Source organism: Brevundimonas sp. SGAir0440, assembly GCF_005484585.1.
Lineage (GTDB): Bacteria > Pseudomonadota > Alphaproteobacteria > Caulobacterales > Caulobacteraceae > Brevundimonas.
The window spans coordinates 1400658-1622774 of record NZ_CP039435.1; the positions used below are offsets into that span (position 1 = coordinate 1400658).

Annotated in this window: 232 protein-coding genes, 4 tRNA genes and 2 pseudogenes (2 of these 238 running past the window's edge); 133 read left to right on the top strand and 105 right to left on the bottom strand. The window is 64.7% G+C overall.

Annotated elements, in window-relative coordinates; genetic code table 11:
• Window positions 1–494 carry the final stretch of a phosphoglycerate dehydrogenase gene (serA, locus tag E7T10_RS16120; RefSeq protein ID WP_371276295.1) on the top strand. The gene continues 703 nt to the left of window position 1, outside the view, so only the last 494 of its 1197 coding nucleotides appear in the window; the start codon falls outside the window, past its left edge; the stop codon is at window positions 492–494.
• A gap of 114 nt (window positions 495–608) precedes the next feature.
• On the top strand, window positions 609–2411 hold the full coding sequence (locus tag E7T10_RS06830; RefSeq protein ID WP_137721227.1) for an autotransporter domain-containing protein: 1803 nt from the start codon (window positions 609–611) through the stop codon (window positions 2409–2411).
• 22 nt (window positions 2412–2433) lie between these two features.
• Here E7T10_RS06830 and E7T10_RS06835 read toward each other — a convergent pair whose 3' ends face one another.
• Window positions 2434–2997, bottom strand: a complete 564-nt coding sequence (locus E7T10_RS06835) for a GGDEF domain-containing protein (protein ID WP_137721228.1) — start codon at window positions 2995–2997, stop codon at window positions 2434–2436.
• 183 nt (window positions 2998–3180) lie between these two features.
• Here E7T10_RS06835 and purE point away from each other — a divergent pair, with 183 nt between their 5' ends.
• Complete coding sequence (gene purE / locus E7T10_RS06840) at window positions 3181–3672, top strand: 5-(carboxyamino)imidazole ribonucleotide mutase (protein ID WP_039245324.1); 492 nt, start codon at window positions 3181–3183, stop codon at window positions 3670–3672.
• Entirely contained in the window at window positions 3673–4755 is a 1083-nt protein-coding gene (locus tag E7T10_RS06845) for a 5-(carboxyamino)imidazole ribonucleotide synthase (RefSeq protein ID WP_137721229.1), read from the top strand. It abuts the gene before it with no gap.
• 248 nt (window positions 4756–5003) lie between these two features.
• Here the strand turns inward: E7T10_RS06845 and E7T10_RS06850 are convergent, their stop codons facing one another.
• On the bottom strand, window positions 5004–5651 hold the full coding sequence (locus tag E7T10_RS06850; protein WP_168189902.1) for a COQ9 family protein: 648 nt from the start codon (window positions 5649–5651) through the stop codon (window positions 5004–5006).
• 188 nt (window positions 5652–5839) lie between these two features.
• Here E7T10_RS06850 and rpsU point away from each other — a divergent pair, with 188 nt between their 5' ends.
• The gene (gene rpsU, locus E7T10_RS06855; RefSeq protein ID WP_026108547.1) at window positions 5840–6082 is read left to right on the top strand and encodes a 30S ribosomal protein S21; all 243 of its coding nucleotides are present in this window, start codon (window positions 5840–5842) and stop codon (window positions 6080–6082) included.
• 166 nt (window positions 6083–6248) lie between these two features.
• Here the strand turns inward: rpsU and E7T10_RS06860 are convergent, their stop codons facing one another.
• The 7 genes from E7T10_RS06860 to E7T10_RS06890 form a co-directional block, all read right to left on the bottom strand.
• Window positions 6249–7607 (bottom strand): ABC transporter permease, encoded by a 1359-nt coding sequence (locus tag E7T10_RS06860; protein WP_137721231.1) that lies wholly within the window; start codon window positions 7605–7607, stop codon window positions 6249–6251.
• Window positions 7604–8551, bottom strand: a complete 948-nt coding sequence (locus tag E7T10_RS06865) for an ABC transporter ATP-binding protein (RefSeq protein WP_137721232.1) — start codon at window positions 8549–8551, stop codon at window positions 7604–7606. The genes E7T10_RS06860 and E7T10_RS06865 overlap by 4 nt, the downstream gene beginning before the upstream one ends.
• Window positions 8552–8625: 74 nt before the next feature.
• The gene (locus E7T10_RS06870) at window positions 8626–10512 is read right to left on the bottom strand and encodes a CocE/NonD family hydrolase (protein WP_246846129.1); all 1887 of its coding nucleotides are present in this window, start codon (window positions 10510–10512) and stop codon (window positions 8626–8628) included.
• A gap of 67 nt (window positions 10513–10579) precedes the next feature.
• Window positions 10580–11221 (bottom strand): M23 family metallopeptidase, encoded by a 642-nt coding sequence (locus tag E7T10_RS06875; protein ID WP_045810279.1) that lies wholly within the window; start codon window positions 11219–11221, stop codon window positions 10580–10582.
• Window positions 11222–11389: 168 nt separating this feature from the next.
• Window positions 11390–11614, bottom strand: a complete 225-nt coding sequence (locus tag E7T10_RS06880; RefSeq protein ID WP_017505991.1) for a YdcH family protein — start codon at window positions 11612–11614, stop codon at window positions 11390–11392.
• 50 nt (window positions 11615–11664) lie between these two features.
• The gene (locus tag E7T10_RS06885; RefSeq protein WP_137721234.1) at window positions 11665–12129 is read right to left on the bottom strand and encodes a TIGR02444 family protein; all 465 of its coding nucleotides are present in this window, start codon (window positions 12127–12129) and stop codon (window positions 11665–11667) included.
• Window positions 12126–12728, bottom strand: coding sequence for a UbiX family flavin prenyltransferase (locus E7T10_RS06890; RefSeq protein WP_055754993.1), 603 nt, complete (start codon window positions 12726–12728; stop codon window positions 12126–12128). Before E7T10_RS06890 ends, E7T10_RS06885 begins: the two co-directional genes overlap by 4 nt.
• A 116-nt stretch (window positions 12729–12844) precedes the next feature.
• On the opposite strand from E7T10_RS06890, the gene E7T10_RS06895 reads away from it, so the two are divergent.
• On the top strand, window positions 12845–13018 hold the full coding sequence (locus tag E7T10_RS06895; protein ID WP_017505994.1) for a YdcH family protein: 174 nt from the start codon (window positions 12845–12847) through the stop codon (window positions 13016–13018).
• A gap of 73 nt (window positions 13019–13091) precedes the next feature.
• Here the strand turns inward: E7T10_RS06895 and E7T10_RS06900 are convergent, their stop codons facing one another.
• A complete protein-coding gene (locus tag E7T10_RS06900; RefSeq protein ID WP_039245300.1) occupies window positions 13092–13757 on the bottom strand; it encodes a DUF1013 domain-containing protein in 666 nt (221 codons plus the stop codon).
• Window positions 13758–13977: 220 nt separating this feature from the next.
• Here E7T10_RS06900 and E7T10_RS06905 point away from each other — a divergent pair, with 220 nt between their 5' ends.
• A complete protein-coding gene (locus E7T10_RS06905; protein WP_137721235.1) occupies window positions 13978–14796 on the top strand; it encodes a beta/gamma crystallin-related protein in 819 nt (272 codons plus the stop codon).
• Here E7T10_RS06905 and E7T10_RS06910 read toward each other — a convergent pair.
• Window positions 14793–15764: an NAD(P)H-quinone oxidoreductase gene (locus E7T10_RS06910; RefSeq protein ID WP_137721236.1), complete on the bottom strand. Its 972-nt coding sequence runs from the start codon at window positions 15762–15764 to the stop codon at window positions 14793–14795. The genes E7T10_RS06905 and E7T10_RS06910 overlap by 4 nt on opposite strands.
• A gap of 88 nt (window positions 15765–15852) precedes the next feature.
• On the opposite strand from E7T10_RS06910, the gene E7T10_RS06915 reads away from it, so the two are divergent.
• Window positions 15853–16056 carry a DUF1192 domain-containing protein gene (locus E7T10_RS06915; protein WP_137721237.1) on the top strand — a complete coding sequence of 68 codons (204 nt, stop codon included), beginning with the start codon at window positions 15853–15855 and terminating at the stop codon, window positions 16054–16056.
• A 109-nt stretch (window positions 16057–16165) separates the two neighbouring features.
• Window positions 16166–16666, top strand: coding sequence for a DUF1465 family protein (locus tag E7T10_RS06920; protein WP_045810273.1), 501 nt, complete (start codon window positions 16166–16168; stop codon window positions 16664–16666).
• A gap of 9 nt (window positions 16667–16675) precedes the next feature.
• On the opposite strand, the gene E7T10_RS06925 is transcribed toward E7T10_RS06920, so the two are convergent.
• Both E7T10_RS06925 and rpmE read right to left on the bottom strand, forming a co-directional pair.
• Window positions 16676–18238: a murein L,D-transpeptidase gene (locus E7T10_RS06925; protein ID WP_045810272.1), complete on the bottom strand. Its 1563-nt coding sequence runs from the start codon at window positions 18236–18238 to the stop codon at window positions 16676–16678.
• Between the two features lie 159 nt (window positions 18239–18397).
• On the bottom strand, window positions 18398–18622 hold the full coding sequence (rpmE, locus tag E7T10_RS06930; protein ID WP_039245294.1) for a 50S ribosomal protein L31: 225 nt from the start codon (window positions 18620–18622) through the stop codon (window positions 18398–18400).
• A 134-nt stretch (window positions 18623–18756) separates the two neighbouring features.
• Here rpmE and E7T10_RS06935 point away from each other — a divergent pair, with 134 nt between their 5' ends.
• A complete protein-coding gene (locus E7T10_RS06935; RefSeq protein WP_137721238.1) occupies window positions 18757–20625 on the top strand; it encodes an ABC transporter transmembrane domain-containing protein in 1869 nt (622 codons plus the stop codon).
• Here the strand turns inward: E7T10_RS06935 and E7T10_RS06940 are convergent.
• The 6 genes from E7T10_RS06940 to E7T10_RS06965 form a co-directional block, all read right to left on the bottom strand.
• Complete coding sequence (locus tag E7T10_RS06940; RefSeq protein ID WP_137721239.1) at window positions 20622–21653, bottom strand: glycerophosphodiester phosphodiesterase; 1032 nt, start codon at window positions 21651–21653, stop codon at window positions 20622–20624. The two genes, E7T10_RS06935 and E7T10_RS06940, sit on opposite strands and share 4 nt — an antisense overlap.
• A gap of 40 nt (window positions 21654–21693) precedes the next feature.
• Window positions 21694–22497 (bottom strand): inositol monophosphatase family protein, encoded by an 804-nt coding sequence (locus E7T10_RS06945; RefSeq protein ID WP_039245289.1) that lies wholly within the window; start codon window positions 22495–22497, stop codon window positions 21694–21696.
• Between the two features lie 104 nt (window positions 22498–22601).
• Window positions 22602–23168, bottom strand: coding sequence for an elongation factor P (gene efp / locus E7T10_RS06950; RefSeq protein WP_137721240.1), 567 nt, complete (start codon window positions 23166–23168; stop codon window positions 22602–22604).
• Between the two features lie 103 nt (window positions 23169–23271).
• Entirely contained in the window at window positions 23272–23832 is a 561-nt protein-coding gene (locus E7T10_RS06955) for a tryptophan-rich sensory protein (RefSeq protein ID WP_137721241.1), read from the bottom strand.
• Window positions 23833–23901: 69 nt separating this feature from the next.
• Entirely contained in the window at window positions 23902–24402 is a 501-nt protein-coding gene (gene bfr, locus E7T10_RS06960) for a bacterioferritin (protein ID WP_045810501.1), read from the bottom strand.
• A gap of 141 nt (window positions 24403–24543) precedes the next feature.
• A complete protein-coding gene (locus E7T10_RS06965; RefSeq protein ID WP_017504559.1) occupies window positions 24544–24729 on the bottom strand; it encodes a bacterioferritin-associated ferredoxin in 186 nt (61 codons plus the stop codon).
• A gap of 131 nt (window positions 24730–24860) precedes the next feature.
• Here E7T10_RS06965 and thiE point away from each other — a divergent pair, with 131 nt between their 5' ends.
• From thiE to E7T10_RS15840, 3 genes are all read left to right on the top strand, one after another.
• On the top strand, window positions 24861–25514 hold the full coding sequence (gene thiE / locus E7T10_RS06970) for a thiamine phosphate synthase (protein ID WP_137721242.1): 654 nt from the start codon (window positions 24861–24863) through the stop codon (window positions 25512–25514).
• A gap of 62 nt (window positions 25515–25576) precedes the next feature.
• On the top strand, window positions 25577–27268 hold the full coding sequence (locus E7T10_RS06975; protein WP_137721243.1) for a HAMP domain-containing sensor histidine kinase: 1692 nt from the start codon (window positions 25577–25579) through the stop codon (window positions 27266–27268).
• A 43-nt stretch (window positions 27269–27311) separates the two neighbouring features.
• A complete protein-coding gene (locus E7T10_RS15840) occupies window positions 27312–28112 on the top strand; it encodes a hypothetical protein (protein ID WP_210416178.1) in 801 nt (266 codons plus the stop codon).
• Between the two features lie 3 nt (window positions 28113–28115).
• On the opposite strand, the gene E7T10_RS06985 is transcribed toward E7T10_RS15840, so the two are convergent.
• From E7T10_RS06985 to E7T10_RS06995, 3 genes are all read right to left on the bottom strand, one after another.
• The gene (locus E7T10_RS06985; RefSeq protein WP_137721244.1) at window positions 28116–28457 is read right to left on the bottom strand and encodes a VOC family protein; all 342 of its coding nucleotides are present in this window, start codon (window positions 28455–28457) and stop codon (window positions 28116–28118) included.
• A gap of 227 nt (window positions 28458–28684) precedes the next feature.
• Window positions 28685–29770, bottom strand: coding sequence for a chorismate synthase (gene aroC / locus E7T10_RS06990; RefSeq protein WP_137721245.1), 1086 nt, complete (start codon window positions 29768–29770; stop codon window positions 28685–28687).
• A gap of 9 nt (window positions 29771–29779) precedes the next feature.
• Window positions 29780–30514: a DnaJ C-terminal domain-containing protein gene (locus tag E7T10_RS06995; protein ID WP_137721246.1), complete on the bottom strand. Its 735-nt coding sequence runs from the start codon at window positions 30512–30514 to the stop codon at window positions 29780–29782.
• Window positions 30515–30624: 110 nt separating this feature from the next.
• Here E7T10_RS06995 and pdxH point away from each other — a divergent pair, with 110 nt between their 5' ends.
• Complete coding sequence (pdxH, locus tag E7T10_RS07000; protein ID WP_137722581.1) at window positions 30625–31299, top strand: pyridoxamine 5'-phosphate oxidase; 675 nt, start codon at window positions 30625–30627, stop codon at window positions 31297–31299.
• A 6-nt stretch (window positions 31300–31305) separates the two neighbouring features.
• On the opposite strand, the gene queA is transcribed toward pdxH, so the two are convergent.
• Window positions 31306–32391 carry a tRNA preQ1(34) S-adenosylmethionine ribosyltransferase-isomerase QueA gene (gene queA, locus E7T10_RS07005; RefSeq protein WP_137721247.1) on the bottom strand — a complete coding sequence of 362 codons (1086 nt, stop codon included), beginning with the start codon at window positions 32389–32391 and terminating at the stop codon, window positions 31306–31308.
• A gap of 342 nt (window positions 32392–32733) precedes the next feature.
• Window positions 32734–34020: a D-amino acid dehydrogenase gene (locus E7T10_RS07010; RefSeq protein WP_137721248.1), complete on the bottom strand. Its 1287-nt coding sequence runs from the start codon at window positions 34018–34020 to the stop codon at window positions 32734–32736.
• Window positions 34021–34155: 135 nt separating this feature from the next.
• On the opposite strand from E7T10_RS07010, the gene E7T10_RS07015 reads away from it, so the two are divergent.
• The 6 genes from E7T10_RS07015 (at window position 34156) to E7T10_RS07040 (ending at window position 38252) form a co-directional block, all read left to right on the top strand.
• A complete protein-coding gene (locus E7T10_RS07015) occupies window positions 34156–34605 on the top strand; it encodes an Lrp/AsnC family transcriptional regulator (RefSeq protein WP_137721249.1) in 450 nt (149 codons plus the stop codon).
• A 41-nt stretch (window positions 34606–34646) separates the two neighbouring features.
• Window positions 34647–35123 (top strand): hypothetical protein, encoded by a 477-nt coding sequence (locus E7T10_RS07020; RefSeq protein ID WP_091747886.1) that lies wholly within the window; start codon window positions 34647–34649, stop codon window positions 35121–35123.
• A 60-nt stretch (window positions 35124–35183) separates the two neighbouring features.
• Complete coding sequence (locus tag E7T10_RS07025) at window positions 35184–35528, top strand: RidA family protein (RefSeq protein ID WP_091747883.1); 345 nt, start codon at window positions 35184–35186, stop codon at window positions 35526–35528.
• Between the two features lie 41 nt (window positions 35529–35569).
• Window positions 35570–37252 carry a lysine--tRNA ligase gene (locus tag E7T10_RS07030; protein ID WP_137721250.1) on the top strand — a complete coding sequence of 561 codons (1683 nt, stop codon included), beginning with the start codon at window positions 35570–35572 and terminating at the stop codon, window positions 37250–37252.
• 59 nt (window positions 37253–37311) lie between these two features.
• A complete protein-coding gene (locus E7T10_RS07035; protein WP_137721251.1) occupies window positions 37312–37701 on the top strand; it encodes a hypothetical protein in 390 nt (129 codons plus the stop codon).
• A gap of 77 nt (window positions 37702–37778) precedes the next feature.
• Window positions 37779–38252: an SH3 domain-containing protein gene (locus tag E7T10_RS07040; RefSeq protein WP_039246408.1), complete on the top strand. Its 474-nt coding sequence runs from the start codon at window positions 37779–37781 to the stop codon at window positions 38250–38252.
• A gap of 63 nt (window positions 38253–38315) precedes the next feature.
• Here E7T10_RS07040 and E7T10_RS07045 read toward each other — a convergent pair whose 3' ends face one another.
• The 5 genes from E7T10_RS07045 to E7T10_RS07065 all read right to left on the bottom strand — a co-directional run bounded on the left by E7T10_RS07045 (window position 38316) and on the right by E7T10_RS07065 (window position 40897).
• Window positions 38316–38951: a helix-turn-helix transcriptional regulator gene (locus E7T10_RS07045; RefSeq protein ID WP_137721252.1), complete on the bottom strand. Its 636-nt coding sequence runs from the start codon at window positions 38949–38951 to the stop codon at window positions 38316–38318.
• Between the two features lie 42 nt (window positions 38952–38993).
• Window positions 38994–39434 carry a hypothetical protein gene (locus E7T10_RS07050; protein WP_137721253.1) on the bottom strand — a complete coding sequence of 147 codons (441 nt, stop codon included), beginning with the start codon at window positions 39432–39434 and terminating at the stop codon, window positions 38994–38996.
• Between the two features lie 91 nt (window positions 39435–39525).
• Window positions 39526–39876, bottom strand: coding sequence for a hypothetical protein (locus tag E7T10_RS07055; RefSeq protein ID WP_039246411.1), 351 nt, complete (start codon window positions 39874–39876; stop codon window positions 39526–39528).
• Between the two features lie 176 nt (window positions 39877–40052).
• Window positions 40053–40448 carry a PaaI family thioesterase gene (locus tag E7T10_RS07060; RefSeq protein WP_137721254.1) on the bottom strand — a complete coding sequence of 132 codons (396 nt, stop codon included), beginning with the start codon at window positions 40446–40448 and terminating at the stop codon, window positions 40053–40055.
• Window positions 40445–40897: a PaaI family thioesterase gene (locus E7T10_RS07065; protein ID WP_137721255.1), complete on the bottom strand. Its 453-nt coding sequence runs from the start codon at window positions 40895–40897 to the stop codon at window positions 40445–40447. Before E7T10_RS07065 ends, E7T10_RS07060 begins: the two co-directional genes overlap by 4 nt.
• Before the next feature lie 85 nt (window positions 40898–40982).
• Here E7T10_RS07065 and E7T10_RS07070 point away from each other — a divergent pair, with 85 nt between their 5' ends.
• Window positions 40983–42014 (top strand): ligase-associated DNA damage response exonuclease, encoded by a 1032-nt coding sequence (locus tag E7T10_RS07070; RefSeq protein ID WP_137721256.1) that lies wholly within the window; start codon window positions 40983–40985, stop codon window positions 42012–42014.
• Between the two features lie 3 nt (window positions 42015–42017).
• Here the strand turns inward: E7T10_RS07070 and E7T10_RS07075 are convergent, their stop codons facing one another.
• Window positions 42018–43628 carry a response regulator gene (locus E7T10_RS07075; RefSeq protein WP_137721257.1) on the bottom strand — a complete coding sequence of 537 codons (1611 nt, stop codon included), beginning with the start codon at window positions 43626–43628 and terminating at the stop codon, window positions 42018–42020.
• 201 nt (window positions 43629–43829) lie between these two features.
• On the opposite strand from E7T10_RS07075, the gene queC reads away from it, so the two are divergent.
• The 3 genes from queC to E7T10_RS07090 are packed head-to-tail and all read left to right on the top strand — an operon-like array spanning window position 43830 to window position 45540.
• Window positions 43830–44540 carry a 7-cyano-7-deazaguanine synthase QueC gene (queC, locus tag E7T10_RS07080; RefSeq protein WP_168189981.1) on the top strand — a complete coding sequence of 237 codons (711 nt, stop codon included), beginning with the start codon at window positions 43830–43832 and terminating at the stop codon, window positions 44538–44540.
• On the top strand, window positions 44537–45172 hold the full coding sequence (gene queE / locus E7T10_RS07085; protein ID WP_137721258.1) for a 7-carboxy-7-deazaguanine synthase: 636 nt from the start codon (window positions 44537–44539) through the stop codon (window positions 45170–45172). The genes queC and queE overlap by 4 nt, the downstream gene beginning before the upstream one ends.
• On the top strand, window positions 45172–45540 hold the full coding sequence (locus tag E7T10_RS07090; RefSeq protein ID WP_045810248.1) for a 6-carboxytetrahydropterin synthase: 369 nt from the start codon (window positions 45172–45174) through the stop codon (window positions 45538–45540). The genes queE and E7T10_RS07090 overlap by 1 nt, the downstream gene beginning before the upstream one ends.
• A 1-nt stretch (window position 45541) precedes the next feature.
• On the opposite strand, the gene E7T10_RS07095 is transcribed toward E7T10_RS07090, so the two are convergent.
• Both E7T10_RS07095 and E7T10_RS07100 read right to left on the bottom strand, forming a co-directional pair.
• The gene (locus E7T10_RS07095) at window positions 45542–45820 is read right to left on the bottom strand and encodes a hypothetical protein (protein ID WP_137721259.1); all 279 of its coding nucleotides are present in this window, start codon (window positions 45818–45820) and stop codon (window positions 45542–45544) included.
• 56 nt (window positions 45821–45876) lie between these two features.
• Window positions 45877–46725: a thioesterase family protein gene (locus E7T10_RS07100; protein ID WP_137721260.1), complete on the bottom strand. Its 849-nt coding sequence runs from the start codon at window positions 46723–46725 to the stop codon at window positions 45877–45879.
• Between the two features lie 180 nt (window positions 46726–46905).
• Between E7T10_RS07100 and E7T10_RS07105 the strand changes: the two genes are divergently transcribed.
• From E7T10_RS07105 to E7T10_RS07115, 3 genes are all read left to right on the top strand, one after another.
• The gene (locus tag E7T10_RS07105; protein WP_017504587.1) at window positions 46906–47394 is read left to right on the top strand and encodes a helix-turn-helix domain-containing protein; all 489 of its coding nucleotides are present in this window, start codon (window positions 46906–46908) and stop codon (window positions 47392–47394) included.
• 49 nt (window positions 47395–47443) lie between these two features.
• Entirely contained in the window at window positions 47444–48145 is a 702-nt protein-coding gene (locus tag E7T10_RS07110) for a YafY family protein (RefSeq protein ID WP_137721261.1), read from the top strand.
• A gap of 61 nt (window positions 48146–48206) precedes the next feature.
• On the top strand, window positions 48207–48557 hold the full coding sequence (locus E7T10_RS07115) for a VOC family protein (protein WP_137721262.1): 351 nt from the start codon (window positions 48207–48209) through the stop codon (window positions 48555–48557).
• A gap of 6 nt (window positions 48558–48563) precedes the next feature.
• On the opposite strand, the gene E7T10_RS07120 is transcribed toward E7T10_RS07115, so the two are convergent.
• From E7T10_RS07120 to E7T10_RS15915, 7 genes are all read right to left on the bottom strand, one after another.
• Window positions 48564–49256, bottom strand: coding sequence for a response regulator (locus E7T10_RS07120; RefSeq protein WP_168189903.1), 693 nt, complete (start codon window positions 49254–49256; stop codon window positions 48564–48566).
• Between the two features lie 164 nt (window positions 49257–49420).
• Entirely contained in the window at window positions 49421–51754 is a 2334-nt protein-coding gene (locus E7T10_RS07125; RefSeq protein ID WP_045810243.1) for a TonB-dependent receptor, read from the bottom strand.
• Between the two features lie 159 nt (window positions 51755–51913).
• Window positions 51914–53125: a tRNA 2-thiouridine(34) synthase MnmA gene (mnmA, locus tag E7T10_RS07130; protein WP_137721264.1), complete on the bottom strand. Its 1212-nt coding sequence runs from the start codon at window positions 53123–53125 to the stop codon at window positions 51914–51916.
• Window positions 53126–53216: 91 nt separating this feature from the next.
• The gene (locus tag E7T10_RS07135) at window positions 53217–53501 is read right to left on the bottom strand and encodes a DUF1153 domain-containing protein (protein WP_026108337.1); all 285 of its coding nucleotides are present in this window, start codon (window positions 53499–53501) and stop codon (window positions 53217–53219) included.
• A gap of 172 nt (window positions 53502–53673) precedes the next feature.
• A complete protein-coding gene (flgE, locus tag E7T10_RS07140) occupies window positions 53674–55431 on the bottom strand; it encodes a flagellar hook protein FlgE (protein WP_168189904.1) in 1758 nt (585 codons plus the stop codon).
• Window positions 55432–55479: 48 nt separating this feature from the next.
• Entirely contained in the window at window positions 55480–56208 is a 729-nt protein-coding gene (locus E7T10_RS07145; RefSeq protein ID WP_137721265.1) for a flagellar hook assembly protein FlgD, read from the bottom strand.
• Between the two features lie 4 nt (window positions 56209–56212).
• Window positions 56213–58120, bottom strand: a complete 1908-nt coding sequence (locus E7T10_RS15915; protein WP_246846130.1) for a flagellar hook-length control protein FliK — start codon at window positions 58118–58120, stop codon at window positions 56213–56215.
• A 389-nt stretch (window positions 58121–58509) separates the two neighbouring features.
• Here E7T10_RS15915 and flgK point away from each other — a divergent pair, with 389 nt between their 5' ends.
• The 9 genes from flgK (at window position 58510) to E7T10_RS07195 (ending at window position 69060) form a co-directional block, all read left to right on the top strand.
• A complete protein-coding gene (gene flgK, locus E7T10_RS07155) occupies window positions 58510–60627 on the top strand; it encodes a flagellar hook-associated protein FlgK (RefSeq protein ID WP_137721266.1) in 2118 nt (705 codons plus the stop codon).
• A complete protein-coding gene (locus E7T10_RS07160; RefSeq protein WP_137721267.1) occupies window positions 60624–61589 on the top strand; it encodes a flagellin in 966 nt (321 codons plus the stop codon). Before flgK ends, E7T10_RS07160 begins: the two co-directional genes overlap by 4 nt.
• 66 nt (window positions 61590–61655) lie before the next feature.
• The gene (locus E7T10_RS07165; protein WP_137721268.1) at window positions 61656–62894 is read left to right on the top strand and encodes a putative DNA modification/repair radical SAM protein; all 1239 of its coding nucleotides are present in this window, start codon (window positions 61656–61658) and stop codon (window positions 62892–62894) included.
• Window positions 62894–64348: a UdgX family uracil-DNA binding protein gene (locus tag E7T10_RS07170; RefSeq protein ID WP_137721269.1), complete on the top strand. Its 1455-nt coding sequence runs from the start codon at window positions 62894–62896 to the stop codon at window positions 64346–64348. Before E7T10_RS07165 ends, E7T10_RS07170 begins: the two co-directional genes overlap by 1 nt.
• Before the next feature lie 228 nt (window positions 64349–64576).
• Window positions 64577–65692 carry an ABC transporter permease gene (locus E7T10_RS07175; protein WP_039246445.1) on the top strand — a complete coding sequence of 372 codons (1116 nt, stop codon included), beginning with the start codon at window positions 64577–64579 and terminating at the stop codon, window positions 65690–65692.
• Window positions 65689–66465, top strand: a complete 777-nt coding sequence (locus E7T10_RS07180; RefSeq protein ID WP_137721270.1) for an ABC transporter ATP-binding protein — start codon at window positions 65689–65691, stop codon at window positions 66463–66465. Before E7T10_RS07175 ends, E7T10_RS07180 begins: the two co-directional genes overlap by 4 nt.
• Before the next feature lie 12 nt (window positions 66466–66477).
• Window positions 66478–67416, top strand: coding sequence for an MlaD family protein (locus E7T10_RS07185; protein ID WP_045810234.1), 939 nt, complete (start codon window positions 66478–66480; stop codon window positions 67414–67416).
• The gene (locus E7T10_RS07190; RefSeq protein ID WP_066551978.1) at window positions 67413–68063 is read left to right on the top strand and encodes an ABC-type transport auxiliary lipoprotein family protein; all 651 of its coding nucleotides are present in this window, start codon (window positions 67413–67415) and stop codon (window positions 68061–68063) included. The genes E7T10_RS07185 and E7T10_RS07190 overlap by 4 nt, the downstream gene beginning before the upstream one ends.
• Window positions 68064–68157: 94 nt before the next feature.
• Window positions 68158–69060, top strand: coding sequence for a hypothetical protein (locus E7T10_RS07195; RefSeq protein WP_137721271.1), 903 nt, complete (start codon window positions 68158–68160; stop codon window positions 69058–69060).
• Between the two features lie 3 nt (window positions 69061–69063).
• On the opposite strand, the gene uvrA is transcribed toward E7T10_RS07195, so the two are convergent.
• The 3 genes from uvrA to E7T10_RS07210 all read right to left on the bottom strand — a co-directional run bounded on the left by uvrA (window position 69064) and on the right by E7T10_RS07210 (window position 73074).
• The gene (uvrA, locus tag E7T10_RS07200) at window positions 69064–72009 is read right to left on the bottom strand and encodes an excinuclease ABC subunit UvrA (RefSeq protein WP_137721272.1); all 2946 of its coding nucleotides are present in this window, start codon (window positions 72007–72009) and stop codon (window positions 69064–69066) included.
• Window positions 72010–72119: 110 nt separating this feature from the next.
• Window positions 72120–72614, bottom strand: coding sequence for a group III truncated hemoglobin (locus E7T10_RS07205; RefSeq protein WP_137721273.1), 495 nt, complete (start codon window positions 72612–72614; stop codon window positions 72120–72122).
• A 25-nt stretch (window positions 72615–72639) separates the two neighbouring features.
• Window positions 72640–73074: a hypothetical protein gene (locus E7T10_RS07210; protein WP_137721274.1), complete on the bottom strand. Its 435-nt coding sequence runs from the start codon at window positions 73072–73074 to the stop codon at window positions 72640–72642.
• Window positions 73075–73191: 117 nt separating this feature from the next.
• On the opposite strand from E7T10_RS07210, the gene E7T10_RS16015 reads away from it, so the two are divergent.
• Both E7T10_RS16015 and E7T10_RS07215 read left to right on the top strand, forming a co-directional pair.
• Window positions 73192–73317, top strand: a complete 126-nt coding sequence (locus E7T10_RS16015) for a hypothetical protein (RefSeq protein ID WP_256371857.1) — start codon at window positions 73192–73194, stop codon at window positions 73315–73317.
• Window positions 73318–73348: 31 nt separating this feature from the next.
• Window positions 73349–74860, top strand: a complete 1512-nt coding sequence (locus tag E7T10_RS07215) for an ABC-F family ATP-binding cassette domain-containing protein (protein WP_246846146.1) — start codon at window positions 73349–73351, stop codon at window positions 74858–74860.
• Window positions 74861–74866: 6 nt separating this feature from the next.
• On the opposite strand, the gene E7T10_RS07220 is transcribed toward E7T10_RS07215, so the two are convergent.
• The 4 genes from E7T10_RS07220 to E7T10_RS07235 all read right to left on the bottom strand — a co-directional run bounded on the left by E7T10_RS07220 (window position 74867) and on the right by E7T10_RS07235 (window position 78409).
• On the bottom strand, window positions 74867–76444 hold the full coding sequence (locus E7T10_RS07220; protein ID WP_137721276.1) for an EAL domain-containing protein: 1578 nt from the start codon (window positions 76442–76444) through the stop codon (window positions 74867–74869).
• A gap of 104 nt (window positions 76445–76548) precedes the next feature.
• Window positions 76549–76986, bottom strand: a complete 438-nt coding sequence (locus tag E7T10_RS07225) for a flagellar basal-body protein FlbY (RefSeq protein WP_137721277.1) — start codon at window positions 76984–76986, stop codon at window positions 76549–76551.
• Window positions 76983–77285: a rod-binding protein gene (locus E7T10_RS07230; protein WP_091747798.1), complete on the bottom strand. Its 303-nt coding sequence runs from the start codon at window positions 77283–77285 to the stop codon at window positions 76983–76985. Before E7T10_RS07230 ends, E7T10_RS07225 begins: the two co-directional genes overlap by 4 nt.
• Window positions 77286–77287: 2 nt before the next feature.
• Window positions 77288–78409, bottom strand: a complete 1122-nt coding sequence (locus tag E7T10_RS07235; RefSeq protein WP_137721278.1) for a flagellar basal body P-ring protein FlgI — start codon at window positions 78407–78409, stop codon at window positions 77288–77290.
• 183 nt (window positions 78410–78592) lie between these two features.
• Between E7T10_RS07235 and E7T10_RS07240 the strand changes: the two genes are divergently transcribed.
• From E7T10_RS07240 to gltX, 3 genes are all read left to right on the top strand, one after another.
• Window positions 78593–79018, top strand: coding sequence for a flagellar assembly protein FliX (locus tag E7T10_RS07240; protein ID WP_137721279.1), 426 nt, complete (start codon window positions 78593–78595; stop codon window positions 79016–79018).
• A gap of 179 nt (window positions 79019–79197) precedes the next feature.
• Window positions 79198–79632: an RNA polymerase-binding protein DksA gene (dksA, locus tag E7T10_RS07245; protein ID WP_017504616.1), complete on the top strand. Its 435-nt coding sequence runs from the start codon at window positions 79198–79200 to the stop codon at window positions 79630–79632.
• Between the two features lie 76 nt (window positions 79633–79708).
• Window positions 79709–81043 (top strand): glutamate--tRNA ligase, encoded by a 1335-nt coding sequence (gltX, locus tag E7T10_RS07250; RefSeq protein ID WP_137721280.1) that lies wholly within the window; start codon window positions 79709–79711, stop codon window positions 81041–81043.
• A 15-nt stretch (window positions 81044–81058) separates the two neighbouring features.
• Here gltX and E7T10_RS07255 read toward each other — a convergent pair whose 3' ends face one another.
• Both E7T10_RS07255 and E7T10_RS07260 read right to left on the bottom strand, forming a co-directional pair.
• On the bottom strand, window positions 81059–81352 hold the full coding sequence (locus E7T10_RS07255) for a hypothetical protein (RefSeq protein WP_017504618.1): 294 nt from the start codon (window positions 81350–81352) through the stop codon (window positions 81059–81061).
• Between the two features lie 105 nt (window positions 81353–81457).
• Window positions 81458–82063 carry a TIGR00730 family Rossman fold protein gene (locus E7T10_RS07260; RefSeq protein WP_137721281.1) on the bottom strand — a complete coding sequence of 202 codons (606 nt, stop codon included), beginning with the start codon at window positions 82061–82063 and terminating at the stop codon, window positions 81458–81460.
• Window positions 82064–82174: 111 nt separating this feature from the next.
• Between E7T10_RS07260 and E7T10_RS07265 the strand changes: the two genes are divergently transcribed.
• Window positions 82175–82897: a hypothetical protein gene (locus E7T10_RS07265; protein ID WP_210416179.1), complete on the top strand. Its 723-nt coding sequence runs from the start codon at window positions 82175–82177 to the stop codon at window positions 82895–82897.
• 117 nt (window positions 82898–83014) lie between these two features.
• On the opposite strand, the gene mnhG is transcribed toward E7T10_RS07265, so the two are convergent.
• The 7 genes from mnhG to E7T10_RS07300 form a co-directional block, all read right to left on the bottom strand.
• Window positions 83015–83356: a monovalent cation/H(+) antiporter subunit G gene (gene mnhG / locus E7T10_RS07270; protein ID WP_137721282.1), complete on the bottom strand. Its 342-nt coding sequence runs from the start codon at window positions 83354–83356 to the stop codon at window positions 83015–83017.
• Window positions 83353–83634, bottom strand: coding sequence for a K+/H+ antiporter subunit F (locus E7T10_RS07275; protein WP_137721283.1), 282 nt, complete (start codon window positions 83632–83634; stop codon window positions 83353–83355). The genes mnhG and E7T10_RS07275 overlap by 4 nt, the downstream gene beginning before the upstream one ends.
• The gene (locus E7T10_RS07280; protein ID WP_137721284.1) at window positions 83631–84119 is read right to left on the bottom strand and encodes a Na+/H+ antiporter subunit E; all 489 of its coding nucleotides are present in this window, start codon (window positions 84117–84119) and stop codon (window positions 83631–83633) included. Before E7T10_RS07280 ends, E7T10_RS07275 begins: the two co-directional genes overlap by 4 nt.
• Window positions 84116–85711 carry a monovalent cation/H+ antiporter subunit D gene (locus E7T10_RS07285; protein WP_137721285.1) on the bottom strand — a complete coding sequence of 532 codons (1596 nt, stop codon included), beginning with the start codon at window positions 85709–85711 and terminating at the stop codon, window positions 84116–84118. Before E7T10_RS07285 ends, E7T10_RS07280 begins: the two co-directional genes overlap by 4 nt.
• Entirely contained in the window at window positions 85708–86049 is a 342-nt protein-coding gene (locus E7T10_RS07290) for a Na+/H+ antiporter subunit C (protein ID WP_055804418.1), read from the bottom strand. The genes E7T10_RS07285 and E7T10_RS07290 overlap by 4 nt, the downstream gene beginning before the upstream one ends.
• A complete protein-coding gene (locus tag E7T10_RS07295; RefSeq protein ID WP_137721286.1) occupies window positions 86049–88967 on the bottom strand; it encodes a monovalent cation/H+ antiporter subunit A in 2919 nt (972 codons plus the stop codon). Before E7T10_RS07295 ends, E7T10_RS07290 begins: the two co-directional genes overlap by 1 nt.
• A 219-nt stretch (window positions 88968–89186) precedes the next feature.
• A tRNA-Asn gene (locus E7T10_RS07300) sits at window positions 89187–89261 on the bottom strand.
• A 44-nt stretch (window positions 89262–89305) separates the two neighbouring features.
• Between E7T10_RS07300 and E7T10_RS07305 the strand changes: the two genes are divergently transcribed.
• Window positions 89306–90139, top strand: coding sequence for an RNA methyltransferase (locus tag E7T10_RS07305; protein ID WP_137721287.1), 834 nt, complete (start codon window positions 89306–89308; stop codon window positions 90137–90139).
• A gap of 48 nt (window positions 90140–90187) precedes the next feature.
• On the opposite strand, the gene E7T10_RS07310 is transcribed toward E7T10_RS07305, so the two are convergent.
• A tRNA-Cys gene (locus tag E7T10_RS07310) sits at window positions 90188–90261 on the bottom strand.
• Between the two features lie 133 nt (window positions 90262–90394).
• On the opposite strand from E7T10_RS07310, the gene E7T10_RS07315 reads away from it, so the two are divergent.
• The 5 genes from E7T10_RS07315 to E7T10_RS07335 all read left to right on the top strand — a co-directional run bounded on the left by E7T10_RS07315 (window position 90395) and on the right by E7T10_RS07335 (window position 97030).
• Window positions 90395–91024, top strand: a complete 630-nt coding sequence (locus E7T10_RS07315) for a protein-L-isoaspartate O-methyltransferase (RefSeq protein ID WP_137721288.1) — start codon at window positions 90395–90397, stop codon at window positions 91022–91024.
• A gap of 140 nt (window positions 91025–91164) precedes the next feature.
• Window positions 91165–92700 carry a TolC family outer membrane protein gene (locus tag E7T10_RS07320; protein ID WP_137721289.1) on the top strand — a complete coding sequence of 512 codons (1536 nt, stop codon included), beginning with the start codon at window positions 91165–91167 and terminating at the stop codon, window positions 92698–92700.
• 130 nt (window positions 92701–92830) lie between these two features.
• On the top strand, window positions 92831–93430 hold the full coding sequence (locus tag E7T10_RS07325; protein WP_137721290.1) for a DUF2497 domain-containing protein: 600 nt from the start codon (window positions 92831–92833) through the stop codon (window positions 93428–93430).
• A 120-nt stretch (window positions 93431–93550) separates the two neighbouring features.
• Window positions 93551–96277, top strand: a complete 2727-nt coding sequence (locus tag E7T10_RS07330) for a valine--tRNA ligase (protein WP_137721291.1) — start codon at window positions 93551–93553, stop codon at window positions 96275–96277.
• A 21-nt stretch (window positions 96278–96298) separates the two neighbouring features.
• Window positions 96299–97030, top strand: a complete 732-nt coding sequence (locus E7T10_RS07335) for a TlyA family RNA methyltransferase (protein WP_137721292.1) — start codon at window positions 96299–96301, stop codon at window positions 97028–97030.
• Window positions 97031–97175: 145 nt separating this feature from the next.
• Here E7T10_RS07335 and E7T10_RS07340 read toward each other — a convergent pair whose 3' ends face one another.
• Window positions 97176–97838: a glycine zipper 2TM domain-containing protein gene (locus E7T10_RS07340; protein ID WP_137721293.1), complete on the bottom strand. Its 663-nt coding sequence runs from the start codon at window positions 97836–97838 to the stop codon at window positions 97176–97178.
• Window positions 97839–98031: 193 nt separating this feature from the next.
• On the opposite strand from E7T10_RS07340, the gene E7T10_RS07345 reads away from it, so the two are divergent.
• Window positions 98032–99276: a class I SAM-dependent RNA methyltransferase gene (locus tag E7T10_RS07345; RefSeq protein WP_137721294.1), complete on the top strand. Its 1245-nt coding sequence runs from the start codon at window positions 98032–98034 to the stop codon at window positions 99274–99276.
• 2 nt (window positions 99277–99278) lie between these two features.
• Complete coding sequence (locus E7T10_RS07350) at window positions 99279–99674, top strand: hypothetical protein (RefSeq protein ID WP_246846131.1); 396 nt, start codon at window positions 99279–99281, stop codon at window positions 99672–99674.
• On the opposite strand, the gene E7T10_RS07355 is transcribed toward E7T10_RS07350, so the two are convergent.
• Window positions 99671–100513 carry a S9 family peptidase gene (locus tag E7T10_RS07355; RefSeq protein ID WP_137721296.1) on the bottom strand — a complete coding sequence of 281 codons (843 nt, stop codon included), beginning with the start codon at window positions 100511–100513 and terminating at the stop codon, window positions 99671–99673. The genes E7T10_RS07350 and E7T10_RS07355 overlap by 4 nt on opposite strands.
• Window positions 100514–100556: 43 nt before the next feature.
• Window positions 100557–101426 (bottom strand): annotated as a pseudogene (locus E7T10_RS07360) (PA0069 family radical SAM protein); the annotation flags it as partial.
• 959 nt (window positions 101427–102385) lie between these two features.
• On the opposite strand from E7T10_RS07360, the gene E7T10_RS07365 reads away from it, so the two are divergent.
• Window positions 102386–102682 carry a hypothetical protein gene (locus E7T10_RS07365; protein WP_137721297.1) on the top strand — a complete coding sequence of 99 codons (297 nt, stop codon included), beginning with the start codon at window positions 102386–102388 and terminating at the stop codon, window positions 102680–102682.
• A 796-nt stretch (window positions 102683–103478) separates the two neighbouring features.
• Here E7T10_RS07365 and E7T10_RS07370 read toward each other — a convergent pair.
• A complete protein-coding gene (locus tag E7T10_RS07370) occupies window positions 103479–104240 on the bottom strand; it encodes a hypothetical protein (RefSeq protein ID WP_137721298.1) in 762 nt (253 codons plus the stop codon).
• Between the two features lie 95 nt (window positions 104241–104335).
• On the opposite strand from E7T10_RS07370, the gene E7T10_RS07375 reads away from it, so the two are divergent.
• Both E7T10_RS07375 and terL read left to right on the top strand, forming a co-directional pair.
• Window positions 104336–104752 (top strand): hypothetical protein, encoded by a 417-nt coding sequence (locus tag E7T10_RS07375; RefSeq protein ID WP_137721299.1) that lies wholly within the window; start codon window positions 104336–104338, stop codon window positions 104750–104752.
• A 214-nt stretch (window positions 104753–104966) separates the two neighbouring features.
• Window positions 104967–106259: a phage terminase large subunit gene (terL, locus tag E7T10_RS07380; protein ID WP_168189905.1), complete on the top strand. Its 1293-nt coding sequence runs from the start codon at window positions 104967–104969 to the stop codon at window positions 106257–106259.
• Window positions 106260–106286: 27 nt separating this feature from the next.
• Here terL and E7T10_RS07385 read toward each other — a convergent pair whose 3' ends face one another.
• The 7 genes from E7T10_RS07385 to E7T10_RS07415 all read right to left on the bottom strand — a co-directional run bounded on the left by E7T10_RS07385 (window position 106287) and on the right by E7T10_RS07415 (window position 110482).
• The gene (locus E7T10_RS07385) at window positions 106287–106988 is read right to left on the bottom strand and encodes a hypothetical protein (protein WP_137721301.1); all 702 of its coding nucleotides are present in this window, start codon (window positions 106986–106988) and stop codon (window positions 106287–106289) included.
• 71 nt (window positions 106989–107059) lie between these two features.
• The gene (locus E7T10_RS07390) at window positions 107060–107518 is read right to left on the bottom strand and encodes a MucR family transcriptional regulator (RefSeq protein ID WP_137721302.1); all 459 of its coding nucleotides are present in this window, start codon (window positions 107516–107518) and stop codon (window positions 107060–107062) included.
• 6 nt (window positions 107519–107524) lie between these two features.
• A complete protein-coding gene (locus tag E7T10_RS07395) occupies window positions 107525–108469 on the bottom strand; it encodes an STM4504/CBY_0614 family protein (protein WP_137721303.1) in 945 nt (314 codons plus the stop codon).
• Window positions 108470–108472: 3 nt separating this feature from the next.
• On the bottom strand, window positions 108473–108688 hold the full coding sequence (locus tag E7T10_RS07400; RefSeq protein WP_137721304.1) for a hypothetical protein: 216 nt from the start codon (window positions 108686–108688) through the stop codon (window positions 108473–108475).
• 53 nt (window positions 108689–108741) lie between these two features.
• Window positions 108742–108990 (bottom strand): hypothetical protein, encoded by a 249-nt coding sequence (locus tag E7T10_RS07405; RefSeq protein WP_137721305.1) that lies wholly within the window; start codon window positions 108988–108990, stop codon window positions 108742–108744.
• A gap of 81 nt (window positions 108991–109071) precedes the next feature.
• Window positions 109072–109890 carry a hypothetical protein gene (locus tag E7T10_RS07410; protein ID WP_137721306.1) on the bottom strand — a complete coding sequence of 273 codons (819 nt, stop codon included), beginning with the start codon at window positions 109888–109890 and terminating at the stop codon, window positions 109072–109074.
• 28 nt (window positions 109891–109918) lie between these two features.
• Window positions 109919–110482, bottom strand: coding sequence for a hypothetical protein (locus E7T10_RS07415; protein ID WP_137721307.1), 564 nt, complete (start codon window positions 110480–110482; stop codon window positions 109919–109921).
• A 66-nt stretch (window positions 110483–110548) separates the two neighbouring features.
• Between E7T10_RS07415 and E7T10_RS07420 the strand changes: the two genes are divergently transcribed.
• The 3 genes from E7T10_RS07420 to E7T10_RS07430 all read left to right on the top strand — a co-directional run bounded on the left by E7T10_RS07420 (window position 110549) and on the right by E7T10_RS07430 (window position 112376).
• Window positions 110549–111403: a DUF5677 domain-containing protein gene (locus E7T10_RS07420; RefSeq protein ID WP_137721308.1), complete on the top strand. Its 855-nt coding sequence runs from the start codon at window positions 110549–110551 to the stop codon at window positions 111401–111403.
• Window positions 111404–111467: 64 nt separating this feature from the next.
• Window positions 111468–111911, top strand: coding sequence for a hypothetical protein (locus E7T10_RS07425; protein ID WP_137721309.1), 444 nt, complete (start codon window positions 111468–111470; stop codon window positions 111909–111911).
• Between the two features lie 96 nt (window positions 111912–112007).
• Window positions 112008–112376, top strand: a complete 369-nt coding sequence (locus E7T10_RS07430; protein WP_137721310.1) for a hypothetical protein — start codon at window positions 112008–112010, stop codon at window positions 112374–112376.
• A gap of 30 nt (window positions 112377–112406) precedes the next feature.
• Here E7T10_RS07430 and E7T10_RS07435 read toward each other — a convergent pair whose 3' ends face one another.
• Together E7T10_RS07435 and E7T10_RS07440 are read right to left on the bottom strand one after the other, a co-directional pair.
• Window positions 112407–113030 carry a hypothetical protein gene (locus tag E7T10_RS07435; protein ID WP_137721311.1) on the bottom strand — a complete coding sequence of 208 codons (624 nt, stop codon included), beginning with the start codon at window positions 113028–113030 and terminating at the stop codon, window positions 112407–112409.
• 351 nt (window positions 113031–113381) lie between these two features.
• Window positions 113382–114209 carry a recombinase family protein gene (locus E7T10_RS07440; RefSeq protein WP_210416181.1) on the bottom strand — a complete coding sequence of 276 codons (828 nt, stop codon included), beginning with the start codon at window positions 114207–114209 and terminating at the stop codon, window positions 113382–113384.
• A gap of 180 nt (window positions 114210–114389) precedes the next feature.
• Here E7T10_RS07440 and E7T10_RS07445 point away from each other — a divergent pair, with 180 nt between their 5' ends.
• The 5 genes from E7T10_RS07445 (at window position 114390) to E7T10_RS07465 (ending at window position 117570) form a co-directional block, all read left to right on the top strand.
• Entirely contained in the window at window positions 114390–114671 is a 282-nt protein-coding gene (locus E7T10_RS07445) for a DUF3684 domain-containing protein (protein WP_137721312.1), read from the top strand.
• On the top strand, window positions 114671–115525 hold the full coding sequence (locus E7T10_RS07450; RefSeq protein WP_137721313.1) for a hypothetical protein: 855 nt from the start codon (window positions 114671–114673) through the stop codon (window positions 115523–115525). Before E7T10_RS07445 ends, E7T10_RS07450 begins: the two co-directional genes overlap by 1 nt.
• 540 nt (window positions 115526–116065) lie before the next feature.
• Entirely contained in the window at window positions 116066–116434 is a 369-nt protein-coding gene (locus E7T10_RS07455) for a hypothetical protein (protein WP_137721314.1), read from the top strand.
• A 156-nt stretch (window positions 116435–116590) separates the two neighbouring features.
• Window positions 116591–117070 (top strand): hypothetical protein, encoded by a 480-nt coding sequence (locus tag E7T10_RS07460; protein WP_137721315.1) that lies wholly within the window; start codon window positions 116591–116593, stop codon window positions 117068–117070.
• A 38-nt stretch (window positions 117071–117108) separates the two neighbouring features.
• Complete coding sequence (locus E7T10_RS07465; RefSeq protein WP_137721316.1) at window positions 117109–117570, top strand: hypothetical protein; 462 nt, start codon at window positions 117109–117111, stop codon at window positions 117568–117570.
• Window positions 117571–117653: 83 nt separating this feature from the next.
• On the opposite strand, the gene E7T10_RS07470 is transcribed toward E7T10_RS07465, so the two are convergent.
• Entirely contained in the window at window positions 117654–118052 is a 399-nt protein-coding gene (locus E7T10_RS07470) for a hypothetical protein (protein WP_137721317.1), read from the bottom strand.
• 169 nt (window positions 118053–118221) lie between these two features.
• Window positions 118222–118989: a hypothetical protein gene (locus E7T10_RS07475; RefSeq protein ID WP_137721318.1), complete on the bottom strand. Its 768-nt coding sequence runs from the start codon at window positions 118987–118989 to the stop codon at window positions 118222–118224.
• A gap of 92 nt (window positions 118990–119081) precedes the next feature.
• On the opposite strand from E7T10_RS07475, the gene E7T10_RS07480 reads away from it, so the two are divergent.
• The 35 genes from E7T10_RS07480 to E7T10_RS07640 all read left to right on the top strand — a co-directional run bounded on the left by E7T10_RS07480 (window position 119082) and on the right by E7T10_RS07640 (window position 149470).
• The gene (locus E7T10_RS07480; RefSeq protein ID WP_137721319.1) at window positions 119082–119390 is read left to right on the top strand and encodes a hypothetical protein; all 309 of its coding nucleotides are present in this window, start codon (window positions 119082–119084) and stop codon (window positions 119388–119390) included.
• Between the two features lie 101 nt (window positions 119391–119491).
• Entirely contained in the window at window positions 119492–121060 is a 1569-nt protein-coding gene (locus tag E7T10_RS07485) for a phage portal protein (RefSeq protein WP_137721320.1), read from the top strand.
• Between the two features lie 51 nt (window positions 121061–121111).
• Complete coding sequence (locus E7T10_RS07490; protein ID WP_137721321.1) at window positions 121112–121654, top strand: hypothetical protein; 543 nt, start codon at window positions 121112–121114, stop codon at window positions 121652–121654.
• A 69-nt stretch (window positions 121655–121723) separates the two neighbouring features.
• Window positions 121724–122950, top strand: coding sequence for a hypothetical protein (locus E7T10_RS07495; protein ID WP_137721322.1), 1227 nt, complete (start codon window positions 121724–121726; stop codon window positions 122948–122950).
• Between the two features lie 97 nt (window positions 122951–123047).
• Window positions 123048–123479 carry a hypothetical protein gene (locus tag E7T10_RS07500; RefSeq protein WP_137721323.1) on the top strand — a complete coding sequence of 144 codons (432 nt, stop codon included), beginning with the start codon at window positions 123048–123050 and terminating at the stop codon, window positions 123477–123479.
• Between the two features lie 47 nt (window positions 123480–123526).
• Window positions 123527–123913: a hypothetical protein gene (locus E7T10_RS07505; RefSeq protein WP_137721324.1), complete on the top strand. Its 387-nt coding sequence runs from the start codon at window positions 123527–123529 to the stop codon at window positions 123911–123913.
• On the top strand, window positions 123914–124552 hold the full coding sequence (locus E7T10_RS07510; RefSeq protein ID WP_137721325.1) for a hypothetical protein: 639 nt from the start codon (window positions 123914–123916) through the stop codon (window positions 124550–124552). It abuts the gene before it with no gap.
• Between the two features lie 230 nt (window positions 124553–124782).
• Window positions 124783–125466, top strand: coding sequence for a hypothetical protein (locus tag E7T10_RS07515; RefSeq protein ID WP_168189906.1), 684 nt, complete (start codon window positions 124783–124785; stop codon window positions 125464–125466).
• Window positions 125432–125611, top strand: a complete 180-nt coding sequence (locus tag E7T10_RS07520; protein ID WP_137721327.1) for a hypothetical protein — start codon at window positions 125432–125434, stop codon at window positions 125609–125611. Before E7T10_RS07515 ends, E7T10_RS07520 begins: the two co-directional genes overlap by 35 nt.
• The gene (locus tag E7T10_RS07525; protein WP_137721328.1) at window positions 125611–127137 is read left to right on the top strand and encodes a phage tail protein; all 1527 of its coding nucleotides are present in this window, start codon (window positions 125611–125613) and stop codon (window positions 127135–127137) included. Before E7T10_RS07520 ends, E7T10_RS07525 begins: the two co-directional genes overlap by 1 nt.
• Before the next feature lie 24 nt (window positions 127138–127161).
• The gene (locus E7T10_RS07530; protein WP_137721329.1) at window positions 127162–127602 is read left to right on the top strand and encodes a hypothetical protein; all 441 of its coding nucleotides are present in this window, start codon (window positions 127162–127164) and stop codon (window positions 127600–127602) included.
• Between the two features lie 3 nt (window positions 127603–127605).
• A tRNA-OTHER gene (locus E7T10_RS15720) sits at window positions 127606–127698 on the top strand.
• Between the two features lie 218 nt (window positions 127699–127916).
• Window positions 127917–128735, top strand: coding sequence for a site-specific DNA-methyltransferase (locus E7T10_RS07535; RefSeq protein ID WP_168189907.1), 819 nt, complete (start codon window positions 127917–127919; stop codon window positions 128733–128735).
• A 401-nt stretch (window positions 128736–129136) separates the two neighbouring features.
• Window positions 129137–129487 (top strand): hypothetical protein, encoded by a 351-nt coding sequence (locus E7T10_RS07540; RefSeq protein WP_137721331.1) that lies wholly within the window; start codon window positions 129137–129139, stop codon window positions 129485–129487.
• A 170-nt stretch (window positions 129488–129657) separates the two neighbouring features.
• Window positions 129658–130113 carry a hypothetical protein gene (locus E7T10_RS07545; RefSeq protein WP_137721332.1) on the top strand — a complete coding sequence of 152 codons (456 nt, stop codon included), beginning with the start codon at window positions 129658–129660 and terminating at the stop codon, window positions 130111–130113.
• Window positions 130110–132107: a hypothetical protein gene (locus tag E7T10_RS07550; protein WP_137721333.1), complete on the top strand. Its 1998-nt coding sequence runs from the start codon at window positions 130110–130112 to the stop codon at window positions 132105–132107. The genes E7T10_RS07545 and E7T10_RS07550 overlap by 4 nt, the downstream gene beginning before the upstream one ends.
• Entirely contained in the window at window positions 132080–132955 is an 876-nt protein-coding gene (locus E7T10_RS07555) for a hypothetical protein (protein WP_137721334.1), read from the top strand. Before E7T10_RS07550 ends, E7T10_RS07555 begins: the two co-directional genes overlap by 28 nt.
• 77 nt (window positions 132956–133032) lie before the next feature.
• Entirely contained in the window at window positions 133033–133530 is a 498-nt protein-coding gene (locus E7T10_RS07560; protein ID WP_137721335.1) for an HNH endonuclease signature motif containing protein, read from the top strand.
• A gap of 1 nt (window position 133531) precedes the next feature.
• Window positions 133532–133714, top strand: coding sequence for a hypothetical protein (locus E7T10_RS07565; protein WP_137721336.1), 183 nt, complete (start codon window positions 133532–133534; stop codon window positions 133712–133714).
• Window positions 133680–134897, top strand: a complete 1218-nt coding sequence (locus E7T10_RS07570) for a phage late control D family protein (protein WP_168189908.1) — start codon at window positions 133680–133682, stop codon at window positions 134895–134897. The genes E7T10_RS07565 and E7T10_RS07570 overlap by 35 nt, the downstream gene beginning before the upstream one ends.
• Window positions 134894–135523 carry a phage baseplate assembly protein V gene (locus tag E7T10_RS07575; RefSeq protein WP_137721338.1) on the top strand — a complete coding sequence of 210 codons (630 nt, stop codon included), beginning with the start codon at window positions 134894–134896 and terminating at the stop codon, window positions 135521–135523. The genes E7T10_RS07570 and E7T10_RS07575 overlap by 4 nt, the downstream gene beginning before the upstream one ends.
• A gap of 36 nt (window positions 135524–135559) precedes the next feature.
• Complete coding sequence (locus tag E7T10_RS07580; RefSeq protein WP_137721339.1) at window positions 135560–141109, top strand: DUF1983 domain-containing protein; 5550 nt, start codon at window positions 135560–135562, stop codon at window positions 141107–141109.
• Between the two features lie 7 nt (window positions 141110–141116).
• Window positions 141117–141560 carry a tail fiber assembly protein gene (locus E7T10_RS07585; RefSeq protein ID WP_137721340.1) on the top strand — a complete coding sequence of 148 codons (444 nt, stop codon included), beginning with the start codon at window positions 141117–141119 and terminating at the stop codon, window positions 141558–141560.
• A 33-nt stretch (window positions 141561–141593) separates the two neighbouring features.
• Entirely contained in the window at window positions 141594–141962 is a 369-nt protein-coding gene (locus E7T10_RS07590) for a phage tail protein (protein ID WP_137721341.1), read from the top strand.
• Window positions 141962–143086 (top strand): baseplate J/gp47 family protein, encoded by a 1125-nt coding sequence (locus E7T10_RS07595; protein WP_137721342.1) that lies wholly within the window; start codon window positions 141962–141964, stop codon window positions 143084–143086. The genes E7T10_RS07590 and E7T10_RS07595 overlap by 1 nt, the downstream gene beginning before the upstream one ends.
• Window positions 143087–143181: 95 nt before the next feature.
• Window positions 143182–143757, top strand: a complete 576-nt coding sequence (locus E7T10_RS07600; RefSeq protein ID WP_137721343.1) for a hypothetical protein — start codon at window positions 143182–143184, stop codon at window positions 143755–143757.
• 38 nt (window positions 143758–143795) lie between these two features.
• On the top strand, window positions 143796–145328 hold the full coding sequence (locus tag E7T10_RS07605) for a hypothetical protein (RefSeq protein WP_137721344.1): 1533 nt from the start codon (window positions 143796–143798) through the stop codon (window positions 145326–145328).
• The gene (locus tag E7T10_RS15725; protein WP_168189909.1) at window positions 145328–146437 is read left to right on the top strand and encodes a hypothetical protein; all 1110 of its coding nucleotides are present in this window, start codon (window positions 145328–145330) and stop codon (window positions 146435–146437) included. Before E7T10_RS07605 ends, E7T10_RS15725 begins: the two co-directional genes overlap by 1 nt.
• Entirely contained in the window at window positions 146434–146886 is a 453-nt protein-coding gene (locus E7T10_RS07615; RefSeq protein WP_137721345.1) for a hypothetical protein, read from the top strand. The genes E7T10_RS15725 and E7T10_RS07615 overlap by 4 nt, the downstream gene beginning before the upstream one ends.
• A 5-nt stretch (window positions 146887–146891) precedes the next feature.
• The gene (locus E7T10_RS07620; RefSeq protein ID WP_137721346.1) at window positions 146892–147320 is read left to right on the top strand and encodes a hypothetical protein; all 429 of its coding nucleotides are present in this window, start codon (window positions 146892–146894) and stop codon (window positions 147318–147320) included.
• A gap of 8 nt (window positions 147321–147328) precedes the next feature.
• Window positions 147329–147643, top strand: coding sequence for a hypothetical protein (locus tag E7T10_RS07625; protein WP_137721347.1), 315 nt, complete (start codon window positions 147329–147331; stop codon window positions 147641–147643).
• 425 nt (window positions 147644–148068) lie between these two features.
• Window positions 148069–148245, top strand: coding sequence for a hypothetical protein (locus E7T10_RS15730; protein WP_168189910.1), 177 nt, complete (start codon window positions 148069–148071; stop codon window positions 148243–148245).
• Window positions 148242–148610, top strand: coding sequence for a hypothetical protein (locus E7T10_RS07630; RefSeq protein WP_137721348.1), 369 nt, complete (start codon window positions 148242–148244; stop codon window positions 148608–148610). The genes E7T10_RS15730 and E7T10_RS07630 overlap by 4 nt, the downstream gene beginning before the upstream one ends.
• Before the next feature lie 159 nt (window positions 148611–148769).
• A complete protein-coding gene (locus tag E7T10_RS07635) occupies window positions 148770–149162 on the top strand; it encodes an NAD synthetase (RefSeq protein ID WP_137721349.1) in 393 nt (130 codons plus the stop codon).
• Window positions 149159–149470: a hypothetical protein gene (locus E7T10_RS07640; protein WP_137721350.1), complete on the top strand. Its 312-nt coding sequence runs from the start codon at window positions 149159–149161 to the stop codon at window positions 149468–149470. The genes E7T10_RS07635 and E7T10_RS07640 overlap by 4 nt, the downstream gene beginning before the upstream one ends.
• Here E7T10_RS07640 and E7T10_RS07645 read toward each other — a convergent pair.
• From E7T10_RS07645 to E7T10_RS07655, 3 genes and pseudogenes are all read right to left on the bottom strand, one after another.
• A complete protein-coding gene (locus E7T10_RS07645) occupies window positions 149422–151173 on the bottom strand; it encodes a recombinase family protein (RefSeq protein ID WP_168189911.1) in 1752 nt (583 codons plus the stop codon). The genes E7T10_RS07640 and E7T10_RS07645 overlap by 49 nt on opposite strands.
• Window positions 151174–151214: 41 nt before the next feature.
• A pseudogene (locus tag E7T10_RS07650) lies at window positions 151215–151439 on the bottom strand (radical SAM protein); the annotation flags it as partial.
• A gap of 62 nt (window positions 151440–151501) precedes the next feature.
• Entirely contained in the window at window positions 151502–152992 is a 1491-nt protein-coding gene (locus tag E7T10_RS07655) for a D-alanyl-D-alanine carboxypeptidase family protein (RefSeq protein WP_137721352.1), read from the bottom strand.
• A 275-nt stretch (window positions 152993–153267) separates the two neighbouring features.
• On the opposite strand from E7T10_RS07655, the gene E7T10_RS07660 reads away from it, so the two are divergent.
• The gene (locus tag E7T10_RS07660; RefSeq protein ID WP_137721353.1) at window positions 153268–153759 is read left to right on the top strand and encodes a phasin family protein; all 492 of its coding nucleotides are present in this window, start codon (window positions 153268–153270) and stop codon (window positions 153757–153759) included.
• A gap of 61 nt (window positions 153760–153820) precedes the next feature.
• On the opposite strand, the gene E7T10_RS07665 is transcribed toward E7T10_RS07660, so the two are convergent.
• Window positions 153821–154294 carry a nuclear transport factor 2 family protein gene (locus E7T10_RS07665; RefSeq protein WP_137721354.1) on the bottom strand — a complete coding sequence of 158 codons (474 nt, stop codon included), beginning with the start codon at window positions 154292–154294 and terminating at the stop codon, window positions 153821–153823.
• A gap of 171 nt (window positions 154295–154465) precedes the next feature.
• Between E7T10_RS07665 and clpS the strand changes: the two genes are divergently transcribed.
• Both clpS and clpA read left to right on the top strand, forming a co-directional pair.
• Window positions 154466–154795 carry an ATP-dependent Clp protease adapter ClpS gene (gene clpS, locus E7T10_RS07670; protein WP_017504641.1) on the top strand — a complete coding sequence of 110 codons (330 nt, stop codon included), beginning with the start codon at window positions 154466–154468 and terminating at the stop codon, window positions 154793–154795.
• Window positions 154796–154808: 13 nt separating this feature from the next.
• Window positions 154809–157109 carry an ATP-dependent Clp protease ATP-binding subunit ClpA gene (gene clpA, locus E7T10_RS07675; protein WP_026108343.1) on the top strand — a complete coding sequence of 767 codons (2301 nt, stop codon included), beginning with the start codon at window positions 154809–154811 and terminating at the stop codon, window positions 157107–157109.
• A 52-nt stretch (window positions 157110–157161) separates the two neighbouring features.
• On the opposite strand, the gene E7T10_RS07680 is transcribed toward clpA, so the two are convergent.
• On the bottom strand, window positions 157162–158307 hold the full coding sequence (locus E7T10_RS07680) for a GNAT family N-acetyltransferase (RefSeq protein WP_137722586.1): 1146 nt from the start codon (window positions 158305–158307) through the stop codon (window positions 157162–157164).
• Window positions 158304–158762, bottom strand: coding sequence for a RidA family protein (locus E7T10_RS07685; protein WP_112861684.1), 459 nt, complete (start codon window positions 158760–158762; stop codon window positions 158304–158306). The genes E7T10_RS07680 and E7T10_RS07685 overlap by 4 nt, the downstream gene beginning before the upstream one ends.
• Window positions 158763–158867: 105 nt before the next feature.
• Between E7T10_RS07685 and E7T10_RS07690 the strand changes: the two genes are divergently transcribed.
• Window positions 158868–159764 carry a hypothetical protein gene (locus E7T10_RS07690; RefSeq protein WP_137721355.1) on the top strand — a complete coding sequence of 299 codons (897 nt, stop codon included), beginning with the start codon at window positions 158868–158870 and terminating at the stop codon, window positions 159762–159764.
• Window positions 159765–159768: 4 nt separating this feature from the next.
• Here E7T10_RS07690 and E7T10_RS07695 read toward each other — a convergent pair whose 3' ends face one another.
• From E7T10_RS07695 to E7T10_RS07705, 3 genes are read right to left on the bottom strand one after another with little or no spacing between them, the layout of a single operon-like run.
• Entirely contained in the window at window positions 159769–160509 is a 741-nt protein-coding gene (locus E7T10_RS07695) for a polysaccharide deacetylase family protein (RefSeq protein ID WP_137721356.1), read from the bottom strand.
• A gap of 36 nt (window positions 160510–160545) precedes the next feature.
• Window positions 160546–161841 (bottom strand): nicotinate phosphoribosyltransferase, encoded by a 1296-nt coding sequence (locus E7T10_RS07700; protein WP_137721357.1) that lies wholly within the window; start codon window positions 161839–161841, stop codon window positions 160546–160548.
• 8 nt (window positions 161842–161849) lie between these two features.
• Window positions 161850–163118, bottom strand: coding sequence for a DNA polymerase IV (locus E7T10_RS07705; RefSeq protein ID WP_137721358.1), 1269 nt, complete (start codon window positions 163116–163118; stop codon window positions 161850–161852).
• A gap of 106 nt (window positions 163119–163224) precedes the next feature.
• Between E7T10_RS07705 and E7T10_RS07710 the strand changes: the two genes are divergently transcribed.
• Entirely contained in the window at window positions 163225–163590 is a 366-nt protein-coding gene (locus E7T10_RS07710) for a response regulator (RefSeq protein WP_164952723.1), read from the top strand.
• Window positions 163587–164948 (top strand): PleD family two-component system response regulator, encoded by a 1362-nt coding sequence (locus tag E7T10_RS07715; protein WP_137721359.1) that lies wholly within the window; start codon window positions 163587–163589, stop codon window positions 164946–164948. Before E7T10_RS07710 ends, E7T10_RS07715 begins: the two co-directional genes overlap by 4 nt.
• A gap of 75 nt (window positions 164949–165023) precedes the next feature.
• Here the strand turns inward: E7T10_RS07715 and rpmG are convergent, their stop codons facing one another.
• Entirely contained in the window at window positions 165024–165191 is a 168-nt protein-coding gene (gene rpmG / locus E7T10_RS07720) for a 50S ribosomal protein L33 (protein ID WP_003164451.1), read from the bottom strand.
• 126 nt (window positions 165192–165317) lie between these two features.
• On the opposite strand from rpmG, the gene E7T10_RS07725 reads away from it, so the two are divergent.
• Entirely contained in the window at window positions 165318–165884 is a 567-nt protein-coding gene (locus E7T10_RS07725; protein WP_137721360.1) for a hypothetical protein, read from the top strand.
• 3 nt (window positions 165885–165887) lie between these two features.
• Here the strand turns inward: E7T10_RS07725 and E7T10_RS07730 are convergent, their stop codons facing one another.
• The 3 genes from E7T10_RS07730 to rnr are packed head-to-tail and all read right to left on the bottom strand — an operon-like array spanning window position 165888 to window position 169310.
• Window positions 165888–166301 carry a DUF5990 family protein gene (locus E7T10_RS07730; RefSeq protein ID WP_137721361.1) on the bottom strand — a complete coding sequence of 138 codons (414 nt, stop codon included), beginning with the start codon at window positions 166299–166301 and terminating at the stop codon, window positions 165888–165890.
• Between the two features lies 1 nt (window position 166302).
• Window positions 166303–167004: an NUDIX domain-containing protein gene (locus E7T10_RS07735; RefSeq protein ID WP_137721362.1), complete on the bottom strand. Its 702-nt coding sequence runs from the start codon at window positions 167002–167004 to the stop codon at window positions 166303–166305.
• Window positions 167001–169310, bottom strand: a complete 2310-nt coding sequence (rnr, locus tag E7T10_RS07740; RefSeq protein ID WP_137721363.1) for a ribonuclease R — start codon at window positions 169308–169310, stop codon at window positions 167001–167003. The genes E7T10_RS07735 and rnr overlap by 4 nt, the downstream gene beginning before the upstream one ends.
• Before the next feature lie 118 nt (window positions 169311–169428).
• Here rnr and E7T10_RS07745 point away from each other — a divergent pair, with 118 nt between their 5' ends.
• Together E7T10_RS07745 and E7T10_RS07750 are read left to right on the top strand one after the other, a co-directional pair.
• Complete coding sequence (locus tag E7T10_RS07745) at window positions 169429–170829, top strand: cystathionine beta-synthase (protein ID WP_210416182.1); 1401 nt, start codon at window positions 169429–169431, stop codon at window positions 170827–170829.
• Window positions 170830–170833: 4 nt separating this feature from the next.
• Complete coding sequence (locus E7T10_RS07750; protein WP_137721365.1) at window positions 170834–171997, top strand: cystathionine gamma-synthase; 1164 nt, start codon at window positions 170834–170836, stop codon at window positions 171995–171997.
• A 7-nt stretch (window positions 171998–172004) separates the two neighbouring features.
• Here the strand turns inward: E7T10_RS07750 and E7T10_RS07755 are convergent, their stop codons facing one another.
• Both E7T10_RS07755 and E7T10_RS07760 read right to left on the bottom strand, forming a co-directional pair.
• The gene (locus E7T10_RS07755; RefSeq protein ID WP_137721366.1) at window positions 172005–172706 is read right to left on the bottom strand and encodes a TorF family putative porin; all 702 of its coding nucleotides are present in this window, start codon (window positions 172704–172706) and stop codon (window positions 172005–172007) included.
• Between the two features lie 38 nt (window positions 172707–172744).
• On the bottom strand, window positions 172745–173677 hold the full coding sequence (locus E7T10_RS07760; RefSeq protein WP_039247523.1) for a nitronate monooxygenase family protein: 933 nt from the start codon (window positions 173675–173677) through the stop codon (window positions 172745–172747).
• A gap of 474 nt (window positions 173678–174151) precedes the next feature.
• On the opposite strand from E7T10_RS07760, the gene queF reads away from it, so the two are divergent.
• Window positions 174152–174613, top strand: a complete 462-nt coding sequence (queF, locus tag E7T10_RS07765; protein ID WP_055805377.1) for a preQ(1) synthase — start codon at window positions 174152–174154, stop codon at window positions 174611–174613.
• A gap of 43 nt (window positions 174614–174656) precedes the next feature.
• Here the strand turns inward: queF and E7T10_RS07770 are convergent, their stop codons facing one another.
• The gene (locus tag E7T10_RS07770) at window positions 174657–175424 is read right to left on the bottom strand and encodes an EAL domain-containing protein (protein ID WP_137721367.1); all 768 of its coding nucleotides are present in this window, start codon (window positions 175422–175424) and stop codon (window positions 174657–174659) included.
• Window positions 175425–175582: 158 nt separating this feature from the next.
• Here E7T10_RS07770 and E7T10_RS07775 point away from each other — a divergent pair, with 158 nt between their 5' ends.
• Entirely contained in the window at window positions 175583–176455 is an 873-nt protein-coding gene (locus E7T10_RS07775; protein ID WP_137721368.1) for a DUF817 domain-containing protein, read from the top strand.
• On the opposite strand, the gene E7T10_RS07780 is transcribed toward E7T10_RS07775, so the two are convergent.
• Together E7T10_RS07780 and E7T10_RS07785 are read right to left on the bottom strand one after the other, a co-directional pair.
• Complete coding sequence (locus E7T10_RS07780; protein ID WP_137721369.1) at window positions 176427–177089, bottom strand: DedA family protein; 663 nt, start codon at window positions 177087–177089, stop codon at window positions 176427–176429. The two genes, E7T10_RS07775 and E7T10_RS07780, sit on opposite strands and share 29 nt — an antisense overlap.
• Before the next feature lie 72 nt (window positions 177090–177161).
• Window positions 177162–177755: a nitroreductase gene (locus E7T10_RS07785; RefSeq protein WP_137721370.1), complete on the bottom strand. Its 594-nt coding sequence runs from the start codon at window positions 177753–177755 to the stop codon at window positions 177162–177164.
• 45 nt (window positions 177756–177800) lie between these two features.
• On the opposite strand from E7T10_RS07785, the gene E7T10_RS07790 reads away from it, so the two are divergent.
• Window positions 177801–178427, top strand: a complete 627-nt coding sequence (locus E7T10_RS07790; RefSeq protein ID WP_137721371.1) for an NUDIX hydrolase — start codon at window positions 177801–177803, stop codon at window positions 178425–178427.
• A gap of 20 nt (window positions 178428–178447) precedes the next feature.
• Complete coding sequence (gene cysE / locus E7T10_RS07795) at window positions 178448–179275, top strand: serine O-acetyltransferase (RefSeq protein ID WP_045810141.1); 828 nt, start codon at window positions 178448–178450, stop codon at window positions 179273–179275.
• Between the two features lie 9 nt (window positions 179276–179284).
• On the opposite strand, the gene E7T10_RS07800 is transcribed toward cysE, so the two are convergent.
• The gene (locus E7T10_RS07800; protein WP_137721372.1) at window positions 179285–181360 is read right to left on the bottom strand and encodes a TonB-dependent siderophore receptor; all 2076 of its coding nucleotides are present in this window, start codon (window positions 181358–181360) and stop codon (window positions 179285–179287) included.
• Between the two features lie 51 nt (window positions 181361–181411).
• Here E7T10_RS07800 and E7T10_RS07805 point away from each other — a divergent pair, with 51 nt between their 5' ends.
• Window positions 181412–182611 carry a DUF1624 domain-containing protein gene (locus E7T10_RS07805; RefSeq protein WP_137721373.1) on the top strand — a complete coding sequence of 400 codons (1200 nt, stop codon included), beginning with the start codon at window positions 181412–181414 and terminating at the stop codon, window positions 182609–182611.
• Between the two features lie 72 nt (window positions 182612–182683).
• On the top strand, window positions 182684–182905 hold the full coding sequence (locus tag E7T10_RS07810) for a DUF3126 family protein (protein ID WP_039243756.1): 222 nt from the start codon (window positions 182684–182686) through the stop codon (window positions 182903–182905).
• A gap of 81 nt (window positions 182906–182986) precedes the next feature.
• On the opposite strand, the gene E7T10_RS07815 is transcribed toward E7T10_RS07810, so the two are convergent.
• Both E7T10_RS07815 and E7T10_RS07820 read right to left on the bottom strand, forming a co-directional pair.
• Window positions 182987–183238: a DUF2164 domain-containing protein gene (locus tag E7T10_RS07815; protein ID WP_137721374.1), complete on the bottom strand. Its 252-nt coding sequence runs from the start codon at window positions 183236–183238 to the stop codon at window positions 182987–182989.
• Window positions 183235–185157, bottom strand: a complete 1923-nt coding sequence (locus E7T10_RS07820) for an ABC-F family ATP-binding cassette domain-containing protein (protein ID WP_137721375.1) — start codon at window positions 185155–185157, stop codon at window positions 183235–183237. Before E7T10_RS07820 ends, E7T10_RS07815 begins: the two co-directional genes overlap by 4 nt.
• A gap of 151 nt (window positions 185158–185308) precedes the next feature.
• Between E7T10_RS07820 and ndk the strand changes: the two genes are divergently transcribed.
• Complete coding sequence (gene ndk, locus E7T10_RS07825) at window positions 185309–185728, top strand: nucleoside-diphosphate kinase (RefSeq protein ID WP_017504672.1); 420 nt, start codon at window positions 185309–185311, stop codon at window positions 185726–185728.
• 210 nt (window positions 185729–185938) lie between these two features.
• Complete coding sequence (locus E7T10_RS07830; RefSeq protein WP_017504673.1) at window positions 185939–186139, top strand: YMGG-like glycine zipper-containing protein; 201 nt, start codon at window positions 185939–185941, stop codon at window positions 186137–186139.
• Between the two features lie 91 nt (window positions 186140–186230).
• On the opposite strand, the gene E7T10_RS07835 is transcribed toward E7T10_RS07830, so the two are convergent.
• The gene (locus tag E7T10_RS07835; RefSeq protein ID WP_137721376.1) at window positions 186231–188315 is read right to left on the bottom strand and encodes a M13 family metallopeptidase; all 2085 of its coding nucleotides are present in this window, start codon (window positions 188313–188315) and stop codon (window positions 186231–186233) included.
• A gap of 87 nt (window positions 188316–188402) precedes the next feature.
• Window positions 188403–189005, bottom strand: a complete 603-nt coding sequence (purN, locus tag E7T10_RS07840) for a phosphoribosylglycinamide formyltransferase (protein WP_246845964.1) — start codon at window positions 189003–189005, stop codon at window positions 188403–188405.
• Window positions 189006–189147: 142 nt separating this feature from the next.
• Between purN and E7T10_RS07845 the strand changes: the two genes are divergently transcribed.
• Entirely contained in the window at window positions 189148–190758 is a 1611-nt protein-coding gene (locus E7T10_RS07845) for a S10 family peptidase (protein ID WP_137721377.1), read from the top strand.
• A 22-nt stretch (window positions 190759–190780) separates the two neighbouring features.
• On the opposite strand, the gene purM is transcribed toward E7T10_RS07845, so the two are convergent.
• On the bottom strand, window positions 190781–191818 hold the full coding sequence (gene purM / locus E7T10_RS07850) for a phosphoribosylformylglycinamidine cyclo-ligase (protein WP_137721378.1): 1038 nt from the start codon (window positions 191816–191818) through the stop codon (window positions 190781–190783).
• A gap of 79 nt (window positions 191819–191897) precedes the next feature.
• Between purM and rnd the strand changes: the two genes are divergently transcribed.
• On the top strand, window positions 191898–193046 hold the full coding sequence (gene rnd / locus E7T10_RS07855) for a ribonuclease D (RefSeq protein ID WP_137721379.1): 1149 nt from the start codon (window positions 191898–191900) through the stop codon (window positions 193044–193046).
• 196 nt (window positions 193047–193242) lie between these two features.
• Here rnd and E7T10_RS07860 read toward each other — a convergent pair whose 3' ends face one another.
• The 4 genes from E7T10_RS07860 to E7T10_RS07875 form a co-directional block, all read right to left on the bottom strand.
• Window positions 193243–194730 (bottom strand): Ppx/GppA phosphatase family protein, encoded by a 1488-nt coding sequence (locus tag E7T10_RS07860; RefSeq protein ID WP_137721380.1) that lies wholly within the window; start codon window positions 194728–194730, stop codon window positions 193243–193245.
• Entirely contained in the window at window positions 194730–196946 is a 2217-nt protein-coding gene (locus E7T10_RS07865) for an RNA degradosome polyphosphate kinase (RefSeq protein WP_137721381.1), read from the bottom strand. Before E7T10_RS07865 ends, E7T10_RS07860 begins: the two co-directional genes overlap by 1 nt.
• A 60-nt stretch (window positions 196947–197006) precedes the next feature.
• On the bottom strand, window positions 197007–197687 hold the full coding sequence (locus E7T10_RS07870) for a DnaA/Hda family protein (RefSeq protein WP_137721382.1): 681 nt from the start codon (window positions 197685–197687) through the stop codon (window positions 197007–197009).
• 86 nt (window positions 197688–197773) lie between these two features.
• Window positions 197774–198061, bottom strand: coding sequence for a YciI family protein (locus E7T10_RS07875; RefSeq protein WP_066623334.1), 288 nt, complete (start codon window positions 198059–198061; stop codon window positions 197774–197776).
• Window positions 198062–198226: 165 nt separating this feature from the next.
• Here E7T10_RS07875 and aspS point away from each other — a divergent pair, with 165 nt between their 5' ends.
• The 9 genes from aspS (at window position 198227) to E7T10_RS07915 (ending at window position 204920) form a co-directional block, all read left to right on the top strand.
• Window positions 198227–200059, top strand: coding sequence for an aspartate--tRNA ligase (aspS, locus tag E7T10_RS07880; RefSeq protein ID WP_137721383.1), 1833 nt, complete (start codon window positions 198227–198229; stop codon window positions 200057–200059).
• A 144-nt stretch (window positions 200060–200203) separates the two neighbouring features.
• On the top strand, window positions 200204–200338 hold the full coding sequence (locus tag E7T10_RS16020) for a hypothetical protein (RefSeq protein ID WP_255360388.1): 135 nt from the start codon (window positions 200204–200206) through the stop codon (window positions 200336–200338).
• A gap of 95 nt (window positions 200339–200433) precedes the next feature.
• Window positions 200434–201768 carry a hemolysin family protein gene (locus tag E7T10_RS07885; protein WP_210416064.1) on the top strand — a complete coding sequence of 445 codons (1335 nt, stop codon included), beginning with the start codon at window positions 200434–200436 and terminating at the stop codon, window positions 201766–201768.
• A gap of 96 nt (window positions 201769–201864) precedes the next feature.
• Window positions 201865–201940 (top strand) — tRNA-Trp (locus E7T10_RS07890).
• A gap of 70 nt (window positions 201941–202010) precedes the next feature.
• Window positions 202011–202325 carry a preprotein translocase subunit SecE gene (secE, locus tag E7T10_RS07895; RefSeq protein WP_017506693.1) on the top strand — a complete coding sequence of 105 codons (315 nt, stop codon included), beginning with the start codon at window positions 202011–202013 and terminating at the stop codon, window positions 202323–202325.
• 13 nt (window positions 202326–202338) lie between these two features.
• Window positions 202339–202914, top strand: a complete 576-nt coding sequence (gene nusG / locus E7T10_RS07900; protein ID WP_017506694.1) for a transcription termination/antitermination protein NusG — start codon at window positions 202339–202341, stop codon at window positions 202912–202914.
• Between the two features lie 228 nt (window positions 202915–203142).
• Window positions 203143–203574 (top strand): 50S ribosomal protein L11, encoded by a 432-nt coding sequence (gene rplK / locus E7T10_RS07905; protein WP_008259841.1) that lies wholly within the window; start codon window positions 203143–203145, stop codon window positions 203572–203574.
• Between the two features lie 3 nt (window positions 203575–203577).
• Window positions 203578–204267: a 50S ribosomal protein L1 gene (gene rplA, locus E7T10_RS07910; protein WP_017506695.1), complete on the top strand. Its 690-nt coding sequence runs from the start codon at window positions 203578–203580 to the stop codon at window positions 204265–204267.
• Window positions 204268–204374: 107 nt separating this feature from the next.
• On the top strand, window positions 204375–204920 hold the full coding sequence (locus E7T10_RS07915; protein WP_168189912.1) for a DUF2059 domain-containing protein: 546 nt from the start codon (window positions 204375–204377) through the stop codon (window positions 204918–204920).
• On the opposite strand, the gene E7T10_RS07920 is transcribed toward E7T10_RS07915, so the two are convergent.
• Window positions 204914–205522 carry an NAD(P)-dependent oxidoreductase gene (locus E7T10_RS07920; protein WP_137721385.1) on the bottom strand — a complete coding sequence of 203 codons (609 nt, stop codon included), beginning with the start codon at window positions 205520–205522 and terminating at the stop codon, window positions 204914–204916. The genes E7T10_RS07915 and E7T10_RS07920 overlap by 7 nt on opposite strands.
• 53 nt (window positions 205523–205575) lie before the next feature.
• Between E7T10_RS07920 and E7T10_RS07925 the strand changes: the two genes are divergently transcribed.
• From E7T10_RS07925 to rplL, 6 genes are all read left to right on the top strand, one after another.
• A complete protein-coding gene (locus E7T10_RS07925; protein ID WP_137721386.1) occupies window positions 205576–205992 on the top strand; it encodes a helix-turn-helix domain-containing protein in 417 nt (138 codons plus the stop codon).
• 69 nt (window positions 205993–206061) lie between these two features.
• Window positions 206062–207144 (top strand): AI-2E family transporter, encoded by a 1083-nt coding sequence (locus tag E7T10_RS07930; RefSeq protein WP_137721387.1) that lies wholly within the window; start codon window positions 206062–206064, stop codon window positions 207142–207144.
• 153 nt (window positions 207145–207297) lie between these two features.
• The gene (locus E7T10_RS07935) at window positions 207298–207750 is read left to right on the top strand and encodes an NUDIX hydrolase (RefSeq protein WP_137721388.1); all 453 of its coding nucleotides are present in this window, start codon (window positions 207298–207300) and stop codon (window positions 207748–207750) included.
• A gap of 69 nt (window positions 207751–207819) precedes the next feature.
• Window positions 207820–208392, top strand: a complete 573-nt coding sequence (locus E7T10_RS07940) for a DUF2059 domain-containing protein (RefSeq protein ID WP_137721389.1) — start codon at window positions 207820–207822, stop codon at window positions 208390–208392.
• 310 nt (window positions 208393–208702) lie between these two features.
• Window positions 208703–209218, top strand: coding sequence for a 50S ribosomal protein L10 (gene rplJ, locus E7T10_RS07945; protein WP_045810712.1), 516 nt, complete (start codon window positions 208703–208705; stop codon window positions 209216–209218).
• 62 nt (window positions 209219–209280) lie between these two features.
• Window positions 209281–209664: a 50S ribosomal protein L7/L12 gene (gene rplL, locus E7T10_RS07950; RefSeq protein ID WP_039248437.1), complete on the top strand. Its 384-nt coding sequence runs from the start codon at window positions 209281–209283 to the stop codon at window positions 209662–209664.
• A 123-nt stretch (window positions 209665–209787) separates the two neighbouring features.
• On the opposite strand, the gene E7T10_RS07955 is transcribed toward rplL, so the two are convergent.
• Window positions 209788–210705: a PHB depolymerase family esterase gene (locus E7T10_RS07955; protein ID WP_137721390.1), complete on the bottom strand. Its 918-nt coding sequence runs from the start codon at window positions 210703–210705 to the stop codon at window positions 209788–209790.
• Between the two features lie 119 nt (window positions 210706–210824).
• Here E7T10_RS07955 and E7T10_RS07960 point away from each other — a divergent pair, with 119 nt between their 5' ends.
• Window positions 210825–211505, top strand: a complete 681-nt coding sequence (locus tag E7T10_RS07960; RefSeq protein WP_137721391.1) for a type 1 glutamine amidotransferase domain-containing protein — start codon at window positions 210825–210827, stop codon at window positions 211503–211505.
• A gap of 172 nt (window positions 211506–211677) precedes the next feature.
• On the opposite strand, the gene E7T10_RS07965 is transcribed toward E7T10_RS07960, so the two are convergent.
• The 4 genes from E7T10_RS07965 to E7T10_RS07980 all read right to left on the bottom strand — a co-directional run bounded on the left by E7T10_RS07965 (window position 211678) and on the right by E7T10_RS07980 (window position 217157).
• Window positions 211678–213666 (bottom strand): M61 family metallopeptidase, encoded by a 1989-nt coding sequence (locus tag E7T10_RS07965; protein WP_137721392.1) that lies wholly within the window; start codon window positions 213664–213666, stop codon window positions 211678–211680.
• 227 nt (window positions 213667–213893) lie between these two features.
• Window positions 213894–215855: a M61 family metallopeptidase gene (locus tag E7T10_RS07970; RefSeq protein ID WP_137721393.1), complete on the bottom strand. Its 1962-nt coding sequence runs from the start codon at window positions 215853–215855 to the stop codon at window positions 213894–213896.
• Between the two features lie 132 nt (window positions 215856–215987).
• Window positions 215988–216473: a hypothetical protein gene (locus tag E7T10_RS07975; RefSeq protein WP_137721394.1), complete on the bottom strand. Its 486-nt coding sequence runs from the start codon at window positions 216471–216473 to the stop codon at window positions 215988–215990.
• Between the two features lie 132 nt (window positions 216474–216605).
• Window positions 216606–217157, bottom strand: coding sequence for an FKBP-type peptidyl-prolyl cis-trans isomerase (locus E7T10_RS07980; protein ID WP_137721395.1), 552 nt, complete (start codon window positions 217155–217157; stop codon window positions 216606–216608).
• Between the two features lie 340 nt (window positions 217158–217497).
• Here E7T10_RS07980 and rpoB point away from each other — a divergent pair, with 340 nt between their 5' ends.
• Together rpoB and rpoC are read left to right on the top strand one after the other, a co-directional pair.
• Entirely contained in the window at window positions 217498–221613 is a 4116-nt protein-coding gene (rpoB, locus tag E7T10_RS07985) for a DNA-directed RNA polymerase subunit beta (RefSeq protein ID WP_137721396.1), read from the top strand.
• 120 nt (window positions 221614–221733) lie between these two features.
• A protein-coding gene (gene rpoC / locus E7T10_RS07990; RefSeq protein WP_137721397.1) for a DNA-directed RNA polymerase subunit beta' crosses the window boundary here: on the top strand, window positions 221734–222117 show its 5' end (the start). The gene runs 3813 nt beyond the window's last position; 384 of the gene's 4197 nt are visible here — the first part of the coding sequence; the start codon lies at window positions 221734–221736; its stop codon lies off the right edge, out of view.

The window sequence follows — 222117 nt, forward strand, 5'->3', positions numbered from 1 at the left end:
TCGGCGCCCTGTCCCAGGCGATCGGCTCGGGCCGGGTCGCCGGCGCCGCCGTCGATGTCTTCCCCGAAGAGCCGCGCACCAACGCCGACCCCTTCGAGAGCCCGCTTCAGGGCCTGCCCAACATGATCCTGACGCCGCACATCGGCGGCTCGACCGAAGAGGCGCAGGAGGCCATCGCCGAGTTCGCGGCTGAACGTCTGCTGGGCTATCTGAACCGGGGCGACACGACCTTCAGCGTCAACCTGCCTAACGTCCAACTCTCAGAGGTTTCGGGCGCGCACCGCATCCTGCACATCCACAGGAACCAGCCGGGCGTGCTGGCCGAACTGAACCGCGCCCTGGCGTCGGCGGGCCTGAACATCCTGGGTCAGCACCTGAAAACGGACGAGCGCACGGGCTATGTCATCACCGACGTGGACCGCGATTACGACCCGGAGGCCCTGCGTGAACTCAAGACGGTGCCGGGCACGCTGAAGTTCCGCACGTTGCAGTGATACGTCGCTCATAAATATCTTCTCAAAGCTGACCTCGCGGCATCTTGCGCTTGGCGTGAACTGGCGCATCCTCACGTCGAACGGCCGCGCAACGACGGCTGCGGGAGGATATTCATGTCACGCTTCATCACCGGCGGCGCCGTCGCCGCCTTGGCGCTCGCCGCCTGCGCCTTTGCCGGCTCAGCCTCGGCCCAGACCTACAACCGTCTCGTCGTCTTCGGTGACAGCCTCAGCGACAACGGCAACCTGTTTCTGATCTCGGGAGGGACCCAGCCGCCGTCGCCGCCCTATGCGCGCCGCTTCTCGAACGGTCCGACCTTCGTTGAACTGCTGGGCTTCAACGCCGCCAACTTCAACGGCTCGGTCACGGGCAGCATCAACTACGCCTTCGGCGGCTCGCGCACCGACGCTTCGGCCGGCGTGCCGTTCGGCATGCTGAACCAGCTGTCGCGCTACACCGCTGCGGGCGGCCGCTTCAGCTCGACCGATCTGGTCAGCGTCCTGGGCGGCGCAAACGACATCTTCCAAGGCCTGCCCGCCGCCGGCCTCACCACCAATCCGGTCGCCGCCATCACCCCGGTCGCCACGACCGCCGCCACTAACGTCAACACGCTGGTCAGCACCGTGGCGGGCGCCGGCGCCGGGACCATCCTGGTCACCAACCTTCCCAAGCTCAGCCTGACACCTCTCTTCCGCGGCCAGATGGCGGCGCCGCTGGCCGACTATGCGGTGACCACCTTCAACACGGCGCTACAGGCCAATCTGACCGCCACCGCCGCCGCGCGTCCAGGCAGCAACATCATCATGATGGACCTGTTCAAAGTCAGCGACACGCTGGCCGCCAATCCAGGGCTGTTCGGCATCACCAATATCACTGACAAGTGCTTCAACGGGGTTACGGTTTGCGCGAACCCAGACAGCTATTTCTACTTTGACGATGTCCACCCGACCGCAGCGGGCCACCGGATCATCGCCCAACTCGCGACCGACTACCTCTACTATGGCGACATCGGCGCCCAATCGACCCTGCAGGGCGAGACGGCTTATCGTCACCGCGAGGATGCTTTGGACGCCGCGGGCGAGGCCCTGTCGGGGCGCCAGCCGTGGGAGGCCGGCGTGTCCGTCACCACCTCGGCCCTGATCGACAGCGTCGACACCGACGCGCGCGGCTCGGTCACCAGCTCGTCCAGCGACGGCTGGGGCGCCCGTATTGCGCTTGAGGCCGGCCCCTCGGCCAACTGGCGCTTCGGTCTGGCCGGCACGGCGCGCAACACCGACGTCGAAAGCCAGGCGCTGCAGTTCAACGTCGAAAGCTTCGGCCTGGACGTCTATGGCGGCTGGCGCTCGGGCGACGTCTTCGTCAACGCCGCCGTCGGCGTGGCGCGCGACAACATCGACGACATCGAACGCACGACCAGCCTCGCGCCGATCGTCCACACCGCCGAAACCCGCGCGCTCAGCAGCGGCGCGCGTCTGCAAGGCGGCATGTGGTTCGACATGGGCGGCGTCGCCCTGTCGCCCCGTGCGGCCCTGGCCTATGTGTCCAGCGACGTGGACGGCTATTACGAACAGGGCGTTGGCGCCCAGTATCAGTACGGCGATCGCACGGTGAAGGCTCTGGCCGGCGAGGTCGCACTGCGCGCCGAGGCTGAAATGGGCGGGTTCGGCCTGTTCGCCGAAGGCGGCTACCGCGACGCTTTGGACGACAGCTCCGATCCGCTGCGCGTCGGCCTCTACAACAACCCGGCGCAGGTGCTGTCGCGCGAGATCGACGATCCGTTCGGCGGCCAGTTCCTAGCCTCGGCTGGCGTCGAGGGTTCGCTCGGCCCGGTCAAGGTGACGGTCGGCTATCGCGGCCGCTTCGGCGACCACGCCGACAGCCACATGGGCGGCATTCAGCTGAAACTGCCGCTTTAAGCGGCAGGGGCGGGAAGGGGCCTCAGCGCCCCTTCTTCCTCACCCACATGGCGGCGTCGGCCTCGGTCAGCCAGACCTCGGCGTCGGTATGGCCGTCCCAGGCGCGCACCCCGAACGAGCCGCCCAGTTCGGTCTTCTGGCCGTCCCAGACAAAGCCCTCGGTCTTCAGCGCCTCGGCCAGCTGACGCGCCTTGGCCCGGCCCTCTTCATAGCCCGCGTGCAACATCAGCAGGGCGAACTCGTCCCCGCCCAGCCGCCCCACCGCATCCGACTCGCGCAGATTGGCCAGGAATAGCTTCGCCACCGCGACCAAGGCCGCATCGCCGGCCGCATGGCCCAGGCTGTCGTTGACGCTCTTGAACCCGTCCATGTCCAGATACAGCAGCACCGCCGGCACCCCGTGCCGCTGGCAATAGGCCATGGTCCGCTGCATCGCTGTGATGAAACCGCGCCGGTTCAGGGCGGGGGTCAGCACATCGTGGTCGGCGGCGGCCTCGGCGGCGGCGGCGCGCGTCTTCCACGCTTCCAGCTCGACGCGCAGGCGCGCGATCTCGGCGGTCAGGTCGTGTTCGGCCACGTCGGTCACGGCGCAGGGATGGCTCCGAAGGCGCGACTCAGTCTGCGTCGCGCGGTCGAACGATGGTAGAGCGTGATCCGCCGACATTGAAGGCCGACATTACGGGCCGACCCGGCTGAAATCACGGTGTTGCGGTTGCGGGCGTCACCCGCGTGCTGTAACCGGCGCCTTTCCGCGAGGGGCCTTGCAGACATGGCGACTTCCCAAACCCCGGTGGCGATCATCATGGGCAGCCGGTCCGACTGGCCGACCATGAAGCTGGCGGCCGATCGCCTGGATCAACTGGGCGTCGCCTGGGACGCCAAGGTCGTCAGCGCCCACCGCACGCCCCAACGCCTGGTCGAGTTCGCCACGGGCGCCAAGGCCGCCGGATACAAGGTCATCATCGCCGGGGCCGGGGGCGCCGCCCATCTGCCCGGCATGGCCGCCTCTATGACCGAACTGCCGGTGTTGGGCGTGCCGGTCCAGTCCAAGGCGCTGAAGGGCATGGATAGCCTGCTGTCGATCGTGCAGATGCCGGCCGGCGTTCCGGTCGCCACCCTGGCCATCGGCGAGGCAGGCGCCGCCAACGCCGGCATCCTGGCCGCCCAGATCCTGGCCCTGTCGGACGAAGAACTGGCCGGACGCCTGGCCGCCTTCCGCGCCGCCCAGACCGAATCCGTCGCAGAAACCGTCGAGGACTAAGTGCCTGATCTTCCGCTTCCCCCCGGTTCGACCCTCGGCATCATCGGCGGAGGCCAGCTGGGCCGGATGCTGAGTCAGGCCGCCTCGCGCCTGGGCTTCGACGTCGTGATCCTGGACCCCGAGGCCGACAGCCCGGCCGGCCGGGTCTCGGCGCGCCAGATCGTCGCCGCTTATGACGACCCCAAGGCCCTGTCGGCGCTGGGCCGCGCCGCCGATGTCGTCACCTTCGAGTTCGAGAACGTGCCGGCCGAATCCATCGAGCGTCTGGCCGAGGCCGGCGCCCTCGTCGCGCCGGGACCGACGGCGCTTCGCGTGTCGCAGGATCGGGTGGACGAAAAGACCTTCCTAAACGCCGTCGGCGCCCCGACCGTCGCCTTCGCCGTCGTCGATACGCTGGACGATCTGGTCGTCGGCCTGACCGAACTGGGGCTGCCCGCCCTCCTGAAGACCCGCCGCGAAGGCTATGACGGCAAGGGCCAGGTCTGGATCCACGCCATCGAGGACGCGCCCGCCGCCTTGGAAAGCCTGGGCGGTCGTCCGGCCATCCTGGAGGCCAAGGCGACCTTCGTGCGCGAACTGTCGGTCATTGCCGCCCGCGACTGGGACGGCCATATGGCGGTCTATCCGCTGGGCGAGAACCGGCACGAAGGCGGCGTCCTGCGCACCACCCTGGCCCCCGCCGCCGTGGATGAGAAGACGCAGGTTCGCGCCCGCGCCATAGCCGAGGCGATCCTGGACGGGCTGGACTACGTCGGCGTTCTGGGCGTCGAATTGTTCGACCTCGGAGACGACGTGCTTCTGGTCAACGAGATCGCCCCGCGCGTTCACAACACCGGCCACTGGACCCAGGACGGCTGTGTCTGCGACCAGTTCGAACAGCATATCCGCGCCGTCGCCGGCTGGCCGCTCGGCCCCAATACAGCCCATGCCCGCATTGAAATGACAAACCTGCTGGGCGACGAGGTCGAGGATTGGCGCAAGCTGTCGGCCAAGTCCGACGAACGGTTGCACCTCTACGGCAAGGCCGAAGCCCGCCCCGGCCGCAAGATGGCGCATGTGAACCGGGTGTTGGGCGTGGTCTGATCAGCCGACCTTGGTCGCGTCACACCGCACGACATTAAACGCGCCGTTGGGAATCGGCTTGCTCTCAACCCAGCAGACCTTCGGTTTCATTTGTGACGGCGGCTCTTGGTAAGAAAGTGCGCTCAAAAGCGCCGACCCGGCCAAAACGCCTAAGCCACTCAAGACGATAGTCTTTTGCATCCTACACTCCCCGTTGGAGTGAAGGGGGCGCATGGGTTGCGCTTTTCGGCAACCTTGACGCGTTCGCCTTACACCCTCGCTCCATACCGCATGCGGCTCAACGCATCGCTGACCTTTCGGAACGGCGCGTCGAAATCCTTGCCCGCCTTCCATTTCTCGAAGGCCATGACGTTTTCGATCCGACGGGCGACGAAGGCCTCGGCCTTTTCGTGGCCGTCGAACCAGCGCATGGTCAGGGCGGGAATCAGGATGCCGGACAGGATCGTCCGCTTCGAATAGTGATTCCAGTCGGTCGCCTCGTCCCCGGCCCAGCGCCACAGATGATCCGCGCTCTCCCAGGCCAGTTTCAGCCCCAGGTCGGCGTTGACGGGCAGGGCGAGGAAGGCGGCGCAGCGACGCGTGGCCTCCAGGTCGGCGGCGCCGGCCTCCATCCGCTCGGACACGGCGCGCGCGACTCGCTCACGAATCTTCAGCGACTTGGCGTCGATTTCACCCAGAGCCGCCAGCGCTCGCGCATCATGGCGGCGCGACAGCAGGGCCGCCAGATCGCGCGCGCCGTTGGGCAGGAGCAGTTCCTCATCGCCCTGCGACAGGCCGCACGCCTCGCAGGCTTCGCGCACCAGACGCGCGTTCCAGCCCAGGGCGGGCGCGCGGGCGATGGCGGCGTCCAGCACGGTCTGTTCGGTCCGGTCGGCCCAGTCTGTCGTCTCGGTCATAAGGGCGATCATACGCTGGTCGTCATGGCGTTTCGAGCCTTGAAGAATGGTCGCGACGATCTGGACAGAAGGGGGCGGCTCGTGTATCAGCGCGCCTTCATCCGAGAGCCCGGCTGTCGGAAGACGATTTTATTTTGTTCGCCCGTCTCCCTCACAGGACGCGGCGGGCGGCCAAAGGAGAGTTTAACCTGGTTCAGATTTTCGTTCGCGACAACAACGTCGACCAAGCGCTGAAAGCCCTGAAGAAGAAGATGCAGCGCGAGGGCAGCTTCCGTGAAATGAAGCGCCACGTGCACTTCGAGAAGCCCTCGGAAAAGCGCGCCCGTCAAAAGGCTGAAGCCATCCGTCGCGCCCGCAAGCTGGCGCGCAAGCGCATGCAGCGCGAGGGCCTGCTGCCCGCGCCGAAGCCGCGCGTTCCCGGCGGTCGTTAAGACCCCGGCGAAAGCCGAAAGATTTAAGGCCGCTTCCTTCGGGAAGCGGCCTTTTTCTTTGCGTTCGTTTCAGCGGAGCGTGGGGCAGGGCTCTTCAAGTTTTGACGGAAGAAGCGCCGCGCCACCTCCCCATCGCGACGCGACGGGGAGGAGACAACCGTGCCGCCTACGCCCGCCCGGTGATCGCCCGGCCGAAGCTCTTCCAGCTCAGCTTCACGTCCGACAGCGCACCGGCGCGGAAGGCCCGCCCGGCGATCCAGACCATGAAGGCGGCGGTCGCGAACATGCCGATCAGCGTCAGAATCACCTCCACCAGCGGCGGGTCGCTGGGCGCGCGCGCGCTCATCAGGAAGGGGGTGAAGAAGGGAATCCAGGACAGCACCTTGACCACCGGCGCATCCGGGCTGGTCAGGGCCATCTGCATCACCAGGATCGGCACGACCAGGATCATCATGATCGGCCCCATCAGGGTCTGGGCGTCCCGCGGCGTCTCGCAGAAGGCCCCGATGGCGGCGAACAGCACCGCATACATCATATAGCCGCCGACCATATAGGCGATGAAATAGAAGATCAGGCCGTCGTGCAGCAGCACCTGTCCGACCGTCGCCGCCGTCTCGGGCGAGGCCGAAATCAGGGTGAAGGCGCCGATCCCGCCCCAGACCCCCATGACCGTCAGGGTCAGCAGCGCCACGCCCAGCACCTTGCCCGTCAGGATTTCGGTCGCTGAGGCCGAGGACAGCAGGACCTCCAGGATCTTGTTCGACTTCTCCTCCATCACGCTGTTCAGCAGGATGGAGGCGCCGGTGATGACCAGCGACCACAAGAGGAAGCCGACGCCCAGGCCGATGAAGGACGGGATCCGGTCACGCATCGACACCTCGCCACCGCTCGCTGCGCTGGGCGAGAAGGACTTCACTTCGGGCCGGAAGGTCTGAACCTCCTGCGCCACGGCCGGGGCGACCCCGGCGGCGGTCAGAAGTTCCGTGCGCCGTGCATCGCGCAGGGCGTTGCGGACGAAGCTGGAAACGTCGTTGTCGGTCGCACGCGCGGTCCAGACCTGGGCGGCGGGCTTTCCATCCATGCGGCTGAGGAAGACCACGGCGTCCAGGCGCCTGGCCTTGGAGGTCTGCTTGTCCAGCGCCTTGCGGATCGCCTCGTCACGCGCCGGGCCGACGACGTCGGCGATGGCGGGCGGCGCGTCGACCAGACGAATCTTGGGGCCGGTGATGGAGGCGACGGCGCGCCCGGCGCCCGCCTGTCCCTTTTCGGCGGCTTCGCGCAGGCGCTCGTTCTGACGGTCCACATCGGCTTGCAACGAGGCGCGTACGGCGGCGGCCAGACCCGTCGCATTGGGGCCTTCCTCGATCACCGCCACCGACTTGATCGGCTCGGAGGCCTTGATCAGCGCCGGAATGCCGCCGCCCAGCACGGCGAACAGCGGAAAGGCCAGAAGCGACAGCCAAAAGCCGACGGTCTTGGCGTAGGCGACATATTCGCGTCGCGCGATCAGCAGGGTGCGGTTCATCGGACAGCCTCCACAGATGCGACGGGTTGGTCGGGATGGTCGCCGGTCAGGCCGATGAAGGCGTCGTGCAGCGTCGGCTCCTTCAGCGCGAAGCCGCGCACGTCCAGCCCGTTCAGGAAGGCCGTCTTCAAGGTGTCCTGGCCCCCAGCGCCGGGCGCCAGGGCGATCTTCAGCCGACGCACGCCATCGACGTCGGACAGGGTCTCGACGCCCGCGACGCCGGGCAGGGCGGCGGCGGCGTCCGCGCTGATCGCTCCATCCAGATTCAGGAAGCGCGGCGAGGTGGCCTTGGCCTGGTCCACCGTCCCCTCGAACGCCTTCTTGCCGCGCGCCAGCAGCACGACCTTGTCGCACAGCCGCTCGGCATGCTGCATCACGTGGGTGGAGAACAGCACCGTGGCGCCGTTCGCGGCCAGCCCGCGAATCATCGCCTCCAGGCCCTGCTGATTCATCGGGTCCAGACCGGAGAAGGGTTCGTCCAGGATCACGAACTCGGGCTGATGCACGACCGAGGCGATCAGCTGCACCTTCTGCGCCATCCCCTTGGACAGCTCCTTCATCTTCTTTTTCTGCGCCTCGCCCAGCCCCTGCTGCTCCAGCAGGGTCTTGGCGCGCTTGCGGCCCTCGGCGACCGGCAGGCCTTTCAGCGCGCCAAAGAAGGCGATGGCCTCGACCGGCGTCATCTTCTTATAGAGACCGCGCTCCTCGGGCAGGAAACCGATCCGGTCGCGCACCTTGCGCCCGTCGTCGGCGCCCAGGATCTCGATTCGCCCCGACGTCGCCGGCTGCAACCCCAGGATCATCCGCAGGGTCGAAGTCTTGCCCGCCCCGTTCGGTCCCAGAAAGCCGCAGATCGACCCTTTCTCGACCTGAAAGCTCAGATCACGCACGGCGTGGAAATCGCCGTATCGCTTGTTCACCCCATCCAGCGTCAACGCCGCCATGTCGCCTCCCAAATCCCTGTTGTCAGACTAGAATCCGACGACAGGGGACGCCAGCGACTTCGGCGCGGGGTTGCCTATTTCACCACAGGCAGGTCGATGTAGGAGGCGTCGTCACCCGCGTGATGGATGGCGTTGTCGGCGACCACGCCCTGGCTCTCGGTCTCGTTCGGTCCGCCCGTGTTCAGGTTGCGCACGAACTTGGGGAAGTTGGAGCTGGTGACTTCGACCCGGATGCGGTGACCCGGCTGGAAGGTGTTGCTGATGGTCAGCGGCGTGGGCTGCACGGTCGCCACTTGGCCCGGCGTCAGGGGCGCGGGGCGGTCATAGCCGTTGCGATAGCGCGCCCGCATGATGGTGTCGCCCAGGATATAGGCTGTGCCGTCCGGCGCCACATCCACCAGCTTGACCGCGAAATCGGTGTCGGGCGCAGAGGACGACACCTTCAGCACCGCATCGATGAAGCCGGTGACCTGCATCGGCTCGGTCAGCGCCTCCGACGTATAGACCAGCACGTCGTTGCGCGCCTCGATCGGCCGCTGATCGAAGGCCCCGGCCGTGACCAGCCCGCCGTTGCAGCAATCGCCGCCGCCGATGGTCTGGACCGGGTTCATGGGATCATAGCGATAGCGGTCGGCCGGCTCGCCGGCGGGGGGCGGCTGAAGACTCAGCATACCATCGCCGTTCAGGCTGTTGGCCGAACCGCCCGAGCGCAGATACATCCGCACCGTCTTGACCCCGGCCGGCGGCCACTGCGCGGCCGTGCGCCAGGCGTTTTCGCCCATGTTGAAATACTGCACGTGCGGCGTGCTCTCGGGGAAGGCGCGGCGTTCGCCCTTCAGCCAGCGATCGAACCAGGCGTGCACCAAGGCGTCGCTGTCGAAGGTGGCGTCGCCCAGCGGCCGGTCGCCCGACTTGTAGTTCGGCCCCAGGCCGCCGAAGGCGCAGTGGTTGTTGGGGCCGACCACGACATACTGGTTCTCGGCAGCCTCGCGATCCTGGGTCGTGGACCGGGCGTGGTTGAACAGCTCCATGTTCGGCCCGATCGAGACGTCATACCAGCTGTTGAACCACAGGGACGGCACGCCCCAGCCCATGTCGTCGTGATACAGGCCGCCTTGACGCCAGGCCGGATCGGACGGAGTGCGCGCGATCAGTTCCTCGAACGTGCCGGCCGGTTCGCCCAGGTCCTTCAGCATCTCGTTGACCGGCAGATGCCGAATCTGACTGGGCCAGTTCACATCCGGCTTCTTGGCGTCCAGGTCGTTGTAGCGAACGATGCGGGCTCGGGTTTCCTGATCGAGATCCATCGGGATCTGGGCGCGCTGCGGATTGTCCACGCCGTACAGCCACACGAAGAACAGGTTGCGCGGCACGCCCCCGGTGTACCAGTTGCCCTGTTCCTGGAACCGGCCGACCTTGCCGATGCCGGCGCCCGAAGCCTGGGGCACCATGGCGGCGTGGGCGGGGTGGTTCTGGGCCGCCAGGGCCAGCTGCCATTCAGCGGAGGACGAACAGCCCAGGGTGCCGACCTTGCCGTTCGACCAGGGCTGGGCCGCGATCCACGTCAGGGCGTCATAGCCGTCGGTCTGGGGATAGCCCAGAATCTGATAGTCGCCGCCCGAGAAATACCGTCCCCGCTCGTTCTGGATGACGAAGGCATAGCCCTTGCTGACCCAGCTCAGGGCCGAGCGCGTGGTGCGGGCGTTGTAGGCCAGCTCGTTATAGGGCGTGCGGACGAAAACGGTCGGCAAGGGGCCGGACGCGTTCTTGGGGCGATAGACATTGGTGGCCAGTCCCACGCCGTCGCGCATCGGCACCATGACCGCCATCTGCACATCCGCCAGGCGCGACAGCTCGGTCTGTGCGGCGGCGTCGCTGTAGCGCCCATAGTCCTGTGCCGAAGCGGCGATGGGCGTGGCGGCCAAAAGGCCCGCGACGACGGCGGCGACGATCTTGTTCATATTCATCCCTCCCAGAACGAGAGGGGACACTAGGACGTTTGCCGCGCCCGTCGCAACGTAATGCGCGTCAGGCCTTGGCCTTCACCGTCACTTCGAAATGGCGGTCGACCACCTTGGTCGGATTGACCTGGGCGCCGCCGCGACGAACCTCGAAATGCAGGTGCGGGCCGGTGGAATAGCCGGTGGAGCCGACCAGACCGATGCGCTGGCCAGGCGCGACCGCATCGCCGTTCGCGACATCGATGCGGCTGAGGTGGCCGTACAGGGTGCTCATGCCGTTGGGGTGGCGCACCTCAATGAAGTTGCCATAGCCCTCGGGGTCATAGCCCGTGCGGATGACTTCGCCCTCGGCGGCAGTGAAAACGGTCGTGCCCTTCGGCGCGGCGATGTCTACACCCTTGTGCGCACGCGCCTTGGCTTCGATGGCCAGTTTGCGCAGGCCGAACGGCGAGTTGATCGCATAGCCGCGCACCGGGGCGGTGAAGGCGATCTGGCGCGTGATCGGACCCGCCTTCTCGACCTCGGCCTTCAGGGGCGGCGAGACCGGCGCGGCGATCTGGGTCGGCGGCGGCAAGGCGGCCTCGCGTGCAGCATTTGGCGCGGCGGCGGCGGCGAAAACGGCCACGGCGGCGAAGGCGGCCGTCTGGCCGGAGTGGATCAACAGGGTCTTGCACCGCGCCATCGGCGCGTTGGATAGCAGGCGTCGCATTCGGCGGCCTTTCCAGCGTCTCTACGCTCTGGAATGAAGGAAGCGGCGCCCCGACAGCGCACGGCGTTCCGTGGGAGGGCGGCTTATGCCTGCGGGCTTTGGCGACTTTGGGGCTGGGGCGGGGCGGCGGATGGTCGCAGGGCGGAACCTACTGTCCGCCTCGTTAAATCAAGCGATGATATCGGGCAGGATGCGGTCTTCCAGCTTCACGATCTCGTCCTTCAGCGCCAGCTTCTTGCGCTTCAGCCGAGCGATCATCAGCTGGTCGGGAATGGCGGCCTGACCCAGGGCTTCGATCGAGGCGTCCAGGTCGGCGTGTTCCTGGCGCAGATGGTTCACCCGCGCCTGAAGCTCGGCCATTTCCTCGGTGATCGCAGGCGTGTCGTCGTTCATCGTGTCATCTCCACGCCGCTCGTCTCAGGCCGGTTATAGCCACGCTGATCTCAGGTCGGAAGGGCGTCTGCGAGCCGGATCAGAGCCGGACGCGGGGTGACGTCCGCCCACATCCGGGCCGTGGCCGCCAGGCCGTCGATGATCGGACGGGCCGGCCCGCCGGGTTCGGGCGCCAGCGCCTCTAACGCGTCCAGCAAATGTCGCTCCGCCTCCAGCTCCAGCGCCTTGATGCGGTTGCGCATGCTCTCACGCGGGCCGTCGTCGATGTCGGGCACCGGCGCCTTCAGGATCCGCCGCACCGAACGCAGCGGGGCGACCACGACGCTGTCCCAGGCCCGGGCGGTGTCGCAGGCCGCCTCGATCGTCTCTTCGTCGGGCTTTCGGCCCGTCGCCGCGACCCAGGCGGACCACAGCAGCAAGGGCACGTTCTGGTCGTGGCTGTCCTGCAGCGCCAGACACGCCTCGCCAACCCCCGGCGCGCCATAGGCGGCGACAGCCCAGTCCCACAGCCTCATGACTTCAGGCCTTCCCAGCGCCGCACCGCGCCCCAATCCAGGCCGAACAGGTCCAGCGTCCGCCCCACCGACTGATCGACCATCTCCATGATCGAGCTCGGCCGGGCGTAAAGCGCGGGCAGGGGCGGGGCGATGGTCGCGCCCATTTCGGCCAAGGCGGTCATGGTGCGCAGGTGGCCCAGGTGGAACGGCGTTTCGCGCACCATCAGCACCAGCGGTCGCCGCTCCTTCAGCGTCACGTCCGCCGCCCGCGTCAGTAGGGTCGAGGTCACGCCCGTCGCGATCTCGCTCATCGTCTTGATCGAGCAGGGCGCCACGATCATGCCCAGGGTGCGGAACGAGCCGGAGGCGATCGTCGCCCCCACGTCGCCCAGCTTGTGAACCACCGACGCCTTGGCCGTCAGTTCGTCGGGCGACAGATCGGTCTCCTGCGACAGCGTCAGCAGGGCGGCCTTGGTCACGACCAGATGGCTTTCGACGCCCAGATCGTTCAGCGCATCCAGCACCCGGGCGCCATAGACGGCGCCGGAAGCCCCTGAAATTCCGACCACCAGTCTGGCGGGCGGGTTCCGTATGGCTCCGTTCACATCATCGTCCATTTTGGGGGTCAGCCTTCTTTGGGTCCGGGGCGACGGGCTGTCACTGGAAAGTGATTACACAGCGCGCCAAACCGGGCGCTCACTCTACTGGTCCCTAACCAAAGGAGGCGCAAGCCATGACCATCGAGGCTCGTATTCGCGAACTGGGTAATCGTCATCGCACCCTGGATGAGACCATCCAGAAGGAGCTTACCCGCCCGTCCACGGATCCGTTGCAGGTCAGGGCGCTGAAGCAGAAGAAGCTTCGGCTGAAGGAAGAAATCACCAGTCTGGAGGCGCGCGCGACCTAGCGTCCGTCTGCCTGAAAACGACGACGGCCCCGGAGATCGCTCTCCGGGGCCGTTTTCGTTGCGCGAAGGCGGATCAGTCCTTGGTGCCGAACACCGATTCCGCCGTCGGCTCGGCGCCGGGACGTTGGCGGGCTTCCGGCACGAACTCGGGCTCGGCCTCGACCTGTTCGACGGGCTGGATCGTGCCGCCGCCGTTCTTCAGGTCGTCCTTGGCCTTCTTGTCGGCGGCCTTCTTGACGATTTCGTCCAGCGCCAGCTGGCCGACCAGGCCCAGCGTCACCGGATCGACCGGTTTGATGTTGGCGCTGTTCCAGTGGGTGCGGTTGCGCACGCTTTCGATGGTGGACTTGGTCGTACCCAGCATCTTGGCGATCTGGGCGTCGGTCACCTCGGGGTGGTTGCGCACGAACCAGGCGATGGCGTCGGGGCGGTCCTGGCGACGCGACACCGGCGTGTATTTCGGCGCCGGCTTGGCCGACTTCAGCAGTTCGGCGTGGCGGCTGACGATCGCCTTCATGCGATAGTTCTCGTCGCCCTGGGCCTTGTCCAGTTCTTCGCGCGTCAGTTGGCCGCCGGTGACGGGATCCACGCCACGGATGTCGCGCGCCACGTCGCCGTCGGCGATGCCGCGAACTTCCAGCGGGTGCAGGCCGCAGAAGTCGGCGATCTGCTCGAAGCTGAGAGAGGTGTTGTCGACCAGCCAGACCGCAGTGGCCTTGGGCATCAGAATGTCGCTCATGGGGCGTTCGTCCCGGTGTTGTTGAGCCGCCGAATGAGGCTTCGGCTGGCGTTGGATACGACGGCGCCCGGCCTTTCGACCGGGCGCGTATGATGCCGATATAGGCCTATTCGACACAAAAGAAAACGCTGAGCGACAATCCCATACAGCAACGGTTCATCCGCCCTGACGCAACCTTCGCGGTAATGAAGCTTTTCAGCTTCGGGAGAGGAGAACCACCATGTCCATTCTGCTTGGCGCGGCTCTGGCCGCAGCGATGGCCTCGGGCCAGGACTATGCGCAGCAACGCGTCGCCCCGCGCGGCGGCTACACACAGTCGTGTTCCGAAGCCTATGTAAATCGCGGTCGTCTCTATGCCGATTGCCGCGATACCCGCGGCCGGATGCGCGGCACGTCGATCGAGCTGAACCGCTGCGGCGGCGAGGAGATCAACAATGACAACGGCCTGCTGATCTGCGGGCGTTTCCGTGGCGACTATGAAGACAGCCAGCCCGGCCGTCCGGGCGGCTGGGGCCCCGGCAACGGTGGGCCAGACTGGGGCGCCGGCCGCGCGCCCCAGGGCAGTTATCGTCAAAGCTGCACGGACGCCTCGGTGCGCGGCGGTCGCCTGTTCGCCCGCTGCGAGGGCGGCGGTCGGGATCGTCGCGCCAGCTCGTTGGACTACAGCCGCTGCGGCCGCTTCGACATCGCGAATGAAAATGGCCTGTTGGTCTGCGGTCCGGTGCGAGGCCAGTGGGAAGACGAAGGGGGCTGGGGCGGCGGCAATGGCGGCGGCTGGGGTCGGTCCTCGATCACCGTCTATGAAGACGCCAACTTCCGCGGCGCCTCGCGTGAATTCACCAGCGAGGACCGTAACCTGGGCCGCACCCCGTTCAACGACCGCATCAGCTCGATGCGCGTCGAGGGCCGCTGGGAAGTCTGCACCGACGCCGAGTTCCGGGGGCGCTGCCGCATCGTCGAAGGCGACGTCCGCTTCCTGAACGGCGGCTTCAACGACAACATCTCGTCGCTGCGCCCCGTGCGCGGCGGGCGCTACTAGACGCTCAGCACGATCTTGCCGATGTGCCCGCCGGCTTCCAGTTCGGCGTGCGCATCGGCCGCCTGTTCCAACGCGAAGACCGCCTGAACCGGCGGCTTCACCTTGCCAGATGCGACCCACGGCCAGGCGGTCGCCTCGACAGCCGCGGTCAGACGCGCCTTTTCGTCCGCCGGGCGGCTGCGCAGCGTCGATCCGGTCAGTGTCAACCGCTTCAGCATGATCCGCTGCAAATCCATCTCGACCTTGGGGCCTGAAAGTGAGGCGATGACCACCCAGCGCCCGCCCGCATTCAGACTGTTCAGGTTCAGGGCGGCGTAATCGCGCCCCACCATGTCCAGAACCACATCCGCGCCGCCCGCCTCGCGGATTTGCGCCTCCAGATCATCGCTCTTGGCGTCCAGGCTGATGTCCGCGCCCAGCGCCTTTGCGGCTGCGGCCTTGTCCGCCCCGCGCGAGGTGGCGATCACCCGGGCGCCGGCGGCCTTGGCCATCTGAATGGCCGTCACGCCGATGCCGCTGGTCGCCCCGTGGATCAGCAACGTCTCGCCGGCCTTCAAAGCGCCGCCCTCGAACACATTGGCGAAGACGGTGAAGACGGTTTCCGGCAGCACGGCCGCCTGCACGTAATCCAGACCCTCGGGGATCGGCAGGACATGACGCGCGTCGACCACGGCCAACTCCGCATAGCCGCCGCCGCCCAGAAGGGCGCAGACCCGGTCGCCGACCGTCCAGCGCGTGACGCCCTCCCCAACGGCCTCGATCTCGCCGGCGATTTCAAGCCCCAGAACGTCCGACGCACCGGGGGGAGGGGGGTAGGCGCCGGTGCGTTGCAGCAGGTCCGGCCGGTTCACGCCCGCCGCCCGCACCCGGATCAGCACCTGACCCGGCCTCGCCACGGGATCGGGCCGTTCGGCGATCTTCAGGGCCTCGGCCGATCCGGAACCGCCTTCGATTTCGATCACGCGCATCGCACTCGCCTTGCATTCGTCCGTATCCGGGCGTTCAGATAGGGACCGTGGACCGCCTTGGCCATGACAGCGCGAAAGGAAGGCGACGATGTTCGAAGATCTTGAACCCCGCCCGCAACGCGGCGAACCGCTGCGGGCCCTGTCACGCGAAGATCTGGATGTTTACGCCGTCGAGGATTTGCAGGAGCGGATCGCCGCGCTTGAGGCCGAGATCACGCGCTCGCGCGCCGCGATCGAGACGAAACGCTCCAAGAAAAACGCCGCCGACGCCCTGTTCAACTTCGGTTCGTGATCGCGAATGATCCGCTGGCATGGCATGAGCGTTGCATCTTTCGTGCGAACGGCCCCGCCAGGCGCCGATTGCAGGACGGACCCGACCTTCTCTGATGATCAATGCTCAAATGACCTCCGCTCCGTCCCCCGCTGACCGCAGCCGCACCGTTCGCGATTTCGCCCGGTCCGAGCTGTTCGATCGCACCTTCCGCGAAGGCATGGAACTGGTCGAGGAAACCGCTGCCTATCTGGACGGCGAGGGCCGTCGCGATTCCAAGATGCTGTCGCGCGCCGCCGCCCTGGCCTATGCGGCCGAGAGCATGAAGCTGACCACCCGCCTGATGCAGATCGCCTCCTGGCTTCTGGTCCAGCGCGCCGTGCGCGAAGACGACATGTCGCCGGAAACCGCCTGCGAGCCGCGCTATCGCCTGAATGAGCGCCGCATCGACGCCGAGCCGAGCCACGCCGAACTGCCGATCGCCCTGGTCGAATACCTCGTGCGGTCGGAAAAGCTGTTTGACCGCACCCTGTATCTGGATCGCCGCATGTATTCAGACGATCAGGAACAAGCCCCGGAAAACCCGGTGCTCAGCCAGATGGGCATGCTCGAGGCGGCCTTCAGGGGCTGATCGCCCCCTTTACGGCCCGACGTCGTTGGCGTCCGCCCGGCCGTCGTCGATGGGCTTGGGCAGATTGACGCCGATGCCCAGCGCCTGCGCCAGCTTGTCGTCGCGGCCATAGACGTCCTCGCGGAACGCCACCCGGCCCTGACCGTCCACGAAGGCGGTCCAGTACAGCAGCCGCACCGAGATCTCGCGTCCGGTGGTCACGCGCGTCGTCTCGCGCGTGTCCTGCGCCGTGTCGAACTGGGCCAGCTTGGTCGGATCGGGCGACAGCAGCAGGCGCGCGAACTCCACCGCATTCTGCACCCGCACGCAGCCGTGGCTGCGCTGACGCGTGGACAGGTTGAAGGCGGCTTTCGACGGCGTGTCGTGCAGGAAGATGGCGTAGCTGTCGCGCAGTTCGAACTTCACATAGCCCAGGGCCGAACGCGGACCGGCGCGCTGGATGACCATGCCGTCCTTCACATACATGTCGTTGGCGGCCAGATAGCCCGGCCCCTTGGGCAGGATTTCGCGGCGCGCGATGCCGGCCGGCACATACCAGGGCGGATTGGCCACGACCGAGGCGAACGGCTTTTCCAGGCTTGGCGTCTGGTTCTCGGCCGAGCCGACGACGACGCGGTTGGAGTGAACCGGCTTGCCGTCCTTCCAATAGACCATGATGGCGGCGGCGGTGTTGACCTCGATCCGCTCGGGCGCGACCTCGCGCTTCAGCCAGCGACGGCGCTCCAGGTTCAGCGCGATCTGACGCGCACGATCCTCTGCCGAGGCGCCCAGCGAGCGCTGGGTGCCCGCGCCGATCCGCCCGTCGGCGCCCAGGCCATGCCGGTTCTGGAAGCTCTGCACCGCACGTTGCAGTTCGGCGTTGTAAACCAGGCCCTGCGACTTCAGCCGTGCGCCGTCTGCGGCCGACAGGTCGCCCTCGGCCGTCAGGCGGTCGATCAGGGCGGGGATGCGACGATCGCTGTTGCCCGGCTCGATGGTCGCGCCCTGGGTGAAGCGGGGCCAGCCGCCCTGCGCCGCCAGACGGCGATAGCGGACATAGCCGGCCGACAGATTCTGATAGCCGATGTCGGTGGGCGCCAGGCCGTCGTACCATTGGCCCAGCACATTGCGGGTCAAGGCGTCGCTGAGACCGCGCGGCAGGTCCACGCGGTTCTTCTGCATTTCCCACAAATCTTCGACGGTCTCGGGCCGCACCTTGCCCTCGGCCAGGACGCGGGCGTAGGCCAGCGCCGCCGCCGTGGTCCGCAGATCCGCGCTCGCGGGATCGGCCGCCAGTCCCACAAAGTCGAAATAGTCAGAGCCCGCCAGGCCATGGCGATTGGCGCCGGCCGCGACCGTATTCAGCGCCCGCACCCGGTCGGCGTTCCACACCGGCCGCCAGCCGTTCATTTCATAAAAGGCGCGAACATCGGCCTGCTGCGTCTCGGGCAGACGGGAAATCTGGTCGTTGAAGCTGTTGTAGAAGGCCGTCGCCTCCGGTCCGCGCTGCACGAAGACCTGCTGCGCGCGCGCCGCCGAGCCAAGGGTCATGGCCGCCGTCGCGACGCCCAGACCCAGTTGCCGTCTATTCATCGTCTTCCGCTTCTTCGATCGCTTCGGCCAGCGTGGCCGACGCCCCTGGTACCCGAACGCCCCCACATTATCGGTGTTCCGACCAAACAAAAAGCGCCGGCCTTGCGACCGACGCTCTTGATGTTCCGATTGCTGCGAGATGTCGCAGCCGGGACGCGCTTACTTCTTGATGAAGCCGGCGAACTTGTTGTTGAAGCGCGAGACGCGACCGCCGCGGTCCATCAGCTGGGCGTTGCCGCCCGTCCAGGCCGGGTGCGTCGTCGGGTCGATGTCGAGGGCCAGCTTGTCGCCTTCCTTCCCGTAGGTCGAACGGGTCTGGTAGGTGCTGCCGTCGGTCATCACCACGGTGATGAAGTGGTAGTCGGGATGGGTATCCGCCTTCATGGTCGTCGTCCGGTCTCTGCGCGGTGACGATGCCGACCGTCCGTGCGCGTGAAATGAGAAACCCGCCAGAAAGCCGGCGGGAATGAGGGGCGGCGTTTACACCGGGGGGCGTTCCGGGGCAAGAGGCGGGCGAAATGACCGATCAAGCCGCCGCCTCCGCCTCATCCGCCAACCGCGCCTCGGGCATGGCGTCGCTGGAAGGACGGCCCAGCGCGGGCGCCCTTCTGGCCGAACAGATGTCCGAAGCGGGCGCCAAGCGCGCCAAACGTCGGGACATCCGCCCGCTGGCGCGACTGATTCCCTTCGCCATGCGCCACAAGGGTCATGCCCTGATGGCGGTCTTCTGGCTGCTGTTGTCCACCGCCGCCTCGCTGGGCCTGACCGCCCTGGCGCGCGGCGCCATCGACCATGGATTCGAGGCCGGCGGCGCCAATCTGAACATCTGGTTCCTGCTGCTGGGCGCCAACGCCCTGTTCCTGGGGCTGGCGACCGCCGCCCGCTACTATTTCGTCACCCGCACGGGCGAGCGCGTCATCGCCGATGTGCGAAAGGGCTTGTTCGGCCGCATCCTGACGCTCGACCCCTCCTTCTACGCCCATATGCGCACCGGCGAAGTGCTGTCGCGCCTGACCACGGACATCGCCCTGGTCGAGACGTTGATGACGACGTCGATTTCTTATGCGCTGCGCAACTTCCTGACCCTGATCGGCGGCGTGGCCCTGCTGTTCTTCGTCAGCCCCAAACTGACCGGCTTCGTCCTGCTGATCGTGCCCTTCCTCCTGGGGCCGATCTTCATCTTCGGCCGCAAGGTGCGCAAACTGACCGTCGCGTCTCAGGACCGCTTCGCCAACGCCGTCGGCTTCGCCGGCGAAAGCGTGGACGCCATCGAGACGGTCCAGGCCTTCGGCCGCGAACAGAGCGCCATCACCCGCTTCGGCGCGGCGGTCGAGGACGCGTTCAACGCCTCCCTGACCCGGATGCAGGCCCGCGCCTGGATGACCGCCCTGATCATCGTCGTCATGTTCGGCGGCGTGACCCTGGTGCTGTGGCTGGGCGCTCAGGACGTGGTGAAGGGCGCCATGACGCCCGGCGCCCTGCTTCAGTTCGTCCTTCTGTCGGTCTTCGCCGCGGGCGCCGTGGGCGCGCTCGGCGAAAGCTGGGGCGACGTGCAAAAGGCCGCCGGCGCCATGGAGCGGATCGAGGAGCTGATGCGCGCCGTCGCCGGCATCGCCCCGCCGCCGCAGCCCACGGCCCTGCCGACGCCCCCGCGCGGCGAGGTGTCGATGTCGGCCGTCGGTTTCGCCTATCCGGGCCGCCCGGATCTGCCGGCCCTGAAGGGCTTCAGCCTGACCGTACGCCCCGGCGAGACGGTCGCCCTGGTCGGCCCGTCCGGCGCCGGCAAGTCCACGGTCTTCCGCCTGCTGCTGCGCTTCTATGATCCGCAGACGGGCATGGTTTCGGTCGACGGCGTGGATGTGCGCCAGGCCGATCCCGTCGCCGTGCGCGACCGCTTCGCCTGGGTGTCGCAGGAAACGCCGCTGTTCTCGGGCTCGGCCTTGGAGAACATCCGCTTCGGCCGCGAGAACACCACCCTGGAAGAGGCCCGCGCCGTCGCCGAAAAGGCCCAGGCGCTCGGCTTCATCGACGCCCTGCCGGAAGGGTTCGATACCCCGCTCGGCGAGCGCGGCAAGAGTCTGTCGGGCGGCCAGCGCCAGCGCCTGGCCATCGCCCGCGCCCTGGTCCGCGACGCCCCCATCCTGCTGCTCGACGAGGCCACCAGCGCGCTGGACGCCGAAAGCGAGCGCCTGGTCCAGGTCGCCCTCGATCAGGCGATGGAGGAGCGCACCACCCTGGTTATCGCCCACCGCCTCGCCACTGTCCTGCGCGCCGACCGCATCGTCGTCATGGACGACGGCCGCGTGGTCGAAGAGGGCACCCACGAGCAACTCGTCGCCCAGGGCGGCCTCTACGCCCGCCTCGCCGAGCTTCAGTTCCGCAACTAGGGCGCCGTGGTTCGCGCCAGGGCCGGGAAGTCGCTGAACAGCGCATCGACCCCGGCCTCGGCGAAGGCTGCGGCATAGCCGGTCATGTCGCCGTGCCCGGCCGGATCGTCGCCGCTGCGTCGCTCGACAGGCAGGAAGGCGTTCTCGGCCCGCAGGGTCCAGATCACGACTTTGAGGCCCGCCGCATGGGCGTCGGCGACCAGGGGGCTCGGCGCGGTCGTGCGACCTTCGGCGTCGCGCGGCAGAACCAGGGTCATCTCCGGAGCGACCCAGTCGGCATAGGTCGCGATCGTCTTCAGTCCGTCGGGCGTGATCATCTGCGCATAGGTCACGTCCGCCCGGTCCGCCGGTCCGCCCTTGGCCGCCACGAGTTGAGCCAGCGGCGCATCGATCCGCCTCGCCAACCGCTCCAGCGGCCCGACCTCGAAACACTGAATGATGATCGGGGCGTCGGCGCCCGTCAGGCCCAGCCGCTCCAGTTCCGCAACGAAGCCGTCCTCCATTGGCAAACCGATCGCGGCGAAATAGGTCGGGTGTTTCAACTCCGGCGCCACGGCGATCGTCCGCCCGGTCCGCGCCGAGGCCTCGCGCGCGATGGCGACGACCTCGTCGAAGGTCAGGATCGGCTGCTGACCGTCATAGGCGGCGCTGTTCGGTCGAAACGCGGGCAGCCGCTCCCTGGCCCTCAGCGTCTTCAACTCGGCCCTGGTAAAGTCTTCGGTGAACCAGCCGGTGGTCTCGACGCCGTCGATGGTCTTGGTCGTCCGACGGCCCGCGAACTCGGGCCGGTCGCCCACGTCCGTCGTGCCGCCGATCTCGTTCTCATGCCGATCGACGAAGACGCCGTCCCTGGTCAGCACCAGATCCGGCTCGATCACGTCTGCGCCCTGTTCGATCGCCAGCACATAGGCCGCGCGCGTATGCTCCGGCCGTTCGCCGGACGCGCCGCGATGAGCGATGATCAGGGGCTGAGCCAAGGCTGGCGTTCCGGTCAGAAGGACGAGGCCGCACAGGATGAAACGGATCATCCGCCTTGGATAGGGCAGGGGCGCGTCGCCCCTATGACAATCAGCCCTGCAGAACCTTGCGCAGGTGCGGATGCAGTTCGGTGTTCGACGCCAGGATCGACTTGCCCGTCTTCGGGTCGCCGTCGTCTTCGATGGTCGTGACGCGGCCGCCGGCCTCGGTGACGAACAGGATGCCCGCCGCCACGTCCCAGGGCTTCAGATTGCGCTCATAATAGGCGTCATAGCGACCGGCCGCGACCCAGGCGAAGTCCAGGGCGGCCGAGCCCAGGCGGCGGATGCCGGCGACTCGCTGTCCCACGGCGTGCAGGTCCTTGATCGACTGGGCGTGACCCGACTTGCCGATGAAGGGCAGGCCGGTGGCGATCAGGCTTTCGGACAGATCACGACGGCCGGCGACGCGGATGCGCTGGTCGTTCAGATAGCAGCCCTTGCCCTTTTCGGCCCAGAACAGCTCGTTCATGACCGGGTTGTAGGTCACGCCGGCGACGATCTCGCTCGACCCGTCCGGCGCGCGGCGCTCCAGCCCCACCGTGATGGCGAAGTGAGGCATGGCGTGCATGAAGTTGGTGGTGCCGTCGATCGGATCGACGATCCAGGTGTGGGACTTGTCCGTCCCCTCGATCATGCCGCGTTCCTCGCCCAGGAAGCCATAGCCGGGGCGGGCCTTCATCAGCAGTTCGTAGAGCGTGTCCTCGGCCTTCAGGTCGGCGGCCGTGACGAAGTCGCCGGGGCCCTTTCTCGACACCTGAAGCTGGGAGACTTCGCCGAAGTCGCGCAGCATCGGGCGGGCGGTCTTGCGCACCGCATCGGTCATGACTTGGAGCAGGGCGGAGGCGAGGGCCATCGAGGAATCTCCTGGTCCGAAAGTCCTTCAAAGCCGCAGCCGGACAGTCGGAGAAGTTCAGAAAGGAACGGCCCCGAAAGGGGCCGCTTTGGCATGGTGGTCTGTTAGTCCGCGCGGCGGACGTATTCGCCGCTGGTAGTGTCGACGACGATACGCTCGCCGGCCGACATATAGGGCGGGATCATGATGCGCACGCCGTTCGACGCCAGCGCGGGCTTGTAGGACGACGAGGCGGTCTGGCCCTTCACGGTCGGCTCGGTCTCGGCGACTTCCAGCACGACCTGATCGGGCAGTTCCAGGCCGATCGGACGCTCTTCGTGCATCTCGATGACGACCCTCATGCCTTCTTGCAGATAGGGGATACGCTCTTCGCCGACCCAGTCCTTTTGCAGTTCGATCTGCTCGTAGGTGGCGTCGTCCATGAAGACCAGGCTGTCGCCGTTGTCGAACAGATAGGAAAAGTCCTTCTGTTCCAGCGTCACGCGCTCGACCTTGTCTTCCGACCGGAAGCGTTCGTTCAGCTTGTTGCCGGTTTCCAGGTTCTTGGCCTCGACGTTGGCGAAGGCGCCGCCCTTGCCGGGCTTGACGTGGCTGGCCTTGGTGACGACCCACAGGCCGCCATTGTGCTGCAGGACCATGCCGGGCTTGATGGTGTTGCCGTTGATCTTCATGGGGTCACATCGGAAATGGGGTTGCGCCCTCGCACCGTTCGGGGCGAGGCGAATAGGGCGCGATCCCTAGAGGAAGCCCCGATAAAGGGCAAGGCGACGCAACCTAATGCAGGGTGCGCCCGCCCGAAGCGTCATCGGCCTTGCGATGCAGGAAGTTTCCGAACCGCACGCCCGACCCCAGCGGCGCCGCCATCTTGCCGGCCCCTTCGTCCAGCTTGCGCGCTTCGTGTGCGAAGGCGGCGGCCAGACCCGCCGACGACATGGCGGCGATCACCTGGCGCGCCATCGACGACGGACGCAGCCCCAGCCAGACGGCGTTCACCGTCTGGGCCGCCAGCCACAGGCCCATGGCGCGGGTGCGTTCGGGCCGCGACGGCGCATTCCACACCCGCACCGCGGACAGGGTGGTGGCGGAAAACACGGCGGGCAGGATCAGGCTGAAGGCGCCCCGCGGCTTCTCGGTGATCGGCAGATCCTTCTTGCGGACCTGTTTCAGATTGCGCTTGGGCGTCAGGGCCCCCGAGGCGATGGTGTGGGCCAAAAGCGCAAAGCCGACGGTCAGGGCGATCCCGGCGACCACATGGCCGGCGCTGCGGCCCTCGCTGTTCAGCAAGTCCACGGCGGCGTCGCGCACGTCGTCGATGGCGTCGTCGATATCGGTCATGGTCCGCTCCAGCTTGGCCCTGACAGGCTAATGGCCGGAGCGGATTGGAGTTCCGTCAGAAGGCAGAGCTTAGTTGCCGGTCGCCGCGCCTTCGGTGATGATCTCTTTCATCGCCGATTGCAGATAGTTCTGTGCGCCCATCAGCTCGATCAGCTTGTGCTGGTTTTCCAGGAAGTCGATGTGCTCTTCGGTGTCGGCCAGGATTTTCATCAGCAGGTCACGGCTGACGTAATCGCGGGTTTCCTCGCACTGGGTCACGGCGGCGGCGGTCGTGGCGCGGCTGTCCAGTTCCAGTTGCAGGTCGGCGCCCAGGCATTCGATCGGATCTTCGCCGACCTTCAACTTGTGCAGGTCCTGCAGGTTGGGCAGGCCGTCCAGGAACAGGATGCGTTTGATCAGCATGTCGGCGTGCTTCATCTCGCCGATCGATTCTTCGTAGATGACGTTGCCCAGGTGCGCGAGGCCCCAGCTTTCGAACATGCGGGCATGCAGGAAATACTGATTCACGGCCGTCAGCTCGTTGGTCAGCACTGCGTTCAGCGTGCGCAGGATTGCGGGGTCACCCTTCATAGCCACGGTCCTTGGTCTCGCCACGGCGCTGTCGCCGTCTGTCGAGCGCAGCCATAACACAGTAAAACGCAGCGTGTTTATTTGCGAGTTTTTATCACTGCATTGAGAGTGCGAGTGACTGTCGCCCGCAGGCGAAGCAAACTATTCGGCTGCGAGTGCGAACGCTTCGCGGCTTTCCTGAATCATCTGACGCATTTCGCAGACGCATTTGGCGCACTGGGCCTGGCACTGGTTGCGCGCAAAGATGTCACGCGGACGGCAGGCGCCGGCCTCGATGGCCTGGGCGACATCACGCTGACGAAGACCGTTACAGTTGCAGACGTACACGAGGCGCTACACGTTTCACTGACTGAGAATGGTTCGCTATAGCAGCCCTTAAGGCGATTGCAAGTCGTTCGCACGGTTTCGCCCAGCCTTGGGCCGTTGACGGATCGTCGCGGGGGCAGGCAATGACGGATATGGCCCGAACACCCACCGTCCCCGAGCGTCCGCCCTGCCGGCTGTATCTGATCACGCCGCCCGCGATCGCCGACCTGAACGCCTTTGCGCAGACCCTGGATCAGGCCTTGGCCGCCGGCGATGTCGCGGCCTTGCAGATCCGGCTGAAGCCCGCCGACGACGCCGCCATCCGCACGGCGGTCGAGGTGTTAGCTCCCATTGCGCGGCGTCATGATGTCGCGGTCCTGCTGAACGACCGGCCCGATCTGGCGCGGGCTGCCGGCTGCGACGGCGTTCACATCGGTCAGGAAGACGGCTCGCTGGCCGAGGCGCGGCGTATCATGGGACCGGACGCCATGATCGGCGTCACCTGCCACGACGACCGCGATCTGGCCTGGGACGCCGCAGAAGGCGGCGCCGATTACGTCGCCTTCGGCGCCTTTTATCCCACGGAGACAAAGGCAACGGTGCATCGCCCGTCCTTGGACATCCTGACGGTGTGGCAGGAAACGGTCGAGACGCCTTGCGTGGCCATCGGCGGCATCACGGTCGACAACGCCGCCGAGTTGGCCCACGCCGGCGCCGACTTCGTGGCGGTCAGCGGCGGGGTCTGGAACCATCCTGACGGCCCGGCCGAGGCCGTCAGGCGCTTCAATGAAAAATTGAGGCCCTGACTTCAGGGGATATTAGGAACCGGCTGATCCTATGCCGACCTCTGATTGGTCGGAACCTGTCCATGATTCTGAGCCGCGCGCTCAATGTCGACGATCCCCCCAGCACGTCCGTGAAGGGCGTGATGGCGGCTGGCCATCGGCCCGTACCCGTCGGCGCCGAAGGTCCGGACGGTTCCAGCCCGCTGATCCCGGTGCTGACGGGCGTGGCGGTCGCCATCCTGGTCGCCCTGGCGATCGCCTATGCCCGTTCGGCCGGACTGGTGGCGGGCCTGTGGGGCGCCAGCGGCGTCGCCGTCGCTGTCTGGCTGCGCACCAGCCGTGGCCGCGCCAGCGACCTTACCTTCGCCGGCGTCCTGACCGTCAGCATCCTGATCGGCGAGATCATCGCCGGCAACAAGCCGCCGCTGGCCCTGGCCTTCGCCATCGCCAGCATGATCGAGATCGTGGCGGCCGTTCTGCTGGCGCGCCGCTTCTCGCCGACGCTCAACCTGTCCAGTCTGAATGGCGCGGTCAGCTTCCTGTTCTTTGCGGCGGTCCTGGCGCCGATCCCCGCTGCCCTGTGCAGCGTCCTGATCCTGTCCGTGATGGGCCAGGGCGACATCGTCTGGCAGGGCTTCCAGACCTGGTGGCTCGGCCACACACTGGGCATCGCCGTACTGGGGTCGCTGGGCATGTCGCTGACGCCTGCGATGTTCGCCCGCCTGCTGAAGCCCAGGAAACTGATCGAGGCCGTAATTCTGATCGGCCTGGTGCCCGTCTTCTATTATGTCGCCTTCACGGGCGACGTGCCGATGGGGTTTGTCATGCTCCCGTTGTTGCTCGGCATCGCGGTCCGGCTCGGCGTCGCCGGCGCGGCCTTCACCCTGGTCGTGATGAGCATCCTGTTGGTCGGCAGCGCCATGATGGGACATGGCCCCTATGCCAAGGGCGACCTGACCCACCAGGTTCTGATGGCCCAGATGCTGGTGCTGATCGGCTATATGCCCGTCCTGCTGGTGGCCTCGCTGCTGGAAGAGCGCGATCTTCTGGCGGAGCGCGCGCGCGTCGGTCGCGAACGCGCCGAAAAGGCCTCGGAGGCCAAGTCCCGCCTGCTCGCCAACGTCGCCCACGAGATCAAGAGCCCCGTGGCCGGCATCATCGGCATCGGCGATCTGTGGCGACAGGGCCATCTCGGGCCGGTCTCGGCCCAGCAGGCCGAGATGTCCGACATGCTGGTCAAGACCGCGCGGCAGGTCGAGACCCTGGCGCACGATCTGCTGGATGTGGCCCGCGCCGAATCCGGGGCCGTCCGGGTCGATTTGCGGCCGACCGACATTCCAGGGCTGCTGGAAGACGTGCGCCGCACGTGCCTGCTGTGGCCCGACGCCGACCGGGTCGCCGTCGAGGTGATGTGCGAGGGCGATGGCTTGATTGCGGTCGCGGACTCCCAGCGTCTGGCCCAGATCATCACCAACCTGACCAGCAATGCGCTGAAATACGGCGGATCCGGCGGCCGCGTCATCCTGCGCGCGCTTCGTCAGGATGACTGCGTCCGCATCGAGGTCAGCGATTTCGGCCCCGGCCTGTCGCTTCAGAAGCAGGCGCAGCTGTTCGAACCCTTCAACCGCCTGGGCCTTGAGCGTTCGACGGTCGAGGGGCACGGCGTCGGCCTGGCCCTGGCCAAGCGATTAGTCGAGTTGCAGGGCGGCTCGATCGGCGTGATCTCGGCGCCGGGCGAGGGCGCCACCTTCTGGGTCTTGCTGCCCAAGGCATGAGGTCGCGCTTGCGGTCGCGCTTCGGCCGCGCGATGGTCCGGCCATGCCCATGATCGCCCTTGCCGCCGCCCTCGTGTTTTCCGGACAGACGACGACGCCCCCGGCGCAACGTCCCGGTTCCAACCTGACCCGCGATCTGAACAGCGCCCCGCCTTCCGGCTTGGCCACGCCTCCGGCCGCATCCACCGCAGTGCCGACGCCGACGCCGACGCCAGCGCCGACCGCCGGCGCGACCCAAGCTCTGCCTCCGATCGGCCAGACCCCCGCAGCATCGCCCCGTCCGGCGCCCGCCGCGTCATCTGCGCCGCGCACGACCCAGGCCCTGCCGCCGATCGGCCACAGCCCGGTGACGGCGACACGCCCGGCGACCGCGACCCGTCCGCAAACCCCAGCCCCCACCGCAACGGCGCCTCGGGCGACCGCGCCTCAGCCGACAACGACCGCGCCTGCCGCAACCCCGCCGGCCGCCGCACCCGCCCCGGCGGCCTTGAACGCCGCCGCCATCGCCGCTCTGCCGTTCAGCATCCAACTGCCCGCCGGCCTGACGATCACCCCGGCGCGCGCGGGCGCGAACGCCAGCATCTATCGCGTCCAGCGTGGCGACCAGACCCTGCTGATGATCTACGCCGGTCCGTCGTCGCAGTTTCCGATCTACGACGGCGAGACCGTCCGCGCCGGCGGCCGCGCCTCGATCGTCGTGACCGAAGGCAGCCGCCGTCTGGCGATGGAGCATCTGTTCCAGCGCGCTGCGGACCCCAAGGAGATCCACGTGTGGATCGCCAGCGTCGAGGGCGCGGACCGGGATCTGGCCGAACGCATCGGCCAGTCCATCGACGTCAAATAGGGCTCAGCCCTCGGACCAGACAGCCATTTCGGTGCCGGCCGGATCGGTGAAGTGGAAGCGGCGACCGCCGGGGAAGCTGTAGATCGGTTTCACGATCCGGCCGCCGGCGGCCTCGACCTTGGCCTGCATGGCTTCCAGGTCATGGGCGTACAGGATGGGCAGGGGGGTCTTGGTCTGATCGGCCTGATCGGCGTCGAACCCGCCGTCCAGACCCTGATCGAAGGCGGCATAGGTCGGGCCGTAATCCACGAAGGTCCAGCCGAACGCCTGGCTGTAGAATTCCTTGGTCGCGGGCAGGTTGGCGGCGGGCAGTTCGAGGTAGTCCATCTTTCCGTCTTCACGCACGGTTGATCTCCTGAGTTGGGCGCCACCGGTCCCTTGTCTTGCACGCGCTATCGACATGCGCAAACCTGCAAACGGTTCGCAGTTGCAGGAATCGAGCGATGATCGTGATGACGACAGGCCTGTCGGCCCTGATGGCCTTGATGCGGTGCGAGGCGCGTCTGATCCAGCCGCCGCCGAGGCTCGACGCCGATCGTGGAAACCCGCGCCGGCCTCGACCCAGACCCTGATCAGCCGACCTGGGCGCGGTGCCTCAGATAGGCGTCGGCCAGGACGCAGGCGGCCATGGCCTCGACCACCGGCACGGCGCGCAGGGCGACGCATGGGTCGTGACGACCCTTGGTGCGCAGGTCCGTCTCTTCGCCGTCGCGCGTGATCGTCTGGCGCAGGGTCAGGATGGAGGAGGTCGGCTTGAACGCCACCCGCGCTGTCACCGGCTGACCCGTCGAAATCCCGCCCAGCACGCCGCCCGCCTTGTTCGACAGGAAGACCGGCTGCTTGTTCAGGTCCAGCCGCATCTCGTCGGCGTTCTGCTCTCCGGTCAGTTCGGCGGCCTCGAAGCCGGCCCCGATCTCGACCCCCTTGGCCGCATTGATCGACATCAGGGCGGCGGCCAACTCGCCGTCCAGCTTGCCGTACAGGGGCGCGCCCCAACCCGCCGGAACGCCCGTGACCTCCAGCGCGACGACCGCCCCGACCGACGATCCCGCCTTGCGGACGCCGTCCAGATAGGCCTCCCAGTCGCCCACGACCTCGACCGAGGCGGCGAATAGCGGATTGGTGTGGACGGCGTCGAAGTCGATCCGATCCGGCGCGATCCGATGCGGGCCGATCTGGACTACGCCGGCCCTGATCTTCACGCCGTCGCCCAGCACCTTGCGCGCCACGGCCCCGGCAGCCACGCGGCTGGCCGTCTCGCGCGCCGAGGATCGACCGCCGCCCCGGTGGTCCCGCACCCCGTATTTGGCCTGATAGACATAGTCGGCGTGCCCCGGCCGATAGGCGCGGGCGATCTCGCCATAGTCCTTGGACCGCTGGTCCTCGTTCTCGATCAGGATCGAGATCGGCGTGCCCGTCGTAACAGGCCCGTCGCCGTCGTCGAACACGCCCGACAGGATGCGCGCCGTGTCGCTTTCCTTGCGCTGGGTCACGAAACGGCTGCCGCCCGGCTTGCGCTGATCCAGCCAGGGCTGAAGATCCGCCTCGGTCAGAGGGATCATCGGCGGGCATCCGTCCACGACGCAGCCGATCGCCGGCCCATGGCTCTCGCCCCAGGTGGTCACGCGAAACAGATGGCCGAAGGTGTTGTGCGACATGGCCCCGACTTAGGCCGCCAGACGCTCCTGCGTCCAGACCCGCGTGAACCGCACCAGCAGGTCCTCCGCCGCCGAGGGAACATCGGATGACGGCTCCAGCGTCACGAACAGATGGCCCGCCGGCCGCGATCCGCGCGCGGGCAGGCCCAGGTCCTTCAACCGCACCCGCACCGGCGCGGCCATGTCGGCGGTGATCCAGGCCGAGCGCGTGCCGACAGGGGTCTCGATCTCCACCCGCCCGCCGTCGGCCATCAGGCGACGCTCGACGGCCCAGGTCATGAACAGATCGTCGCCGACGACCGACAGCCCGTCCTCGGGCCGGATCAGCACCGACAGATAGAGGTCGCTCCCGTCCGCCGCTCCGCGCCTGAGCCGCAGATGGTCGCCGCTGCGCAGGCCCTTGGGCGCCGTGACCCGCACCGTGCGTGCGCCCAGCCGGACCTCGACCTGACCCCCGGCCAGGGCCTGCATCGGCGACAGAACCAGAACCGGCATCGGCGCGGGCCGCGCGGCGGGGGCCGACAGGGCGGGGCGAGGGGGCTGGTGCGCCTGGATCAGCCGATAGGCCGCGATCACGCGCCGGAATCGCTCGGCGTCCCCGCCGGCCTGATCAGGCCGCGCCGCCTTCACCGCCGTGCGGAAGGCGGCCTTCAGCGTCGACGCATCGACATCGCCCTTCAGCCCCAGGATCGACAGGGCCTCACGGACGCCGGACACATCTGAAATCGGAACAGGCGCGCTCATGCCGTCACCGTTCGCCCATCAGGGTCAATGGGCGGTTAACCCTGACGGCGACATGCCCGTTTTTGACCGCGATCATTCCCAGCCGCGCCAGCACCGACTACATCACCCCCATGACCGCATCCGTGATCCCGCCCAGCCCGTCGCGTGAGGAATACGCCCGCGACTATGCCGCCGCCCTGGCCGCCAATGGCGACGAGACCATCTTCGATCGCCCCGAACCCATCGGCCTGTTCGTCGAATGGCTGGCGGACGCGAGGGCGCACGAGCCGAACGATCCCAACGCCATGACCCTGTCGACCGTCGACGCCGACGGCCTGCCCGATGCGCGGATCGTCCTGCTGAAGGACGTCGATGCGCGAGGGTTCACCTTCTATTCGAACAGCGAGAGCGCCAAGGGCGTCGAACTGGCCGGTTGCGCGGCCGCCGCCCTGACCTTCCACTGGAAATCCCTGCGCCGCCAAGTGCGGGTGCGCGGCGCGGTCGAGCCGGTCACGCCGGCCGAGGCCGACGCCTATTTCGCCAGCCGCGCGCGCGAAAGCCGCATCGGCGCATGGGCTTCGGACCAGTCCCGCCCCCTGTCGGATCGCACCGTGCTGGAAGAGGCCGTGGGCCGCGAAACCGCGCGCTTCGATGGTCAGGAGGTGCCGCGCCCGTCCCACTGGACCGGCTGGCGCGTCGTTCCGCGCTCGGTCGAGTTCTGGCGCGATCGCCCGTTCCGCCTGCATGACCGACTGCGTTTCGACCGCGACGGCGAGGCCTGGCGCTCGGGCCGCCTCTGGCCCTGACCGCCATCAGTCGCGGAACAGCAGCGATCCGTCGCCGTAGGAATAGAAGCGATAGCCGTCGGCGACCGCATGGGCATAGGCCGCCTTCATCGTCGCCGTGCCCGCAAAGGCGCCGACCAGCATGAACAGCGTCGATTTCGGCAGGTGGAAGTTGGTCATCAGCACATCGACCGCCCGGAACCGATAGCCCGGCGTGATGAAGATGGCCGTGTCGCCGTGGAAGGGTTTGATCTCTCCGTCCTCTGCCGTCGCGCTTTCCAGCAGCCGCAGGGAGGTGGTGCCGACGCAGACGATGCGCCCGCCCTTTGCATGGACGGCGTTCAGGGCGGAGGCGGTGTCAGGCGACACCTCGCCCCATTCGCTGTGCATCTTGTGATCGGCCAGGTCGTCGGCCTTGACCGGCAGGAAGGTGCCGGCCCCGACATGCAGCGTCACCGCATGGGTCGAGACGCCCTTGGCGCGGATGGCGTCCAGCAGGGCCGGGGTGAAATGCAGGCCCGCCGTCGGCGCCGCGACCGACCCGTCGTGCTCGGCGAAGACGGTCTGATAGTCCGACCGATCGCGATCGTCCTCGGGTCTTTTGGCGGCGATATAGGGCGGCAGGGGCATGACCCCCACATCGCGGATCGCGTCGTCCAGAGCCGGTCCCGCCAGGTCAAAGGTCAGGGTGATCAGGCCGTCTTCCCCCTTTGCCGTCACCGTGGCGTCCAGTCGCCCCAGGTCGCAGGCGGCGTCGCTCGCGTTTCCGAACCGGATCCGATCCCCCGTCTTGATCCGCTTGCCCGGCTTCATGAAGGCGGACCAGACGTCGGGCGCGTCGCGGTGATGCAGCGTCGCCTCCACCTCGACCGTCAAGGTTTCGCCCTCGGCCCCGATCCGCTGACGCACGCCCGACAGACGGGCGGGAATGACCCGCGTATCGTTGAACACCAAGGCGTCGCCGGGCTGCAGGAAGTCCGGCAGATCGCGAATGATCCGGTCTTCCAGCGCGCCGCCTTTCACCACCAGCAACCGTGCGGAATCGCGCGGATCGGCCGGGCGCAACGCAATCCGGTCCTCGGGCAGGTCGAAATCGAAATCGGCGGTCTTCATCGCGCGCTCTATAGGGCGCTCCGACGCGCCGCGCCACGTCGCGGCGTGCTGCCAGCGCATCGTCGGCGCGCCGCTGTCTGATTCACAACGGCTTTTCGCGCCCGAACGGCGTCTAACCGACCGCGCCCCGGCCGTGTGGTAGACTGGTCGGCGATCTTTGACAGCGTAAGTTCAGGCGGAAGGGACGACCAAATCCCGCCCGCGCCTTACCCGGATGATGGCGCCGGATTAGACGAGTTAGACACTTTAGACGGTGAATTCCCGTCCGCGGCCAAAGGCTCCACCGTCGCGAGATTAGACAAATTAGACTCTTTAGACGGTAAAATTCCCCGCCGTCTGATCTCAGCTGAAGCCCGGCGCAAACGCCCCGGCCCAGGCGCCATAGCGGTTCAGCGACAGGTCGCGGGTTTCGATCTCGGCCGCCTTGCCGTCGACCATGTCGGCCAGAACCCGCGCCGAGCCACACGCCATGGTCCAGCCCAAGGTGCCGTGGCCGGTGTTCAGATAAAGCCCAGGAACCTTGGTCGCGCCGATCACCGGCGTGCCGTCCGGCGTCATCGGACGCAGGCCCGACCAGTAGCTGGCGCCCGCCAGGTCGCCGCCGCCCGGGAACAGGCTGCCGACCGAATGGGTCAGGGTCTCGCGACGGACGGCGGGCAGGGTGTTGTTGTATCCCGACAGTTCGGCCATGCCGCCCACGCGGATGCGGTCGCCCAGGCGCGTGATCGCCACCTTGTAGCTCTCGTCCATGACGGTGGAGACGGGCGCGCGGTCTTCGTTCACGATCTTGGCCGTGATCGAATAGCCCTTCACCGGATAGACCGGCAGATCCAGCCCCAGCGGCTTCGCCATCATCGGCGAATAGGAGCCGAGCGCCAGGATGACCAGATCGGCCGTCAGGGCGCCCTTGCTGGTCAGGGCGCCGGTCGCGCGACCGTCCGTCATCGTGATCGACTGGATGTCGGTCCCGGTATGGAAGACCACGCCGCGCTCCGCCGCCAGCTTGGCCAGGGCGTTGGTGAACAGGAAGCAGTCGCCCGTCTCGTCATGCGGCAGACGAAGACCCCCGACGAAATCAACGTCGGAGGCGGCCAGGCCCGGCTCGGCCGCGATACAGCCCGCGCGGTCCAGAACCTCGCACGGCACGCCGGCGGCCTTCAGCACATCGACGTCCTTGTGCACGTCGGCCAGCTGTTTTTCGGTACGAAACAGCTGCAGCGTGCCCTGCTGGCGACCGTCATAGGCGATGCCGGTCTCGCGGCGCAGCAGGTCGATCTGGTCGCGGCTGTATTCGGCCAGACGCACCATCCGGCTCTTGTTTAGCGCATAGCGGTCATGGGTGCAGTTGCGCAGCATGGCGACGGTCCAGCGCACCATGGCCATGTCCAGCCGCGGCCGTACGATCAGGGGGGCGTGGCGCATCAGCAGCCACTTCATCGCCTTGACCGGGATCGACGGCGCAGCCCACGGCGCGGAATAGCCCGGCGAGATCTGCGCGGCGTTGGCGAAGCTGGTCTCCAGCGCCGGACCGGCCTGGCGATCCACCACCGTGACCTCATGCCCCGCCTGGCTGAGATACCAGGCGGTGGTGACGCCGATGACGCCCGATCCAAGCACCAGAACCCGCATGTGACGTTTCCAAGCCCAATGTTGTTATTCGCTGCAAGCTAGCGCCGCATGGATCGATGATCCTGCCTGTTTGCGCAACGATCGGTCGCTGATAAAAGTCTGACGCAATAATTTGCGGCTAAATGGCGGAAAATTGTGTCCCTGCTCGATCCCCTCGACCAACGCCTCCTTCAACGGCTCCGCGCCAACGGGCGCATCAGCAATGCGGACTTGGCCTCCGCCGTCGGTCTGTCGCCTTCCGCCTGCCTGCGGCGGGTGCGGCGGCTGGAAGAACGCGGGGTGATCCGGGGCTATGCCGCCGTCCTGGCCAACGACAGCGACGACGGCGTCGTCGCCTATGTCGAGATCACGCTGGAGAAGCAGACCGACGACCACATGCGCCGGTTCGAGGCGGCCGTCCGCAACCACCCGGAAATCCGCGACTGCTATCTGATGGCGGGCGAGGCCGACTACATCGTCCGCGCCGTCGCGCCCGACATCGCCGCCTATGAGGTGATCCACAAGGACGTCCTGTCGCGCTTGCCGGGCGTGTCGCGCATCCATTCCAGCCTGGCGATCCGCAACGTCCTGGCGGCGCGCGGCTGAAACGGGCTGAACCTTCCGGCCCGGTCGGGTGTTGTGGCGGCATGAAAGCCCTCGATCTCCTCCCGTCCGCCCTCATCGGCGCTGTCGCCAGCGCCCGTTCCATGACCCCGATGGCGGCCCTCGCCACCGCCGAACTGGCGCACAAGCCCTTGCCCGGCCGCGTCTTCCTGCTGAACCGGCCGCTGTTCAAGTTCGGCGCCCTGGCCATGGGCGTCGGCGAACTGCTGGGCGACAAGATGAAGACCGCGCCCGATCGCACCGTCTTTCTGGGCTTGTTGGCGCGGGTCATGAGCGCGGGCATCGCCGGCGCCGCCCTGGCCCCGCGCGGCAAGGAGAAGCTGGGCGCAGGCCTGGCGGTCGGCACGGCCGTGCCGCTGGCCTATCTGACCCTCTCGGGCCGTAAGAAGGCCATGGCCCGCATCGGCCAGACCAAGAGCGGCCTGATCGAGGACGCCCTGATCGTCGGCGCCGGCGCCCTGGTCGTCGGCCTGACCGTCTCGCGGTTCAACCGCCGCTAGCCGCTCGACAGCCGGGCCCCGGCGGCGATAGGTGAGGAACGTTTTCGAAGGACCCCGCCCATGATCACCCGCATCCAGCCCGGCGCCCGCATGAGCGAGGCCGTCGTCCACGGCGACACCATCTATCTGTCGGGCCAGGTCGGCGAACCCGGCGACGACGTGGCGACGCAGACCCGAACGGCGCTGGCTGAGATCGAGGCGCTGCTGGCCGAGGCCGGCAGCGACAAGTCCAAGATCCTGATGGCCCAGATCTGGCTGGCGGACATCGCCGACTTCGAGGCGATGAACAGCGTTTGGGACGCCTGGGTCGATACCGCCAACCCGCCGGCCCGCGCCACGGGCGAAAGCCGGCTGGCCTCGCCCGATTACAAGGTCGAGATCATCGTAATCGCCGCCAAAGCCTGATCACGGTTGACCGGGCGGGATGCAGACTGCAAACCGCCGCCATGCTTCAGAACCTCGAAACCCTCGCCCGCGAGGCCAAGTCCTGGCCCTTCGAACAAGCCCGCAACCTGCTGGCCCACGTTCTGAAGAAACGGCTGGGCGAGACCGAGCGAGCCGAAGCGCGCGCCCTGATCGACGCCGGCAAGGCGGATGAAGCCCTGGCGGCCTTTCCCGCCTTGCAGCGCTCTGTGATCCTGGAGACCGGCTATGGCCCGTCGGGCCTGCCGCACATGGGCACCTTCGGTGAGGTCGCCCGCACGACCATGGTGCGCAACGCCTTTCGCGCCCTGACCGGCGACCACTGGCCCACGCGCCTGATCGCCTTCTCCGATGACATGGACGGCCTGCGCAAGGTGCCGGAAGGCGTGCCGAACCCGGAGATGCTGCGCGAGGACCTGCATCTGTCCCTGACGCGGGTGCGCGATCCCTTCGGCACCCACGACAGCTTCGGCGCGCACAACAACGCCCGCCTGCGCGCCTTCCTCGACAGCTTCGGCTTCGACTATGAGTTCATGTCCTCGACCGAGACCTACAAGTCGGGCCGGTTCGACGCGACGCTGCTGACGCTTCTGGAACGGTTCGACGCGGTCCAGGCCATCATGCTGCCGACCTTGGGCGAGGAGCGCCGCGCCACCTATTCGCCCTTCCTGCCCATCAGCCCGATCACCGGCCACGTGCTGCAGGTCCCGACCCTGGCGCGCAACGTCGAGAAGGGCACGATCACCTTCGAAGACCCCGCCGGCGAACTGGGCAACCGCACCGAGGTGCCGGTCACGGGCGGCAATGTGAAGCTGCAGTGGAAGCCCGACTGGGCCATGCGCTGGGTCGCGCTGGACATCGACTACGAGATGTCGGGCAAAGACTTGATCGAGAGCGTGCGCGAAAGCTCCAAGGTCTGCCGGGCCCTGGGCGGAACGCCGCCCGAAGGCTTCAACTACGAGCTCTTCCTCGACATCGAGGGCAAGAAGATCTCCAAGTCCAAGGGCAACGGTCTGACGATGGACGAGTGGCTGCGCTACGGCACGCCCGAGAGCCTGTCGTGGTACATGTTCCAGTCGCCGAAGTCGGCCAAAAGCCTACACTTCAACGTCATTCCGCGCGCCATCGACGACTATCTGGCCTTCATCGAAAGCTACAAGACCCAGGAGCCGGCCAAGCGGATCGATAACGCCGTCTGGTCAATCCATGCGGGCGATCCGCCGACCCACACGTCGCCTGTGTCCTTCGCCCTGCTTCTGAACCTCGTTGGCGTGGCCAACGCCTCGACCAAGGAGCAGTTGTGGGCCTATTTCGCCAAATACCTGCCTGACGCGACGCCGCAGAACGAACCGCTGCTGGATCGGCTGATGGACCACGCGCTGAACTACTACGAGGACTTCGTGAAGCCCGCGAAGTCCTATCGCCTGCCCGACGACAAGGAGAAGGCGGCCCTGCTGGACCTGGCCGAACGGCTGAAGGCGCTGCCGGTCGACACCACCGATGGCGAACTGATCCAGAACGAGGTCTATGCGGTCGGCAAGGCCCATGAATTCGAGCCACTGCGGGCCTGGTTTGGTGCGCTCTACGAGGTACTGCTGGGCGCCAGCCAGGGGCCGCGCTTCGGTTCGTTCGCCGCCATCTACGGCCTGCCGCAGACGATCGCACTGATCGAAGCGAGCGCAAACGGAGAGCTGGCGCAACCTTGACCTTGCGTCAGGGTTGTTGCGTGATGCCAGCTTGAGGGGACGTAGCCGGGGAGGCGAGGTTGCGTTACGAGATCGACGAGGCGAACAGGGTCCTGATGCTCGACCTGGTCTCGGCCGGGTCAGCCGACCGCGTGCTGAAAGCGACGGTCGATCTGATCACACAAAGGCCCGAGCTCTGCTGCTGGGACTGGATCGTCGAATGCGAACCCATGACGGACGACGCCACCGTCCAGCATTTGGCGAAGCTGGCTGAGGCTTGGGGGCCGCCACCATCCGTCGAGGCGGTGACGGTCTTCGTGACAAACGATCGCATGCTCCATCTGTGGGCGCGTGTGCTGGACTTCCAGTTCGTGCGCCGGAAACACTTCATCGAACGCGACGTCGATATCGCCAAACGTTTCGTCGCCCGCCGCCAGTCTGCGCGCATAGCCAAGATGAACGGAAAATAACGGCGAAGCTCCGGGAGCCTTCAGGTTCGTCCGTGCATTCTCCCCTCATCGGCAAACGCGCTGACAGGAGAAGAGTTATGTCGAACAAGATTTTCAAGACCGGTCTGGCCACTGCTGCCGCCCTGGCCGCCATGGTGACCGCCGCCCCGATGTCCGCCCAGGCTCAGGCTAACGGCGTGACCAACTGTGACGCCCCTGGCGGTCGCCAGCGTGCGGGCGCCCTGATCGGCGCCGTGGTCGGCGGCGTGGTGGGCTCGAACCTCGCCCGCAATGAGCGTACGGCCGGCACCATCGTAGGCGCGGGCGCCGGCGCCGCCGCCGGTTCCTATATCGGCTGCAACCAACAGCGTGCCCGTGCTGCATCGGCCTCCAGCGGCGCCCAGTATCGCGCTTCGTCGAACCTGCGCATCCGCAGCGGCCCCGGCACCAACTATCGCCAAGCCGGTACGCTGTCGGCTGGCCAACCTTTCACCGCTATCGGTTCGCAAGGCGAGTGGGTTCAGATCGCAGGCGGCGGTTGGGTGAACGCCCACTACGTCACGGCCAACTGATTTCAGTTCGCTATCGTTCGAAAGCCCCGTCCGGTTCGCCGGGCGGGGTTTTTGCTGTGCGCGTTACTGGCTGACCCAGAGGATCCGGGCCATCCATTCGATCTCGCGCCGGGGCACGACCCTGGGCGGATAGTCGGGATTGATCGAGGCCAGGGTGACGGCGCGGCTGGTCAGGCTGGTGACCTCCTTGGCCACGGTTTCTCCGCTGGTCAGGCGGGCGACAACGCGGTCGCCTCGTCGCACCTGCGTCGCTTCCTGATCGACGATGACGCGGTCGCCTTCGCGATAGAGGGGCGACATCGAATCGCCGGTTATCCGAAGGCTGAACAGGGTGTCCTTGGCGCGCGGCAGATCGGTCTGATCCCAACCTTCGCCGACCGGCAGGCCGGCGTCGTCGAAAAACCCGTCCTGACCCGCCTTGGCCAGACCCAGCAATGGGACGCTGGTCGGCGTCTCCGGCGCGTCCTCTGCCAGCACCGCAAACTCCGACAGCGACAGGCCCGTCGCCTGAAGCACCAGCGTCATGCTCTCGGTCGACGGCCAGCGCGGACGCGGCGGATCGCCCGGCCCGAAGCGCTTTGACGGATTGAAACTGGTTGCGTCCAGACCGGCGCGACGGGCCAGCCCAGACGGTGTCAGACCCTCACGCCGCGCCAGGGCGTCGACGGCCTTCCAGAGCTTGGCGTGGGATAGCGGCATGAAAGTCCAGCGACCGATTCGCCGCCAGCATAAGATCAGATGCTAGGAATTTCTACCTATCAACGCCGCCGCACGGCGCTCTTGCCAAGCATAGAATGTGCCGATGATGATGCAGCCGATGATCAGATAACCGATCATGTTCACGACTGTATAAAGCGATCCGACCATCACGCGCTGTCCGGTCAGGCTCATAACATGGGACATTACTGCGATCAGTTGCAGGCCGCTGGCCCACACGGGCCACGACTGTCGATAACGCCAGCTGATGCCTACGAAGACGATCAAAAGGACGAGATCGACCAGAAACATGCCCAGCGGCACACCGCGAAATCCGCTGTTCTCCTGCATCACAATGGTTGCAAACCATGCGAACAGATAGGCGCCCGCGCCGATCCGCTCGGCCGAGTTGCCCTTCAAAAAGGCGAACAAAGCCATGCCGACCATGAATACGGCGCCGACGATGGCATAAGCGATGTTGAGCATGACAAATCGCCCCCGCGCAGAAATGCACGGGGGCGATAATGACCGAAGTCAGTTCAAACTGAAATCTCGGTAAGCCAAGCTTACCAAGAATTCACGCGACGCGATGCAGGTGCGTCGGCGTCAGGGCCGATTTCGGGTCCAGCCAATCGTCGGGCTTGGCGACCGGGCCGGCGGCGTAGGTGCCGAAGCCAAGGCGGCGATGATCTTTTTGCAGTTCGGCGTGGCAGGCCACGATCGACTCACGCGCGGCCGAGAGGGCGGCGATCGTTTCCATGGCCTTGGCCTGCGACATCGTGCCGGAAACCGGCGAGAGCGACAGAGCGGCGCGAGCGCCGATGAAGGATTGAACCAGCGTAGTCGCCTGGGTGATCGCGGCGTCGATCGCGAGTTCGGTAGCATGCAGATCGCCAGCAACGCTGGTGACGACTTCAGTGCGGTCCATGAAAGCCCCTCAAAGACAGGTTTACAAGAACCGTATGGTTATCACGTCTTAACCCTGTTTGGTAGAGCAATCTTTACCATATCGGCAATCGCGCGTTGAAGCGCCGCCGTAAGCACGGCGCTGAAACCCAATGAGAGCAGGAAGTCGGCGCGAATCAGCGCGCTAGGGCGCGGTGATCAGTCCTGGTTGTCCAGCAGGAAGTGTGCGGTAAGGGACGCAATCGGCTGTTGACGTTCTTCCTGCCAAGCCTCCGCATGCACATGGGCGACGCGACGACCCGCTCGGCTGATGCGCGCGCGGGCAAAAACGTTGATCGGCCTGCCGGTGCGCAGATAGGCTACCGTGGCGTTGATCGGGCGGGGCAGACGCGGACCCGGAAAGCTGAGCGCCACCTGAGCCATCGCCGTCATTTCCAGAAGGGCGGCTGTCGACCCGCCGTGCAGCGCGGGCAGCATCGGATTGCCGATCAGCTTGTCGTCGAAGGGCATGATAACGGTGACTTCGTCGCCGCTGACCAGGGTCTGAAGACCAAGAAAACGGGCATAGGGCATGCGGCTCAAGATGTCGGTCATGCCGCCACTCCTGCTGCCCGCTCACGGGTCTGGTTAATGATGTAGGCGGCTTGCGCAGCGGCGACCGGGTCGGCGGGATCGTCCTCGAAAGCCCAGGCGCGCACGAAGGCGATGCTGGGCGTCAGTCGAAAACATAGGCCCTGCGCCAGCAGGTCCTGACGCGGCCTTGCCGCGCGCATGTAATCGACACGCAAATCCAGGGTCGCGATGGGCTGGAAGGCGTCCATCGCGGTCCACACGGCCAGGCCGCCAATATGATCCAGCAAGGTCGTCACCAGCCCTCCCGCGAAGACGCCGCTGTCGGGATCGCCGACCAGATCCTCACGCCACGGCACGCGAATACGGGGCTGGCCATCGTGCAGGCCGTCGAAGGTGAAGCCCAAGGCGCCGGTGTGGGCGGCGCCGGCGGCCAGTTGCGGCAGGATGGTGGTCAGAAAACTCTCGTGCATCGTGCGGACTGAACCTGTTGCGCCGATTTTCGGGGTCATCCTCTATGGGGCGGCGACCCGACGGCGTCGAGAGCGTTACCGCAAGATGATCCGCCCCGAAGACCTGCTCCATCCCACGCCCGCCGGCCTCTACTGCCCGCCAGGAGATTTCTACATCGACCCGGTTCGGCCGGTGGATCGCGCCGTCATTACGCACGGCCATGCCGACCACGCGCGCGCCGGTCACGGGGCGGTGCTCGCGACGCGCCAGACCCTGGCGATCATGGCTGAACGTTATGGCGCGGATTTCACGCTGCAGCCCCAATCGGTGGAATACGGCGAGGCGACCGCGATCAATGGGGTCGATCTCAGATTGGCGCCCGCCGGCCATGTGCTGGGTTCGGCCCAGGTCGAGGTGCGCTGGAAGGGGCTGATCATGGTCGTGTCCGGCGACTATAAGCGCCGCCGCGATCCGACCTGTGCGCCGTTCGAGCCTGTGCCGTGTCACGTTTTCATTTCGGAGGCGACGTTCGGCCTGCCGGTCTTCAGCCATCCGCCGGCGGACGAGGAAGTCGGGCGGCTGGTGCGGTCGCTGGGACAGTTTCCCGAGCGGGCGCATCTGGTTGGCGCCTATGCGCTGGGCAAGGCGCAGCGGATCATCCGTCTGTTGCGCGAGGCTGGATGGGACCGCACCATCTATGTCCACGGGGCGCTGGAGCGGCTGAACGCCCTGTACGAAAGAGAAGGGGTCGATCTGGGCCCGCTGGCGCCGACCCGCGATCTGCCCAGGAATGCGCTGGGCGGCGAGGTCGCTATCGCACCGCCATCCGCCATCCAGGATCGATGGGCGCGCCGGTTCGCCGATCCGGTCACGGCCTTTGCTTCAGGCTGGATGGGGGTGAAGGCGCGGGCGCGACAGCGGGGTGTCGAGCTGCCCCTGGTCGTGTCGGATCACGCCGACTGGAACGAGCTGACCGCGACCTTCACCGAGATCAAGCCGGCGGAAATCTGGATCACCCACGGCCGCGAGGAAGGGCTGCTGCGCTGGGCCGAGATCAACGGGCAAAAGGCGAGGGCGCTGCGTCTGGTCGGCTATGACGAAGAGGATGAAGAGGCCTTGGACGTTCGTCCAGACTGACGATCAGGCGACGGCGCGATCGGCTTGGTCCTGCTCGTCGGCGGCGGAGATAGCGGCGTTCATCGCCATCCGCAGGCGTTCAGGCTTGATGGGCTTTTCTACGACGGCGGCCATGCCGATCGACAGATAGTGTTTGGCGTCTTCGGGGTCCGCATTCGCGGTCAGGGCCACGATCGGCACGCGGCCGACGGCGCCGGGCAGGGCGCGAATGGCCTGTGTCGCCTGAACGCCGTCCATTCGGGGCATCTTGATGTCCATCAGGACCAGATCGTAGCGGCTTTCCTGTACGGCCTGAAGCGCCTCGAGACCGTCCTCGGCCAGTTCGGAACTGCAGCCGAACATCTCGCACAGCGCCTGGGCGACGACGCGGTTTGTGGCGTTGTCGTCGACGATCAGGATATGTGGCGCGGATTTCAGGTCCAGGCCCGACAGATCCGACACGTTCGAGTGCGCCTCCGCCTCGACGACCGCGCGGGGCGCGGTCAGATCGAAGGCGAAGGTGGCGCCGCGTCCCTTGTTGTTCTCGGCCCAGATCCGGCCGTCCATCCGGTCGATGACCTGACGACAGATCGACAGACCCAGGCCGGCGCCGTCGGGGCCGGAACCATGAACGAAGGGCTCGAAGATGGAATCGACGCGTTCCGGCTCGACGCCCGGGCCGTCATCGCGGATGCGGGCTTCCATGTGGATGCGGTCGCCCTCGACCCAGGCCTTGAGACCGGCCTCAACCACGCCGTTGCGGGCGAACTTCAGCGCATTGCCGATCAGGTTGTTGAACACCTGCTTCAGGCGCACGCCGTCGATGACGGCCGCCAGTTCGGTGTCGCCTTCGTAGCCGACGAGCAGGGTCACGCCGTCCTGAGAGGCGCGCGGTTCCCACATCGACTGAATGTCGTCCATGACGGCGCGCAGGGCGGTCGGCTCGGTCTTCAGTTCCAGTTCGCCGGCCTCGGCCTTGGACAGGTCCACTGCGTCCTGGAGGATGCGCAGCAGTGTCTCGGAGGAGTCGACGATGGTCTGGACGTGCGCCTGAGCCGCCGTATTCAACGGCTGGCGGCGGAGCAGTTCGGCGACAGCCAGGACGCCGTTCATCGGCGTGCGCAGCTCGTGGCTCATGATGGCCAGGAACTGGCTCTTGGCGCGGGCGGCGGCGATGGCCTGGGCGCGGGTGTCGCTGAGGATCGCCGCCTGTTCGGCCAGTTCAGCGTTCTGCTCGCGCTGCCGCGTGTTGACGGCCTGCAAAAGGGTGGCGGCGGTGCCCACGCCCCAATAGGCGCCGTTCTTGGTGACGATGAAGCCGCGCAACAGGGCGGCCGGACCGCCCTTCAGCATGATGTCGCAAAAGGCGTCGATGCGGACGCCGGCCTCCACCACGGCCGGCTCGGCATCCATGGCGAAGGTGATGGGACGAAGGTCGTAAAGGGCGTGGCCGAAGCGGGCGGCGATCTTCTGAAGGAAGGCGGTGCGTTCGACCAGGCCGACGGGGCGGTCGCCATCGACCACGGGAATGACCAGCGTATCCGGCTCGCATTCGAAACGCGCCAGAACCTCGCAGCCGAGAGTCGTCGGCGCAACCGGCTTTGGACGCTCGGAAAGGGTCTCGATGGTCGGCATACTGCCCGGAACTCCTACTCATTGTGAGTAAAAGCCCGAATCGCTTGCGGATTAGTTAAGCGGCGTCATCCAAGACGCAAATCCGCCTTTTTTGCTCAAGGGGTGGGTCTGGTGTATGAGGCCCGCCCGACCCATCTGGGTCCCCATCCCTTTTTGCATGCGCGCGGCCGACCGGCCGACCGCAGATTCGTCATGAGCGCCATGCTGGAAAAGAAGCCTAAATCGGCCTTGGTTCTGTTCTCCGGCGGGCAGGACAGCGCGACCTGCCTGGCCTGGGCGCTGAAGCGGTTCGAGCGGGTGGAGACGGTCGGGTTCGACTATGGCCAGCGCCACCTGGTGGAGATGCAGGCGCGTCAGTCCGTGCGCGACGGAATGAAGACGGCTCTGCCGCAGTGGGCCGATCGCCTGGGCGACGACCATGTGGTGGACTTGACCGGATACGGCCGGATCGCCGAGAGCGCCCTGACCGCCGACCGCAAGATCGAAATGGACGCGCGCGGCCTGCCGACGACCTTCGTGCCGGGTCGCAATCTGATCTTTCTGGTCGCAGCCGCGGCGCTCGCGGATCGGCGAGGACTGGACGTGCTGGTCGGCGGCATGTGCGAGACGGATTATTCGGGCTATCCGGACTGCCGCCACGAGACGATGGAGGCGATGGCGCGGGCGCTGTCGCTGGGACTGGACAAGCCGGTCGTCATCGACACGCCCCTGATGTGGTTGACCAAGGCCCAGACCTGGGACCTTGCGGACAGGATCGGCGGCGACAGGCTGATCGATCTGATCATCGAGGATAGCCATACCTGCTATCAGGGCGACCGGACGCATCGACATGCCTGGGGCTATGGCTGCGGGTCTTGCCCGGCCTGCGAACTGCGCGCGGCCGGTTATGACGAATGGGCGTCGGGGCGATGACCTATTCGGCCAAGGAAGTGTTCCTGACGGTTCAGGGCGAGGGCGGACAGGCGGGGCGACCGGCGGTCTTCCTGCGGTTCGCCGGCTGCAATCTGTGGAGCGGGCGCGAGCAGGATCGGGCCAGCGCCGTCTGCACCTTCTGCGACACCGACTTTGTCGGCGTCGACGGCGACGGGGGCGGCAAGTTCGCGACGGCGGACCTGCTGGCCGATCACGTCGCGGCGATGTGGCGCGGGCGTGAAGGCGATCCGAAACTGGTGGTCTGCACGGGCGGTGAGCCCTTGTTGCAGCTGGATGGCCCGCTGATCGACGCGCTGCATGCGCGCGGTTTCGAAATCGCCATCGAATCGAACGGTACGATCGCAGCGCCGGACGGCGTCGACTGGATCTGCATCAGTCCCAAGGCCGATGCGGATGTGGTTCAGACGCGCGGGGCCGAGCTGAAACTGGTCTTCCCCCAGCCCAAGGCTATGCCGGATCGGTTCGAACATATGGATTTCGAACGGTTCTGGCTTCAGCCGATGGACGGGCCGGATCAGGTCGAGAACACCGCCGCCGCCATCGAATACTGCCTGACCCACCCACAGTGGCGCTTAAGCGTCCAGACCCACAAATACATCGGCGTCCGCTAATGCCCGTCTTCGAGATCACCAAACAGGCGACCTTCGACGCCGCCCACCACTTCCCGAACGAGCCCGAGGGCAGCATCTATCGCCGCGTCCACGGCCATTCCTTCACGGTCGAGGCGACGGTTCGGTCCGAGGTGCTGGACGTCGAACACGGCTGGGTCGCGGACCTGGGCGCGCTCGACAGGGCGCTGAAGGCTGCGGCCGAGACGCTGGATCACGGCATGCTGAACGAGCACGAGGGACTGGAGCTGCCCAGTCTGGAAAACCTGTGCCTGTGGTTCGCCAAGACGCTGAAACCCGAGTGGCCGGGCCTTTGCCGGATTCAGGTGGCGCGGCCGACGATCAACGAGCGCTGCCTTCTAAGTCTCTGATCTAGCAGCGTTTGCCTTGGCGTTGTCGCTGTTCGCAGCGGCGTTGTTCGCGTTCATAGTCGCGCTGTTCACGCTCGCGACGCAGTTTGGTTTCCTCGTCCGAGGTGGTGACGGCGTCGAAGCCGGCGCCGACGACCGCGCCGGTGGCTTTCGCCGTCCCGCCGACGACCGCAGCGGTCCCGCCGACGACGGCGCCGATAAGGCAGCCCTGCAGCATCAGACAACCGCCCAACACGACGACGACTTGGGATACGGAAACGAGGCGATTTCGACGACGCATGGGCGACACTCCAGAGATTTGGAATAGTCGTCGATAATGATGAATGAGGGCTGACTTCAGGCGGGACGTTGCGGCAGCAGTTTGCGGCGTTGGCGCGACAGGGCCAGCGGCGTTCCATCAGCGCCCCAGGCGATCGCCTCGTCCACCGTCCAGCCCAGGCCGAGGTCCAGCATCCTGAATTCGAAGAAAGCCCAGCCGTCCGGCGCGGTCTGCGGCGTCGGATCGGTCAGGATGTCGATGCGCAGATCGACGGTGGTCATGGCGGCCGGGGTCTTGGACGCGGTCCAGGCGGGCGGATACAGCGCGTCCAGCAGGTAGCACAGGCCGACCTCATCCAAAGGCCGGCCGTCGGCCATCCGCATCCAGGTGCGCTCGATCACCGGCTTGCCCTCATTGCCGCCCAGGATGTTGGGGCCGCCGTCGAAGCGGTATTCGACGTGCTGGGCGAAGTGCGGCGACATCGGCCCGCGTATCGTGGCCCTGGAGTCCAGCCTTTCCAGCGGCGGGGGCGGCGCGTGCAACGGCGTCAGCGGAGGCGGCGCGGCGTCCAGCCCATAGGTGCCGGTGGCGTGGTGGGTCATGCGCCCGTCCTGCTCGGCCTCGACCGCGGCATACAGAACATTGCGGCCGCCGCGCAGCAGGCGAGGGCGAAAGGCGACCTGTTCACCGAACCTGGCCGCCGACAGATATTGGACCGACAAGGTCCGAAGGGGCGCCGCCAGCGCCAGTCCCTGTCGCATCGACTGGGCGCACAGGGCCGCCAGCAGCCCGCCGAACGGAAAGCCCTTCTCCGGCGCCATGCTCGATGGGCCATTCGAGAAATGACCCGGCACGGGCGCGGACAGACCGCCGTCTTCGAGGACCTGGAAGGTCAGGGCGGCGTCGAGAGAAATGGGCGGCGTCATTGCGCAATCCTGCGTCAGGCGAAGAAGCGGCGGAAGACCTGATGACGATCTCCCGCCGAAGTCCAAGGAACAAGGCGGCGAACCGGGAGGTCTGCACGTCCGTTGCGAAACAAGACTGACTTGGAGCGTTCGGATTTGCAACCCTTGCCAAATGCCTGACGCGGCGTCACTTTCGCGCCTATGGGACGCACCGCCGACTACAGCCGCCAAAGCTGCTCCATCGCCGCCACGCTTGAGGTGATCGGGGATCCCTGGACCCTGCTGGTCATTCGAGACGCCTTCAACGGCGTCAGCCGGTTCGAACAGTGGCAAGACAATCTGGGCGTGGCGCGCAACGTCCTGGCCGCCCGGCTCAAAAGCCTGGTCCAGCATGGCGTGCTAGAGCCGCGCCTGTATTCCGAACGCCCGCCGCGCAACGAATATGTCCTGACCGCCAAGGGCAAGGATCTGTACGGCGTTCTGGTCACCTTGCACGGATGGGGGAACAAGCACGTCTATGGCGACGCCGACAGCGGCATCGACATGGTCCACAAGACTTGCGGCCATTCCCTGACCCCGCGCATCGCCTGCGGCTGCTGCGGCGAAATCGTCAAACCGAGGGATATCGCCCTGACCCGCGCCGAGAACCGGCCGACAGTCGGCGACGTGATGCCCAAGGAAGCGGCCTAGGCCCGTTCCTGCTGACGCTTTCTGGCAGCAGGGCTGCTAGGATCGCGGGGTGTCACGCTCTGAACGCCTTCTCGATCTGCTGAACGTCCTGCGGCGGCATCGTCGTCCGGTGACCGGGCAGGTGTTGGCCGAGGAGATGGGCGTCAGTCTGCGGACGCTTTACCGCGACATCGCCAGCCTGCAGGCGCAAGGGGCGACGATCGAAGGGGAGGCGGGGGTCGGCTATGTGCTGAAGCCGGGCTTCATGCTGCCGCCGTTGATGTTCACCCCGGAAGAGATCGAGGCCCTGGTGCTGGGGTCGCGCTGGGTGGCGGATCGGGCTGATCCGCGCATGCGCGATGCGGCGCTGGCGGCGCTGGGACGGATTTCGGCGGTGTTGCCGCCGGATCTGCGCGACGAGATGGATACCTCGGCCCTGCTGGTCGTGCCGGGCGAGCCGTTCCCGGCGGATCGGGTCGATCCGGCCTTAATAAGGAAAGCGATCCGCACCGAGCGACGGCTGAAGCTGTGTTACCGCGACGAGGCGGGGTCGGCGTCCGAGCGTGTCGTCTGGCCGTTCGCCCTGGCCTTCTTCGACCGGGTGCGATTGCTGATCGCCTGGTGCGAACTGCGCGGTGATTTCCGCAGCTTCCGCACCGACCGCATCGTCGAGGCGGAGGTGATGGAGGCGCGGTATCCGACGCGTCGACAGGCGCTGATGAAGACCTGGCGCGAGGCGCATGAAAGATCGCGGTCAGGCGACGGCTGCTGACGGAAACTGGCAGCAGCGAGCGGTAGGGTTCGGCGTGTTGGAAACACGAGGGGCCGGGCTGATGAGCGAGATCGAGGATATTCTTCTGGCCGTTGCGGACCCGGAGGTCAGCGCGCGCTTTTATGCCAGTCTGCTGGGTTGTCGGCCTGTGGTGGCGGGACCGGACCGGGCCTTGTTCAAGCTGACTTCGGGCCGGGCTCTTGGGCTGCTGCGGCGTGCCGGAGATCGGCGCGAGGTGTGCGAGGTGGACTTTCCGCTGGAGGGCACCGAGGCGGTGGATCAGGCGCATATCGATTGGTGGGATCGCGGGGCGCGCATTCTGACGCCGCCGACGGACGCCGCACCGGGCCGCAGCTTCGTGGCGGGCGACCCGGACGGCCATCGGCTGAGAGTCTACGCCGTCGCGGCGTGAAGGTGATCAGACCTCGGCTTCGAGTCGGTATCCGACGCCGCGCACATTGCTCAGCAGACCGGCGGCGTCGGCGGCGTCCAGCTTGCGGCGCAGGTGGCTGACGTGGCTGTCGATGGTGCGTTCCAGAACCGCCTGATTGGGGAAGCAGGCCTGCATGATCTCGCTGCGGCTAAAGACGCGCAGGGGCGTGTGGGCCATGTGGGCCAAAATGCGGAACTCCGTCAGGGTCAGGTCCAGCCGGCGCTTGCCCGACGGCGTCAGGATCGCCGCCAGATAGTTTTCCAACTGCACCTCCAGCGGACCGACGCGCAGGGTCTTGGCGGCCCGGCCGCCGCCGCCGCTGCGTCGCAGGATGGTCTGGATCGAGGCCGTGACCTGGGCCGGCTTGAACGGCTTGGCGATATAGTCGTCCGCCCCGATCCGCAGCGCCTGCAGTTTGTCGGCGGCCTCGTCCCGGTCGCCGACCATGATGACGGGCGTTTCGCCGCGCCGACGCAGTTCGCCCAGCACATCCCAACCGTCCCGCACGGGCAGGCGGACGCTGAGCAGGGCGAGATCGGGTTTGAGCGACGCATGCAGGTCGGCCGCCTGCTGGCCGTCGGCGGCGACGACGGTGCGAAAGCCGTCCCGACGCAGGGCGGCGTCCAGGATTTCGACGCCCTCGGCGGCGTCATCGGCGATCAGGATCAGGCTGCTCATGGCGTCTCCGAACGCCGCCATCGCGCCAGATCGTCGCGTCGTCCAGCAAAACCAGACGGCTGCGGTGAAGTTTCATATCGCCGTCGCAAAGCCTTCACGCAGACGAAGAAAAACCCCCTTCCGCCGTGGCGGAAGGGGGCCAGTCGGTCGTTCGGGAGGAACGCTTAGTAGGAGGCGCGCAGCTCGATGCCGAAGGTGCGCGGGTTGTTGAAGTTGCCGTAGTCGCCCAGGGTGTTCCGGTTCGACGGATCGCGGCGGTAGACGTAGGTTTCGTCCAGCAGGTTGCGCGACCACAGGGCCACTTCCAGCAGCGGACCGCCGTCGCGGGTCGTGATGTCGGCGATGGCGACGCGGGCGTTCACGACGAAGGACGAGTCGGCCTTGATGGCGAACTGCTCGAAACTGTGGGCCGCATCGGCGTAGTTGGCGTCGATGTGCGCCTTCAGGGTCGCGCCCATGAAGGGCGAGTTCCAGTCGGCCGCGACGCTGCCGGCGTTCTCAGGCGTATAGGCGATGAAGACCTGCTGCACCTGGCCGTTGAACGGGTTGACCGTGTCCGGCACCTTGGCGTCCGTATAGGCGTAAGAAGCCGACAGGGTCAGGTTGTCGGTCGCCCGGAACTGCCCTTCCAGCTCGACGCCGCGGATTTTGGTGGTGCCTGGGGCGTTGATCGTTTCCAGCGTGTTGCGGGTCGAGGCGCCTTGGACGGTGACCAGGCTGAAGTCGATCTGGCTGTCGGTGCGGTCCATGGCGTAGACGGCCGCGTTGAAGCGGACGCGACGGTCGAACAGGTCGCTCTTCAGGCCGATTTCGTAGGCCTTGACCTCTTCGGGATCGAACGAGCGGTAGGTCAGCGAGCGCGAGGAGGCGCCGCCGGCGCGGTAGCCGGTCGAATACTTGCCATAGACGTTGATGTTGTTGCTGACGTCATAGGCCAGGGTGACCAGCGGGTCGAAGCGATCGACCTTGGAGCTGAAGGTCAGGTTGGTGGGGGCGTTGTTGACGACCTCCAGCTTGCCGTCCTTGTCGTCCCAGGTGTAGCGGCCGCCGACCGTCAGGTGCAGGGCGTCCATGCTGGCCGGGGTCCAGGTGGCTTGTCCGTAGATGGCCTTGGATTCCGAGTGTGCGGTGGACTTTCGGTCCAGCGAGCGGAAGCCGCGGATCGTCGGGGTGGGGTCCAGAATGGTGTAGCCCGTGCCGTCGGCGTTCCACTGGTTCGTCGAAGGCGTGGCGGCGTCGTCGGACACCGTTTCCTTGAAGTAGAAGACGCCGCCGACATAGTCGATGCTGTCGCCCAGCGAACCGACGGCCTGCAGTTCCTGGCTGAACTGATGCTGCCAGAAGCCGGCCAGCGAATAGCGGCTGAAGCGGCCGTTCGGACCGACGACCGGCGGACGGTGGGCGCCGGCGATGTTGTCGTACTGTTCGACGTCCAGATCGCGATAGGCCGTGATCGAGCGAATTTCCAGCGAGTCGGTCGGGCGATACGACAGGTGCAGGTCCATGCCGCGCGTGTCGTCGACGCTGAACTGCTGAGGCACGCCGATGTCGGCCTGCGTCATCCGCTTGGAGCCCTCGACCTGAACCAGGGGCGACAGGGCGCGGATGCTGCCCGAGGGAACCGTAGCCGAGGTGAACGGCACGACGGTCAGGCCATTCGGGTTGAAGTTCAGCAGTTGGCTGTAGAACGGAGTGTTCTTGTCCTTGCTGATGTCCGCCGCCAGGGTGGCGGTGAAGTTTTCGGCAGGCGTCCAGCGCGTCTGGAAGCGAAGGCCGCGACGGTCATATTCGCCAAAGCCGGTCTGTCCCGGAAGGATGTTCTCGGTCACCGGGCCTTGGACCGAAATGATGCCGTCGACCTTGAAGGCGAAGTCGCCGAGGGCGGGGAAGTCAACGTGCAGTTCGGAGTTGTAGGATTCCAGATTGCCCACGCCGGCGATGGCGCGCATGCCGAACACGCCTGTGGGCTTCTTGGTCACAAGCGACAGGGCGCCGCCTTCGGTGTTGCGGCCGAACAGGGTGCCTTGCGGACCCTTCAGGACTTCGACGCGCTCGATGTCGAGCAGGGCGGCGGCGAGGCCGTGTTGGCGGGCCAGATAGACGCCGTCGACATAGACGCCGACGCCCTGCTCGCGGGCGGGCTGGTTGGCGTCGTTCGGCACGATGCCGCGGATGCCGATGGTCAGGGCGGACTGACGGGCCTCGAAGGTGGCGATGCGCAGGCTGGGGACGCTGCCGTCGGCCAGGTCCATCAGGCTCTGCACGTGGCGATCGGCCAGGGCCTCGGCGTTGACGACCGAGATCGAGATCGGCGTGTCTTGCAGGTTGGTTTCGCGCTTGGTGGCGGTCACGACGATGTCGTCAAGACCGGCCGGCTCGGCGCTGGCGGCCGTCGGCGCGGTCTGGACCGGCGCGGTTTGGGCGAAGGCGGAAACGGGCGCGGCGAGAAGGGCGGTCCCCAGCAGCAGCTGAAGGCGCAGTTTGGTTTGACGATGCATTTTTATCCCCTGCTTAGTCGGGGCGGGGATTACGCCGTCATTGCGATGCGCAGTTTACAGCCGTGCAACAGCCCGGTGCATCTTTGATGTCCGAGGTTGAGAGAAACCTGCAACCAGGGTCCACCGCGCCTCCACATCGTCTCCACACTTGGGCCCGGGCTAGACGACGACCGCGTTCGTGTCGCGGATGAAGCCGCCGCCCAGGATGCGTTCGGTGTCCGTCGGATCGTACAGGGCGCAGGCCTGACCCGGCGCCACGCCTTCTTCGCCCTCGTTGAAGACGACGCAGATATCGCCATCGATCAGGGCGAGGCGGGCTGGCGAGGGCTGGCGGGTCGAGCGGACACGGGCCAGGACCGGGATGTTGGCCTCGGCCGCCTCGGTGATGGTCGCCTCGTCACCGAGCCAGTTGGTTTCTTCCAGCGTCAGACTGGCGGTCAGCAGGGCTTCGCGCGGGCCGACAACGACGCGACGGGTTTCAGGCTCCAGCCGGGTTACGAACAGGGGCTCGCCTACGGCGACGTTCAGGCCGCGGCGCTGGCCGATCGTATAGTCCGTGATGCCCGCGTGCTGGCCCAGCACCCGGCCGTCCATATGCACGATCTCGCCGGCCTCACGCCCTTGCGGACGCAGGCGGTCGATCAGGGTGCGATAGTCGCCGGAAGGCACAAAACAGATGTCTTGGCTGTCCGGCTTGGCGGCGATCTTCAGACCCAGTTCGGCGGCGACGCCGCGCACCTGGGGCTTTTCCAGATCGGCCAGCGGGAAACGCAGATAGTCCAGTTGGTCTTGGGTCGTGGCGAACAGGAAGTAGGATTGGTCGCGCGAATGATCGATGGCCTTGCGCATCTGCGAGCGGTTGCCGGCGACCGCGCGGCGGACGTAGTGACCCGTCGCCATCGCCTCGGCGCCCAGATCGCGCGCCACGTCCAGCAGGTCGCGAAACTTGACGGTCTGATTGCAGCGGATGCAGGGGACCGGCGTCTGGCCCTTCAGATAGCTGTCGGCGAACTGGTCGATCACCGCGTCCCTGAACCGGCTCTCATAGTCCAGAACGTAGTGTGGAATGCCGATCATGTCGGCGGCCAGGCGCGCGTCGTGAATGTCCTGACCCGCGCAGCAGGCGCCCTTCTTCTTCAGCGCCGCGCCGTGGTCATAGAGCTGCAGCGTGACGCCGACGACGTCGTAACCCGCCTTATGCAGCAGGGCCGCGACAACGGTGGAGTCCACACCGCCCGACATGGCGGCTACGACCCGCGCGCCGACCGGCAGGCCGACCGCCGCCCGCGCGCTCTCGACCGCCGCATCGATGTCGGTGCGCGCGATGTCGGGAACGGGGCAGAAATCTTCGACCAGGGTCATCGCGGCCATTTAGTGCGGAACCAGCGCGATTTCGAGGCCCGCGAAAGAAAAGGGCCGCACCCGTCGCCGGATGCGGCCCTTAACGTCTTCGGGGAAACCCTCAGGAGCGATAGCTCTGGATCCGCGTCGTGCGCAGGCCCTGCATGCCCCATTTGTCGATGGCCTTCTGCCAGGCCAGGAACTCTTCGGCCGTCAGGCGGTATTTCGCCAGGGCGTCGTCGAGGCTGAGCAGGCCGCCGCGAACGGCGGCGACGACCTCGGCCTTGCGCCGGATCACCCACCGGTCCGTGTTGGACGGCGGCAGATCGTTGAGGGTCAGGGGCGTGCCAGTCGGTCCGACCACGTATTGTTCGCCTTTGCTATTAAGGCGTCGCTCTTGCAACATGGGCTTATGCCTCTTTCACCAACACCGTAGTGTCATGAAGGTAGGCGTCTCCGACTAAGGTCCGTTTAAGCGTCGTGGTGAAGGAACGGATAACTTTCGCCCCCTCCTGAACGACTCTGTAAACCTTGCTTGCGCGACGATTCATCGAGACTAACGCTTACTTACTCGCCGATCAGCGTTTGATGTTGATCAGCTCGGCCAGCATTTCATCGGCCGTGGTGATGATTTTGGACGAGGCGGAATAGGCGCGCTGGGTGGTGATCAGGCCGGTGAACTCGGCCGACAGATCGACGGTCGAGGACTCCAGCTGCTTGGCCGCGATCTGGCCCGCGCCGCCCGTTCCCGCCGCCTTCAGGTTGAAGGTGCCGGACTGAAGGCTGACGGCGTAGGCGTTGCCGGACACTTCCCGAAGGCTGTCGGGGCTGGGGAAGGTGGCGACCGCGACCTGGGCGATGCGGCGCATGACGCCGTTGTCGAAGATGGCGGTGACGAAGCCGCCCTCGTCGATCTTGATTTCGCTCAGATTGCCGAACGCCGTGCCGTTGGTGACCGTCGACTGGACGACCGAGGCGGTGTTCAGCTGGCTGAGGCCGCCGGCCGAGGTGTTGAGGTCTAGCGTGACGGCTTGGGCGGCGATGCCCAGACCGTCGGCCCAGGCGACCTGGCCGGCCGGCATGGTCAGGTTGGCGGGGTCGGACTTGCCGAAGTCCAGCGTCGCCATGGTCGGGTCGGGGAACAAACCCATGCCTGCGGGCCAAGCCTTCATCGTGTCGACGTCCAGGCGACCCGACGGCGTGAAGGCGATCTTGCCGGTCTTGATCTGGCCGTTGGCGTAGGGTGCCCCCGCGATGACGTCGCTGGCCGGCACGGAGACGATCTCCGCATACCAGATGTTCGGTTCGTCGCTCTTCAGGAAGCGAAGTTCCAGGTTGCGCTGGCCGCCCTTGGAGTCCGAAACCGGGATGTTCATCTTGAAGTCGGGCTTCACGCCGACGGGGTTGTCGTCGTCGGCGTTGTACATCGCCATGGAGTTGACCGATGGGTCGTACTTCGTCTTGGCGACGTTTTCGTTGCCCAGACCGACGTCCGAGAGGTTGATCGTATAGGCGGGGCCGCTGGCCGGCGTGAACTGGATCTGGGTCGGCGGCGTGCCGACCGGGGCCGCCGAGCCGGCGTTCGCGCCGTTGATCGTCAGCCCGGTGATGGCGCCGGTGGTCGGGTCGAAGGTCGCCGAGGCGTCGATCTTCTGCGAACCGGACTTGATCACCAGATCGTGGCTGTTGGCGCCGGTGCGGGTGTAGCGGACCGACACGTCGTGGGTCACGGCCGGCGTCGCCGTATCGGACACGCCCTTATAGGACTGGGCGCTGGCGGCCGAAGACGATTCCTGGCTCGAACGCAGGTTGGCATTGATCTGGACGCGAGTGGTCGGTTCGGCGGTGCCGCCGACGGAGCCGATGTTGATCGAGCGCAGGCGCGACAGGTCGGAGGGATCGGTCGAGATCTCGCCGTTGGAGTCCACTGGCCAGCCTTGAAGATACAGGCCGGCGCTGTTCTTCAGATAGCCCTGCTTGTCGACGGTGAAGGCGCCGGCGCGGGTAAACAGGCGGGTGTCCGTCGCGCCGACGTTCTCGGCCTGCGTCGTCGTGACGAAGAAGCCTTGACCGTTGACGGCGAGGTCGGTGCTGGAGGTCGTGCGCTGAAGCTGACCTTCCTGGCTGACATAGGAGCGGGTGTTGGTGGTGACGCCGCCGGCCGAATAGCTGCCGCCCGATGCGGTCTGGCTGTTGACCAGCGTCTGGAACTCGCTGGCCGTGCGCTTGTAGCCGACGGTATTCACGTTGGCGATGTTCTGGGAGATCGCCGCCAGGGCGGCGGAGTTGGCGGCCAGACCGGACACGCCGGCCAGCATTGCACTGTTGAGGCTCATGGAAGAACGCTCCTTAAATAGAGGTCATCGGGAAGGCGGCGGATCGCATCATGCGGCCGCCTCCTCGGTGGGGACGTTCGGATTCTCCGTATCGTCGGTATCGTTGGCCGCCTGGGCCTTGATCTCGTTCAGCGAGATCACGGTCGAGAGCGGAAGGATGGAGTCGCCGATCACCAGATACGGCGCGCCGTTGTACATCTCGACGCCGGTGACCCGGCCCTGGATCAGGGCCTGGGCGTCGACCTTGGCGCCGGTTGCGTCGGTGGCGGCGACCTTCAGCGTATAGACGCCGCCGTCTTCGGCCGTGCCGCCGTCCTTCAGCTTGCCGTCCCAGGAGAAGGTGTGCAGCCCGGACGTCTTGTCCGGCGCGGCGCCTTCCCAGACGACGACGCCCTTGCTGTCGACGACCTGCAAGGTGGCCTTGTCCGCGTCGGCGCCCAGTTCGTAGGCCCACGCAGCCTTGCCATCTTTGAACTCGGTGGCGGTCCAGGCGGCGGTGACGCTCTTGCCGATGTAGTTGGCGGCGTTGTCCAGACCGCCGCCGGCTTGGGCGGCCAGCAGGCTGGTCAGCAGGTCGTTCGTCAGCAGCTGCTGCTCCACCCCGGCCATCTGGGTCAGCTGGGCCGTGAACTGATTGGAGTCCAGCGGCGACAACGGATCCTGGTTCTTCATCTGCGTGGTGAGCAGGGTCAGGAAGGTCTCGAAGTTCGAGGCCAAGGCTTTGGTGCCGCCGGTGATGCGGCCCGCTGCGGCGGAGGTTGTGACGGCGTCGACCATGGGGTCAGACCTTCAGATCGACGCGGTCAGGCGTCAGGGAATGGTTGATCCAGGCGCCGGGCGCCGGGACGGTGGGCATGTCGGCCTGGGCCGCGAGGCGAGAGCCGCCGGCGAACAGGGCGTTGCGCTGCTGCTGGCGCTCGAAGGCGCCGCCGCCTGTGGACGGATCGCGTTGCGAGAAGTCGAGCGCGTCGCCGGCGACCTGGAAGCCGGCCTCCTGAAGTTGGCGACGCAGTTCGTCGGCGCGGCCCTTCAGATCGGCGGCTGCGGCGGGGTTGTCGAAGGCCAGACGAGCGGACAGCTGGCCGTCCTTGCCGATCTCAAGGCTGACATCGACACGGCCCAGATCTTCGGGCGTCAGCACCATGTCGAACCGGGTTGAACGGCCGTCCAGTTTGCGAGCGATATGTGCGGCAAGCTGGGCGGTGGTCTCGACCGTGGCGCGCGACAGGGTGGACGCACCCTGAGCATGGCTGGACGCGGCGGCCTGTTGAGCAGGCTGAGCATCGGTCGGCGCGGGGTTCGCAATCGGCGCATCAGGCGACGCTGCATCGGGCGCGGCGACGGCGGCGGTTGCGGGCTCGGCTGCCTTTGCGGATGGGGACGCCTGCTTGGCGGCGACTTCGATGCCGGCGCTGGAAGGGGTGGCATCTTGGGTCGTAGCCGTTTGGATCGCGGGAACGGCGGCGTCGCTGGTCTGGTCCACCGCCGCATGGAGATTGCCGCGCAAGGGCGGGGCGGGTTGAAGCGCGGTCGGCGACCTCGGCGTATCGACCGGAGCCGCCTCTGCCAGCTTATCGGGCGTGTCGGCCGTTTCGGCTGTCACAGACGACGCCGCTTCGGTTATCGCAGCGACGACCTCGGCGGGGACAATGATCGACGGCTTGGGCATCGTCGATGTGACGGCGATATGGACTTGGGCGGTCGGGATTTGAGCGGCCGCAAGGGATTGAGTGATAGGCGACGGTGCGGCCGGTTTGTCGGTGTTAGCGACAGCGGTCTGGATCGTGCCGGCCGCACTTTCGGACGTGGCAGGCGCCGGCGTCGTTGCGTCGGTCGGACGAGGCGCTGCGTCGCCCTTGACCGTAACGGCAGGCTTGGGCGCGACTGTCGGCTTCGGACCGTCGGTCGTCGTCGGCTGCGCGGGCGTGACCGAGGCCTCGGCGGCCTCGACTTCAGCCGGCTTCGCCGCGTCGGGAGAAGAGGGCGACGCTTCGGTCGTCAGGATTTCGGAGAGTTCCGAAAGGACTGCTTGAGCGGTCGCGGCAGTCACGGCGGACTTCGCTTCAAGGTCCCGGTCGGCAGGCGCCGACGCAGTCTTGGCCGCCGTATCAGTTGCAGAGCGGGGAGCCGTGGGGACCGTCGTCGTCATCGCTTCGGGCGCAACGAATGCGACTGACGCAACATTTTTGGGAGCTTGCGGATCGGCAGGGATTTCCGCCGCGTCCTCGGAAATGGCCGGCGAGCCCGCGACATCGAGCGATTGGGCGACCGGAACGGCCAGCGTCGGTTGCGCGGCTGTGAACGGCGTTGCGGCGACGAGGCCAGGGGTATGGTCGTCATTCGCGGCTTTGTCCGTACCGATCTGCTGTCCGTCAGACAGGACGGGCTGAGCTTCGGAGTCTGCGATCTCGCTTGAGATTGTGGCGACGGTGTCGGCAGTCGGGGGCAGCGTGTTGGCGTCAGGCTCGGCCGCCATGGGCTGGGCCATGATGACGCCCAGCGACCGAACGCCCGTCAGACGGCCGGGCGTCATCCGTTCGACCGGCGCGCCGTGGACACCCGCGTTCAGCGCGTCGGCGACCTTGCTGGAAAACAGGCCCGCATCGACGACCTCTGCGCCCAGGGCGGCAGCCGACGTTCCGGTCGAAACCGGAGCGGCAGGCGCGAGCAGGGCGGAAGCGGTGGACATGGAAGCGCGGCGGCTTTCGTAAGGAGCGACGACGGCGCCTGCTGCGCCCAAGAGTTCGCCGCGCTCGACGCAAGGGTCGGGCCAAGAAAATAAGCCAATAAAAACAAGGTAAAGCGCAGTATCGGGGTCTGCAGGTTCGAGGCGCGGCGGTCGTTATTGCCGCGCTCTCGCCACTTTTTGCCCGGCTTCGCGGCGCTGCCGATCAGCGACGGGCGAGATGTCAGCATCCGATTGGCCCGACCTTTGCGCGTCTTTCCCATCATGACGGCCGCCCGATCAACGATCCTGTGGAAAAACAACGCTTTGTGCGAGCGGGCGTGGCGCGTGGCTGGGCAAGAACTGCGCGTCGCGATGCAGCGGTTGCCGGGTAGAGCGGGGGAGACGCGTCAATGTCGCTGAACTCGATCATGAACATTGCGACGTCGGGGCTGAAGACCGCCCAGTCGCAGTTGCGCGTCACCGCCGACAATATCGCCAACGTCGATACGCCCGGATACATCCGCAAGGTCGCCGATCAGTCGGCCGCCGTCACCAATGGCTATGGTTCGGGTGTCGACGTCACGCGGGTGCGGTTGGCGACGGACCGTTTCCTTCAAGCCGCCAGCCTCAGCGCCGGGTCGGACGCCGCGCGCCAGACCGTGCGCTATGAACTGTACGACCAGATCCAGAACCAGTTCGGCGATCCCAGCAGCGACACCAACTTCTTCGCCCAGGTCGACAAGCTGTTCGCCACCTATGCGACCCTGGCCGAAAGCCCGACATCATCGGCCGGGCGTCAGGACACGATCTACAAGACCCAGGCGATCTTCAATCAGGCCGCCGGCATCGCGTCGCAGATCCAGTCGGCGCGTCAGGAGGCGGACGGCCGGCTGCTGAGCGCGGTCGAAACGGTCAATCCGCTGCTGGAACAGATCGCCAAGCTGAACAAGACCATCGCCGCCGGAACGGTGACGAACGAGGATGTGACCGGGGCCCAGAACGCCCAGCTGGGCCTGATCAACGAACTGTCCAAATATATGGATGTGAAGGTCGAGGCCCGCTCCAACGGCGGCGTGACGCTGCGCACCAACACAGGCACCACCCTGGTGGGCGAGGGGGCGGCGACGCTGTCGTACCAGGCGGCAGGCACCGTGGACGCCATGACGGCCTTTTCCGACATCATGATCACCGAACCCAGCGGCACGCGCTGGCCGCTGCTGGACGGCGTGTCGTCCGGTCAGATCCGGGGTCTGGTCGAGATGCGCGATGTCGATGCGCCTGCCGCCGCCGCGCGCCTGGGTGAGTTGACGGCCAAACTCGCGGACGAACTGAACCGCGCCCACAACGCCAACAGCAGCGTCCCCGCGCCGACCACCCTGATGGGGCGCAACGTTGGACAGTCGCTGGCGAACGCTCTGACCGGCTTCACCGGCACGACCACCATCTCGACGGTCAATGCGTCGGGCGTGGTGCAGACCTCGGCCCGGATCGTCTTTTCCGGCGGGACGATGACGATCAACGGGGCCGCCGCCGATCCGACCACCTTCCTCAGCGTGCTGAACGCTCAACTGGGCGGCGCGGCGACGGCGAGCTTCTCGGACGGCCAACTGCGTCTGGACGGGGCGGGTGGAAACGGCGTGGCCATCGCCGACGATGCGACCTCGCCCAGTACGAAGGGCGGTCGAGGATTTTCGCACTGGTTCGGCCTGAACGACCTGGTGACCACGACCACGCCGACCTTCTACGAGACGGGCCTGACCCTGACATCTCAGCATGGGTTCGATCCGGGCGAGAGTCTGACCTTGCGCTTTGCCGGTCCTTCCGGCGCGCGCCTTCGCGACATCACCGTGTCCGTACCCGCCGGGACGGGCACGATGGGCGAGATGCTGGGCGCGCTGAACGACCCCGTCACCGGCGTTGGCCGCTATGGCGCCTTCAGCCTGGATGCGGTAGGCAAGCTGTCCTTCAAGGCTTACGACCCGTCGGCGACGTCGATGAGCGTCGTGAAGGACAATACGACCCAGGATCCGTCCGGCGTTTCGATGTCGCAACTGTTCGGCCTGGGCGCGACGGGATCGACGCGGGCGGGCGCCTATGCGGTGCGTAGCGACATCCAGCAGGACCCCGGAAAGCTGGCCTTGGCGCAGCTGAACCTGTCGGCCGCGGCGGGGACGCCAGCGCTGAGCAAGAACGATGGGCGCGGCGGCCTGGCGCTGGGGGATGTGGGCAAGAAGAACGTCGCCTTCGCCGCAGCCGGCGGAAATGCCGGCGGGACCAAGACCCTGTCGTCCTATGCGGCGGACTTCGCCGGCGAGATCGGCGGCAAGGCCTCGGCTGCCAAGACCCGCAGCGAAACGGCAAGCGCCCTAGCCAAGGAGGCGGACAGCCGCCGCACCTCGGCCGAAGGCGTGAACATGGACGAGGAACTGGTCAATATGACCACCTTCCAGCAAGCCTATAACGCCTCTGCGCGCCTGATCCAGGCGAGCAAGGACATGTACGACGTACTGATCGGAATCCTGCAATGACGCGCGTCGCGACCCACGGGAACTACCAGTCGGCCTTGCTCAGCCTGATGAACGCGCAGGGCCGCGCGCAGCAGGCGCAGGAGCGGATCGATAGCGAGAAGATCGCCACCGATATGTCTGGCTATGGTCGAGGCGCCGAACAGCTGACCAGCCTGACATCGACACAGGCGCGGCTGGAGGGCTTCATCTCCACCGGTGAGGCCGTGAAGGCGCGGCTGAGCGCCCAGGATCTTGCCATGAGCCGCATATACGAAGGCGGTAATGCGGCGCGCGAGGCCATTGCAAACAGCCTGGCGGCCGGGCGGATCGACAATCTGATGGTCGAGCTCGGTCTGGACTATCAGACGGTGCAGGGTGGACTGAATGCGGAACATCAGGGCTCCTATCTGTTTGCGGGCGGCCAGAGCGATATCGCGCCCGCCACGGCTGCAACCATGGCCGATTTGACGACGGCGCCGTCCACCGCCGCGACCTTCGCCAACGACACCTTGAAGCAGAAGTCGCGCATCGACGAGAAGACCACGGTCGAGACCGGCTTTCTGGCCAGCGAGATCGGCGGACCGCTGACTGAGGTGTTCCGCAACATTCAGGCCTTCCAGAACGGCACGGCGGTCACCGTAGGCGGCGTGACCTATACGCCAGCCGGCGCGGGCACGCTGACGGGACAGCCCGACGCCAACGTCACCGCGTTTTTGAAGGCGCAGATGGGCGAACTGGACAAGGCGAATGCGGGCCTGACGAACCAGACGGCCAAGAACGGTCTGATCCAGAACCACGTTGAGACGGCGCTGGACGCCCAAGAAAACCAGAAGACCGCCCTGCAGAAGATGATGCAGGACAAGTCCGGTTATGATCCGGCACGGGCGATTACCGACCTGCAGATGGCGCAGGTGGCGATCGAGGCTTCTGCCCAGATCATCAACTCGTTGAAGAGCACGTCGCTGCTCAATCTGCTGCGTTAAGTCATCGTTTCAAAAAAGAAAACGGCAACGCTGGACCAAACATCGTTCTGGAACGTATCATGAACGATGGCCCGTCTCGATCTGCGTAGAAAACTATCCGTTCTGGCTGACGCTGCCAAATATGACGCCTCCTGTTCGTCGTCCGGAACGTCGAAACGAAACTCTGTCGGCGGCAAGGGGATCGGCTCGACCGAGGGGATGGGCATCTGTCACGCCTATACACCGGACGGTCGGTGCATCAGTCTGCTCAAGATCCTGCTGACCAACTTCTGCATCTACGATTGCGCCTATTGCATCAATCGCGTCTCGTCGAATGTGGAGCGCGCGCGGTTCGATGTCGACGAGGTGGTCGACCTGACGCTCAACTTCTACAAGCGCAACTATATCGAGGGCCTGTTTCTGTCGTCGGGCATTATTCGATCCGGCGACTATACGATGGAGCAGTTGGTCTTGGTGGCCAAGACGCTGCGCGAAGTCCACGATTTCCGGGGCTATATTCATTTGAAGCTGATCCCGGAGGCGGATCCGAAGCTGGTGGAGATGGCGGGGCTGTATGCCGATCGCCTGTCGGCCAATATCGAACTTCCACGCGACGAGGCGCTGGCGCGACTGGCGCCGCAAAAGGACGTCGGGGTCATCAAGAAGGCGATGAGTCAGGTGCGCCTGGGCGTGGAGGCGGCCAAGCCGGCAAAACGTGAAAAGATCAAACCGCCGAAGTTCGCGCCGGGCGGCCAGAGCACGCAGCTCATCATCGGCGCCGACGGCGCGCCGGATACGGAAATCCTGGATCGCAGCGCCTCGCTCTACGGCGGTTATGGCCTCCGCCGCGTCTATTATTCGGCGTTCAGCCCCATACCGGACTCCAGTTCGATCCTGCCGCTGTCCAAGCCGCCGCTGATGCGTGAGCATCGGCTGTATCAGGCCGATTGGCTGATGCGGTTCTATGGCTTCTCCGCGCCGGAGATTGGCGAGGGGGCATCGAATGGCATGCTCGATCTGGCGGTTGATCCCAAACTGGCCTGGGCGCTGAACAAGCGCGAGCAGTTTCCCGTCGATGTGAACCGCGCGCCGCGCGAGATGCTGCTCCGTGTGCCGGGGCTGGGCGTGAAGGCGGTGGATCGGATCGTCTCGGGGCGCCGCTATCGGACCCTGCGGCTGGAGGATGTTGGACGGCTGACGCGATCGGTGGCCAAGATTCGGCCCTTTATCACGGCGCTGGACTGGACGCCTGGCGGACTAACGGATGCGGCGGACCTGAAGGCGCGCGTGACCAGCCGCACGCCCGAGCAGTTGAGCCTGTTCTGATGGCGGTGGCGACGCTGGACGGTGAGACCGACTTCGATGGCTGGCGGAAAGCGGCGCGCGCGTTTCGATTGGCGGGTGTGGAGCCCGCAGCGGCGCGGTTCGTCGTGGCGGGGGCGGTAGAACAGGGCGGGCTGTTCGATCAGCCGATTGCCGAAGAGGCGTCGCCGACGCCGGATGACCGCAGAGCTTTCAACGTGCCGAAAGAGTTTGTGGACCTGGCCCAGAACCTGATCCTGCATCGATCCGCTGACCGTTTCGATCTGATGTATCGGCTGCTGTGGCGACTGAAGGATGAGCCGGACCTGATCAAGGTCATTTCGGACCGGGACGTCGCCGACGCGCTGGAGCGGGTCAAGAACGTCAGCCGCGCCTCGCACAAGATGAAGGCCTTCGTTCGCTTTCGCCAAGTGCATGACGATCTGGGCGAGGCCTGGGTCGCATGGTTCGAGCCGCCGCATCGGGTTCTGGAAAAGACCGCGCCCTTTTTCCAACGGCGGTTCACGACCATGCGCTGGTCGATCCTGACGCCGGATGGTTCGGCCTTCTGGGATGGCGAAACCCTGCGGTTCGGGCCGCCGGCGACCCGCGACATGGCGCCAGCCGAAGACGAGATCGAGGATTTCTGGAAGACCTACTACGCCTCGACCTTCAATCCTGCGCGGCTGAAGGTGAAGACGATGCAGGGTGAGATGGCCAAGTCCTACTGGAAGAACCTGCCGGAAGCCGCCCTGATCCCGGAACTGGTCGCGGCGTCGTCGGTTCGAACCGAGACCATGGTCGCTACGCCGTCGCCTCAGCCCAATCCGCGTTTCGCGCGCGCCGTCGCGCCAGATCTGCATCTGGCGCGTCCCGACGCCGAGGCCGTGCCCGAAAACCTCGACGATGTCGCGGTCGGCGTTCAGGCCTGTCGCCGTTGCCCGCTATATCGCGACGCGACGCAGGGCGTGTGCGGGGAGGGGCCGAAGTCGGCGCGTCTGATGATCGTCGGCGAACAGCCGGGCGATCAGGAGGATCTGGCAGGCCGCACCTTCATCGGGCCGGCGGGGCAGGTGCTGAACGCAGCCCTGGCCGAGGCCGGCATTGATCGATCCGACGTCTATGTCACCAATGCTGTCAAACACTTCAAACACGAGCCGCGCGGCAAGCGTCGCCTGCACAAGACGCCGAACGCGGGCGAGGTTCAGGCCTGCCGCTGGTGGCTGGACTCAGAACGCCGGCTGATCAAACCGCAAGTCGTGCTGGCCCTTGGGGCGACGGCGGGTCTGGCGTTGCTGGGTCGCAAACCGGCCGTGATGCAGGAACGCGGCGCACCGATCGACCTGAGCGATGGATCGACCGCCGTGCTGACGGTCCACCCCTCCTATTTGCTGCGGCTTCCGGACGAGGCCGCGAAGTCCGAGGCGAGACGGTTGTTCATCGAGGATCTGGCGGCGGTGCAACGACGTATGAGGTGACGCGAGAACGAATCCCGTTCGGCCGCGTTTGGCATCAGCGCCAGCGTGACCGTTGGACGTTTCATCCGGGGAGGCGATCTCGACACGGTCGATCGACAAACATCCGCGCGAATGTCATCGCGCGTTGACATCGAATGCCGGCTTGACCATTAGCGCGGCAGGGATTTCGGCTGTCTGTTCAGAGGGTCAGGGGAAAATCGCGATGTCAGACCGGTCATCAGACGCCCGATGAACCAGGCCGCATACGAAATCGTCGATCGTGATGGCGAGGCCCGTCTGCGCCTGACCGGCGACTGGACGACCACGGCGCTGGGCCGTCTGCCGACGGAACTGAGCCGCGATCTGGAAGGTCGCGAAATCGCCAGTATCGACACCTCCGATCTCGGTCGCTTTGACACCGCAGGCGCGCTGGCCCTGGTGCAGGCCTCAAGCGGTCGTCTGTCGAAGAGCCAGTGGAAGGATCGACCCGAGGCGGGTCGCATCTACCACATGATCGAACTGCTGGAGCGGCAGAGCGCCCCGGCGCCCAAACGCCCCAGCGCCTTCGTTCGCACCTTCGCCAAGATCGGGCGAGGCGTGTACGATTTCGGCGGCGAAGCCATGTTGTCGCTGGCTTTCCTCGGCCGACTGATGGCCGCCGTGGTCGAAGCCGCCAAACGCCCCGGTGGCATCCGCTGGCCGGCCTGGGTCAGTCAGGCCGAGCGCGCCGGGCTGGACGCCATTCCGATCGTCATGATCACCAACTTCTTTATTGGCGCGGTGATCGCCTTCATCGGCGTCGACTTGCTGACCGACTTCGGCGCTCAGGTGTTCGCCGTTCAACTGATCGGCGTCGCCATGTTCCGCGAGTTCGCTGTGGTGATCGCCTCGGTCTTGTTGGCTGGACGTTCAGCTTCGGCCTTTGCGGCCGAGATCGGGTCGATGCGGATGAATCAGGAGGTCGACGCCATGCAGGTCATGGGCGTCAATCCGTTCCAGGCGCTAGTGATCCCGCGGGTCGCGTCGCTGGTGATCATGCTGCCGCTGCTGACCTTTATGGGCATGATCGGCGGTCTTATCGGCGGTCTGGTCGTGTGCTGGAGCTCGTTGAATCTCGGCCCGTCCTTCTTCTTCCAGCGTCTGGTCGAGGACGGGACCATGGCCCAGCATCTGATGGTGGGGCTGGTGAAGGCGCCCGTCTTCGCCCTGGTGATCGCCGCCATCGGTTGCCGTCAGGGTATGGCCGTCGCCGGTGATGTCGAAAGCTTGGGCCGCCGCGTGACGGCCGCCGTGGTGCAGGCCATCTTCGCCATCATCTTCCTGGACGCCGTGTTCGCCCTGGTCTTCCTGGAGCTGAACATATGACCGAAGCGCCAGAAAACCTGATCGAGGTGCGCGGCCTGTTGAGCCAGTTCGGCGAGCGCACCATCCACGAGAACCTCGACCTCGACCTGGTGCGCGGCGAAGTCCTGGGCGTCGTCGGCGGATCGGGCGCGGGCAAGACTGTGCTGCTGAACACCATCATCGGCTTGAAGGAGCCGGAAGGCGGGTCGGTGAAGGTGCTGGGTTACGATCGGGCGAACCTGACCAAGGCGGAGGCGGCTGACATTGAGAAACGCACCGGCATCCTGTTCCAGCAGGGCGCGCTGTTTTCGTCGCTGAGCGTGCTGGAGAACGTGGCTTCGCCCCTGGTCGAACACACCAAACTGCCCAAGTCGGTCATCTATGAGCTGGCTGAGCTCAAGATCGCGATGGTCGGTCTGAAGCCCGAGCATCACCATTTGAAGCCGGCGGAACTGTCGGGCGGCATGAAGAAGCGGGCCGGCCTTGCGCGTGCGCTGGCGCTGGACCCCGAGCTGGTGTTTCTTGATGAGCCGACGGCGGGCCTGGATCCCATCGGCGCCGCCGCCTTCGACGATCTGATCCGGCAACTGGCGGACGACCTGGGTCTGTCCGTCTTCATGATCACCCACGACCTCGATACGCTCTACGCCATCTGTGACAAGGTGGCGGTGCTGGCGGACAAGCGGGTCGTGGAAAAGGCCACGGTGCATGAGCTGGAAGGCTCCGACCACCCGTGGACTAAAGAATATTTCTTGGGGCCGCGCGGACGCGCAGCCACCAAGTCTGCCGCCTGAGGAGAGCGGATCATGGAAAGAGACGCACATTACGCCGCCGTCGGCATCGCCACCGTCGCCCTTCTGGCGGCCCTGGCGGTCTTCACCATCTGGCTGGCCCGGCTGCAGTTCAACAGCGACTACGATATGTACGACATCGTCTTCTACGGACCGGTGAACGGCCTGTCCGAAGGCGGCGAGGTGCATTTCAACGGCATCCGCGTCGGCGAGGTCACCGACCTGAACATCGACACAAAGCGCGGCGATCAGGTCATCGCCCGTGTCCGCGTGGACGGCACGACGCCGGTGCGCGTCACCTCGCGCGCGCAGCTGGAGCCGCAAGGCATCACCGGCCTGAACTACATCCAGATCACCGCCGGCTCGCCCAATAGCGCCCTGCTTAAGGACCAGTACCCAGACAACGTCGTGCCCGTGCTGCAAAGCCAGCCGTCGCCGATCGCTGAACTGCTGAGTGGGTCGGGCACGGTGCTGGCCCAGACCGTGGATGCGCTGAACCGGATCAACCGGGTCATGTCCGACGACAATATCCGCAGCTTCTCCACCAGCGTGAAGAACGTCGAGGCCCTGACGACGGAACTGGAGGCCCGCAAGGCCATCTTCCAGCAGCTGGAAGAGGCCGTGACCAACGCCAACGCGGCGGTGAAGGAATACCAGGCCCTGGCCGTAGACACGCGTCAGATCATCAATACGGACGGCCGCCAGGCCATCGCTAACATCAACTCGGCGACGGCGGAGGCCCGCACGGCGATCGCCTCGGCCAACCGTTCGATCACGGGTCTGGAGCGTCCGCTGGGTGACTTTGCGACGACCAGCCTGCCGCAACTGACCGGCACGATCGAAGAACTGCAGGACGCCACCCGGTCACTGCAATCCCTGATCGACGATGTCCGCGCCAGCCCGCGCGACTTCATCGGTCGCCCCAAATCCAAAGAGCTGGAGGTGCAGCCGTGATCCTTCGTCCTGTCCTTCGACTGGCGGCGTCCGCCGCTGTCCTGACCGCGCTGAGCGGGTGCGCCCTGCTGTCCTCGCCGGACCCGGTGCAGAACTATCGGTTCGGCCTGCCGATGGCCGCGCCGTCGGCGGTGGGCGACACGCCTGCGCCTCTAACGGTCTCGATCCGCCGTATCGAGTTCCCGCAGGCGACCGGCGACGACAAGATCCTGGGCGTCACGGGGCTAGAGACGGCCTACATCGGCGGCGCACGCTGGGTGTCGCCGGCCTCGACCCTGTTCGACGACAGCCTCAAGGCGGCCTTCGCCAACCGAGCCGATCGCATTCGCGTGCTGGGTCGTCGCGAACCGGGAACGCCGCCGCTGATCCTGCAAGTCACGGTCACGACGTTCGAGGCGCGATACGCCGCGCCGGGCGCCGTGCCGGATGTCGTCGTGACCGCGCGGGCGCAGCTGCGCTCCACCCCGGAACGGCGCGCGGGCGGCGGGACCATCCGTCCCGAGGAAGGACGCTCCGTCGAGCGGGTGTTCACCGTGACCCAGCCCGCTGGCGACAATCGAGTATCCGCCATCGTTGCAGCCTTCGACACGGCGACGCGCGACATCAACACCCAGATCGCGGACTGGACGATCGCCTCCGCGAACTGAGGCGATCGAACGCATGATGCCGGGACGGCGGCGGTGCGGGACGTAGGCTTGCGTATGCGCTAGGGTGGGCTGCGAATCTGCTCCCGGGGTTGTCATGAGTTTTTCCGCCACCGACGCGGCCTTCGAAGGCTTCCGGGTCGTTCGTCGGCATCCGATCGTCGCCGTCGCCTGGGGCCTGGTCTATCTGGCCGTCTATGTCGCCATGTTCGGCCTGGGCGCCGACAAGTGGGCCAGCCTGATGGCGGCGGGTGAAGCGCTGGAACAGTCGGCCAACCCGTCGATGGCGGAATTTCAGGCCCTGGGTCAGACTTACGCCGGAGCCCTGATCTGGGCCGCGCCCATCGGCCTGCTGGTCGGCGCGGTGCTGAGCGCGGCGGTGGCGCGCTCGGTTCTGCGTCCGGACGAGTCGTCGTGGGGCTATCTGCGCCTTGGTATGGATGAGGTCCGTGTCCTGGCGGTCAGTCTGATCGTCAGCCTGGCTGTCGGCTTGGCGTCGGGCGTCGGCATGATGGTGGTCGGCGCGGCCATCGGTTTCGGCGCGGCGTCGGGTCAGGCGCTGCTGATCTTGGTCGGCGTGCTGCTGATCTTCGCCGTCTTCGCCCTGATCGTCTGGCTGGCGATCAAGTTCAGCCTTGCGGTGCCGATAACGATCGATCGCCGCAAGATCACCATCGTGGAATCGTTCGCCGCCACCAAAGGACATTTCTGGTCGCTGCTGGGCATGGCCGTGATCGCCATCATCATGTCGCTGATCGTCAGCATCCTGGGCATGATCATCGGCGCAGCGGCCGATCTCGCCACCGGCGGCATCCAGACGCTGGCGCGATTCGACGGCGATGGATTGGGCCAGATCCTGATGCAGGCCTGGCCGGCGATCCTGGTGTCGTCGATCGTCAACGCCTTCCTCGCCGCGCTGCAGCTGGCGGTGCTGTATGCACCGTTCGCAGCGGCTTGGAATGGGCTTCGAGGCGGTCAGTCGACCAACGTCTTTTCTTGACGATCAGGCCGACGCCTTTACCCTTTTCTTCTTTGCCGAAGCATCGACAGACCCGCCGAGGGCCGCCACGCGCGCCTTGCGGCGGTCCTCGTGCCGATCCAGTACCTCCTTGAGGTATTTGCCGGTCCAGCTGGCCTTGTTGTCCGCGACCTGTTCGGGCGTGCCGACCGCGACGATCTCGCCGCCGCCGTCGCCGCCTTCGGGACCGAAGTCGAGCAGATAGTCGGCGACCTTGATGACATCGAGATTGTGCTCGATCACCACGATGGTGTTCCCGGCCTCGACCAGTTCCTGCAGCACCTCGAGCAGCTTGCGCGTATCCTCGAAGTGCAGGCCGGTCGTCGGCTCGTCGAGGATGTAGAGGGTGCGGCCGGTGGCGCGTTTCGACAGCTCCTTGGACAGTTTGACCCGTTGGGCCTCGCCACCCGACAGGGTGGTCGCCGGCTGGCCCACCTTGACGTAGCCCAGGCCCACGCGTTCCAGCGTCAGCATCTTGTCGCGGATGGGCGGCACGGCCTTGAAGAAGCTGGCGGCCTCCTCGACGGTCATGTCCAACACGTCCGAAATGGACTTGCCCTTGAACACGATCTCCAGCGTCTCGCGGTTGTAGCGTTTGCCCTTGCAGACGTCGCAGGTGACATAGACGTCCGGCAGGAAGTGCATCTCGATCTTGATGACGCCGTCGCCCTGGCAGGCCTCGCAGCGGCCGCCCTTGACGTTGAAGCTGAACCGGCCTGGGCCATAGCCGCGCGCCTTGGATTCCGGCAGGCCGGCGTACCAGTCGCGGATGGGGCCGAAGGCGCCGGTGTAGGTCGCGGGGTTCGAGCGCGGCGTGCGGCCGATGGGCGACTGGTCGATGTCGATGACCTTGTCGAAATGCTCCAGGCCTTCGATCCGGTCGAAGGGGGCAGGGGCCTCGGACGCATTGTTCAGCCGACGCGCAGCGGCCTTGTACAGGGTCTCGATGGTGAAGGTGGACTTGCCGCCGCCGGAGACGCCGGTGATGCAGGTGAAGACGCCGACCGGGATTTCGCCGGTGACGCTCTTCAGATTGTTGCCGCTGGCGCCGCTGATCTTCAGCATCCGCTTTCGGTTGATGGGGCGGCGACCCTCGGCGGGGATTTCGATCTCACGCTCGCCGGTCAGGTATTTGCCGGTGAGGGACTTGGGGTTGGCCATGACCTGGGCCGGCGTACCCTCGGCGCAGACCTGGCCGCCATGAACCCCAGCGGTCGGGCCCATGTCGATGACGTAGTCCGCGGTCAGGATGGCTTCTTCATCATGCTCGACCACGAGAACCGAGTTGCCGAGGTCGCGCAGGCCCTTCAGGCTTTCCAGCAGGCGGGTGTTGTCGCGCTGGTGCAGGCCGATGGACGGCTCGTCCAGCACATAGAGGACGCCGGTCAGGCCCGAGCCGATCTGCGACGCCAGGCGGATACGCTGGCTCTCGCCGCCTGACAGGGTGCCGGAGGATCGCGACAGGTTCAGATAGTCCAGACCGACGTTGTTCAGGAACCGCAGACGGTCGCAGATTTCCTTCAGGATGCGCCGGGCGATCTCCATCTGCTTTTCGGTCAGGTTCTCCTCCAGCGTCGAGAACCACAGATAGGCTTTGGAGATCGACAGGGTGGAGATGTCGGCGATGTCCTCGCCGCCGACCTTGACCGCCAGGGCCTCGGGCTTCAGCCGCTTGCCGTGGCAGGCGTCGCAGGGCGTCTCGGACTGATAGCGCGCCAGTTCCTCACGCACCCAGGCGCTGTCGGTCTCGCGCCAGCGGCGCTCCAGGTTCGGCAGGACGCCCTCGAACGGCTTGGAGACCTCGTATTTCCGGGCGTTGTCGTCATAAACGAACTTGATCTTCTCCGACCCCGTGCCGTGCAGGATGGCCTTGTGCGCCTGGGCGGGCAGGTCGCGCCACGGCTTGTCCATCGAGAAGCCGTAGTGGAGGCTGAGCGACTGCAGGGTCTGGGTGTAGAGCGGCGAGGGCCCACGCGCCCATGGTGCGACGGCGCCCTTGTGCAGGGTCTTGTCGCGATCCGGGATCACCAGATCAGCGTCGAACGCCAGCTTGACCCCCAGGCCGTCGCAGACCGGGCAGGCGCCGAAGGGATTGTTGAACGAGAACAGGCGCGGTTCGATCTCGCTGATCGTGAAACCCGACACCGGGCAGGCGAACCGTTCGGAAAACAGGATGGAGCGCGGCGCGGTCTCACCTTCCGCCGTCCAGGCCCATTCAGCGTTGGCGATGCCGTCGGCCAGACCCAGCGCCGTCTGCAAGCTGTCGGCGTAGCGCGCTTCCTGATCCGGTTTGGTGACGATCCGGTCCACGACGATGTCGATGTCGTGCTTGAACTTCTTGTCCAGGGCCGGAGCTTCGTCGATCGGATAGAATTGGCCGTCGATCTTCAGCCGTTGGAAGCCTTGACGCTGCCACTCGGCGATTTCCTTCTTGTACTCGCCCTTACGGCCGCGAACGACGGGGGCGAGCAGCAGGATGCGCTCGCCATCGGGCAGGGCGACCAGCTTGTCGACCATCTGGCTGACGGTCTGGCTTTCGATGGGCAGGCCGGTCGCCGGGGAATAGGGCACCCCGACGCGCGCCCACAGCAGGCGCATATAGTCGTGGATTTCCGTCACCGTACCGACGGTCGAGCGCGGGTTCTTGGAGGTCGTCTTCTGTTCGATGGAGATGGCCGGGGACAGGCCTTCAATCAGGTCCACGTCCGGCTTACACATCAGCTCCAGAAACTGGCGGGCATAGGCCGACAGGCTCTCGACATAGCGCCGCTGGCCTTCGGCATAGATGGTGTCGAACGCCAGCGAGGATTTGCCCGACCCCGACAGGCCGGTCATCACCACCAACTGCTCACGCGGAATGTCGAGATCCACGCCCTTGAGATTATGCTCGCGAGCGCCGCGAACGCGGATGAAGTTATGCTTTTCGGTCATGCTGTCCGGAGAACGCGGAGGAGGGCCGGCGGGTCCGGCGCGACATCGCTATATGGGGACGAATTGCGGGATTGAAGCAAGAACAATGTAGGAACATTGCGGCCGGCGCATCATTCCGGCGCCCATGCCTGCGTAGGCCGCACGAAACGCTCGCCCTTGGCGAGAAGCACGCCGCTTGCGTTTGCGACACCCAGTTCAAGGCTTTCGGCGATGCGGCGAGCGCGTTCAATGAAGTGGTCGGCGGCGATGGGCGGGCACAGGGTGCGCGCGGTATCGGCGAACAGCTCAAGCCAGCGATCGAAATGCCGCGCATCGATGGGAAGTGGCAGGTGTTTCGGCATCGGCCGGCCCTGATAGATGCCGGTGGACAGGGCGACCGACGACCAGAACAGCTTCATCTGCGCCAGATGCGGCGCCCAGTCGGTGATCCGGTCCGCGAAGATCGGGCCGATCAGGGCATCGTCGCGGACGCGGGCGTAAAAACCTTCGACCAGGGCGTCGATCATGGCTTCATCTATGCCTGTCTGGTCCCGCAGGCGCTGGACGGCGGCCTCGCGCCGCGCGGCGGCGCCGGCGGGGTCTTCAATGCGGAAACGGGTCTGCATGACTGCTGGTCTAGCCGCCGCCGTTCTATTGGTCGAGGAAGTCGCCGGCGTTGAACGACAGGATGCAGATGGCGTCCCCACCCGTCGCATCGGTCGAGCAGGAATCGACGCCGAACAGGTCGGCCTCGACCTTGGCGGTCGAGCGGAACGTGCGGCCGTCACGCCGGAATGTCGATCCGATCCTCTCGCTCCACGGGATCAAGGCCGCAGCAAAGGCGGCGGCCGGCGCACCCGTGCAGGTGAACAGAATATATTCCGCACCGTCCCCGTTGTCCGCGCGGCGATAGGTGTCGGCCGCGGCGGCCTGCTGCAGGCAGGCCGCATAGAGCCGCGCGTTGGGCGGCGGCGCCTGGGTCGGCACGGCGCTGTAGTTCGGGGGCGTAGGCGGCGCGTTCGGCGCGGTGGCGCACGCGGCGCAAGCGAGGGCGGAGACGAGGACGAGCGTGATGACTGGCTTCATGGGTGTCTCCTGAAAGCAAAGCTTCTCACGCGGCCGTGTTCGACGCCAGACTTGCGCAATGCGGGATTACGACCCATCCTCCTTATTCTGACGCGTTTTGCAGAAGGTTTGACGATCATGATCATCGCATTGGCCACCGGTTCCGCCCTGTCCGCCATGCTGCTCGTGATCCTCAATGCCAATCAGCCCAAACCGAAACGCGTTCCCGTCCGCATTCGCGACACTCGACAAGGTCGCCGCTAGGACGCCGGACGGCGCCATCCTCTTCGACAATCTGAGCCTGACGTTCGGGCCTGAGCGGACCGGTGTCGTCGGTCGCAATGGCGCGGGAAAGTCTACGCTGCTTCGCCTGCTCTCGGGCGAAGTCGCGCCGGCTGAAGGGGCTGTCGCGCGAGCCGGAACGATCGGCGTCCTGGCTCAGCGCTATGAGCCAATGCCTGATGAGACCGTCGCTCAAACCCTGGGCGTTGGAGCGGCTCTGGCGGTTTTGGCGCGGGTTTTGGCGGGAGAGGGAACGGCCGACGATTTGGTCGAGGCGGACTGGACGCTGGAGACGCGTCTGGACGAGGCCTTGCGCGACGTCGGGTTGGCGGATTTGGACTACGATCGCCTGACGTGCAGTCTCAGCGGGGGCGAGCAGACGCGGTTGCGGCTGGCGGGTTTGAGGCTGGCCCAGCCCGATCTGATCCTGCTGGACGAGCCGACCAATCATCTGGATGCACAGGCGCGGGCGCTGGTCGCCGATGTCATCGCGCGTTGGGACGGCGGGGTGGTGGTGGTCAGCCATGATCGCAACCTGTTGCGCCGCATGGACCGAATCCTTGAGGTGTCGAGCTTGGGCGTCGCCAGCTATGGCGGCGGCTATGACGCCTATGTCGAGCGAAAAGCGCTGGAACGCGAGGCGGCGACGCGGAATCTGGCCGAAGCCCAACGCGACCTCGCCCGTGTCGGCGCCGAGGCTCAGCAACGCGCCGAGGCCCAGTCGCGCCGCGACGCCGCCGGCCGCCGCAAGGCCGCGAAGGGCGACATGCCGAAAATCCTGCTGGGCGCACGGGCCGAGCGCGCCGAAAGCACCGGCGGGCGCAGCCGCTTGCTGGCCGAACGACAGGCTGAGGCCGCGCAGGACGCCTTGGCTTCAGCCCAGGCGCGCGTGGAGCGAACGCGGATGCTGGCGATCCCGATGCCGACGACCGGCCTGCCGACGGGACGGGCGGTGCTGACGTTGGAACAGGCGGGCTGGGCGACAGCTGAGGGGCGGGCGATCGTCGGGCCGATTGAGTTGAAGCTGGTCGGGCCGGAACGGGTCGCGATCACGGGGCCGAACGGCGCGGGCAAGACGACCCTGTTGCGGCTGATCACCGGCGATCTGCAACCGACGACAGGGCGCGTCGAGCGGCCTGTGCGGGCGGCGCTGCTGGATCAGGAGGTCAAGATCCTGAGCCCGGACGAAACGCTGGTGGAGGCGTGGCGACGGTTGAACCCGAAAGGCTCGGTCAATGACGCACAGGCGGCGCTGGCGCGGTTCCTGTTTCGCAATACGGCGTCGCAGCGCCGGGTCGACGAACTTTCGGGCGGAGAGCGGCTGAGGGCGGGCCTGGCCTGCGTCATGACAGGCGCGACGCCGCCGCAGTTGCTGGTTCTGGACGAGCCGACGAACCACCTCGACCTGGACGCCATCGCGGCGGTCGAAGAGGCGCTGAACGCCTATGACGGCGCCTTGATCGTGGTGAGCCACGACGTGGATTTTTTAGCGGCGCTGAAGATCACGCGCACGATCGAGCTCTGAGATCGTTCAGCCCCAGGCCTCGACGGCGCCCTTGCGACGGACCATCGACGGGCTGGAAAGCTGGGTGCGCGGCTCGGCTTCGGCGCGGCCGAACAGCCAGCCTTGGCCGTATTCGACGCCCGCCGCCTTAAGTTCGGATGCGACGCCGTCGGTCTCGATCATCTCGGCGATAGTTTCCAGCCTCATCGAACGGCACATTTCGACGATGCTGTGCAGCATGGCCTTGGAGCGTTGGTCGGTCTGGATATCGCGAACGATGGCCCCGTCGATCTTGACAGAGTCCACGGACAGTTTGCGCAGATAGTCGAAGGCGGCGGCTCCCGCACCGAAATCGTCGATGCAGACCTTAATGCCGGCTTCGCGCAGGGCGGCCAGGCGACGGTCGGCGGCTTCGATGTCTGCGACGGCGGAGGTTTCGGTCACCTCGACCATCAGGCGACGGCGTTCTTCGGGCGCGCCGGCGGTCATGCGCAGCAACTGCTCGACATAGGTATCGTCGCCCAACGAGGCGCCCGAGACGTTGATCGCCATCTTCAGCAGGCCTGCACCGGGCTGGCGCATCCGCTTCAGCACCTTTTCCGCCACGGCGAGATCGAACGACTCGATCATGTCCAGCTCCTCGGCCATGCGAATGGCTTCGGCGGGACCGCTGTTGCCGCTGAATCGGGTCAGGGCCTCGAAGTGATGGACCGCTCGGGAATCCAAATGGACGATGGGCTGATAGTGGACCTGGAACTCGCGCGACTTGACTAGGCTGCGGAAGGTCTCGGCGTCGCGGAAGGTGCGCTTCAGCGAGTCTGCGAAGGCGATCTGCGGATTGGCGAGGCCGTCGCCCCTCAGGCAGCCTTCGATGGCGAACCGCATGGCGCGCAGCACGCACAGGGAATCCGATCCGGGCGGGACGGGCGAGCTGAACGCCTCCGCACCCAGCGACAGGCCTTCGGCCCGACCGGCCTCCACGATTTCGGCGGCGATGTCACGACGGTCGTTGGCGGGGCGGAGAAGGGCATAGCGGACGCCCGTGACCTGCGACGCGCTCGATCCCTCGACGGCGGCGGACTGAAGCGTGGCCTCGATGCGGCGGTTCAGACGATCGGCGGCTTCGCCGGTGACATTCTCCAACCCCGTGATGTCGAGGAAGGACAGGGCCAGGTCGGGATTGGACTCCAGCACGCGCCCGGCGTCGGCCAGGAAATCTTCCGGTTCCAGAAGCGGCCGTGTGTCCAGATCCTCCAGCGCGAAGGCCGGGCCTTCGTAGGAGATGGCGCAGGAGACGGCCGGCGCCATCTGCGGCAGAACGAAGGCGCGGAACGAGGCGCGGCGCACGCGGTCGGGACCGGCCGCCACAAGGATCGACGTGGCCGGAATACGCACGCCAGGCTTCATGCCTTGCAGGGCGGTCAGGGTGGAGGCGCCGTCGTGCAGCAGATCGAGCAGGGGACGGCCGGTCCAGGTTGCGCCTGCGTCCTCGCCGGCCACAGCGCCCGCGCCGATCGCAAAGGCGACCACGCCTTTCGGATCCACCTCCACCAGCGTGTCGGCGGAAGCGAAGGCCAGGCCTAGGAGGCGGGTGGTCAGCGTCATGAGGCCATGCTGGCACACAGTCGCTTAAAAAATAGGCAATGACCCTTAGGACGCGAACCGTGATCTGCGAACGGCTAAGGGCCGTCCCGTTCAGGCCATGCGGTTCAGGCCATTCGATTCAGGGCGACAGCGCGTCCGTCGCCCAGCGAGGCGCGGCCGTCGGCGGCATAGGCGGAGGCGGGTGTGCGAGCAGCGGTGACTTCCGCCGCGATGGCGCGGACCAGACCCTCGGAAATCTGACGCGCGGCGTCGACGGCGCGGCTGTGTCGCGTCAGGGCCGCGTCGAACTCACGCGTGACGTCGATCAGGGTCTTTCGATCTTCGAGCGGAGCGCCGCTCAGCAGCGCCGGATTGGCCTTCACATGGGCGGAATCGCGACGGTAGAGATTGGCCATCTCCTGCGTTTCCGACAGACCGGCCGCCACATCCTGAGGACGGCCATCGGCGAAAGCGGCTGTTTCGGCCTTCAGTCGCCCGGTGAGACGCAAGGTCAAGGTTGTCAACTGACGAACCCGCGCCTGGGCCAGTTCGGTGTCGCTCATTGCCGGCCCTCCTGCATCTTCAGCATTTCGGCCATGACGGTGTTGCTCAGGCCGATGCCGCCGGCCTTCACCGTAGACTTGGCCATTTCGTCCAGCATGAAGCTGCGCCATGTCGCCTCGCCCTGGCCGCCGCCGAACAGGCCGTCGGTCGACAGGCCTTCGAACATCGGCTTCAGCATTTGCGAGATGAAGGTGGCCTCGAAGGCCTTGGCGGTTTCCGCGATCTTGTCTCGGTTAGCCGCCGTGGGCGCGGCCGCGGCGGGGCGTAGCAGATCGGCGGAGACGGTCAGGTCGGTCATGCTCACATCACCTCGATGTCGGCCTGCAGGGCGCCGGCGGCCTTGATGGCCTGCAGGATGCTGATCATGTCGCGCGGGCTGACGCCCAGGGCGTTCAGGCCGTTGACCAGGGTGGACAGGTTGGCGCCACCGCCGACCAGTCGCATCTGGGTGCCCAGATCCTCTTCGACGTTCACTTGGCTCGAGGGCACGACGGCGGTCTGGCCCCGGCTGAACGGCGCCGGCTGACTGACCTGCGGCTGCTCGTCCACCGATATGGTCAGATTGCCCTGAGCGATGGCGACGCGAGAGATGCGCACGGCGTCGCCCATGACGATGACGCCGTTGACCTCGTCGATGATGACCTTGGCGGGCGTATCGACGCTGACGGCCAGGTTCTCGATCCGGCTGATGAAGCCCGCCATGCCCAGTTCGCCGGGCGCGCGCAGGGACACGACCGTGCCGTTCTCGGCCAGGGCCGACCCCGGATAGGCGGCGTTGACGACGGCGGCGACGCGCTGGGCGGTGGTGAAGTCGGGGTTACGCAGGTTCAGGCGCACCTCGTTCATATTGGCCATCTGGAAGCCGGTCTCGCGCTCGACCAGGGCGCCCGAGGCGATGCGGCCTGCGGTCGGCACGCCGCGCGTCACCGACGACCCCGACCCGCCCGACGCCGAGACGGCGCCGGTCTGGACCGAGCCTTGCGCCACCGCATAGACCTGACCGTCCGCGCCTTGCAGGCTGGTGACGACCAGCGAACCGCCCAGCAGGCTCTTGGCGTCGCACATGGAGGCCACCGACACGTCGATGCGCGAGCCGGGCGTGGCGAAGGCCGGCAGGTCGGCCGTGACCATGACGGCGGCCATATTCTTGGTGTTGGCGTTGGCCCCGCGAATATTGACGCCCAGCCGCTCGGTCATGCCTTCCAGCGACTGGCGGGTGAAGGGGCAGTTGCGCAGGCTGTCGCCTGTCCCGTTCAGCCCCATGACCATGCCGTAGCCGACCAACTGGTTTCCGCGCACGCCCTCGACGGCGGCGATGTCCTTGATGCGCGACTGCGACTGGGCCAGCGCCGAGGTCGCGCCGCCGGCGACGACGAGCGTCGCGGCGACGGAGGCGATCAGGCGGGCAAGCAGATTTTGCATCGGTCAGGCGTCCACGCAATGTTACGACCCCGTCTGTGCGAAGATCGTGCCGCAGAATTAACGACGTGAATTCAATGTCGGTCGGCCTTTGACGGTCAGAGAAGCGGCAGGATTTGCCGGGGCGTTAACCAAACAGTCATCGCCGGCCGTCATCCATGGTTTCATGACGCGGAGCACCTGCACATGAAGGTTGTCGGCCCCAACGGCGTCAGCACGCCTGCCAGCACACGTCCGACGCGATCCACCAGCGGCTTTTCGCTGGGGCAGACTGCGGCTGCGTCCGCGCCCGCCGCAACGACTGCCAGCGCAGCGACGGGCGGGGTCTCTGACGTCTCGGCCCTGATGGCCCTTCAAGGGGTCGAGGGGCCGCTGGAAAAGCGGCGTCGCGCGATCCGGCGCGGCAGCGGTCTTTTGGATCGCCTTGACGAAATCAAGCTGGCCCTGCTGAGCGGCGACGCCGACGAGGGGGCTCTGGATCGACTGGCGCGGAGCCTGCGCGAGGAGCGCGCCGATGACGACGACAAGGACTTGGGCGCCCTGCTGGATCAGATCGACCTGCGCGCATCGGTCGAACTGGCGAAGGCGGAAATGCGCCGCAACCGCCCCTGATACGAAATAATCGTCTGACATCAGGCGGCTAAGCTTTGACAGTGAGTGACTTTTGCCACTGTCGGGCTGTTAGTCGCCCTATTTTCATCACGGAATCGAGAACCGCGTTGCCGCGACTCGACGGGCTGATTATACGGCCCTCTACGCCACAGGGGGGCGTGTTAGAGAGCGTGAGATCGATGAGCGCCTTGGCGTCCGTTGTGTCCGACGAAACCGGCCCGTATCGGCCGTCTGACAGCGAGCCGTTCATGAACGAACGGCAGCAAGCCTATTTCAAGAAGAAGCTGCTGGCCTGGAAGGATGAGATCCTTCGCGAGTCCAAGGGCACGGTTGTCAATCTGAAGGCCGAGACCGAAAACCATCCCGATCTGGTGGACCGGGCGTCTTCGGAATCCGATCGCGCGCTGGAGTTGCGCACCCGCGACCGCCAACGCAAGTTGATCTCCAAGATCGACGACGCGCTGCGCCGGATCGAGGACGGCTCCTACGGCTACTGCGAGGACACGGGTGAACCCATCAGCCTGGGTCGTCTGGAAGCCCGTCCGACGGCGACCCTGTCGGTCGAAGCCCAGGAACGCCACGAACGGCGCGAACGCGTTCACCGCGACGACTGAGGTTTAAGCCTTACGCGCCTTGACTTCGCCGGGTTGCGGGGCGACCTAGCCGCCTCGCTTTCGAGGTCGTCTATCCATGTCCGTCAAGGTTCGTTTCGCCCCGTCGCCCACGGGTAAGCTGCACGTCGGCAATGTCCGCACCGCCTTGGTGAATTGGATGTTCGCAAAGGGGCAGGGCGGATCGTTCGTCCTGCGCATCGACGATACCGACCTGGCGCGCTCCACGCCCGAGTTCGAACAGGGGATCGAAGACGACCTGACCTGGCTGGGGATGCCGTGGGACGAGCGTTATAATCAGTCAAAACGGTTCGATCGCTACGAAGAAGCGGCCGCCAGACTGAAGGCGTCCGGGCGGCTTTATCCCGCCTATGAGACCGCCGACGAGCTGGACCGTCGTCGCAAGGTGCAACTGTCGCGCGGCCTGCCGCCGATCTATGACCGCGCGGCGCTGGAACTGACCGAAGAGCAGAAGGCTGCTTACGAGGCCGAAGGGCGTCGTCCCCATTGGCGCTTCAAACTGGACGGCAAGCGCGTGGCCTGGGAAGATCTGGCGCGCGGTCATGCGGAGGTGGACACCGCCTCGATGTCGGACCCGGTGCTGATCCGCGAGGACGGCCTGTTCCTCTACACCCTGCCGTCGGTGGTCGACGACATCGACATGGCGATCACCCACATCATCCGTGGCGAGGATCACGTCACCAACACCGGGGCGCAGATCGAAATCTTCGAAGCGCTGGGCGCGACGGTTCCGGGCTTTGCACACATGCCATTGCTGGTCGGCGCCGACGGCGCGGCCCTGTCCAAGCGTCTGGGATCGCTGTCGATCAGCGACATGCGCGACCAAGGCTATGAGCCGATCGCAATCACCAGCCACCTCGGCCGGATCGGGACCTCCGATCCGCTGGAAGTCGGCGCCTCGGTCGAGGCTCTGGGTCAGAGCTTCGCCTTCTCCAAGATGGGCCGTTCGCCGGCGCGCTACGATACGGCGGATTTGGACCGGCTGAACGCCCAGGCGCTGCACGTCATGGACTATGCGACGGCGCAGCCGCGTCTTCAGGCTCTCGGCGCCGATCTGGGCGAAGCCTTCTGGAATACGGTGCGGGGCAATCTGACGAAGTTCGCCGACGTTGCGGACATGGCGCAGATCGTCCGTGGTCCGATCCAACCTGTTATCGAAGATGCGACCTTCATCGAAACGGCGCTGCGTCTGCTGCCGGAAGTGATCGACGAGAACGCCTGGTCGGCGTGGACCTCGGCCGTCAAGGCCGAGACGGGCGCGAAGGGCAAGGCGCTGTTCATGCCGCTGCGTCTGGCGCTGACGGGGCAGCAGCACGGGCCGGACATGGCGGCCATGGCGCCGCTGATCGGTCGCGAAACCATCCAGCGGCGTCTGAGAGGCGAGGCGGCCTAAGCCGCCTTACGCAGTCTAGGCGTTGCAGACAGCCAGTTCGTCGGCGCTCAGGGCGACGCCCTTGTACGAGAAGGCGGTCACGGGACCGAACTTCTGAACCACGCGACGGCAGGCGCGCGTCGCGGGCTGTTCCGTGCCGCCAGCGGCGGTGCAGGTCGCGCCTTCGCAGGACCAACGTGCGCCGTCGATGATGGTGGCGCGTGCGGGCGCCTTGGCGGCGTCGGCCAGCGTCAGGCTGGTGGCGGCGGGGGCTTGGGCGACCGCAGGGGCGGCGGCGAACAGGGCGGCGGCGATCAGCAGAGCGCGCATTGAAAACTCTCCGAAATGAAGAACGGCGTCATGCCGCTGCGCTCCCTTGTCAGTTTTCGATAAAAACTGTCAAGATGCGCGCAGCGGATTATGAGCGATGATCACTTATCGATGATCATGTTTCAATTGCGGCGCATCGCCGCCGGCCTGAACCTGCGCCATCGCCTCTTCGACGGTTTCGGCGACGGTCCAGGCGTCCAGGAACGACGGCGGCGTCATTCCTTCTGCGACGCTGTGCTTCATCAGGTCGAAGAAGCCGTTCCAGAAGCCGTTCAGATTCAAAAAAACGACCGGCTTGTGGTGCAGGTCCAGCCGCTTCCAGGACAGCAACTCCACGACCTCTTCCAAGGTGCCGATGCCGCCGGGCGCGACCACGAAGGCGTCGGACTGGTCGTACATCAGTTGTTTGCGTTCGTGCATCGAAGTGACGACGACGGTCTCGACCTCGTCGAACAGCCGTTCGCGGCTGCGCAGGAAGGCCGGCATGATGCCGACGACCCGGCCGCCCGCCTCGTGCGCGCCGCGCGCGGAGGCTCCCATCAGACCCACGCCGCCGCCGCCATAGACCAGCCGCCAGCCGGCCTCTGCCGCGACCTTGCCGAAGGCGTAGGCCGCCTCGGTATAGGTGGGATCGGCGGTCTCGGAGGCGCCGCAGAACAGGCAGACGGAAGAGCCGTCGAACGGCAGGAACGAAACGGGGGGCAGGGACATGGAGCCTCGAAGAAAACGAATAGGCGGCCTGGCCATGGCCAAACCGACGGCGCTCAAGCTAACACAGGCTCAAGCCGCTGGGTCGCCAGTCCTATATCGTAGAGGCGCAGGATGAAACGTCGGATGATGGTCGCGTGTGTCGCGGTCCTGGCTGCCGCAGCCTGCTCCGATCAGCAGGGCGGAGTGGCGGGGCCGACGGGGGCCGACGAGGCCTCGCCCTGGGTTCGCCCGCCCCAGATCGATGGCGTGACGCGCGACGGCGGCGTCCTGGTGCTGCGCGGCGGGGCGGGGCCCAATGCGCGCGTCGTGCTGCGTGCGCCGGACGCTGCGGCCGTGGCGACGACGGCGGACGGCGCGGGGCGATTCGAACTGCGACTGCCGCCATTGAGCGGCGATGTGCGCTTTACGCCCGAGGTGCAGGTGGGTGAGGACGCCGCTGTCTCGCCCGAGACCCTGGTGGTGATCCAGGGCGGGGCCGGTCCCGTCGTCCTGATTGCCGCAGGTCAGCCAACGGTTCGCCTCGATGGCGGTGATGGGCTGGATGCAGTGGATTCGGACGGCGCTACTTTGATGGCGTCTGGTCGAACAAATGGGGCGGCTCCCTCGGTCAATATCAACGGCGCAGATATGTCGCCGACGGCGATCGGGCGCGGCCGCTGGCGGGCGGTCATCGGACAGTCGGGGCCGGCGACGATCACGGTGAATGGCAAGCGCTTCGACTATCCGGGCGCGGGCGCGGCCGAGAGCTTCGTCGTCGAACGGGCGGGGGCGGGCTGGCGGATCACTTGGCCTGTCGATCCAGCGGGGCGACAGACGGCCTGGCTGCCGGACTGAAGGCGTTTAACGATCTGGAAACCATTTCGGTTAAGGAATGGGTCGTCCTCAGGGACACCATCACCGAACCTGCTTGCAGCCCGGCGCCCCCGCCGGGCTTCTTTTTTCGCCCGTCGATCAGCCCTTTCCCGGCGTGTCTTCGGTGCCCTCGGTGCGATCGCGGAACAGGGCGGCGCGGGCGAGTAGGATAAGGGTGACCGGCGTCGTGACCGTCAGGAAAAGGCCGATCAGGATTTCGCGGGGCATGAAACGCCGCTCGACGGTCGTGAACCAGACGATCGAAGCCAGCAGCACCAGCGCCATGCCCAGCGTGGCCCCAAGCGTCGGGGCGTGGACGCGCTCATAGAAGGTCTTCAGCCGAACCAGCCCAACCGCGCCCAGTAGCGAAAGGGCTGAGCCGATGACGGCCAGGGCGACGACTATGATGGCAGCCCATGCGGGGACGTCAGCTTGGGTCATTCAATCACCTCGCCGCGCATCAGGAACTTGGCCAGGGCCACGGTGGCGGCGAAGCCCAACATGCCGATCACAAGGGCGGCCTCGAAATAAAGCTGGCTGTTGGTGCGGATGCCGAACACCACCACCAGCAGCATGCCGTTCAGATAAAGGGTGTCCATGCCCAGGACGCGATCCTGGGCGCGCGGACCGTGAATCATCCGCCATGCCGCCAGGCCCATGGCGCAGATCAGCATCAGTTGGGCCAGACCCAGGCCCCAGGTCAACACCGCCGCCGTCATTCGAAAATCTCCATCAGCCGGCGTTCGTAGCGATCCTTGATCAGCCGCACCCAGGTCTCTTCGTCCACCAGATCCAGCACGTGCAGCAGCAGACGGCCGGTGGCGGCTTCATACTCGACCCACAGGGTGCCGGGCGTCGAGGTGATGATTATGGCCAGGACCGCCAGGCCATACCGGTCGCGCAGGTCCAGCGGAATATGGATGAAGCCGGATGTGCGCTCATGCCGTCGCCGCCCCAGAATGATGTGCGACACCGCCCAGTTGGAGCGCACGATGTCGCCGACGACGTCGATGGCGAGGCGCACTATGGCCATCGGTGACTTCACCCGCACGCGATCAACGCCCAACGCCAGCATGATGATCGGCGCCAGCAGGGCCAGCAGCACCGCGAGCGCCAGGGACGGCGGCGCGACCGAGGCGCTGAGCAGAATCGAGGCGACGAACAGGCCTAGTGAAAGGATGGGGTAGGGGAGGATCCGTCTCATCGCCCGCCCCCGCCCAGCACCGCGTGGATGTAGCCTTGCGGTTCAGCCAGCCAGGCCGCGGTGTGGTCGGTGTAGATCAACGCGGGGCCAGCGAAGATGGCCAGAAACACGCAGGCGCCGAGCAGGGCTGCGACCGCCGTCAGCTCGGCCGCACCCACGACGAACGCCGGCGCATCCTCGTCGCGCGTCCAGATCGCGCCGACACCGAGACGCGTCAAGCCGATCAAGGCGCCGAGGCTGGACACGGAAAGCACGGAGACCAACGTCCAGGCCGCCGCATCGCCAACGCCGACCAAGGCGCTGATCATAGACAGTTTTCCGACGAAGCCGGCCAAGGGCGGCAGACCGGCGACCATCAGGGTGCAGATCAGAAAGGCCCCGCCCAGGGCCGCGACGGCCGCCGGAATGACCAGGCCTGGCTCATTGCGCTCTTCGTCGTCGAACGGATCACGATACTCGTCATCGAAAACAGCGCGCGCCTCGCCGACGTCGGTCTCGCGTCCGCGCTGGAGGATCTCAGCCAGCAAGAACAGGGCTGCGCAGGCCAGGGTGGAGCCGATCAAGTAAAAGAGCGCGCCGCTGAGGGTCGCCGCATCGCCGACGCCCAGGCTGGCCAGAACGGTGCCAGACGAGATCATCACGCCGAACCCGGCGGCGCGCGACAGATCGCGAGAGGCGATCAGGCCGAATGTGCCGAACGCTATGGTCGCCAGTCCGCCGACGAACAGCCAGGTCAGGCCAAATCCGGCGGAGGCGCCCGCGTCGGCGCCGAACAGCAGCAGACTGAGGCGGATGACGACATAGACCCCGACCTTGGACAGGATGGCGAAGACCGCTGCCGCCGGCGCGGTGGCCGCCGAATAGGTCGGCGTCAGCCAGAAGCCCAAAGGCCACATGGCGCACTTGATCAGGAAGGCCGTGCCGAGCACCGCCGCTCCGATATGAAACAGTCCCAGGTCATCCGCTGAGACGGTCGCAACCCGTGTCGCAACATCCGCCATGTTCAGCGTGCCGGTCACCCCGTAGATCAGGCTGACGCCGATCAGGAACAGCAAGGACGCGGTCAGATTGACGGCGATATAGATCACGCCCGCCCGCACCCGCGCCTCGCCCGACCCATGCAGGGCCAGTCCGTATGAGGCGGCCAGCATAATTTCGAAAAAGACGAACAGGTTGAACAGGTCGCCGGTCAGCAGGGCGCCGTTCACGCCCATGATCAGTAGCAGGAACAGGGCGTGGAAGCGCGGTCCCGCCCGGTCCCATCGCGCCAGGGCGAAGATCAGGGCGCATCCGCCCAGAACGCTGGTCAGCGCCACCATCATCGTCGACAGCCGGTCGGCCACCAGGACAATGCCGTAGGGCGCAGCCCACGATCCGAGGCGATAGACGCGGGCAGTATCGCCGCCGCCCACGGCGCCGTTTGCGCTCTCGTGCAGCAGAACCAGGGCCATGACCAGGATGGCGGCCATTGCGCTCAAGCTGAGCGCCGCCTTCAGCGTTCGACGACGCTCGTCCAGCAGCAGCATGGCGGCGGCGATGATCATCGGCAGGACGATGGGGCCGATGATCAGATGGGCGTCCCAGTCGATCATGCGTCCGGCTCCTTGCCATCGACATGGTCGCTGCCGGTGATGCCGCGCGCCGCCAAAATGACGACCAGGAACAGCGCCGTCAGGGCGAAGCTGATGACGATCGCGGTGAGGACTAGCGCCTGCGGCGTCGGGTCGGTGTAGCGCGCGGGATCGGAGACCTCGCCCGCCAGCACGGGCGGCGCGCCCGACCTCAGCCGCCCCATCGCGAAGATGAAGATGTTGACCGCATAGGACAGCAACGACAGCCCCATGATCACCTGGAAGGTGCGCGGGCGCAGCAGCAGCCAGACCCCCGAGGCCGACAACACGCCGATGGCGAGCGCGAGAACCAGCTCCATCATGACGGCTCTCCTTCTTCGGCGTCTCTTTGCTTGGGTTTGCGCAGCGACTGGTGCGCCAGGGCGACGAGGGTCAGGACCGTGGCGCCGACGACCAGAACGACCACGCCCAGGTCGAACAGCACGGCGCTGGCCAGGGGCACGCGGCCCAGGATCGGCAGGTCGGCATACTGGAACCAGGAGGTCAGGAAGGGATAGCCGAACAGCCACGATCCGATCCCGCTGAGGGCGGCGATCACCAGGCCGACTCCGATCCAGACGATGGGCCGGATCGCCAGCCGCTCTTCGACCCAGCGGGCGCCCGATGCCATATATTGCAGGACGAAGGCGATCGACAGGGCGACGCCCGCCGCGAAACCCCCGCCCGGCAGGTCATGCCCGCGCAGGAACAGGTGAACGGCGAGCAAGATGATGAAGGGGAAGATCCAGCGCATCACCACGCGAGGGATCAGCATGGTCTCCTTCAGCGTGTCGCCCTCCGATCGCGTCTCATGATTGCGGTCGGAGGCGTCCTGCACGCTCTGCTGACTGGGATTGGACAGGGTATCGTCGGCGGGACGGAAGCGGCGCAGCAGGGCGAAGATCGTCAGACCGACGATGCCCAGGACCGTGATCTCGCCGAAGGTGTCGAAGGCGCGGAAGTCGACCAGGATGACGTTGACGATGTTGCGCCCGCCCGCGTCCTTGTAGGCGTGCTCGACGAAGAAGCGCGAAATCCCCTCGATCGATGGACGCGTCATGACGGCGTAGGAAATGGCCGCCAGGGACGCGCCGACGGTGGCGGCGATGATCAGGTCGATACGGCGGCGGCGGCGAGACCGCTTTTCCATGGCCTGCGGCAGGCGAATGGTCTCCAGCCGTTTGGGCAGCCAGCGCAGACCTAGCAGCAGCAGGACGGTGGTCACGACCTCGACCAGCAACTGGGTCACGGCCAGATCCGGCGCCGACAGCCAGACGAAGGACAGGCAGCTGGCCAGACCTGCGCCGCCCATCAGAACCACGGCCGCCAGCCGGTGATACTTCGCCTGCCATGCCGCTGCGACTGCACAACTGGCGCCGACCAGCCAAAGACCTGTGAAGGCCCAGTTGGACGGGGTGAATGTCGGCATGATCGGGCGGATCACCAATCCCGCGCCGATCGCCGCCAGCCCGCCCGCCAGCAGGGCGACCAAGACGATGGCCCGCAGCTGTGGCTGTTGTCGTGTCGCGCCGAACAGGCGAACCATCGCCTCCGACCCCTTGAAAAGGCCGGTCATGGCTCGCTCGAACAACCAGCCGCCGTTCAGACGCTTCCAGCCCCACGGTCCGCCGCGCGGGTTGGCGTTGATGCGCTTGCCGAAGACGACGTAGAGGCCCACGCCGCCGGCGAGGGCTATAAGGCTCAGCACCAGCGGCAGGTTGAACCCGTGCCACAGAGCCAGGCTGTAATAGGGCAGGTCAAAGCCCAGCACCGAAACGGCGGCGCTCTTCAGGAATGGCCCCACCGTAACCGCCGGAAAGATGCCGACGACCAGGCACAGCGCGACCAGCACCTCGACGGGGCGACGCATCCAGGCGGGCGGCTCGTGCGGGATGCGATCCAGCTCTGTCGGCGCCGGGCCGAAGAAGGTCGCGTGGATGAAACGCAGGGAATACAGAACGCTGAAGGCGCTGGCCAAGGTGGCCAGGGCGGGCAGCAGCATGTTTAGGCCGTGCGTATGGGCGCTGGCCACCGCTTCGGCTAGGAACATTTCCTTTGACAGAAAGCCGTTCAACAGGGGCACGCCCGCCATCGCGGCTGCGGCCACCATGGCCAGGGTCGCCGTGAAGGGCATGAAGCGGAACAGACCGCTGAGCTTGCGCATATCTCGCGTGCCGGCCTCATGATCGATGATGCCGGCCGCCATGAAGAGCGACGCCTTGAAGGTGGCGTGGTTCACCGTATGGAAGATGGCCGCGATACAGGCTAGCGGACTGCCCAGTCCCAACAGCAGCACGATCAGACCCAGATGGCTGATCGTCGAATAGGCCAGCAGCCCTTTGAGATCATGCTGGAAGATGGCGCACCAAGCGCCGAGCAGCAGCGTCGCCAAGCCCATCCCACCGACGATCAGATACCAGCTCTCGGACCCGGCCAGGACGGGCCAGAAGCGGACCAGCAGGAAGACCCCAGCCTTCACCATGGTGGCGGAGTGCAGATAGGCGCTGACCGGCGTCGGCGCTGCCATGGCGCGGGGCAGCCAAAAGTGGAACGGAAACTGCGCGCTCTTGGTCATCGCGCCGAGCAGCAGCAGGATCAGCGCGGGCAGATACAGCGGGCTGGTCTGGATCGCCTCTCGCGACGCCAAGACGACATCGAGGTCATAGCTGCCGACGATCCGTCCGATCAGGATCATGCCGACCAGCAGGGCGATGCCGCCCGCGGCCGTCACCGTCAGCGCCATGCGCGACCCTTCGCGCGCGGCGGGGTTCTGGTGCCAATAGCCGATCAACAGGAAGGAAAAGAGGCTGGTTAGCTCCCAGAAGACCACCAGCTGGATCAGATTGCCCGACAGCACCACGCCCTGCATCGCGCCCATGAAGGCCAGCAGGAAGGAGAAGAACCGCGGGACCGGATCCTTCGGCGACATGTAGTAGCGGGCATAGAGCACCACCAAGGCGCCGATCCCCAGGATCAGAGCGCTGAACAGCCACGACAGTCCGTCCAGTCGCAGCACCAGACTGACGCCCAGCGACGGCAGCCACGGGATTTCATAGCGCAGCGTCTCCCCGTCCTGGAACATCGGCCATAGCGCGGCCAGACATCCCAGGCTGACCAAGGCCACGACCCAGGAAAGGATGGCGGCCGAGGTGCGTGCGTGACGCGGCAAGCCGGACGCGACGATGGCGCCAAGAAACGGCAAGACCAGGATGACGACAAGAAGGAAGCTGATGGACATCGAGGCGGGGCGTCTCTCCTGAATCGCTAGGGGGCGCTTTGCCAACGCTCAAGGTTGGCCAAGGTTCGCTTTGATCTACGGACAGTAGCCGGGTGCGTCAAAGCGACACCAGAGCGCAGACCGCCGGCGCCCAATGGCCCGATCGCCGTACGAAACAGATCAGATAGTGAGGAAAGTTTTCGACCTAACGCCTTGTCTGGCCTCAGTCTTTACCCCGAGTGGCTCCGCAGGTAGGATTCGAACCTACGACCAGCCGATTAACAGTCGGCTGCTCTACCACTGAGCTACTGCGGAACATCTGCTCGGGAGGCGGGCGTATAGCAGCGGCCGTTCCGATCTTGCAATGGGAAAACGAGCCAATCGAAACGATATTTATCGACGACCCCGACGACCCGCGTGTTGCGGCCTATCGCGATATCCGCGAGCGCGATCTGACGGGGCGTCAGGGGCTGTTCATAGCGGAAGGCGAGGTGGTGGTGCGTGGACTGGCGTCAAAGGCGTCGCGCTGCCGGCCTCTGTCGCTGCTGCTGTCGGAAAAGCGCGTTGCGGCTTTGGGCGACGTCATTACGTCTCTGCCGCCCGCGACGCCCGTCTATGTCGCAGGCCAGGCCGTGCTGGACCGGATCGCGGGTTTTGAACTGCACCGGGGCATTCTGGCCTTGGGCAAAAAGCCCGAGCCGCTGTCGATGGACGATGTGCTGGCGGATACCGCTCGGCAGGACGTGTTCGTCGTGGCCAGCGGGATCGGCAATCACGACAACATTGGCGGCCTATTCAGGAACGCCGCCGCCTTTGGCGCCAGGGCGGTGCTGCTTGATCCGACCTGCTGCGACCCCTTCTACCGCAAGGCGATTCGCGTTTCGGTCGGCGCGGCGCTGCGTACGCCGTTCGTCGTCGCCGGCGCGACAGACATTATCGAAGCCCTGCAGCAGGCCGGCGTCGAGGTCTTGGCGCTGACGCCATCGGCGACCGAACGGCTTTCGGACTACAGGCGCGCCGGACCGGTCGCTCTGATGCTGGGGTCGGAAGGGCCGGGGCTGCGCAGGGATTTGATCGACCGTTGCCGGCCGATCGGCATCGCAATGGCGGGCGGCTTCGATTCGTTGAATGTCGCGGCGACGAGTGCGGTTACGCTTCATCATCTGACGACGACGGCGCTTGCTCGATCCTGAAAACGCGAAGGCCGCCCCGAGGGGCGGCCTTCGTCCGTATCGTCGCGATGGAGGCCTGACCGGGAATCGAACCCGGGTGCAAGGATTTGCAGTCCTCTGCGTCACCACTCCGCCATCAGGCCGCTTTTGTCCCCGATTTCTCGGGGGCGGTCATCGCGAGGGGCGTTCGCTATCAGATCGGATTGTCCGCTGCAACGCACGGACCTATAAGCGCGCGAGATTTCCTCCCGGATTATCGTTGAAGGCTGCCTACAGATGGATTTCACCGCAGAGCGCAAGGCCATGGTCGACTCGCAGGTGCGGGTGAACGACGTGACGGATCGCGCGATTCACCTGGCCATGATGGCCGTGCCGCGTGAAAAGTACTGCGCGCCCGACCGCGCCTTCGCCGCCTATTCCGAAGAAGCGGTGATGATCGCGGGCGAGCGCCGCCTGATGCCGGCGCGCGACGTCGCCAAGCTGCTGCAAGCGGCCGATGCGCGCGAGGGCGAGAAGGCCCTGGCCATCGCCGCGCCCTACGCCGCCGCCCTGCTGGCCCGTATGGGCGTCAGCGTCACGGCTCAGGAATCGGACGACGCCGTGTTCGCCGTGGTTGGCGAGGCCTTATCGGACGCGGGCGTGGCGACCGTCGTCGCGCCGCTGGTTCAGCCGACCGGCGAAGGATGGGATCTGATCATTTCCGAAGGCGGCGTCGAGACCCTGCCCGAATCGTGGGGCGCGGCCCTGCGTCCCGGCGGCCGGATCGTCGTGGTCGAACGCCGCGGCGCCATCGGCAAGGCGGCCCTGTATGTTCAGACGCGCGAAGGCCTGTCGCGCCGCGAACTGTTCGATTCGTCGCCTGCTGTCCTTGCCGAGCTGACGCCGGCCCCCACTTTCGCGCTGTAAGATCAAAGAGACGCGCGGTTGCGACGGAAATCCCGTTCGCAACCGTGAAGAAAACTTAACTGGCGTGTGGTTCGGTCAGGCCGCAGTTACGCTTGAGAAAACATTCGGGCGTTCTTTGGAGCGTCACGCAAGGACGGACAATGTTGAAACGCTCGCGTGTGCTGGCTTCGGCCGCTGTGGTCGCCGTGATGACCGGTCTGGGCGCACCGGCCTGGGCCGAGACGCTGCAGGACGCCATCGCCCTGGCCTATCGGACCAATCCCAACCTGCTGGCCCAGCGCGCCAACCAGCGTGCGCTGGACGAGACGGTGGTTCAGGCGCGGTCGGGCCTGCGCCCGACCATCGGCGCTTCGGCAGGCGTGGACTACACCCGCAGCGACTTCCCCGCCGTGACCCAGTTCGTCGACACGAACGGCGACGGCATACCCGACACCCAGGTCACGACCTCGTCGTCCGAAACCGAAGGCGCCAATGTCGGCGTCAGCGTCAGCCAGAACGTCTGGACCGCCGGCCGCACCTCGCGCGCCATCGACCAGGCCCGCGCCAGCGTCCTGGCCGGCCGTGAGAACCTGCGCGAGATCGAGCAGTCGGTCATGCTGTCGGTGATCCAGGCCTATGTGAACGTCACCCGCGACATGGAAATCCTGCGTATCCGTCAGGAGAACCTGACGGTGCTGCAACGCCAGCTGGAAGAAACCAGCGCCCGATTCGAGGTCGGTGAGATCACCCGCACCGACGTGGCTCAGGCCGAAGCTTCGCAGGCGCAGTCCGAAGCCGATCTCGCGAACGCCCAGGCCCAGTTGTCCACGTCGCGCGCCGCCTATGCCGCCGTCGTCGGCCAATCGCCGGCCGACTTGGAAGCCGCGCCGGTCCTGCCAGAGGTTCCCAGCGACTTCGACGTCGCCATAGAGACGGCGTTGCAGCGCAATCCCGCTGTCCTGGCCGCGACCTATCAGTTGCAAAGCGCCGAGGCGGCCGTCGCCGCCGCCCGTTCGGAATATCTGCCGTCGGTGCGCGCCACCGCCTCTTATGGCGGTTCGACCAACGATCTGGGCGACCTGGGCGAACTGGCTGATCGTCGCAGCTTCACGGCCGGCGCCACCCTGTCCGTGCCGCTGTTCACCGGCGGTCTGAACCGCTCTCGCGTCGCCCAGGCCTTGGAGCGCGCCAACGCGGCCCAGATCGGCATCGAGGGCGAGCGCCGCACCGTGCTGCAGAACGTCAGCTCGGCCTACGCCCAGGTGCTATCGACCCGCGCCACGGTCGCGGCCGGCACCGAAGCGGTTCGCGCTGCATCGGTCGCGGCCGAAGGCGTGCGCCAGGAAGCCCAGGTCGGCCTGCGCACCACGCTGGACGTGCTGAACCAGGAATTGGCGCTGCGCAACGCCCAGACGGCGGTCGCCAGCGCTCGAGCCGCGGAATACGTCGCCCGCGCCTCGCTGCTGGCCGCCATGGGCCAGTTGGAAGGCCCGGCGCTGAACCCGACGATCGAGGCCTATGATCCCGCAACGAACTACGACCAGGTCAAGGGTCGCGGCGGCCTGCCGTGGGACGGCGTGATCGAGACGCTGGACCGCGTGGCCTCGCCGCCGATCGTGACCACGCCGGACACCGCCGACGCGCCGATCGACGCTCAGCTCAAGGGCGAGGTCGTGCGCACGGCGCCGCAGAACTGACCGCTTCGAATACGGACGGAAACCGCCCGTTGATTCCGACGGGCGAAGATGCGACGACAAGGCACAGGTTTCGAGCGATCCGTCGTTCGGCGCCCACCCCTTCTACCCAGGCCTCGCCCAAGGTTGCGCCATGACCGATCAGTCCGCCCAGGAACCGACCATGGAAGAGATTCTGGCGTCGATTCGCCGGATTATCTCTGAAGACGAGGCCCCGGCCGAGACGCCGGCCGCCGCTATGCCGGAAGCCGCGCCTGAGCCGGCGCCCGAGCCGCTGGCCGCCGAAACCATCTTCGCCGCCCCGGTCGAGCCGACGCCGGAACCCGCCGCCGTTGAAGACGATGTGCTGGAATTGACCGACCGCTATGAGGCGCCGGCCGAAACCATCGGCGATCTGGACGTGGTCGAACACTCGCCCGCGCCCTATCAGCCCGAGCCTGAACCCGCTTACGAATCGGCTCCCGAGCCGGCCCCGGCCTACGACACACTGGTCGGCGACAGCGCCGCCGCCAGCGCCGCGTCGGCCTTTGCAGGCCTGGCCGCCAGCTTCAAGAAGCCTGAGCCGGCTCCGTCGGCCTCGGGCGACCTGCCCTTCGTCAGCGGCAACACGGTCGAGGCCATGGTCGCCGAGATGCTGCGCCCGCTGTTGAAGGACTGGCTGGACAACAATCTGCCCGGCATCGTTCAGGCGGCGGTACAAAAGGAAGTCGAACGCATCGCGCGCAGCGCCTAGCCCTTCGCTTCAGCCCAGACTAATCCGAGGGGCGGCTCCTGAAGGGGCCGCCTTTCTGCATTTTCGATATGCTCATGTAGCGACGCGCCGCGCGCGGAGCGTTAGCAAAAAAGAATGACGATGCTTGAGAAGACCTTCGAACCCCAGGCCGCCGAGCCCCGCCTTTACGCCCAGTGGGAAGAGAGCGGCCTGTTCGCGCCCCGCACCGACGGCGCCGCCGAGGCCTATTCGATCGTCATTCCGCCGCCCAATGTGACCGGCAGCCTGCACATCGGCCATGCGCTGAACAACACGCTGCAGGACATCCTGGCGCGCTATCACCGCATGAAGGGCAAGGCGGTGCTGTGGCTGCCCGGCACGGACCACGCCGGCATTGCAACCCAGATGGTGGTCGAGCGTCAGCTGGCCGCCGCCGGCAATATCGGCCGTCGCGACATGGGCCGCGACGCCTTCATCGAAAAGATCTGGGAGTGGAAGGCCGAAAGCGGCGGGACCATCGTGCGTCAGCTGCGCCGTCTTGGCGCATCGTGCGACTGGTCGCGTGAGCGGTTCACTCTGGACGAGGGGCTGAACGCCGCCGTCCGCAAGGTCTTCGTGCAACTGCACAAGGAAGGCCTGATCTATCGCGACAAGCGGCTGGTGAACTGGGACCCGCATTTCCAGACCGCCATCTCGGACCTGGAGGTCGAGCAGCGCGAGGTGGACGGCGCCTACTGGCACTTCGCCTATCCGCTGGCCGACGGCGTGACCTACGAACACCCCATCGCCTTCGACGAGGAGGGCAAGGCGACCGAGTTCGAGACGCGCGACTTCATCGTCGTCGCCACGACCCGGCCCGAGACCATGCTGGGCGACACCGGCGTGGCGGTGCATCCGGATGACGGGCGGTATGCCGGCCTGGTCGGCAAGTTCGTCACCCTGCCGATCACCGGCCGTCGCATCCCCATCGTCGCCGACGACTATGCCGATCCGACGAAGGGTTCGGGCGCGGTGAAGATCACGCCGGCGCATGATTTCAACGACTTCGGCGTGGGCAAGCGGGCGGGCCTGCCGTCGCTGAATATCCTCGACGCTTTCGGACGCATCACCGACGTCGATACGCCCGACGTGCCCGCGGACTACGTCGGGCAAGATCGCTTCGCCGCGCGCAAGGCCATCGTCGCCCGCGCCGAGGAAGAGGGCTGGCTGCGCGAGATCGAGAAGACCAAACACGTCGTCCCGCACGGCGACCGCTCCGGTGTGGTCATCGAGCCGTGGCTGACGGACCAGTGGTACGTCGACGCCAAGGTCCTGGCCCAACCCGCGCTGAAGGCTGTGGAGCAGGGCGATACGGTGTTTGAGCCCAAGTCGTACGAGAAGATCTATTTCGAATGGCTGCGCAACATCGAGCCCTGGTGCATCTCGCGCCAGCTGTGGTGGGGGCACCGTATCCCGGCCTGGTATGGCCCGAACGGCGAAATCTATGTCGCCGAGACGGAAGAGGACGCCCGCGAACAGGCGATGGCGGACTACGATTCCGAGGTCGCCCTGACCCAGGACGAGGATGTTCTCGACACCTGGTTTTCCTCGGCCCTGTGGCCGTTCTCGACCATGGGCTGGCCCGAGAAGACCGAGGATCTGGAGCGGTTCTATCCGACCAGCGACCTGGTCACGGCGGCGGACATCATCTTCTTCTGGGTCGCCCGGATGATGATGATGGGCCAGCACTTCATGGGCGAGGTCCCGTTCAAGCGCGTCATCATCAATGGCCTCGTCCGCGACGAGAAGGGCCAGAAGATGAGCAAATCCAAGGGGAACGTCATCGACCCCTTGGGCATCATCGACGAACTGGGCGCCGATCCGTTGCGCTTCACCATGGCCATCCTGTCCGGCACGCGCGACATCAAACTGTCGAAGCAACGGATCGAGGGTTACCGCAACTTCGGCACCAAGCTGTGGAACGCCGCGCGCTTCAGCCAAATGAACGAGGCGCGCCGCGTCGATGGCTTCGATCCCGCGAGCGTCGACCAGACGATCAACCGCTGGATCCGAGGCGAGGTGACCAAGGCCGAACGCGCGGTGTCGCAAGCTATCGAAGGCGGACGCTTCGACGATGCGGCGGGCGCTTTGTATCGCTTCGTCTGGAACGTCTTCTGCGACTGGTATCTGGAACTGGCCAAACCGGTGTTCCAAGGCGCCGATGAAGCCGCAAAAGCCGAGACGCGGGCGATGACCGCCTGGACGCTGGACCAGGCGCTTAAGCTTCTGCATCCGGTCATGCCCTTCATCACCGAGGAACTGTGGGCCGAACTGGGCAAGGAGGGCCCGGCTCGCGACGGCTTGCTGATTGGGGCCGAGTGGCCGGTTCTGCCGGACGCCTTCATCGACGCCTCGGCCGAAGCCGAGATCGGCTGGCTGGTCGATCTGGTCGGCGAGATTCGCGGTCTGCGCGCCGAAATGAACGTGCCGCCGTCGGCCAAGCTGCCGCTGGCCTTTGTCGCGCCCGACGCCGTGACGGCCGAGCGGATCGCGCGGCACCGCGATCTAATCCTGACCCTGGGCCGGGTGTCGGAGGTCGGCTCGGCGGACGCGGCGCCGGCAGGGGCCGTGACCTTCGTGTCTGGTGGCTCGACCATCGCCTTGTCCTTGGCGGGCATCATCGATCTGACCGTCGAACGGGCCCGTCTGGAGAAGGAAATCGCCGCCTTCGACAGCGACATTGGCCATGTGAACAAGAAGCTGGGCAACCCCAACTTCGTGTCCCGCGCCGCGCCGGAGGTCGTCGAAGAACAGCGCGCCAAACTGGCAGAGGCCGAGGCAGGCAAGGTCAAGCTACAGGCGGCGCTGGCGCGTCTGGCGTCGCTTTGACGCCCTGATGAAAGCAAGGCTGTGAAGACGCGGATTGATCAGCTTCTGGTCGCACGCGGCCTGTTCGACAGCCGCTCGCAAGCGCGCGCCGCGATCGAGGCGGGGCTGGTTCTGGCCGACGGCGTGATCGTGCGGAAGGCGTCCGAACCGTTTGCCGACGACATTGCGCTGGAGGCCCAACCCGCCCACCCGTGGGTCGGGCGCGGCGCGCTGAAGCTGGACCACGCCCTGACCCTGTGGCCTGTCCTCGTGGAGGGCAGGGTGGCGCTGGATGTCGGCGCATCGACCGGCGGCTTTACCGAGGTTTTGCTGACCCGCGGCGCGGCCAAGGTGTTCGCCGTCGACGTCGGCTTCGGCCAGATGCACGCACGGGTGTCGTCCGATCCCCGCGTGGTCAATCTGGAGCGCACCGATGCGCGCGACCTGACGCCAGATCTGATCCCGCAGCCGCCGTCGCTGGTCGTCTGCGACGCCAGTTTCATCAGCCTGATCAAGGTTCTCCCGGCCGCGCTCGATCTGGCGACGCCTGGCGCGGATCTGGTTACCTTGGTGAAGCCGCAGTTCGAGGCCGATGGCCCGGGCGGCGGCAAGAAGGGCGTGATCAAGGATGCAGCGGCGCATGCGGCCGCCGTGGAGCGCGTACGCGACTGGCTGGAAGCGCTGGGTTGGACGGTTCAGGCGGTAACCGAAAGCCCGATCACCGGCGGCGACGGCAATGTCGAGTTCCTGCTCTGGGCGAAGAAGCCGGGCTGACCAAGCCCGATACCCAAGACCGATAGCTCAAAGGCCAGGCTCAGGTAGGCCAACGGCCGATAGCCCCCACAAACAAAGAGAAACCGCCGGAGGATTTCTCCTCCGGCGGCTCCGTCACGTCGTCGATCGACAGGGGGGCTGAAAATTAATCGACAACGCGATAGCGGCCGTACTGGTCGGGGCAGGTGCGGACGTAGCGGGTGTCCGTGCGACCATCGGGCAGACGGATCTGGCTTTCAGCCAGACGGCATCCGTCTGAATTCTGATAGGATTCGACCGGGCGCGAACGGTCGTCGTAGTAGCCGCCACGGCTGTAGGCATAGTCGTCGCGACGATCGTAATCGTCGTAGCGATAGCCTTGGTCGCCGGCGTAGCGATCATCGTAATAGCCGTAGCTCGGTTGGCTGTAGCCTTGGGCGTAGTAGCCATTCGAGCCATAGCTGCTCTGATAGGTGCGGCAGGCGTCCGAGCTGGAACGACCGACCTGGGACCCGACGACAGCGCCGAGCACGCCGCCCAGGATGCTGCCTTCGGTGCGACGGCCGCGTGCGGCCAGTTGCGAGCCGATGACGGCGCCCGCGCCGCCGCCGATCACCGCGCCGGCGCCGGTGCGACCTTGGCGCTCACGCGCGCAAGGATCGTAATAGCGGCCGCTGTTGTAATCATACGAGCGGCTGTAGGCGCCGGTGCCGTAGTTCTGGCTGTAGCCGCTGCCGTAATAGTTCTGGGCCGACGCCGTAAGCGGGGCGGCCGTGACGCCGAACGCCAGGGCGGCGACGGCGGCGATCGATGTTTTCGTGAGACGCATTTTCCAACCCTCTGAGGACCGAACGGTTTCCGTCAAACGTTAACGGCAAAGCCTCGTGTCTCGTTGCACCAAGATTTACGACGGCGAAGCTGAACGGCGATTGATCGGTTCGTTCATCTTCGTTCATGTTCAGCCGGTCGCGCTACGACCCCGCGGCTTGAGCGAAAGGGGACGCCCGGCTAGAAGCCGGCCGATGGACATCTTCACCATCGACCGCGTCGGCGGCCAGGGCGACGGCGTCGCCCAGACGCCATCCGGCCCGGTGTTCGCCGGTCTGACCTTGCCCGGCGAAACGGTGCGCGGAGTCGTCGTGGACGGGCGGCTGGAAGAGGTCGAGATCGTCTCGCCCAGCCCCGACCGGATCGCACCGGTCTCGCCTCAATATGGCGACTGTGGCGGCTGCTCGCTCCAGCATTGGTCGCAGGGGCCGTATCTGGACTGGAAACGAGAACAGGTGCGTCTGGCCTTGGCGCGCGAGCGGATCGAGACCGAGATCGAGGCGACGGTCGCGACCCCGCCGGCCAGTCGTCGCCGTTTGGCGCTTCATGCCCGTCGCACCGCGGATGGACGGGTTGTGCTGGGTTTCAAGGCGCGCCGCTCCTGGCGTCTGGTCGAGGTGAAGGCCTGCCCGGTCGCCGATCCCCGGATCGTAGCGGCCATTCCGGCGCTGACCCAAGTCGCGGCCGCCTTTTTCGAACATCCGAAGTCCGCGCCGACCCTGCACGTCACCTGGACCCTGTCGGGGCTGGACGTCGATGTGACCGGGGTCGAACGCCGCTCGGGCGGCGGCTTGTCGGCTGACGCCCAGATGCAGGCCATTCAGGCCGCGAACCGGGCCGATCTGGCGCGCCTCAGCCTGGCGGGCGACACCCTGGTGATGGCGCGCCAGCCCAAGGTGGGGTTCGGTCCTGCGACCGTGTCCCTGCCGGCGGGTGGATTTCTTCAGGCCGTGCCTCAGGCCGAGGCGGCGATGGTCTCTCGCGCGCTGACGGCGGTGAAGGGCGCCAAGAAGATCGCCGATCTGTTCTGCGGTGCGGGGACCTTCACCTTCCCATTGGCCACGGTCGCGCCGGTGATCGCAGCCGACGCGTCAAAGCCCGGCATCGATGCGCTGAAGGCCGCCGTGGGTTCGGCGAAGGGCATGAAGGCCATCACGGCCGAGGCGCGCGATCTGTTTCGACGGCCGATGAATCCCTATGACCTGAAAGGATGCGACGCCATCGTGTTTGATCCGCCGCGGGCTGGCGCGATCGACCAGACGGCTCAGATCGCGGACACCAAGGCCGGCGTCGTCGTGGGCGTGTCGTGCAATCCTCAGACCTTTGCGCGTGATGCGCGGGTGCTGATCGACGCCGGTTTCCGCCTGGAGACGGTGACGCCGGTGGATCAGTTCCTCTGGTCCTCGCACGTCGAACTGGTGGGGGTTTTCAAACGATGATCTTGGACGACACGAGCGAAGAAGACGGCGGCGGTTTCGACGCCGACGACTGGATGCGGCTGACACCGTTCACGGGCGCTGTGGCGACGCTGGACGACGTTCAGGCCCGACGCGCCGTCTTCGCCTTGGGCGACACCGACGATCCGCGTCCCATCGTCATGGACCTGCCCCAGCCGGTCATCTGGTGGGAAGAGGACGGTGAACAGGCGGCTGTGGCCGTTCAGGCCGAAAGCCATCTGGGCGCCGATGGCGAGGAGATGGAAATCCTGGGTCTGATCTTGCCGGACGGCGAGGGCGCGGTGGCCCTGATGGAGGACGTCGATCTGGTCGATGACACCGACCCCACCTGGCGCGATCTGGTCACGCGCGCCATCGATCCATCGGCGGCGGACGACTAATTCAGAGCTGCGCCGACGCGAGTAACGAAATCAGGCTGCGAGGGGATGTCGCCGTGGCCTGCTCTCGCGAACACAAGACGCTCGACGTTCACGCCTCTTGCCCGAAGATCATGAGCAAGTTTGCGGCTGAGTACGGGCGGCAGGGTCGTATCGCGAGAGGCTTCCAGCACGACGACCTTGCCTGAATAGCCGTCCAGCGTCGCGGGCACATCCACTGCGGTCAGGGGCTCGGCCAGCTGAACGTGGACGATCGGTCGCCACAGACCCACCATTGAGTCAACCGCGGCGCGGGCGGTCGGCGTGGTCGCCTCCAGCACCAAGGCGTCGGCGCGGATGAGGCGCGCGGCCTCGGCGCAGATCGGGCCACCCAGGGAATGCCCCCAGGCGATCAGCCTGCGGCCTTCAGCGTCGGCCTGGGCGCGGGCGGTCGCCGCGATGACTTCGCCGGCATCCCTGTAGGTCGCGAAGCTGGCCTGCCCCGGCGTATCACCGGAGCCGGGATAGTCGAACATCAGCACATCGCCGAACGGCGCGAGTTCGGTCGCAACCCGCGCGCCCGAAACACCACGACGGAACAGATTGCCCCCGCAATACAGGATCAGCGGCGCGTCGGCGCGTCCAGTCCGCACGCGGGTTGCAGCGACAGCGCCTCCCGCAAAAGGCAGCGATAGGGTTTCAGCCCCAGGAATGGCGGGGCCGGGAGCCAAAATCAGCTTCTCCGCCTGAACCCGCGTGTCGGGATAGAAGAACTGCCCTTCAGGCACACTGACGGTTAGGCAGCCGGCCAGGCTGGTGGACAGGCCAATGGCGGCAGCAGTCGCCGACAGACGTTTGATCATGACATCCCCCAAGGATTTGCGACGCTAAACCGAAGGCGGTTGATCAGGCAATCTTGTCGAGCGGCGGATCGAACAGATCCATCTGAGGCCGGGCGTCGGCGGGGACGCGGAACTGGGTTTCGTCCAGCAGGCGGTGCGGGGTGTCGAGGCCGTAGCGTTTGACGGCGGTCTTGAACCGCGTTCCGATCAGTTCGGCGACGGGGCCGGTCCCCTTCATGCGCTGGGACCAGTCGGCGTCATAATCCTTGCCGCCGCGCGTCTGGCGGATCAGGGACATGACGCGGGCGGCGCGATCCGGGCGGGCGTCGGCCAGCCATTCCCGAAACAGATCCTTGATCTCAAGCGGCAGACGGAGGGTGACATACATGGCCCGCGTGGCCCCGGCCTTGGCGGCGGCTTCCAGTATGGCTTCCAGTTCGTGATCGTTCAGACCGGGAATGACGGGGGCGAACCCGACCCCGACCGGACAACCGGCGTCCGCGAGGCGGCTGATCGCCTCCAACCGTTTGGCGGGGGTAGAGGCGCGGGGCTCCATCGCCCGCGCCAGACCACGATCCAGTGTGGTGATGGAGACGAAGGCGGAGGCCAGTCCCGCCTTGCCCATCGGGCCCAAAATGTCGGCGTCGCGCGCGACCAACACCGACTTGGTGATGATGCTGAATGGGTGATTGAACCGCTGCATGACCTCCAGGATCGAGCGCGTCGATTTCAGATCACGTTCGACCGGCTGATAGGGGTCGGTGTTGCCGCCTATGTGGATGCGCTTGCATCGGTATCGGGGTGCGAGGAACGCCTGTTCCAGCAGACTTGCGGCCTGGGGCTTGAAGAAGATCCGGCTCTCGAAATCCAGGCCCGGGGATAGGCCCATCCAGGCATGGGACGGACGGGCGTAACAGTAGATGCAGACGTGTTCACCGGTTCATTTCCTTCTGCTGCGGTCTTGGCCGGGTGCCTACGGTAGCCTTCCGATGCCCGGTTGCCCGGAACGATTGGAATAGAACAGAAAGAGAACATCAGGGCAAGGCGCGGGTTCGTCCGGTCGGGCAGGGCACGTCCATTTTTGACGTAGCCCTTCCTCCGTCGTGACCTTATCCGCCGAAGTTGCTTCGGATGTTAGTTCCGGGCTTCGACAGTGTGCCGGTCGAACTTCGGCTTTGTTGCGGACGCTGTGTTGGTCGTTGCGTTGGTCGCTTCGTCAATGCCAACGACTGCGTGCAACGAGTTGCAATTAACTTCAATTCGTCACTTCGGACGCCAGCATTGCAATCAACTTCATCGTCAGTTCGTTAATGTGCGGGTTATCGTTATCCAAATCCATGTGCATGGTGGTGTTTAGATACGTCAGAATGACGTTGATTAGGTCGTGCTTGATGCGGCGTAGAATGCATATACTTTCACTTTCAGTTTGAAAGTTCGTCAACCGAATGCGTGGACAGTCACGACCTGTTGTTCGTCCACAGGAATACTGCGAGACCCCCTTGTGGCGGGGCCTGAAACATGCTTTACGTCTTGGGTCGGGCGCGCTCGGCAAACAGCCCCCGCACCGAAAGGAACGAGGGCTGATCTGAATGCCAAATCCACCGCCGAGGCCCGGTTGCAACGGGCCGAAGCAGAAGGGAGGGTCACCACATGTGGTGCGCCGTTAGGATATGAGCGGGGCGGTCCTTACGGGGGCCGCCCTTTCTCTGTTATGGCGCAGATGGTTCGGGAAGTCACGCACAAAGTTCGACGCGGCACATTCGAATAATGACGTGCGACAGCCGTTCGGGTATCTTGACTAAATAGAAGTATAGGAACGGCTTGGGGCCAATCCACAGAGTTTCGGACTGTTGGTCGCTCGTTGCACGGGCGCGTGTCTGAAAGCCTCGGAAGGTGCCCCAAGCCCTTCCGAGGCTTTTTCTATTTGTGGACCCCATGACTACTTCGAACCGTAAAAATAAGCTGTCGCCCAAGCGCGACTTCTCCGACCGATCCAAGGCAAAGCCGTCCACGGCTGGCCAAGGTTTGTTCGCTGCGGAACTCGAAGCGAAACACGGCAAGCCCGAGGCAAAAGAGAAAGTCCGGGGCGGTAAGCTGCGGGCGCGGTCTGGATCGGTGACCACCATCACCGGCGCAGAGGCTGCGGCCATCGCGGCGAAATATATGGCGGCTCAACCGGGCGCGCTGTAAGGTCAGATTATCGGGTTTGTTGGTTCCCCAAAGACCACCTTGGCAAAGTTCATTGGCAACGACATACGCTCAAGGGGTCTATAGTTGGTCACCCCTCCAACAAAACAGGACCGGGACTTTAGGCTGTGAAAGACCAGCCGCCTGACCGGGGCGATGAAGCCAGAGCGGGCTTAAGAGGTATACACCGGAAGGATGGCAAGGGGTCGCGCCCACCTACCTTCTGCGGCTCCCTCGGAATGTGACGGCCTGACCGTCGCGAAAGAGCTATTAGAAAGAAGACGTGCGCTGTCCACATGGTGACAACACGTCTGCTGAATCCCCTTGTTATTTTCCTTGCTCGGGGCAGCGCGGCGAGATGCAAACTCGCTAACCGTTTTGTCGATAACGACCACCCGCCGGGCAACTACCTCGAAAAGATCACTGCGAACGCAAATCCCTTGGATGCCTACCGGACCCGCAAGGGATACCGGGGCAGTCGGACAGGAAGACCGCTTCACGGCTGGAATACAGGGAAACCGCCAGCCAAGCCCGCAAGGGCCTCTGGGGCGTAGGAAACCAAGTGCATGGAACTTGTAAGTCTCTCCCCCTCAAGGTTGCTTCGATTGTTGAAGTGATCTTGGGGGGGAGAAAACTGTGTCTGGCATGGATTATTGCACTTCAGAGAATTGCTTGAAGTGGATGATCTGAAGATTGAACAAAGCAGAACGAAGCGACGGAGCGAAGGCTTGCCGAAGCGAACGCGCAAGTGATGCCGGTGGGCGCCAAGCCCGCCGACACACACCTTCCGCTAACCTGATTAGTCTTCCGAAGTCTGCGATCTGTCCGTGATTGCCAGTGGAGCCGACTTCGTTGTCATGGGAGTGAGTTGGATGCGGCTCATCCAGTCAGTCGCCTCCGCAGTGGCTTCCGCCATGTCTTTCAAGACCGAGTGGGCTGGTCCGTCGAGAGCATCGTAAGTGGCCGTGACGCCACCGGGTATCGTGAGGACTTGCGCCATCAGCCATGCCGTCCTCATGACGTTGATGCTACCTCTACCGTTCAATTCATCTTCGATCTCTTGCAGCTTACGAAGCATGTCCTTCTTTTTGGACGGCTTCAGGGTCGAGTTTTCGATTTGCTCGCGCACCCGCTGGAAATCGGACTTCAGCTTTTTGGCTGCTTTCGCGGTGACCAAAATCCGGGTCTCCGCTTGCCTCTTACGCAACGCCGCTTTCGTGCGGGCGTGGAACAGATTCAGCTTCGCATCAAAAGCATCAGCATCGGTTTCTTGGAAATCGGACCAACCTTTTATTTCGTCGTCTTCAAACTCGGTGACCTCCTCTGCTTTGGCCGCGCCAAGCAGAGCGGTTTGTATTTCGTAGCGAAGATACAGAACGCTGGATGAGTTGACGCCATACTCTTCACGGGCGTTGGCAATCCGAGGCTCGATATTCAGTTTGGCAATGTCGAGTAGTCGCACAAAGCGTTCGTCAGGGTCGTCGCCGAGCGCGTCCCAATCTTCGTCCTTGATAAGGTCGTTAAGCTTCATCCAGATTTCATGAACGGGTTCGCCGATCATGTCGAGATATGACCGGCCACTCAACTCGACTTCTGACCGGCCCAAAGCACCCCCGCCGATAAATACCTGCAAACCAAATGCAGGAGGGTTTCCGCATGGCTGGAAATCACGGGGGCGCCCGACCCGGCGCGGGTCGCAAGCCCGGCTCTACCAACAGCGCAAATTCAGCTTCCAAGATTCGGGAGCGCATCACCGAGCAGCACGCCGCGCTGAAGAACGCCGACACCGGACAGCCCTTGTTCGATGACGACGTGCTGAACAGCGACCCGCTTTCGACCATCGAACTGTATCGCAAGGTGCACCTTCAGGACTTCGCCTCGAATGGCGACATCGGCGCGCTGAAGGAAGCCATGATGGCCGCTCGCGAGGCGGCCCCATACTTCCACGCGAAGCGTCAGAGCATCGTCCAAGAGAACATCAATACGAACCCCGCAGAGGAAAAGACCGAAGCGGAACTGATGGCCGACGTTTTCGGCTCAACCGCGCGTCCGAATGTCGAACGCCCTAACTGATAAGCAGCTTGATCAGCTTCGATCCGCGCGTGACCCCGAGTTCCTGAAGACCCTGACGGCGGACCAGCGGGCCGCCCTGAAGGTGCTGCATAAGCGCGCCCTCAAGCAGGACTTGGAGTATTTCGCAGAGAGCGTCGCCCCGGCCTTCGTCAAAGACCACGAGGACGCGACCCCGGCCCGACATCACCGCCTGATGCTTCATCACCTGAAGCGCGTGGCGTCGGGCGAGTGTCGGCGCCTGATGATCTTCTGCCCGCCGGGCGTGGCGAAATCGACCTACGGCGTGCGGATTTTCACGCCGTTCTATCTGGCCAATAACCCCAAGACCAAGGCCATCGTCACATCGTCCAGCCAAAAGCTGGCGTGGCAACACAGCGACTGGATCAAGTCGCTGCTGAATATGAACGCCGATGCCCTCGGGACGAAGGCGGTCAACGATAGCCGTGAACTCTGGAATACCGACAACGGCTGCGAACTTCTGGCCGTATCGTCTGGCCAAGCCTTTCAGGGCTTCCGCGCCGATCTGGCGTTCATTGACGACCCGGTCGGCGGAATCGAGGACGTGAAGTCCGACCAGCTTCGCGACAACCTTTGGGAATGGTTCAACGCCAACCTGCTTGGTCGTGTCACGCCCTCGGGGCGGATCGTCATCATCATGACGCGCTGGCACGACGACGACTTGGCCGGGCGCCTGATCAAGCTGGCGAAGGATAGCGGCGACGATCAAGACTGGACCGTGCTTTCGCTCCCCGCGATCTGGGAAGAGGAAGAGGAAGAGGACGAACCGGAATGGCCCAAGGGCCTCGGTCGGACCCACGGCGAACTGATCTGGCCGGGCTACCAGACCGCCGATTTCTACAAAGAGAAGCGGCGAGGGGACGAATTCACCTTTCAAGCGATGTATCAGTGCAACCCGCTTCCGCCGGGAGGTGCTGTCTTCCGCGCCAACCTGCTGAAGCCGGTCGATGCTGCGTCTGCCCATGTCCGCAAGGTCGTTCGGGCTTGGGACTTGGCGGCGACAACCAAACGCGGCTCTGACTGGACGGTCGGGGTCAAGATGCAGTTGGACAACCGGGGCCAATACACCATCCTCGATGTCGTCAGGATCAAGGGCGGCCCGGAAGAGGTCCGCAGCACCATCCTGAACACCGCCGCAGCCGATGGCCGGGGCGTCTACATCTCCCTACCAAAAGACCCCGGACAGGCGGGCGTCGCACAGGTTCGCGATTTCACCAACGCGCTGGCTGGCTACGTCGTGGAAGCGACCCCCGAGACAGGTTCGAAGGTTGACCGCGCGCGGCCCTATGCAGCGCAGATGAACGCCGAAAACGTCTCGATGATCGTGGCGCCGTGGAACAAGGATTTCACCGACGAACACGCGGGCTTCCCGAACCTGAAGCATGACGACCAAGTGGACGCGGCCTCCCGCGCCTTCGGTTGTTTGCTGGATTTGCCCGCTTTCGTGCAAAAGCCAACATGGAGCTACAGTAAAGGGATGGGTCGGTAAGAGTGGGTGTCGCGAGTATTAGGGATTTTATCCCACGCGCTGGTCGGCAAGCCACAATCCCCAAGAGCGAGCTTCGTCCATTGTGGCGAAGGTGACTCGCTCAAAGGTGTATGGCTTGCCCGAAAGCGTGATGGTGAGCGTGGGAGGACCGGCCACTACCCGTGTGTCCTGCTGTTTGGTCACGACCGTCTTGATCTGCGATGTTGTGGCGGCGCCACTGACAGCCCCTACGACCGCACCCGCCGGGCCGAGTAGGACGCCGCCGACCAAAGCGCGCCCGATACTCGACTTTTTCTTCGCAACGGAAACAGGCGTCGATACTGTCCGTGTATAGGTTTCGATCACATCGTCTTGGGTCACCGTGACATCAACGATGTCTCGAAAATTGACGATCACGTCTTTCTCCGGGGCAAACTTCATACCCTCTGAAAAATCAACGCCAGTCCCGATAAAATGTGAAGGAGGCGTTTTCCATGAAGCTATACGAATGCCGCCGGGCACTTCTCCGATGGCTTTCTCTGTTTGATCGTCAGAATAAAACCAAGGTTCGGTGCCGAAGTGGTCGGCAATATATTTTGCCCTGTCGCTTTCGAACGCCTCGCGATTCGCTTGTGCTTTAGCGTCAATGTCGGCCCGATGAGCCTCTAATTGATCGCTGCCCGCGTTGTAGAGATAAGCCAACCCTCCAATCGCGAAAATCACTACAATCCAGAATATCGTCCAACCCATAGCCATCCCCGATGTGAGCCGCTGCAATCATGCCTTGCAGAGCCTTCAAAGGGAATGGTCGCTGTCGAGTGTTATTTCGGGCTTGTCTTCGAGGCTTTCGTTTTTGTTGATTGTGCCGATTTGCGGCCACCGGCGCCCAACCCCATGGACTTGGCCAGCGCAGAGCGCGCCGCAGCGTAGTTTGGAGCGACCATTGGGTAATCCTTCGGGAGGCCCCACTTCTCGCGATATTCCGCAGGGGTCAGGCCCTTCAGAGCAAGTGACCGCTTCATGGACTTGTAGCGTTTGCCGTCTTCGAAGCTGATCAGGAAGTCGCCGGTGATGCTCTTTCTGATGCCCGCAGCATTAGGCCGAATGATGGTGTCTTGGGGTTCAGTAGGAGCAGGCGAACCTACACCGTTCAAAGCCCCGTGAATCGCTGAAATCAAGGCGGGCAGTTCGCTTGCCGGAATACTGTTATTGCTGACGAAAGCAGATACGATGTCCGCAGTCATTTCCAGCAATACAGTTTGTTCGTTCGTGTCGATCATGGCGTCCTACGGATTTGCTGCGTGATGTTCTGCAAGAAACAAAATCAAAGCTGCGGTCTGGTGTAGCTGCAAGCTGGCGAAGTGGCGAGGGACATTTCGGGCGACGGCCCCGGCGCCATGCCCTGCCATCTTATTACGCATCACGGGGACGGCAGTCTCCAGAAGACTTCGTAGGGCAGTGAATTCGTTCTGCAACGCTGGCTCAATAAAGCCCGATGCATATGCCGCATCGAGCATCTTTTTTGCGGTATCGGTAGGGCCGATAGCCCACCCACGTTTTCCGCCGATGATCTTTAGGACGCTTTCAAACGCTTTATTACACTCGACAAGACAAGTCTCGTAGTCTTTAGATCGGTAGGCAGAGTGTGCAGCAAGAAACTCCTTTTCAGCGGATGCATATTGTTTTTCGGCCAGCAAAGTCAGGGCCGGAACCACGACCGTTGAATGAACGGCCTGTGAATCCATCCGAATTATTTGTCCGCCATGGAACTGATAGCCTATCCCGGCCTCTATAAGGCGAGCATTCATCTCTGCCATCGCCTCGTCAGGCGGGGTCAAGGGATTATCCATGTTCCGAAAACGATATGGGTCGTCTTTAACGGACTGCATGGCGTGGAAACCGAGTTCAAGTCCGTCCAAGACATATTCAATTCGTTTTTCGTTCAGAAACCAATTGAAGAATTCTTGTGCATCATTATGCCCATCATATTCCTGAGATGGTGGGAGTATAAAAACTCCGAGTTCTTTACGAACTATCCTTACCATGTCTCGATATAGTGGAACGCTGGGTGAAGCGACATACCCCTGTTCGTAGAACTCGCCGATACATTCCCTGACTATTTGGACAAATTGCACTCGAACTGTGATTGGGATGTCGTCGTATTGGTAGACATCTGAACCCGTCTTTTGAGCCTGACGTTTCCGGCGGGAAAAAAGGTTTATCAACGGCATAGGTCAGCCTTGCTTCGCATGAGCGTTTAACAGGCTTTCTACAACAGCATCCTTCGAGCCGTATTCATCTTTTAAGATGTCAAGAACAACCTGCGCCTCGGGTGATAGCCATATAGTCACTTTCTTCATCCCGGCGTCAGTGCGCTTTTTGTGATATGCCGCAGACGCACGGCGCCGGGCGTCCGTGGGTCCAACCTTGGGTTTGGATTCGTCGGTCATAGCCTCTGCATGCCGCAGGGCCATCAGGTCCACAAGGTCCAAGGGCTGGCAGGTCACGCAGCCACCGGGCCATTCGACCGCGTGATGAAGTCGAAATCCCAACCGGCGGCGTAGGCGGCTGCGAACTTGCGAACCTTCGCGGCCGAAGCGGCGAAGCCACGTTCGCGGCCGGTGTAGCGGCACTTCAGACCGTCATGGATCAGACGTTCGGCCCGACCCTTCCACGGACCCTCGCTGTGGGTCTGGACGATGAAGTTGCCCTTCGAGTAGCGAGCCGGGGTGATGGTGTAAGGGACGGCCATGTCGTTCTCGCTGTATGTGCTGGCACATGTATGCTGGCACATAGCAAAGAGGTCAAGTGGAAAAATGCCAGCACATACGAATTAGCTGGCTTCAGTGTCCGCAGACTCCCAAGGCCAACGGCCATCATCGTTGGCCATTCGACGCCACCCCGCCTTGTAGTCATGCAGGTCCGCGCCAAGACCAATATGGGCCGTGTGGACGTAGCCCCTGAAATGGCGCGCGAACTGGTTGGCCGCGTCATAGTCTGCGAACACGATGCAAAACTGACCCCGCAGTTTCGGACCCTTCGCGATCTTGGCACGGCCCTCAAGCCGTTGTTCTTTGATCGCCCACGCCGACAGCTTGAGCCAATCCGGGTTATCGAATCGGATCGTCGGCCACCGGTGCCAGACCGGCCCGTCAAAAGCCGCATCGGGATTGACCGAAGCTTCGTAGCCCTGAAGCCAGAACATCAGGTCCGTTTCGTTGTCGATGCCCATGGCCAAGGCGTCATTATAGACTTCCTCGGTCATGCGGTGGCCCCACAGATACCAGCCACCAGAGTCCGACCGCACGCCGCCCTTGAAGGCTTGGCGATAGACGTGCGCGCGTCCCCCGATGCGGTGCTGCTGGCCATTCTCGCGCCAATGTTCAGAAGTCGCGGTGTTGTTGGTCGCCATCGCCAGAACAACCGCGTCGGTTTTGCTGTGGACCTCAACCCAAATCCCGCCGTGTTCGCCCTCATTCACAATGAAGTCGGACAGGCCCGCAGCCGTCAGGGTTTGGCGCATGGCTTGCGCTTGATCACCAGAGGGCTGGCCATTCGATTTGAAGATGAAAGAGATTTGGTCGGCGGGCATGAAGGCTCCGATCTGTTCAAGATGATAGATTGTCTCACAGCTTCCCCGACTGTCATCCATATTTGCCGTGAGACGGGGACAGGGCTGGTCAGTGGTAAGCTGACCAGTAGACAGGGCGGCCATTCCACAGGGTGGCGGTGCGAACGCTGTCGATGCGAACGCCATATTCGCCGACACGACGCAGCAGGGGTTCGCCAACGAACTCGCCAGCCATCGGCACGACCTGACCACGGTCGCCGCCGTCCGTCGTCACATTGCCCTTGATCTTGCGGACCTCGACCGACGACGTGGTGACGCGCGCGACCTCATACCAATCGACGTTCGTTTGCTCATATCCCCACGAAGCGCAGAGGATGTGACCCACGGTCAGGGAATGACCACCAGCACGCTTGGCCTTTTTCTCGGCCTTACGGGCGGCAATGCCAGCAGCCGAAGCGAAGTAGGTCGTCACAGCGCGTTCACGGGCCAGAGCCGAACCGTAGCGGATGCGGAAGTCAGGCTTGATGCGACGACCGGCGAAACCCATGGCGCAAAGGGCGCCGACCGCATTCGTGTAGACGTAGACCACAGCGTCAGAGTTCTTCGCAGCGATCTTGATGGCGCCCGAAGGGGCTTGGACGGCGCGGGCTTGTTCAACAGTGGCGGTGGTCATCGCTTCGTTCCTTCGTATGTGCTGGCACATGTATGCTGGCACATATCAAAGGCGTCAAGCGGAAATATGCTGGCACATACTTTTTGGTTCTCGGGCCGTCTGTGGGATAACAATGACATGAAGCCTTTCGACCTCGAAGACCTCCCGCCTGACATCATCGAAAGCGTGCGGGATCGGCTTCTTGATCAGTCCATGCGGGTCGATGGCTTCTTGTCGCCCATGCTGGCCTTGGATGCTGCAAACCAGACAGAACCACATCGAGAATGGTTCGCGGTGGCTCAAGACCTTAACCGGCTGTCGCTGTTGCTCTGGCAGGACACAGAAGGCCGAGGCATTTGGCTTGGCCCTGACGCTCTGGTGGTTCGCCTCATCGCCAGATCAAACGACACGTTTGCCGGTGCCATCATCCTCGCGGAACGGGGCTTGACCATCGAAAGCCAGAACCTGTCGCGGGTAATTTACGAATGCGCGTTCTGGATCGGCTACTTCATCAAGAATCGCGAGGCGGCGGCTGAAGCTCTCTTGGAAGATGACCAGTTCTCGCGGGTCAAGCTCGGCTTGGAACCGCTCGGCGAAAGAAAGGGAAAAGGTAAGCGGGCGCCTCAACCACAAACGCTGTCAGAACGCGCTGAAATGGGGGACGATTATCAGTTTTATTCAGCACTATGCGGTATCGCCGGGCACGCCTCCGTGTCGTCCCTCGGTCACTATGGGGCAGGGCATGAAGACGGGTCGTTTGGCCTGTCCTTCGGTCCCGACATTGACGGGATGCCTCGCGCCCTCTGGTTTGCTATCCGGGCACAGATCGTGGCCCTTCGAAAGTTCTCGATAGCAGCCCGGAATGGCGCAGAAGCCTATGAAGTAGCGATCAGCAACATCGAACAGCGTTGGTTCGCCCTATCGCAGTCGATGCCACAATGAGACCCCGTAGAGCGAGCCGTCTGGCCATACGGCTGCGGTTGGGCGATGGAAGGGGACAACCAAGATGCTTTTGACCTTGCTCGCGCTGGCCGCGCTCAACGATCCCGTGACCATCTTCACCGGCGTCGAAATAGGCGACAGTTCGCAGGAAGTGGCGCGCGTCATGTCTGGCACCCTGTCCGACATCAGCGGCAAGCCGGGGTCGCAGATATACCTTGGACAGGACGGACATGTGCAGTTCTGCAACGGACGGGCCGTCAGCATACAAAGGAAGATCGGCCGCGACCTGCATGCCTACACGGACAGCGTTCAGGACAAGACCAACGAAATCGGCGAACCCACTATGACCGCGCGGCACTATCGGACAGCCAGCGGGGAAGTCAGCACCCTCGGGGCACAGTGGGAGATTGGCGAAAACGTCGTCTACAGCTTCGGGGCGATGGTCACTGCAAACGGTCCTGTCGAAGTCACAGAACAGTTGGCGGTGACCGGCTTCCCCTGCGAATAGGCGTCAGCACTTCGGCCCCTTCCATTTACCAAAAGCCGCAAGCGAAAGTTGAAGGGCATCAGCGCAATCAGAAGTTCAGCCGATAGGAATGAACCCATGAAGACCATCGCCGCCACCGCCGCTCTTATCTGCATCGCTACCGCCGCGAACGCTCAGACCCTCACGCGCCAAGATCAAAACATCCTTGGTTCGCCTGACGCCGTGCGAACCTCCGTCGCGATGAAGATCAACATGGGGTCAATCAGCGACACCGACATAACGTCCGCCTCGCTGCATCGTCGCGATGGCAAGCACTACGTTTGCGGGACTATGAACTTCAGAGGACAACCGCAAAGGTTCGTTCTGTCCTACGCACACAACGGCCCGTCAGGACGCGAGTTCGGGTCTGGTCCTCACCAAGCGTTTGTAGAGTTCTACAACGCCCAATGCGGCGCCCGGACGAAGCTTGGCGATTTCGACCTGTAGGGTCGAAGGCAAAGCTCCAACAGCGTGGGTTCAGTTTTCAGGACGCTTCCATGGTGGCGCAGTGTCTTCAACCTCTTGCGCTGAACGTGGTGTCCACGAACCCGCGCCGTAGCTGCGAGAGTGACTGTATGTCCCATTGCTGTGATGGAACTGAAGCTGTTCGCGCTCTTCTTCAAGCGCATAATAACGAGAAACGAGATCATTAAGGCGAGGCATATCGACGGTTCTGGTCGGGTCCGCCTCAATCGCTCTGCCAACATCGCGCGATAGCCAATATATTTCGCTACTGCCGACTTCTGAAGGTCTACCCAAACCGGCTGCATTCGACATAGCAGTCAGTTCAGATTTTATGTCATCCATTCTTGAAGCCGACTCGGCATCGAATGTCTTGTGGTGTTTCTCAAGAACGCCGTATGCAAAAGCATCAACTGCTTTTGCGAGCGTGCCTTCGTTTTTGTCAGGAATTATTTCGGGCTGCGAGCCAACGAGTATGCGGAACTGAATCGAACCTGTCTCATCGTCTGAGCCGTAGTGCATTGTATACGTCGAAACACAGGTAACAGCTTCGCGTTTTTGCTCTGAACCCCTGATGTATATAGGTCGTCGTTCGACAAAAGACGTGTCAGTGATTTCGAACGACACGAGGTCGGTCATCTTATCTGTGTGATCGTTATTTGAGCTATGAAAGCCCAAGTCCCATAAGGCGAGCGCGGTCGCTTCTGTCGTGCAGAGCTTGTCGCCTGACGCTCTTTCGGGTGCTTCCGCAGATCGAGAGCCTGATTGCTCCGCTTGCGAGCAAGCCGCGACCGCTACGCATGCAGACGTAAGCAAACCGAAATATCGGATTTTCATAGTTTCCCCCGGCGCGAATCTCCAAGCCGCGCTCTCCAGATAATATGGCAGATTTTTCGCAGGGTCACATCGCTCGCGAGCGTCTCTGCAACTTGGTGGGCTTATTCACAGGCCCTCCCGCGCGTCCAAGACATTGAAAGATAAATCAGAGATTCAAGGCGCCCGTTTCTCGGCTCTTGCGACGGTCATGGGCGACCACTGGGCGCCCTTGGGGGTGGGAATGCCCAAACTGTTCAGATGGTCCGCAGTTTGTTGCAGCGTCATTCCGCTGGACCGTGCGAGGGCGATGGCGGGCATAACCTTCGCGGCGTAATCGTCCGCAGCTTTCTTCCGGGCGATCTTCGACGCCTCGCGCATCGTCTCGGGGATGCCTCTGGACGATCCGAGGCGGGTGATGACGTTGCCTTTCTTGCTGACGTGCTGACCCTCGCTGGCGATCCTTGCCTTGATCGACCCAAGAGCGGCCTTCGTGCGTGCGCTGATGGCCTCGCGTTCCTGCTGCGCCACGGCGGCCATGATGTGGACGGTGAAGCGGTTGGCCGTGGGCATGTCACAGGCGACGAACTCAACGCCAGCCTTCTCCAACCCTGACAGGAAGTGGACATCACGGCTCAACCTGTCGAGTTTCGCGATCAGCAGCTTGGCGCCGGTGGCCTTACACATGGCGATGGCCTTGAACATCTCGGGACGGTCGTCCTTGCCGCCGCTCTCGACCTCTTCGAAGCTGGCCACGACCTCCCACTGACCGCCGTTCAAATAGGCATCCACAGCCCTCTTCTGCGCTTCCATGCCCAGACCTTCGATGCCTTGGGATGCGCGGGATACTCTATAGTAGGTGACAAACTTGCCGTTCATGGTCGTGGTCCTCGGGGGTGATGACCTATTTATCATCACGCCAACACCCGTCTGTGTGGTGTTAAAGATATGCCAGCACATATCGTGCTCGTCAATATCCAAATCTGCTGGCACATCGTCGCTCAACGCTGATGGACGATCACCCGAGGATGGCCGAACGGTCGCGCATGCGTCAGTGCAAGCATCAGAGGGCCGGAAGGGCGGGGTAGGTCTGTGGCCAGCGCGCGGCGCCCGGCGGCAAGGTGTCAGACCAAATTTTCCAAAATTTTTGATTTATAGTCACGCCCTAACATTCGAGGAATCGTCGTGGCCAAGCATTGGAAGATCGTCGGGATCGACAGTCTAAAACCGTTCTTCGAACAGTTGGTCCCCTTCGGCCAGATCACTGAACAGCAGATGGTCGAACTGCTAAAGCGGTTGGCTTCGAAGCACCTGACAGAGGGCGAACTGATCGACTGCGCGAAACGTGGCAACGTCGTCGGCCACCGTGACCTGCTACGGGTGGAGAGTGACACAAGGCCGGGATCGGTCCTGCTCTACACCACGCTCGATCCGCACTATCTGGCGACTGTGGTGGACGTTTTCTGATGCCGTTCGTCCTTTCCAGAACATCAAACGTCGGCACATCCCACCCGACAGTCGCCCGCCTGATGTTGCAGACCAGCGACATTCTTGACGCTGCGGGGCTGAGGCAGGAACAGAAAGACGAACTCAATACGATCTTCTACAAAGAGCTACAGCCTGTTCTGCTTGAGTGCTGGAACATCCGCGACAGTCTGGCCAAGGAGGTCGCCGAGTGTCTTGAGGTCTGCGAGGTTGACCTGAGAGACAGCCGGATCGTCCGCTTGCAGTCCGTGAACCAGCTTGAACAGCGGGCTGAAAATTTCCTCTACCAAGCGAAGAACTACCTGCGGAACACGCTGCGGGTTTGGAACTGGTTCCATGGGACAGAGTTCGCCGACGCCTCGGCCTACATACCGGTCAAAAAGGAAACGCAGTCGAAGCTTGAACAGTGGGCGGTTGAAGCTTTTGGTGCTGACGACCCTCGCACCATGCTGATCCAGTCCAAACAGAAATGGGCTGCGCCGGTGATCCGCATGCGAAACGCTTTGGAGCATCCCGGCGGTTTCAGCGGAAAGGTATATTTCGAGAACATCACTATGAAGGGCAACGAGGTCCATGTTCCGACATGGTGCCGGAACGACGAAGAGCCGACGGCGATGATCGGCTGCATGACCAGCTTGGTCGAAGATATGCTGGCCATGGGCGAGGACATTTTGGCCGTGAACATTGAGCCTCGGCTACGGCCCATGTTCGGCCTCTACGAAATTCCCGTAGAGAACCGTGATCCGCAGCAGCCCGCCCGGTTGCGTGTGAGGCCGACGCCCGAGTTCATGGCCAAGATGAGGGAAAGCAGCCGGGGCAACCCTCCTCATGCATAAGTGGGCCTTTCTACTTGGCTTGCTGGTGGCTGTGGCTGGTTGTCAGATGCCGGATGCACCGACGCTCGCAAAGCAACGACGCTTGGTGAATGAACTTGAGCGGTCCGACGAACCTGTGTGCGACGACTCGCCATTAAAGTTTGGTGCGAGTGCGTGTCTTCGGTTGAAGGCGGCTTTCTGGGACGACCGCAGCCGTCGTGCTGCGGCCGCATACGAACAGTGGGGCTTAGTAGCCGCGAACAAGGCCAATCGATTGAAGCGGAAGTGGGATGAGAAAAGGGCTGAATGCGAAGCCGATGGCGAGGCCGGATCGTGGGGCGTTGAGTCCTGTAAACACGGTGTCGCACTCGGCCGCGCTGCCATCCTTACGGTTTGGCTCAAGACCAAAACTGGAAACTGACTCACTTACACGCATTAGTGCACGATAGGGCATTGACGCACGGGGCTACACTATGCTTAAAGGCGGTCGGCAACGCACTTCAGCGCGGGGCCGCCTCCAACGCCGTTGGGGGTTTTTTCAAACGGAATAGGAGAATTCCGATGCCCAAGACCGACACCGCCCTCGCCGCGATCCTCGAAAGCCACCGCACGGTGCTGTTGGATCACGTCAACGCCACCATCGACGCCCTCAAAGCTGAACTGGTCGATGACGCGGCGGCTCTGCCCAAGAACGACAAGGTTCCGACCTTTGAGCAGTGCCAAGACCCCGCCAACAAGGATGGCGCCAACCTGACGCCCCGAGGCGTCGAACTGCTGTATCGGCTGTTCGATGACGGAGCCGGTTATAACCGCGCTTCAAAGGCCATGGGGATCACGCAGACTGCGGCCCGCAACCGCAAGGGTCTGTGGGAGAAGAAGGAAGGCGGCCTGAACCGCCAGCGCAAGTTCCTTGAAGGCATCGACAGCTAATCAGCCTTCAGCGGATCGAACGAAGCCCTCGGAGCAATCCGGGGGCTTTTTTGCGCGCTGTGATTTGAAGCCGTCAAACTCGATTATGCGAGTGGAAATGCAACCGGGAATAATGCCATCATCGGCGTATCGACCGCAGCAAGGGCATCAGGAACCATGAAAAAAATCATCGCTCTATCATTTGTTTCAGTCATCGCAGCATGCGGTGATGGTGTTCGAAGTGATCAGGTGGAGATTGCAAATTCTGATACTGACCCAACAAATGAAGCCGTCATCGCGTCCGATCAAGCACTGCCAGCCAGTGCGCCAGCGGTAGTCATTGCCGATGCTGACAAGGGCAGGGTGTGTCGAGCAATAATCGCCAGCCTTAACGGGCGCCAACCCGACATCATTCGTGTAATCTCACACCAAGGCGACGAATATCGGGTCCGATACACTCGCGACGACGGCACTGTCTGGACGAATGACTGCATCGTTGGGAACGGCACGGCGCAATGGCGGATGGTGGAAAACGGTGTCCCCGGCCGCTGGCGAAGCGAAGACACGATAAACTTCACTGTAGACGGAGAAAAGATCGACGTTCAGACCTACATGAATGGCGAGCCAGTCACCTCGGACAGCTACACAATTCGTTGAATCGATCAGAACTGTTCTGCAGTCTGTTGGGGGATTAAATGGAAGACAGATACCCGACGTTTTTTACATGGGTCTTATGGGTTCTGGCGGCCCTCTGCTGGCTGGTGGCCGTGTATTTTATTTCGCCCGCCGGTAAGCGCGAGGCAGATCGGTGGAAGACAATACAAGCTGGAATAGTGATGGGCCTGTTATTTTTTGGCGGGAGCTTTCTTACCTACGGAAGCAGGTCGTCAGACAAGGTAAAAGCCGATTTGAAAGCCGCAAACGAGGCTGTAGCTGTCGCCCAACGCAACTACTATGAAGCTGACGCCGAATATCGTGCGGCAAGCGGCGCCACGGGGCCATCCAGTGCAACGACATACGCACAGTGCGTGTCGCGTGGCATCGCCTACTTCCGCGAAATCGAGTCATGGCCAAAGTTGAGCGACGGTCGCGACGCGCGTGGTGTCGCCGCAGAACGGTGCAACCGAACGACCGGAGCGTTCGACGGTCTAAACTAACCCGTTTCAGCAGCCCCGGTCGCAAAGACGGGGCTGGCGAACGGGTATCGGTCGTTCAACATCCGTATGATTGGCCGTTTATTTCAAAATAGTCGCGAAGGGGATTCAGGAAATCCGCTGAAGGGTCCGACCGTGCATTTTCCACCGGTCCAGTAGCTGCGCTCGAAAGGGTGCCATTTCGAGTCGGCATATGTGCCCGTTGTCCGTGACACAAAAACTTCCTCTTTCGTGGGAGTAGCGTCCGAGTTGTCGTCTTTGAAAACAAGATCAGCCGTGCCTCTGAATTTGATGAACGTGGCTGACACTTCATTAATCTGGAAGGTCACGGTGCACTGGTCTTCGCACCACTGGTTGGCGTCGAGGTCGGCTCGAAGATGGAGGCTAATTGGATCGACCGAATCCGTGCCGTCGCGCCAGTGTCTCAACCCTTCGCAATGAAGGTCAAACTGCTGTGGCGTCTGGGCAAGTGCCGGGAAGGCCATGAGAGCGAGCGAACCCGCTAATATGTGACGGCGCAGCCCTACGACCCGGAGGCATCCCGAAAGATGGCCAAGACCCATATGACGTCTGTGTCCGCGATTTCGGTAATGCTCTGCTCTGTGGCAGGTCATTTGGCGACCGGTCATGAGGGGTGTCTGGACATGCATTCGTTCATTCCTCTTTGAAGTCGGCGCCCATCGTCTCTTCCATCGTCAGGCCAGCCTCTTGGCCAGCCTTCATGAAGCCGAGGGCGCACAGCATGGTGCCAGCTTGCGCGCGATCTGCGGATTGTCGAGCTTCCGAGACGGCTGACGGGCGCATATCACCGTCGAGAACTTTACCCATTTGGCTGAAGGCGGAAGCCTTGGCGTAATAGGCGTTCTCGCAGGTCGTCACCGCTTCGGCGAAGGCGGCGCGTTTGTCGCGCGGGATCGCGTCAGGCACGTCGATGCGGCGAACATTGGTGCCAGCCTCCGAACAGCGCGATTGGGCCTGTTGGACCATGGGGTAGAGGTCATAGACGCTGGCGTTCCGGCGTCCCGCGACATCAGCGACATATTTGGATGCCGTGTCACAGGCGGACACTTGGGTCGAAACCTGTGTCCACATGCTTTGAGCGGCTGTTGCGATGGCGGGTTTCTGCGCGGCCAGTTCTTGGGCGGCGCGTTCGCTATCCGATTTTTCCCGATCTGCTTTTTCGACGGCGGCCTTTTCTTCTGCGGCGGCCCGTTCGGCTTCGCGTGCCGCAAGTTCCTCGGGGGTCGGGTCTGGCATCAATGATCCGCCGATCATCATCACAACGAACGAAATACCCAAACCGGCCAACGCACGTTTGCGAGTGCCCATTTTCAGGGCCTTGATCGGTTTAATCAGGCACACGATGGCCAAAACAAAGCCGATCAGACCTGCGAGGCCGATAAGGCCGCCAAGCGTTTCCATTGATTCCCCCTCCGCAAGCAGCGGTTGCGTAGGTGGTAGGGCATCAATCGACGCTAAACCAGCCGTGAAAGCGGCGACCGTCTAAATATCGGATGCCGTTCACCTTCATCTGCGCCGTCGATTACCCGGATTTCTGCGAGTTTTTCAATTTCCTCTCGGGCAAGGCTCGGTTCCGTAGCGTTCGGGCTGGATCGTATGGGCAATGGACCGCCGAAACGGTCGCCACGGGCCGTTTGGGGCCAGCTTTCGACGCGGCTGATCTGATCTTGGTGGCGGAATTGGAGAGCCAGAAGGATGCGGCCCTGTTTCGGACTTTCTACGACAGCGTGGTTCTGGTCGGTGATGAAGACGCTATCGAAGCAGATCGGCGCAATAGCTCGGGTGAAGCGCGGATGATCTGACGCCTCCCGATAAATATCCGATGAGGTTTCTTACGCCAAGTCGGGCCAGTGTTGGCATGTCTACAGAGCGGGAACTTCTACAGGCTCTGTAGAGGATACGCATGTCGTTTCAGATTATTGCCGCAAGGCACCCCCACGATAAGGATTTCCCTCGCGCAACCGGCATCAACGTCCGTTTGAGCCTGTTGAACGGGACTTTCTATTCATATCAGCCCTATCCGTTCCATCAGGAATATGCCGGGAACGAATACATCCCGCTGCATGACCGCTCGCCCAACACGCATACGGGCACCAATCAGCTTCGCACGGTCATTGATGACCATGTGTCGATGCTCTTTGGCGATGGTCACTTCCCCGAAGTTGATACGGCCAACGCTGTGGTCCGCAAGGCGGCCAAGGACTTCATCAAGGATGTGGGTCTGGTCGAGCGCATGCGCGAGGCGGCCCGTATTGGTTCGGTCGGCTCTGTTGGCATCCACCTGAAGGTTCTTCAGCGTCCGGGTGGACCGGCCCGCATGTTCGTAGACGTGCACACCACGGCGTTCCTGACGCCCGAGTTCGATCCTTACGCCCCTGACACCGTTCTGAAGGTCACGGAACTCTACAAAGTCCGTGGCGAGCGCGTGCGCGAAATGGGCTATTCTGTCCCTGACGACAGCCTTCAGTCCCTTTGGTTTGTCCAGCGTGTTTGGGACGACCTCGGTGAATGGTGGTTCGTGCCGTGGAAGGTCGAGGATCAGTCCCGATCTGACCGTCCGCATGTGCCTGTGATCGACCACGACAAGTCCGTCACGCACGAACTCGGCTTCTGCCCATGGGTTTGGGTCGGCGGCCTGAATGCCGAGATTGATGGTCCGTGCACCTTCGAGCCGGGCATTGAAGAGGCGATCCAGTTGGACATGCTGGACAGCCAGATCGGCCGTGCCCTGAAGTATACGATGGACCCGACCCTTCTGATGTTGGTCCCGTCTGCGGTGCCGATGATGGCGGCGCCTGTTGCTGGCGAAACGTCTGAAAGCGAGGGTCAGACACCGGCGGGGCAGGGCATGGCCAAGACCCCTTCGACCGTTTTGACCATGGATGCGGAGGGTGACGCCAAATACCTCGAAATCGCTGGTGGCGGCATCGAAGCGGCGTCGGCCTACATCAAACGCCAGAAATCGAACCTGATCGAAACGCTGCATGGCGACCGCGTGAACCCGGAAGAGGTCACGCAAGGGCATCAGGGCGCCAAGTCGCTCGAAATGCTGAACGCCTCGCTGCTGATGCACACCGAGAAGCTTCGCGTGACTTACGGGGAGGGCGCCCTTCTGCGTCTGCTGCGTATGGCCCTGAAGGTGATGACCAGCGTGACGGTGACCATGAACGAAGAGGTCGTGTCGGTGTCCGGTAGCTGGACTGATCTGGCCCTTCGGTGGGGTGATTTCTACCCGCTGACGCCTTCGGATGAAGATCAGACGGCCACGGCTCTGAAGTCGCTGATCGACACCGGCATCATGTCGAAAGAGACGGCCACCAAGGTCATCGCTGGCCACTACGACATCGAAAACGTCGCCGAAGAGCGCGCCAAGGTCGAAGCCGAACAGGCTGCGGCTGATTTGCGCGCCCAAGCGCAAACTGAACATGCGGCGAAGATCGCGCCGAACAAGTCATCGGGCCTCGAAAGCTAAATACTTCCATAAAACGGCGACAGGGGTCGCCAACATTATGGGAAGGCCCGAATGACTACTGAAGCAGATACCGGCTCTGAAGCCGCAAAGACCGAAGTGAAAGACACCGCAGGGGCGGGGAAATACACCTACGAACAGCTTGAGGCATTTCGCGAAGAGGCAATCGCCGACAACGTGAAGCTCCGCACCAAGCAAGCGGAATACAAGACCCGGATTGGTGATCTGGAACAGCAAGCCCGCAAGGCGGACGAACTGGAAAAAGAAGTCACCAACCTGAAGACCTCGGCCCGCGTCGAAGTTGCACAAGCCCGCCTTGAAGCTCTGGCTGTCAAGGAAGGCATCGTGGACCCGGACACTCTCAAGCTGATCGACCTGTTCGAACTGAAGTTCGATGACAACGGCAAGCCCGAGAACCTGAAGGCCCTTCTGGACAGCTTCAAGGAAGCCAAGCCGCACTTCTTCACTGAAGCCGCAGCCAAATCCGCAAGCACGTCATCGACCGTGAAGATGCCCAAGGCGGACATCACGGCCCCCTCGGTCAAGGACATGTCCGCAGCCGAGTGGGAAGCCGAAAAGCGCAAGCTCGGCCTGTGACGGTCGGCCCTCGGGCCAACCTAAAAGACGACCCAAGCCCTCCGAAGAGAGGGCGGAAAGAAACTACAAATGGCTCTCAATCAACTGCCCGCCAGCCTTCAGGTGCTGGTGCAAAACGGCACTCTGGATCGCGTTATTCAGGAAGCCCTCAAGCCGAAGCTCGGCTTCCGCTCCATCGCTGAACGTGTCCCGTTCTCGGCTGGTATCGGCGAAACGATCATCAAGACCCGCGACGGTCTGCGCCCGATTAGGACGGACCCGATTGCCAACGCTGGCCCCGACGACCTGAACAGCGGCATGACCGCTTCGAACGGCAACGTCGAGCAATACCGTCTGACCATCAATCGCTACGGCGATCTGGCCAAGACCGAACTGACGATGGATTCCGTCGCCATTTCGTCCACCTTCCTGAAGAACGCCCGCAACATGGCCCTTCAGTCGGAAGCCTCGGTTGACGCTCTGGCTCGCAACGCCCTCTTCAGCGCATACGGCGCGGCCAACACCGAAGTCAAAACGACCCTCGGCGCCGCTGGCGACACCATCACCGTTCTGAACGTCGCTGGCTTCGAAGCTGGTCAGGCGGTCAAGGTCGGTGACACGGTTTACACCGTCCTGACCGTCACCCCGACCTCGGGCACCGAAGGCACGATCAAGTTCGCCACCAGCGTCTCGGTCGCCAACGGCACCGCCGGTCGTCCGGTCGTCGGCGAAACCGCTGGCCTGATCCTCCGTCCGGGCAACAAGGCGTCGGCATCGGCTCTGGTCGCCACCGACTTCCTGTCGGCTTCTGCGATCCTCGCAGCCAAGGCCAAGATGGAAGCCAACGCGGTCCCCGGCCCGTATGTGATGTTCGTCCACCCGGAAGCCATGCCCGGTCTGTATGCTGACCCGCTCTTCCAAGCGTTCCACAACGGTTCGAACGGTTCGGACGAATGGAAGGACGGCGAAATCGAGCGCGCTCTTGGCGTCCGCTTCGTCAAGACCAACATGGCGATCAAGAATGGGTCGGTCTACCGCTCCATCCTCGTCGGTCAGGACACGCTGGTTGAAGGCGTCTACACCAACAACGCCTACGCCAACCAAGACGAGTATCGTGGCGCCCACTACATCACGTTCGAAAACGGCGTGGCTCAAATCGTCCGCGCTCCGCTGGACGTTCTGGGTGGCTGGATCAGCCAAGCATGGACCTACATCGGCGGCTTCGCAGCCCCGGTGGACGCGCTGGCTACCTCGGCCAACATCCCGACCGCGAACGGTCGTGCGCTGAAGCGCGCGATCATCCTCGAACACTCGTAAGAGTTTCGCCGGAAACGGAAGATCAGAAAGGCCGGTGGGGGAAACCTCACCGGCCTTTTCTCTGATATGGGTGGTCTCGAAAAATCGAGGGAAATCCGTGCGCCATCAACTCACCGGAAACGCAGGGCTTTATCACGTCGCACGCGAACTCTCCCGACGCGGCTGGCATGTCATGCCCACTGTCCGCAACGCGCGGGGCGCAGACCTCTACGCCGCTACGGACGATGAAATCCGTGTTCTTCCGATCCAGTCCAAGGCTTTGGCGAAACGCTCGCCGGTCCCATTGGGTGGGTCGCTTGATACGCTACGATCCTACTGGTGGGTCATCACGATCAACGCCAACACGGCGTCGCCGACTTGCTACATTATGACGAAGGAAGAAGTGAAGGCCGCCGCCCACCGGGGCGTAAACGACGCCGGTAAGGTGTCTTATTGGCTCCAACCGAAGTCATATGCCCTTTCAATCTATGAGGAAGCTTGGGACCGGCTTGGAAGCCCAGACCCCGAAGAAGTCCTCCCGACTGAATGAACCTATAGCGCGGGGCCGTAATACGGGTCGCCCGGATAAATACTGCTATGAGCGCAGCAGTATTCACCGACACCGAAAAGACCGACATTCGCCGGTTCATGGGCTATCCGCCCCGTGGCACCGACATGAACAGCATGCTGTTCGGCGTGTTGGTCAATGACGAAGGCGTGCTGGAATACCGCATGGGCCTTCTGACCGAGGAAGAGGGCGTTCAGGTCCGCAAGTATCTGAAGGCTCTGAAGAGCCTTGAAGATGCGATCCTTACTGCTGCTGACAATCTTGAAGACGACGTGCTTGGCCCGCTGAAGCGCAACAAGACCGAAATTGCAGAGCGCACCGCCCTGTATGACGCATGGCGCAAGCGCCTGTGCCAGTTCCTTCAGTTGAAGCCCGGCCCCGGCCTCCGCACCGGCGGCGTCCATTGGGTGGTCTGAATGGATCGCGTCTCGGCACAGCCGAAGCTTGATCGCGGATACGGCAAGATCGCTCGCAAGCTCGGGCGAACATACGCCCAATACCGTGCGTCCACGGCGTTCAACCCCATTTCAGATCAGAACAAGGTCGGTGATCTGGACTGCTTGTTCGACCCCAAGTCGGACTTCAGCGTTCAGCGCGTTGCCCTTCATGGCAAGCCGATCTGGTTTGCTGCGGTGGACCGCACGACCGTCGAGGTCGGTGACTACTTCGTTGGCGACAACGGGACATGGTTCATCGCGTCGATGCAGGACATCGCCCCAACGATGGCCGTGAAGTGCAATGCCGTCGCCTCGATCTATCGCCCCGGCTCTGGCCAGCACGATCCCTATTATCCCGCCACCGAGGGCACGCACACGGACACCCTGACGGGATGGCCGGTGTCGTTCCTCGAAGGCACGAAGGGCGAACGGTCGGTGCTGAACGGGCCACTGGATACCCGCGTGCCATGGTTCGACGTGCTGATGCCTGTCTTCAACACCGGCGACGTGCGGACCCATGATCGGCTGCGTCTCGATGACGGCACCGAGTGGGTGATTTCGTCCCCTGAACTGACTGAACTCGGCTGGCGCCTGACCTGCGGGCTGGTGACGCCATGATCGACCTTTCCGACATCGAGAACGCATTTATCGCCAGCCTCGGGGAGGCTCTGACCGGCTCGGGCATGATCGCTAATCCACCGGTCGCCCGTCCGAACACGCGCGGGATCACGAACACCAAGGGACAGACCGTCGAAATCCGCATCAAACGCGGCTTCCCTGTCTCTGACGCCATCAATGACGACATGACCGCCGGTCGCGTCCTGATCGTGGTTGGCCCGGAATCAGGCATGACCCGCATCCTGAAGCCGCTGCGTTCTCCCCCTATCATCACCCGCACCGTGCCGATCACGATGTCTGTCCAAGTCACCGATCCCACGGTGATGATCAACGGCATCGCCACAGCCGGGCAGGTTGTCGGCATCGGCGTCGGAAGCACGGGCTATGCCTACCGCTGCGTTGGCGGCGAGACGGCTTCCGTCGTTGCACAGAGCCTCGCCAGCCAGATCAACGGCGCCCAAGTGTCGATGAACCAAATCTATGTGCCCGGCGGCCACAAGCTGATCGCCGGTGTCGTCTCGGACAGCTTCACCAGCGTCGAAGTGGCGCGTCAGGTCCAAGCCTTCCGCATCGCGATCTATGCCCCCACGCCCGCGATCCGCGACGCTATCGGCCGTCTGATCAGCCCGACGCTGATGCAGGTCCGCCGGTTCGAACTGGAATACGGCGTCACCAACGCACCGAAATATCTGAACGTCTGGACTGACGACGCGACGGCCAAGGCTGGCGTCTTCAAGCGCGTTGAGCGATGGGGAGTCGAATATCCCACAAATGCCGTCGAGCAAGTGCCGGGCGTTTTGTTTGCTGGTCTAAATAGTAGTGGAAAGTTGGTCGGCCAGTTCCACCCGGATGGACCTATCACGATTGAAAGGATCATCAATGTTTGGACTGGTTGTTCTAACCGATTTCGATGACTTCAAGGCCGGTGACCACATCACCGATCCGAAGCTTGTCGCCGAATACCAAGAAACGCGCCCGATGTTCGTGGTGGCGGTCAAGAAGGCAAAGGCCCGTAAAGCCGCCGCCCAAAAACAAGAAGAACAGAAGGAAACTGTCTAATGATTGTCCTCGAAGGCACTCTGAACATGAACGCTCTTGGCGTTCCCGGTGTTTACACCACGATCCGCAAGCCGCGTGCCCGCTCTCTGAATGGCGTTCCTACCAACGTCCTCGGTGTCGTCGGTTCGGCTTCTTGGGGACCGGTCAACGTCCCCGTCACCTGCGATCTGGCTGGCTATCTGGCCACCTTCGGCCCGGTGATGAACCGTCAGTTTGACGCTGGCACGGTTTGCGCCGTCGCCGCCGCTCAAGCTGCTGAAAGCTTCATCGTCGTTCGTGCTGCTGGCACCGGCGCCGCCGCAGCCACCTGCGCTGTTGCCGCGACTGCTGGCCCCTCGGGCGCAACCCTGACCGGCAAGTATGTCGGTTCACTCGGCAACGACCTGACCATCCGCTTCACGGCTGGTTCCAAGGCCAACACCGTCCGCGCCGTCCTGTCCTCGGGCAAGCTGTCCAAGGTCGAAGAATATGACAACCTGTCGAACGTCGTGGCCGAGTTCTGGCCCGCCCTGATCGCCGCGATCAACACGGGCGCCGGTGTCCGCGCCGCTTCGGATTTGGTCATCGCTTCCGCCGGTGGCACTCCCACCGCGATCCCGGCTCTGACCGCGACGGCTCAAGCCTTCACTGGCGGTGCTGACGGCACGACTGTTGCTGCTGACCTGATCGGCACGGACGGCGCATCGCGCACCGGCATGTATCAGCTTCGCGATACTGCTGCGGCTGTCGCTGTCCTCGCTGACATCGACGGTTCGGCTCTGGCCAACATCGAGGCTTTCGGCCGCGAAGAGGGGATCGTCATGGTCGTCGCTGGCCCGGCTGGTCAAACCATCGCCCAAGCCAAGACCGCCAAGGCTTCCATCGACAGCGCATGGGTCCACTATCTGCTTGGTGACCACATCTACTGGCGCGACCTGACCAACGGCGTCACCCGTCTGGTCAACCCGTCCGCGTTCGACGCTGGCAAGCTGGTCGGCATGTCGCCCGAGCAATCGGCCCTGAACAAGCCGCTGGCTGGCATCCTCGGCTCGCAGAAGTCGGGTCTGGCCCAAGGTTCGGCCTCGCAGTATAGCCGCGCCGAAAAGGCGGACATGTTCCGCAACGGCATCGACGTGATCGCCTTCCGTTCGCCGGGCGGCAACTACTGGTCGGTCGCTGGTGGCGTGAACACGTCCAGCAACCCGGACACCAACGGCGACAACTACGCCCGCGTCATGGACTACCTCGCCTCGACGGTTGATTCCGGTATGGGCAGCGAAATCGGTGGCGTGATCAACGCGGACACGTTCCGCAACGTCACGACCCGTCTCGATACCTTCCTCGGCAACTGCGTCTCGGCTGGCATCCTGTCGAACGACGAAGATGGCAACCCGCCCTACGTCGTCCTCTGCGACAAGTCGAACAACCCGCAATCGCGCACCAGCCTTGGCTATCTGCAAGTCGATGTGCAGGTCCGATTCCAGTCGATCACGCGCTACCTCACGATCAACGTCGAAGGCGGTCAGACCGTCGTCCTCGTCCGCTAACAACAATAAGAAAAGGACAGGATCATGCCAGTCTCTAACGGTTCCAACTCTTTCAGCATCGGTCGCGATGGGGCGTTCAAGCTTCAGGTCGGCAACCAAACCTTCGACCTCGAAAATTGCACGGGCTTCGACCAAAAGCAGGAAACTGCTGCGGTCAACGTCGATCCGGTTCGCGGCCTCCAACTCTTCGGTGAAATCCCGAAGGGCTGGTCGGGCAGCTTCGAGGTCTACCGCAAGAACGCCGAACTGGACCGCCTCTTCGCGGCCATGGAAGCCAACTTTAACAACTCGGGCACGCTGCTGAACGCCACGCTCTTCGGCTACATTGACGAAGCCGGTGGTGGCCAAACGATCTACAAGTTCACCGGCGTTTCGCTGAAGATGGACGACGGCGGCACCTACGCAGCCGACAAGGAAGTCAAACAGAAGATCAGCTTCAAGGCGCAAACCCGCGAAGTGAAGTGATCGGACTCCCGTAGCTTTAGATGGCTGACAGCGGCCCCGGTTATCCGGGGCGTCGGGGAAACCTCAACGCTGGTTCGAATCCAGCCGGGATTGCCAAATCAAAAGGGCGTCGGAGTGATCCGGCGCCCTTTGCGTTCACGGGGTCGGGCAACGAAACCAGCGACTGAAATTTGGTTGACGCCGAGCCGATCTGTGAGACCATCTTTGCGCGCTGAAAGTAATACCTTGAGACTTTCAGTAAACGCCAGCAAATCCGGTTGACGGAGACCGAATCCATGAGAGGCTTTCAATAGAAAGCATTCATGGAGAGCTATTTGAGCGACAATGATAACAATCCTGACGCGGGTAATAAATACTCCGTGTCTAACGATAATATCTCTCCGACTTCGCTTGTCATCAACGACGACTGCTTGAACGCTATGCGTGACATGGCTGATGGCTCTTTCCACGCAATCGCGTTCAGCCCTCCTTACAACCTTGGAACTTCCACGGGCGGTGGGATCAAGGGTTCGGGCAAGACGGGGAAGTGGACCGGCGCCAAGCTGGCTGACGGCTACGACACCTTCGATGACGCAATGCCTCGCGCCGATTACGTCCGTTGGCAGAAGGAAGTTTTGAGCGAGTGCTGGCGATTGCTCGCTGATGATGGCGCGATTTTCTACCAGCACCATGAGCGCGTTCAGGCTGGCGTTCTGCAAACGCCTCACGATCTGAACCCCGGTCTTCCGCATCGTCAGACGCTCTATTGGGACCGTGGCTCCAGCCATTGCTTCAACCACACTTTCGCGACGCCGATTCACGAAGTGGTCTACATTTTTGCGAAGCCGAAATTCGCGTTCAGAAAGAGCCACGGCCTGAAAACGGTGTTTCGCATGGGCAAAGACCACGGCAACCCCCACCCGGCGCCGTTCCCTGTCGAACTCCCTCAAATGTTGATCGCGGCTCTGAAGCCCGAACACACTAACATCCTCGACCCGTTCAGCGGCTCGGGGTCAACTGGCGTCGCGGCTAAACGTGAAGGTCGGAACTTTGTCGGTATCGAGTTGAGCGAGAAATATGCGGCTGAATCGCGTGTCCGCATCGCCAACGACAATGGCGCAAGGCTGGACGTGAAGCCTTCGAAGAAATCCTAACAGTCGTTCAGTCGCATTGGGGACCGGCGCAGCGGATGCCAGCCGGATCATACCACCAGCCGGGCATATCCTTGCCCGCCTCGGGTTGTTGGGGATTGGTCGGGGCAAGGGGAGCCGTGATCGGTCCTCTGGGGTCTTGAACCGAAGTGAATTCGTGAGGCTGCGAAATGCTGGCGAGGGTGATCCCTCCGACCAAAACGCCGATAGCCCCTGCGATGTAAACCAGCTTCCTGACCATAGTGTTATTTAAGATATGGCGCCGATTTACAGGTGTCTACCCCTAAATACGAGTGTCCTTCTCCGGGGACAACAGACGCGGCACAGCATGTCCTCGCTAAATACTGGTGCGGCTTGCTGTGTCGCGTCGCACTAATAATTAGCCCCGGAAAAGGTATACACAAATGACTGACAAGACTCCGACCGCAGTTGCCGTCGCATCCTCCAATATCACTGTCGTTAAAGACTCTGACGGTCGCGAGCTTCATATCAAGAAGCTGAACACGCTCGAAGGCGCGAAGCTGACCCGCGCCTGTGGCGATGCCGCGTCCAACCAGCCTTATATGATCTACGCCACGCTGGCCGCCTCGGTTCGCCAGATTGACGACACCCCCATGCAGTTCCCGAAGTCCGTCGATCAGGTGGAATCCCTGATCGGCCGTCTGGACGACGCGGGCATGGAAGCCGTCGCCCGTTGGGCTGAAAGCCTCGCGCCGCAAAACCAAGATGATGTCTGGTCTGCGGCAAAAAACTAACCGGGAACGCCGAGCTTCGCGCAGCCCTGAACTGCGTCAGGAACGGCGTTCCCTATCAAGAAGCAATGGAGTTGGACCCCGTTGAACTACTCGCCTTCGAACTGATCTTCGGAGAACTGGAAGGCGGCGAGTTCGATTGGTCAAGCAAGCGTTGGAAGCAAAAGGACTAAATGGGAACTCTACTCGGCTTTGCCGCTAAACTCGCAGCGATTCAGGGCGGTGCCCTGATCGCGCAGCAGCATGCGTTGAGTGAAGGCGCCAAGATCGTCCACGAAGAAGCGCAGGACCGTATCGGAACCTATCAGGCCGATGCTGGTCCTTTCGCTGCTTGGCCCACGCTGGCCCCGTCCACTATCGAAGAGCGTGTCCGCCAAGGCTACTCGGCCAGCGAGCCGCTGCTTCGCACTGGCGAAATGCGCGAGAGCCTCGAATGGAACGCCTCGCCTTTCGAAGCCAACATCGGGTCGGACAGCCCGGTCGCCAAGGCTCAAGAACTCGGTGACGGCGAAGACCTACCGGCGCGTTCGTTCCTCGGGGGCGCCGCCTACACCAAGGAACAAGAGGTCGTAGATAAGATCGGTCAGGAACTGGTCGCCGCCTACATCATCGGGAGCCTGATCCGATGAACGTCTACGGCATCAACGTCCACATCGGCCTGACCGGCGGATTGTTCGCGGCCCTCGGCCCGATCATCGGCCGCATGGGCAACCTGAACAGCAAGATCGGCACGGTCACGTCGAGCTTGACGAAAATGCAGTCGGCTGGCCTCGGGCTGGCCGCCATCGGCGTCGGCGCGGCTGCTGCTGGCATCGGCATGGCCAAGGGCGCGCTGGCGATCAGCAACGCCGCCAATGACCTGAACGCCGCCAAGACCCGACTGCTGACCGCCGGTATCGCCCCGGACATCGCAGCCCGCTACGTCAAGCAAGCCCGCATCCTGCGGACCTCGGCTCTCGGGGTCGCGTCTCACGAACGGGTTGGACTGATGAACGACCTTCACTCGGTCTTCGGTGATCCGAATGAAGCGATCCGTGCGTCACGCCCATACATGCAAGCTTTCGCGGCCTATCGCTTCCAAAACCGCGACGCGGACCCGGAAGGCAAAGGCTTCAACAATGCAGCCAAGGCCGTTGACCTCGGTGGCCGCGCAATCGCGGCCAACGGTGGCCTCGACGTTGCGAAGTTCCAAAGCGAACTGCGCTTGATGAACGCGATTTCGACCTACACCAACGGTCGCGTCACCCTGAATGACCAATACCTGTTCGCCCGTGGGGCGGGCATCGCCAACAAGGGCCTGACCCAAGACGGCTATCGCAATCTGGCTCCGCTGATGGAAGGCATGGGCGCCGAAAAGGTCGGCACCGCCTTGATGACGACCTTCCAAAACCTGATTGGCGGCTCGATGAAGCGCGGGGCTGTGAACCAGCTTGTCGGCGCGGGTCTGGTTGATCCGAACATGGTCCGCAACGTCGGCGCGGGATCGTTCGTGCTGGATCGTGGCGCGCTGAAGGGCACTGACCAGTTCCAGTCGGACCCGGCTGGATGGGTCCGCGACGTGCTGATGCCAGCCGCCTTCAAGTCGCAGGGGATCGGAGCCGACGCCAGCGCACAGCAGAAGAAGGATGCGATGATGAACTTCATCAGTCCGCTGAAGCTGGACCGCCGCGCCAAGGGCTTCCTGTCTGAAACTGCCTTCGGGATGATCGACGGGACGTGGGAGCGCGATGTGAAGAACATCCGCAACGCTGAAGGCGTGGACCCCTATTCGACCCACCTGAAGAACAGCCCGGCGGCGAACCAAGCCGCCCTCGGAACCGCATGGGGCGACCTGAAAGCAGCATTGGGCGAAGCCGCTGGCCCAGCCCTGATCCCGCTGATCCAGAACCTGACCATGGCGATCACCATGATCACCACATGGGCAGAGGCGAACCCGGAAGCCGTAGGCAACATCGTGAAGGGCCTCTTCATCTTCGGCGTGGCGTTGGCCGCCTTCGGGGTGGTGCTGGCTATCGTCGGCGTTGCGATCCTTGCCGTGACCTTCCCAATCGTGGGCACCGCCTTGGCCATTGCCGCTGGCGTCGCTGCGATTGTCGCTGCTGTCGCATGGCTGATGACGCTCGACTGGAAAGCCATCGGCCTCTTCGTGGTCCGTAAGTTCACTGAAATTCGCGACACCATTGGTCGTTGGATCGGCGGTTTCGTGACGTGGATGGCCGAACGGATCGCAGTGCTGAAGGCTATCATCGACAGCGTGCGCTCGGCCCTCTGGGACGGCATCAAACGTCTGTTCACGGGCCTTGGCGACTGGATCAAGAACCAGATGGCTGGCACCCCTGCGGCCACGGCTGAACAGCAGGAACGCAACCAGAGCATTCCCGGCAACACCATGCGGGGCAGGGGAGGCGTGCCGGATGCGGCGGGCGTGCTGCGTCCGTCCAGCTACGTCGGCCCGCCCCCGCGCAATGGCGGCGGACAAGTCATCCATACGACCGTCAACATGGACGGTCGCGCTATCGCAACGCAGGTGGACCGCCACCTTGCGTCGAACAACCGACACAACACCGGCCCGACCGGTGGCGACCCCGGTCTGTCTTGGTCCGGGGCGGAAAGCTTCGCCTGATGTCTATCTCTTCCTTCCTCGCCGGAACGCAGATCACTGTTCCGGCAATTGCCGATTTCGTCCCTGCGTCCACCGGCGGCGTCGCCCAACAGGCGCCAGCGGCTACGTCGCCTATGAGCCTCGGCGATTTCCATTTCACGGCCTTCGAAGTGCCCGAGAACATTCAGCACGGCATCAAGCAAATCACGGTGACGCACACCCTGATCGGCGGACGCCGCGTCGTGGATGCGATGGGGGCGAGCTACGACCCGATCAAATGGGATGGCATCCTGCTATCCGCCGATGCTGAAGACCGCCGCGACACCCTCAAGCGCATGGCTGCGTCAGGCCGCAACTATACCCTGACGTGGGGCAACACCGCGCTCGACGTGGTGATTGAGGATGTCCAGTTCGATGAAAAGTCGGCGTTCCAAATCGCCTACGCCATCACCGTCTGCGTCCTCGAAACGGCTGTCACGGAAGCGGCCCAAGGGTCAGCCCTACAGGCCGCCACGACCGACTTGGGCAACGCTGTGGGCGTATCGGCCCCAACCGGCCTGACAGGCATCAGGGACAGCCTTTCGGGTGTCCTGAAAACCGCGCAGCAGGTCCGCAGCGGCACGGCCCAGATCGTCGGTGTGTGGAATGGTCTGAACGCCGCCAAGCACCAGATCGACAACGCCATGGCCGACGCCAACGGCGTCATCGGCGCCATCGGCTCCATCGGTTCGATCACCGAGAACACCAGCAACACCATCAACGATCTTGAGCGGGCCTCAAACGCCTTCGAACGCCTCGCGCAGCTTGGAGCGACCGGCGGATATGTCGGTCGTGCAATCGTCAACGTAAGGGGTCTAACCGGTTTTTGAGCAAAACCGGCCTAATACGCGCTAATCTGGTCCTGTCAAATAAATAGTTGTGCACCACACAAAAGGAGTGCATAACAATGACAAAAGAACTCACTCAATCCCTACTGCAAGAATACCTTTCATACGACGAAAAGACTGGTGTATTCACTTGGTTGAAGTCGAACCGAAAAGGGAAGACGGCAGGGAATATAAACAATAACGGCTACATCCACATCGGACTGTGCGGACAAGCTTATCAGGCTCATCGGCTGGCATGGTTTTACGTTCACGGTGTGTGGCCAAAGGACGAAATCGACCACAAGGATCGCAACAGAGCCAACAACGCGATCAAGAACCTTCGCGAAGCAACGCGCACCCAAAACGCTTGGAACTCCGAAGCACAGGTCAACAACAAGTCTGGCATCAAAGGTGTTCACCAGTGCAAGCGAACCAAAAAGTGGATCGCGTGGCTAATGCACAACAAGAAAAACACCCGCTTGGGATCGTTCAAGACCAAGGAAGAAGCAGCCGCCGCCTATCAAGGCGCCGCAACTCTCGTCTTCGGTCCTTTCGCCCGTTTCACGAAAGCAGCCTAATATGAAGACCGTCACTGTCTCGGGGACCAGCGTGTCCCGCATCGCCGCCAAAGAACTCGGGGACGCTCGCCAATGGGCGCGCATCATGGAAGCCAACGGCTTCTTTGACGCCGTGATCCGGGCGCCGACCAACGTCAAAGTCCCCGAGCGTGACGCGAACGCCCCAACGGTCCCGTCCACCTAAATATTGGATGGATGGGACCACAAGTCAGCTTGATTCAATCATCGTGCAGGGACGGGGGCCAGTCCTCCGTCGCCCGCGCGCTCGCGTGCTTATCAACGGCGAAGAACTACCCGGCTTGAAAGCCGCGAATGTCCGCAAGAACAACTATTTCCACGCCGATACCTTCGACGTGTCTTTTGCTCTTTGGTTCGTCGGCGCCAAAGGGCCGTCGTGGTGGCTGGCTCAAGATTCGGTCGATGTCGAAGTCCAAATGGGCAGGGAGCCGCAAGAGGGCGAGATTGCTTGGCGGACTGTCCTGAAGGGCAAGGTCGATGACATCGACATGACGTGGGGCAATGGCAGTCTGTCGCTGAAGGGCCGGGACAAGACCGCCCTGATGATCGACGCCAAGACCCGCGAAGCCTTCCACAACAAGACCGCTTCGGAAATCGTGACGACGCTGGCTCAACGCCACGGCCTGACCGCCGACGTGACCGCGACCACGACGCGCGCTGGCACCTACTATGAGCGCGATCATGTGTCGGTGAACAATGGCGAGTTCAGCCGTGCCCAGACCGAATGGGACACGATCACCTACCTCGCCCGGCAAGAGGGCTTCGACGCTTGGGTGTCAGGCGATACGCTCTTCTTCAAACCTCTGTCTGAAGATCGGTCAGAGGCGTTCGTCATCACGTTGGCCGAACCTGAACGCTCGGGACAGATGACCATCGCGGCACAGGCGAACGTCAAGAATTTCTCCCTGACCCGAAACCTCGCGCTGGCCAAGGACATCAAGGTCATTGTCCGGTCGTGGAACTCCAACCACGGCAAGCGGTATGAGGCCAAAACCGAGAGCAAGAAGCCCGCACGCGGTCGCAACGCCACCTCGGGCGGCGGTTCCGGCGATGATGTCACGGAATACCACTACACCTTCCCCAACCTGACACAGGCCGAAGCGCAGGTTCGTGCCAACAAGCTGCATGAACAGATCAGCCGTCAGCAGTGGACCATCGAGTTCGAACTTCCCGGCTCCCTCGGTCTGGACCCTCGCCAAAAGGTGACGATCCAAGGCATCGAGCGGGCACAGGACGAACTCTACTACGTCGATAGCGTCGATCTTGGCATGGACGCGAACGGCGGATGGACCATGCAGGTCCGAGCCAAAAACACGCCTGAACCCAATGGGGAGGCATCCCCGCAATGAGCAACCAGCTTACAAACTCGGTCCTTGGCCGCGTCGCACAGCAGCAGCAGACACAGGGACAGCCTCGCGCTGGCACCGTCGCCAGCTACGACCCCAAAACCTTCCTTGCGAAGGTGATGATCGAACCGGATGGCATTCTGACGGGGTGGCTTCCGATCAGCACCGTGGCCGTAGGTTCCGGCGCCATGCGCGTCGCTCCAACGGTTGGCGATCAGTGCCTTGTCGTTCCCCAAGAGGGTGACAGCGGCTCGCTGGTCATCACCGGCTTCATTCATTCCCAATCGGCCCGTCCGCCGCAGAAAGCGGACAGCATCAGAGGCAACGAAGCCGAACTGAAATCTGGCGAAGGTTTGTGGGTGGGTCCGCGCGGACAGTTCGTCCGCATGAACGCTGACGGCTCGGTCCTGATGAAGGCCGACAAGATCAACCTTGAAGGCGACCTCCACGTCACCGGCGACGTGACCGTTGAGGGTAAGGCGACCGTCGATGGCGATGTCACATCCAAGAGCGAGATTATCGACGTTGAGGGCAAGCTTTCCGATCTGCGTGAAAACTATAACAACCACCTTCACCCGACTGGTGGTGCTGGTTCCAAGTTCACACTGAAGACTACGAAACCAGACTAATCAGCAGGGTCTTTAGCCGTCCCGATAAATATTGGGATGGCTACCAAGATCAAAAAAACTAACGGTGACGTGCTTGTCACGATCCCCGAAGGCGAAATCGACGCTTCGGCAACTCCCCTTGAACTGATCGGGGAGGGCGCCGAAGACTGGATCGTGGCCATGAACCAGAATTGGGTTCGGAGCCTCGAAAACTTCGCAGGATCGACCCCGCCGGTAGCCCCGCTTTTGGGTCAGTTCTGGTTCGATACGGCGACGCGCACCGTCAAGTTTTGGGACGGGGACGAATGGCTGTTCCTGAATGGCCGATCCGAATCCACCGGAGACGACGCAGAGGATGTCGGCGTTCCTTCCGAGGAAGGCGGCGCCGGGATTGATCAAACGATCCTCGACGCAATCGAAGCGGCGAAGGTTGAGATCGAAGCCGCGCTGGCTGAAGGCCAACGCCTCTACGAAGAGCGCGAACGTCTGGCCGCCGACGCCCGCGCTGCGGCGGAATCTCTGCTGCTTGATGGCCAAGACCTGCTGAACGACCGCGTTGATGACGCCTTCGCTCAACTTGCGCTGGTCGATCCTCTCTCCGGGTCCATCGGTGAACGGGTTATCCAGCACCAACAGGCGATTGATGGCCAAGCCATCCTGATCGCTGCTGTCGAGAGCGTGGCGGACAACGCCAACGCGGCGGTTCAGTCTCTGTCGCAAGCTATCACGGACGCGGATTATGCGACCGCTGAAGACCTGACGGTTGTCCGTTCGGCTCTCGAAGACGACTTGGCTGCAACGAACGCACAGGTGTCTTTCCTCGCCAACACCGTCAGCGGCGGCAACGGCTCTATCTCAACCCTGATCGAAGGTGTCCGCACGGATTTCGAGGCGGCCGACGCCGACCTTACGTCCGAAATCTTCGAATTGCGTCAGACCACCACGACCGCGACCGAAGCGGCGGCGGATCGTCTCGACCTGATCGAATCCGACATCAACACGCCGACGACTGGCCTGAAGGCCAAGGTTCTGTCGCACACCACCACGCTGGCCGACCTGAACACCAACAAGGTCAGCATCGGCGACTTCCAAATCCTCGAAGCGAAGGCTGTCGCAAAGGCCAAGACCTACGTCGGCACGACCCTGCCCACCAACGTCCCGGCGGGCCCGCTCACGGCGGGGGACATCTTCTACAAGACCAACGAGAACAACCGCGTCTACCGCTGGTCTGGCACCGCGTGGGCGCCGGTCGATGACACGCGGTCACCGACCTTCGTGGCCGCAACTGCCCCGGCGGCCGGTGTCTCGCGCCTTGGCGACCTGTGGGTGAAGACCCCGGAAAAACTGCTTTACCGCTTCGACGGGACGAACTGGATTAAGTTCGAAGACCCGCGCGTGGGGCAGGTGGTCGCGACCGTCCAGAGCCACACCGATGTTATCGCAGACCTGCCGAACAACTACGCTGGCGCCACGGTCTTCAACCAGATCAAGAGCGAGGTTGAGGGCGCCCGCAACGGCAAGCCTAATCTCGCCGCCGAAATCGGAAACGTCCGTCAGGTCATCACGGATGGCCTGAACTTGAAGGCTTCGGCCGCTGATCTGAACCTTCTGAAAGCCGAAGTGGAAGGGGCGCGTAACGGCTCGGCCAACCTGTCGGCCCAACTGCTGGCGATGCGAACGGCAACGTCAGATGGCCTTGCTTTGAAGGCGACTGCGACCGAGGTGAACAACATTCGCACGGAGGTCAGCGACGCCCGAAACGGCTCGCCCACATTGACCGCCCAACTGACAAGCATGCGAACCGCCACGTCTGATGGCCTCGCGCTGAAGGCGTCAGCGTCGGAGTTCGGTCAGATCAAAGCCGAGGTCGAAGGCGCCCGAAACGGGTCTGCGAACCTAAACGCACAGCTTCAGACCATGCGAACTGCCACGTCGGACGGCCTCGCGCTCAAGGCGACGGCGACCGAGGTCAACACGATCCGCGCCGAGATGGTGAATGCCCGAAACGGCAAAGCCAACCTATCCGCAGAACTGACCAGCATGCGGACGGCCACGTCCGATGGTCTGGCTGGCAAAGCTGCGGCCACGCGCGTCGATGCTCTCGAAGTTGCTGCTCGCTCTCTTCCAAACTTGATCCGCAACGGCGATTTCGCCCGTGGGATTTCAGATTGGGGCAAAGACCAAGCCGGGACTTTCGGGAGCTACCAACACGCTGCTCTCGGAACCATTGGCTACATGAACGGTCCCGATTATGCATATACCGCTACATATCCGGTAGTTGCTGGCGATCCCTTGAGCGTGTCGTTTGAAGGGGATCGCGGGGGCGGCGATGGTTCTGTGTGTCTCCAATGGTTGCCTGATTATATCAGCAGCGCAGCCGTGGCGATCCCGGCTGTCTGGGGTGTCCGCGCCAAACTTGAAAACGTCATCGCACCGCCCGGCGCGACCGGTTTCCGGGTGGTAGTCCGTCGCGGCACGGCCAGTCACATCCACTTCACTCGTTTTAAGGTCAACTACGGATCAGCCGCGACCAACTGGTCCGACGAAGGCACAGTCATCGCGACTAATGCCCGGATCACCAACGCTGAAAATGTGATCCTCGACCTGCCAAACAACTACGCTGCGGCTGCGTCCTTCAACCAGATCAAGAGCGAGGTCGAAGGCGCCCGCAATGGCAAGCTGAACCTCGGGGCTGAAATCAGCAGCGTTCGCCAGACCGTCACGGACGGGCTGAACCTGAAAGTTGATGCCACCGAATACAACACGCTGAAGGCCGAAATCACGAACGCTCGGAACGGTAAGCCGTCCGTGTCCGCGCTGCTGGCCGATATGCGTCAGGCCACTGTCGATGGCGACAACGCTGCTGGTCTGCGTCTGAATAGCATGGAAGCGGCCACGCGCTCGCTCCCCAATCTGATCAAGAACGGCGACTTTACGAACGGTCTGACGAGGTGGGAGCGTGATGGCGCGGGACCAGCCAGCGACATCGGGACTTACTATCACAACACCCTTGGGACTATCGGCTGGATCAAGGGCGCGGTCAGCTACATCGCGTCGGACTTTTACCCGATCAACCCCGGCAATGCGGTCAGCCTGTCCTTCGAAGGCGAGCGGGGAGGGGGCAACGGCACTGCGTGCATCCAGTGGCTTCCCGGCTATGCTCAAACCGGACACGTCGCGATCCCGACGCAATGGGGCGTTCGCGCCAAGTCGGAAAACAACGTCGCACCCGCAGGAGCGACGCACTTCCGCGTGGTCATCGGCAAAGGCACGGCCACGCAAATCCACTTTGCCCGCGTCAAGGTGAACGCAGATGCGGTCGCCACGAACTGGTCGAACGAAGCCAGCGTCTACGACACGAACGCTCGGATCGGGGTGGTCGAGACGGTCACCACGAACGGCACATTCGCTACCGCGAACCGGGTCAACGATCTTCAGGCGACGCTTCAGACCCGCAATAACCTTTGCCCCAATGGCGGCCTCGAAAACGGGCTGACGGGCCTTACCGGTCCATCAGGAATGACGCTCGTCAGCAACGGTTGGGGGCCGCAGGTTCTTGTCTACGACACCGGGACCAGCACACAGGTCATCAATTTCCCGAAGTTCAGCGTCTTTGGTGGGAACTGGTATACGATCAGCGGCGACACCGTGCTTTTCGCCGCGTCGAACCACTCCGCATATCTCGACCTGATCTTCTTCGACGCCGCCGGGAATGTGGTTCAGGACGGTCCCGAAAAGGCGATCTACGGACAGCACGATTTCAGCAACGCCCCGTCGCGTCTGCAAGATCACGCCGCCCAAACACTGGCACCGGCCAACGCTGTGACGGCACAGGCTCGGGCTGTTTTCAGTGCGACCAATGCCACGGTGATCGGCGTCCGCCGGGTCAAGGTCGAGATGGGGCAGCTTCCGGCCACCCAATACACGGCTGAAGCCTCTGGCGTTCAGGCTGGCGCCCGCATCAAGGTGGTCGAAGATGTGACCACCAACGGCACCTTCGCGACCGCTTCAACCACTTCGCAGATTTCGGCACGGGTCGATGCCCAAGGCGGCAACCTGCTGATCAACACGGATTTCCAATCCGGCACCGGTGGGTGGTCACCCGGCGGTCAGGTCGTGACGCCCTTGATCGTAAACGGGGCGGGCGATCCTTGGCATCCGGTGGGCGAAAACGTCATCGGCTTTAACGTCCAAGGCAATGCTGGCTACAGCGACATCAACTCGGATCGCGTCTCTGTCGAACCGGGCAAATGGTATGATCTGTCCGCCTACATCGCGTGCCACCGCGCTAACGCGAACATGTATATCGGTTGGTTCAACGCCGCTGGCACCAACCTCGGATACAATGATGGTCCCGGTGAGTTCGTCCCCGGAGCGGGCGGCCAAAACTTGGCTGGCTTCACTCGCCGCTGGTTCAAGGCACAGGCACCGGCCAATGCCACTTACGCCTTCGTCATCTTCCGCAAGATGGCGACGAACCAAAGTAATGATTCGTGGATGTGGGTCTGTCGCCCGATGTTCGGCGAATGCAGCGCGTCCACGACTTCGGTGCGTCCGTTCTCGCACGGCAACTCGCGTCAACTTGCTGGCCAGATCACCGATGCGCGCAACATCGCTGTCGATACGCGGGGCCGCGTTCAGGCAACCGCTGGCCTGACTGTTCAAGCTGGTAGCCGTGTCGCCGGTATGAAGTTCCACGCCACGGACGGCTCTGATCAGAGCTATTCGAGCATCGACTTCAACGCCGACACCTTCCGGGTTTGGGACACCAATACCAACACCGGCATCCCGCCCTTCGAAATCCGTAATGGCGGCGTTCGCATGAAGTCGGCCTTCGTGGACCGTCTGTCCGTGGGCACGTCGATCACGCTCGGCTCGGGTATCCAGTTCCGCGTTGCGGTCCAGCCGATTGATGTGTCCGTCACGGACGGCCAGTCGGTGAATTTCGGCTATGACCTCGGGGCTAACCCGACGCTTCAGTTCGCGGGCAACAACCTCGCGCCGCTGAACGCGGGCGAAACGTATAACCTCTATGCCGAAAACCTGTCCCCGACCGGCTTCATCGCTCGTCTGAAAATCTCGACACCCGCCACGCCGTCGAACCTAAACACCGGTCTTATGGGGGCGTCCGCCAACGGCCCGACCACTCACCACGCCTATCTTGACCAGTATGGTGGGCGCACGAACTCGGGCAGCTATAACGTCCGCGTCGTCGGCTACAACCGCGTCTACCGCAACCGTTTCCAGAACCCCGGCGGCTATTACGAATACCAGCCCGACGATCCCTATAACGAGGTTCAAGGCGAAACGTGGATCACCGTTTACGGCTGGAATGGTGGCGCATGGGTTGAACTGTCCACGATCTGGATTGGCCCGACCTTCAGCGGCGCCAATGGCTACACCGACCAATATTTCGATCAGACCGAGAGCGTCCAAACCGGGTCGAACATCAGCCACATCGGCGTCGCCGTGACGAACCGGACTTTTGCTGAATCCCGCGTCGATAACCTTGGGATTAACTGGCAGACGCAGGGGGCGGGCGGCGGCCTTCGCTCGGCAACGCCCAACGGCCAAGTATCGTCCGTCACAATTCGCCCGCGCACCTAAATATCGTATGGACCCAATCGTCACCTATCCCCGCTACTCGCTCGAAGCCGACTGTCTGGCTTCTCAAACCGAAGTCCCTGAAGGGCCTCTGGACTGCGAGTGCGGGCGTAAATGGCCCGCTGCTGGTCTGTTCGATGCGTCTGATTATGACGATCTTGAAGGCGACTGGCGTTGCATCATCTGCTTCTCGGCAATCGACCGCGAAGAGACGCTTGCACGGGAACTGGCAGAAGCCCCGGCGCCGTCGTGGGCGAAGACGTGTCAGCACGGAAACGCTATCCGCGCCGAACGCTGGCAACGTCTGAACGTCTGCGATTGGACGGACCTACCGAGTGCGCCCCTGTCTGACGAAGCGAAGGCTGAATGGCGGGACTATCGTCAGGCTCTGCGTGACCTGACGGTCGATTTCGTATCGCCCGATGACGTGATCTGGCCAACGCCGCCGTCCTGAACGGCCTAACCAGCCCTGCCGATAAATAAGGGCATGGCTGACCTCTCTCACATCCACGGGCAAGATTTGACCGTTTCGGCTACCGGCGGGCTGCTGCTTTCGAGCGGCACCGAAAACGGTCAGCAGCGCGTCATTCGCCGGTTGATGACCAATCCCGGCGACGATCAGTGGACCCCCGATTATGGCGGCGGCGCACCTGCCTTCGTGGGTTCGACCGCCTCTGCTGATCGCATCCGTGCGGCCTTCCTGAAGCAAATGCGGATGGAAGCTGTCGTGGACCAGTCCGTTGCCCCGAGGGTCACCGTCACCGCTCTACCGAACGGCACGACCATGGCGACCGTTGAATATCGGGATGCCCAAGGCGTCACGTCCCGCACCACAATTCCAATGGGGGACCGCTGATGGCTCTTGAACTCCGAAACCACGATCAGATCGTCAATGAAGCTGCGGCCATTGCCCAACAGTCGTGCCCTGATCTGACCGACCTGACACCCGGCTCTGCGTTCCGTGCCTTGCTTGAGGCGGCGGCTTTCAACAGCGAGTGGCAACAATTCCTGACGGTCGCCGTGCTGCGTCAGACGCGCGCCGCGACCAGCCGGGGCGATGACCTCGATTCCTATTTCGGCGACTTTGGTCTGACCCGCCTCGGGTCTGTTTCGGCCTCTGGCACGGTCACCTTCAGCCGCTTCAGCACGACCGGCACTGCGCTGGTTCCGCTTGGGTCCATCGTGAAGACGGTGGACGGGACGGTATCATTCACGGTCGTCAAGGACACAGCGAACCCGCGTTGGGACATCGGCCTGAATGGCTACCTCATCGCCGGTGGCGTCGGCTCTGTCACTGTCCCTGTCGCGGCATCCACGCCGGGGGCCTCGGGCAATGTCCGTGCTGGCACGATCACCATGATCGCTTCGGCGATCCCCGGCATCGACGCCGTGGCGAACGCGGCCGGATTCCAAAATGGCGCGGACGGCGAGAGTGACGAAGCCTTTCGAGCGCGCTTCACAAACTACATCAACACCCGATCACAGGCGACGACCGGCGCGGTCGAATTCGCCGTGGCTTCGGTTCAACAGGGCCTGACCTTCAAGATCGTTCAGAACAAGGATGCCGCTGGCAATGAGAGCCGGGGTAGCTTTGTGATCTTCGTGGATGACGGCACTGGCTCGCCGCCTGACGCCCTGATGTCTGCGATCCACGACGCTGTTCAGGCTGCGGCGCCGATCAGCATGCCTTTCTACCTTCTTCCCGCGAAGGTCGTGACAGCCAACGTCAGCCTGACGATCAAAGCCAAGCCCGGCTATTCGAAGGCTTCGCTTATCGGTGCTGTCGCTGCTGCGATCCAAGATCACATCAACTCGCTTGGTGTCGGCGAACCCCTGTCGTTCTATCGACTGGCCCACGTCGCGCAGGACACCGTTGAGGGCGTCCAAAACGTCGATACCCTGCTGCTGAACGGGCACGCAGAGAACGTCGGCGGCGAACCGAATCAATCGGTGCATGCCGGTAGCATCGCGGTGTCCTGATGGCTGTTGGGGATCGCGACTTCTTCAAAGACCTGCTGCTTCGCCACCAGCTTCCAACGGGCTGGTTCGATGAAGAAGGGCAGGTCATCAACGCCGTGCTGGACGCACTGGCGAGCGCGCCCGCGTTCAACTTCGACCAACTTCTATACGTCGCGCAGCAGACCCGGTTGGCCACAGCCACCGAGATGAACTTGGACCTGATCGCCGAAGATTTCTTCGGCGTAGGCATGTTCCGCCGACGCAAAGGGGAGGGTGACGCAAGCTATCGCCTTCGCATCGCGAAAGAGCGGCTTCGTCCCCGCGCGACACGCCAAGCGATGATCGACATGATCACCGACCTGACCGGCGTCGCCCCCGAGATTTTCGAGCCGGGCAACATCAGCGACACCGGGAGCTACGGCTTCGACATGGCCTATGGCCAAGACGGCGCCTACGGCTCTCTGAACCAGCCCTATGAGTTCTTCATGTCGGTCACCCGACCGCAGGGACAGGGCATCCCGGTCGTGGCCGCCTATGGCTCCAATGACGGCGCCTACGGCTCGGGGAACATCGAATACGCCTCGCTCGACAGCATCGAGGGCGAGGTCACCGACACCGAAATCTATCAGTCCATCGCCCGCACGGTGCCCGCCGGTGTGACCGCGTGGACTGAAATCAAGAGCGGCACATAAGCACCGCCCGATAAATATAAGAAACGACAGGACAGCTAATGGACCGCACAATTGTATACACGGGGGCGATCCCCCAAGACGCCGACATCCTAAACACGAACCGCAACATGGTGCGTGCTATCGGCCATCTGGCGCGGGGCATTTGGGGCACGAACAGCGTCGCCGCCGGTCTGGACGCCACGCCCGCTTCGCCCCTGTCGCTGAACTTCCGCATCGGTCCCGGTATGGTCACCGTGCTTCAGAGCATCGACGCCACGTCCTATGGCTCGCTCGCCGCCGACAACAACCAGACCGTCAAGGTCGGGTCCATCGACACGACCACGACCTTCCCTGTCGTTGCTCCCACGACCGCCGGTCGCTCGGTGAAGTATCTGGTCCAAGCTGCATTCGATCAGCAGGACACCGACAACAAGGTTCTGCCCTACCGCAACGCGGCCAACCCGTCGCAACCCTACGCTGGCCCGGCCAACTCTGGCACCGCGCAGCCGACTGTTCGTCGCGAGACGGTCGCCCTTCAGGCGAAGCGCGGCACCGAAGCAACGACCGGCTCTGAAGCCGTCCCCGCTGTCTCTGCTGGCTATGTGCCGCTGTGGGTGATCACGGTGTCCTTCGGTCAGACGACTGTCACCGCCGCTAACATTGCGCCGCACCCGGAAGCCCCATGGACTTCAAAGTTGACGGACCTGTTCGCCAAGATCGACAGCCCCACTTTCATCGGCACCCCAAAGGCGCCCACGCCGACCACGGCGGACGGCATCGCCACCAAGGCTTACGTCGATGCGATCCTGTCCGGTGCTGGCGTCTCGGTTGCGGCTGATCCCAACACCATCGCCAAGCGAAACGGCGCGGGCGCGCTCGTCGCTACGTCGTTCATCGGCAAGGCGACTACGGCTGGCGCGGCCGATACTGCGACTAACGCGACGAACGCCCAGAACGCGGTCAATGCACAGAGAGCCGAAAACGCGGACAACGCGACCAACGCGGTGAACGCACAGTCTGCCCAGACCGCCAACACCGCCAACACGGCAACATCGGCCACCACGGCTGGATCGGCGAACCAAGCGGCGAATGCTGCGAAGCTCGACAACAAGAACGCTTCGGTCGCTACAGCGGCTGACACCGTGGTCGTGCGCGACGCGGGCGGCAATGTGAATGCCAACGTCTTCAACGGGCGTGCGACTTCGGCTGCTTACGCCGACTTCGCCGAACGCTTCGAAGCATCTGAAGACCTTGAATCCGGCGACGTGGTGTCCTTCGGTGGCGACAAGGAAATCTGCAAGGCTGGCTGGTCTGGCTCGGTCTTCGGCGTCGTTTCGACCGCCCCGGCTTATCTCGCCAACGCTGAAGCAGGTGACGACAAATCCCACCCCGCCGTCGCATGGCAAGGCCGCGTCCCGGTCAAGGTTCTCGGTCCTGTCGAGAAGTTTGACCTGCTGGTCATGTCTACGATCCCCGGCGTTGCCTATGCCGCCAAGGATGCTGTCTCGACCGACGTGTTCGGTCGCGCTCTTGAGGACAAGGCTTCTGAAGGTGTGTCGCTGGTCATGGCCGTGGTGAAAGCTCGAATCTAATGGCCGTCATTTCCGCAGCAGATCGGAACGCGCTGGCGACCGCATATAACTCCCTTCTCGGCACCAACATTTCTATGGTGTCGCCCGGCGCCGTGATCGACGACGCCGACTGGACCAGCATGTATGACAAGGTGAAGGCCGCCTGTGACGCTTCAGGGCGCCCGTGGTCTGGCCCGAACCGTGCCAGCCTGACCCTTGGTCTTCCGATCACGCTTCAGGCTTGGCCGATGCCGGGTGATGCGATCCCCGACGCACAGACGCTCGGCTTTGACCGCACAACGTCATGGACCGCCCCGAGCGGTGTGAATTCCGTGATGTTCAACTGGATCGTCGCCGGTGGCGGCGGTGGCGGCGCCGGAACCGAATACGGCAATGGCGGTGGCGGCGGTGGCGGCGGTTCGGGCGGCTTTGGTCGCTACATTGAAGTGCCGTGCAAACCGGGCGACCGCTTCGTCTTCACAATCGGGGAGGGCGGCATTGGAGCCGCGACGCCGACTGTGAACGGCAAGCCAAGCAACAATCTGCCCGTCCGCGACGGATCGGCGGGAGGTCAGACGACCGTGACCCAAAACGGTGCTGTGATCTTCACCGCGACCGGCGGCGAAGGCGGCGTCACGTCGCGCAATACCAACCAAGGCGCACAGATCGCGCAGGGCGGGGCCGGTGGTCTTCCGAGCGGTCTGACGGGTCAGCTTGGCCCCGGCGGAAGCAGCGACCGTGCATCGACCTTCGGTGGCGGGGGGGCACCGGGTCCGACCCAAGGAAGCTTCGGCGGGGCCGGTGGCCTCGCAGGTGGTGGCGGCGACCGCATGACGGGAGCCTCTGCTGGCAAGGCCGGGATTGGTCATGGCGCCGGTGGCGGCGGCGGCGGCTGCAAGGATCGCTACGACGGCGGTGGCTACTGGTTCGGCGGCAAGGGGGCTAACGGCTTCGTTGAAATCACCTTCCCGAGCCAAGGCGCGGTTGGGGGAACCCCTGCTGCGGTCAATACGACCTACAACACGACTGCTCCGGTGACGGCGGGGGGTTCGACGGGCGGTGGCTACACTGGCGGCGGACGTGGAAACGGCCTCGAAAATTTCGTGGTCACTATGCAGAGCGCGTCGTGACTCCCGCACAAGAAAAGCCAATCGGGGAGCGTATCGCGGCACTCGAAACCGGGGTGCACGGCATGACTACGGCCATCGAGAAACTGACCGACAAGGTGGACCAGCTTGGTGACAAGATGGCCGACAAGATCGCTGTTGAGGTCAGCCACGCCAAGAACAACATCATGACCGTCGTGGACACCAAGGCCGACGCCAAGATGACGGAGCATCGCCTGACCAATCTCGAAAGGGACATGGCGACCAAAGCCCCGAACGAATCCTTCAGGGAGATTCGCAGCTTCATCATCGGCGCCTGTCTGCTGGTGCTGGTCGCGTTCGGCGGCGGCGTCACCGCGCTGGTATTCAACACCAACAGCAACAACGCGAAGGCTGATCGACAGCAGGACCAGCATCCGACGCAACAAGTTCAGCAGGTTCCGGCGCCTGTCGTCGCGATGGTGCCGAAATGACCGCTATGATCGCCGCCATCGCTGCAAGCCCCCTCTTTCCGAAGCTGGCTGGCTGGACCGCTATCGTCATCGCGTGCATCGCCATCATTTGGATCGGCGCGGCGCACATCAACCATCGGGTCGAGACGTGGAAGGCCGGGGTGGTCGAAGCCGCCCACGCCGAAGTCCGCGAAGAGCAACTGAAGGAAGGGCTGGCCCACGCCGAAAAGGTCGCCACCCTGTCCCGGCGGCTCGCAGAGAGCGAAGCGCGGTTCAACGAGAAAGCCGCAGCCCGTCAAACCGCTATCGTTGACCAAACGCGGGCGGCAGAGGCCAACGTCAGGCAACAGATCGCAGACGGCGACATCGTAGCGGGGAAACTCTCGCCGGTGACGATGGCGGCCATCGACCAGTTCGAACTTATGGAAGCGGAGCGCATCCGAGCGGGCCGATAAATACGGCTATGAAAGCCCTGATCTGTCTCGCCGTTTCCGCCCTTGTCCTTGGGGCCTGTGCTACCGCGCCCGCGCCTACGGTCGTCACCAAAACCGAACTGGTCCCGGTGTCGGTGGACCATGACCTGTTCAGCCCGAACCTCTGCCCGTCGTGGCCTCGCAAAGCTGACTACATCGTCGCCGGAGCGGACGAAGAGGGGCTGTCCTACCTAACCGCCGGGTATCTGGCCTACCGATGCGAGCGCGAAGGAAGAATTTCTGCGGGCGAGCGACAGCGCGAAATCGAACTACAGATCACCCGCGACGGCGCCGCGCGCCCCTGACAGATGGGCGGGGCCAACTACAAAACCCGCAGTTCCAAATAGTCAGGTCAAAGCCTGAATATTCGCGACACCAGCCGTTATTTGGCAGCGGCCGTGACAACCACCCCCAGCGGTGCGTCCCCGTCAGTCAATATTCCGAAGGCTACGGCTTCTTGTGAGGCGCGGTAGAATATTTTGCATTTAATTGACTTTGATATTTGAGACATCGTGCACGCAATGTCCGCAGAGACACAGTATCGCGCAATAAAAGTGCGCCGCGATGCTTGACCGACGCGAAGTTGAGCGTATGTTGGGGTCATCGGCGGCGGCAACGTCACTGATCTGGGGGCGCATTACCCCAGTGTAAGCGTAAATCGGCTACCTCGGCGGCCCTGTTCTTTGTCTTCCACCTTGGAACGGGGCCGCCATCACTCATAGGAACTCTAATGGATACCTTTTTGGTCCCTTCGGACCAGACCGATGAAGTGCGCGAGTGGTGCATCGTAAACGCCCCGTCTGCGCGCCATGGCGAAGGCGTCGTCTCGATGGACTTCGCGGACAGCTTCTTCTTCCAAATGCGCTGGTTCCCCGGCTGTCATCTGATTGAGCCAGCAGCGGCATGACCGATCTGATCAACATCACTGACAACACGGTCGAGGTCTGGCGTCACATTGACGACAGTTGGCAGACCGCGCGCGAGCTACATATTCTGATGACCGAGGAAGCACCGCGCGTGTCGATTTCGATCAAGAATGTGCGGCTTCAGATCAACAAGATGGTCGAAGCTGGCGTGGTCGAGCGGCGCACGACATGGGCAAACCCGGCTGAATATCGCGTGGCAGAGGTCCGTGGTCACGGCCCGTCACTGGACCTGTTGTGCGAGCTTAACGAACTGATGGACGACACCGGGGGAGACTATCCCTACGGCAAAGGCTCGAAATTCCGTGGGGTCGGCCAAACGAGTGGGATGATGAATGCCCAAGGCTGATCTGGCGCCTATCCGTCGCTCACGATAACGGCGCGCACGGAAGGCCCCGGCCGCATAAATAGTTTTGTCGGGAGAGGTCATTGGCTCCCGATATTCTCCGATATTGTGGGGGAGGCCGGGGGCATCCGGCCTCCCTTTGGTCGTTCCGCTAAATATCGGATGACAGACTGGATCATCCCGCCCGGCGTAAGCGAAGCCGACCTCACCAAATTCGCTGGCTTCACCTACCTGATCACGAACCTGATCACGGGCCGCGCCTACGTCGGCCAAAAGGTTCTTAAGGAAAAGAAGCACGGCAAGGTCCGTCACGATCTGTGGCGCCGCTACTTCGGATCATGCACCGAGTTGAAGGACGATGTTGCCGCGCTCGGCCCGGACAACTTCCGCCGGGAAATCCTGACGCTCTGCAAAACCCGGCCCCTGATGAACTACGAAGAGACGCGGGAAATGTTCGCCCGAAACGTCCTTTACGCCCGCCTCCCTGACGGCTCGCGCGCATTTTACAACGGCCACATCATGAATCGCTTCCGACCCTCGAAGGTGGCGGCGTGATCCGGCGTGTCCTTGGGGTCGTTTGGTCCGCGATCCTCGCCGTCCTGTGGTTCCTGAACGTGCTGGAACCGCCGGTGAAGGGCTGCGCGCCCATGCTGTCCCTGTCCAAGGTCTACATGTGGCTGATGGTCCCCCTGACCGTCATCGCCGTCACGACCCCCGGCAACGCGGACATGGTGGTGGCCCTCTCGGGCCTGTCCCTCGGGATCGGCAATTACGCCTTTCGCCGCTTCATGCAGGTGAAGACCAAAACCGGCGGCTACGCTCTGGCGCCGGTCAAGGAAGAGGACGACGCGGCGGCTTCCTGACGGCGAAGGACAGCATCCAAGGCGTTCTCAAGTCTTTGTTCGCCCCCGAGCATTCCAGCCCGTAGTCCCGGCGCCATATCGACCGCCGTGCCATCGGGCAGGGTGACGACCTCAAGATTTTTGGTCAGGTCGTAATCCGCGATCACCATGCCATTGTTGTCGAACTTCACCCCGATCATGCCGCCGACCAGCGTCAGGGCGAATGTCCGCTCTGGCTCCCCGCGTTGCGTGTCTACGGCGTTGCACCGGACTTCGGCGACAACCCCCTTTAAGGCGTCCATGACCTTCAGCCGCGCCGCCTCTCTGATCACCTTGTCAGGGCTGGCGATGGCGTCGCGGATTTCCATCACTCGCCGCGCATGTTCCGCCGGGCTGACCCACCCACGGGCCTTGGCCAAAGCATCCTCAAGAGGCCCGAGAGCCGCCTTGGCTGTCTTCAAGGCCGCGCTCAACTCGTTGAACTGGTCTTCGGCCATCTGGTTGTCGGGGTGCTTCAGGTAGATCGCATAGGCGTTCTTTGCCAGCAGATCGGCATCCGCGATGGCCTTCTGCTGTGCCGCGACCTGATGGACCAGCGACAGGCTGTCGTCGGGGCGCCGGAAATGCCGGTCATCGAGAGCGCGGGTCAGCACAACATCAAGCGCGGCCTCTTCGAAAGGCTCATACCGGAACGTCTCGTTATAGGGGCATCCGCGCCGCTGGTTGGCCGCTGAACACTGGTAGACGCGGGTCTTGTTCGGAAGGGTCCGCAGATACATGCGGGCGCCGCAGTGATCGCAGACGATCAGGCCGCTGAAGAGGTTGACGGCCTTGCCTGTTTCGCGCCCGCCGGTCAGCTTGCGCCCGGCCAACTGTGCCCGCGCCTTGGCGACCAGATCGGCGGGGACAGCCCGCTCATAGTAGCCGGGATGGAAGACCCCGGCGTTCTTCACCCGACCGGGATTGGCCCCGCCTGAAAGGTAGTCGCCTTCAGCAGCAGGGGAGGTCAGGACAAAGCGGACGTTCGACTGATCCCACGTCGCCGTCCGACCCCACGTCGGCACCTTGTCGTCATTCAGCCGCTTGGCGATCATGCGGACGCCGCGACCGTCAGCGGCCAACTGGTAAATCTTCACGACCGTCGCCGCGTGTTCATTACACACCCGGTCACCATCCTTTGTGACGGTGATCCAGCCGGGCACCTTGCGGGTGATCAGATCGGTCTTTTGCCGCTTCAGTTTCTTTTCCCACCCGTCCGTCACCTTCTCGGACAGGTTCTCGGAATAGTCGTTGGCGGCTTTCGCCCCCAAAAGGATTTCAAGGAAATCGGTCAGTCTGGACCCGCCGAAGGTGTCGCGGTCATGCAGCTTGCCGGGCGTGACGGTGGCGAACATCACGCCCGCATCCGTCATGTCTTCCATCCACCGGCGCGTGACGCGGCTTTCCATCCGGCTCAACCGGTCCAGCTTTTCGGTCAGGATGATTGTGCCTTGGGGGATTTCCCCGGCGCGGATTTCGTCGGCCAGCTTCCCGAGGTTGCCGCCGTTCAGATGGTGACCTGACCAAGCAGATCGCCCGAGGTCTTCAACGACGCGGGTGACCGTCCAGCCTTGCCGACCCGCATAGGCGTAGCAGTCTTCAAGCTGGCGTTCGCGGGACGCCCCGGATTCCTGCCGCTTCGTGCTGAAACGAATATACAAAATGCAGTTGGCCGGGCTGTCCATACCCACCGCCATGCCTGAATGAGAACCGGTTAGCAAGTCCAGCCATGTTCGCAACCTTTGTACGGGTTGATGGAGCGGTCGAAGCCGATGTCCGGACTATCGTTCCGGGCGATTATGGTGCGGGCGTGTTCAGGGGTGAGGGTGGTGCGCAGCGGCGCAGCCTCGGCGTCGTCGTGCGTCCAGCCGTCATCGAACGACTGGTGCTGCTCAGGCTCGTAACGGCCGCTGGCATTCGAACGCGCGCCTCTTCCCTTGGCGGTTTCCATGGGAAGGACGATGCGACATCAATAGGAACAAAGCAAGAACATTTGTTCTCGCCGATTTGGCCTCAGTCGGGGCCGATGACCATGCAGGTCACGCGACGTGCAGCCAGCGCCTCGCAGGCGGACTTTGCGCCGGTTTCGGTCAGGCCCACGAAGCGCGAGCGATACCAGTCGCCGGCGGTTTGGACATTGCGTTCGGCGTTGGCGAACTGATCGCGGAAACGACGGTTGACCTCGGTCAGCCAGTCGGTCGCCACCTTCTCTTCGCGGAAGGCGCCGACCTGCACCGCCCAGCGACCGGCCGGCGTTCTGGGCGCGGCGCGGGCGGGTTCGCGCGTTGCGGACGACGCCGAGCGACGGGGCGTGGTGGACGGCGCGACGACGGCATTGGCCGGCGCGCCGTTCAACGAAGCGGTGACATTGCGTGGCGCACGGGGCGCGGCGGAGGCGGCCGGCGCCGAACCAATGGGCGGCAGGGTTGCGGCGGCCCGCTGGCTGGCTGCGCGCTCCGACGGGACAGGGGCGATACGCGTCGGCAGGGCGGCGGGCGCTGGTGCGGCCGTATAGGCGACAGCGGTGGATTCCGCGCCGACGCTGTCCTCGTCGTCATTGAGCGACGCATAGGCGATCGGGGCGTCGGCGATCGCCGAGCCCACGCCGAAACCACGTTGCTCGAAGAAGGTCTGGGCCACCTGGATTCGCTCGCCCTGGGCGCGGCGGCGCTCGACCTCGAAGCCGGTGTCCATCAGCTCGGCGACGTGAGCGTTGCGGCTGGCGGTCGAACGGCCGCCCAGGACCACGGTGATCAGGCGTCGCCCGTCGCGCACGGCCGAGGCGGCGAGGTTGTAGCCCGAGGCGTTGGTATAGCCGGTCTTCATCCCGTCATAGCCGCGCCCGGTCGGCAGAAGGCCGTTGGTGTTGCGATAGTTGCGACCGTTGTATGCCCAGTCGTGAAGGCCGAAGTAGCTGTAGTACTGCGGGAAATCGCGCATGATGGCGCGTGCCAGGATGGCTTGGTCGCGTGCGGAGGTCACCTGACGTGCGTCCGGCAGGCCGTTTGCGGTGTAGTAGCGGGTCTGGGTCATGCCCAGCTGGGCGGCCTTCTGCGTCATCATATTGGTGAAGCGGGCTTCCGATCCGCCGATGTGCTCGCCGATGGCCAGGGCCATGTCGTTGGCGGACCGCACGGCGGTGGCGCGCATGGCGTTGTCCAGGGTGATGGTCTGGCCCGCGGCGAGGCCCAGTTTTGACGGCGGCTGGGACGCGGCGCGCGGCGAGATCGTCAGCACGTCGTTCACATTAGCCTTGCCTTGAGACAGAGCCTCGAACGTCAGATACAGCGTCATCATCTTGGTCAGGGAAGCCGGATAGCGGCGGCTGTCGGCGTTTCGCGCGAACAGGACCTCGCCCGTGGCGGCGTCGATCACGATGGCGGCGTAGCGGCTGTTCTCCTGGGCCGAGTAGGCGGTCTGGGCCTCGATCGGCCTGACGTTCGCGCCCAGAACCAGCGAAAGCGCGAGGACGGCGAACAGGCCACGGCGGAGAAAAGCGATCATGGGCGGGACAACCCCTCGGTGAGCAGGGTGCGACAGGCCCCCCGGCCGTCACGAACAAACAGCTAGCATAGGAAGCGCGGGTTTCGTGGTGGTTAACCGCGCGTCAACGCAAATTTGACCGGCCTATCAAAGTTATCGTCGATCATATTGTGCATTGCACAAAACGCTTGAAAAACCTTCGCACTCGCAGCATATTGTGGGTCTGCGAGATCCTCTCGCGTCATTATTTCCGCCCTCAGGTCCGTCCCCAAGGGCCTTCTACCGGAGAGACGATCATGGCCGACGCTGCTGAAACCGTGAAGAAAACCGCCGACCAAGCCACCGCCGCCGCAACTTCGGCCGCCGCCAAGGTCAAGGCGCAAGCCGAAACCATGCAGGCCGCCGGTACGCAGGCCTTCCGTGAAGGCATCGACAAGTCGACGGCCTCGATGGCCGAGCTGAACGCGCACAGCAAGAAGACCCTGGAAGCCATGGTCGAGTCGGTCACCGTCGCTCAGAAGGGCGCCGAGGCCCTGTCGCAACAGGCGCTGGGCTTCGCCAAGTCCTCGTGGGAAGACGGCGTCGCCGCGTCCAAAGAACTGTCGACCGCTCGTTCGGTGCAGGAGTTCTTCGAGCTTCAGACCGCCTGGGCCAAGAAGTCGATGGAGCGCTATGTCGCCGAGTTGACCAAGACGCACGAGATCGTCACCGCCACGGTCAAGGACAGCATCAAGCCGATCAACGAGCGCGTCACCGCCTCGGTCGAAACCTTCCAGGCCGCTCGCTAATCCCGCGAACGGACTGAAGAATCGAGAAGGCCCCGGAGTTCGCTCCGGGGCCTTTTTGCTGTCAGGGCAGGGCGGAATGGTCGTAGCTGAAGACACGCGCCAGCTTCCACTCGGTCCCCTCCTGTCTCCACATCTGCGTGAAGCGGGCGCGTCCGACGCGCCGTTCCGGACCGTCGCCCTGTCGCTCGTAGAAGACGTGCTCGCCTGTTTCGACCGCGCCGTAGTTGTTGATGGGATAGACAGCCAAGCCGTCCGGCAGGGCCTCGCGCCGGGTCCGCCAGGCGTCGGGCGCGCTGCGGCCCTGACAACGCTCGGCGTATTGCGACACGAAGCTGTCGGCGTCAGTAGCCACCCGTCCGCCGCGGTCGTCGAAGAACTCGAAATCGTCGGTCAGCATGGCCCGAAGTCCGGTCGGATCGCAGCCTTCGAAGAAGACAGCGAACAGTTTGGCGTCGGCCGCCATGACGGCGGTTTCCAGCGGCGTAAGCTGGGCGAAGGCGGCAAGCGAAAGGGCGACGACGAGGGCGGCGGGCATGGCGATCAGGAGCTGTTCAACTGAGGCTCTCAACCTGAGCCGTTGACTGCCTTGGATCACGTGAAATCTTTGTCAGACGCCCTTCACGAAAGCCGTGACTGGACGCCGCTTCAATTCAGGCCATCATTCCCTATCTGAGAGCCAAGACGACTCCCCGATTACGGAACACGAATGCCCATACAAAGGCCCGGTGAGACCGGCGGCGGTCAAGGAACCGCCGTTGTCACCGAAACAAAGCCGAAGCTGCAAAAGCCCTCGCTCTATCGAGTGCTGATTCTGAACGACGATTATTCGCCGATGGAATTCGTCGTCTATGTGCTGGAGCGGTTCTTCCAGAAGAGCCGGGAAGAGGCCACCCGCATCATGCTGCATGTGCATCAGCATGGCGTCGGCGTCTGCGGCGTCTTCACCTACGAGGTCGCCGAGACCAAGGTCGCGCAGGTCATCGAGACGGCGCGCCGCCACCAGCACCCTTTGCAATGCACGATGGAAAAGGACTGAGAGGAGCCTCCCTATGCCTTCATTTTCCCGTCCTCTCGAAGAAACCCTGCACCGCGCGGTGGGATACGCCAATGCGCGCAGGCACGAGTATGCGACGCTTGAGCACCTGCTGCTCGCGCTGATCGACGATCCCGACGCGACCGGCGTCATGCAGGCCTGCAACGTCGATCTGTCGGCGTTGAAAGCGGCGCTGACCCTCTATGTCGACAACGACTTGGCCGCCCTGGCCACCAGCGACGGCGAGGACGCCAAGCCGACCGCCGGCTTCCAGCGCGTGATCCAGCGCGCGGTGATCCACGTCCAGTCGTCAGGCCGTGAGGAAGTGTCCGGCGCCAATGTGCTGGTCGCCATCTTCTCCGAGCGCGAGAGCCATGCCGCCTACTTCCTGCAAGAGCAGGACATGACGCGCTATGACGCGGTCAACTTCATCGCCCACGGCATCGCCAAGAAGGCGGGCGCCAACGAGGCCCGTCCGGCCAAGGGCGCTTCGCCCGAAGAGGCCGAGGATGCATCCGCCGTCAAACAGGGCGGCGAGGCGCTGGAAGCCTATTGCGTCGACCTCAACGAGAAGTCGCGCCAGGGCAAGGTCGATCCCCTTATCGGTCGTCAGGCCGAGGTCGATCGCTCGATCCAGATCCTGTGCCGTCGGACCAAGAACAACCCGCTTCTGGTGGGCGATCCCGGCGTCGGCAAGACCGCTATCGCCGAAGGTCTGGCCCGCAAGATCGTCAACGGCGAGGTGCCCGACGTCCTGAAGGACGCCACCATCTATTCGCTCGATATGGGCGCGTTGCTGGCCGGCACCCGCTATCGCGGCGACTTCGAGGAACGCCTGAAACAGGTGGTCAAGGAGCTGGAGAACCACGACAACGCCGTGCTCTTCATCGACGAGATCCACACGGTGATCGGCGCGGGCGCGACCTCGGGCGGGGCGATGGATGCGTCGAACCTGCTGAAACCGGCCCTGGCGTCCGGCACCCTGCGCTGCATGGGGTCGACAACCTACAAGGAATATCGCCAGCACTTCGAGAAGGACCGCGCCCTGGTGCGTCGCTTCCAGAAGATCGACGTCAACGAGCCGACGGTCGAGGATACGGTGAAGATCCTGAAGGGTCTGAAGACCTACTACGAGCAGCACCACAAGGTCCGCTACACTGACAGCGCCGTGCGCACGGCGGTGGAGCTGTCTGCGCGCTACATGACCGACCGCAAACTGCCGGACAAGGCGATCGACGTGATCGACGAGGCCGGGGCGTCACAGATGCTGCTGACCGAATCCAAGAGGAAGAAGGTCATCGGTCAGAAGGAGGTCGAAGCCGTCATCGCCAAGATGGCCCGTATCCCGGCCAAGTCGGTGTCCAAGTCCGACACCGAAAGCCTGCGCGAACTGGAAACCGACCTGAAGCGCGCGGTCTTTGGTCAGGAACAGGCCATCGAACAGGTGTCGGCGGCCATGAAGCTGGCGCGCGCGGGTCTTCGCGATCCGAACAAGCCGATCGGCAGCTTCCTGTTCAGTGGCCCGACCGGCGTCGGCAAGACCGAGGTCGCCAAGCAACTCGCCGCGACCCTGGGCATCGAAATGCAACGCTTCGACATGTCGGAATATATGGAGCGCCACACGGTCAGCCGTCTGATCGGCGCGCCTCCCGGCTATGTCGGCCATGACCAGGGCGGCCTGCTGACCGACGCCGTCGATCAGCATCCGCACGCCGTCGTGCTGCTGGACGAGATCGAGAAGGCGCACCCGGATGTCTACAACATCCTGCTGCAGGTGATGGACAACGGCATGCTGACCGATGCGGTCGGCAAGAAGGTCGATTTCAGGAACGTCATCCTGATCATGACGACCAACGCCGGGGCCGCCGACAACGCCCGCGCCTCCATCGGCTTCGGCCGGGGCAAGGTCGAGGGCGAGGATGACAAGGCCATCCAGCGCCTGTTCGCGCCGGAGTTCCGCAATCGCCTGGACGCCATCGTGGCCTTCAAGCCGTTGCAGGCCGACACGATCCGCTCGGTGGTGACGAAGTTCATCCTTCAGCTGGAAGCCCAGCTGGCGGATCGCAACATCACCATCGAACTGACCGACGAAGCCGCCGACTGGCTGGCCAAGAACGGCTTCGACGAACTGTATGGCGCGCGTCCGCTGGCGCGGGTCATCCAGGACTCGATCAAGAAGCCGTTGGCCGACGACATCCTGTTCGGGCGTCTGACGCGCGGCGGACACGTCAGGGTCCAGCTGAAGGACGGCAAGATCGACTTCGACATCACGAGCGCCAGCGCGCCCGCGAAAGCCGAGGAAGAAGAGACGGCCTGATCCTCGAAAAGGTGATGGCGAAAGGCCCGGCTGGCAGCAGCCGGGCCTTTTTCTATGCCTGCTTGTAGGGCGACAGTTCTTCGGTCATCGCCCGCATCTCCGCCGCGACGGCCGGCCGTTCGCCGTCCAGATAGCGGGCGACGGGATCGCGCAGGGCGGGGTCGGCGATGAAATGGGCGGAATAGACGGGGGAGGGCAGGTAGCCGCGCGCGATCTTGTGGTCGCCTTGGGCCCCGGCTTCGACGCGGGACAGGCCGCGCGAAATGGCGAATTCGATAGCCTGATAATAGCAAAGCTCGAAATGCAGGAAGGGCACGTCTTCCAGTGTGCCCCATTGCCGGCCGTAAAGGGCGTCGCGGCCGATGAAGTTCAGAGCGCCGGCGATGGGCGTCTCATCCCGAAACGCCATAATCAAGGCGATCCGGTCGGCCATGGTCGCGCCGATGCGACTGAAGAAGTCGCGCGTCAGATAGGGCCGGCCCCATTTACGCGAGCCGGTGTCCATGTAGAAGGCGAAGAAGGCGTCCCAGTGGGCCTCGGTGATGTCGGCGCCGGTCAGGACGCGGATATCCAGATCGGCCTGGGCGTCGCGGCGCTCGCGCTTGATGGTCTTGCGGCGGTTGGCCGACAGGGCGGCCAGGAAATCGTCGAAGGTCCGATAGTCGTTATTGCGCCAGATGAACTGGATGTCCTGGCGTGGCAGCAGGTCCGCCTCGGTCATGGCTGACCAGTCCGCTTCGGTCGGGAAGTTGACGTGCAGGGAGGAGACGCCCAGCCGTTCGACCAGGGTCACCGCCCCCTGGATCAGGGCCTGACGCACGGTGGTGGCGTCGGTCTCGGGATGGTGCAGGAAGCGCGGGCCGGTCGCGGGCGTAAAGGGCACGGCGCCCAGCAGCTTGGGATAATACCGGCCGCCGGCCCGTTCATAGGCGTCGGCCCAGCTATGGTCGAAGACATACTCGCCCTGGCTGTTGCCCTTCAAATACAGGGGCATGACGCCCAGCACCGCGTTGCCTTCACCCCTCAGGGCCAGGTGGCGCGGCGCCCAGCCCTGGCGCGGCGCGGCGCTGCCCGAGGCCTCGCACGCGTGCAAAAAATCGTAGGAGACAAAGGGATCGCCGGTGGGCAGCGCGCACGCGTCCCACGCCTCGCGGCCGATGTCGGCGATCCCTTCGTGAACCGAGATCTGAAAGATCAGCGGATCTCCACGATCGCATCGATCTCGACGGCGAAGCCGAGCGGCAGCTTGTACACGCCGACGGCCGAGCGGGCGTGCTTGCCGGCGTCGCCGAAGACCTCGACCATCATGTCCGAGCAGCCGTTGATGACGGCGGGAATGGCGGTGAAGTCGGGGCCGGCCTGAACGAAACCGCCCAGTTTGACGATGCGGACCACCCGGTCCAGATCGCCATCGCAGGCCGCCTTGATCTGGGCGATCAGGTTCAGACCGCACAGACGCGCGGCTTCCAAGGCCTGCTCCGGCGTTACGTCCACGCCGACCGTGCCCTTGATCCCGCCGTTCGCGTCGTTCGACAGCTGGCCCGAGATGGTGACCTGATCGCCCGAGCGGACATAGGAGACATAGCTGGCCACCGGCTTGGCGGGTTCCGGCAGGGTGAGGCCGAGTTCGGCGATGCGGGCTTCGATGCTCATGGGGGCTCCTGTTTATCTGGGCGCGGTTTAGCGCGGGGCAAGGGCGGCGTCACCCGTTCGGCGCGCTTTAAAGGTTTGCCAACCGCGCCGTGTCATGGTGCGATCATGGATATGCACCTGACCCCCGACGTCGCCGCCTTCCATGCCGTGCTGGCGCGGTTGTCTGCCGGCGACCGCGCGCGCGTGGACGCCGCCGTAGTCCCGGCCGCGCAAAAGGCCGCCGAGGCCGCGCCGCATTGGGATTTCGAAATGCCGGCGAAGGCGGTGGATGCGCTGTTGGGCGCTGATGCCTCCGACGATGTGCGTCGCGGCCTGGTCGCCGCCTGGGCGCTGCAACTGCCCGACCGAGCAGCGGCGATGAATCTGCCGGCCGAGGTCATGGCCCTCTATCCCTACTGGATCGAACAGTTGGCGGGGTTTCTGGAGAAGGCCGAGGGAGGATACGTTTTCGACCACTGGTCCAAGGACGTGCGCTTCACCCTAGCGCTCAGCGTGCCGGGGGCCAAGAGCCAGGTCATAGACCTGTCGTCGCCGGTCGGGCCGGGCCAGATCGTCAAACACGTTCGCGACGGCTGGGGCCTCAAGCCGCTGGTCCGCTATCTGGCGGCGGGCGCCAAGCGCGAGCCCTGGCTGGAGGTTCATACCGAGAGCCGCTGGCTGCACGGCTTCAACGAAGACGGCTGGAACGAGGCCTGGGCCACGGCGGCCGAACTGTGCCGCGCACGGCCTGAACTGGCCGGCATGATCGGCTCCAGCTGGTTCTACGACCCGCCCCTGACCGAGATCAGCCCGCGACTTGCGCACCTGCGGCTCAACCCGCTGAAGGGTGGCGCCTTCATGGTCCATCAAGGGCCGGGCGAGATCCACACCGAGCGGGCCGGGACGGCCTCGGCGTCGAGGAAGGCGCTGATCGACAGCGGCGAATACACCGCCCGATCATGGCTGATGATCTGGCCCCGCAAGGAGCTGATCGCCTGGGCGGACCGGCGCAAGGGTGCCTGATCCCTCAGGCTGTCGCCATCCGCCACGCCGCCGCGACCGGCTGAATGTCCAGGTCGGCCGCCTTGGCCAGTCTGATCAACCGATCGATGTCCTCCGGGCGGCAACCATACGGCGTCGGCGCGTCGCTGACGTCGTGGCCGTAGCCGATCAGCCAGCCTTTGGACGAAGCCGTCTCCGAAACCAGCGCCTCCAGGTCGTAGCCGGGCAGGCGACGGCTCTCCAGGCCGATGGCCTGCAGCAGGTTGCGATCCGAACGTCCGGCGTTGATCCCGTCGCGGACGCCGCGCCCGCACAGGAAGCGTCTGTCGATCACGGCTTTCGATCCCAAGGCGCAATCGCCGAAGGGATAGGCGAAGGTCTGCATTTCGTACCCGTCCAGCCGGTCGGCCACCCAGGCGGCGTTGCGAGCAAGGCTGGCGTCCAGTTCGGCCGGTGACAGGGTCAGGGTCGAGACATGCTCATAGGTGTGGCATCCGACTTCGTGCCCGGCCTCATGGAGGGCTTGAAGGTGCTCCACCTCAAACTGGGGCAGGTCCAGATTGCGACCGCCCGACAGGCCGCCGCAGACATAGTAGGTCGCCTTGACCCCGTGCTGAGCCAGGATCGGTCCGGCCTCGGTCCAAGCCGATGCCGGGATGTCGTCGAACGACAGGCTGAGGACGCCGCGCGCGGGTTGGACCGTGGCGGGACGGACATCGAGATAGCGGCCGGCGCGGCGACGCATCTTGTCGAGAAAGGCGCTCATGCCCGCCTTGTCGCACGATGGGCTTAAGGCCGGGTTTCAGACCGTGACGGGTTGGGCGGTCAGGCCGCGCACGCCGAAGACACGGCGATACCGTTCGATCTCGGCGGGATCGCCGACCGCTTTCGCCGGATTGTCCGACAGTTTGACGGCGGGGCGTCCGCCCGCCTCGACCACCTTGCAGACCAGAGAGATGGGCTCCAGCTCGGGCGCGAAGGCGGGCGAACAGTCGCGGAAATCGTTGGTCAGATTGGTGCCCCAGCCGAAGCTGAGACGGGCGCGACCGTGGAAATGGGCATGCGTCGCCTCGATCCCGTCGATGTCCATCCCGTCCGAGAAGATCAGCAGCTTCTCCTTTGGGTCTCGCCCATGCGCGCGCCACCAGTCGATCAGGCGGTCGCCGGCCGGGATGGGCGGGGCCGAGTCGGGTCGGAAACCGGTCCAATCCGCCACCCAGTCGGGCGCCTGCTCCAAGAACGCCTCGGTGCCGAAGGCGTCGGGCAGGACGATCAGCAGATTGCCCGCATAATGCCGACGCCATTCGTCCAGCACCGCATAGGGAACCTGGGCCAGTGCCGCGTCGTCCGGCGCCAGGGCCGCCAGAACCATCGGCAGTTCGTGGCCGTTGGTGCCGATGGCTTCCAGGTCGTTCTCCATGGCGTGCAGGACGTTGGACGTGCCGATGAAGGATTTGCCCAGCCCTTCCTTCAACGCCTGAATGCACCAGCGCTGCCACAGGAAGCCGTGCCGCCGCCGGGTGCCGAAGTCGGACAGGGCGAGGTCGGGCAGAGCGCGAAGTCGCTCGACCTTGGACCAAAGCCGCGTCTTGGCGCGCGAATACAGGATGTCCAGATCGAACCGGCCCAGCCGCCGCATCCCGACCCGGCAGCGCAGCTCGTTCAGGATCGCCAGCGCGGGGATTTCCCACAGCGTCACCTCGGCCCAGGCGCCCGAAAAGGTCAGCACATACTGCCCGTCCTGAACCGACAGGTCGTAGTCGGGCAGGCGATAGTCGGTCAGCCAGGCGATGAAGTCGGGCGAGAAAATCTGTTTCACGCCATAGAAGCTGTTGCCCGCCAGCCAGACCAGTTCCTTGTTGGTGAAACGCGTGGTGCGGGCGTGATCCAGCTGCTCACGCAGGGCGTCGATATCGATCTCTTCGGCCAGACGCACGGTCTTGGTGCGGTTGATCACCTGGAAGACGACCGGCACGTCGCGATGCTCGCGCCAGATCATCTGCAGCATCAGCAGCTTGTAGAAGTCCGTATCCAGCAGGCTGCGGACGATCGGGTCCAGGCGAAAGCCATGGTCATAGGCGCGTTTGGCGAGATCCATGCCCTGTCCTACGGCTTCAGCGCGCGGCCCGCCACCACCGCATCCTTGCCGAACTTTTCACGCAGCACGTCGATGGCGCGCTCTGTCTTCAAGGCGCGCGTCTCGGTGGTCTGGAAAAGGCCGGCGGGCGCGTCCTCGGCGTCCTGCACGTCCGCCATGCCGATGCCGATCAGGCGATAGGGGCGGCCCAGCTCGGGTTTCAGCAGATCGCGCCCCGCGGCGAACAGGGCGCGCGCGGTCTGCACCGGATCGGGCAGGGTGACGCGGCGGGTCACGATCTTGAAGTCGGTGCGCCGCAGCTTCAGCACCAGCACCCGGCTGGCGACGCCGTCGCGCCGGGCCTTGGACGCCAGCTTCTCGCACAGGGGCCACAGCTCGGCCTCCAGCGCCTCGGCCGACGTCAGGTCTTCGTTGAAGGTGGTTTCGGCGCTCATTCCCTTGCGATCGCGTTCGGGATTCACGGCGCGCGCGTCGCGGGCGTGGGCCAGATCGTGCAGGCGCAGACCGGATTCGCCGTAACGTTTGACCAGGTCGCGCACGTCCGCCCGCGCCAGATCGCCAATGGTCGAGTAGCCGTCGCTGCGCAACGCCTTGCCAAACACCGGCCCGACGCCGGGCAGAGTGGTGACGGGGCGCGGCGCGAGCAACGCCTGGGCGTTGGCGGCGCCGACGACGGAGAAGCCGCGCGGCTTGTCCATCTCCGACGCCATCTTCGCCAGAAAGCGGTTGGGCGCCAGGCCGATGGAGACGGTCAGGCCGGTCTCCTCCTCGATCTGTTTCTGGAAGCGGATCAGCTGCAGCGCCGGCGGGCCGCCGTTCAGCCGTTCCGTGCCCGACAGATCGACCCAGGCCTCATCCAGCGACAACGGCTGGATCAAGGGCGTCAGCTGTCCCAACGCCCCCAGAATGCGCTGCGATTCGAAGACGTATTTGGTGAAGTCCGGCCGGATCACCACGGCCTCTGGACAGGCCTTCAACGCCTTGAACATCGGCATGGCTGAGCCGACGCCATATTGACGCGCGATATAGCAGGCGGTGGAGACCACGCCGCGCTTTCCGCCCCCGACGATGACCGGCTTGTCGCGCAGTTCGGGCCGGTCGCGCTTTTCCACCGAGGCGTAGAAGGCGTCGCAGTCCATGTGGGCGATCGACAACTGGTCCAGTTCGGCGTCTGCGACCACGCGCCGCGATCCGCACGCCGGACAGCGGTTCTCGCGCGGCCCGGCGGGATCTTCGCCGGTCCACAGGCAGTCGCGACAGATGGCCTTGATGGCCACGCTTAAGGTCTCCGTAAGGTTGGCTTCACCCCAACTTAAGACTGGGCGCCTACGAATGCGAACAACGAGGCGTCCCGCGTTCGAGGGGCGCGCAGGTCAGGTGATGATGTCCAAGAAAGTCCTCATCGTCGAGGATAACGAGCTGAACATGAAGCTTTTTCATGATCTGCTCGATTCCCAGGGCTATGAGACCCTGCAGACCCGCGAGGGCTTGCAGGCGCTCGCCTTGGCGCGCGCCCATCATCCCGACCTGATCCTGATGGATATCCAGCTGCCGGAAATTTCGGGTCTGGAAGTCACCAAATGGTTGAAGGACGACGAGGAACTGAACCACATCCCCGTCATCGCCGTGACCGCATTCGCCATGAAGGGCGATGAGGAGCGGATCCGTCAGGGCGGCTGCGAGGCCTATATCTCCAAGCCGATCTCGGTCATGCATTTCCTCGAAACCATCCGGCAGCACCTCGGATGAGCGCCCGTATCCTCGTCGTCGACGATGTGGACGTGAACGTCCGCCTGCTCGAAGCCAAGCTGACCATCGAATATTACGATGTGCTGACCTGCAACGACGGCCTGTCGGCCCTGGCCATCGCCGCCGAGCACCAGCCGGACCTGATCCTGCTGGACGTCATGATGCCCGGCATGGACGGGTTCGAGACGTGCCGACGGCTGAAGGCCCAGGCCGAGACGCGCCACATCCCCGTCGTGCTGGTCACGGCGCTGGACGGGCGCGAGGATCGGATCAAGGGGCTTGAGGCCGGCGCCGACGACTTCCTGACCAAGCCCATCGACGACGTCATCCTGTTCGCGCGAGTCAAGTCGCTGACGCGGCTGAAGCACGTCATGGACGAGCTGCGCGAGCGCGAGGAAAGCGGTCGTCGCCTGGGCGTCGATTCGGACAATGCCGCGCGACTGCGCAGCGAGGGCGGGCGGGTTCTGATCGTCGACGACGACCAGCGTCAGGCCGAGAAGATCGCCCAGGAACTGGTCGGCGAACATCGCGTCACCATCGAAACCGATCCCGAGGCGGCGCTGGTCGCGGCCAAGGGGGCGCTGGACCTGATCATCGTCAACGTCGCCGCCGCCAGCTTCGACGGCCTTCGGATCGTCGCCCAGGCCAAGTCGGGCGATGCGCGCCGCGCGCCGATCCTGGCGATCGTGGAGCCGACCGAACGGCCGCGCATGATCAAGGCGCTGGAACTGGGCGCCGCCGACATCCTGCCGCGCCCCGTCGATACCGAAGAACTGTCGGCGCGGGTTCGCACCCAGATCCGGCGTAAACGCTACACCGACTTCCTGCGCCAGAAGCTGGACAGCAGCATGGAGATGGCCGTCACCGACGCCCTGACCGGCCTGCACAATCGGCGCTACATGACCGGCCAGTTGCAGGCGCTGGTGGGGCGCGCGGCCCAGGGCGGGGCCCAGGTGGCCGTGCTGGTTCTGGACATCGACCACTTCAAATCGGTCAATGACAGCTTCGGCCACGACGCCGGCGACGAGGTGCTGGTAGAGTTCGCCGTGCGCCTGGCCACCAATGTCCGGGCCGTGGACCTGCCGTGCCGCATGGGCGGCGAGGAGTTCGTGGTGGTCATGCCGGGCGCCAGCCTGGAAGACGCTGGCCGCGTCGCCGAACGGATTCGCCGAGACGTCGCCTCCGCGCCGTTCCGCGTGATGGGCGGCAAGGAGCAGATCACCATCACCATCTCGATCGGCGTGGCCGCCACGACCGGCGACGGCGATACGCCCGAAGGCCTGCTGAAGCGCGCTGACGAAGGAGTCTATGAGGCCAAGGCCGCCGGCCGCAACCGGGTCATCGCCAAGGCGGCGTAACGAGGGCGTCCAGACAACGAAAAACGCCCGGCTGGAGACCAGCCGGGCGTTTTCAATTCTCAGCGGATCAAGGACTTACTTGATCTTGCCTTCCTTGAACTCGACGTGCTTGCGCACGACGGGGTCGTACTTCTTGACGACCATTTTCTCGGTCATGGTGCGGGCGTTCTTCTTGGTGACATAGAAGAAGCCGGTGTCGGCCGTGGAGTTCAGGCGGATCTTGATGGAAGCCGGTTTGGCCATCGGAATTACCTCTGCGACGGCGAAAGCCGCTTAAAATAAGAGGCGCGGAACATACTCAGGATCGCCCCAAAGTCAACGGGCGCGATGCCACGTTGATGAGGCCCAACGCACATATAGTCTGACCGCATGAAAATCGCATCCCTGCTGGCCGCCGCGGCCCTGATGTCCTTGTCGTTCGGCGGCGTCGCAACGGCCGATCCGGCTCAGTCTCAGGACGATTTCCTGGCGCGCTTAAACGCCCTGTGCGGGCAACGATTTGAAGGTCGGGTCGTCACCACCGACGCCGCCGACGCCAGGTTTGCCGGCGAGCGGCTGGTCATGCATGTCCGCGACTGTTCGCCGGACGAGGTGCGCATTCCCTTCGCCGTGGGGTCGGATCGTTCGCGGACCTGGGTGGTGACGAAGACCGACGCGGGCCTTCGGCTGAAGCACGACCACCGACACGCGGACGGCACGACCGACGTGCTGCACTGGTACGGCGGCGATACGGTCAACGCCGGCACGGCCGAGCGGCAGGAATTCCCGGTCGACGCCGAATCGATCGCCCTGTTCAACGGGAACGACGCGGCCGTCTCGACCACCAATGTCTGGGCGATGGAGGTCCATCCCGAAGGGATGTTCGCCTACGAGCTGCGTCGTCCCAACCGGCATTTCCGCGTCGAATTCGACCTGACCAAGCCGATCGCCGACTAAGGATCAAACGACGCGCCAGGCCTGGATCGGCCGCACGGTGGCGCAGGCGGGGCCGCCGTCCTTGGCGCGGCCGGGCAGGACGACTTCCAGAACCGCGCCTTCGCGCGCCTGGGCCAGCAGATCGGCGGGAATGTCGTGGACGTCGATCTTGGCGCGTCGGCTCCATTCGCTGGCGTGCTGGCCTGCCGACGTGCCGATCGCGACATAGACGAACCGCCGCGTCGCGCCCTCGCGCCGCACGAAGGGGCCGGTCAGGCGGCCATCCTCGGACAAAGTGACGGGCGCGTCGAAGCTGATCGGACCGTCGGCGGCGATGCGCGGTTCGACCGGCCTGTTCGCCTTGTCCTGCAGGCTGTAGGCGACGCCCGCGACCGGATTGGCGATCGTCAGGCGCAGGGTGATCGTTGTTCCGGCCATGTCAGTCCCTGTGTTCCACCGTATGCCGACCCCGCACCATCCGCACGAAGGGCAGGGGACGGTTCGGGTTTTCCAACCGTTCGGCCAGTTCACCCAGCACGAACCGGGTGATGGCGGGCAGGTCCAGGGCGCGCGCCTCGTCCAACGGCAGCCAGGCGATTTCGTCCAGTTCGCCCGACCCTGCGGTCGGCTCCGGGCTCAGCAGGGCCTCGGCCGGGGCCATGAAGAACCGGGCGTCGAACCGCCGGGTCCGGCCGGGCGGCGTAATAGCGCGCGCGATATAGGACAGGACCGACAGATCGGGCAGGACGCCCGCCTGGCGATATTCACGCCACGGGCCGGCGACGGAGGCGCGGGGCGCCGGCCGCCCCAGAATCAGCCCCGTCTCCTCGAACGTCTCGCGCACCGCCGTCAGGGCCAGGGCCCGCGCACGGCGAGCGGGCAGTTCGCCCTCCAGCCGCCGCGCAACCTCGCCCGACAACTCACCCGTCGCGGCGGCGGTGAAGTCGCTGCGGTCGATCCGCCCGCCTGGAAACACCCATTTCGACGCCATGAACACATGGCCCGGCGCGCGCCGCCCCATCAGCACCTCGGGCCGATCGCCGCCGCGCGTCAGGATCAGCGTCGCCGCATCCTTCGGCCGCTGCGCCCCGCCGACACGCGGTGCGTCGGCCAGATCCTGAGCAGCGTCGAATGGGGTCACTTCCGCTTGCCCTTCCTGACGCCCTTCAGGCCGCCGGAGGGTTTGGAGCCGTTGCGGGGCTTGGGGCCGCCTGGCCGGTTCTTGCCGCGCATCGGCGGACCGTCGCCGCCGCGTCCGCGCATTCCGTAGCGTGGAGCCGGGGCGTTGGGATCGCGGGGTTCGGGCTCGCTGAGCATTTCGAACACCAGGCCGCCGGTAACGGGCGTGGCTTCGCGCAGCTTGACCTCGACCATGCGGCCCAAGGTGAACCGTTTGCCGGTGCGTTCGCCGACCAGGGCGTGGGCGCGGTCGTCGTGGGTGAAGTATTCGCTGCCGAGCGTGGAGACGGGCACTAGGCCGTCCGCGCCCGTGTCCTCCAGACGAATGAACAGGCCGAACCGCGTCACGCCGGTGATCCGTCCGGCGAAGGTCGCACCGACGTGCTCTTCCAGATAGGCGGCGATATAGCGGTCCATTGCGTCACGCTCTGCGGCCATCGACCGGCGCTCGGTCATGGTCACGCCCTCGGCGATGGCCGGCAGTTCGGCGATTTCGCGATCGGTCAGCCCATCCTTGCCCAGGTTCAGCGCCCGGATCAGTCCGCGGTGGACGATCAGGTCGGAGTAGCGCCGGATCGGCGAGGTGAAGTGGGCGTAGCGGTCTAGGTTCAGGCCGAAGTGGCCGATGTTCTCCGGAGAGTAGATCGCCTGCATCTGGCTGCGCAGGACCACCTCGTTGACCACATCGGCGTGTTCAGTGTCGCGCGTTTCGTCCAGCAGCTTGTTGAACCGCTTGGTCGTGCCGGGCTCGCCCTTGTTCCAAGGCTTGCCGATGGTCGATAGGAAGTCAGCGAGGTTGAAGATCTTCTCCTGACTGGGCGCGTCGTGCATGCGATAGATCAGCGGCGTCTTCTTCTGCTCCAGCGTTTCGGCGGCGCAGACGTTGGCCTGGATCATCATCTCTTCGATCAGCCGGTGCGCCTCCAGCGAGGCGCGCTTTTCGATAGACGCGATGCCGCCATCCGGGGCCATGCGGATGCGGCGTTCGGCCGATTCGATCTGCAGCGGACTGCGCTTCAGCCGGCCTTTCAGCATGGCGTGATAGGCGTTCCACAGCGGATAGAGGATCGCGTCCATGATCGGGCCGGTCGTGTCGTCCGGTTGTCCATCAATGGCGGCCTGCGCCTGTTCGTAGCTGAGCTTGGCGTGCGACCGCATCAAACCGCGCACGAACCGATGTCCGGTCTTTCGGCCGTCCTTGTCGAAGACCATCCGCACGGCGAGACAGGCGCGGTTCTCGCCCTCCTTCAGGCTGCAGAGACCGTTCGACAGCACCTCCGGCAGCATCGGTTCGACGCGATCGGGGAAATAGGTCGAGTTGCCCTTGTCGCGCGCCTCGCGGTCCAGCGGGCTTCCGGGGCGGACGTAGGCGGCGACATCGGCGATGGCGACCCAGACGATCCAGCCGCCTTCATTCTTCGGATCCTCGTCGCGCGCCGCATAGACGGCGTCGTCGTGGTCGCGCGCATCGGCGGGGTCGATGGTGATGAAGGGAACCTCGCGCAGGTCCTCGCGGCCCTTCAGCGTCGGCAGGGCCTGATCTTCGGCCTCGCGTTCGACCGCTTCGGAAAAGCCGGTTGGTACGCCGTGGGCATGGATGGCGATCAGGGAGGCGGCGCGGGGATCATCCTCCTTGCCGATGTGCTCCAGGATCTTGCCGCGCTTGGGACCATAGCGGTGGTCGCCTTTCTCAATGGCGGCCAGAACCAGGTCGCCGTCACGCAGGTCGCCGGACTGGGCCTGGGGCACCAGCAGCACGTCCTTGGACCGGCGGTCGACCGGCTCGACGCGGGTCTCACGCGCCGACTTGCGGATGACGCCCAGGACGCGGTTGGTCCCCACGTCCAGCTTCTTGATCAGCCGGGCTTCCCAACCCTCCGCGCCGCGCTGGAACTTCACCAGCACGCGATCGCTCAGGCCAGGGGCGGCCTTGGACTTGTCGGGCATCAGAATGGCGCGCGGCGCGTCGGGACTGGCCTCGACCAGGCGCACATACAGTTCGCCGTCGCCGTCGCGCTCGATCACATCGGCGACGCCGACGGGGGGCAGGGCGCCGGCTTCGGAAAAGCCCTTGCGACCGCGTTTGCCCAGTCGCCCTTCGGCTTCCAGTTCGCGGATCATTTCGCGCAGGGCCCGGCGGTCGCCGCCCTTCAGACCGAAATGGCGCGCGATGTCGGTCTTCTCGGCCGATCCGGCCTCGCGCAGGAAGGCGACGAGGGTGTCTTTGTCGGGGAGACCGGCGGGCGGCCTCTTGGATGATTTGGTCATTATGTCTTTCGTAGCGCGGAACCGCGCCCTTGAGTAAATCTTGAGGGGTCAAATCTTGCGTGAGTTGACCATGTGAAGGCGGGGCTTCAGCTTCCGCCCGCCCCGAATGGAGTTTTCGATGTCCCTGACCGCCCCCGCCCTGAGCGCGACTGTCTCGTCGCCGCTGGATCTGATCGGCAAGACGCCGATGGTGGAGGTGACGAAGATCGACACCGGCCCGTGCCGCCTGCTGCTGAAGCTGGAGTCCCAGAACCCCGGCGGTTCGATCAAGGACCGGATCGCCATCTCGATGCTGGACGCCGCCGAGCGCGAAGGCTTCCTGAAGGAGGGCGGCACCATCGTGGAGGCGACGGCGGGCAATACGGGCCTTGCGTTGACGCTGGTCGGTCGGGCCCGAGGATATAAGGTGCTTCTGGTCATCCCGGACAAGATGTCCAAGGAAAAGATCCAGCATCTCAGGGCGATGGGCGCCGATGTTCGTCTGACGCGTTCGGACGTGCCCCATGGTCACCCGGAATACTACACCGACATGGCCGAGCGTCTGGCCCAGGGCATTCCCGGCGGCTTCTACGTCAACCAATTCGCCAACGCCGCCAACGCCGAGGCCCATGTGAAGACGACGGGTCCGGAAATCTGGGAGCAGACGGGCGGCGACATCGACGCCTTCGTCGCCGGTATCGGCTCGGGCGGCACAATCACCGGCACGGCGCAGTTTCTGAAGAGCGTGGGCTCGAAGGCCCAGATCATCCTGGCCGATCCGGTCGGATCGACCCTGGCCGGCATCGTCAACGACGGCGTGCCGGGACCGGAAGGCAGCTACACCGTGGAGGGAATCGGTCAGAACTTCGTGCCCGACACAGCGGACATGAGCCTGATCGACAAGGCCTATTCGATCCCCGACGCCGAGGCGATCGCCACGGCGCGCGAACTGCTGCTGAAGGAAGGCATCCTGGCCGGCTCGTCGTCCGGCACCCTGATCGCCTCGGCGCTGCGCTGGTGCCGCGAGCAGACGGAAGCGAAGACCTGCGTCACCTTCGTCTGCGACACCGGGGCCAAATATCTGTCCAAGGTCTATAACGACGCCTGGCTGGCCGATCAGGGCCTGGGCGAGCGGGAAATCCACGGCGACCTGTCGGACCTGATCAACCGCAAATACGAGAAGGGCGACGTCGTGGTCGCCGGGCCGGGCGACACCCTGGACACCGCCTTCAAGCGGATGAAGGGCGCCGACGTATCGCAACTGCCGGTCATCGAAGACGGCCGGCTGGTCGGGATCCTGGACGAAAGCGACCTGATCCGCATCATGAACACCGACGAGATCACGCGGAAGGAACGGTTCGCCAAGCCGGTGGCCTCGGCCATGACGCGCGATCTGGACACGCTTCAGGTCAATGAGCCTCTGGACGCGCTGATCCCCGTCTTCGATCGCGACCGCGTGGCCATCGTGCTGGACGGCGAGCAGTTCGTAGGCCTGATCACCCGCACCGATCTGATCAACCACCTCAGCCTGAACCGGTAAGTCCATGAGCGACAAGAAGAACAGCCAAGGCTTTTCGACCCGCGCCATCCATGCCGGCCAACATCCCGACCCGACGACGGGTGCAGTGATGACTCCGATCTACGCCACCTCGACCTACGCCCAGGAAAGCCCGGGCGTGAACAAGGGTTATGAGTATGCGCGGGGCAAGAACCCGACGCGCGAGGCGTTTGAGGCCTGTATCGCGGACCTGGAGGGCGGCACGCACGGGTTCGGCTTCGGCTCGGGCATGGCGGCGACTTCGACGGCGCTGGAGTTGCTGGATGCGGGCGATCACATCGTCACCGGCGACGACCTGTACGGCGGCTCGTGGCGGCTGTTCGAGCGGGTGCGCAGGCGGACCATGGGGCTGGACTTCGCCTATGTGGACCTGAGCGACATCGCGGCGGTCGAGGCGGCGATCACCCCGATGACCAAGATGCTGTGGGTCGAGACGCCCACCAATCCCCTGATGAAGCTGGCCGATATCGCCGCCCTGTCGAAGGTGGCCAGGGCGCATGGGTTGCTGCTGGTCGTGGACAACACCTTCGCCACCCCGTTCTGCCAGCAGCCGCTGAGCCTGGGGGCGGACGTGGTGATGCACTCGGCGACGAAATACCTGAACGGCCATTCGGACATCATCGGCGGGGTGCTGGTGACGGGCGACGCCGAACTGGCCCCTCGGATCAAGTTCCTGCAGAACTCGGTCGGCGGGATCATGGGGCCGTTCGACGCCTTCCTGGCCAACCGGGGCTTGAAGACCCTGGCGCTGCGGATGAAGGCGCACTGCGAGAATGCGCTGACCATCGCGCGCTGGCTCGAGACGCGCGCGGGGATCGCCAAGGTGATCTATCCCGGCCTGATCGCCCACCCGCAGCATGAGTTGGCGGCGCGCCAGATGCACGGCGGCTTCGGCGGGATGGTGACGGTGATCCTGGAGGGCGATCTGGAGCGCACCAAGCGCGTCCTTGAGCGGGTTCAGGTCTTCACCCTGGCCGAGTCGCTGGGCGGGGTGGAAAGCCTGGTGAACCACCCGGCGATCATGACCCACGCCAGCGTGCCCAAGGAAGTGCGCGAGGCGGGCGGCGTGACCGACAACCTGATCCGGCTGTCGGTCGGGGTCGAGAACGTCGAGGACCTGATCGCGGATCTGGATCAGGCCTTGGGCTGACCCCCGATCAGAAGGCGTAGGCGACCTTGGCGACCAGGGCGTCCTCATACTGCTCGCCGAAGGTGTGGGCGTCGGTGTCGTAGTAGCGCAGGTCCAGGTCCAGGGCGTCGGTGAGGGCGTAGGTCACGCCGGCGTTCCAGCCGGTGTAATCGGGCGCGCCGTTCTGTTCGCGACGACCGACGGCGACCGTGCCGTTCAGCTGGGGCGTGAAGTCCCAGCCCAGGCGGCCCTCGATCCAGGTGAAGCTGTCGGTCGAGCCGGCGGCGTCGGGCGAATACTGGACCTGCAGTCGCGCGCTGGCCGGGCCGATCGAGCGGCTGGCGTTGCCGGTGATCTCCCAGGCGTCCTGATCATAGCCGGCCTCGGCGTCGAGGCGGTTCTTGTAGGCGACGTTGAAGTCGAACCGATAGCCGAAGGCCTCGGGTTGATAGCCGACCACGAACTCGGCCTCGATGTTGGAGCCGCCGGCCTGGATCGTCTGGAAGCCGGGGCCGACGTAGAACAGGCCGTCAGTGCTTTCCCAGGTCGCCGAGCCGAAGGCGTAGCCGTCGTTGCCGGACTTCGACGCATCCTTGGAGCGGTTGTCCGTGCCCGCGCCCAGTTCGAAGGACCAGGCGTCGCGCACGGCCGGCGCCGACTGGGCGGCGGCCGGCAGGGCGACGGCGAGCGCGGAAACGGACAGGGCGGCGAGGATGGTCGTGCGGATCATGGGGGCTCCAACGCGCGAGGTGCGGATTGGCGCCGCCTTTAGCGTGCTCCGGCCTTGATGGCGAATTCCTCCGTGGCCTGAGCGAACTCTTGTCGCAGGCGCGCGACCAGTTCGGCGGTAGGCAGGACGTCGTGGATGGCGCCTGCGCCCTGGCCGGCGGACCAGACGGTCTTCCAAGCCTTGGCCTCGTCGCCCATGTCTAGCTTGTGTTCGGGCAGGGTCTTCGGATCGATGCCGTTTTCGATCAGCGACTTGCTCATGAAGTTGGCCGGAATGCCGGACACGGCAGGCGTATGGACGATGTCGGTCGCGCCGCTGTCGATGACCATCTGCTTGTAGGCGTCGGCGGCCATGGCCTCGGTCGTGTTGATGAAGCGGGTGCCCATATATGCGAAGTCGGCGCCCAGCATCATGGCCGCCGCCACATCCTGACCCGTCGAGAGCGCGCCCGACAGGATGATGGTGCCCTTGAAGAAGCTGCGAACCTCATTGACCAGGGCGAAGGGGTTGATGATGCCCGCATGGCCGCCCGCACCGTTGGCGACCAGGATCAGACCGTCGACGCCCGCCTCGGCCGCCTTTCGCGCATGACGAATGTTGGCGATGTCGTGGAAGACCTGACCGCCGTAGCCGTGGACCGCGTCGACCACGTCGCGCACGGCCCCCAGGGAGGTGATGATCAGCGGCACCTTCTCTTCGACCGACACCATCATGTCGGCCATCAGCCGGGGGTTGGTCGGGTGGACGATGTGATTGACGCCGAAAGCCGCGGCCTCGGGCTTCAGCCGGCCCTTGATCTCATGAATCCAGTCGCGATAGCCCTCGGTCGTGCGCTGGTTCAGCGACGGGAAGGTGCCGATCACGCCCGCATTGCAGGCCTCGACCACCAGATCCGGTCCGGACACCAGAAACATCGGCGCCGAAATGATCGGCAGGATCAGACCTTTTTGCAGCGAAGCGGGGATGGCCACGGGCGTCTCCTTTGGTTTTCTTTCGCTACGCTTAGCGGGCTGTCGCCGGGGAAGGCAATCGCGGGGATTTCAGACGGTGGCGCGAAAAAATGAGTCTAATTCGTCTAATCTCGGGTCGGAGGCGGAGTGAAAGCGGGAAGGCGGCGACGGCGGGTAAAAACCGGCCATCATACGACGGTTCGGACGTAGGGTCGGTCGATTGACGCTGCCCGACGCGAAGGCGTTGAAAGCTTGGGGGAAGCCGTCCGGGATTAGGATGGCTGGCTGATCGTCTTCCTTCTCCCGTTGGGAGAAGGTGGCCCGGAGGGCCGGATGAGGGTCGGTCGGTTGGCCAGATCGCGCCATCCGACCTTCATCCTTTCGCGCAATGACGCCGGCTGACGCCGCCGTGCGCTCAAGCCCTCTCCCAATGGGAGAGGGAAGTGCAGCGGGGGGAGGATTTTCATCTGAGCGGCAAGCGCCTAAATGCCCGGCATGACCCACTATACCGACAACCTCAGCCAGCTCGGCGCCCAGACCGCTGCTCCGACCAGTCCCGAGACGGCGGTGCTGGAGCGGGTGCCGAACCCGCATGCGGACACCCTGTATCTGGCCCGGTTCACGGCGCCGGAGTTCACCAGCCTGTGCCCGGTGACGGGCCAGCCGGACTTCGCCCACATCGTCATCGACTATGCGCCGGGCGACTGGCTGGTCGAGTCCAAGAGCCTGAAGCTGTATCTGACCAGTTTCCGCAATCACGGCGCCTTCCACGAGGACTGCACCGTCGCCATCGGCCGCAAGCTGGCCGACCTGCTTGAACCCAAATGGCTGAGGATCGGCGGGTACTGGTATCCGCGCGGCGGCATCCCGATCGACGTCTTCTGGCAGACCGGCGCGCCGCCCGAGGGGCTGTGGCTGCCGGACCAGGGCGTGCCCACCTATCGCGGGCGGGGATAGTCAGAGGTCGCGCGGCCGCCGTTCAGCGGCGGGCTTGTCGCGATCAGGCGCTTAGGGCCACAGGCGCAGCCTGGTCAGGCCAGGCGACAGGCGACAAGGCTTCCAGCGCTGGCTTCGCCAGCAGATAGCCCTGCATCAGATCGACGCCGAGATCGCGCAGGAAATCATGTTCGGCCAGGGTTTCGATGCCTTCGCAGACGGGCTGGATGCCCAGGTCCCGAAGCATGTTCAGCGTGTTGCGCACGATGGTGCGCTTGACCGGGTTGGTGTCGATGTCGCGCACCAGGGCCATGTCCAGTTTGACGATGTCGGGCTGGAACAGGCTGAGCAGGCCCAGACCTGCATAGCCAGCGCCGAAGTCGTCGATGGCGGTCTTGAAACCCATGGCGCGATAGGATCGCAGGATGTTGAGGATGTGGTCGGTGTCCATCACCTCGCTCTCGGTGAACTCGAAGATGATCCGATCCACCGGGAAGTTGGTGCGCATCGCCGCCGCCAGGGTGGCGCGGATGCAGGCGCGCGGCTCATAGACGGCGTTGGGCAGGAAGTTGATCGACAGGCTGGCGCCGCCCGCCGTCATATCCAGACCGGCGGCGAGATCGATGGCGGTCGTGCGGCACAGCTGATCGAAGGCGTAGCGGTTGTCGTGGGAAATATGCGACAGAACCTGACCCGCGCCCCGGCCGTCCTTGCCCCGCACCAGGGCCTCGTAGGCGAAGACCGTCTGGGTCGTCACATCGACGATCGGCTGGAACGCCATGGTGATCGGCAGATCGAAACCCGCCCCATCCTTACAGCCTGCGCAAGACATAAGCTTCTCCTACTGGCCGGCAAGTCTAAGGCGGCAGGCGTTAAAGACTGATGTCGAACAGGAAATTCGCTCTCGGGTTCCTTTAGTGCGGTTGAAACTCCGCAGCGCGGGAACGGTCCGCTCTTGAAGTTTTTCGCTGCGCCGTCACGGGTAATGCGATGAACCACGCACTTCCGCTCGAAGCCTGGGGGCGCCGTCTGATGACGCGGGCGGAGGCGTGGGCGGTTGGGTCCCGACCGCGTCGATACGGCTATGAGTTCTTGTGGTTCGGGCTGAAGCAGGGGTGGGCGTGTCTGTTCGGGGGGCTGATGCTGGCCCTGATCCTGGGAACGTTTCTGCTTTGGCCGGAGGGGGCGCCGGTGTCGCGCTATGACTTTCTGGCAGTCGGGGCGGTGGTGATCCAGGCGGCGATGCTGATTTTCCGGCTGGAGAGCTGGGAAGAGGCGCGGGTGATCTTCCTGTTCCATGTGGCGGGGACGATCATGGAGCTGTTCAAGACCGCGCACGGGTCATGGGTCTATCCCGAGGACAGTCTGCTGCGGATCGGGGCGGTGCCGCTGTTCTCGGGCTTCATGTATGCGGCGGTCGGCAGCTACATCGCGCGGGTGCAGCGCATCTTCCATATTCGGGTGCGGAGGTATCCGCCGCTGTGGACGACCTGGGTGCTGGCGGCGGCGATCTACGTCAACTTCTTCGCCCATCACTGGCTGCCGGACGTGCGCATCGCGCTGTTCATCGCGACCGCCGTGTTGTTCGGGCGGGGATGGTTCTATTTCACGGCGGACCGGAAGCGGCGGTCGATGCCGCTGCTGTTGGGGTATTTCCTGGTTGCGCTGTTCATCTGGTTCGCCGAGAACCTGGGCACGCTGGGGCGGGCCTGGGTGTATCCGGGGCAGGCGGACGGATGGGAGATGGTGTCCCTGGCCAAGCTGGGCAGCTGGTTTTTGCTGATGATCATCTCGGTCGTGCTGGTCTCGTTGGTGCACCGACCGGAGGAAGAACTCAGCGGCCCTGCAGCGCTCCGCGCATGACGGCCGACTTGCGGCTCATGCGAGCCTTCACCAGTCGATAGACGACGGCGACGACCAGGATGGTGACGGCGAGGCCGCCGATCAGCAGGGTAGGGCCGTGGGCCTCGCTGAGGACTTCCATCTTCGCCAGGCCTTGGGCGGCGAGATAGCCCGGCGCCAGCATGGCCAGCACCCAGACGATCCCGGATGTGACATTGCCGAACTGGAAAGCCCGCTGACGCATCCGGAGCATGCCCAGGGTCAGCGGCACGAAGGCGCGCAAGGGCCCGAAGAAGCGGCCGACGAAAATCGACATGACGCCGTAGCGACGGCAGTACAGGCGCGTCCAGGCGATGCGGCGGCGGTGCGCCTTGAACATCGGGCGCTGGAGGAAGCGTACGCCCAGCCGACGTCCGGCCCAGTAGGAGATGGCGTCGCCGATCACCGCGCCGATGACGCAACCGACGATGACATTGACGGGGTCCAGCACGCCGGCCGCGATCAGGCCGCCCGCCGCGACCAGCAGGCCGGTGGCGGGCACGAAGGCGCCGACGACCGCCAGCGACTCGACGAACACGACCAGGCCCAACATGACGCCGGCCCACATATGGTTGCGGGCGATGAAATCGCCCACGGCTTGCAACAGGGAATCCATACGAAGGCCTTGGGGGAGGAAGGCGGGGTCGGTCGAGGTCAAACCGACGTAGGGCGACCTTATGTCACCCGCTTACGGCAGGCGTGTGACCTTGGCGGCCATGTCGGGACGCGGGCGTTCCAGCGCGGGTTCGTTCAGCGTGCCGATGTGGATGAAGCCGGCGACGCTCTCGCCCTCGGTCAGGCCGAACAGGGCGACGCCTTGCGGGTCGTAGCTGTACCAGTCGGTGATCCAGCTGGACGAATAGCCGAAGCCGGAAGCCGCGTGTTCCAGGTTCATGCAGACGGCGCCGGCCGACAGCTGTTGCTCCCAGATCGGCTTGGATCCTTCGACCGGCGTCGAGACGACCAGGATGGTGACGGGCGCGGCGGTCAGCTTGGCCAGAACCGCCTGATCCTTGGCCGGGCCGTTGCGCAGCTCGACCAGCACGGCGAGGCGGGCGGCGATGTCGGCGCGCGATTGCGGACCCAGGACGACGAAGCGCCACGGGAACAGCTTGCCGTGGTCGGGCGTGCGGGCGCCCAGCGTCAGGATCTCGTCCAGCTCGGCTTCGGAAGGGCCGGGCGCGACCAGGGCCTGGGCCGGGGCGGAGCGCCGCTGGGCCAGGCGGTCCCGGAAATCTTTGGACGGAACGGGCGGGGGCAGGGGTTTGTTGAGCGCGACCATGCCGTCTAGCTAGGCTTTCATCCGCGTCTTCGCCATAGGTGGCCCATGCGCAAATCCGACGAACCGAAATGGGCCGAGGGGCTGGCCAAGCCGCCGGCTTGGCGCAGCGACGGAAACGAGACGGTGTTCGACAGCCCCTGGATGGCGCTGACCCGGCATCCGGCGACGGCGCCGACGGGGATGAAGGCCGACTATGCCGTCGTGCGGTTCAAGAACGTCGGGACCGGCGTCCTGCCCGTGCACGAGGACGGGACGGTGACCCTGGTGGGCCAGCAGCGGTTCGCCCACGCCAACTACAGCTGGGAAATGCCCGAAGGCGGCGCGCCGCTGGACGAGGATCCCTTCGACGGCATCCGGCGCGAACTGGCCGAAGAGGCCGGATTGCAGGCCGAACACTGGCTGCCGGCGCTGAAGGTCGAGATGTCGAACTCCATCACCGACGAGATCGGCATGACCTGGATCGCCTGGGGCCTGTCGCCGGCGCCGACCGATCCCGATCCCACCGAGATCATCGCCGTGGTGCGCGTGCCGTTCGTCGATCTGCTGGACGAGGTCGGGCGGGGAACGGTGCGCGACAGCCTGACGGTGGCGACGGCCTACAAGGCCTATCATATGGCGATGAACGGCGAACTGCCCGAGGCGCTGGCGCGCGCCTTGCTGGGGCGCGTATGATGTCGCCGAAGGAGCCGATCATGGCCAAGCTGGAAGTCGTCGCAGAAACCGAAATCGACAGCGTGTGGCGTCAGCTGCGCGCCTCGGCCGAGGCGGCGTCGCGCGAGGAGCCGCAGCTGGGCTCGCAGATGAATGCGGTGATCCTGTCGCACGACGACCTGGCTGGCGCGCTGAGCTTCCAGATCGCGCGCAAGCTGGCGGACGGCGAGATGAGCGCCATGTCGGTGCGCGAGGTCTGCCTGTCGGCGTTCAAGGCCGATCCGTCGATGGTTGAGGCGGCGGAGGCGGACCTTCAAGCCGTGGCCGAACGCGACCCGGCGATCCGCAACCTGTTGCAACCCTTCCTGTATTTCAAAGGCTTCCAGGCCTTGCAGGGCTGGCGCGTGGCGCATTGGCTGTGGGGACAGGGGCGCGAGACGCTGGCCTTCCACTTCCAGAGCCGGATTTCGGAGCTGTTCCAGCTGGACATCCATCCGGCCGCGCAACTGGGCAAGGGGCTGTTTCTGGATCACGGCACGGGCATCGTCATCGGCGAGACGGCGGTGGTCGGCGACGACGTGTCGATGCTGCACGGGGTGACCCTGGGCGGGACGGGCGCCGAACGCGGCGATCGCCATCCCAAGATCGGCAAAGGCGTCCTGCTGGGCGCCGGGGCCAAGGTGCTGGGCAATATCCACGTCGGCGACTACGCCAAGGTGGCGTCCGGTTCGGTGGTGCTGAAGGCCGTGCCGTCCGGCTGCACCGTGGCGGGGGTGCCGGCCCGGCTGGTCAACTGCCCGACCAACGCCGAACCGGCCCGCACCATGGATCACACCCTGGCCGATGTGGTGTACGACTTCGTCATCTGAGGGCCTGCCTCACAGGGCGATCCTGAGAGAGGCGCGCACGCTGCGCGGGGCGCCGGGGTAGATCCACAGGGCGCTGTAGGAGCTGGCGGCGTATCGCTCGTCAAACAGGTTGTCGACCTCGATGCGGGCCGTGACCCGGGGCGTCAGGCCATAGTCCAGCGCCGCCTTGGCCTTCCAGTAGGCGGGCAGTTCGGGCGCGCCCAGCGCCAGGCCGCCGGCCCGGTCGCCGACATAGGCCGCGCCGGTCATGAACGACCAGGTCGTGCCGTGGGTCGTGGGGAAGCGACCGATGACGAACAGCGAGCCGGAATGTTCGGGCACGTTCAGCACGGCGTCGGTTGCAAAGGCGCGGTCGTCCGCCTTGGCGTCGGTCCAGCCGTAGTTGGCGACCACCTGCCAGGCGTCGTCGATCTTCAAGGCGCCGTCCAGCTCGATCCCGCGCGTCGTCAGCTTGCCGACCGGGGCCAGGAAGTTGGGATCGACGGGGTCGGTCGTCAGAATGTTCGACTTCTCGATGTCGAAGACGGTGGCGGCGAGATCCAGTCCGTCCCAGGTGCCGGCCAGGCCGATCTCATAGCCCTTGCCATCCTCGGGTGCGAAACCGGAGCCGTCGCGCCCCGTGCCCGAGTTCAGCACGAACGACTGACCATAGCTGGCGTGGGCGGTCAGGTTGTCGGTCAGGCGATAGCGGGCGGCGAGGCGGTACTTCAGGGGCGTGTCGCTGGCCTCACCGACGGCGCCGGTGCGGTTGTTTCGGATGGTCTGGTCGTAGTCGTCGAACCGCAGCCCGGCCAGCAGGCTGAGGCGGTCGTTCACCTCCCACAGATCCTGGGCGTAGAGGGTGACGACATCGCGCGTCTCCAGATTGTCGGTGAAGGGCAGGGGTGTCGGCGGCGTGACCGCGCCATAGACGGGGTTGAAGACGTTGATCGGATAGGGATTGGCCGCAGTCGGATTGATGCGCAGCCACTTCTCGCCATAGGTCAGCTGATAGGCCTTCACCCCGAAACCGAGATTGTGAACGCCCAATCCCGTCTGGAGCAAACCGTTCAGCTCCAGCCGGGCCGACAGGTCCTCGACCGAGAAGTCGCGTCCGCGACGCTGACGCCACAGCTGGTCGCCGACCAGGCGCGAATGGTCGCTCGAAAGACCCTTTAGCGAGCCGCCGCGCCAGGCGACGCCGCCGTTCAGGCTCCAGTCGTCATTGATCCGGTATTCGCCGGTGATCTGGTGCCGTTCGTTGCGGAAGCGGGTCACGCCGTCCCCGGGCTCGCCGTAGTAGTTCGAGGGCGGCAGGAACAGGGCGTCGCCTTTGATCGCCGGCATCCCCCGATCGAACAGGGTCGTGAAGGTGGTGAACTCGCCCACATAGGTCAGGCGCAGATCATCGGTGGGGCGCCAGGTCAGGGACGGCGCCACGACGGTGCGGTCCAGGCCGACATAGTCGCGCCAGCCGTCAGACGTCTCGCCCGCCACCACAAGCCGCCCGGCCAGGGCGTCATTGATCGGGCCGGTCAGGTCCAGTTCGCCGCGACGCAGGCCGAATGATCCCACAGTGGCGGTGAAAGCGGCGGCGGGCGCAAAGCGCGGGGTCTTGGAGACGATATTGATGCGTCCGGCCGGGTCGATGTCGCCGAACAGGGCGCCGGACGGCCCCTTCAGCACTTCGATCCGCTCGGATGTGGCCGGGTCACGAGGCGGGGCCATGCCGCGATTGGCCAGAAAGCCGTCGACATAATATTCCGCCCCGCCGTCGGGCGTGCCCAGGAAGCCGCGAATGGCGAAATTGTCCATGACGCCGCCGCGATTGTTCTGCTGGCTGACGCCGCTGACCAGTTCCAGCGCATCGGCGAGACGCGTCGCGCCCACGGCCTTGATCAGATCATTCTCGATGGAGCGGCTGGACGGCGACATGGCCTCGGTGATCGCTCCTGCGCCCAGGGTCAAGTCACGCGGCGCCGAGCGGCGGCCCAGAACGACGATCTCCCCCACCGTTTCAGGCTCGACCGCCGCGACAGCGACGGGGGCGGGGGCGTTGGCGGCGACCAGCAGGCACGCGCCGGCGCAGCTCAGAAGGAGGGACAAGGCAGGCTCCGTTTGAAATGTTATACTGTATCGGCTATCCGCTTCCGCCTGATGATGTCAACCGCTGCAACGCTTGTTCCCGCTTTCGCTTCTTCGACTTCCGCGCCAAGCCGTGCGGTCGGTCGGATCCGATCCATCGACGCCCTGCGCGGGCTGGTCATCCTGCTGATGCTGGTCGATCACGCGCGGGAGTTCTTCTTCATCCACGCCCAGGTCTCGGACCCGATGAATGTGGAGACGACCTCGCCGGCACTGTTCTTCACCCGGCTGTCGGCCCATCTGTGCGCGCCGGTGTTCGTGGCCCTGACGGGATTGGGGGCTTGGCTTTATGGAAACAAGCAGGCGGGCGGCGGGAACGGAGCCGGCGCGGCATCGGCCTTCCTGCTGAAACGCGGTCTGTTTCTGGTCGTGCTGGAGCTGACGGTGGTCAACTTCGCCTGGACCTTCGCGATCACGCCCGAGTTGATCTATCTGCAGGTGATCTGGGCCATCGGCCTGTCGATGATCGCGCTGGCGGCCCTGGTGCATCTGCCACGCCCGGTGCTGATCGCCGTGGGGCTGGTCATCGTGCTGGGGCACAATCTGCTGGACCCGATCACCGTCGCGGCAGGGCAGCCGGGACATGCGATCTGGGCCGTGCTGCATGATCGCGGATTTATAGACTTAGCTTGGGGCGGTCAGGCGAGAACCTCCTATCCGCTTCTGCCGTGGATCGGGGTGGCGGCGCTGGGCTACGCCATTGGGCCGTGGTTCGCAGGCGGGCAGAAGACGCGGCTGAAGCGTCTGGTGCTGACGGGGCTGGGCGCGCTCGCCCTGTTCGTCGTGCTGCGGGCAATCAATGTCTATGGGGATGCGCCGTGGGGCGTGCAGGCGACGCCGATCCAGACGGTGATGAGCGTGCTGAACCTGACGAAATATCCGCCGTCGGCCGACTTTCTGCTGCTGACGCTGGGGATAGGCGCGTTGATCCTGGCGGGGCTGGAAAGAGCGCCGGAGCGGTTGGTCGGCGTGCTGGCGGTCTTTGGCGGAGCGCCGCTGTTCTTCTATCTGATCCACCTCTATGGGCTGCATCTGCTGAACCTGGCGGCCCTGATGCTGTTCGGCGCCAATCAGGGGGAGGGCTTCGGCGTGCCCGGCGTCGGCTGGGTGTGGCTGCTGGCGGCCCTGATCGCCGTGCCTTGCTGGTTCGCCTGCCGGTGGTTCGGCGGGGTCAAGCGGCGCAGTTCGCAATGGTGGATGAAGTACCTCTGAGGCGGGAAAATGCGCGGCGCCGGTTTCCCTGAACGGCCGATGTCTCTAGGGTCCGCCGCCAACGTCCAGACCATGAGGCCCCCCGTGAAAGACACCGACCTGAAGCGCATCGAGGCGCACCTCAAGCGCACCTTCAACACCGGCGGCATCATCGTGAAGGCCCGCCCCAAGCAGAATGACTCGGCCGAGGTCTATGTCGGCGACGAGTTCATCGGCATCGTCTTCGAGGATGAGGACGAGGAAGGCTCGTTCATGTTCGAAATGGCGATCCTGGCCGAAGACCTTCCGGCCTGAAACGCCGACCGATCCAACCGCCCGGCGTGAATGCGCCGGGCGGTTTTCGTTTGGGCCGACCCGTTCAGCGATGCGGGCCGGTCAGCGCGTGGGGTCCGCGCGTTCGAGGCCGTACAGCGCCTCGACGATGTCCTCGGCCTTCTGCTGGACCAGTTGCTGGGCGTCGTGGACGCCGCGATTGTAGAAGGCGCCGCCGATCTCCGTGCCGATGAAGTCCAGCAGCATCTCGGCCGGAAGCTGGCCGAGTTCCTGATCCAGTTCTCGGGCGAAGTAGTCGCGCAGTTTGGCGGTGATCGCCGCGCGTTCTTCCTTGGAGAATTCGATCGGCTTCATGCGACTTCGGCGAGTGCTTCTTCGGCGGCGACCCAGGCGGCTTCGGCGGCGGCCAGATCGGCCTCGGTCTTGGCGCGGGCGCGGGTCAGGCCTTCCAGGGCCTTGGGATTGCTGACCGAGGCGGTGGCCATGTCGTCGTCGATGCGGGCGATCTCGGCCGTCAGGCGGGTCATGGTCTCCTCGGCCTTCTTGACCGCGTGGCGCAGGGTCGAGGGCGAAGGGCCGGATCGCTTCTTGTTGCCCCTATCGTTCGCGCCCCCGCCTTTTGAAGAATTGGCGCTCTCTGCTTGAGGGGCGCCTGAGTTCGCCTTGGCCTCTTCCTTCTTGATCTGGCTGGGCTTGGCGATGGCCTGTTTGGCGCGGTCCAGGACGAACTTAGCGTAGTCGTCCATATCGCCGTCGAACGGCTTGACCGTGCCGTCGGCGGCCAGCCACAGGCGATCCGCCACCATCTCCATCAGCGAGCGGTCGTGGGTGATCAGGATGACGGCGCCGTTGTAGTCGTTCAGCGCGTCCAGCAGGGCGCGACGGCTGTCGATGTCCAGGTGGTTGGTCGGTTCGTCCAGGATCAGGACGTGGGGCGCATCCATCGCCACCATGTTCAGCAGCAGGCGGGCGCGTTCGCCGCCCGACAGGCTGTCGACGGTGGTCTCCTGCTTCTCATAACCCAGGCCGAACTGGGCCAGTTTGGAGCGGCGGGCGCTTTCGGGCGCGTCCGGCATGGCGCGGCGGATGATTTCCAGCGGCGTGTCCGTCGGGTCCATGGCCTCGATCTGATGCTGGTGGAACCAGCCGACGCGCATCTTCCTGTCGCGGTGAAGCTCGCCCTCGGACACGTCCAGAGCGCCGGCGATCATCTTGGCGAAGGTGGACTTGCCCGCGCCGTTGACGCCCAGCAGGCCGATGCGGTCGTCCAGGTCCATGCGCAGGTTCAGATTGCGCAGGATCGGCTTGCCCGGCTCATAGCCGACATTGGCACGCTCCAGCCGGATCAACGGCGGGGCCAGCGGGCGCGGCGGCGAGGGCAGGGTGAAGGGGGCGACGCGCTCCTCGATCGTGGTGGCGACGGGCTGCATCTTCTCCAGCCGCTTCATGCGCGACTGGGCCTGGGCGGCCTTGGACGCCTTGGCCTTGAAGCGATCGACGAAGGCCTGAAGGTGGGCGCGTTCGGCGTCCTGCTTGGCCTTGGCCGACAGCTGCAGCCGGGCCTTTTCGGCGCGCGCCTTTTCGAAGGCGTCGTAGTTGCCGGTGTAGAGGGTCAGGGTGTGGTTCGCGAGGTGCAGGATGTGGGTGCAGACCTCGTTCAGCATCTCGCGGTCGTGGGAGATGATCAGGGCGGTGTGCGGGTATTTCTTCAGCCGCGCCTCCAGCCACAGGGCGCCTTCCAGGTCGAGGTAGTTGGTCGGTTCGTCCAGCAGCAGCATGTCCGGCTCGGCGAACAGGGCGGCGGCCAGGGCGACGCGCATCCGCCAGCCGCCCGAGAACTCCGACATCGGCCGGGTTTGGTTCTCCTGGTCGAAGCCCAGGCCGACCAGGATTTCGGCGGCGCGCGCAGGCGCGGCGTCGGCGTCGATCTCGATCAGGCGCGACCAGATCTCGCCCATCTCTTCCGGTTCCGCGGTTTCGAGCCGGCCCAGCAGGGTGTGGCGTTCGACGTCGGCCTCAAGGATGGTGTCGATGACGCTGACGGGGGTCGCCGGATGCTCCTGATCGACCGATCCGATGCGGGCAGTCTTGGGCAGGCTGATCTCGTCGCCGGCGGCGTGAAGCTCGCCCAGGATCAGCTTGAACAGGGTCGACTTGCCGATCCCGTTGCGGCCGACCAGACCGACCTTGGAGCCGGGCGGCAGGCTGACGGAGGCGTCCACGAGAAACTTGCGGCCCCAGGCGTTGAAGGTCAGGTCGGTGATCTGAAGCATTGCGGCGAAGGTTCTTCGGTTGGTCGGCGTCCCTCAATCGGCAGGTCGCCATGCGGCGGGCGTCAGGGATGCAAAAAGGGACGGTTGGAAACGCGGGAGGTGGTCGCTATAAGCCCGCGACACTCAATCTCCCAACAAGAAGTCAATTCCCATGACCGAACGTACCTTCTCGATCATCAAGCCCGACGCCACGCGCCGCAACCTGACCGGCGCGATCAACGCCGTGATCGAAGGCGCCGGCCTGCGCATCGTGGCCCAGCGCCGCGTCAAGCTGACGACCGAGCAAGCCAAGAAATTTTACGAAGTGCACGCCGAACGTCCGTTCTACGGCGAGCTGGTCGAGCAGATGACGGCCGAGCCGGTCGTCGTTCAGGTGCTGGAAGGCGACAACGCCGTCGCCGCCTATCGCGAAGTCATGGGCGCCACCAACCCGGAACAGGCCGCCGAAGGCACCATCCGCAAGCAGTTCGCCCTGTCGATCGGTGAAAACTCGGTCCACGGTTCGGACAGCCAGGACAACGCCAAGATCGAGATCGCGCAGTTCTTCACCGACGACCAGATCGTCGGCTAAGCGCTCAAGTCGCGAGGGACCGCGTCCCGAGCGTGCGCGAGAACAAGGCGCTCAAGTCGCGAGGGACCGCGTCCCGAGCGTAGCGCCGAAACAAAGCGATGCGAGAGCGAACCCTCTCGCATAGCGTGACTATATAGGCCCGCGCCCGGAACCGGACGCGGGCCTTGTCGTTTGGTGGTCATTATCTCGTTCGTCTCCCGGAGAAGACCCATGAAGACCATGATCAAACTGGCCCCCGTCATCGGCGTCGTGGCCCTGCTGGCCGCCTGCGGCCAAACGATGGAACAACGCGCCGCCACCGGCGCCCTTGGCGGCGCCGTCGCCGGCCAGGTCATCGGCGGCAACACGGGTTCGACCGTGGCCGGCGCCGCAATCGGCGCCGTCGCCGGCGCGGCGACCAAGCCCCGCTAAATCCGTCTAGGTCTTTCGGGCGAAAGCCCGGATGACAAAAAGGCCCGGAGCATTCGCTCCGGGCCTTTTCTACGTCTGACGTCCGGCGCCCTTACCAGATGCGTGCGCGGGCCTCGGGCGCGATATATTCCTTCTGGTCCGGGGAGACGCCGAAGGCCGCGTACCAGGCGTCGATGTTGCGCGGCGAGGTCGCGGCGCGCACCGAACCGGGCGAGTGCGGGTCGGTAGTCAGCTGCTCCTTCAGCGCCGCCTCGCGCGACTTCTCGCGCCAGACCTGCGCCCAGCCCAGGAAGACGCGCTGATCGCCCGTCAGCCCGTCAATGACCGGCGCCGGCTGGCCGTTCAGAGACTTGTGATAGGCGTCCAGCGCCAGCAGCAGGCCGCCCAGGTCGGCGATGTTCTCGCCCATCGTCAGGTCGCCGTTGACGTGCACGCCGGGGATCGGCTCCAGCTTGTCGTAGATGTCGCCCAGCACCTTGGCGCGCGCCTCGAAGCGGGCGGCGTCTTCCGGCGTCCACCAGTCGCGCAGCACGCCGTCGCCGTCCGACTTACGGCCCTGATCGTCGAAGCCGTGGGTGATCTCGTGGCCGATGACCGCGCCGATGCCGCCGTAGTTGACGGCCGGGTCCGCGTTCGGATCGAAGAAGGGCGCCTGCAGGATGGCGGCCGGGAAGACGATCTCGTTGCGCGGCGGGTTGTAGTAGGCGTTCACCGTCTGGGGTGTCATGCCCCATTCCAGCGGATCGACCGGTTTGCCGATCTTGCCGCGCTTGTAGGCCCATTCGAAGGCCGAGGAGCGTTCGACGTTGCCGTACAGGTCGTCGGCCTTCAGCTCCAGCCCGTCATACGAGCGCCACTTGTCGGGATAGCCGATCTTCACCCCGAACTTGGACATCTTGTACAGGGCCTGTTCGCGCGTCGGCTCGCTCATCCAGTCCAGGGTCTTCAGCCGCTCGGTCATGGCGTCGCGGATGTTGCCGACCAGGGCCTCCATCTGGGCCTTTGACGAGGCGGGGAAGTGCAGGCGGACGTATTCCTGAGCCAGGACCTCGCCCAACTGACCGTCGACCAGGGCCACGCCCCGGTTCCAGCGGGGACGGTTCTCGGGTTGGCCGCGCAGCGTCTTGCCGCGGAAGTCGAAACGGGCGTCGACGAAGGCCTTGGACAGATAGGGGCTGGCCTGGTCGACGACATTGAACGCCTGCCAGGCCTTCAGCGTCTCGATCGGGGTGTCGGCGAACACCTGGGCGATGGCGGGGATGGCGGTGTTTTCCATCAGCACCAGGGTGTCGACGTCCGACACCTGGGCGCCGGCCAGGAAGCCGGCCCAGTCGAAGCCGGGAGCCAGGGTCGCCAGGTCCGATGCCTTGGCCGGGTTGTACAGCTTGTCGATCTGGCGACGCTCGACCGTCGTCCACTGCTTGTCGGCGACCTTGGTTTCGAAGGCCAGGATGTCGGCGGCGGTCTTGGCCGGATCGGCCCAGCCAATGGCGGTCAGGGTGGTCGTCAGATAGGCCAGATAGGCCTCGCGCTGGGCGGCGAAGTCGGGCTTCAGATAGTAGTCGCGGTCCGGCAGCCCCAGCGATCCCTGACCCAGATAGGCCGAGTTCAGATTGGGGTTCTTCAGATCCTCGAACACGTCGATGCCGAACAGGGAGCCGCCGAAGCCCGAATGGCTCTCGCCCATCAGGCGCGCCATGCCGGCGTGGTCGGTGACCGCCTTGACGGCGGCGAGGTCGGCGGCCAGCGGCGTTGCGCCCAGCTGCTCGATCTTCGCCTCGTCCATGAAGCTGGCGTACAGGGCGCCGACCTTGCGGGCGTTCTCGTTGGCGGGATTGGCGGCGCTGGTCTCGATGATCGACTTCAGCTGGGACTGGGCGTTCTCATACAGGACGTCGAACGGGCCGAAGCGCGACTTGTCGGCCGGAATCTCGGTCGTGCGCAGATAGGTTCCGTTGGCGTATTCGTTGAAGTCGTCGCCGGGCTTCACCGAGGTGTTGCGACCGGCCAGATCGAAGCCCCAGGCGCCGAAGGGGCTGTGGGCCGCGCCGGCCATGCCGTGCGAATGCTGGTCCGAAGCGTTCTGGGCCGAAGCGTCCTGGGCCGAGGCCGCGCCGCCGGTCAGAGCGACGACGATACAGGCCGAACAGGCGGCCATCAGACGAATGCGAGTCATGGATAGAGAAGGTCCCGATTGAGGTCGGGCGCACCATTGCGCCGGTGCGGCGGTCTGTCGCATGACGTTTTTGTAATCTTCGCGCCGCTAAGGGCGGGGCAGGTCTCGGCAGAAGTCAGACAGCACCTGCGGGTAAAGCTGATGCTCCGCCGTCTTGACCCGTTCGGCTAGGGCCTCGGCCGTGTCGCCCTCGACGATCGGCACGCGCGCCTGGCCCAAGATCGGGCCTTCATCCACGCCCTCGGTCACCAGATGGACCGTGCAGCCGGCCTCGGCGTCGCCGGCGGCGATCGCACGGGCGTGGGTGTCCAAGCCGGGATAAAGGGGAAGCAGGCTGGGGTGGATGTTCAGCATGCGCTCACGCCAGCCGCCGACCAGCCAGGGGGTCAGAACACGCATATAGCCGGCCAGCGCAACGATCTCCACGCCGGCGTCGCGCAGGACGGCGTCGACCGCCCGCTCATGCGCCTCGCGATCCTTGCCGAACGGTTTGTGCGCCACGGTCGCCGTCGCCACGCCCTTGGCCGCCGCAATCGCCAGACCGCCCGCGCCCTCGATGTTCGACAGCACCAGCACGACCTCATAGCCGCTGTCCGGCGCCTGACCGGCGTCGATCAGCGCCGCCATGTTGGAGCCCGCCCCCGAGATCAGGACGGCGACGCGGACGGGCGGGGCGGCTTGGGGCGACATGGCGCTTCGCATGACGGCGCGGGCGACGCTTGGCAAGTTTCAAACGCGATCCGCCCTTGTTGTCGGCTGGATTCGGGCGTTAGCGTGTAACGCCGACCGCATGGCGAGGGGTCGTGGGTCGGCGCGTACAGGGGACTATCGCATGAACAGACTGATCTGCTTCGCGGCCATCGCGGCGATGCTGGGCGCGCCCGTGGCGGCGCTGGCCCAGGAAAGCGGGACTAACAGCAGCAGCAACAATGGCGGGGGCGCCGCGATGCGATCCGCAACCGACCGGTTCCGCAACGCCAACGCCGAGGCGATCGAAAAGGATTGGGCGCGCGCACCGGTCGAGGAGACCGAGGTCGCGACGGCCCATTCGGTCAACGCCCACGGCAAGACTCTGCGCTACAAGGCGACGGCGGGCACGCTGACGATCCGCGACGATGCGGGTATGCCGACCGCGAGCTTGTTCTACACCGCCTATACGCTGGACGGTCAGCCCGTCGGAACGCGGCCGGTGACCTATCTCTACAACGGCGGACCAGGCTCGCCGACCGTGTGGCTGCATATGGGCTCGTTTGGGCCGATGCGGGTCCAGACCGATGAGCCGACCGTGGTGCGGCCGGCGCCCTTCGCCTTCGGCCCGAACGACCAGACTCTGCTGGATCAGACGGACCTGGTTTTCATCGACATGGTAGGCGCGGGCTTCTCGCGTCCGTTGGGCGAAACGCCGGGTTCGACCTTCTGGGGCGTGGACGGAGACGCCGACGCCTTCGCCCGCGCCATAATGCGCTACACGACCAAGTTCAGCCGCTGGTCCAGCCCGAAATACATCATTGGCGAATCCTACGGCACGCTGCGCACCGGTGCGGTGGCGTTCCAGCTTGAAGATCGCGGGATGTCGCTGAACGGCGTGGTGCTGCTGTCGTCGATCATGAACTATGGCGTGCGTCAGCCAGGCTATCCGCAGAACTTCGTCACCCTGTTGCCGACCTATGCGGCGACGGCTTGGTATCATCGCAAGCTGGCGAACCCGGCCGCGACGGTCGAGGAACAGGCTCAGCGCGCGCGTGACTTCGCATTGGGGCCGTATGCCTCTGCTCTGGCCAAGGGGCACATGATCTCTGACGCCGAGCGCGCGGACATCGTGCGTCAGATGAGCGAACTGACCGGCCTGTCGACCACCTTCATCGACAACGCGAATATGCGCGTGGACCTCGGCGCCTTCCGCAAGGAACTGCTGCGCGACCGGCGCCAGACGATCGGGCGGCTGGACACCCGCTACATGGGTCTGGACGAGGATGCGGCGGGCGGCGAGCCGGAGGATGATCCGTCCAGCTCGGCCGTGACGGGGGCCTATTTCGGCATCTTCCGCGACTATGTGGCAAACGAACTGAACTACAAGACCGACGTCGAATACCGGATGTCGGCGCGGGGCCTGCCGGGCTTCAACTGGAACTGGAGCCACCGTCCGCCGGTCGGAGGGCCGCAAACCACGCCGAATACGGCCATCGATCTGGCCACGGCGATGCGGCGCAATCCGTATCTGAAGGTCATGTCGCTGAACGGCTATTACGACGCCGCCACGCCCTTCTTCTCGACCGAGTTCGACCTGGCCCAGATGATGCTGGAGCCCAGCCTGCGGCCGAACCTGGAGTTCACCTACTATGAGGGCGGGCACATGATGTACCTGAGCCACGACGCCCTGGTGAAGCTGCACGCCGATCTGTCCCGCTTCTACAGCGAGACGGCGAACGGCGGGGCGCGATAGCCCAAGCCGGGCTGGAGGCGGCCTAGGCCGCTTCCAGTTGTCCGCAGACGAAGGCGACTTCGCCAGCGTTGAGCAGGGCCGCCAGCACCGGCTCAGCGTTCTCGGGCGAGACGATCAGGATGAAGCCGACGCCGCAGTTGAAGGTGCGGCGCATTTCGTGGTCGCTGATGCCGCCGGTTTCGGCCAGCCACTGGAAGACGGCGGGCATGGGCCAGGCGTTCCAGTCGAAGCGGGCCTGCAGGCCCTCGGCGATGCAGCGGGGCGGGTTTTCGATCAGCCCGCCGCCGGTGATATGGGCCGCGCCCTTGACCAGGCCCGCCTTCATGATCGGCAGGACCGGCTTCACATAGATGCGAGTGGGCTCCATCAGCGCCTGGGCCAGCGAGCGGTCTTTGGCGAAGGGGGCGTCGTCGCCCCAGGCCAGACCCGACTTCTCGACCACCTTGCGCACCAGCGAATAGCCGTTCGAGTGCGGCCCCGTGGAGGCCAGGCCGATGATGATGTCGCCGGCCGCCTGGCGATCCAGATAGGGCAGGGCGTGGCCGCGCTCGACGGCGCCCAGGCTGAAGCCGGCCAGATCGTAGTCGCCTTCGGTATACATGCCCGGCATTTCGGCGGTCTCGCCGCCGACGAGGGCGCAGCCGGCCTGGCGGCAGCCCTCGGCGATGCCGGCGACGACGCGGCGGGCGGCGTCGATCTCAAGCCGGCCGGTGGCGTAATAGTCGAGGAACAGCAGGGGCTCGGCGCCCTGGGCCAACAGGTCGTTGACGCACATGGCGACCAGGTCGACGCCGACGCCGTCGTGACGGCCGGTCTCGATGGCGATCTTCAGCTTGGTGCCGACGCCGTCCGTCGTCGTTACGATCAGCGGATCTTCAAAGCCGGCGGCCTTGAGGTCGAACAAGGCGCCGAATCCGCCCAGCGAAGGCTCCGATCCGGGGCGCGCTGTCGATTTGGCCAGCGGCTTGATATGTTCGACCAGCATTTCGCCCGCGTCGATGTCCACGCCCGCATCGGCGTAGGTCAGACCGTTTTCGAGAGGCTTTTGGGTGTCGCTCATGGGATCTCGGGCCTGAATCGGGGCGGAAATGCAGCGCGGCTCTTGCCACAGGTAGGATGCGCGGGGCTATAGCATCGGAATGACGCCGATCACCACCACCGAGGCGCTGGCCGATTTCTGCGCCCGCGTAGCCAACGCTCCTTTCATCACGGTCGATACCGAGTTCATGCGGGAAACGACCTATTGGCCGAAGCTCTGCCTGATTCAGGCGGCCTCGGCCGATCACGCCGCCATCATCGACCCGATGGCGGAGGGGCTGGATCTGGAGCCGTTCCTGGACCTGCTGCGCGACGAGAAGATCGTGAAGGTCTTCCACGCCTGCCGACAGGACGTGGAAATCTTCGTGCGCCTGGGGGGCATGCCCAAGCCGATGTTCGACACCCAGGTCGCCGCCATGGCCGCCGGGTTCGGCGAGCAGGTCGCCTATGATTCGCTGGTGCGGCAGATGCTGCGTATCGAGGTGGACAAGGGCAGCCGCTTCACCGACTGGGCGCGCCGGCCGTTGTCGGAGAACCAGCTGGTCTATGCGCTGGGCGACGTGACCCACCTTGCGGCGCTTTATCCCAAGCTGCGCGACCGGCTGCAGAAGGAAGGCCGGCTGGAGTGGGTGATGTCGGAGATGGAGAGCCTGACCGATCCGGCCCTCTACGACACCAATCCCGAAAACGCCTGGAAGCGGCTGAAGCCCAAGAAGTTCTCGGCCAAATATCTGGCGGCGTTCAAGGCCGTCGCCGTCTGGCGCGAGCGGGCGGCGCAGGAGCGCGACCAGCCGCGCGGCCGCATTCTGAAGGACGAGGGCATCGACGAGATCGCCCAACAGACCCCGACGGATGTCGAGGCCTTCAATCGCCTGCGCTCGGTGCCGAAGGGTTTTGGCGGTTCACGGCTGGGTCTGGAACTGGCCGAGGAGCTGAAACGGGTTCTGGCCGATCCTGAAGCCTTTGCGCCCGAGATGGAGCGCCCCGCCCACCGCCAGCCGGCCCCGCCGTCGGTCGTGAAGCTGTTGAAGGTGCTGCTGAAGGCCAAGAGCGACAACGCCGGCGTGGCCTCCAAGCTGATCGCCACCGTGTCGGACCTGGAAAAGATCGCCATCAGCGACGATGCCGACATCGACGCGATGAAGGGCTGGCGCCGCCAGATCTTCGGCGAGGACGCGCTGAAGCTGAAGCGCGGCGAGATCGCCCTTGTGCTGAACGGCGCGCGGGTGGAAGTCGTCGAGATCGAGTAGGGAGAATGTCTCCTCCCCATGCAATGGGAGGGGGACCGCCCCCGGGGTCTCGCCAAAGGCGAGCCCGAGAACAGGCTGAGCGGTAAGGGGCTCTTGAAGTCCCACAGCCGCCTGCGATGCGGCTTAGAACCCCTCCGTCACGGCGCTGAAGAAGCGCCGCGCCACCTCCCCACCAAGAGGGGAGGAGACTTCGAGCTCAAATCTTCAGCCCCAGGTCCATCGCCTCGGCGAGGGCCTTGGCGCGCTTCTTTGTCTGTTCGCCCAGGAGGACGTCGGCGTAGCCTTCGGTCGCGGTCAGGCGCAGGTCGCCGCCTTTGACCTTGGCGGCGGCGTTGGCCATCAGCTGGGGCGAGCGCCCGGACAGATCGCAGGCCAGACGGATCGCCAGACCGATGGCGCGGGCGCGCTTGGCGGCGGCGGCGTCGAGCAGGCGGTCGATGACCTCGGGCTGAGGCGTGGCGGGCGCGCCGCCGTATCGGGCGTTCATGGCGCTGGCCAAAAAGGCGCGTTCCGTGTGGCTGATGCCGGCGACGGGCGCGCGCAGCACCTGGTCGAAAACAAGCTCCAGCCTGTGATCCGGGTGCAGCCGCGCGCCCAGGTCCGCCAGACGGCAGGCGGCGCTGACCAGCACGGCGTCGCGCTTCTCGCCGAACACCTCGGGCAGGGCGGCGACGATTTCGGAAATCCAGCCGTTGAGCGCGCCGGGCAGGGCGGGTGCCACGCCCTGACGACCGCCCAGGGCGGTGCAGCCGGCCAGAAGCGGATCGGCTGTGCGCGTCGCCTCGTCCAGCGTCTCGAACAGCAGGCCCTCGCGCACGCCCCAGGCCGACATCTCGATCTGTTTGAGACCCAGATGTTTGATCAACGCCTCGAGCACCAGGCCGGCGTAGGGCAGGGTCTCGGCGCGCTTCTTCGACACGCCGGGCAGTTTGGCCAGGCTGGCTGCCGACTGTTGCGCCACCAGACGCGCGGTCTCCAACGCCTCATCGGCCGACATCTGATACTGATGCACAACCTTCAGCGGATAGGATTTCAGGCCCATTTGCACCTGGGCCAGGGTGCGCCAGGCGCCGCCCACGGCGTAGAGACGCTCGCTCTTGAACTGGCCTGCGATCGGTTTCAGGGCCTGATCGATACGGGCCTTGATGCGCTCGGCGTCGAAGGCCTTGCCGTCAGCCAGAGCGAACGGACCCAGCGGCAGGGTCAGACCGTTCTCGACGCCGTCTCCGTTCAGCCGGGTCAGCTCAAGACTGGCGCCGCCCATGTCGGCCGAGACGCCGTGAGCCAGGGGCGCGCCGGCCAAGACGCCCATGGCCGCATATTTGGCCTCTTCCTCACCCGACAGGACGCGGATCTGGAGGCCGGTCTCGGCGGCGACCCGTTCACAGAACTCCGGCCCGTCTAGGGCTTCGCGCACGGCGGCGGTGGCGGCGATCAGGGTCGCGTCAGGCCGCACGCCTTCCAGAACGGCGGCGAAACGGCGCAGCGCCGTCATCGCCATGACCACGCCCTCGGGCGACAGTTTGCGGGTCGTCGGCAGGTCGCGGCCCAGGCCGGCCAGAACCTTCTCATTATAGACGGTCCAGATTGCGCGGCCTTCCAGCCGGTACAGGACCAGGCGAACCGAGTTCGAACCGATGTCGATCGCGGCGATGTCGCGGTCGGTAAGCGCGATGTCGGGCATCAGCGGCCTGGACGCTCGTAGCGCAGGACGGCGGGCAGGCTCTTGGCCTTGCGGCCGCGCCCGGACAGGCTGGGATTGGTCATGAAGTATTTGTGGGCCGAGAAGGGCCGCTCAGGATCGGCGGGGGTGACGCGTGTATAGCGCCCTTCGGCGTCCAGCACCCAGCTTTGTGCATCGTCCTTCAGATTGGCGACCATGATCTGGTCCAGCACCTGATCGTGGACGGTGGCGTTTCGGATCGGCGTCATCAGCTCGACCCGGCGATCCAGGTTGCGCGTCATCCAGTCGGCCGAAGAGATGAAGACCTTGGCCTTGTCGTGCGGCAGGTCCTTGCCGTTGGCGAAGCAGACGATGCGGCTGTGTTCCAGGAAGCGGCCGACGATCGACTTGACCCGGATATTCTCCGACAGACCCGGCACGCCGGGACGCAGGCAGCAGATGCCGCGCACCACCAGATCGATCCGCACGCCCCACTGGCTGGCCCGGTAAAGGGCGTCGATGATTTCGACATCAACCAGGGCGTTCAGCTTGACCCAGATGGCGGCGGGTTTGCCCATGGCGGCGGCCGACATCTCCTTACCGATCAGTTCGATCAGCGTAGCCTTCATGTTCAGCGGCGAGACGACCAAGGCTTCGAGGTGGTCCGGCGTCGCATAGCCGGTGATGTAGTTGAACACCCGCGTCGCATCGCGCCCCAGGTCGGGGTCGCAGGAGAACAGCGACAAGTCGGTGTAAACCTTGGCCGTTACGGGGTGATAGTTGCCGGTGCCGAAGTGGCAGTAGGTGCGCAAGCCCTCTCCCTCGCGCCGGACCACGACACTGACCTTGGCGTGGGTCTTATATTCGACGAAGCCGAAGACGACGTGGACGCCGGCCCGCTCCATCGCTCGCGCCCAGCGCAGATTGGCCTCTTCGTCGAAGCGGGCCTTCAGTTCGACCAGGGCGGTGACGTTCTTGCCGTTCTCGGCCGCCTCGATCAGGGCGGCGACGATGGGGCTGTCTTTCGAGGTGCGATACAGCGTCTGTTTGATTGCGATGACGTTGGGGTCGCGCGCCGCCTGACGCAGAAACTGAACCACCACGTCAAAGCTCTCGAACGGGTGGTGGATCAGCAGATCCTTTTCGCGAATGGCCGCGAAGACGTCGCCGCCATTGTCGCGTACGCGTTCGGGATAGCGCGGCTCATACCCCTTGAACTTCAGGTCCGGATGGCCGCCGGGGATCAGGTCCGACAGCTGGGCCAGACCCAGCATGCCGTCGACCAGAACCACGTCCTGGGGCGCGGCCTCGAGCTCGCTGACAATGAAGTCGCGCAGATCGACAGGCATGGACGCCTCGATCTTGACCCGCACCACCGAGCCCAGGCGACGCTGCTTCAGCGCCTCCTCGAACTCCAGCACCAGGTCCTCGGCCTCTTCCTCGATCTCGATGTCCGAGTCGCGGATCAGGCGCAGGACGCCTTTTTCCTGCACCTCGCAGCCGGGGAACAGGTGATCGATGAACAGCAGCAGCACGTTTTCCAGTGTGATGAACCGCTTGTGCCCCGGCGTGGAGCGGCCGTCGGTCGGCAGTTCCCAGAACCGACGCACCTGGGTCGGCACCGGCACCAGGGCGTAGAAGGTTTTGGTCTCGCCCTTGCGCTTCAGCTTCAGCGCCAGGGAGAAGCCGAGGTTGGGCAGGAAGGGGAAGGGGTGGGCCGGGTCGATGGCGAGCGGCGTCAGGACGGCGAAGAGCTGGTTCAGGAACTCGGGTTCAAGACGCTCGCGCTCGGTCTTGGTGATCTTCTGACGATCGACGATCTCGATGCCGGCGACCGTCAGCTCCTTCTTCAGCTGACGCCAGCGCAGCTGCTGCTCGGCCATCAGCTCGCCAGCGGCGATGTTGATCCGCTCCAGCTGTTCGGCGGGCGTCAGGCCGTCGGCGGACAGGACGCGCAGACGTTCGCGCAACTGACCCTTCAGGCCGGCGACGCGGGTCATGAAGAACTCGTCCAGATTATTGGCCGAGATGGACAGGAACCGCAGCCGCTCCAGCAGCGGGTGATTGGGGTTGGCCGCTTCTTCCAGCACGCGTTCGTTGAACGCCAGCCATGAGGTTTCGCGATTGAAGAACCGGCTGGGCGAGGCCATCAGCTCTTCGCTCAGCGCCAGTTGAGGGGCGCGAGAGGCGGGAACCTCTTCGCCTCGGGTGTCGTCATGGATCGCGGCGTCGGTCATGAACCGGTTCTCGCGCGCGTGTGTGACGGCCGCAAGCGGGCGCCGAGAAAATGTCGCGGGTCAGTCGGCGGCGGCGTCCATGGCGTCCAGCACCTGACGCGCCAGAACGCGGGTGACCGGGCGGTGAAGGGCGTCCAGACGTTCGACCACCGAAGCGGCGGTCTCGGCCGAGCGGTCCAGGCGGCGAACCAGATAGTCGATCACGTCATTGGACGGGGTGATGCTGCGTTCGGCGAAGCGGGCGCGAAGGATGGCCGACAGGACCGCGTCGTCGGGCGCGGCGATGGCGACGGCGCGCACGGCGTCCAGCCGCGAACGCAGGTCGGGCAGATCGACCGACCACTGACGCGGGGCCGAACGCGACACCAGCAGCAGGGCGCCGCCGCCGGAGTTGGCCAGGTTGATCAGATGAAACAGGCTTTCGTCGTCGGCGTCGGCCGCGCGGTCCAGCAGGACCGGCCGGCCCTCCAGTTCCAGCGGATCCATCAGGGCGGCCTCGGCGCCGTTCAGCGGCACGGCGCCGACCCGCTCGGCCCAGTCGGCGGCGAGGCGGCTCTTGCCCGATCCCGGCGGGCCGTGCAGCGCCAGCACCGCGCCCACGCCGTCGGGCCAGCGGGCCAGAACGCGCACGGCCTCGGCGTTGCTGTCGGAGGTCACGAAGGCCTCGCCCGCAACCGCCCGCTCCAGCGGCAGACGCAGCTGGTCGGTCGTCGTCGGGGGCAGGGCGCTCAGCGCGGACATGCGCCTGTCATAGCAGAGCCCGGCGTTAACCGCGTCAGCCCCGCTCTGTTGGTTGCGGGGAGCGAACCGCGCCCCTGTGGATGAAATCAGGCGAATTCGGCCAGGGCGGGGTTCAGCTTGCCGGCCTTGAACTCGGTCACCGTGTAATCGGCCAGGCCGTGAACCTGGAATGGATCGTCCTTCAGCAGGGTCTCCAGCTCTTGCTTGGTCCCGCCGCTGCGCACCACCAGAATGCCGCCGGTGCGCGGAACCATCGGCCCGGCGGCGATGATCAGGCCGCTGGCGACATGCTGATCCAGCCATGCGCGATGCTCGACCGTCCGCGCCTCGATGGCTTCGATGGGCTGGGTGTAGGTGATGGTGACGATGAACATGGCGGCCTCAGGCGGGATGGAAGCGCCAGATATCATGCGCGGCGGCAGGCTTTGCAACGGCTGAAACCTTGACTTTCCGGGGCGATGATGCGCCCTACGCCGCTTCGATTTCGGGCGCCGACGGCGTCGGATTCCACCGCCCAGAGACTCCAGACGGTTCGTTTCATGCACGCCTATCGCTCTCACACCTGCGGCGCCCTGCGCGCCTCCGACGCCGGTTCCGCTGTTCGCCTGTCGGGCTGGGTTCACCGCAAGCGCGACCACGGCGGTCTGCTGTTCATCGACCTGCGCGACCACTACGGCCTGACGCAGCTGGTTCTGCACCCCGAGACGCCGGGCTTCGCCGCCGTGGAGCGTCTGCGCGCCGAGAGCGTGATCAAGGTCGATGGCGAGGTGGTCGCCCGCGACGCCTCGGTCGTGAACCCCAACCTGCCGACCGGCGAGGTCGAGGTGCGCGTCCAGGGCGTCGAGGTGCTGTCCGAAGCCGCCGAACTGCCGATGCCGGTCTTTGGGGATCAGGAATATCCCGAGGATATCCGCCTGGCCAACCGCTTCCTGGATCTGCGCCGCGAGCGACTGCACAAGAACATCGTGCTGCGCTCCAAGGTGATTTCCTCGATCCGCCGTCGCATGGTCGATCAGGGCTTCCTGGAATATCAGACGCCGATCCTGACGGCTTCGTCGCCGGAAGGCGCGCGCGACTTCCTGGTGCCGTCGCGACTTCATCCGGGCAAGTTCTATGCGCTGCCCCAGGCGCCGCAGCAGTTCAAGCAGCTGCTGATGGTGTCGGGCTTCGACCGCTACTTCCAGATCGCGCCGTGCTTCCGTGACGAAGACCTGCGCGCCGACCGTTCGCTGGAATTCTACCAGCTCGACGTCGAGATGAGCTTCGTGACGCAGGAAGACGTCTTCGCCGCCATCGAGCCGCTGATGCACGGCGTGTTCGAGGAGTTCGGCGAAGGCAAGCCGGTCTCGGCCATCGACGGCGTACATACCTTCACCAACGACTTCGGCGAGACGTTCGAACACAAGGGTTTCGAGCGCCTGACCTACGCCCAGTCGATGGCCTGGTACGGTTCGGACAAGCCGGACCTGCGCAACCCGATCAAGATGCAGGTGGTGTCGGATCATTTCCGCGACGGCGGCTTCGGCCTGTTCGCCAAGATCCTGGGCGCGGACGACAAGAACGCCGTCTGGGCCATCCCGGCGCCGACCGGCGGTTCGCGCGCCTTCTGCGACCGCATGAACTCCTGGGCGCAGGGCGAGGGCCAGCCGGGCCTGGGTTATATCTTCTGGTCCGAGGATCAGGGCGCCTGGGGGGGGCCGATCGCCAAGAACCTGGGTCAGGAACCGACCGAGGCCCTGATGTCGTCGCTGGGCCTGGGCCAGGGTGACGCCGCCTTCTTCGTCGCCGGCCTGCCCGCGACCTTCGCCAAGTTCGCCGGCCTGGCCCGCACCCGCGTCGGTACGGAGCTGAAGCTGGTCGACGAAAACCAGTTCAAATTCTGCTGGATCGTCGACTTCCCGATGTTCGAATGGTCCGAGGAAGAGAAGAAGGTCGACTTCTCGCACAACCCCTTCTCCATGCCGCAGGGCGGGCTGGAGGCCCTGGAGAATCAGGACCCGCTGACCATCCGCGCCTATCAGTACGACATCGTCTGCAACGGCTATGAGCTGTGCTCGGGCGCGATCCGGAACCATAAGGCCGAGATCATGCTGAAGGCGTTCGAAATCGCCGGCTATGACGCCTCGGTGGTCGAGGAGCAGTTCGGCGGCATGCTGAACGCCTTCCGCTTCGGCGCCCCGCCGCACGGCGGCCTGGCCCCCGGCATCGACCGCATCGTCATGCTGCTGGCGGGCGAGACGGCCATCCGCGAGGTCATCGCCTTCCCGCTGAACCAGCAGGGCGAGGATCTGCTGATGAACGCTCCGACCGAGGCCGAGGAGCGCCAGCTGAAGGATGTCCACATCCGCACGGCCCTGCCGATCAAGGTGTGATCGGCGAGGTCTGATCAAGAACGACAGAGGGGGATGCTTCGCGGCGTCCCCATTTTTTGCGCTCGCGCCCAGGGCGAGCACGATTGCCTGCAACCGCTGACCGGGATTTACGTTCGGATCGGACGTTAATCTTTCGGTAACCAAATGCGACGCGCCATTCGACTGGGTATCTTCATCGGCACCGTGTTGGGCATGAGCGCCTGTGCAACCCAGTATGACGCCAATGGTCGGCCGGTTTCGGGCGCTTACGGCTCGGTCGAAGCCGGGCGGACGGGCTGAACGCAAAGGAAAACGTGGCGCTGGTCGCGATCCTGCCCTAATGTAGCGTTGCGGACGCCGTCTGTCGCGCCGCGTCGGTCCCCAAAACCCCCTAGATGTTACTCATCGCTATTGCTGTCGTTCTGCTCCTGGTGGTGCTCAACGGCTTGTTCGCCATGACTGAATTGGCGGTCGTCTCCTCGCGGAAATCCAAGCTGCAGGCGAGGGCGGAACGGGGCGACCGGGGGGCCAGGGCGGCGCTGAAACTGTCGGAAGAACCGACTCAGTTCCTGTCCGCGGTGCAGGTGGGCATCACCCTGATCGGCATTCTGGCGGGCGCCTATGGTCAGGCGACCATCGCTGGCGAGCTGGATCGCATTCTGGAAGTCGCCTTCCCGGCGTTGGCGCAATACACCGAATTCTTCGCGACCGCCGTGGTGGTCGTGTGCATCACCTATGTGTCGCTGATCATCGGCGAACTGGTGCCCAAGCGCCTAGCGCTGATCTTCCCCGAGACGGTGGCGTCCAAGATGGCCAAGCCGATCTCGACGCTGGCGATCGTGCTGAAGCCCTTCGTCCTGCTGCTGACCGCCTCGACCTCGGGCATTCTGAAGCTGCTGGGCGTCAAGGATCGCGACGGATCGGACGTGACCCAGGAAGAGGTGGCCACCATTCTGGCCGAGGGCACCTCGGCCGGCCTGATCGAACCGGAAGAGCAGGAGATGATCGAGGAGATCATGCGCCTGGGCGACCGTCCGGTGCGGGTGGCCATGACGCCGCGCCACGAGGTGTTCTGGATCGCCCTGGACGACCCCGAGGAGGTGGTGCGCGAGGAAATCCGCACCTGCCCCTATTCGCGCATCGTCGTGGCGCGCGAGAACGACGTCGATAATCCGCTGGGCCTGGTGCACAAGAAGGACCTGCTGGACGCTCTGCTGACGACCGGCAAGATCGATGTGGAGCCGCTGGTCGCCGAGCCGGCCTTCATTCCCCAGTCGACATCGGTGCTGAAAGCGCTGGAGATCCTGAAGGGTTCGCGGGTCCACATGGCCTTCATCGTCGACGAATACGGCGCCTTCGAAGGCGTGGTGACGGCGACCGACATCCTGGAGATGATCGCCGGCGACTTCGACGAGGGCCATGACGAGGAGCAGGCCTGGATCCATCAACGCGCGGACGGCACCTGGCTGGTGGACGGCCAGACCGACCTCGATGACCTTGCCGACACCCTGGGCGAAGACTTCGGCGAGCATGAAGGCTTCCACACCGTGGCCGGCCTGATTCTGCACCAGATCTCGCGCGTCCCGGACGAGGGCGAGGTGCTGCAGGTCGGCCGATTCGAGGTCGAGGTCGTGGATATGGACGACCGCCGCATCGACAAGCTGATCTTCAAGGAACTGGTGAAGGCCGAGGACGAGCGCGACGCCATCGCCGCGCATCTGGAAGACTGATCGCATGTGTCACATCGCCCTTGAAATGGCGGGCGGTGTCGGGCATACGCCCCCCTCTGGCGAACGCACGGACCTTTCGGGTTTGCGCGGTAGTCTAGGAGTTTAGCTCAGCTGGTAGAGCACCGGTCTCCAAAACCGGGGGTCGTGGGTTCGAGTCCCCCAACTCCTGCCAATCCCCCCTGTCGCTTCCGGATGGGACTTCCCATCTGGGGCGACAGGAACAATTGTGTGAAGAGCAACTGATGGCCAAGGCCAAAACTCCCGGCAAGCGGCCTCAAGGCAGCGCGAAGCCCCAGATGGGCGCCAAGCCTCAGGCGGCCGGCGCCGCCGCCATCACGGTCGATTCGCCCGAGCCCAAGAAGCCCCGCACCAGCCCCGGCCAGTTCCTGAGCCAGGTGCGCGCCGAAGGCCGCAAGATCGTCTGGCCCAGCCGCAAGGAGACCTGGATCACCTCGGTGATGGTCTTCATCATGGTCATCATCGCCTCGATCTTCTTCTGGATCGTGGACACCGGCCTGGGCTACGCCTTCCGCTACATCATCGCTCTCGGATCCTGAGAAAGACGCGCCCATGACCGATGCAGCGCCCGCAAAGCCCGCCAATCCGCGCCACAAGTGGTACATCGTCAACGCCTACTCGAACTTCGAGAAGAAGGTCGCAGAGCAGCTGCGCGATCAGGCCAAGCAACAGGGCCTGGAAGACGCCTTCTCCGAAATTCTGGTGCCGACCGAGGACGTCGTCGAGATCCGTCGCGGCCGCAAGGTGAACTCAGAACGCAAGTTCTTCCCCGGCTATGTGCTGGTGAAGATGGAAATGACCGACCAGGCCTATCACCTGGTCAAGAACACGCCGAAGGTCACGGGCTTCCTGGGCGCCGCGGGCGGCACCAAGCCCCTGCCGGTTTCCGAGCGTGAAGTTCAGAACATCATCGGCGCCGTGGAAGAGGGCGTCGAACGTCCGAAGCCCACCATCCGCTTCGACATCGGCGAGAAGGTCAAGGTCATCGATGGCCCGTTCGCCAGCTTCGACGGTTCGGTCGAGAGCGTGGACGAAGAACACGCCCGCCTGCGCGTCGCCGTGTCCATCTTCGGCCGCGCCACGCCGGTCGAACTGGAATACGCCCAGGTGGAGAAGGTCGCGGGCTGAGGCTCACACACCTGTCGAGATTTATGCCGCGTCCGAAAGGGCGCGGCTTTTTCGTTTCTGCGGCGACGGCGGGGCGGTGCGTTGCCTTTCCATCCCCCCTCTGTTACACGCGCGCCTTCGCTCGGCGGGCCTTCGGTTCGTGGGGCGTCAAATCCGTGGGAGGCAGCCATGCCGCACCACGGCTCACCGGTCCGGGATCACGTCCGGGATCATTCATAGGAGAGACCAATGGCCAAGAAGATTCTCGGCTATATCAAGCTGCAAGTGCCGGCCGGTTCGGCTACGCCTTCGCCCCCGATCGGCCCGGCTCTGGGTCAGCGCGGCGTGAACATCATGGGCTTCTGCAAGGAGTTCAACGCGCGCACCGAGAAGGAAGCCAAGGGCACCCCGCTTCCCACCGTCATCACCGTCTATCAGGACAAGTCGTTCACCTTCATCACCAAGACGCCGCCGGCGACCTGGTACCTGAAGCAGGCCACGGGCCTGAAGTCGGGTTCGAAGCTGGTCGGCCGTGAAGTCGCCGGCAAGATCACGCAGGCGCAACTGCGCGAGATCGCCGAAAAGAAGATGAAGGATCTGAACGCCAACGACCTCGACGCGGCGGCCAAGATCATCGAAGGCTCCGCCCGCGCGATGGGCCTCGAAGTGGTGGAGGGCTAAACCATGGCCAAGCAAACCAAGGCCTTCAAGGCCCGCACCGGCGTGACCCAGGACTTGCTGCCGTTCTCCGACGCCATCAAGCTGGCCAAGGAAAACGCCAAGGCCAAGTTCGACGAGTCGCTGGAAATCTCGGTCAACCTGGGCGTCGACCCGCGTCACGCCGACCAACAGGTCCGTGGCGTCGTCAACCTGCCGTCGGGCACCGGCCGTGACGTTCGCGTCGCCGTCTTCGCCAAGGACGCCAAGGCCGCCGAAGCCACCGCAGCCGGCGCCGAACACGTCGGCGCCGAAGATCTGTACGAGAAGATCGCCGGCGGTTTCATGGAGTTCGACCGCGTGATCGCGTCGCCGGACATGATGGCCCTGGTCGGCCGTCTGGGTAAGGTGCTGGGCCCGCGCGGCCTGATGCCGAACCCCAAGGTCGGCACCGTGACCCCGAACGTGGCCCAGGCCGTCAAGGACGCCAAGGGCGGCGCCGTGGAGTTCCGCGTCGAGAAGGCGGGCATCGTCCACGCCGGCATCGGCAAGGTCTCGTTCACCCAGGACGCCCTGGAAGCCAACGTGAAGGCCATCGTGGACGCCCTAGTGCGTTCCAAGCCGTCGGGCGCCAAGGGCACCTATGTGAAGCGCATCAGCCTGTCCTCGACGATGGGCCCGGGCTTCAAGGTCGACCCGGCCTCGCTGGGCGCCTAAGTCGAAAGACAAGCCACACTGAAGAACGGCGGGGAGCGATCCCCGCCGTTTTTTCTTGCCCGGAAGTCAGCCCTGCCGTCAGGATGGGCATCTCTCTGGGGGATCACATGAAACAACTGTTCGGCGGGCTGGTGCTGGCCCTTGCGTTGCTGACTGCGCCTGCGGCCACGGCCGGGACAAACGATGTGTCGGCTGAGAAGCTGGCCTTGGCCAACAAGTTCATCGCCCTAATCCAGGGCGAGCAGATGGGCGCTTCGCTGGGTCAGATGACGGCGATGATGATGCCGCGATCCGAGACGATGTCGGCTGAGCAGGCGGCCGAGGCTCGCGAGATCATGGCTGAGGCGACCGCCAGCATGCTGCCCCGCATGTTCGAGGCCATTGCGCCAATCTATGCCGACATCTTCACGCTGGAGGAGCTTCGGGCTCTGGTCGATTTCTATCAGAGCGATGTCGGCCGATCGATGATGAGCAAGAGCTATGCGGCGGCGCCTCGGATCGGTGCGGCGATCCAGGCCATCATGCCGGAGCTTATGGCGGACATGGGCGATCAGCTCTGCAATCGTCTGCAATGCACGCCTGAAGAGAAGCGCGAGGTGAAGGCCGCCATGGCCAATGCGACGCAGGGCCAGGCGGCCATCAGCCCTCAGTAGGCGGCGGTGAAGCGGGCGCGGCTGTGCTTGGGGTTCTCCAGCTCGTCGACCATGGCGATGGCGTAGTCGGAGAAGCCGATCTTGCTGTCGCCGTTGGAGTCCACGACCAGCTGGTCGGTCCCGGTCCGGTAGCGGCCCAGGCGCGGCGTTTCCTCGATCAGGGCGGCGGGGGAGAAGAAGGTCCAGTTGATGTCGGTCTCCTGACGCAGGTCGTCCAGGAAGGTCAGGCCGCCCTTGGCGATCGGCTTCCATTCGGCCGGGAACTGCGGCGTGTCGAACAAGAGGACGCCGGGCGCGACCTCCAGACTGGCGGCGCCGCCGGTGACGAGCAGACGCGGGACGCCGGCGGTCTTCAACGCGCCCAGGATCGTCGCGGCGGGAACATCGAAGTGCAGGGCGCTGATGACCGCGTCCGAACCCTTGATCAGGTCGGCGAGCGCGGCGGCGTCCGAGGCGTCGCCGGCGACAGGCGTGACGCCGTTGGCGCTCGGGATCGCTTCAGGCTTGCGGGCGATGGCGGTGACCGTGTGACCGCGCGCGGCCAGTTCCTTGGTGATTTCCGAGCCGGCGCGACCGCTGGCGCCGAGGACTGCGACTTTCATGGAGGGCTCCCTTGGGTATCCAATGGATACCAGGTGCGATATGGGATGCGACCATGCAAGACGGCACCTCTCAGACACCTGGTCACCTTCAAGAAACCTGGCTGCGCGGCGATGTGTTCGCGGCGAACTGTCCGACGCGCCAGCTGTTGGATCGCATCGCCGACAAATGGAGCACCCTGATCCTGATCGTGCTGGGAGAGGGGCCGATCCGGTTCAACGCCCTGAAGCAGCGGGTCGACGGGGTGTCGCAGAAGATGCTGAGCCAGACGCTGAAATCGCTGGAGCGCGACGGGCTGGTGTCACGCTCCGTCGTAGCCACCGTGCCGGTGTCGGTGACCTATGCGGTCACGCCGCTGGGCCGAACACTGATGGCGGCGATGCAATCGATCATCGACTGGGCCGAGACCCGGATGCCGGAAGTCGCGGCCGCGCAAATGGCCTATGATCAGCGATCCTGCGACGCCCACTGACTTTTTTATCGCCTGCGGCGAACGGCCACGCTCGACCCGCGTTCCTGTCGCGACCTTGAAGGGGGCGATATGTTCGGACTGGGAAAACTGATGGGCGACAAGCCTGGTGTGGGCGGCCACGACCCGTGGAAGGGGCGGCTGGCGTTTGGCGCCATCGTGCTGGTGGCGGCCTATTTCGCGGTCCAGCTGATCGTGACCTTGCAGACGCTGTGGCTGCTGATCTTCGGGGCCATCGTGGTGTCGGTGATCCTGCGCGCCCTGGCCGATCCCATCGTGCGCTGGCTGAAGGCGCCGGATCCGCTGGCCGTCTTCCTGTCGCTGCTGATCGTGATTGCGGTGCTGGCAGGCGTGCTGACCCTGTTCGGAACCCAGATCGCCGAACAGGTCGTGGCCCTGTCGGCCGTGGTGCCGCAAGGGTGGGAGCAGGTTCAGTCCTGGATCCAAGCCCAACCCTATGCCGCGCAGCTGCTGGAACAGTTGCAGGGGCTGGGCGGCCGCGCCGGTCAAGCGTTGCAGGTCGCACAGAAGTTCGCCCTGGGTCTCGCATCGGGCGTCACCACCCTGGTTCTGGTCGTGGTTGCGGGGGTCTTTCTGGCGATCGAACCCGCCAAGTCGCGCGAGGGGCTGTTGTCCATGTTGCCCATGGATCGGCGGCCGCGAATGCGCGAAGTGCTGAACAGCTGCGGCAAGGCGCTGAAGGGCTGGCTGAAGGCTCAGCTGTTCTCGATGGTTCTTGTCGGGACGCTGACCGGGGTCGGTTTGGCCATCATCGGCGTGCCGTCGGCGCTGGGACTGGGTCTGCTGACGGGACTGGCGCAGTTCGTGCCGATCGTGGGACCCATCGTCTCCACCGTGCCGGCCGTGCTGGTCGGCGCCACGCAGGGGTGGCAGACGGCCCTGATGACGCTGGCGCTGTATGTCGTTGTGTCCCAGCTGGAGAGCAACTTCATCACGCCGATGGTGCAGAAGAACGTGGCCAATCTGCCCGTTGTTCTGGGTATCTTCGCCGTCGTAGGCATCGGCGCCCTGTTCGGGCCGCTGGGCGTGCTGTTCGCCACGCCGCTGGCGCTGGTGCTGCACACCCTTATCACCATGCTTTATCGTCAGGACGTGCTGGGCGATCCCAAGGCCAAGGCGCCCGGCGAGAAATAAATGGGACCGTCCGTAGTCTGACAACTTGACGCAGCCGTCGCGATCCCGTTTCGAGGGCGGCCGCGACCGGCAGACCTGGAACCAGACGTGAAGATTGGGCGAGCGCCAGCACGAATCGTCAGGACCGCTCACGCGATGGGCGAGGGCTGAGGCGTGGCCCAAGCCCGGTCGAAACGCACCACCCGCTCCGAAACCCGGCAGGTCGCGGCCCTGCCTTGGCGGCTGGAGGACGGCGAGCGTCGCATCCTGATGATCACCTCGCGCGAAACGCGGCGCTGGGTGATCCCCAAGGGCGGGCGGATGGTCGGCAAGAGCGACCCCGAGGCCGCCGCCCAAGAGGCGATGGAGGAGGCGGGGGTCAAGGGCGACATCGACACCCAGTCCATCGGCGTCTTCCGCTACGCCAAGGGGTTGAAGGACGGGGGCGTGCGCCAGTGCGTGGTGTCGGTCTATCCGCTGGAAGTGTTGATCCAGATGGGCGCCTGGCCCGAAGCGCATCAGCGCGAGCGCCGCTGGATGAGCCTGAGCGAGGCGGCGGACCTGGTTCATGAGTCCGACCTGGCCGCGCTGATCCGCGACTTCGACGCCACGCCGCTGGAAGATTGAGCAACCGTCGGTCGAATTCGACTGGCCTGCGGGCCTGAGCCTTCCGATAAGAGAGCGGGGGAGGCCATCATGATCATCACACGCAAACTGGCGCTGGCCGCGTCGCTGGGTCTGGCGCTGGGTCTGAGCGCGACAGGCGCGCACGCGCAGGCGGAGGCTCAGTCCGATACGATCGTCGTCACGCGCGTCGAGCCGGCGCCGCAGGATGCCGGCCTGGCGCGCCGCAGCGCCCTGGCGCGCGAACTGATCGACCTGTCCGTCGGCCCGAACTTCATGAAGGAGTTCGAGCGCTTCATGGTCACGCAGATGGGCGAACTGGATAAGAAGGGCGGCGAAGAAGCGATTTGGGTGCGCACCAACATGCCGTCCATGGCGAGCAGAATGATCGAGCGGTTCATGGATGACTTGGCCCCGGTCTACGGCTCCGTCTTCACTGAAGAAGAACTCGTCGCTCAAATCGCATTTTATCGCACGGCTGTCGGGCGCTCTGTCGCAGCCAAGACGATATCCTTGAGCATGGCCTCACAGGAGGTCGAGACCGCAGCGATGACGAACCTTCTGGAGGAGTTCGAGAGCAAATATTGCGCCCGGTTCGACTGCGGCGAGTCTGAGCAGACCGGCGCCAAGCCCAGCCGGCGTTAAGCCGGGTTGATTTCCAGCGGCGGCGCCTGTAAGAGCGCCGCTTCCCGTCGGAGGTTCATCTTCTGACGGTCCTGTCCGAGAACTTCGGGGCGTGGGGGTCACCCAGGCCATAACTGTCAGAGAGCCCTCTGACGCCGTGGGGAGATGGGGACGCGACCTTGCGCTGTCAGCCCGCATTCCGGGATGGACGCCGTCAGACGCATCCTTCGGACAATAAGACCGGCCCGACGTTTCGCAGCGATGCGACGCGCTTTGGCCAATCCGTCGTCGGGAATAAGCCCGGCGGCGAATACCAAGACTGGAGACCGCAATGGATCGCGCTCAAAAAGCCGAGTCTATCGAATCGCTCAAGGGCGTTTTCGCCGACGCCGGCAGCGTGGTCGTGACCCACAACCTGGGTCTGACCGTTGCGGAAATGGAAGATCTGCGTGGCCGTCTTCGTAAAGAAGGCGGCGCGTTCAAGGTGGTCAAGAACCGCCTGGCGCTGAAGGCGCTCGAAGCCGAGGAAGGCAGCGACTACCACAACCTGTTCAAGGGTCCCGTGGGCATCGCCTATTCCGAGAACCCCGGTACGGCCGCCAAGGTCGCCACCGAGTTCGCCAAGGGCAACGATCGCTTCAAGATCGTCGGTGGCTTCATGGGCTCGACCATCGTCGACCAGAAGGGCGTGGACGCACTGTCCAAGCTCCCGACGCTCGACGAGGTTCGCGGTCAACTCATCGGCCTGCTCAACGCGCCTGCGACCCGTATCGCCGGCGTGCTGCAAGCACCCGCCGGTCAGCTGGCTCGCGTGTTCAACGCCTACGCCACCAAGGAAGCCGCGTAAGCGGCCCAGCCTTTCATCTCTGCATCACTCTCTAAAACCAATCCTCCGAAGGAAAACTGACAATGGCTGATCTCGCCAAGATCGTCGAAGACCTGTCCGCTCTGACCGTCCTCGAAGCTGCTGAACTTTCCAAGCTGCTGGAAGAAAAGTGGGGCGTCAGCGCCGCTGCTCCGGTCGCCATGGCTGCTCCGGCCGCCGGCGGCGGCGCTCCGGCTGAAGCTGCCGAAGAGCAAACCGAATTCACCGTCGTCCTGGTCGACGGCGGCGACAAGAAGATCAACGTGATCAAGGAAGTCCGCGGCGTCCGTTCGGACCTGGGTCTGAAGGAAGCCAAGGACCTGGTCGAAGGCGCTCCGCAGAACGTCGTCGAGAACGTCTCCAAGCAACAAGCCGACGAAATCGCCAAGAAGCTGACGGAAGCCGGCGCCAAGGTCCAGATCAAGTAAGATCTGACTTTCGGCATTTGCTGAAGATCGGAAAGGCCCGGCGGGAAACCGCCGGGTCTTTTTTGTTGGCCTATCGCGCGGAGCGCTGCTTGAGGCCGGGCGCTGCTGTGGGGCGTGGAGCGCTCAGCGCTGCGGGCGGGTGCGGGCGGCGAAGAAGGCCCACAGGGCGTCGTTGTCGGCGACCCAGCTGTGGCCGCCGCCGGCCATGATGCGGCCCACCACGTCGGCGCCGTCGCGGCAGGCGGCGTAGCCCTCTTCATAGACCTTGTCGGCGATCCAGCGGGTGTCGCGCAGCAGGGTGCAGCCGTTTAGCTGGGCCCAGCGCTGTTCGGCGGCATGCATGGTGTAGCTCCAGTAGCCTGCACCGCCGCCCTGGATCGGATTGGTGGTGTCGGCGTCGCCGGCGAAGGCGATGACCGGCATGGGGCGCGAAGGGCGGCAGGTGGCGGGATCCGGCTCCTGCGGACGGTCCTTTCTGGGATTGCCTGCGCGCAAGCCGACGACCGGGGCGATGGCGGCGAAACGGTCGGCGGCGACGCAACCCAGCCAGGACGCCATCCGCCCGCCGCCCGACAGGCCCGTCGCATAGACGCGGCTGTCATCGACGCAGCCCTGGTCGGCCAGATAATCGATGGCTCTCGTCAGATAGGCGACGTCGTCGGCATCGCCGAGACCGGGGACTGCGCCGGTGACGGTCGGCACGCCGGGGATGTTCCAGACGAAACCTTGATCGATCGGAATGCCGGCGTCGGGCGCGGCGACGATGAAGCCGTGCCGATCCGCAGCCTCAGCCAGGCCCGAAGACGCCAGCATCTTCTCTCCCGTGCCGCCGCTGCCGTGCAGCAGGAAGACCAGAGGCGCCGGTTGTGCAGGGTTGAAACCGATGGGCAGGTGGATTTGCATCGTGCGTCCGCTGCTGCCGATGGCGACGGCCTGGGTCGCACCCGCCTGTCCGATGTTGCAGGGGCCGGCCGCGTGCGCCGACGGGCTGAAGATCATCAGGCCCATCAGGGCGGCGAACAGACCGAACCAAGGCTTCATGCGACGTCGTCTCCGCTGATCGAGGCCGGCAGGGTGGGGTGTTTTCGGCATCGAGGCCAGTCTTGAGCGGCGCCGTGCGGCTTCCCATCTGTGGACACCCCAAGACGGAGCCATCCCCTATGAAAATTCTGTTGGTGCTGACGTCGCACGATCAACTCGGCGACACGGGCAAGAAGACCGGCTTCTGGCTGGAAGAACTGGCGGCGCCCTATTACGCGCTGAAGGATGCGGGCGCGGAGATCGTGCTGGCCTCGCCCAAGGGCGGTCAGCCGCCGCTGGACCCTAAGAGCGACGACCCCGACGCCCAGACCGACGACACGCGCCGGTTCAAGGCCGACCCCGAAGCCCAGGCCGCCCTGGCCTCGACCGTCGTCCTGTCTTCGGTGAAGGCCGAGGATTTCGACGCCGTCTTCTATCCCGGCGGTCACGGACCGCTGTGGGACCTGGCGAATGACGCCGACTCCATCGCCCTGATCGAGGCCTTCGCCAAGGCCGACAAGCCGACCGGCTTCGTCTGCCATGCCCCCGGCGTGCTGAAGTCGGTGAAAGGGCCGGACGGCAAGCCGCTTGTCAACGGCCGCAAGGTGACCGGCTTCACCAACTCTGAAGAGGAAGCCGTGGGCCTGACCGATGTGGTGCCGTTCCTGGTCGAGAACGTGCTGACCGCCAACGGCGGCGACTACTCCAAGGGGCCGGACTGGGGTTCCTATGTGTTGACCGACGGCAAGCTGGTGACCGGGCAGAACCCCGGCTCATCGCACGCGGCGGCCGAGGCGCTGCTGAAGCTGTTGAGGGCATAAGGAAAATCTGTCTCCTCCCCGCGATGCGGGGAGGGGGACCGCGAAGCGGTGGAGGGGTTTTTGAAGTCCCACAGACCTAAAGAGCCCCTCCGTCGCGAAGCGAAGGCGCGTCGCGCCACCTCCCCACCGAGTGGGGAGGAGACAGTCGCCCAGAGTTAGCGCCGGCCCAGAGTTAGCGCCGGCGGGGTGCGAGGATGTCGGACAGGCGATCCGGCGCGCCCTCGATCCGTTCCAGCCGCGGGTAGCGCAGGCCGTCGTGATAGGCGAAGGCCACCGTGCGGAAGCGATCGCCGGATTTCAGCAACAGTTCGATCGGAGCGTCGGTCCCTTTCGCCGCCGTGACGGCGTCGCGCAACACCTCGGCCGAGCCGGCCTTGCCGTTGACGGCGACCAGGCTCCAGCCGGCGCCGAGGCCTTGCTCAAAGGCAGGGCCGCCCCAGCGGATGTTGGTCAGCTTGTCGCCCGACAGGGTGAAGCCCAGCGAATACTGGAAGTCGTTGGCCCAGCCGCTCTGGACCGACTTCTCCGCCGCCGACGGCGTGTCGGTGTAGGTCAGTCGCCAGCCGCCACGCTCGATCCCGGCCAGCGGCGCGCGGGCGTCGGGGCCGACGGCGTCGAGGCGGGTGCGCAGGAAGGCGGCCCAGTCGTGGGGATAGACCGCATTCAGGGCCGCGACGACATCTTCGAAGGTGTAGCCCTGCGGCGCCCATTCGCCGTCGTCGTGACCGAAGAAGCCTCTGGCGAAATCGTCCAGCGACTTGCGGCCGTTGGTGCCCTCGCGGATCAGGGTGTCGGCGTCCAGCCAAACCAGCAGGCTTTCGCGGTAGTAGTCGCCGGTGCCGCGCATCCATGAGGTGAACTGGCCCGGCACGCGATAGCCCAGCAGATTATGGTTGTTGGTGTCCTGCAAGGCGCGCCATTGGCGGCCCGGCTGGTTGTCATAGAAGGCGGCGACGCTGGCCAGGGTGGCCAGAGCCACGTCCTTGGAATGCAGGCCCGAACGGGCGGCCAGCACATCGCCCCAATATTCGGTCTGACCCTCATAAACCCACAGCAGGGTGTTCTGGGTCGGGACGTTGTGGTTGGCGGTCAGCTCGTCCGCCGGACGCATGAACTTGCCGTTCCAGGAGTGGGTGTATTCGTGCGGCAGCAGGCCCCGGTCGCCGGCGCTCTTGGTCCAGTTGGTGAAGAAGTCGGGCGCGCCGGTGTTCTCGGACGAGCGATGATGCTCCAGCCCGATGCCGCCCATCTGATCGGTCAGGGCGAACAGGAATTCGTAGTTGTCGAAGTGGCGGGCGCCGAACAGGCGGTCGGCCTGCTGGACCATGTTCTCGAACAGTTTCAGCTGGTCGTCGGTGGCGGCCAGCCCCTTCGCCTCGTCGGCCAGGATGTTCAGGTGGACCCTTGATTCAGACGGGGCGCCGCTGGGGTCGATATCCACGCGGCGATAATGGGCGCCGGCGAAGATGGGGCTGTCGATCAGGGTGTAGAGGTCGGTCGGGGCGAAGGTCGCCACGTCGCCGTCCTGAGACGCCGTGGTCAGGGCGGTGCCGTATTTCCAGCCGGCGGGGAGGACCACCGACGGGGCGACCTGGATCTGGCGGCTGAAATAGCCGGCCGGATAGAGGATGGCCTTCTCCCACTGCAGATTGACCATGGCCGGGGTCATCAGCACGCGCCAGTTGGAGGCGTCGGGTTGGGTCAGTTGCTGGAACTGCACGTCAATGCTGGTCACGCCCGCCGGAATGTCGAGGTGGAAGGCGTAAGGGTCCAGTGTGTCGCGCAGCCACTCGATGCGCCGGCCGTCGGCGGTGACGGTCAGGCCAGCCAACAGCTGGATCGGGCCGGTGGCGGCGTGGTTGCCGGGCAGGAATTTGGGATAGAGCAGGGTCAGCGGGCCAGGGCCGGCGACCGGGATAGTCTGGCTGACGCGGATGATGCGGCGGTCCAGGTCGGTGATGTCGGCGCGGTACTGGATCACGCCCGGATAGGGCTTGTCCTGGGGGGCGGGAATGACCGGCTGGGCGCGGGGCAGGGCCAGCGGCGCCTGGGTCGCATCGGTGACGACCGGCGTGGACTGGAAATTCTGGGCCAGAACTGGCGAAGCGGCGGCCGTCATCAGAACGGCGAGGCAGGCGGCGGTCAGACGGGTACGCGGCATTCGGTCATCCGGTTCGACGAGGGAGCCGCACCGTCGGGGGCGAGGGGCGATGCGTCAAGCGTGGCGTTGTGTCTCCTCCCCATGAAATGGGGAGGGGGACCGCGAAGCGGTGGAGGGGCTCTTGAAGTCCCACAGGCACCTGTGAGGCGGTGAAGAGCCCCTCCCGTCACGGCGCTGAAGAAGCGCCGCGCCACCTCCCCACCAAGTGGGGAGGAGACGGGTCGCCTTTAGCGCCGACGCGGCGTCAGGATGTCCCCCAGGCGATCGGGCGTGCCGGGGATGCGTTCCAGGCGGGGGTAGCGCAGGCCGTCGTGGTAGTCGAAGACGACGGTGCGGTATTGCTCGTCATCCTTGACGATCAGGGTGATGGGCGTCGACGGATCCTTGGCCGCAGTGACGGCCTCGGCCAGGCGTTCGGCGCTGGCGGCCTGCCCGTTGACGGCGACGATCTCCATCCCGGCGGCGAGGCCCGACTTGAAGGCCAGGCCGTTCCACTGGACGCTGCGGATCTTGTTGCCCTCGCCGGTCTGGAAGCCCAGCGAATAGGTGAAGTCGTTGCGTTTCAGCTCGGCATACAGGGTCTTCATATAATCGGTGGGCTTGTCCGAATAGGCCAGCCGCCAGCCGCCGCGCGCCAGACCGTCCAGCGGGGCGTGGGCCTCGGGGCCGTCGGCGTCCAGGCGGGTGCGCAGGAAGGTCGCCCAATCGTTGGCGACGACGCCGTTCAGGGCCGCGACCACATCCTCGAACGTATAGGGGGCGGGCGTGTAGCTGCCGTCCTGGACGCCGTAGAAGGCGCGGGCGAAGTCGTCGAGCGACTTCCGGCCGCCGGTCTTCTCGCGGATCGTCGTGTCGACGTCGAGCCAGATCAACTGGCCCTCGGAATAGTAGTCCTCGTCGCGTTGCCACGACAGCCAGCCCTTGGGCTGGCGCTGGCTGATGATCGGATCGTTGGTCGTGTCCTGCATCGCGCGCCATTCGCGGCCGACGCGCGTGTCGAACGTCGCGGCGGTCATGGCCAGGGCGTCCATCGCCTGTTGCTTGGTCAGCAGACCCGAGCGGGCGGCGATGACTTGGCCATAATACTGGGTCTGGCCCTCATAGACCCACAGCAGGCTGTTCTGCAGCGGGCTGTTGAAGTTGGGCACATACTGGTCGGCGGGGCGGCGCCATTTGCCGTCCCAGGAGTGGTTCATTTCGTGGCTGAGCAGGTCGCGGTCGGACAGATGGGTGTCCCAGCCGGTGAAGAAGGCGGGATCGACCGAGTTTTCCGAACTGCGGTGATGCTCAAGCCCGATGCCGCCCAGCTTGTCGGTCATGGCGATCAGGAAGTCGTAGTGGTCGAAATGGCGCGCGCCATACAGTCGGTCCATCTGCGTCACGAGATTGCGCAGGATCTGGATCTGCTCGTCCGTCGCGTTCAGGCTGTCGGCCTTGTCCGCGACGATGTTGGCGCGAACGGGCGAGCGGCCGCCGGGATCGAGGTCGATCTGGCGATAGTGGACGCCGGCGAAGACCGGGCTGTCGATCAGCACTTCCAGATTGACGGGCTTGAACGTCTGGACGTCGCCGGCCTTGCTTTCGGGCTCGAGCGCCGTGCCGAACTGCCATCCGGCGGGGAATTTGACCGTGGGCTGGACCGTGATGTTCCGCGACCAGTGGCCGGCGGGATAGAGCAGCATCTTCTCCCACTGGATGTTCAGCATCTCGGGCGTCATCGTGATGCGGCCCTGATTGCCGGTCGTCGGCGACAGATGCTGCAGGGTGATGTCCAGCGCGGTTGCACCGGCCGGGACGACCACGTGATAGGCGAAGGGATGCAGGGTGTCGCGCACCCACTGCACCCGCTGGCCGTTCGCCATGATCTCGATGCCGGCCAGCTGCGCGATGGGGCCGACGGGGCCGTGGTTGCCCGGCAGCCACTCGGGGAAGAACAGCGTCATCGGTCCCGCCTGGGCGACCGGGATCGTTTCCTTCACCGCAAAGATGTGCTGGGCCAGATTGGTGGCGTCGACGTCCAGGGTGATGACGCCGGGATAGGCGACGTCCCGCGCGTCCGGAATCGCAGGCAGGGGCGCGGGCAGGGCGGGCGGCGCGGTCGAGGCCTGCTGCGCCAGGGCGGCCGGGGCGGTCGAGACGAGCAGAAGAGCGAGGCCGAGAGGGGCGGCGCGCAGGCAAGAACGGATCATCGAGGACTCTTCAGGCGACTGGGGGAGCCGCGACAGTCCGACGCAGGGGGCGGGGCGTCAAGCGTCAGCGCTGATCCGAAATTGCACTGCACCCCGAAAACGCGTGCAAAATGCAAGGACGTGCAATTGGGATCAGTCCTCCTCCATCGGACGCAGGGGCGGCGTGGTGGGCAGATTGTGCTGCCGTTTCGGGTCGTTGGCCATGCCCCGGTAGTAGCGCACGGCATGGTCGTCGATCTTGGCGATGGCCTCCAGATCCTTGTGCAGCCGGGACCAGCCCCGAGCCTCGATCAGCTTGCCGTCGATCATCGCCCGTGAAGCATTGGCCCAGGCCAGACGCGCCATGTCGGCGGCGTTGCAGGGCAGGCGCTGGTCGATGGCGTCCAACTCATAGGCGTCCAGCGGTTCGAAAACCGCGCCGTGGGGTTGGTCCGATCGGCGCCATCCTTCCGTACGGGCGCGCCAACGGAAGGTCGACAGGCTGAGGCCGTGGCGCGCGCAGACCTCCTGGGCGAACCCCCCGGCGAGATAGTCTTTGCGCGCGGCGGCCCAGGTCGCGGCGGACCGTCGGGTCCAGTCGGGCGAGTTCGGATTGGGATCGGAGATGTCATCGGTCATGCCGCCCATGATGCGGGCGGCGTCGGCTATGGCCGGAACAATGACGCTTGGCGCGCCCAAGCCGTTGAATAGGCAGCGGTCAGGGTGTCGAAATAGGATGGGGCGCGGTCGCCAGCCATCCTGTTTCGGTCTTCAGCCCGGCTTGACGTCCAGCAGTTCGACCGAGAAGCGCAGGGTCGAGTTGGGGGGCAGTTCGTCGCCGCCGACCCAGCGCGAGCCGTAGCCCAGCGAGGCGGGGATGACGAATTCGTAGATTTCCCCGACGCGCATCAGGGCCACGCCCTCGGTCCAGCCCTTGATGACGCGATTCAGCGGAAACTCGGCCGGTTCGTTGCGGGCGTAGGAACTGTCGAACTCGCGCCCGTCAATGAAGGTGCCGCGATAGTGGACCTTGACCGTGTCGGTCGCCTTGGGCTGCGCGCCCTCGGGGTGGGCCTTGCCGACGCGGCGGTACTGCAGACCGCTCTCGGTGGTCGTCCAGCCGCGCCGGGCGCCGTTCCAGGCGAGGTAGGCGGTATTGCCGGCGTCCCAGGCCTGCTGCGGCGTCAGGGTGCCCTGGCCATTGACCTGATCGGCGGCGCGCGCGGCGGCCGAAGCCGTCTCGGCATAGGTCACCGGCTCGCGATGGGTGGCGCAGGCGGAAAGGGCGAGAGCGGCGAGAAGGGGCAGGGCGATCCGTGTCATAAGGCGACGCTAGATCAGCCCATCGTCGCTCGCAACGAGATTGGTCGCCTCTGTCGAAAAGGTTCCCTGGGGCCTTTATTTCGTCGCGAATGCGCGTATATGTGCGCGCTCCGCAACACTCCACATGAGTCTGCGCGCAAGCGCCGAGGCCCGGTCCGTCGCCCTCCGACCGAGCGAAGGCGCGGCTCCTTCCCAGGGAGCCGGTCCATTTCAGGCGTCCTGGCCCGGCAGCGGGCCGAGGGTGGATGCCGAAACCCTGGCTGCGGACGCGGAAACGCGCGCCGTGGCTGCTGCATTTCACGCACGTCTTCCCCGGGGCGTGCGCCATGGGAAACACTGAATGACTGACGTCGCCCACGATCTCGCCATCAACGGTCAGATCGCTTCCGCCACCTCGTTCACCGGCAAGAAGCGCATCCGCAAATCCTTCGGGCGTATCCCCGAAGCGATCGCGATGCCGAACCTGATCGAGGTTCAGCGCGCTTCCTACGAACAGTTCCTGCAGCGCGAGGTCCGTCCTGGCGTCCGCAAGGAGCAAGGCATCGAGGCGGTCTTCAAGTCGGTGTTCCCGATCAAGGACTTCAACGAACGCGCCATCCTGGAATACGTCTCGTACGAGTTCGAAGAGCCGAAGTACGACGTCGAGGAGTGCATTCAGCGCGACATGACCTATGCCGCGCCGCTGAAGGTCAAGCTGCGCCTGATCGTGTTCGAGACCGACGAGGAAACGGGAGCCCGTTCGGTCAAGGACATCAAGGAGCAGGACGTCTACATGGGCGACATCCCGCTCATGACGGACAAGGGCACCTTCATCGTCAACGGCACCGAGCGCGTGATCGTCTCGCAGATGCACCGTTCGCCGGGCGTCTTCTTCGACCACGACAAGGGCAAGACGCACTCCTCGGGCAAGCTGCTGTTCGCCGCCCGCGTGATCCCGTACCGCGGCTCGTGGCTCGACTTCGAGTTCGACGCCAAGGACGTGGTCTATGTGCGCATCGACCGCCGCCGCAAGCTGCCCGCCACGACCTTCCTGATGGGTCTGGGCATGGACGGCGAGGAAATCCTGAAGACCTTCTACGAGACCGTGCCTTACGAGAAGCGCGGCGAAGGCTGGGTCACGCCCTACAAGGCCGAGCGCTGGCGCGGGGTTAAGCCGGAGTTCGACCTGATCGACGCCGACACCGGCGAAGTGGTCGCCCAGGCAGGTCAGAAGATCAGCGCCCGCGCCGCCAAGAAGCTGGGCGAGACGACGACCTCGCTGTCGCTGGCCGCCGACGCCCTGGTCACCAAGTATCTGGCCAATGACGCCGTCAACTTCGAGACCGGCGAAATCTTCGCCGAGGCTGGCGACGAACTGGACGCCCCGACCATCGAAGTGCTGGAGCAAAACGGCTTCACCACCATCGAAGTGCTGGACATCGACCACGTCACGGTCGGCGCCTACATGCGCAACACCCTGCGCGTGGACAAGAACGACAACCGCGAGGACGCCCTGTTCGACGTCTATCGCGTGATGCGTCCGGGCGAGCCGCCCACCCCGGAAGCCGCCGAGGCCATGTTCAACTCGCTGTTCTTCGACAGCGAACGCTACGACCTGTCGGCCGTCGGCCGGGTCAAGATGAACATGCGTCTGGAAAGCCCCGAGGTCTCCGACGAGATCCGCGTCCTGCGCAAGGAAGACGTGCTGAAGGTGCTGCAGATCCTGGTCGGCCTGAAGGACGGCCGCGGCGAGATCGACGACATCGACAACCTGGGCAACCGCCGGGTCCGTTCGGTCGGCGAGCTGCTGGAAAACCAGTACCGCGTCGGTCTGCTGCGCATGGAGCGCGCCATCAAGGAGCGCATGTCCTCAGTCGATATCGACACGGTCATGCCGCACGACCTGATCAACGCCAAGCCGGCCGCCGCCGCGGTGCGCGAGTTCTTCGGTTCGTCGCAGCTGTCGCAGTTCATGGACCAGACGAACCCGCTGTCGGAAATCACCCACAAGCGTCGTCTGTCGGCGCTTGGCCCGGGCGGTCTGACGCGTGAACGCGCGGGCTTCGAAGTCCGCGACGTGCACCCGACCCACTACGGCCGCATCTGCCCGATCGAAACGCCGGAAGGCCCGAACATCGGCCTCATCAACTCGCTGGCCACCCACGCGCGCGTCAACAAGTACGGCTTCATCGAGAGCCCGTACCGTCGCGTGAAGGACGGCCAGGCCCAGGGCGAGGTGGTCTACATCTCGGCCATGGAAGAGTCGAAGTACACGATCGCCCAGGCCAACATCGAACTGAAGAACGGCCAGATCGTCGAGGACCTGGTCCCCGGCCGGATCAACGGTGAATCCCAGCTCCTGAACAAGGATGCCGTGGACATGATGGACGTGTCGCCGAAACAGGTCGTTTCGGTCGCCGCCGCCCTGATCCCGTTCCTGGAAAACGACGACGCCAACCGCGCGCTGATGGGCGCCAACATGCAACGTCAGGCCGTGCCTCTGGTGCAGTCGGACGCGCCGCTGGTCGGCACCGGCATGGAAGCGGTCGTGGCCGTGGACTCCGGCGCCGTCGTGGTCGCCCGTCGTGACGGCGTCGTCGAACAGATCGACGGCACCCGGATCGTCGTGCGCGCCACCGGCGACGTGGACGCCGCCCGCTCGGGCGTCGACATCTACCGCCTGTCGAAGTTCCAGCGTTCGAACCAGTCGACCTGCATCAACCAGCGCCCGATCGTGCGCGTGGGCGATCGGGTGAAGGGCGGCGACGTCATCGCCGACGGCCCGTCGACGGACCTGGGCGAACTGGCTCTGGGCCGCAACGCCCTGGTCGCCTTCATGCCCTGGAACGGCTACAACTTCGAAGACTCCATCCTGATCTCCGAGCGCATCGTGCGCGACGACGTCTTCACCTCGATCCACCTGGAAGAGTTCGAAGTCGCCGCCCGCGATACGAAGCTTGGCCCTGAGGAAATCACGCGCGACATCCCCAACGTCGGCGAGGAAGCCCTGCGCAACCTCGACGAAGCGGGCATCGTGGCCATCGGCGCCGAGGTCCAGCCGGGCGATATCCTGGTCGGCAAGGTCACGCCGAAGGGTGAGTCGCCCATGACGCCGGAAGAGAAGCTGCTGCGCGCCATCTTCGGCGAGAAGGCTTCGGACGTGCGCGACACCTCCCTGCGCCTGCCGCCCGGCGTCGCCGGCACGATCGTCGACGTGCGCGTCTTCAACCGTCACGGCGTCGACAAGGACGAGCGCGCCATGGCGATCGAACGCGCCGAGATCGAACGTCTGGGCAAGGACCGCGACGACGAGCTCAAGATCCTGGAGCGCAACGTCTATGGCCGCCTGAAGCCGCTGATCGTCGGCAAGAACGCCGTGTCGGGGCCCAAGGGCATCGGCCGCGGCGAACTGACCGAAGAGAAGCTGGCTGAGGTCAGCCGTGGTCTGTGGTGGCAGATCGCCCTGGACGACGAAAAGGCCATGGGCGAGCTGGAAGCGATGAAGCGCCAGTTCGAGGACGCTCGCAAGCAACTGGACCGTCGTTTCGAAGACAAGGTCGAGAAGCTGCAGCGCGGCGACGAACTGCCCCCCGGCGTGATGAAGATGGTCAAGGTCTTCGTGGCCGTGAAGCGCAAGCTTCAGCCCGGCGACAAGATGGCTGGCCGTCACGGCAACAAGGGCGTCATCTCCAAGATCCTGCCGATCGAGGACATGCCGCACCTGGAAGACGGCACGCACGTCGACGTCGTTCTGAACCCGCTGGGCGTGCCGTCGCGCATGAACATCGGCCAGATCTTCGAAACCCACCTGGGTTGGGCCGCCGCCGGTCTGGGCAAGCAGATCTCCGGTCTGCTGGAAGCCTGGCAAGGGGGTGGTCAGAAGCAGGCTCTGGTCGAGCGTTTGACCGAAATCTACGGCCCGGAAACCCCGTTGCCGGAAGATGAGGAAGAACTGGTCGAACTGGCGAAGAACCTGTCCAAGGGCGTGCCCTTCGCGACCCCGGTCTTCGACGGCGCCCACATCAGCGACATCGAGCGTCTGCTGGAAGAGGCGGGGCTGAACAAGTCGGCCCAGTCGATCCTGTACGACGGCCAGACCGGCGAGCAGTTCAAGCGTCCGGTCACGGTCGGCTACATCTACATGCTGAAGCTGCACCACCTGGTCGACGACAAGATCCACGCCCGCTCCATCGGCCCGTACTCGCTGGTCACCCAGCAGCCGCTGGGCGGCAAGGCGCAGTTCGGCGGTCAGCGCTTCGGGGAAATGGAGGTCTGGGCTCTGGAAGCTTACGGCGCCGCCTACACCCTGCAGGAGATGCTGACGGTGAAGTCCGACGACGTGGCCGGCCGGACCAAGGTCTACGAGGCCATCGTCCGTGGCGACGACAGCTTCGAGGCCGGCATTCCCGAGAGCTTCAACGTGCTCATCAAGGAAATGCGTTCGCTGGGTCTGAACGTGGAGCTGGGGAATTCGTGAGGCGTGACGCGTGAGTCGGGACCGGGCCGATGCTCGTCACGACTCACGATTCACTCATCACGGCGCCGTTCCCCCTCTGAAAAGATTTGACGCAGCCTTGGGCTGCAGAAGGAAACCAAGATGAACCAGGAAGTCCTGAACATCTTCAACCCGGTCCCGGTCACCCCGACCTTCGACCAGATCAAGATCGCCCTGGCCTCGCCCGAGAAGATCCGTTCGTGGTCGTTCGGCGAGATCAAGAAGCCGGAAACCATCAACTACCGCACGTTCAAGCCCGAGCGTGACGGCCTGTTCTGCGCGCGTATCTTTGGCCCGACCAAGGACTACGAATGCCTGTGCGGCAAGTACAAGCGCATGAAGTACAAGGGCATCATCTGCGAGAAGTGCGGCGTCGAAGTCACCCTGGCCCGCGTTCGCCGCGAGCGCATGGGTCACATCGACCTGGCCGCGCCGGTCGCTCACATCTGGTTCCTGAAGTCGCTGCCCAGCCGCATCTCGCTGATG

Excerpts from the sequence above, each read along its gene's own strand:
- mnmA (WP_137721264.1), bottom strand. The coding sequence starts at position 53,125 with ATGGCCGCGATGACCCTGGTCGAAGATTTCTGCCCCGTTCCCGACATC.
- E7T10_RS07725 (WP_137721360.1), top strand. The coding sequence starts at position 165,318 with ATGAAAATCGCATCCCTGCTGGCCGCCGCGGCCCTGATGTCCTTGTCG.
- E7T10_RS07135 (WP_026108337.1), bottom strand. The coding sequence starts at position 53,501 with ATGTTGCAAGAGCGACGCCTTAATAGCAAAGGCGAACAATACGTGGTC.
- E7T10_RS07490 (WP_137721321.1), top strand. The coding sequence starts at position 121,112 with ATGACTACTGAAGCAGATACCGGCTCTGAAGCCGCAAAGACCGAAGTG.
- E7T10_RS06920 (WP_045810273.1), top strand. The coding sequence starts at position 16,166 with ATGACCTCCGCTCCGTCCCCCGCTGACCGCAGCCGCACCGTTCGCGAT.
- efp (WP_137721240.1), bottom strand. The coding sequence starts at position 23,168 with ATGAAGATCAACGGCAACACCATCAAGCCCGGCATGGTCCTGCAGCAC.
- queC (WP_168189981.1), top strand. The coding sequence starts at position 43,830 with ATGCTGGAAAAGAAGCCTAAATCGGCCTTGGTTCTGTTCTCCGGCGGG.
- E7T10_RS07525 (WP_137721328.1), top strand. The coding sequence starts at position 125,611 with ATGATTGTCCTCGAAGGCACTCTGAACATGAACGCTCTTGGCGTTCCC.
- E7T10_RS07220 (WP_137721276.1), bottom strand. The coding sequence starts at position 76,444 with ATGACGCTGACCACCCGCCTCCTAGGCCTGGCCTTCGCTTCCGCCGAC.
- E7T10_RS07050 (WP_137721253.1), bottom strand. The coding sequence starts at position 39,434 with ATGCTCAACATCGCTTATGCCATCGTCGGCGCCGTATTCATGGTCGGC.
- E7T10_RS07715 (WP_137721359.1), top strand. The coding sequence starts at position 163,587 with ATGAGCGCCCGTATCCTCGTCGTCGACGATGTGGACGTGAACGTCCGC.
- E7T10_RS07095 (WP_137721259.1), bottom strand. The coding sequence starts at position 45,820 with ATGCGTCGTCGAAATCGCCTCGTTTCCGTATCCCAAGTCGTCGTCGTG.
- E7T10_RS07285 (WP_137721285.1), bottom strand. The coding sequence starts at position 85,711 with ATGATCGACTGGGACGCCCATCTGATCATCGGCCCCATCGTCCTGCCG.
- dksA (WP_017504616.1), top strand. The coding sequence starts at position 79,198 with ATGAGCGCCTTGGCGTCCGTTGTGTCCGACGAAACCGGCCCGTATCGG.
- E7T10_RS07395 (WP_137721303.1), bottom strand. The coding sequence starts at position 108,469 with ATGCCGTTGATAAACCTTTTTTCCCGCCGGAAACGTCAGGCTCAAAAG.
- E7T10_RS07210 (WP_137721274.1), bottom strand. The coding sequence starts at position 73,074 with ATGAAGCCAGTCATCACGCTCGTCCTCGTCTCCGCCCTCGCTTGCGCC.
- E7T10_RS15840 (WP_210416178.1), top strand. The coding sequence starts at position 27,312 with ATGCCCATGATCGCCCTTGCCGCCGCCCTCGTGTTTTCCGGACAGACG.
- E7T10_RS07505 (WP_137721324.1), top strand. The coding sequence starts at position 123,527 with ATGAGCGCAGCAGTATTCACCGACACCGAAAAGACCGACATTCGCCGG.
- purN (WP_246845964.1), bottom strand. The coding sequence starts at position 189,005 with ATGTCGCCCCAAGCCGCCCCGCCCGTCCGCGTCGCCGTCCTGATCTCG.
- E7T10_RS07290 (WP_055804418.1), bottom strand. The coding sequence starts at position 86,049 with ATGGAGCTGGTTCTCGCGCTCGCCATCGGCGTGTTGTCGGCCTCGGGG.
- E7T10_RS07060 (WP_137721254.1), bottom strand. The coding sequence starts at position 40,448 with ATGACCGACATCTTGAGCCGCATGCCCTATGCCCGTTTTCTTGGTCTT.
- E7T10_RS07040 (WP_039246408.1), top strand. The coding sequence starts at position 37,779 with ATGTCGAACAAGATTTTCAAGACCGGTCTGGCCACTGCTGCCGCCCTG.
- E7T10_RS07175 (WP_039246445.1), top strand. The coding sequence starts at position 64,577 with ATGAACCAGGCCGCATACGAAATCGTCGATCGTGATGGCGAGGCCCGT.
- E7T10_RS16020 (WP_255360388.1), top strand. The coding sequence starts at position 200,204 with ATGCGACGCGCCATTCGACTGGGTATCTTCATCGGCACCGTGTTGGGC.
- E7T10_RS07045 (WP_137721252.1), bottom strand. The coding sequence starts at position 38,951 with ATGCCGCTATCCCACGCCAAGCTCTGGAAGGCCGTCGACGCCCTGGCG.
- E7T10_RS07275 (WP_137721283.1), bottom strand. The coding sequence starts at position 83,634 with ATGACGGCGGCGGTGTTGACCTGGGGCCTGGGTCTGGCCCAACTGATG.
- E7T10_RS07295 (WP_137721286.1), bottom strand. The coding sequence starts at position 88,967 with ATGTCCATCAGCTTCCTTCTTGTCGTCATCCTGGTCTTGCCGTTTCTT.
- E7T10_RS06885 (WP_137721234.1), bottom strand. The coding sequence starts at position 12,129 with ATGAGGCTGTGGGACTGGGCTGTCGCCGCCTATGGCGCGCCGGGGGTT.
- queF (WP_055805377.1), top strand. The coding sequence starts at position 174,152 with ATGACCCACTATACCGACAACCTCAGCCAGCTCGGCGCCCAGACCGCT.
- E7T10_RS15725 (WP_168189909.1), top strand. The coding sequence starts at position 145,328 with ATGGCCGTCATTTCCGCAGCAGATCGGAACGCGCTGGCGACCGCATAT.
- E7T10_RS07125 (WP_045810243.1), bottom strand. The coding sequence starts at position 51,754 with ATGCATCGTCAAACCAAACTGCGCCTTCAGCTGCTGCTGGGGACCGCC.
- E7T10_RS07695 (WP_137721356.1), bottom strand. The coding sequence starts at position 160,509 with ATGAGCGCCTTTCTCGACAAGATGCGTCGCCGCGCCGGCCGCTATCTC.
- E7T10_RS07020 (WP_091747886.1), top strand. The coding sequence starts at position 34,647 with ATGAAAGCCCTCGATCTCCTCCCGTCCGCCCTCATCGGCGCTGTCGCC.
- rpmE (WP_039245294.1), bottom strand. The coding sequence starts at position 18,622 with ATGAAGGCGGATACCCATCCCGACTACCACTTCATCACCGTGGTGATG.
- E7T10_RS15730 (WP_168189910.1), top strand. The coding sequence starts at position 148,069 with ATGGATACCTTTTTGGTCCCTTCGGACCAGACCGATGAAGTGCGCGAG.
- E7T10_RS07645 (WP_168189911.1), bottom strand. The coding sequence starts at position 151,173 with ATGGACAGCCCGGCCAACTGCATTTTGTATATTCGTTTCAGCACGAAG.
- E7T10_RS07885 (WP_210416064.1), top strand. The coding sequence starts at position 200,434 with ATGTTACTCATCGCTATTGCTGTCGTTCTGCTCCTGGTGGTGCTCAAC.
- rplK (WP_008259841.1), top strand. The coding sequence starts at position 203,143 with ATGGCCAAGAAGATTCTCGGCTATATCAAGCTGCAAGTGCCGGCCGGT.
- E7T10_RS07545 (WP_137721332.1), top strand. The coding sequence starts at position 129,658 with ATGGGAACTCTACTCGGCTTTGCCGCTAAACTCGCAGCGATTCAGGGC.
- E7T10_RS07425 (WP_137721309.1), top strand. The coding sequence starts at position 111,468 with ATGCTTTTGACCTTGCTCGCGCTGGCCGCGCTCAACGATCCCGTGACC.
- E7T10_RS07105 (WP_017504587.1), top strand. The coding sequence starts at position 46,906 with ATGGGACGCACCGCCGACTACAGCCGCCAAAGCTGCTCCATCGCCGCC.
- E7T10_RS06905 (WP_137721235.1), top strand. The coding sequence starts at position 13,978 with ATGTCCATTCTGCTTGGCGCGGCTCTGGCCGCAGCGATGGCCTCGGGC.
- E7T10_RS07090 (WP_045810248.1), top strand. The coding sequence starts at position 45,172 with ATGCCCGTCTTCGAGATCACCAAACAGGCGACCTTCGACGCCGCCCAC.
- E7T10_RS07980 (WP_137721395.1), bottom strand. The coding sequence starts at position 217,157 with ATGACACGGATCGCCCTGCCCCTTCTCGCCGCTCTCGCCCTTTCCGCC.
- E7T10_RS06865 (WP_137721232.1), bottom strand. The coding sequence starts at position 8,551 with ATGGCGGCGTTGACGCTGGATGGGGTGAACAAGCGATACGGCGATTTC.
- E7T10_RS07965 (WP_137721392.1), bottom strand. The coding sequence starts at position 213,666 with ATGCCGCGTACCCGTCTGACCGCCGCCTGCCTCGCCGTTCTGATGACG.
- uvrA (WP_137721272.1), bottom strand. The coding sequence starts at position 72,009 with ATGACCGAAAAGCATAACTTCATCCGCGTTCGCGGCGCTCGCGAGCAT.
- E7T10_RS07260 (WP_137721281.1), bottom strand. The coding sequence starts at position 82,063 with ATGTCCCTGCCCCCCGTTTCGTTCCTGCCGTTCGACGGCTCTTCCGTC.
- E7T10_RS07240 (WP_137721279.1), top strand. The coding sequence starts at position 78,593 with ATGAAGGTTGTCGGCCCCAACGGCGTCAGCACGCCTGCCAGCACACGT.
- E7T10_RS07820 (WP_137721375.1), bottom strand. The coding sequence starts at position 185,157 with ATGCTTCAGATCACCGACCTGACCTTCAACGCCTGGGGCCGCAAGTTT.
- E7T10_RS07565 (WP_137721336.1), top strand. The coding sequence starts at position 133,532 with ATGAAGACCGTCACTGTCTCGGGGACCAGCGTGTCCCGCATCGCCGCC.
- E7T10_RS07235 (WP_137721278.1), bottom strand. The coding sequence starts at position 78,409 with ATGCAAAATCTGCTTGCCCGCCTGATCGCCTCCGTCGCCGCGACGCTC.
- E7T10_RS07330 (WP_137721291.1), top strand. The coding sequence starts at position 93,551 with ATGCTTGAGAAGACCTTCGAACCCCAGGCCGCCGAGCCCCGCCTTTAC.
- E7T10_RS07930 (WP_137721387.1), top strand. The coding sequence starts at position 206,062 with ATGTTCGGACTGGGAAAACTGATGGGCGACAAGCCTGGTGTGGGCGGC.
- E7T10_RS07630 (WP_137721348.1), top strand. The coding sequence starts at position 148,242 with ATGACCGATCTGATCAACATCACTGACAACACGGTCGAGGTCTGGCGT.
- E7T10_RS07170 (WP_137721269.1), top strand. The coding sequence starts at position 62,894 with ATGGCGGTGGCGACGCTGGACGGTGAGACCGACTTCGATGGCTGGCGG.
- E7T10_RS07195 (WP_137721271.1), top strand. The coding sequence starts at position 68,158 with ATGAGTTTTTCCGCCACCGACGCGGCCTTCGAAGGCTTCCGGGTCGTT.
- E7T10_RS07745 (WP_210416182.1), top strand. The coding sequence starts at position 169,429 with ATGTCCCTGACCGCCCCCGCCCTGAGCGCGACTGTCTCGTCGCCGCTG.
- E7T10_RS07590 (WP_137721341.1), top strand. The coding sequence starts at position 141,594 with ATGGCTGACCTCTCTCACATCCACGGGCAAGATTTGACCGTTTCGGCT.
- E7T10_RS07875 (WP_066623334.1), bottom strand. The coding sequence starts at position 198,061 with ATGTTCATCGTCACCATCACCTACACCCAGCCCATCGAAGCCATCGAG.
- E7T10_RS06850 (WP_168189902.1), bottom strand. The coding sequence starts at position 5,651 with ATGACCGAGACGACAGACTGGGCCGACCGGACCGAACAGACCGTGCTG.
- E7T10_RS06945 (WP_039245289.1), bottom strand. The coding sequence starts at position 22,497 with ATGGCCCTCGCCTCCGCCCTGCTCCAAGTCATGACCGATGCGGTGCGC.
- E7T10_RS07790 (WP_137721371.1), top strand. The coding sequence starts at position 177,801 with ATGCGCAAATCCGACGAACCGAAATGGGCCGAGGGGCTGGCCAAGCCG.
- E7T10_RS07410 (WP_137721306.1), bottom strand. The coding sequence starts at position 109,890 with ATGGATGACAGTCGGGGAAGCTGTGAGACAATCTATCATCTTGAACAG.
- E7T10_RS07865 (WP_137721381.1), bottom strand. The coding sequence starts at position 196,946 with ATGACCGACGCCGCGATCCATGACGACACCCGAGGCGAAGAGGTTCCC.
- ndk (WP_017504672.1), top strand. The coding sequence starts at position 185,309 with ATGACCGAACGTACCTTCTCGATCATCAAGCCCGACGCCACGCGCCGC.
- E7T10_RS07780 (WP_137721369.1), bottom strand. The coding sequence starts at position 177,089 with ATGGATTCCCTGTTGCAAGCCGTGGGCGATTTCATCGCCCGCAACCAT.
- cysE (WP_045810141.1), top strand. The coding sequence starts at position 178,448 with ATGGCCAAGCTGGAAGTCGTCGCAGAAACCGAAATCGACAGCGTGTGG.
- E7T10_RS07530 (WP_137721329.1), top strand. The coding sequence starts at position 127,162 with ATGCCAGTCTCTAACGGTTCCAACTCTTTCAGCATCGGTCGCGATGGG.
- E7T10_RS07115 (WP_137721262.1), top strand. The coding sequence starts at position 48,207 with ATGAGCGAGATCGAGGATATTCTTCTGGCCGTTGCGGACCCGGAGGTC.
- E7T10_RS07550 (WP_137721333.1), top strand. The coding sequence starts at position 130,110 with ATGAACGTCTACGGCATCAACGTCCACATCGGCCTGACCGGCGGATTG.
- E7T10_RS07770 (WP_137721367.1), bottom strand. The coding sequence starts at position 175,424 with ATGTCTTGCGCAGGCTGTAAGGATGGGGCGGGTTTCGATCTGCCGATC.
- E7T10_RS07575 (WP_137721338.1), top strand. The coding sequence starts at position 134,894 with ATGAGCAACCAGCTTACAAACTCGGTCCTTGGCCGCGTCGCACAGCAG.
- E7T10_RS06940 (WP_137721239.1), bottom strand. The coding sequence starts at position 21,653 with ATGATCCGTTTCATCCTGTGCGGCCTCGTCCTTCTGACCGGAACGCCA.
- E7T10_RS07030 (WP_137721250.1), top strand. The coding sequence starts at position 35,570 with ATGCTTCAGAACCTCGAAACCCTCGCCCGCGAGGCCAAGTCCTGGCCC.
- E7T10_RS07830 (WP_017504673.1), top strand. The coding sequence starts at position 185,939 with ATGAAGACCATGATCAAACTGGCCCCCGTCATCGGCGTCGTGGCCCTG.
- E7T10_RS07165 (WP_137721268.1), top strand. The coding sequence starts at position 61,656 with ATGGCCCGTCTCGATCTGCGTAGAAAACTATCCGTTCTGGCTGACGCT.
- E7T10_RS06975 (WP_137721243.1), top strand. The coding sequence starts at position 25,577 with ATGATTCTGAGCCGCGCGCTCAATGTCGACGATCCCCCCAGCACGTCC.
- E7T10_RS07625 (WP_137721347.1), top strand. The coding sequence starts at position 147,329 with ATGAAAGCCCTGATCTGTCTCGCCGTTTCCGCCCTTGTCCTTGGGGCC.
- nusG (WP_017506694.1), top strand. The coding sequence starts at position 202,339 with ATGACCGATGCAGCGCCCGCAAAGCCCGCCAATCCGCGCCACAAGTGG.
- E7T10_RS07370 (WP_137721298.1), bottom strand. The coding sequence starts at position 104,240 with ATGATCGGCGAACCCGTTCATGAAATCTGGATGAAGCTTAACGACCTT.
- E7T10_RS07255 (WP_017504618.1), bottom strand. The coding sequence starts at position 81,352 with ATGCGCGCTCTGCTGATCGCCGCCGCCCTGTTCGCCGCCGCCCCTGCG.
- E7T10_RS07100 (WP_137721260.1), bottom strand. The coding sequence starts at position 46,725 with ATGACGCCGCCCATTTCTCTCGACGCCGCCCTGACCTTCCAGGTCCTC.
- E7T10_RS07120 (WP_168189903.1), bottom strand. The coding sequence starts at position 49,256 with ATGAGCAGCCTGATCCTGATCGCCGATGACGCCGCCGAGGGCGTCGAA.
- E7T10_RS07480 (WP_137721319.1), top strand. The coding sequence starts at position 119,082 with ATGCCGTTCACCTTCATCTGCGCCGTCGATTACCCGGATTTCTGCGAG.
- E7T10_RS07755 (WP_137721366.1), bottom strand. The coding sequence starts at position 172,706 with ATGATCCGCACGACCATCCTCGCCGCCCTGTCCGTTTCCGCGCTCGCC.
- E7T10_RS07455 (WP_137721314.1), top strand. The coding sequence starts at position 116,066 with ATGCCCAAGACCGACACCGCCCTCGCCGCGATCCTCGAAAGCCACCGC.
- E7T10_RS07970 (WP_137721393.1), bottom strand. The coding sequence starts at position 215,855 with ATGATCCGTTCTTGCCTGCGCGCCGCCCCTCTCGGCCTCGCTCTTCTG.
- E7T10_RS07660 (WP_137721353.1), top strand. The coding sequence starts at position 153,268 with ATGGCCGACGCTGCTGAAACCGTGAAGAAAACCGCCGACCAAGCCACC.
- E7T10_RS07400 (WP_137721304.1), bottom strand. The coding sequence starts at position 108,688 with ATGACCGACGAATCCAAACCCAAGGTTGGACCCACGGACGCCCGGCGC.
- E7T10_RS07605 (WP_137721344.1), top strand. The coding sequence starts at position 143,796 with ATGGACCGCACAATTGTATACACGGGGGCGATCCCCCAAGACGCCGAC.
- clpA (WP_026108343.1), top strand. The coding sequence starts at position 154,809 with ATGCCTTCATTTTCCCGTCCTCTCGAAGAAACCCTGCACCGCGCGGTG.
- rplJ (WP_045810712.1), top strand. The coding sequence starts at position 208,703 with ATGGATCGCGCTCAAAAAGCCGAGTCTATCGAATCGCTCAAGGGCGTT.
- E7T10_RS07450 (WP_137721313.1), top strand. The coding sequence starts at position 114,671 with ATGCCGTTCGTCCTTTCCAGAACATCAAACGTCGGCACATCCCACCCG.
- E7T10_RS07710 (WP_164952723.1), top strand. The coding sequence starts at position 163,225 with ATGTCCAAGAAAGTCCTCATCGTCGAGGATAACGAGCTGAACATGAAG.
- E7T10_RS07055 (WP_039246411.1), bottom strand. The coding sequence starts at position 39,876 with ATGGACCGCACTGAAGTCGTCACCAGCGTTGCTGGCGATCTGCATGCT.
- aspS (WP_137721383.1), top strand. The coding sequence starts at position 198,227 with ATGCACGCCTATCGCTCTCACACCTGCGGCGCCCTGCGCGCCTCCGAC.
- E7T10_RS07355 (WP_137721296.1), bottom strand. The coding sequence starts at position 100,513 with ATGATCAAACGTCTGTCGGCGACTGCTGCCGCCATTGGCCTGTCCACC.
- E7T10_RS07655 (WP_137721352.1), bottom strand. The coding sequence starts at position 152,992 with ATGATCGCTTTTCTCCGCCGTGGCCTGTTCGCCGTCCTCGCGCTTTCG.
- E7T10_RS06895 (WP_017505994.1), top strand. The coding sequence starts at position 12,845 with ATGACCATCGAGGCTCGTATTCGCGAACTGGGTAATCGTCATCGCACC.
- E7T10_RS07975 (WP_137721394.1), bottom strand. The coding sequence starts at position 216,473 with ATGACCGATGACATCTCCGATCCCAATCCGAACTCGCCCGACTGGACC.
- rpmG (WP_003164451.1), bottom strand. The coding sequence starts at position 165,191 with ATGGCCAAACCGGCTTCCATCAAGATCCGCCTGAACTCCACGGCCGAC.
- E7T10_RS07470 (WP_137721317.1), bottom strand. The coding sequence starts at position 118,052 with ATGGCCTTCCCGGCACTTGCCCAGACGCCACAGCAGTTTGACCTTCAT.
- E7T10_RS07435 (WP_137721311.1), bottom strand. The coding sequence starts at position 113,030 with ATGACCGACCTCGTGTCGTTCGAAATCACTGACACGTCTTTTGTCGAA.
- E7T10_RS07515 (WP_168189906.1), top strand. The coding sequence starts at position 124,783 with ATGACCCGCATCCTGAAGCCGCTGCGTTCTCCCCCTATCATCACCCGC.
- aroC (WP_137721245.1), bottom strand. The coding sequence starts at position 29,770 with ATGTCGCACAACACCTTCGGCCATCTGTTTCGCGTGACCACCTGGGGC.
- E7T10_RS07325 (WP_137721290.1), top strand. The coding sequence starts at position 92,831 with ATGACCGATCAGTCCGCCCAGGAACCGACCATGGAAGAGATTCTGGCG.
- E7T10_RS07870 (WP_137721382.1), bottom strand. The coding sequence starts at position 197,687 with ATGTCCGCGCTGAGCGCCCTGCCCCCGACGACGACCGACCAGCTGCGT.
- E7T10_RS07845 (WP_137721377.1), top strand. The coding sequence starts at position 189,148 with ATGAACAGACTGATCTGCTTCGCGGCCATCGCGGCGATGCTGGGCGCG.
- E7T10_RS06860 (WP_137721231.1), bottom strand. The coding sequence starts at position 7,607 with ATGAACCGCACCCTGCTGATCGCGCGACGCGAATATGTCGCCTACGCC.
- E7T10_RS06915 (WP_137721237.1), top strand. The coding sequence starts at position 15,853 with ATGTTCGAAGATCTTGAACCCCGCCCGCAACGCGGCGAACCGCTGCGG.
- E7T10_RS07495 (WP_137721322.1), top strand. The coding sequence starts at position 121,724 with ATGGCTCTCAATCAACTGCCCGCCAGCCTTCAGGTGCTGGTGCAAAAC.
- E7T10_RS07265 (WP_210416179.1), top strand. The coding sequence starts at position 82,175 with ATGAAACGTCGGATGATGGTCGCGTGTGTCGCGGTCCTGGCTGCCGCA.
- secE (WP_017506693.1), top strand. The coding sequence starts at position 202,011 with ATGGCCAAGGCCAAAACTCCCGGCAAGCGGCCTCAAGGCAGCGCGAAG.
- E7T10_RS07160 (WP_137721267.1), top strand. The coding sequence starts at position 60,624 with ATGACGCGCGTCGCGACCCACGGGAACTACCAGTCGGCCTTGCTCAGC.
- E7T10_RS07595 (WP_137721342.1), top strand. The coding sequence starts at position 141,962 with ATGGCTCTTGAACTCCGAAACCACGATCAGATCGTCAATGAAGCTGCG.
- thiE (WP_137721242.1), top strand. The coding sequence starts at position 24,861 with ATGGCCCGAACACCCACCGTCCCCGAGCGTCCGCCCTGCCGGCTGTAT.
- E7T10_RS07280 (WP_137721284.1), bottom strand. The coding sequence starts at position 84,119 with ATGAGACGGATCCTCCCCTACCCCATCCTTTCACTAGGCCTGTTCGTC.
- E7T10_RS07145 (WP_137721265.1), bottom strand. The coding sequence starts at position 56,208 with ATGGTCGACGCCGTCACAACCTCCGCCGCAGCGGGCCGCATCACCGGC.
- E7T10_RS06900 (WP_039245300.1), bottom strand. The coding sequence starts at position 13,757 with ATGAGCGACATTCTGATGCCCAAGGCCACTGCGGTCTGGCTGGTCGAC.
- E7T10_RS07810 (WP_039243756.1), top strand. The coding sequence starts at position 182,684 with ATGAGGCCCCCCGTGAAAGACACCGACCTGAAGCGCATCGAGGCGCAC.
- E7T10_RS07475 (WP_137721318.1), bottom strand. The coding sequence starts at position 118,989 with ATGGAAACGCTTGGCGGCCTTATCGGCCTCGCAGGTCTGATCGGCTTT.
- E7T10_RS07860 (WP_137721380.1), bottom strand. The coding sequence starts at position 194,730 with ATGCCCGACATCGCGCTTACCGACCGCGACATCGCCGCGATCGACATC.
- E7T10_RS07730 (WP_137721361.1), bottom strand. The coding sequence starts at position 166,301 with ATGGCCGGAACAACGATCACCCTGCGCCTGACGATCGCCAATCCGGTC.
- pdxH (WP_137722581.1), top strand. The coding sequence starts at position 30,625 with ATGACCGCATCCGTGATCCCGCCCAGCCCGTCGCGTGAGGAATACGCC.
- rpoB (WP_137721396.1), top strand. The coding sequence starts at position 217,498 with ATGACTGACGTCGCCCACGATCTCGCCATCAACGGTCAGATCGCTTCC.
- rplL (WP_039248437.1), top strand. The coding sequence starts at position 209,281 with ATGGCTGATCTCGCCAAGATCGTCGAAGACCTGTCCGCTCTGACCGTC.
- E7T10_RS15915 (WP_246846130.1), bottom strand. The coding sequence starts at position 58,120 with ATGTCCACCGCTTCCGCCCTGCTCGCGCCTGCCGCTCCGGTTTCGACC.
- E7T10_RS07320 (WP_137721289.1), top strand. The coding sequence starts at position 91,165 with ATGTTGAAACGCTCGCGTGTGCTGGCTTCGGCCGCTGTGGTCGCCGTG.
- E7T10_RS07390 (WP_137721302.1), bottom strand. The coding sequence starts at position 107,518 with ATGATCGACACGAACGAACAAACTGTATTGCTGGAAATGACTGCGGAC.
- E7T10_RS07585 (WP_137721340.1), top strand. The coding sequence starts at position 141,117 with ATGGACCCAATCGTCACCTATCCCCGCTACTCGCTCGAAGCCGACTGT.
- E7T10_RS06830 (WP_137721227.1), top strand. The coding sequence starts at position 609 with ATGTCACGCTTCATCACCGGCGGCGCCGTCGCCGCCTTGGCGCTCGCC.
- bfr (WP_045810501.1), bottom strand. The coding sequence starts at position 24,402 with ATGAAGGGTGACCCCGCAATCCTGCGCACGCTGAACGCAGTGCTGACC.
- E7T10_RS07915 (WP_168189912.1), top strand. The coding sequence starts at position 204,375 with ATGAAACAACTGTTCGGCGGGCTGGTGCTGGCCCTTGCGTTGCTGACT.
- E7T10_RS07920 (WP_137721385.1), bottom strand. The coding sequence starts at position 205,522 with ATGAAAGTCGCAGTCCTCGGCGCCAGCGGTCGCGCCGGCTCGGAAATC.
- E7T10_RS07750 (WP_137721365.1), top strand. The coding sequence starts at position 170,834 with ATGAGCGACAAGAAGAACAGCCAAGGCTTTTCGACCCGCGCCATCCAT.
- E7T10_RS07620 (WP_137721346.1), top strand. The coding sequence starts at position 146,892 with ATGATCGCCGCCATCGCTGCAAGCCCCCTCTTTCCGAAGCTGGCTGGC.
- E7T10_RS07415 (WP_137721307.1), bottom strand. The coding sequence starts at position 110,482 with ATGACCACCGCCACTGTTGAACAAGCCCGCGCCGTCCAAGCCCCTTCG.
- gltX (WP_137721280.1), top strand. The coding sequence starts at position 79,709 with ATGTCCGTCAAGGTTCGTTTCGCCCCGTCGCCCACGGGTAAGCTGCAC.
- E7T10_RS06890 (WP_055754993.1), bottom strand. The coding sequence starts at position 12,728 with ATGGACGATGATGTGAACGGAGCCATACGGAACCCGCCCGCCAGACTG.
- mnhG (WP_137721282.1), bottom strand. The coding sequence starts at position 83,356 with ATGACCCAAGCTGACGTCCCCGCATGGGCTGCCATCATAGTCGTCGCC.
- E7T10_RS06955 (WP_137721241.1), bottom strand. The coding sequence starts at position 23,832 with ATGACCGATATCGACGACGCCATCGACGACGTGCGCGACGCCGCCGTG.
- E7T10_RS07025 (WP_091747883.1), top strand. The coding sequence starts at position 35,184 with ATGATCACCCGCATCCAGCCCGGCGCCCGCATGAGCGAGGCCGTCGTC.
- E7T10_RS07785 (WP_137721370.1), bottom strand. The coding sequence starts at position 177,755 with ATGGTCGCGCTCAACAAACCCCTGCCCCCGCCCGTTCCGTCCAAAGAT.
- E7T10_RS07960 (WP_137721391.1), top strand. The coding sequence starts at position 210,825 with ATGAAAATTCTGTTGGTGCTGACGTCGCACGATCAACTCGGCGACACG.
- E7T10_RS07075 (WP_137721257.1), bottom strand. The coding sequence starts at position 43,628 with ATGCCGACCATCGAGACCCTTTCCGAGCGTCCAAAGCCGGTTGCGCCG.
- queE (WP_137721258.1), top strand. The coding sequence starts at position 44,537 with ATGACCTATTCGGCCAAGGAAGTGTTCCTGACGGTTCAGGGCGAGGGC.
- E7T10_RS07460 (WP_137721315.1), top strand. The coding sequence starts at position 116,591 with ATGAAAAAAATCATCGCTCTATCATTTGTTTCAGTCATCGCAGCATGC.
- rplA (WP_017506695.1), top strand. The coding sequence starts at position 203,578 with ATGGCCAAGCAAACCAAGGCCTTCAAGGCCCGCACCGGCGTGACCCAG.
- E7T10_RS07925 (WP_137721386.1), top strand. The coding sequence starts at position 205,576 with ATGCAAGACGGCACCTCTCAGACACCTGGTCACCTTCAAGAAACCTGG.
- E7T10_RS07180 (WP_137721270.1), top strand. The coding sequence starts at position 65,689 with ATGACCGAAGCGCCAGAAAACCTGATCGAGGTGCGCGGCCTGTTGAGC.
- E7T10_RS07345 (WP_137721294.1), top strand. The coding sequence starts at position 98,032 with ATGGACATCTTCACCATCGACCGCGTCGGCGGCCAGGGCGACGGCGTC.
- E7T10_RS07510 (WP_137721325.1), top strand. The coding sequence starts at position 123,914 with ATGGATCGCGTCTCGGCACAGCCGAAGCTTGATCGCGGATACGGCAAG.
- E7T10_RS06995 (WP_137721246.1), bottom strand. The coding sequence starts at position 30,514 with ATGAGCGCGCCTGTTCCGATTTCAGATGTGTCCGGCGTCCGTGAGGCC.
- E7T10_RS07805 (WP_137721373.1), top strand. The coding sequence starts at position 181,412 with ATGATGTCAACCGCTGCAACGCTTGTTCCCGCTTTCGCTTCTTCGACT.
- E7T10_RS06875 (WP_045810279.1), bottom strand. The coding sequence starts at position 11,221 with ATGCGACGCCTGCTATCCAACGCGCCGATGGCGCGGTGCAAGACCCTG.
- E7T10_RS07465 (WP_137721316.1), top strand. The coding sequence starts at position 117,109 with ATGGAAGACAGATACCCGACGTTTTTTACATGGGTCTTATGGGTTCTG.
- E7T10_RS07405 (WP_137721305.1), bottom strand. The coding sequence starts at position 108,990 with ATGGCCGTCCCTTACACCATCACCCCGGCTCGCTACTCGAAGGGCAAC.
- E7T10_RS07700 (WP_137721357.1), bottom strand. The coding sequence starts at position 161,841 with ATGGATCTCGCCAAACGCGCCTATGACCATGGCTTTCGCCTGGACCCG.
- E7T10_RS07665 (WP_137721354.1), bottom strand. The coding sequence starts at position 154,294 with ATGCCCGCCGCCCTCGTCGTCGCCCTTTCGCTTGCCGCCTTCGCCCAG.
- E7T10_RS07205 (WP_137721273.1), bottom strand. The coding sequence starts at position 72,614 with ATGCAGACCCGTTTCCGCATTGAAGACCCCGCCGGCGCCGCCGCGCGG.
- flgK (WP_137721266.1), top strand. The coding sequence starts at position 58,510 with ATGTCGCTGAACTCGATCATGAACATTGCGACGTCGGGGCTGAAGACC.
- E7T10_RS07580 (WP_137721339.1), top strand. The coding sequence starts at position 135,560 with ATGGCTACCAAGATCAAAAAAACTAACGGTGACGTGCTTGTCACGATC.
- E7T10_RS07485 (WP_137721320.1), top strand. The coding sequence starts at position 119,492 with ATGTCGTTTCAGATTATTGCCGCAAGGCACCCCCACGATAAGGATTTC.
- E7T10_RS07340 (WP_137721293.1), bottom strand. The coding sequence starts at position 97,838 with ATGCGTCTCACGAAAACATCGATCGCCGCCGTCGCCGCCCTGGCGTTC.
- flgE (WP_168189904.1), bottom strand. The coding sequence starts at position 55,431 with ATGAGCCTCAACAGTGCAATGCTGGCCGGCGTGTCCGGTCTGGCCGCC.
- E7T10_RS06870 (WP_246846129.1), bottom strand. The coding sequence starts at position 10,512 with ATGAACAAGATCGTCGCCGCCGTCGTCGCGGGCCTTTTGGCCGCCACG.
- E7T10_RS07835 (WP_137721376.1), bottom strand. The coding sequence starts at position 188,315 with ATGACTCGCATTCGTCTGATGGCCGCCTGTTCGGCCTGTATCGTCGTC.
- E7T10_RS07685 (WP_112861684.1), bottom strand. The coding sequence starts at position 158,762 with ATGAGCATCGAAGCCCGCATCGCCGAACTCGGCCTCACCCTGCCGGAA.
- E7T10_RS06935 (WP_137721238.1), top strand. The coding sequence starts at position 18,757 with ATGACCGATCAAGCCGCCGCCTCCGCCTCATCCGCCAACCGCGCCTCG.
- E7T10_RS07065 (WP_137721255.1), bottom strand. The coding sequence starts at position 40,897 with ATGCACGAGAGTTTTCTGACCACCATCCTGCCGCAACTGGCCGCCGGC.
- E7T10_RS07385 (WP_137721301.1), bottom strand. The coding sequence starts at position 106,988 with ATGGGTTGGACGATATTCTGGATTGTAGTGATTTTCGCGATTGGAGGG.
- E7T10_RS07010 (WP_137721248.1), bottom strand. The coding sequence starts at position 34,020 with ATGCGGGTTCTGGTGCTTGGATCGGGCGTCATCGGCGTCACCACCGCC.
- E7T10_RS07940 (WP_137721389.1), top strand. The coding sequence starts at position 207,820 with ATGATCATCACACGCAAACTGGCGCTGGCCGCGTCGCTGGGTCTGGCG.
- queA (WP_137721247.1), bottom strand. The coding sequence starts at position 32,391 with ATGAAGACCGCCGATTTCGATTTCGACCTGCCCGAGGACCGGATTGCG.
- E7T10_RS07560 (WP_137721335.1), top strand. The coding sequence starts at position 133,033 with ATGACAAAAGAACTCACTCAATCCCTACTGCAAGAATACCTTTCATAC.
- E7T10_RS07420 (WP_137721308.1), top strand. The coding sequence starts at position 110,549 with ATGCTGGCACATACTTTTTGGTTCTCGGGCCGTCTGTGGGATAACAAT.
- E7T10_RS07775 (WP_137721368.1), top strand. The coding sequence starts at position 175,583 with ATGAACCACGCACTTCCGCTCGAAGCCTGGGGGCGCCGTCTGATGACG.
- E7T10_RS07635 (WP_137721349.1), top strand. The coding sequence starts at position 148,770 with ATGACAGACTGGATCATCCCGCCCGGCGTAAGCGAAGCCGACCTCACC.
- purE (WP_039245324.1), top strand. The coding sequence starts at position 3,181 with ATGGCGACTTCCCAAACCCCGGTGGCGATCATCATGGGCAGCCGGTCC.
- E7T10_RS07225 (WP_137721277.1), bottom strand. The coding sequence starts at position 76,986 with ATGAGCGACACCGAACTGGCCCAGGCGCGGGTTCGTCAGTTGACAACC.
- E7T10_RS07315 (WP_137721288.1), top strand. The coding sequence starts at position 90,395 with ATGGATTTCACCGCAGAGCGCAAGGCCATGGTCGACTCGCAGGTGCGG.
- E7T10_RS16015 (WP_256371857.1), top strand. The coding sequence starts at position 73,192 with ATGATCATCGCATTGGCCACCGGTTCCGCCCTGTCCGCCATGCTGCTC.
- clpS (WP_017504641.1), top strand. The coding sequence starts at position 154,466 with ATGCCCATACAAAGGCCCGGTGAGACCGGCGGCGGTCAAGGAACCGCC.
- E7T10_RS06925 (WP_045810272.1), bottom strand. The coding sequence starts at position 18,238 with ATGAATAGACGGCAACTGGGTCTGGGCGTCGCGACGGCGGCCATGACC.
- E7T10_RS07070 (WP_137721256.1), top strand. The coding sequence starts at position 40,983 with ATGATCCGCCCCGAAGACCTGCTCCATCCCACGCCCGCCGGCCTCTAC.
- E7T10_RS06910 (WP_137721236.1), bottom strand. The coding sequence starts at position 15,764 with ATGCGCGTGATCGAAATCGAAGGCGGTTCCGGATCGGCCGAGGCCCTG.
- E7T10_RS07690 (WP_137721355.1), top strand. The coding sequence starts at position 158,868 with ATGGATATGCACCTGACCCCCGACGTCGCCGCCTTCCATGCCGTGCTG.
- E7T10_RS07375 (WP_137721299.1), top strand. The coding sequence starts at position 104,336 with ATGGCTGGAAATCACGGGGGCGCCCGACCCGGCGCGGGTCGCAAGCCC.
- E7T10_RS07520 (WP_137721327.1), top strand. The coding sequence starts at position 125,432 with ATGTTTGGACTGGTTGTTCTAACCGATTTCGATGACTTCAAGGCCGGT.
- E7T10_RS07185 (WP_045810234.1), top strand. The coding sequence starts at position 66,478 with ATGGAAAGAGACGCACATTACGCCGCCGTCGGCATCGCCACCGTCGCC.
- E7T10_RS07955 (WP_137721390.1), bottom strand. The coding sequence starts at position 210,705 with ATGAAGCCTTGGTTCGGTCTGTTCGCCGCCCTGATGGGCCTGATGATC.
- E7T10_RS07430 (WP_137721310.1), top strand. The coding sequence starts at position 112,008 with ATGAAGACCATCGCCGCCACCGCCGCTCTTATCTGCATCGCTACCGCC.
- rnd (WP_137721379.1), top strand. The coding sequence starts at position 191,898 with ATGACGCCGATCACCACCACCGAGGCGCTGGCCGATTTCTGCGCCCGC.
- E7T10_RS06880 (WP_017505991.1), bottom strand. The coding sequence starts at position 11,614 with ATGAACGACGACACGCCTGCGATCACCGAGGAAATGGCCGAGCTTCAG.
- E7T10_RS07540 (WP_137721331.1), top strand. The coding sequence starts at position 129,137 with ATGACTGACAAGACTCCGACCGCAGTTGCCGTCGCATCCTCCAATATC.
- E7T10_RS07230 (WP_091747798.1), bottom strand. The coding sequence starts at position 77,285 with ATGACCGACCTGACCGTCTCCGCCGATCTGCTACGCCCCGCCGCGGCC.
- rnr (WP_137721363.1), bottom strand. The coding sequence starts at position 169,310 with ATGACCAAATCATCCAAGAGGCCGCCCGCCGGTCTCCCCGACAAAGAC.
- purM (WP_137721378.1), bottom strand. The coding sequence starts at position 191,818 with ATGAGCGACACCCAAAAGCCTCTCGAAAACGGTCTGACCTACGCCGAT.
- E7T10_RS07815 (WP_137721374.1), bottom strand. The coding sequence starts at position 183,238 with ATGAAGCCGATCGAATTCTCCAAGGAAGAACGCGCGGCGATCACCGCC.